The organism is Glaciihabitans sp. GrIS 2.15 (assembly GCF_035984695.1).
In the GTDB taxonomy this organism is placed as follows: domain Bacteria; phylum Actinomycetota; class Actinomycetes; order Actinomycetales; family Microbacteriaceae; genus Lacisediminihabitans.
This window is the reverse complement of the sequence record NZ_JAXCHU010000007.1, coordinates 1-230,686: the sequence shown is the minus strand read 5'-3', so window position 1 is coordinate 230,686 and position 230,686 is coordinate 1. Positions and strand designations below refer to the sequence as shown.

Genomic DNA, 230,686 nt, shown 5'->3' with positions numbered 1-230,686 from the left:
GTGTTGGCCGGTGACCTGCACGGCCTCCGGCCGCGAGTCTCCAGCGCCCGACAGGTCGATTTCGAACACGTTATTAGCAAGGTCGAGATCCCGGTCCGGATGCCGGGCCGAGACCACCGCGAGGGTCGAGCCATCCGGCGAGAAGGCGAGGTCGCCGTGATCGAAGTCCCCCTCGGTGAGTCGTCGCGGCTCGGGAATGGACACTACCGGCTCTGGCATCGGATCCTGCGCCGAGGGCGCCGCGGCGTAAGGGGGTTCGTCGTCGATGTGCGGCACGTCAACGAGGAACACGTGCCGACGCCGATCGATGGTGTAGCCGAATCCGTTGGAGCGGTATTTGAGAGTGCTGATGCGGCGCGGCGGCTCGGCGCCCTGGCCGAGATTTGCGACGGTGCCGTAGCGACCCTCATCGGCGACAGCGGCAGTGAAGGCGATCCGGTGGGAGTCCGGAGACCATCGCCAGGCAGTGATGCCGAGCTTCTGGTCGGTCACCTGCAGTGCTTCTCCGCCGTTGGCGGCCATGATGTGGAGTTGTCCTGGCCCGTCCCCTAGTGATCGAACAAAGGCGAGCAGAGCGCCATCCGGCGAGAACCGCGGACTCGAATCGCTCACGCCCCGGGTGATCCGGTGAGCGCCGGAGCCGTCGAGATTCACGCTCCACAGCTGGCCGACGACACGGTCCGCGTCAAGATCCGGCCGGGAAACCGCGGTAACGGCACGCGTGCCATCCGGATGGATCGTGGGGCGGGACACACTGGAGAGCAGGGGCAGATCGGTGGCTTTCATTGCCTCCCATGCTATCCACCGCCACCTTCAGCGCGACCCTCAGCGCGACCGGATCGGTCAGGCGGTGCCGAACTCGCTCACGTCGCCCACCAGGCGTGTGTGGTCCTCAGGGATGCCCTCGACCGCCGCGGCGACGATCTCCGCCGCGAATTCGCTCACGTTATAGAGGCGTCCGGCGGAGTCCTTGCGGGCGCTGATCGCCCCGGGATTGGCCCGCTCGAGCAGGGTAGCCGTGATGGTTCCCTCGATCATGTCACCGGAGACGACCACGAAGCCGATGCCCGCAGCATCCAGGATCGGGATCATCTCGAGGAGGGCGTCCTCGCCCGCGCGCTTACTGAGCGCGACCGGTAGGTATTCAGGCATTGTCGGGGTGGAGTGGATGAAGTGCGCCTGGTGGCTGGTCACGAAGATCACCCGTGAGCCAGGCGCGAGCAACGGAATCGCCGTGTTGAGCAGGGTGACCTGGGCATCGCGGTTCAGCTGCATCGCGTAGTCCTCGGCCATGCCGGACTCCATGCCTCCGGAGGCATTCATCACGAGGATGTCGAGGCCGCCCCACTCGCTCTCGATCGTGTCGAACATGGCGGCCACCGAAACCGGGTCGGTGAGATCCGCGCCGATGGCGATGGCAGATCCGCCGGCCGCGACGATCTTGTCGACGAGTTTGGTGGCCCGCGCTTCCTTGTTGCGAAAGTTGATCACAACGCTTGCACCGGCCTCGGCGAGGGAGGCCGCCGTTTCTGCACCGATGCCGCGGGAGGAGCCGGTGACAAGGGCTCGGAGCCCATCGAGCGATCCGGCGGCGAGTTGATTTGTCACGGGGAGACTCCTGGATTCCATGGGCGGTCGTGGCGCGTCGCCACGGGTCACGAGAATAGCAAGATCAGGCAGTTTCGCGGGAGCTGGTGCTAGTTTCAAGGCATAAGACTCGCAAGGGGTGCAGCTGGATGATCGTTGATTTCCTCACGATGTATGCCTGGATTTTCTGGGTGGCACTGCTCCTGATCTTCGTGATCGTCGAGGTGATCACCGTCGACTTCACCTTTCTGATGCTCGCCGGCGGCTGCATCGGCGGTCTCATCGCAGGCCTCCTCGGGGCGCCGTTCTGGGCTCAGATTTTGATCGCCGGTGTGCTCGCTCTCCTGTTGCTATTCGTTGTGCGGCCCGCGATAAAACGCTCGCTCGGGCGCGGAGCCGACCAGACCCCCACCAACGTCGCGGCCCTGCTCGGCAGCGGCGGCACGGTAACGACTCCCTTCGTCGACGGCCAGGGCCACGTAAAGCTCGCAAATGGCGAGACCTGGACTGCCCGCCTTTCACAGGCCACCACTGATCGACCGGTCGATACCGGTGAACGCGTCGTCGTTACGGCGATCGAAGGGGCGACCGCGATAGTGGTCCCCGCAGAAGGGACAGCACTGTGACCACCGACCTGTTCGGCCAGATCATCCTGGTGATTGTGATTATCATCATCGCAATTTTTGTCTTGACCATCCTGTTCCGGGCGGTGAAGATCATCCCGCAGGCACGAGCCGGCGTCGTTGAGCGTCTCGGCAAGTACCACAAGACCCTCCAGCCCGGCCTCAATATTCTGGTTCCCTTCATCGACCGGGTGCGGCCGCTCATTGACATGCGCGAACAGGTCGTCTCCTTCCCGCCCCAGCCGGTGATTACCGAAGACAATCTTGTTGTTTCGATCGACACGGTCGTCTACTTCCAGGTCACGGATGCCCGTGCCGCCACCTATGAGATTGCCAACTATCTCGGCGCCGTCGAACTGCTGACGACCACCACCCTGCGTAACGTCGTCGGAAGCCTGAACCTCGAGGAAGCACTCACCAGCCGCGACAACATTAACGGCCAGCTGCGCATCGTGCTCGACGAAGCGACCGGTAAGTGGGGCGTGCGTGTCGGACGTGTCGAGCTCAAGGCGATCGATCCGCCGGTCTCTATCCAGGACTCGATGGAGAAGCAGATGCGTGCCGAGAGGGACCGTCGTGCGCAGATCCTCACTGCAGAGGGCACCAAGCAGGCCGCCATCCTGCAGGCAGAGGGATCTCGGCAGGCCGCGATCCTCGAGGCCGAGGGTGGCGCGAAGGCCGCCGTGCTTCGGGCCGAGGGCGAAGCGCAGGCGATCACCACGGTCTTCCACGCCATCCATGCCGGTGACCCGGACAGCAAGCTGCTGGCCTACCAGTATCTGCAGATGCTACCCAAGATCGCCGAGGGCGACTCGAACAAGCTCTGGATCATCCCATCGGAGCTCACCGAAGCGATCAAGAGCATCACGGCTGGCTTCGGTGCGAGCCTCGGTGGAAACACTCCAAGTCACGCTGCCGCGACCCCTCCGGCCACTCCCCCGGCGCCGCCGGCAGTGCCGAGCACTCCCCCAACTTTGCCAGCACCTATCCCGCCCGCCGTCTAGGCCACTGGCTGACAGGGGAACCGGTCGGCTGGCGCGGTCGGTTTCTGCAACAAGGCACTCTGCGTCTATGTGTGTGTATAGGTACGGGTCATCGCGATGTGCAGCCGCACGGCCATTCAACCCGGTGCGCGTGATATCACGACGGAGGCGAGGCGAAAGATAGCGTGGCTGAACCAAGCACGATCGGTACCGGCGACGGGTTCTTTTTTGGCCCGCTGCCCCGCGTCCTTGCACACCGAGGCCTGGCAACGGATGCGCCGGAAAACACTCTTCTCGCTTTTCTCTCTGCCCTTGCGATCGGCGTCACCCACCTCGAGACCGACGTGCATGCGTCGGCCGACGGGGTGGCGGTCCTCAGCCATGATTCCGATCTGGCGCGCACAGCCGGAATGGCCGTGCGCATTGATGAGCTCAATTTCGCGGAGCTCAGTGGGGTCGACCTGGGGCACGCTCAGACCTTCCCCAGCCTCGAGGAGGCGCTCAACGCCTTCCCGGAGGCGCGATTTAATCTTGACCTCAAGTCGGATGCGGCGGTTGTGCCTGCCGTCGCGGCTATTCTCCGAGCTCACGCGGTGCATCGAGTGCTCGTGACCTCCTTCGATAATAGGCGCCGGCTGCGGGCGGTACAGGCGTTGCCGGGAGTCGCTACCTCGGCATCAGCTGCGCCCTTCGCCGGCGCCCTATTGGCTGTGAAGCTCGGCCTGGTGCCGCTCGCCCGTCGCGTGCTGCGTGACGTGCAGGCCGTGCAGGTACCCGAGCGATTGCGAGGAGTGCGCGTGATCTCCCCACGAACAGTTCGTCTCCTCAAGGCGGCCGGCGTTGAGGTGCATGTCTGGACGATCAACGAGCCGGCGGACATGAGACGGCTACTCGATCTGGGAGTCGACGGGCTGGTGACAGACCGGGCGGACCTCGCTCTTGAGGTGGTGAGAGAGGCTCACTCCCGTGAAGAGTAGCCTGTGAGTTTGCTGGAATCGCCGCGTGATGGAAAGGTTATGTCCAGCTTGTGGGTTTATAACTGGTGATTGCATCGCGAGAGAGGACCACATAATGGCGGATCGCAGTTTGCGCGGAATGAGACTCGGATCCCAGAGTCTTCAGAGTGAAGAAGGCGTGACCTTCTCCCCGCGGAAAAAAAGTACATATCAGGCCGTAGACGGCTCCACGTTCGAGGTCACCTTCTCCTCTGACGCGGAGATTCCCACGGTGTGGGAATCCCCGAAGAGCGGCCTGGAGGGCCGACTTCTCGGTGAAGACGGAGTGCAGGTCGAGCCGGAACCGTCGGATGCCAAAATCCCGCGCACCCACTGGGACATGCTGCTCGAACGTCGCACCCGTGCCGAACTAGAAGAACTGCTCCAGGAGCGGCTCGACTTCCTTCGGGCACGCAAAGGACAGCACAAGGTCGGCGCGTAGTCGTCCATCCGGAGACCTAGCCGATTGCCATCGTGATGGTAATCGGCTATTTTTCTGCCCGGAATGCGGGCGCCGGGGGGTTCGAGGAGCGGCGGCCCGAGATTCCCCACAGCGTCACCCGCAGCAGGGCTTCGACGACGATGCCCGGGTGCATCTTCGAGTGACCGGCGGTGCGTTCGATGAAGACGATCGGATGCTCGACGACGCGCTTTCCCGCCCGCTCGAGACGCCATGCCAATTCCACTTGAAAGCAATAGCCCTGCGAGGATACGGCGGACAGGTCAAGCGTGCGCAGCGCTTGCGTGCGGTAGACCCGGAATCCCGCGGTGATGTCGTGGATACCAGAGCGGAGCATTGCCCGCGAGTAGGTGTTGCCGGCGCGAGAGATTGCCTGGCGGATCAACGGCCAATTGCGCACCGATCCGCCCCGCACCCAGCGGGACCCGATGACGAGGTCCGCTCCCGCTGCCGCAAGACTGAGCATCGCCGGAAGGTCCGCCGGGTCGTGGGAGCCGTCGGCGTCTATCTCCACGACGTAGCGGTAGCCCCGCTCGATGGCGTGGGCGAAGCCGGCCAGGTAGGCCCGCCCGAGGCCGTCCTTCGCCGGGCGATGCAGCACCGTGAGCCCCGGGTCGGCCGCGGCGAGACGATCTGCAAGCCGCCCCGTACCATCCGGGCTCGAATCATCGATGATGATCACGTCGGCCTGCGGCACCGACTGCCGGATGCGGCCGAGAACCGTCTCGAGGCTCTCGATCTCGTTGTAGGTCGGCAGGATGATGAGGGTCTCAGCCACGGCGACCCCTGCCGCGGGAAGAAGCGGACCGCGCGCGACGCGGCGCTAACAATATGCCGACGGCCAGGCTGGCCAGTCCGAAGCCCGCGACGATCCATTCGATCTGGCGACCGGCGAACATCGCCGGGGTGAGTGTCGTGCTCAACGGAATGGTCTCGACCATCGCACCGCGGGTGAAGGTGGGCAGCTTCGCGATCACCCGGCCGTCGGGAGCGAACATGGCGCTCACTCCGACGGTGGATTCGTTGACGACGCTTCGACCGGTCTCGATGGCGCGCAGCCGGGCGATGGCCACCTGCTGCACGCTCTCGTCGGAGTGTCCGAAGTCGGCGTTGTTGGTGGGGGCGAGGATGAACTCCGCTCCCCCGTCGACCATCCGGTGGATCAGCCCGTCGTCGACGATGTCGAAGCAGATCGCGAGCCCCGCCATCACGCCGTTGATGTCGAAGACATTGGAGCGCGTGCCGAAGGTGTAGTCACGCGGTACCAAATCGAACAGGCTCGGCGCGAGTGGATACCAGAAGGAGCGATCTGGCAGGTACTCGGCGAACGGCACCGGATGGATCTTGTCGTACTGGGCGACCGATCCCGCGCCGTTCTTCCACAGCAGCAGGCTGTTGAATGTCTGCCCCTGAGCATTCTCGGTCCTGGTACCGGTGACGAGTGGGGCCTGCATTTTCTCGGAGACGAAGTCAAGGGTCCTGGCCGCCTGCTCGTTGCGGAGCGGATCGATGTCGGAGGCGTTCTCCGGCCAGACGATGACGTCCACCTTCTTTCCGAGGATCGGTACGGTGGCCTGCAGGTGATCGTCGAGGCTGTCGCCCGGCTGGATCTGGGCGAACAGGCCGGAGTTGGAATTGCCCTGCACCGCGGCGACACGAATGCTGCCGGATTCGAATACCGGCCAGGCTGGGAACAGCGCCGCGATGAGGAATGCGGTCGCGGCGATCATGCCCCGCGTAGTAACGCGCACGCGCACCGTGCGCACGGCCTGCAGCAGCACAGCGCTGAGCAGGGCGATGACGAAGCTGACACCGGACATTCCGAGCCAGGCGACAAGCGGTGCGAAGGTGCTGTCGGACTGGGAGAAGGCCAGACGCCCCCAGGAGAAGCCACCGTAGGGCCAGACGCTGGTAATCGCCTCACGAAGCACCCAGAGCCCCGCCAGTACCGCGGGAAGACCAACCAGCTGCGCTCCCGTACCCGACCACACTCGCGGAACGTGGCGCCAAGCCAGCGCCATCAGCACGCAGCCGAGGGCGAAGAATACCGATTCGAGCCCGGCGAGGGCGAGCCACGGCACCGCACCGAGATAGACCGTGAGCCAGAGGATGTGATTGCCAAAGAATGCGAATCCGCCGACGAACCCGACGAGGAATGCCGACCACGCCCGGCGACCGTGGAGCGACCAGAGCATCAACGCCGTGCCGACGAAGATGAGCGGCCACCATCCGATACCCGGGAAGGCGGCAGCGTTGGCATAGCCGGACAGTGCCGCGACAAGGACTGCAGCCGTGAGTGGGAGCGGTCGCGAGAGCCATCCGGAGGTGGCCCCCGGGCGGGGCGGGAGGCTCGAACGCACCCGACCAGCCTAAATGGAGCGTGCGGGGACGGCCGCCATCAGGATCTGTAGCGCAGTCACGCGACCGAGGAGTACGCCACGATGCCGCGGCGAATGGACTCAAGCGCTTGGCGTGCCGTGCGTCCGACGGTGCCGTCGGCTACCACCGAGAGCTGGTCGAGCAGGTCGATCGTCTGTTTTGTCATGCGCACGAAGTCCCCGGCCGCGAGCTCCGACTCGAGCAGCACAGAGTCGAGGGACACGCCCTGGGCCCAGCGGTTCATCGCGAGCGACAGTCCGGTCGAGAGTGGATTACTCCCGGGGAGCTTGTGATCGCGTTCGATGTCGTCGAGCTTCGACCACAGGTCCGTCGTCTTCTCGAAAGCCGGGCGGAAGGCACCCTTCGGGAGGTAGCGGTCCGACGTCTGGCCCTCATCCCGCCGCGGCTCGTAGACCAGGGCGGCGGCCATCGCAGCGAGACCAGCGGGATCGAGGTCTTTCCAGACTCCACGGCGCAGGCATTCGGCCACGAGCAGATCGCGTTCTCCGTAGATGCGACGGAGAGTGCGCCCGTGCACGGATGCGGTCACTTCGCCGGTCTCGGAACGCAGCAGGTAGCCGAGCTCGAGCAGGACGTCGGTCACGCGATCGAAGATCTTCGCGACCGCGCCGGTGCGGGCGCGGATCTGGCGGCTGAGCTCATCCGTCTGCTTCTTCAGCTTCCACCAGCGCTCCGCCCAACGGGCGTGTGACTCGCGGTCGTTGCAGGTGTGGCAGGGATGCTGCTTGAGCCGTTTGCGCAGGGCCGCGAGCTGGTTCTGGCGCTTTTCCCGCTCCCCGCGACTCTGCAGGTCGGCGCGAATCGATCCCTTGCGTTCGAGATCGGTGAGCTCGCGACGGATGCCCGAATACTCGCGAAAATCCCCGAGGTGGCACTTCATCGCCTCTTCGTAGCCGTGCAGCGACTCCTCCTGCGACCGCACTTTGCGGGCAAGGTCGACGACGGCGCGATCGGCCTGGAACTGCGCAAACGAGGACTCGAGGATGTCGCGGGCGCGTTCCCGACTGAACTGTTCAATGAGGTTCACGGCCATGTTGTAGGTTGGCGAGAAGCTGGAATTGAGTGGATAGGTGCGACGGGAGGCGAGCGAGGCGACCGCTTGGGGATCGAGCCCCTCCTGCCACTGGATCACCGAATGGCCTTCGACGTCAATGCCGCGCCGGCCCGCTCGCCCGGTGAGCTGGGTGTACTCCCCCGGCGTGATCGGCACGCGAGCCTCGCCGTTGAACTTCTCGAGTTTCTCGAGCACGACGGTGCGGGCGGGCATGTTGATACCGAGAGCAAGGGTCTCGGTTGCGAAGACTGCTTTTACGAGCTTTTTCTGGAAGAGCTCCTCCGCCACTTCCTTGAACGCGGGGAGCATTCCGGCGTGGTGAGCGGCGACACCGCGCTGCAGGCCGTCCAGCCACTCGTAGTAGCCGAGAACTGCCAGGTCTTCATCGAGGATGGTGCGGCAGCGTTCCTCGACGATGTCCGCGATCTCGTCGCGTTCAAGCTGTGTGGTGAGTCGCACGCCGGCCCGAAGCACCTGCTTGACCGCCTGGTCGCAGCCGACGCGACTGAAGATGAAGAAGATGGCCGGCAACAGGTTGCGCTCTCCGAGCATCTTCACGACACCGGCCCGGTCCATCTTCAGATCGTCGGGGCGACCTCCGCGGGAGTGCCGTCGGCCGACATCCTGCATCTGGCGTGAACTGATGGTGCGGCCACCGTATCGCGCCATCTGCACGAGCTCCGGGTTCACCCGGTGAGTGGGAGTGCCGGGCGGATCCCCCGGGCCGACTCTGGTCGTCGCGAACAGGTCGATGAGCTTGGTGCGCATGATTACGTGCTGGTCGAGCGGCACCGGCCGCTCCTCCGACACGATCACGGCAGTCTCGCCGCGCACCGCCTGCAGCCAGTCGCCGAATTCCTCGGCGTTCGACACGGTGGCGCTGAGGGAGACCAGTCGAACGCTCTGCGGGAGGTGGATGATGACCTCCTCCCACACGGCGCCGCGAAAGCGGTCGGCCAGATAGTGCACCTCGTCCATCACCACGAAGGAGAGATCCTTCAGCAGATCGGAGTCGGCGTAGAGCATGTTGCGCAGCACCTCCGTGGTCATGACCACGATGCGGGCACCGGAGTTGATGTTCGTGTCACCGGTCAGTAGGCCAACCTGGTCGGCTCCGTACTCGGCCACGAATTCCTGGAACTTCTGGTTACTCAGAGCCTTCATCGGCGCGGTGTAGAACACCTTCGCGCGCGGTTCCTGCATGGCAAGGAAGACTGCGAACTCCGCAACAATCGTTTTGCCGGCGCCGGTCGGGGCGGCAACGAGCACGCTGTCCCCTCGTTCGAGCGCCGCACACGAAGCGAGCTGGAATGGGTCGAGATCGAAGGACAGGTTACCCCGGAACATCTCGACACGGGGCGTGTCCCGTCGCGCTCGCGATGCCGCGAATCGATCGGCCGGGCTCAACGCGTCGGTCGAGGAATCACCCGCACGGAAGCCGCTCGTCATGCGGCGGCCGCGCCGCTGTTGTCATCGTCGGCGAGGCTCTCCACCCGCTTGGCGATAATGCGGTCATGCCACCAAGCGATCGTGGCGGCGAGGAGGTAGAGCACGATCATCGGCGCCGACAGCAGGAACATGGATGCGACATCCGCCGAGGGCGTGGCGAGTGCGCAAAACACGAAGATGGCGAGAATCGCCCAGCGCCAACTGCGGAAGATGCTGATCCCGCTGATGATGCCGAGGAAGTTGAGGAGCACGAGGAATACCGGGAGCACGAACGCGATCCCGACAGCCAGCACGAGTTTGGTGACGAAACCGAGGTAGTCCTTTGCCTCGGTGATCGCCGCGTCCTGGCTCGGTACGAATGAGTTGAGTACATCGACAATGTGCGGAAAGACCCACCACCCCGCGGCGCACCCGGCAAAGAACAGGGGTACGGCCGAAAAGAAGAAACTGAAGGTGTAGCGCTTTTCCTTCTTCGTGAGCCCTGGCACGATGAACGCAAAGACCTGGTAAAGCCAAACCGGACTCGATGCGATGACTCCGACGGTGACGGCGATCTGGATGTGCACGTCGAAGGCGGCGCCGATTGTCGAGTAGTTGAGTGTCGTATTGCCGTGAGTCTTGGCGATCAGCTCAATGGGCGAACGGATTGCCCTGAGCACCCAGTCGGCGACGAGGAATCCACCGATGGAAAACACGACAATCGCAATCGCCGAGATGAATAGGCGCTTGCGGAGCTCGACGAGATGCTGGCCGAGTGACATCCGGCCTTCGCTGCCTGCGCCTCGCTTCTTGCGGGAAGGCTTGGTTTCGGTAACGAGCGCCTGCTACGGCTTGGCGGAGGGTGCTGTCGGACCGGCCTGCGGGCCATCGGCAGGCGGTGTCGCCTTGCCATCCGACTTGTTGTCGTCCGCCTTGACCTCGTTCTTGAAGATCTTCATTGACTGGCCGACGCTCTTGGCGAGCCCCGGAAGCTTGGTGGCTCCGAACAGGAGCACGACGATGACCAGCAATACCAGGGCGTGCCAGCCGGTGAATCCACTTAGCATGGGCGAGATCCTTAGGAGTCGAAAATTCCAATTGGAAGAAGTTTACCGCTTATCTGAGCACCCTGGCTGTCATTCGGCGTGAAACCACCGGCGAGAATTCGCATCGAACCTGGTCAGGGCGCGACCGCGGGCGAGCCGGGAAGTGTGCCGGATATCCCGGCGAGCCGCCGCTGCCTCGCGCACGTGGCGTCGTTTCCCCTGCACATCGGACAGCTTCTGCAGGATGGCGATCTCGGCGTGCTGCTCGTCGAACTTCGTCACCGCCGCATCCAGAAGCTCTGCTCGTGCGGCGAGCGTACCCAGCTCGTCGAAGACCGAGACCGCTTTGCGGAACAGGCGCCAGGTCCCGACGACCAGCACGGCGATCAGTGCAAGCACGAGGCAGGTCCAGATGACGAGCCACGACCACCAGGGCATCAGCGAGTGGCCTCTGCGGTCGAGTCATACCGGGCAGCGCCAGCGGCCGCCCATTCCGCGACCGCGCGGCGGGCCTCCGCGGGCGCCACGACCGTGACCATGCCGGAAAGCCCTCCGATCAGCCGCTTGAGCCCATGAAAGTGTGAAACGCGGAGGGCAGTGCGGCTGCGCCCATTGACGACGGCACTGCCGGTGCCGTCGGTGAGATAGTCGGCGAGGAGGGGGGCAGCCGAGGGGGCGACATCGATTGTCACCACGAGGTCGTTGGCTGAACCCTCGAAAAGAGTGTCGGAAAGGTGTACGTCGGCGGCATGGGTGGTTATCGGCTCGGTCGTGACCGTTGGGTTGGCGATGCGATCGATGCGAAAGGTGCGCACGGCCTCGCGGAGGTGACACCAGCCGCGCAGATACCAGTCGGCATCCATCGATTCGATGCGTAGCGGGTCGACCCGGCGGCGCTCATGTTCACCGCGGGAATTGACGTAGTCGAATTCCAGCTGCAGGCCGGATGTGACGGACTCCCGGATGAGGCCGAGCGTCTCGTCGGACTCCGAGCCCTCGACCGCGAACTGGCTCGGAAGACCGGATGCTCCGCGCGACAGCTTGGCCATGAGGGTCGCGATAGCGCTGCGGTCGGAGTTCTCCGGGAGGGCCGAAAGGTACTGCAGTCCGGCAATGAGTGCAGCCGCTTCCCGACCGGAGAATCGCGGCGCATCGTCGATGGCCACGAGGTTGGTCAGTCTGATCTGGTCGTTCTCTTCGAAGTCGTCCCAGGCGAGGTCGAACAGGTCGCCGTGCTGGTACTGACCGGTCTCTCCCGGGATCCCGGAGACCGCGATGAGCTCGACAGCGTCGCGCACCTGCTGTGGCTTGACGCCGAAATGATCCGCGGCATCCTGCACGCTGATTCGCTCGTGATCCATGAGGAATGGTACGAGTGAGAGCAGGAACGCGAGCTTGTCCTGAGCCAGCAGTAGTGAGGGTCGCTCAACCATGGGAACTCCCATCTGCTGGGTCGTCATGATGCGTGTGTTCCTCGACGATGCCGAGGAGGCGGCTGCGCACCGCTTCGCGCAACGCTGGGGGCGCGAGCACGAGGACCTCTGGGCCGTAGCCAGCCAACTCGTCGGCAAAGATATTGACATCGGAATAGTGCAGTCTGAGCGCACCAGAGGGCAGTCGAACGGTGCCTCGACGTTTGAGAAGCCGCGTGGACGCATCCGAGTCGGTCACGACCTCGACGTCCGCGGTGTGTGACTCCCACACGGTTTCGAGTTCGTCGAGGGCCCGTGCCGTCTGGTCGCCTCTCGGGGCCGGAAACGTCGAACCGGTGGTCGTAACCTGGCTCACGACGCGCCGGAGCAGGAAAGTCTTCGTGACCTCGGTGCCGGGCTCGAGAGCGTGCAGATACCAGCGACCCTGGTGTTGAACGAGCGCGAGCGGTGCGACTTCGCGCACGCGGGCCTCGGCCTCACCGGGCTTGAGGTAGGCGAAGCGCACGACCGCATTGCGTTCGAGGGCGGCGCGCAGTGGCTCGAAGGAGGCATCCCGCACCCGGATGCGTGGTGCGTAGCCCAGCACCGGCTCGTCCGCAACCAGACCGAGACCTTTCAACTTGATCACTGCTCGCCGGGACTCACCAGAGAGCGAGCCCTCCCGCCACACCATGGCGGCGAGATTGAGCAGCGTCGTCTCCTCCGCGGAGAAGGTGATGTCGCTCGGTAGTTCGTAGCTCCCCCGCGGGATGCGATAGCGCAGGTTCTGGTTATTGCCGGCCTGACCGGGTGAGTCCACGGTCTCAAGCGGCACTCCGAGATCGCGGATGTCGTCTTTGTCGCGTTCGAACTGGCGCTCGAGGTTTGCGTTGTCGCCGCCCGCCCGGTAGCGCTGGCGGTAGCCCTGCACCGTGGACAGCACCTCGTTCTTGGTCAGGCCGGTCTCGGTCGCGAGGAGTGCGAGCACGAGACTGAACAGCCGCTCCTCGACGGGAATTCTGGAGACGCTTGCAGCTGGCACGGGCAATCCTGGTCTGGAATGAATTTTCGAAGACACTCGGCCTGTGTCCGGATGAAGCCGGCGCACCGGTCGGGTGGTAACTTACCCGGCGATGCCGAGGATGTCCACGACGTAGACGGCCGCATCGTCGGCGGGAGCCTTGCCGGAACCGTCAGCGACGGCCGCTGCCCGGGGAGGAAGCACCGCGAGAACCTGCGAACCTACCCGCTGCCCGATGAGCGCCTTACTCAGCCCCGGCGAGACAGTGGCTGCGCCGACCTGCAGGACCGAGGCCTGGTGATCGGTCCAGGTGGAGTCGAACACGGTCTTGGAATTCCAGCCGATTGCAGTGAATTTGACCACGAGGAACTGGTTGCTCTTCACCTTGTCGCCAGAGCCTTCTTTCAGCACGTTGACCGTGGAGGTCTTCGGCGCAGAGCGATCGGGAACGCTGATCCCGGGGGTACCGTCGGCGGTGAGGACGACCGCGGGCATGCCGTTGACAGGAATCTGGTCGGCGCCATTCGCCTTGGCGAGGAACGTGCCCTTTATATCGACGACATAGACGAATGAGTCGTCCTTGCCGATCCCGTTGGCGGCATCGGCGGCGCCCCTGTGGCTGTCTTTGGCCGAGCCAACGATCGAGATTCGAGATCCGACCTTGGCACACTCCAGGCCCTCGCTGACGGCCGGGAAGGTGGATTTTCCGGCCGTGATGAGGCTTCCGCCGGTGGCGGCGTAGCTGGTCTTCTGCAACGGCGTGGCATCCGCGCCGTTGAGGATCGTGACGTCCAGAATGACGGGCTGTCCGGCCGTGATCGGTGCGCCCGTGCCCGCGATGATCGTCGAGGCCTGGGTGGTCTCCGTGTAGAGCGGCGTGGGAAACCCTACCTTCGGCGCTGACCCCAGTTTGCCCGGCGCAGTGACCACCGCCGAGGCCTTACCCGGCAGTACAACAGGATCGCATCCGGCGGTGCTGGCTGCCGTGCCGCCGGAGCAGGCGGTCAGGCCACCGAGAAGGGCGACGGCGGCAATCAGCGCTGTGGTCTTGCGCACGAATCCTCATTTCGATCGAGCTCGTGGAACGGAGACAATTCTAGAGTGAGTCGAGGGGCGGTTCGTCCGCCTCGGCACGGTCCATGGCACCAGCGGCGGTCCTCGCGTGACCGGCGGTCGCTTGAGCGGCACGAGCGGTCTTGCGCAAACGCTTATCTGTGACGGAGCGCTCGCCGAGTGCTCCGGGGGTCCAGGCCTCGACATCCTCGTCGGTGTAGTCAGACTTGGAGAGTCGGCGCTTGAGCTGTGGCAACACGGTGTCGGGCGCCAGCCTGCGGGCGGTGAGCAGAAAACCGGTGTGGGCGACCATCCGGTGGTCGGGACGCACCGCGAGTCCCTCCACATGCCAGCCGCGCACCATGGTCTCGGAGGAATCCGGATCGGTGAAGAGTCCCGTTCCGCGCACGGCCTCGGCTACCCGCGAAAGCTGGGTGACCGTGGCGATGTAGCAGAGCAGCACGCCGCCGGGCGCGAGGGCATCGGCGACGACGCGCAAGCACTCCCAGGGGGCGAGCATGTCGAGCACGACCCGGTCGACGGAGCCGTTCCGCACGGCGGTGGGGAGCGATTCGACGAGGTCGCCGACGGTCACGGTCCAGTTCTCGGGCTCGGCGCCGAGGAAGGATTCGACATTGCCGCGGGCTACCTCGGCGAATTCTTCGCGGCGTTCGAAAGAGGTGAGGGATCCGGTCGGTCCGATGCCACGGAGCAGCCAGAGGCTGAGAGCGCCCGACCCGACCCCCGCTTCGACGACCGTCGCACCGGGGAAGATGTCGCCGAGGCTGAGGATCTGCGCAGCATCCTTCGGGTAGATGATGGCGGCGCCGCGCGGCATGGACATCACGAAATCGTTGAGGAGCGGGCGAAGGGCGAGGTACTCGTCGCCGTTCGTCGCGATGACGACCGAGGCATCCGCGAGCCCGATCAGTGCATCGTGGTCGATCATGCCGCGGTGGGTGTGGAAAACCTTGCCGGTTTCGAGGGTGATGGTGTTGAGGCGACCCTTTGGACCGGTGAGCTGCACACGGTCCCCCGCGCGAAATGGGCCGCTCTGGCGGCGAACGGCGGTCATGCGGCATCCGTTCGATTCGATTGCAGCAGTTCGGAGATGTCGGAGATTCCCCGACCGGTGAGAGTTGGCCAGATCGTATAGCCGCGGCCGTGCTCGAGAGGCGAATGCAGGGGAACGCCGATGGCGACTGCCCCGGCGGCGACTGCCGAGGCAAGTCCCGGTGTCGAATCCTCGATGGCAACACAGCGGACCGCATCGACACCGAGAAGTTCCGCACCGAGCAGGTAGGGCTCCGGATGGGGCTTGCTGTGGGTGACAGAATCGCCGGCGACGATGTGGTCGAATGCGGTGAAGGGAATGAATAAGGAGACATGCTCGGCCATACGTCGGATCGACATGGTGACGAGGGCGGTCGGGATGCCCGCGTCCCGCAACTCGGCGAGCAGCTCGAGCGCTCCAGGACGCCACGCCACGCCGGTCTCGATCTGCTCCATCACCCTGTCGGTAAGGCGGTTCACGATCTCGTCTTCGGCGAGGTCGACACCGCGATGCTGCAGGATGCCCGCCGCGTGCCACAGGCCGGATCCGACGAGCGTGAGCCCGTCTTCATGGGTCCAGGTGCCACCGAAGGATGCGACGAGCTCTGCCTCCGCGGTCAGCCAATACGGCTCGGTATCGACAAGGGTGCCATCCATGTCCCAGAGGACGGCGGCGGGGAGGAGTTCGGTCACGGGACTCAAGTTTAGAGGGACGAGGGTTCTATCCTTGACGGAAGGAAGTCGCGCAGGCCACACTCGGCCGTCCACTAAAACGCGACTCCAGAGGGTAACGAGTGCCAAACGCGGGAATGTTGAATGGTCGACTGCTTGTCGTCGCGTTCGAGGGCTGGAACGACGCCGGGGAGGCAGCGAGCGGTGCCGTCTCGACGCTGAAAGACCTGCTCGACCTCTACCCGATCGCCGAAATCGACGCGGAACGGTACTTCGACTATCAGTTCAACCGCCCGACCGTCACGCAGGATGATGACGGCAATCGTCTTCTCGTCTGGCCGACGGTCGTCACCTACGGCCCGACCAGCGTGCTTGGCCAGCGCTCGCAGCAGAGCTCCGACACCGAACCGGGCACCATCGGCGAGAATGCGTCGAATATCTACCTGCTACTCGGCACGGAGCCCTCCCGCAATTGGAAGAGCTTCACCGCCGAGATCATGGCCACCATCACCGAGAATCACATCACCGGCGTTGTCTTTCTCGGCGCGATGCTCGCCGACGTGCCCCACACCCGGCCGATCTCGGTTTTCGTGAGCAGCGAGAACGCGCTCCTGCGTCGGCAACTTGCGGTGGAGAAGAGTTCCTACGAGGGCCCGGTTGGCATCCTGTCGGTGCTCGGTGACGCGGCGGAGAAGGCGGGGGTTCCCACGGTGTCGATCTGGGCATCCGTTCCGCACTATGTGCACAACGCGCCGTCGCCCAAAGCGACGCTCGCGATCATCGACAAACTCGAGGAGCTGATCGATGTGGTGATTCCGCGGGGAGAACTCGTGGACGAGTCCGCTGCCTGGGAGAGCGGAATCGACGTGCTCGCGAGCGAAGACGACGAAATGGCGACGTACATCGCCCAGCTGGAGCAGGCGAGAGACACCGTCGACTCCCCCGAGGCCAGCGGCGAGGCGATCGCCCAGGAGTTCGAGAAATACCTGCGGCGACGGGACGGCAAGGCGGATGGGCGCGGTACCGCCGGACCAGGGGGTCCGCCCTCGCTGCCCCCGGACGACCGCGGGCCGCGCGAGTAACACCCGTCTCGCTCGTTAGGGCGTGAGGCGGATGCCGAGCAGCGCGTCGATCGCGCTGACCGCCGTCACGGTTGCAGCGGCTCCCGCACGTATGCGGGCGTCGATCACGGCGATCGCACCGGCGGTGTCGAGGTCGTCCGCCAGTCGTTCTCTTAACTCGGCGAGGAAGTCATCGTCGTCGTCGTCGTCCGGCGTCGCGGCCCACGCCGTCCAGGAGGCCAGCCGCTCGTCCGCGATGCGCAGGTGCGCATCCGTCCATTCCCAGTCGCTGCGGTAGGGCTCCGAGAGCAATGCGAGCCGGATGGACCGCGGGTCAGTCCCGCCCGCGACGAGTCGGGAGACGAGCACGAGGTTGCCGAGGGACTTGCTCATCTTTTCGCCCTCATAGGCCACCATTCCCGCATGGGCGTAGATGCCAGCGAGTGCATGACCGGTGAGCGCGGCGGCATGACCGGCGCTGAATTCATGATGGGGAAAGACCAGGTCCCGGCCGCCCCCGTTGACCGTGAGCGGCGTCGGAAGATGTTCGAGTGCGATCACGGAACACTCGACGTGCCAGCCGGGTCGACCGCGACCGATCGAGGAGTTCCAGGCCGGCTCGCCGACCCGCTCCGAGCGCCAGAGCAGTGGATCCAGTGGGTCTCGTTTGCCCGGCCGAAGCGGGTCCCCGCCGCGTTCCGCATTGAGCTGGAGCATCGCAGGGCGATCGAGGGTGCTCTCGAGCCCGAGGTGCCAGGCAGGCAGGGTGAAACTGCTGTCGAAATAGAGATCGTCGGCAGCATCGGGGCTTGGCACGGGGTAGGCAGATCCATTCTGAACGAGAATCTTCACGGCGTCCGCGACATCCGAGATGACCTCGGTGACAGCGACATACTCGTCCGGCGGGATGATGCTGAGCGTCTGCATATCTCCGCGGAACAGCTCTATTTGGGAGGCCGCGAGGTCACGCCAGTCCACCCCGTCACGGCTTGCGCGCTCGAGAAGCGGGTCGTCGATGTCAGTAGCGTTCTGCACGTACCGCACGTCGAATCCGGCATCAAGCCAGACCCGGATGAGGGTGTCGAAGGCGAGATAGGTCGCAGCATGTCCGAGATGAGTTGCGTCATAGGGAGTGATCCCACAGACATAGACGCTCGCGAGATTCGGCGTGGACTCGTCTGGGCGAGCTTCAACCAACCCCTGGGTTGCTGCGTCAAAGATGCGTGGAGCGATACCGCGTCCGGGCAGGCGAGGTACATTCGGGCGGGTCCAGGATTGCACCACTCCACCCTAGGCGAGCCGCCAGGTGGCAGGTGGCAGGGAGCAGGTACCACCGGGCGTTACTTTAACTCTCCGGATTTGACCCATTCCTGATAGTCGAGGGCGTCCTGGTGGGAGAAGGCACGACCGTGACAGGTCGGTACCGAGCTCGACTTGTGGCGAAGTCCGGTGGCGCTGGCGGAACGAATCGCGGCGGGCAACTCTGCTCCCGTGATATCACTTGAGGCCTGAGGGACAGACCCGGGGCCTTGCTCGAAATGCGCGTTAATTCGCTACCTCCACGACGATTAGCTTCACGGTAGTCCGCAGCGACGGCGAATGTTAGGCCCCAGAAGGGGATAATTACAATCTTTTTGAACACGACCTCGGCCTGTCGTCAGTATGGACACCAGAAGGTACCGATGGGCGTTTAGGCGCTTCGGAGCGCCCCGGTGGCCAGCAGCACGACGAGGGTGCCGCCGAGTGCGAGGCGGTAGATGACGAAGGGCAGGAACGACCGCTTCGAGATGTAGTTCATGAAGAAGACGATCACTCCGAGTCCGACGACAAAGGAAACGACCGTTGCCACCGCGGTCTCGCCTCCGGTGAACACCTCCGCGCCGGGTGATTTGATCGTTTTATAGAGCTCGAACAGCCCGCTTCCAAAAACCGCCGGGATCGCGAGGAGAAACGAATAGCGCGCCGCGGCGGCGCGCTCGTAGCCAAGGAAGAGTCCGGCGGTGATCGTGCCGCCCGAACGGGAGACACCCGGGATGAGGGCGAGTGCCTGCGCACCACCGTAGATGGCCGCGTGGGGAACGGTGAGGTTTCTCAGTCGACGTTTCTTCGCGCCGACATGGTCCGCGATACCGAGAAGGATGCCGAAGACGATGAGGGAGACGGCGATGATCCACAGCGAACGCAGCGTGGTTTCGATCGTCTTCTGGAACATCAGGCCGAGTACCACGATCGGCACGGAGCCGAGAATGATGAACCAGCCCATCTTGGCGTCTGAGTCGTTGCGCGGCACCCGCTTGAACAGCGAGAGAAACCAGCGCGAGATGATCCGCCACAGGTCCGCACCGAAATAGACGATGACGGCGAGTTCGGTTCCCAGTTGGATGATCGCGGTGAAGGCGGCACCCGGATCTTTACCGTCGAGCAGGAAGAGTCCCACCAGGCGAAGATGCGCGTTCGATGAGATCGGCAAGAACTCAGTGAGGCCCTGGACGATGCCGAGGATAATCGCGTTGAGCAAGCCCACGGGCGGGTCCAATCAGTAATGGAGGAGCAGGTCCCTGAGGACGCGCCTGCCAAACACTAATGCTTCGAGTGGCACCCGCTCGTCAACGCCATGGAACATGGCGGGAAAGTCGAGCTCCGGCGGCAGTTTGAGCGGCGCAAAGCCGTAGCCCTTGATGCCCAGAAGAGAAAGGGCTTTGTTGTCGGTGCCGCCCGACAGCATGTACGGCAGCACCGGCGCACCCGGATCGTGCTCATTGAGTGCCGCGGTCATCGCCTCGACGAGCGGGCCGGAGAACGCGGTCTCCAGGCCGATGTCGCGGTGGAGCACCACAATCTCGATGTCGGGGCCCACCATTTCCGCGAGCTCGGCGAGCACGGCATCCTCTTCGCCCGGGAGGGTGCGGATGTCGATCAGGGCCTCGGCGGTGTCCGGGATCACGTTGTGCTTATAGCCGGCGGTGAGTGCGGTGGGATTGGTCGTTGTGCGCAGCGAAGCCTGGATGAATCGGCTCGTCGTGCCGGTGGCAAGGGCGATCTCATCCGGACCGACCTTTTGCGGGTCGACCTCGAGGATGCGGGCCAGCTCGCCGAGAAGCTCGGTCGTGGTGTCGGTAAGTCGCACCGGCCATTCGCGGCGACCGACGATGGCGACGGCTTCGGCGAGCTTCGTGACGGCATTGTTGCGCATTACGTGCGAGCCGTGGGACGCGGTGCCTCGAGCGATGAGCTTCACCCAGACCAGGGCCTTTTCACCGGTCTGCAGCAGGTAGGCGCGCGTTCCGTTAAGAGTGACCGAGTAGCCTCCAACCTCGCTGATCGCCTCGGTCGCGCCGGCAAACAGCTCCGGATGATTCTTTACCAGGTAGCCCGAACCGAGCACTCCCCCGGCTTCCTCGTCGGCGAAGAAGGCGATCACGAGGTCCCGTGAGGGCTGCTGACCGGCGCCGAGGATGTCCGCGAGCGAGGTGAGCATCATCGCGTCCATGTTCTTCATGTCGACCGCACCGCGGCCCCACAGCATGCCGTCTTTGATGACGCCGCCGAAGGGATCGACTGACCAGTTGTCGGGTTGGGCAGGCACGACATCCGTGTGGCCGTGCACCACAAGGGCAGGCTTCGAGCGGTCGGATCCCTCGACCCTGGCGACCACGCTGACGCGCCCGGGTTCGGATTCAAAGAGTTCAGGGCTGAGCCCGAGGCCTGTGAGGTAGGCAGAGACGTATTCCGCGGCATCCGTCTCGCCGTTGGATTTGCCGCCGCCGTAGTTGGTTGTATCGAAGCGAATCAGGTCGCGGGCGATGCGCGCGGTCGTGTCGAGCTCGTCGTCGGGGGTCTCAGTCACCATGGGTCAACGGTATCGTCTCGAGGCCGGAGCGCCGCTTTCGGGACCCCGGCCTGCGTTCCAGAGGCGCCCCGCACGCATGCTAATGTCATACGTCGGTGCTTCTGAAGTATCGGAAAAAACCGAATGCGCGCGGATGGCGGAAATGGTAGACGCGCCAGCTTGAGGTGCTGGTGCCCGTTAGGGCGTGGGGGTTCAAGTCCCCCTTCGCGCACAGAGGGTGATTCATCGAATTCGAGCAATCGAGTCATGAAATACCTGGAACAGGGCCGATTCGTCTTCACGGACGAGTCGGCCCTGTTCTTTTTTCTCCCTGCGGCTGCGATTTCTCGCCGTGTGGTGACGGATCGCGCCGTTAAAGCCAAGAAGGCCCGCTTTTCGGCAGGCTGGCGCTTCTCGTGGAGCGGGTTAGTGGTGGCGGAGGTGGTGGTGGTCGTCTACGACGGTGGTCGGGCTCGGTTCGCAGGGTCGACTGTTGGGAGTAGCTGGTTGTCCGGTCCCTTGCGGCGCCGTTGGCGGGTCAGTTTTCCGCCGGCCAGGGTGGTCGCTTCAGTGAGAAAGAACTGCGAGATTTTGCGGAGGTTCGACGAGACAGCGGCCATGGTCGCGGCGAGGTATTGGAACGCGAAGCCTCGGCCGGAGCGTTTGCCGATGTTCCTCAGGTCTTCGAAGTTGTGGTCCTTGAGGGTCTTGTTCGATGACTCGACAAGGCTGCGCATCCCCATGTGGCCCAGCCAGGCGGGTGAACGGTAGGGATACTTCTGGAGGTGCTTGAGGCCTTTGGTCGTCATCGGGACGGTGAGACTTCTCGCGGTTATCGGTTTGACTCGCTTGAGGGTATCCGGGTCGATGGCGAGATAGGTTCCGGCCAGCGGGTAGGTGAATCGTTGGAAGCCGTCGGCATCGGGTCGGCCCTTGGGAATCATCGCGTAGGGCGCGCGGGCATCGCTCAGTTTGGCTGCGGCTGCGTAGCTGATGCGGCTGTAACGCCAATCGGCCCAGGCGGTGATGAGGTCGACGGGCATCCATCTCACGTACCAGAAGCCGTCGACGAGAAGGAGGTCCTCGTAGTTGTCTTGTTTGCCGTGGTCGTGTTCCTTGTAGTCGAAGACGAACTCGTGGCCCGCGAGCCGGAGGGGTCGTTGGAAGTTGTCGGCCTTGGAGTTGTTGTAGGCGCGGTCGACGATGACCAGCCCGTGGGCGGCACCGAGTTTGTTGTGGGAGGTGACGACCTTCAGCCCCTCTCGGCGGACCTCTCCGGGTTTGTGGAAACTGACCGAGGTGATGAGCGAGGGATAGAGGCCGTTCTCGCCAGGGTTTGGCCAGACCATACTGCCCGTCTCCAGTTCGAACCCGGCCTTGTCTGTCGTAGCTCCCTGACCGTCGTGGGCGCCTTCGCGCCGGTAGCGACCGGAGGAGAAGTCTGCGTTGGCTCGTTTTTCCGACTGGTCGGTGGGATTCGGGAATCCGGCGGTGCAGACGAGGGTCGCGTCGACAGCGACGTTTCCGGTGTATTTGTCCCAGAGGTCCTTCGGCAGATGCCGCACTGAGGTGTGAACGAGGCTCTCGCACAGCCAGTCGATGCGGGCGAGGTGCTCTGGGGAGAAGTTCGCCAGTGCCGCGGCGTACTCAGCGGCATCGAGGCGGTGTCGGCGCGGACCCGGGTGGGGGTCCATGACCGCGATGAGCCGGTGGGTAGCTCGGCAGAATCGCTTGTACCAGTCCTCCCGGTCGCTGGAGACGTTCGTGATGTTGAGGAGGGTGAGGTCTTCGGCGTTGAGCGCATACTCGAGGCTGTCGGCGATGTGTTGGTAGTTGGCGCCGTATCCGAGTTGGAAGTGCAGCAGTATCAGGACGAGCACTGCGCGCGCATCGATGTAGGACTTACGGCCCGCAGCCGATTTGCGTGACGCGGTATCCCACTCGAGTACCTTGGCCAAAACCTCGGAACGGTCGATGAAGTCGATGGCGCGGTTCAGGTAGGCGCGCGGGATGGGTCCTCGCCCACTTCCCCGGCGGAGGGCGGCCGACTCTTGGTTGAAAGTGTCCTGCATCCGCTTCTCCAGGTGCGCGGATGCCTGCGACTGCCGAAACGTCATCGGTTCAGCTCGAGACGCAGTAGGGCGCGATAGGCGGCGGTGTCGAGTCCGGGGATGTGCTTGAGGTAGCGGGTGAGGTTCTCGAACTTCTCAACTCCGCTGGCGCGGAGCAGCTCCTTCATCGGGGTGCCGGCAGCCAGGTGGGTCACCAGCCAGGTCGCGCGGAGCCGGTCACTCCGGGGAGGGTTTCCGTCACTCTGGGCGGTGAAGCCGCTGAGCATGTTGCGGGATTGCGTGCGTCCCGGGTTTCCCCAGACCGGTTCCGCTTCTCCACGGCCCTCGATTGCGCGGACCAGCCACGATTCCCACTGTGCCAACAGAGGCACGCTCCGCGGGAACCTGCCGCGGACGGTGACGAGAATGCCGGCATCATCGATGGTGAGGTCGCCGACAGTAAGCTCCCCGATTTCGGATGAACGCAGTCCCGCTCCTGCGCACAGGGCGAGCATCGTGGTCGCCTTCTGAACGCGCAGAGCGGTGGACTGCCCTAGCGCCCATCGCTGGTGCGCGCTCATGGTTGCTGCGTCATAGGGGGGTTCACTTGTGCGGGCGTTGAGCGCCGTTATGGGTGCCGGGTTGTCTTCCGGGACGAGAACTTCCGAGATGCGCAGGAGCATGGATCGGTAGTTCCGACGGCTTCCGTCGCTGAGCTGCCGACCACCGGGAGCGACGCGCTTGCGGCGGTCGGCCTGTACGTATAGCTCGATTACCTGTCGGCTGAAGATGACATCGAACGACAGTGGCAAGCCCCGCGACTGGCGGCACCAGATGACGTACGGGGCGCTGACGGTGAGGAGCCGCTGGGCGGTGTAGACGGTCTGAGGTGCGGCGAGCGTGGCAGCGTCGATGACGAACTGTCGAACCTCCGGCCACGTCTCCAACCCGTTGTTGGGGGTATAGGTCTCGAACACTGAGAACACCCCCTCCCCCACGTGGCTGTAGATACCTCCGATGAGCATCCCATGCGCACCGGACATCCGAGTACCGAAGGACCCGACCAGTGTCAGTAGGCTCGGGGCATGAGCCCTCGCCCAGCGCGTCTCGCCCCACACCAGCTGTGTGTCGGATGGCCGGATTCCCCTAGCGACGACAACTCGGCCGAAGTCGCGCGACGATTTGCGCTGAACGTACGCGCGGAGATGGGCGGGCGCAGCATTCGCGAATTCGCCCGCGATACTGGACTCGACCGCGCCACCATTACCGGCATCGTCAACGGAGGTACCTGGGCGGACCTCCAGTCCATCGCGCGACTTGAGTTGGTGGTCGGCAAGACCCTTTGGCCGTCCTTCGCCGGGCGTGCGAAGCAGGGCTCGTTCGAACGGTGAAAGTCGAGGCTGTTTGGTATCCATACTCTCTCTATGCCGAGACGCGGAGATCGGCTGGAGCCTGAACTGAGAATCAACCCTCGATCTAGGAGATAGCACTTATAGTCAGCCTGTTACCAAGTTTTATAGTGGTGAACCCATCTCACGCTGATTCTTCTTGTAGGCTGAGCCGCATGCCAAAATCAGACCCTTCCCAGACGGGTTTCAAGTATCAGCCGCGCGAAATGGTTCGCAGCCCGAGGCAGTTCGGCAAGTCGAGCGCTGTCCTGGAGCCGGCCGACGGGATAGGGCTCGACGATCCGAGGTTGGGTGCGGCTCGCCTTCAGCACAAGGTCGCAAACAGCGTGCGCGAGGCGTTGCTCGCTCGAGGGGAGCTTCTTCAGAACCTCGTGGAAACAACACCCGGGGTACCTGGCATGAGCTACGACCGGTTGCTGCGGATCGCCCGTGGGGAAACACTGATGCAGCTCGCAGATCTCGTTAATTGGGCTGCGAGATACGGGGAGGTGCGCGAACTTCTGGCGAAGGAACAGTTCGGTTTCGAGACATCAGACGACAAGCGCTGACCGGGTGTGTAATCGCGCGCGCCGGCGATCGAGTTCGGGCGCAGTCCCGCTTCGGTCACAGTCCGAACGGCGTCCGGAACTTCCCCTTGGCAGCCTGGCGGATCGCCCGGGCGAGCGGTGTGTACAGGCCGGCACGGTATTTGATCTTCTGCTTGAGACGACTGGGCTCGATGAAGCCCTGCACCTGGGAGATCCCGAGGGAGCGTTTGATGCTCCGCTTGGCGGCGGTGACCCCGAGCAGGGTGCTTAGCGAGGGTTTGCGGTAGCGGAAGATTCTCATTTCGTGCCCTTCGGATCGGGAAGCAGGTAGGCGGTGACGGCGGGCCAGTCGGGGTACGCGGTGACGGCCGGCCAGTCGGGGTATTCGACCGCACCGAACTTGACCCACTCCCCTTCGAACTCGCTCGCCCCGTTGTTGGGGCGGTCGTCGATGAGGTAGTCGCCGCGGTTGAGGTTCTTATGGTGCGAGAGGATGAGCCGCTTGTAGGCGGGGGTGTCCTCGACGCTGCCGAGGTGCTGGTGCACCCATTCGACCTTGTGCTGCCAGGCGGAGGGGTTGTCCCACGGTGCCGTCGAGAGGATGTAGGTGTCGTAATGCTCTGCCAACCGCGCATAGGCCTCCAGGGCGCCGGGCATCGGGTCCATGAGGGCGAAGATCCCTGGAACGTCGTCGAGGTGAACGTCGTATTCGACCCGGAGGTCGTCGCTGATCGCGGCGATGCCGGTCGCGAAGTCGACCAGGGTGTTGTCGAGGTCAATGTAGAGAATTTTCTTCGGGCTCATCAGAACGATCCGTCCATGTAACGGGGCAACAGGGCTTCGGCGAAAGTGGGGTTGGGGTGGGCCAGCGGCAACACGCGTTTGATGTCGGCCAGGGCGGTCTCGATCGGGATGCCAAGGTGCCGCGCGGAGTACAGCGCGGCGACCGTCGGCGTGCGACTGATCGCCTGAACGCAGTGCAGGAACACTACGTGACCCTCAGCGCGCAAGTCCGCGACGGCATCCGCCGTGTCGCGGAGCACGAAATCGAGGTTCGGGTTGAGGGCGGGATCCTCCTCGTCGAGGAGCCACACCTCGACGTGTTCGAGCCCCGCGGGAACCTGCTCGGTGCCGACCCGGCAGAGCGAGACGACCGCGGTGACCTCGGCGGGCAAGTGGTCGAGGTTTCCGACTCCCCCGAGCCAGACACCGGGGTCGTGCGGATGCCGCGCCAGCTCCGAGATGTTCCCATAGCCGGAATAGTCGAACTGCTCCGCGGCCGGCCAATTACCGTCGCCAGCCACGCCATGCTTCGCAGCCCGCAACCCCAGGCGCACGAGCTGCGCACCCGAGAGTCCGGGCCATCCGTGCACGATCCGACGCCACTCAGCCGGCACCGCTGATGCACCCCACGCGGCCCCGAGCAGGCCACCAGCGATCGCGGCCACGGTGTCGGTATCGCGCCCCCCGCGGACCGCGCGCTCGAGCGACTGGCGCAACTGGTCAGCGGGGACATCGCCCGTGCAGGAGACGGTGACTCGTTCGATGGTGGAGGACCAGGCGCCCTGGAACGCCTCGACAACCCAGCCGTTCTGCGCGAAGTGGCTCGGCGGGAACGCCTCCGCCGTCTCGATGCGGGAAACCCAGAGCGCGCGTCGTTCGGGCGGGAGGGCGTCGAGGCCGATCCGCACGTCCAACAGCCCGGTCAGTACCGCGTGGCGGATCGCCAGGCACCAGAGCACGCACGCGTCACCGGCATCCTCTTCGAAGTGCGTCAGTGAGCTGACATCCCGTGCCACCGCTGCGAGGATATCCGGGTCGTCGAGGTACGCGAGCGCGACCGGTGCGGTACGCATGAGCGACCCGTTCCCAGCGCTGCGCCCGTGACGGTCGTGGTGTTCACGGGCGACCACGCGGATCGCGGCGGCGGTCGGCTTTGTTTTGCGGAGCACTGCGCTCAGTTGGATGCCGACATCCGGTGCGGTCTTCGCCCAGTCCACCCACTGCGCTACGATGTCATCGAGCACTGCCTCATCCTGCAGGTCACGGCCGGCCGCAATGGCCTGGGCGATGGGGATGGCCATGGACGTGTCGTCCGTCCACTCACCGGGTTCCCAGCCGAACCCGCCGCCGCCCTTCATCGTGACGATCGCGTCATCGGGCAGCGGTGGCCCGAATTCGTAGCCGGCGCCGAGGGCGTCGCCGCAGGCCATGCCGAGGATGACGCCGGCGGCCCGGTCATTCTGCGCGGGGGTCAGCCTCATTTCTTGCGTCTCGTCTCGAGAGCGGCACGCGCCTTGCTGTACTTCTCGGCGAGCTTCGAACGCGTGGCGGGATCGAGTTGGCTCGTGCGCCACTCGGCGGTGTTGTCAGCGATGTCCGCGAGCTTCACCGCGCGCGCGGCCGCGTGATCACGAATGCGGTCATAGTAGAAGTCGCTCGGGACCGCGCTGTCGCGGGTGAGCAGCAGTACCGTCTCCACGACGGCCCGCGGTACTCCGGCATACTGCAGCTGCCGCGCAGTCACGGGGGTGTCCTCGATCACGTCATGCAGCCAGGCCGCGCAATGCTCGGTCGACTGGGTGACCGCGTCGAAGTTCGCCGCCACTCGTGCGGGGTGCTCGATGTAATCGGCGCCGAGCTTGTCGACCTGGCCGGCATGAGCCGCCGTGGCGATCGACTGGGCGGTGAGCGAATCGAGAAGGGCACCGGCGGCGATGAACGCCTCCGGCACGAGCACCGCGACTTCCTCGATGGATGACTCGGCGAAGTGGGTGTCGTCGTTGTCGCGGTAGTACTCGAAAGTCGACGGTTTGAGGTCGATCCAGTCGCCGTTCCACTGGAAGTACCGTGTCTCGCCGTCGAGGGTCAGTGCGCAATACGTGCCGATATGGAGGAACTGCGAATCGCTGAACCGCGTGTACAACGTCATCGTGCTCATGCGTTCTCCAAAAGAGTGTGTGATTCGTCGAAGGCGGCGAGGTGGATGATCCGGTCGAGGTCGGCTCCGATAGCGATCCCGAAAACCCTGAGATCCCCTCGTGTCGACCGTACCTGTCGGGCGAGCCCCGCGTCCCCACCGTCTTCGAGGGGCACGGTCGTCAGCTGTCGCGCAAAGCGACGAGCGCGGGCCGACAGGGTCGGGATGGGCGAAGCCAGTCGGGCGTCGAGAGCCGCGGCATCCAGAATCCCCCTCCAGCGAGCCCGGAGACCGGCGGGGCTCCCGAAGATCTCACCTCCGATCACCCGCCCGCCGATGCCGATGATCACCCCGGATTGTCCGGCGATTCGAGTCAGTGGAGCTCCGGTCGATCCCTGGAGGTGGTCGAGCATCGAGGAGCTCTCCGTCGCACCGAGTTCGCTCTCGTAGCGGCCGATTCTGAGCCACACCTCATGTTGGGAGTCCTCGCCGATCGCGAGCGACCCGCGCAGCGAGACGTTCCCGTGCCGTACGCTGGCCGATCCGCGCTCCCCGCGGGAGTCATGGACCGAGCCGCCGCTCCACCGGCCGTGTTCCACACACACCGCCGCAACGACGCGGCGTTCGCGCGGGGCGAGCAGGATGCTCGTGGCGATCATCCGATCCTGCCAACCGCCCTTCAGCAGGTCGCCCTCGAGCGCGACCAGCGGGCGGATGCTCGCATTCTCGACGACGAGTTCCTCGACAACCGGCGACCCTTCGCGCTCGGCGACGCGGATGTTCCCGGGCGTCCAGTCCAGGCCGCTGATGCCTGGTCCGTCGAGCCAGACCGGGAACACCGTCAGCCCCCCGAAGCTCGTGCCATGCCCCACATGGAGGGGCGGAATTGTGATGGTCATATCAATCTCCTTGGTTTGCGCATTTCTGCTCTAACTAGACGATAGCGTGAACCGCCGACATTATGCGCAAATCTGCGATAATCGGGGCATGACGGAATACCGCGACTCGCACCATCACGCCCTTGCCGACTATCCGCACCCCTCGGTCGCCGTCGACACAGCTGTGTTGACGGTGCCCGCCGGTGGTGCGCTGAGCGTGCTGATCGTGCGGACCGGCGACGGCTGGCGCCTACCCGGCACCTTCCTGCACGAGGGCGAACGCCTCGCGGATGCCGTGCTCCGCTCCCTGCGGGCGAAGGCCGGAGTCACCGGCCTCTCCCCCCGGCAACTCCACGTCTTCGACGATCCGCACCGGGATGACCGCGGGTGGGTGCTCTCCGTCGCCCACCTGGATGCGGTACCGGCGTCGCGCCTCGCCATCGATGAGCAGATCGCGCGTCTGGTGCCAGTGACGGAGGTGCCGGCCCTCCCCTACGGGCATGAGGAGATCATTTCGCTCGCGGCGGGGACCCTGAGGACCGACTACATCTTGAGCCCGGATCCGGCGGGGTTGCTTGCCGAGTCGTTCACCCTGCGCGACCTTCAACTGCTACATGAAGGTGTTGCCGGCGCCCCGCTCCCCCGCGATACATTCCGGCGGGCGATGGAGCCGCTGCTTCGAGCCACCGGGGAGACGGTTCAGGGGGTTGTGGGGAAGCCGCCACGGTTGTTCGCGCGCACTTGATTAGAGGAAATGTCCTTGGTGTTCGCGAGAATCGCCGGAACGTCACGATAAGTTGACGACGACCCAGTTCTTTCCTCTGATCCAAGGAACCCATGAGCCAGCCGCTCGGCACACTGTCCGCGGCGTTTGAGCGAGTCGGCGCACTCGTGGACGAAGCGCAGTCCACCTCCCGCCTCGCGCCGGTCACCGTCATTGTTCCCTCGCGAGCCAGCGGCATCGACCTACGCCGCTACCTGGCTCGCCACGCGAACCACGGAAACGGTGTGCTCAATGTGAGCACCTACACGCTCGGGGATCTGGCCAGCATGCTCTTCGAGCAAACCGGCAGTGTCCAGGGGCGGCGGGCCATGTTCCCAGAAGCGTGGCGTGGAGCGGTTCGCGCCGAACTCGAACACCAGCCCGGAGTGTTCGCGGCCGTGTGGGACCAACCGGCCACCTCTCGGGCCCTCGCCCGGGCCTGTGAGATTCTCGATGCTGTTGGGCTCGGGAACGAGCAGCACCGCCCGCTCGTCGCCGAGGTCGTTCGGATCTATTCCGCCGCCTCCGCACGGCTGAGTGGCGGCTGGTTCACCCCGACCGACCAGGCGACAGTCGCGATCACGGCGCTGAGCGACGCGACGGTGGCGTCTCGGCTCGGCACCTTGATCGCCTTCGCGCTTCCCGAGGCCTCCGCACCGCTCGATGCGAAGCTGCTTGATGCGCTGCGGGCCGGGCCAGCCTTCCGTGAAGTGCGTCTCGAGCCCGACGCATCCATTCTCGACACAGCGACGGTGGTCACCGCCCCGGACTCGGACGAGGAATGCCGCGAGATCGCACGGCAGGTCGTCGAGCGAATCCGGACCGGCGTCAACGGTAATCGCATCGGCGTGTTCTGGGGATCCTCCACGCCCTATCGCGTGCTGCTGAACAAGCACCTTTCGGACGCGGGGGTCGTCGTCAACGGACCCGGTGGTCGCGAGCTCGCCGACACCGCGCTGGCTCGCAGCGTGCTGGCCATGCTGGCTCTCGATTCCGACTCGATCGATCCACACGCGGTTCTCGACATCATCGCCGATGGCGTGCTCTCCTGGCGCGACGGAACCCTTCCCTCCAGCGCCCAGTGTGAGCGGATGTTCGCCTCTGAGGGAGTGGATGAACCGGTCGTGGAGCCCCGCAGGATCGTGAGCTTCGTCGATCTGGAAGAGGAGAATGTCGAGGTCGAGCTGCTCTCGATCGTCGCCCGCCGACAGTCCGTGTTCGACTCATACCTCGCGGCGGTCGCCGAGACGCTCGTCAGGCTCGCCCTGGTGACCTCGTGGAGCGAGGCATCCGAATCCCTTCTCGAACTCCTCGACGAGCATTTCCAGCCCATCCAAGCTGCGCAAACGGATGAGGCGGTGGCGGCTCGCGCGCAACTGGTCGGGATCCTTACCAATGTTCGCTTCCTCGATGGCATCGCCGGCCGACCGACGATCGCCGCAGCGAGGGAGAGCGTCGGCGCGGCCGTGGTCGGGTTGGTGTCCCGCACCGGTTCGATCGGTGTCGGTGTCTCGCTCGGCCCGCTTAAGTCGGGTGTCGGCCGCGATCTCGACGAGGTCTTCATCGTCGGCCTCGCTGAGGGAATCACCCCCGCTCGACAGTGGGAGGACCCCCTCATTCCGGACGATGTCCGCACACTCTGGGGACTGCCGGTTCTCGCTGAGCGGGTCGAGCAGCAACGGCGGTTGTTCCTTTCGGTTGCGGCTGGCGCGTCTCATTCCCTCATCCTCACCGCCCCACGAGGTGACCTCCGCGGTGCCGGCGATCGTGAACTCTCACGCTGGCTGAGTTCGGTATCGGGCAAGGCTGCGATCGAGGTCGGATCGCATCATGCCGGAATTGCCCTGGGTACGCCCGGATCATCGCCTCTGCCCACGACCCGCGAGATGTGGCGGCTACGCGCCGCGCTCGGATCGATCGACCCTCCCCCAGCGCAAGTTGTCACCTTGGCTCGGAAGATGCGCCGCGACCGGCGCCTCGGCGAGTTCACGCGGTTCACCGGAAACCTTGCACCCGTCGCGCAACTGATCTCCGTGGCCGAGAACACCATTTCCGCGACCAGTCTCGAAGATTGGGCCAGCAGCCCCTACTTCTACTTCCTCCGCCATGTGCTCGGCGTCCGGCCGCGCAATCTGCGGGAGGAGGGCATCGAACCGGATGCGCTGGACCTCGGAGTCATCACCCATCGCGTCCTCGAACTCTTCACACTCGGTGTGCTTGCCGGAGTCGATGGCGCCGCCGGCAGGAAGGCCCTGACCCGGATCGCGAGCGCGGTGTTCGAGGAGGCCCGGAAAGATACCTGGTTCGAGCACCTCTGGCGCCGCCACCAACAGCGCATGCTTCACGAACTCGTCCAATGGTGGAAGCGCGAGGTTTCCGGCGACGAATGGCACCCGTTCTCCGCCGAGGCGTCCTTCGGGCCGAGAAACGATGACACGTCGACTTCTGTACCCTTCACACTCGATGACGGCAGCGAGATCTGGTTCCACGGAAAGATCGACCGGGTAGACCGCCTGCCCGACGGGAGCGTTCGAGTGATCGACTACAAGACTGGCGGATCGAAGAAGTATGACGACCTCGCCGAAGAGACCCCCACCGCGAACGGTCACTTCTACCAGCTGCCCGTCTACGGGATCTACGCTCGCGAGCAGTCCGCGGCAGGCGGGACCGCGGGGCCAGTCAGCATGACCTACGACTTCCTCAGCGCAAACACCTCCCGCGGGTACCACCTCACCGATGCGGTTATTGCAACCTTCCGCACCGATGTGAGCCTCGTGATCACCGCAATCCGATCCGGGATCTTCCCACCCAAGCGGGCCTCGGGCCCGTTCTCGACCTTCACTGACCGGGTCGGAACCGACCAACTGAATGACATGTGGCCGCGGCTGGTGGCCCGCCCGGAACTCGCCGGCGTCGCCCGACTCTGGCCGGAGGACAAGGTTTGAGCACGCTTCTCGACATCGCAGACCGTGATCGTATCGACACGGATCTCGACCGCCATCTCTTTGTGAAGGCCGGCGCCGGAAGCGGGAAGACCCACCATCTGGTTCAACGCATCCTCGCCCTGGTGGCCTCGGGAGTTCCGCTTCGCACGATCGCGGCCGTCACCTTCACTGAGAAGGCGGCCGGCGAGCTGCGCGAACGCGTGCGGAAGGAACTCGCGGCGCCCGGAGGCCCGTTGAGCGAGGAGCAGCGGAGCAACGCCCTGGACCAATTGGATGCCGCGCCCATTGGCACGATCCACTCGTTCGCCACCCGAATTCTCGAAGACAACCCGATCGAGGCCGGGCTTCCGCCGGCGATCGAGGTCGTGGATGAACTCCGGTCTCAGATCGCGTTCGGCGGCCGTTGGCGGCGGGTGCGCACGGCTCTGTTCGCCGATGACGAGTCGTCCCGGGCCCTCGAGGTCCTGCTCGCCGCGGGCATGACGCTGTCCACCCTCGAGGAGGTCGCGAAGGAGCTGGACTCCTCGTGGGATCGACTTCCCGCTGAGGTCGTCGCGATTCCGGTCGTGCCGTCTCTCGACCTCGCTCCCTTCCTGCGGCAGGTGATCGAGCTGTCCGAACGCCGGGTCGAATGCAACAATTTCGAAGACAAGCTATTGCTGCGGTTCGATCTTCTGGACGAGTGGATCCTCCTCGGGCGAGAAGCGATCGGCACCGAGGACCTGGGTCGGTCTTTCGAGTTGCTCGCGAGCGTCCCGGGAAAGGGCACTGGCGGGCAGGCCGGCAACTGGCCTGACGCGAAGTCAGTCAAGGCACAGTTTGACGAGTTGGTAATGGAAGCGAAGCGGCTAGCCGCACACCTCATCCAGCCCGCGATCGCCAAGGTTATTTCGGTGGTCGGAGCCATCCTGCGCGATGAGGCGAGCGCGCGTCAACGAAGTGGCGCGCTGGAGTATCACGACCTGCTGGTGCTGAGCCGCAACCTGCTTGTCGGAGCGGCGAACGCGGAGGTGCACGCTCGGCTGCACGGCCGTTACCAGCGCATCCTGCTGGACGAATTTCAGGACACGGATCCGCTCCAGGCCGAACTCGCGATCAGGATCGCGGCCTCGGTCACCGCCGACCTGAGCAACTGGCGGGAGTTGAGCGTGCCACCAGGACGGCTGTTCATGGTGGGTGATCCCAAGCAGTCGATCTATCGATTCCGCCGGGCCGACATCGCAATGTATCTGGAATTGCTCGACCTCTCACTAGTGGCGGATTCCAACGCCGCGGTCTCGATGATCACGAATTTCCGCTCGACCGAGCCGGTGCTCCGCTGGATCAATGCCGCCTTCGGCAAGCTGATCGTCGATGACGGGCACCGGCAGCCGGAGTACGAGTCCCTCACTCACAATCCCACGCGGCCAGAGTGGGATGAGTCGACGGGCGGTCCGTCAGTTGTGGTGCTGGGTGCAGATGAAAATGAACTCGCCGAACTCGCCGAAGCGTCCTCGGCAGAGCGCCGGGAGCGAGAGGCGCTCAACGTCGCCTCCGTCATCGTGGAAGCGGTGGGACAGGCAAATGGGCCCGTCTGGCTGAACGAGCATCCGGGGTCATTCGAGCGCACCCCCATGGAGCTGAAAGACATCTGCATCCTGTTGCCGTCCCGCACGTCGCTTCTCGCGCTGGAGAACGCGCTCGAGGGGAAGAACATCGACTTCATCGCCGAGGCCTCATCGTTGGTCTACTCCACTCAGGAGATCCACGACCTGCTGCTCACGCTGCAGGCACTCGCCAATACCGCGGATGAGGCGGCCCTCGCCCTGGCGCTGCGCACCCCCCTGTTTGCCTGCGGGGACGACGATCTGCTCCTGTGGCGCGTCGAAGGCGGCCGCTGGAACTTCCACGCTCCCGTCCCGCAGGGCCTCGACCAGCACCCGGTGGGACTGTCGATGGCCTACCTGCGCGAGCTCCATCGCGCCGCGGAGACGTTGGGCCCGGCAGACCTGCTTGACCGGTTGGTGACCGATCGTTTCGTGCGCGAGGTGGCCCTGGATTCGCCGCGGTACCGGGACGTGTGGCGTCGAGTTCGGTTCGTGATCGACCAGGCCCGGGCCTGGTCGGAGGCGACCTTCGGGAGTCTGCGCGAATACCTGGTCTGGACGGACAGCCAAAGTCAGGATGGAACGCGCGTCAAGGAGAGCATCGTCCCCGATTCGGGCATCAACGCCGTGCGCATCAGCACGATCCATGGTGCGAAGGGCCGGCAGTTCCCCATGGTTATCCTGTCCGGGATGAGTTCAGCGTGGAAGACCTCGTCATCTCGAGTGCTCTGGGGCGAGGACAACGCTCCTCTTGTCTCCTTCAAAGCTTCGACCTCGTCCCGTGAGGGTGTCTCCAGCCTTGGGTATGCCGAGTCGTCCGCGAGCGAGAAGACCTTCCTCACAGCGGAACGGATCCGGCTGATGTATGTCGCGTGCACCCGGGTGGAGTCGCACCTCGTCGTGTCCGCCTACCCGCCGAAGAAGAGCCCGAGCTGGTCCCTCCTTATGGCCGAGGGGCTGAAGGTGGCGGACGCTGTCGCCCTCGACCTCGACCGGTCAGCCATGCTGCCCTCGTCGCAATCCGTGGTCGAGATCGGTGCGCTGCCGGCCTTCGAGGATTGGGAGGGCGAACGGGCACGATGGATCGAGCGTTCGGCGGTGCGGGCGTCGATCTCGGTCACGGCCCGCGCCAAGGGCCCCCAATCAGATGCCGCAGCGCCGGCGCTCTCCTTTGTCGGTGAAGTGTTGGATGCCGCCATCGAGCTGTTGCAATTCGAGCGCTCCACCGACCACGGCGCCGAATTCGGCACCGCCGTGCACCGGGTGCTGGAGCTCTCCAATCTGAGTTCGTCGGCACCGATAGAACGCATCGCCTCCGACGTGGCGATGGCTGCTGGACTCGGCAACCCCGGTCTGCTGGCATCCCTCGCCCGGAATGCGCTCGCCTCCGAAACAGTCGCGAAAGCCGCGACGCGTGACCACTGGCTGGAGCTGCCAGTGACGGCGTTCGACGGCACCGTCGTCCTGGAGGGTATCGCCGACCTGGTCTATCGGGAAGATGACGGTTCGCTTGTGATCGTGGACTTCAAGACAGACCTGGAGATGCGCGACGAGTTACTGGAAAAGTATTGGCGGCAACTCACGGCCTATGCCGAACTCATCGCCACCGCAACGGGCGAGAGAGTGAGCCGGCTGGACCTTGTGTTCTGTCGGGACAACCCGGCCCGCGTAATGACAAGGAGCAGCCATCAATCGATTCGGTGAACTTTGGCGCCACAGGCATTCCCGGCTCGGACCACTCATTCGCTGCGGACTTGGACCGCCCACCTTTTGCCGGTTTCGGTTCAGGCATCACCGGCAATCCGTCTCCCGATGACCTTTACAAGTTCGACCCGCCGCTCGACCACATCCTGCAGGGTGGGTGGGAATCGCGGGTGCAATTCGGACTTTCCGGCCACGGGATGGACTCCTACGCGTGGAGTTACTTGATGGTGGCGGACGGAATCCCGGTCGTGGGTCAGATTGGGCGAGGTTTTGTCCATGCCGACTTGCGCCGAACGGATGAGACTTGGACCGCTCTGATGGATGGCGCCACCGCCCTGCAATGGGAGGCGACGAAAGGTACGCCGATTCCCGACACCCACCTGTTGTTGGTCGCCGTAAGCGACTTCCGTTGTGTCAGCGGCTGGCAGTGGCTCAAACGCGACAGCCTGGAGTCCGTCAACCACGAACTGCTCCGGTCGAAGATGTCACGAGGCGGCGACGTCTCCGACGTATCCGACCTTTTCACCGACGCGACTCATCGTGGACTGGGCGGACCGCGATAGGCGTCACACCGCGGCGTAACCCTCTTCGATCACGCTGTGCCCCTGGTCGGTAACGGAGACCTGCAGTTTGGCGGGAATCTGCTCCTTCATGGCCTCGACGTGGCTGATCAGGCCGATGGTGCGACCGCCGGCTCGAAGGCTGTCGAGGGTGGTCATCGCGACCTCGAGGGTGTCGCTGTCGAGCGAGCCGAAGCCCTCGTCCACGAAAAGTGTGTCGAGGCGGATGCCGCCAGCCTGATTCGACACGACCTCCGCCAGTCCAAGCGCGAGGGCGAGGGACGCCAGAAACATCTCGCCCCCGGACAAGGACTGCGCGGCCCGGCTGCGTCCGGTGTGTTCGTCTCGGATGGCGAGGCTGAGTCCCGATCGCGCCCCCCGGAATTGGAGCTGGTCGTCGTGTTCGAGCGCAAACCGGCCCCCGGTCATGGTGTGGAGGCGGAGGTTCGCCGCCGTGACGATCTCTTCGAGTTGGGCGGCGAGTACAAACGATTCAAGTCGCATCCGCTTCTCATTGGGTTCGTTGCCCTGAACGACGTTTGCGAGCTGTTGGAGTTGGTCGAATTCGATCCGTTGAGTCGCGGAGGTTCCCAGCTCGGAGAGAGCCGCCGTCACCACCGTGGCGAGGTCGATTGAGCGCGTCTCCAGGGCACCTCGTGTGGAGAGAGCGGCATCCCGCTGGTCGCTACACTCGGCCCGTCGTGTGGCGGCGAGTTCGACGTCGATGAGCTCGTCCGGGATGCCGACAAGCGCGGAGTCCTCGATCGTCGCGGTCGCGGCGGCCACGGAATCATCGTGGACGCGGATTCCCGACTCGAGTGCGCCCGCGGCCGCGTCATCGAGTCGCGCGGCGACGGCGTCCTGGGCACTTTTGAATCCCTGATCCGTGGCTTGCGCATCGAGCGCCGTGGTCGCCGAGTTGAGTGCGCTGCGTCGTGACTCGACCCCCGACACCTTCTCGCTGAGCGCACGCGCCGCCTCCGCGTGAGCCTCGAGCTGTTGGACTCGGGCGGCCACGGAATGGAAACCCTCGCTGTTCTTCGAGACGCGATCGACGATGGTGTCTCTCGCGGTCTTCTTCTCGGTGAGCAGTCGGAGGACTTGCTCACGACCATCGCGGAGCGCGGATAGCTCTGACTTGACGGCCGCGAGTTCGGCGCGCAGCCGGGCGCCGGTTGCGGTGATCGTCACCAACTCGCCCGCGGCGAACTCAGCCGCGTCAACCGCCACCGTGGCGAGCACCAGGACGGCATCAAGCTCGTCGACGGACTTGCCGTCTGCGCGAGCTTCGTCGTCGGTCACCCGCGTCGAGAGGTCCTGAGCCGCGATCCTTCTCTCTTCGAGCTCACCCCAACGGTCCCCGACCGCGGCGCGGGCGGCATTGACGATGTTTTCGGTCACGACCTCCCTCGCCGGAACTGCCGGTGCCGGATGCGCGACGGAACCACACACCAGGCACGGCTCCCCCTCGGTAAGCTGCCTCGCAAGTTCGCCAGCGAAGCCACTGTGACGCTGTTGGAGCAGGGTGTCGTGTCGTTGCACGGCATCCAGATGCGCGGAACTGGCGGCCGCTTCCGCGTCTTTCGCTTCGCCCAGGAGCCGTCGAGCATCTTCGGCGCGCGCGGAGGCCGCCCGGGCGGCGGAGACGCGATCCAACTGGGCTGTCGCCTCCTCGGCTTTCGAGGCAGCAAGGCTGGTGGAGCTGATCAGCTTGTCGACATCGTTAATCTGCGCAGGAAGCGTTGTTTCGAGAAGGAGCGCCGTCTCGAGCTCTTTCTCCGCCGTCGCCAGTGACATCTCGTGTTCGGCGACCTCCAAGGCGATCGCAGGGAGGCGTGTCTCCTCTGCGAGCGTGTCCGAGAGGGAGCCGAGCATTCCGGTCAACGACTTCACGGTCGTTGCAAGCGATGCAGGCGTGTGCTTTCCCGATGCATCGCCGAACTTCGCGAGTTTCTCTAGAGCGGCGGCCTGTTCCACTGTTGCATGTGAGAGAGTTTCAGCTGCGGCGTCGCGGGCGAGAGCAAGAGGCCACACGGTCGCGGCACGATGAGCGGCCTTCAACGCGGCGCGGTCGAGATCGATGCTCGGACCTGCCTCGGCCAGCGTTGCGAGGGTGGCGACGGCGCCATCCCGCCGCACCTGAAGGTTCCGGACCTCGACCTCGGCGCTGTAGGCGGCCTCGGCCTGGGCGAACTCGAGGTCCGCACGAGCCGCGTTCGTGACGGCTGTCTGCAACTGCTCGTCGAGTGACTCTTTGCCGGTGTTCAACCAGGCCTCGTCGGGGCGAGTCGGCGCCTCGTCGAGTTCGAGCAGGTCTGCGACCCGGCGGGCGTGTCTCGTGAGGGACTCCTCCGCGGACTTCATCTCTGCCGCCGCAGCCTTGCGTCGCTCATCCAGTTGGGTCTCGATGTCACGAAACCGGCGGGTGCCGAAGAGCGTGCGGAGCACGGCCTGCCGGTCATCGTTCTTCGCGAGCAGGAATTCCTGGAAACGATTCTGTGCGAGTAGGATCACCTGCAGAAACTGGTCCTTGTTCAGGGACACAATGCGGGCCAGCTCGTGGGCGACCTCGACAGGTTTCGCGGCGATCCCCTCCCAGGAGTCGGCGACACGTACCCACAGGGTCGCCTCATGTGCCTGCTTGGTCATCCCCTCTCCCCGCGCCTTCGGGCGTTCGTATTCGGGCACCCGATTGACGCGATAGTCCGTGCCGTCGATGGAGAATTCGAGTTCGACGAAGGTGGGGTCGGCGAGGTCCGCATGGTCGCTGCGAAGTAGAGCCTGAGTGCCGTCGTAGCGGGGCACACTGCCGTAGAGCGCATAGCAGATCGCGTCGAGGATGCTCGATTTCCCGGCACCGGTCTTGCCCGTGATCAGGAAGATCCCGTCGGCGTCGAACCGTTCGAAGTCGACCGTCTGCACGTCTTTGTAGGGGCCAAATCCCGCGATGGTGAGTCTCTTGATCTTCACGCCGATGCCTCCGCTGCCGCGCGGGCGGCGATGGCATCGTCGATCAGCCCATCTTCGAAGGCGGTCGGCCCGACGCCATTGCGAACGTGTTCGAGGAATCCCGTCACGATCTCCCTATCCGTCTTCTCCTTGATGCGCTCGGCATACGTCGCCGTGTCAGAGTCGACCACGATGGCGGGCCGATGCTCCAGTTTCACGGCGTGCGGGAACCGCTTCTGCAGGCGCCGCATCCCGTCTATCGGGCGCACCTGGTCGGTGAGGATGGCGGAAATCCAGTCCTGCTCATAGCTCGTGTGGCTGTCGTCGGCGAGGAGATCGGCGAGGTCGCCGCTCAGAACGGTGAGTCGGCGCGGGATGGGCAGGTCGACCCACTCGACACCGTCCAGTCTGTCGGCGCCGAGATCGACGATCCAGCCGCCGCGCGGCTTTCCCGCTTCGGAGAATGAATAGTGCAGCGGGGCGCCCGAGTAGCGCACGCGTTCGCTGATCGTGCTGCGTCCGTGAATGTGGCCAAGGGCGACATAATCCGGTCCGTCGAAGACCGAGGCTGGCACCAGATTCAGGCCGCCAGCCGTGATGTCCCGCTCGACATCCGTCGACTCGGACCCGACATCCGCCACGAAGCAATGCGAGATCGCGACCGAACGTCCGCCGCGATCCGCCATGTCGGTGCGAATCCGGTTCATCGCGAATCCGAGCATCTGCTCATGGGTGCGCAACTCGGCCTCCGGATAGTGGTGGCGCACGAGCGCCGGCTCCAGATACGGGATGCCGTAGAAATGCACCGGCCCGAACGCATCGTCGATGGTGATCGGGGGAAGGTAGCTTTCGTGGCCCGTGATCACATGTATGCCGGCGAGACTCGCCCACTCTGACTGGAACCCGAGCCGGGTCGCCGAGTCGTGATTGCCGCTGGTCATGACCACTTTGGCCCCGGCATCGCGGATGTCCCGAAACGCCCGCGAGAGCACGGTGAATGCCTCCGCCGACGGCATCGAGGAGTCGAACACGTCCCCGGCGACGATGACGACATCGACCCCCTGTACACGCACGACCTCGACCAGCGCATCGAGCACCGGGCGAAGGAACTCGAGCATCGAGTGAGTGTGAAAGCTGCGCCCGATGTGCCAGTCGGAGGTGTGGAGGATCTTCATGTTTGCACGCTATCGGGCACGGCCGACTTCGCTGGAAGGTGACGAGGCGTGCCGGATGGCAGGCCTTGCCTCGTCCTTGAGCGCCTTCTGGAGTCCCTCGGGCTGGACCGGAGCTTGCACCTAATCGTCAAGATGCAATATCTTGCGATAAATCACTGCGAACAGGTCGGCGTCCCTCGCTGCCCCCGTCGACAACCCAGAACTCAAGTCCTGGAACATTTGTCACCCCGACGGAATACGCAGCATCGTTGAGAGACCCGTACATCTGGTCACCGATTTGAATAACCCTGTCCTCGAGAATGACTCCTTCCACAAGAGAGTTCGGATCAGACGGAACGAGTATGTCGCCGACTTCCAGAAAGCCTCCGTCGAGCAATTCGCCCACGTCCCCAGAGTCAAGCTCGTCGGCGAAGGCAGCCGCAGCAGTGTTCTCCTGATCCGTCGTCACAAGGGATTCCTGGCTCAGGGCACGAAAAGCATCTCTCGTAACGGACGACATGAGCAGTCGACGCTGATGCAGAAACTCGTCGTAAGTCAGCATTTCCCAGCTATTCGGAAGCGCATGCCAATACATCTGACGCTCAAGATCAGCGTCCGACATTGAACGCTTCAACCGGAGCGCGGGCCAGTATTCAATCGGCGGCCTATCTGAAATCCAGATATTCGTGTCCCAATCAGTGGGAGCAAAGTTCGCCACTTGGTTGATGCGCTTGACATCCGTCGCTCCAAGCACTGCTTCTTGATACTTCCTTGGAAAAAGATGATGTCCTTCAACGCCCTTAACAGAGGTAGATGCCGGGTCCATCCACTCCCGCACTTTCCCCGCCAACATGAACAGGTCCGCATCGAGCACGTTTAGGGCTGCTAAGTAACACTGGTAGGAGGGTGAAAGAGCCGCTGAGGACGAGATGAGCGCATCAGGCATACGGTAAGCCCAGAAATCCTCTGTGAGCTCCGACGCAATGACAGATTCAAGCAGATTTTCGAACTTCTTACTGGCACCCGCGGGAAGTTGCTCAATCCGGTCGAGGTCCTTCTGAAGCTGAGTCTCACCACTTCCTGTGTATCGCGATGTGAGCTGCGACATATAGAACCAACGCCCTATAAGAACGCGAAGGTCCGCGAGATCCACGCCATATCGGGTGCGACCAAGGAGCCAAATTGCGTAACTTGAAAACAGGTTTGTATCTGAAGTCACCATTCGACGTGACCGAAACCCGACCGCTGGGAGACACCGAATGAATTCATCCCAATGCAAAGGCTTCAGCACGAGGGGCAACGCACTCTTCAGTCGGCCAAGCTCTCCCTGCTGTCGTTCGAGATCGACTGCACCCGTCGCGCGATCGCGGGCGAGCAAGGCGTTATAGGCATCTCCTAGCTTCGCGCGATTTTGTCCAATCGCTACAAGTACGCGGATGATTTGGCCGGTGTCGACTTTGACGAAGTGGTTTCGTGGGGTCCACGCGACATTGCGTTCGGCCAACTCGGAAGCTCGCTCGGCGGTTATTCGTGAAGCTCGAGCAAAATCTTCAATCTCATCTCGACCCTCAGGCCAGAAGACACTGAGCCAGGTGAGTATGAAGTCGTAAGCCTTCAGGCTGACGCCTTCGGAATTGATACGGACGAAAATGTCGGCGACCGTTTCTTTAGTGGCAGTTGCCAAGATCTCGACAACCTTGAACAGGTAGTTCCGAAGGTCGTAAAGATGACTCAGAGTTGTCTCGAGGGTGTCTTTCTGCTCGTCGTCGAGCGGCCCATTGGCTTCTTCGAATTTCGCTATGAACTGTCGCCGAGACGGAATTGGAGAAGCGAAGAACTCCGAGAGGTTTTGGATCCAACTTGCGGATCTCATTATTGCCGCCGAGGGGACTTCGAACTTGTGAGTGAACGGGTTAAATGCGATGACGATTGAGCGCTCGCGATAGTCCGCGTCGCGAACCGGTTTGCCCTTGATTACGGCGTATAGGCTCGTCAGCCGCTGCTGTCCGTCGATGATCTGGTGTGCTGCATTGCGAGCGGCATCTCGACTGATCGCCCGCGTTTCTTCCTCTGCCGCCACGTTCCAGAACATCAACTCCCCCACCGGGTAGCCGCGGTACATGGAGTCGAACAGATCACGAACCTTGGTATTAGGCCATACAAAAGGCCGTTGAAGATCCGGCAAGCCAATCACGCCGCTGTCCACTTGATCGACGAGATTCTGGACTGTCCAGTCTCCGAATTTGAAGATCTCGCTCACTTTCCGGCCGCCTTGCTCAGCAAACCCGATGGCTTCCCCTGCCACGAGATAACCAACTCGTCACGCGCTCGGCTTGCAGCAACGTAAAGCAGCGAACGCTCGCGAAGGTTCACATCAGGGATTTCTTCTTCGGCCACATCCTTCAGCACCCAGGCGGGGGGAATCGCACCTTCCGAAATGTCGAAGAGGACCACACGAGAGAACTCGAGCCCCTTCGACTTGTGCATGGTGAGCACGAGGGGATTCTTGCCGACCGTCTCGCCCGTGTGTGTCTCGGTGATAGTGACACTGCGGTCGGCGAGCTGGTTCTTGACGTCAGCCGCCTGGTTGTTGGTGCGAGTGAGGATGGCGATGGTCTCCGGACGGATATCTGGATCGGCAAGCCACTCCTTGACGAGTTCGGCTACGTTGTTGAATTGCTCGGCCTTTGTCGACGCAGAGAGGGCTCTGGGTGCCGGCCCCGTCCGCGCTGAGCGGTAACCGTGATCGACTTCCTTAGCATCTTCGCTGTCGAGGTAGATGCCGCCTTCGAGTACGCCCAGCGCATAGTTCAGGTTCTGCTGGGTGGTGCGGTAGTTGAGGGTGAGCCGACGCGAGCGCCCGCTGATCTTGATGCCATAGCGAGACAGCACGACATGCTGCCCGTAAATGCGCTGGTGCGTGTCTTCGGCGATAAAGAGGTCGTTCTTGCCTTCTCCCACCAGAGCCCGAAGCAACTGCCAGTGCAGCGGAGAGAGATCCTGCGCCTCGTCGACAAGCACGTGATCGGCGACTCGGGCAGAGGGGTTCGTGTTGAGGTATGACGCGGCAATGGCGGAGACTTCGGCATAGCTCAGGCGCCCCAGAAGACGGGCGGTCTGTCGATAAAGCTCGATGACCTTCCAGACGGCCGCACGCTTACGACGGTCAAGTGCAATCCCGCGTCCGGGTCTCCGCACCTTAAAGTATTCATCTTGGCTGCTGATTCGGTGCGGAAGGATAACTTGCAGGTATTCCCCCTCAAAGAAGGTGGGGCTACGCAGCGATTCCGGAAGCTCTTCCGTCACGTCATCGATCGCGTCTTGCCAATACTTGCTGCTGCTGTCCAGGTTGCCGCGAGGTTCGATCTCCGATCCGAAGACCGCACCTGCTGCCTTCCAAAAATCTGCGCCGGCCCTGTCTCGCACAGCGACTGCCAGTTGATCGATTCCGCGCACGAGCACACCGACTCCACCGAGCGCGGATGCTGGAACGACCGTTGGATCAAGGCGCTCCAGGTCTCGCTCCAACGCAGACGACAGGGCCTTGGTGAAGGTAGTCAAGATGATCCGAGCAGAGGGGTTCTGGCTCGCCAACCGATCGGTGCGATGGAGGAGCACCACAGTTTTGCCGGTTCCGGCACCGCCAGTAAGCCGGAACGACCCGTTGTAGTCCTTCTCTGCGTACATTCGCTGTTCCGGGTGAAGAAACACTCGCCATGCGCCGAAGTCCCCGCCTTCGATCACACGACGCAGTTCCTCGTCGTTCTCGATAAAGGCGAATTGCATGCGGGATGCCGGGTGCAGCAGCGACTTGACGAGCTTCTCGTCATCGGTCACGCCCTCGTCGATAACCTCGGTCTGATCGAAGCCGAGGTCGGTGCGAATCTTGGAGATAGCGTCGCCGACGGCCAACGCGAGCACTGCGTTCTTTTGCCATTGATTCTCGAACGAATCGGCGAGCTCCAACAATTCATCGTCGCTCTCCGCGGAGAAGATCTTCGCGGCACTCGCCTGGTCGAAACCCAATTCGTGAGTGAGGTCGGTGATGTGGTAATTCTGGGATGCAAGATAGGACACGGGTGCCGCGCTCGACGCCTGCGGCGAATCAGGTGTCTCGTCCTGGAAACCAACCAATGGCTTACTGGCGTCAATGAATTCCGTCACACCGTTGATTGGGTTGCGATTTAATATTTGCGTTCTTGCTCGGTGAATGGCTACGTCATGTGCCCATGTGCCGGCGTAGACATACGTGCGCTCTTCCCCAGGGATGTCTAGGCGAAAAAGCACAGCCCGCAATGACAAATCAACCCGGCCGGTGCGAGCACGAGGGTCCGCGGCGTTAGCCATCTTCTCAATATGCAGGCCAGGGGCAGTATCGTCCTCGGCAAGTTTCGACATGAACGCCATGATCTTTGCGTTCACGTTCTTGTCGTGGTCTTGACCCTTGAGCTTGGAAAAAGAAATGTTTGTCATTAGGGATGTCGGCTACCTTCCTATTTTGAGCGCGTCAAGCACGGCGTCGAGGGATGCTTCGACCACGGTCCAGCCCGCTGCCTTGAGTGCATCTACATCGCTCGCGCCAAGATTCCTGGCAACGGCGATTCGCTGTTGCTCCCATGCGATGTCTACGGGAATCCCATCGCCAAGTTCGAGTCCGGTTTCGGGAACGAGCATTTCGGGAACCCCGGCAAGCAACAGGAGCAGAGCCCTGTCCTCGTCACTGGCGAACTCGAGCGCGTCGCTCCATTCGCTGCCGACAGCTGCTTCCATCTGCAACAAGACCATGTCGGCCTCACCAAACTGACTAGCTTCGGATGCGGTGAGGATCTCGGTGAATACACCGGCTGATCGAGCACCCAACAGGTTAGAAAGCTTGAGCCAAAGACGCCACGAATCGGCAAAATCCGCAGCGGAGACTGCCGCGTCACGGTCGTCGAGCATGAGCACGACCTCGGGATCCCCCGCTGAGCCCACTCGTCGCGATTGCATCACCAGGTGACTACCCTTCAGGCGCCACGACTGCGGGTCGACCGTCCCATCAGGCGCGCTTCCTTCCAACTCAGCCAGGGCTCGATTGACGAGTGCCGGCGCATCGGCAACCGCCACAACAAATGCGCTCTCCGGCTGGACTGTGATGAGAGGCAGCGCGCTGGCGATCCGCCGCCACTGATCCTCAGCTGCGGCGGGGTTCTGCAACCAACCCATGATCTGGGTGATTGGGTTGGCAGTCACATGGTCGAGCGCGGCTGGCGAAAGCCCGAGACCGCTGACGAATGCCGAAGCAAAGTCACGGCTGAACCAGTCGCTAGCGGGCTCGGTTTCGCCCGATCCGGCCCGCCTAATGTCGTCCCAAGTGATTCCGAGCACAAAGTAACCCTGGTTCCGTAACGCTCTCCGTTTGGTGGCATCGTCTGCAAGTCGGTTGTTGACCGATGTCGCGTGGTACTTGTAGCCATCGGTATAGATGACCAGCTTGGTCCCGCCGCCGCCGAGCGGCTCAAGCACGAAGTCCGGACGGGTCTTTCCCATGAATGGTTGAGGCACGAGCTGCCACACCACTTTGGATCCGGGCAAAGTGAGCTGGATTCTATTGCCCCACTCGCCGGGGATCTCCTTGATCGTGGCTCCGAGCGCGGCCGCACGCTCCATGAAGACCTTACGGAACCACTGTTCGAGGATTGACTCTGGGTCCTGAGTTCCCGGGTCGACCGGGGTCACAATCCAGGGGTCGCCTTCACCGGTCTCGTCGATCCCGAGGATTGTTCGCAGGTGTCGTTCAGCGCTGGCGCGCGAAACTTTCGAAAGGTCGCCGCCGGGTGCGAATGGAAGCAGACAGCGGTGGCACGCGCTTCGTCCCTCGTTGCGGCACGGGCAATGCGCAACGATGCGCCAGGCTCGTTCGAGAATGTCGCGGATGTTGTCCTTGTCGGCAAGATCGGCCAAATAGCCGGTGCCTCCCGGGACTGCATCGTGAATAAGCAGGGCGACGTTGTTCACGTCCTCCCCCATGACCGGCTCAACGATGGTGACGAGGCGAAGGTGGTCCGGGTCGCCACCGATCACCTCTCTCAGACCGAGTTGCACTGCCGCGGAGATACTCGGCAGTCCGAGCCCGTCGCCGACCGTGACCGAAGCGGGTAGCCGCAGCACCACTCCCTGGGTTTTAAGAGTGCGGCTAAGGGCAAGCTGGCGCGTGTGCTCATCCTTTGATGTGCGGTGTCGACACCACGCGCGGTGTTCTCGGGCCGTGTTCACTTCGCCCTTCTGGTCCAGTTTGCCGCAGGCTTCGCAAACGCGGAACAGGGGTGGTGACAGCTCGGCCCCCGCTAGCATCCGCGGCGAGCCCGCCGCGCTGACCTTGCCCAGATTGATCCAGCGGATGGTGAGTTCACGCAAATACTTGACGCCGAAGTCAGTGCCTTCGATGAACCACTGTCTGGCCACGTGGGCGGGGTCTATGTCCGCGGCAACCTGCACAAAGAAGCGCTCGCGTTGTCTCTCGTCTCGCCGATCACTAATGCTCGATTCGTCGCGGCGTACCTCGGCGGAGACCTGTTCGAGTTCGACGACGTCGAATTTCTGATTGGCGTCGGCGATTCCCTTGCTCCCGCATCGCGGGCAAAAGGTAAGACCCTTGGCTGCATCGCCCTCCATCGGCACCATTGAGTCGCGGGCGAACCCGCATTCCGGGCAGAACACCCACGTCTGCACGCGGGACCCTTCGCTGCCGAGGTCGACGGCGTCGATTTGGATCTCTATGCCTTGCGCATAGAAGGTCGCGCCCGGTGCGAGCTCGTTGATCGCGATTCCGGCACCGCGTTCGTAGCTGATCGCGTCGTGCTGGAACTCCTGGCTTTCGGGGTCTATCCAGCTCAGCGCCACATCGAGGCGCACGCTGTCGTCGAGCAGTGTGTAGTTGGGAAGCACGCCGAACCGTTCGAGTGCGCCGACCCAATGCTCGTTACGAAGATCGTCGAGTTGGCGCAGGACCATGCCGATTGAAGCCTTTGCCGCTCGCAACGCGATCCGGTCGTCGTCATTCGCAGCGGGGTGACCGGCGGCGGCTTCCAGGTGCGGCAGGGATTCGTTGATCACCTTTCGTCGAATGCGTAGCGTCTCGATCTCGGCGTTCCATCGGGCCGAGGACCCGATAAGGGTGCGGGCGATGCCGCTGGAGCGCTCTCCGTCGTCGGGCATCGCCCAGCTGCGAAGCGTGCCGACGGCCCATTCCGTGAGGTGATCGAAGGTGGCCAGGAAGGCATCGAGACGCGTTGCCGCGTTGGCCTCGGCATCCTCGATGACGGTGGCCAGAAAGGATTTCGCGTCGGTCGTCGTGAGCACGTCACGGGCTTGGGCCACTCCGGTGAACTTTGACGTGGCGGCGAGGTGGTCGACTATCGACGCCGTGTACTGACGTCGCAGAATTTCCTCGGCATTGAGGTATGTGGCGGGCGGACGCACCTCCCCATTGATCACCGAGAGCGGATCTCCGAGCTTGGGAAGCTGATCCCCGCGGCCCACGACGAATGCCATGGTGAGGGCGTTGCCGGTAAGCCGTCCGGCCCGCCCGACACGCTGGAGGTAGGACGCGACAGATCGGGGTAGCCCAGCAAGGAACACAGTAGAGAGGTCGCCGATGTCGATACCCATCTCGAGCGTGGGGGTAGCGACAAGCACGTTGGGGGCATCCGGCTGAGCGACTGCAGCCTTGAAACCGTTCTCGTAAGCCAGACGCACATCGTCCTTCAGAAGGCTCGTGTGCTCGCGGGCGACAACGCGGCGAATCTCGCCGTCGTTGTATTGGGTGCGATAGTAGTTGGCAACGCCGGCCTTAGTCCGAAGGATTCCGCGGCAGCGGCCCACCAGGCACGGTCCACCGTCCAGCTGGCCGATGACGGTGGCTGTTCCCGGCACCGGCGTTTGGCAGGTGTCGCACTCGAGCAGGTGGTGCCCAGCGGTGAAGTCCGCGAGGGAAATGGGGGCGACAAGAATACGGTTAGGACTCAGCTGATAGGCGGTCGCGCCGCTGCTACCAATTGGGGCGCCCAAGATGATGCCGCCTTTTTCGAGTTCGGCAAAGAGCAATCTGGTGAGTTTGGCTCCATCGGAGGGAATGACGCCCAACACTTTGCGCGCCCAGATCGCGTACCAGCCTTGCGACGATGTGGCCTGGTCGAGGTGGGACTCGCGGGCACCCTTCACTGCGGCAATAGAGCCCACGCGCGGGAACGCGGGCACTTCGCGTCCCGGGGGGAATGCTGGCATTCCTTCGCCACGGGGGCGCCCGCCCCACAGCCACCAGAGTTCGCCGTTGTTGTCGACGTACTTGCGCAGCCACTCGTGCTCGATTGAGCCGCGTTCGCGCATCCGCTCGAGCACACCTCGCACCCAACGCACGAGGGTTGTGGGGGCGATCTCGCTGCCTCTCTCGTCATCGAGGAATCCCCCGGTCTCGAAGTCCCGCACGGCGGCGCGACCGGCTGCTTCCAGTCGGGCCGCCGGTCCGGCGTCGACCTCGACAGCGACGGATCCGGTGAGCTCAAGAGTGCGGCCCACCCTGGACTGCAAACCAAACTCCATGGCGAGGTCGAATTTCAGGCGTTTGCGAACGAGCCGCATGGTGGGCGCGGGTACGCGCCGTGCGGTGTCTTCCTGCCAGAACGGTGCGAAGGCTTCGCGGTCGACAACATCGGGGGCGAGCAGGCGATAGCGCAGAAACTTGTCGTCCCCGGCACGCCGCAGCATCGCCTCCGCGACGTCGTCGAGTGTGGAGACCCCATCATTAATCGCGTCTCGAATGGCGTTACGGAGGCTGAAGACGTGGGAGCGACTCTGCACGAAGCCGGCGCGGTGGGCGGCATCCTGCACGCTGTCCGTGAAGACGAGAGCCTTCTTCTCACCAGCGTCGAGGTACCGGTCTCCGAAGATGGTGTTGATACTCACCGAGAGCAGCGTGGAGATCGCGCTTCCAAGAAAGCGGATGCCGTCGGCCTTCTGGCAGTTGGGGCACACGTCCTTGTTGGAGTCTTCGTCGGCATCGTCGCCCATGAGGGTGAGCACGGGCAGCACGTCGGTGACCGCCTGTGATCCGTCCTCCTTGGGGGGCTCGATGCTGAGTTGACGCTGCTGCACATCGAACCAGAACAGGCCCTCGGTAGTGGAGTCCGCTGCGGGTAGCTGCTGCTGCTGGTCCGCCTCTCGAGGTGCGTAAATGAGGGCCCGGAACCGTGCCGAGTGGGTGGCGTGGTTGCGACGGATATCGATGTCGCTGTGGTCGAGGTCGAACCCGACGGGCCCGAGTTGCACTCCCCATCCGCTGCGGCCGCAGTGCCGGCAGTAGATTGCAGGGAACTTGGCGCGCCCGTCCAAGCTGAAGGGGTCGTCGTTGTCGTGCTCTTCGATGCCGCCGTCATCTGACCAGTCGTAGCCGACGCTGGGCCCGGCGACGCGATCGAGGCGGGTGAGTGCCCGCACCCAGAGGTGCAGGTCAACGGATGCAGCGGTGCGACCCACGAAAGAGCGCACGTGGCTCAGCGCGGCGATCAGAGTGACGAGAAAAGTCGCGCGGGACGCGTCGCGTTGCTCAACCGTCTCCGTGGCGCTCAGGCCGGCGGGGAAGAGCGTGGCGACAAGGGTGTCAATCGAGACCGCATCACTGGCGGCCTCACAGAGCGCGCGAGTGAATGGGTGTGCCTGGGTGGCATCGAGCAGCAGTTCCGGGTCGGTGCTGGTAAATCCGTGTGTGGAAGCGGCCGACTGCCCCCGCCAGTAGAGCGTGGAGAGCACTGTAGCGGTGATGGTCTCGGCGTCGCGATGCTGCTCGCCAAGGGCGTCGACCGCATCCGTCAGCTCGACAAGGAGCGCCCCGTCGACCGGCCGCGGCTCAAGTCCGCGAGCAGCAAGCCGCGCTTGTGCGCCGTCGGACCATTCAGCGAGGCTCAACCGGGTCTCGGTGATGATGCTGTCGTCGTCGAACTCATCGCCGAAGACGGTGTTGGCGAAGTCCACCATGAGCTTGGGATCGCCCTTATCGCCCAGCGTGGCCGACGTGGCCACAGGGGTAATGAGACCGAGCGGCCGGGCACGCGCGGTATCATCTATCGCTGGCGAAGTAGCCGTCGAAGCATGCGTCTCTACACCTACCGCGGGCCAATGCCGTTTGAGCGCCAGCCCTAGGCGACGGAGCAACATGGCAACGTCAGTCCCCTGCGCGCCGTCGTAGGTGTGGAACTCGTCGAGCACCAGATAGCGCAGGCTGGTAGCGCTCTGCTGCCATAGGGTCTGGTCGGCGGGGCGCAGCAGAAGTTGGTCGAGCATCTTGTAGTTGGTGAGCAGGATGTCTGGGGCATCGGCCTGAATCGCAGAACGATCGGTGATGAGCCCCTCAGACGTGACGCTGCTGCGGGTCGGTCCGGTCTGCCCGGTGTAGAGGGCGGCACGCACTCCTCCGAGAGCAGGGCTGGTAGTGATGAGCTCGGTGAGGCGACGGGCCTGGTCATTGGCGAGGGCGTTCATTGGGTACAGGATGAGGGCCTTGATGCCGCCGACACCTTCGCGCTTTGCGCGCAGAACGTGGTCGAGAATTGGGTAGAGAAAGGCCTCGGTCTTGCCCGAGCCAGTCCCTGTGGTCACGAGAGTCGGCAATGGCCGGGGCTTCTCGGGGCTAAGGTTGGCGCTGCTCAGCCGTGCGAATGCGGCCGCCTGATGGCCGTAAGGCGGAAAGCCCTCGTGCCATTCGAGCGTCGACCGCCATCCCTCGTCAGCCGGTCGGAATGGCAAGCGCAAGCGAACGAAGGGACCCTTGAAGATGCCCTTCTCTGGATGCCGAAGGAAGCGGTCGAGCGCGAGGCGCGCATCTTCGTCAGCGAGGGCGAAGGTGGTGGACAGGTAATCGACGAGGCCGTCCCGCACGTCTTCAGCCTGGAGCGTAGGGAGCAGTTCACTCACGAGCGATCCTTCAGAATTGTCTCGAAGTGCGCGTATGCCTGCCTCATGTCGGCCTCTCGGTCCAGAGTCACGAAGGGCCGCTCGTACGTGTACGTGTTCCCAGCGGCGTTCGTTGCGGTGCGCTCATCCTCAGTAGCCCGTTGCCCTTTCGCCCGCCACACAGTGAGCACCGAGCTCGGGACCAAGCGGCCGTTAGCATCGTAAAAGTAGACATTGCGGTCGTAACCGTAGAGCACCGCAAACTGAGCCCGATATATCGTGCACAGTTCGTTTGCTGTGACTCCGAGCATCAGGGCAAAGATCGCGTCCATCTCCACAAGCGCCTGCCGCCTGTCGGATGCGCGGCGAAGTGGCGTCGAGGGCTCCCACTCCGCGGAGACAACGCCGAGGCCAGACCGTCCGGTGTAATCTAGGCCGCCCTGCCATGCATCGCTCAAGAACTCCTCATCAAACGCTTCATGCCAGAGGCTCGAATACGCCTCCGTGAGCACGTTCAGCCGCAGTGTTCTAAGCGCAATCTGGGGAAATAGAGGATGGTCGGCGCGCGCCAATGACAGCTGCCTGACAACTCCTCGGTTCACCGTCGAAGGCGTGGTTGCCCGCACAACGAAGTCGTTTACGATCGACGAAAGTGACGCGGCGGCCTGGATTAGTCCGATCGCGGAAGGGGCCCCAGCACTCGTCACTGCGTTAACGTGTGCAGCGCCGGGGGGGATAACCGCGGCGATGAGTGTGCGCTCGTTCTTGTTCGCGGCCATGTTCCGCCATGCAATGCGGTAGCTGTCGCGAGCAGGTACCCGATCTAGCCCCCAATGGCTGTAAGTCGCGTCGTAAGTTGTGGAATCGATTGCCGGCTTGTATGAGGTAATCGGGAGTGCATCGGGCGTCAATGTCTCAAGGTCAACCGCCGACCAGTCTTGATTGTGCAACATTGTCGGATTCGGAGACTTGTAGAACGGTATGGCAACAAATAAGTGAGGACCTTGGAGAATTGCCTCCCTCCAGGCTGGGACCTCACCCCAATTAACTTCGAAGACACCCTTCTTGCGGTCAATACTCTCGTCCCACCCACGCGAGAACTCCAACCCCAGCTCGCTGATCCGAGGACTGTGGGAGAGTTTTTCGAGCACAGCAGCTGTCGCGCGATTGACGGCGTAAACCATTCGTGTTTGCCTCACCGGGACAGAATCGTCCTCAAGGATGGCGTGCCAGATCTTGAGTGTCTCATCGGTCACATTAGTCACGCGGTTGCGGTGCGGACGTAGGTCCCAGTTGCCATCGCGGTCCTTCAAACCTGGCTCTTCGCCGGAGCCATCATGGCCCAGGGAACGCACTACCACGTCGGGATGGTAGATGTAAGTCGCCATTTGAAAGGAAGGTTCAGGCGCTGCGCGACCATAGACGTGGATCCCGAAAGATGCCTTGTCATCAATCTCGAACAGAATTCGCTCGTTGAGGAAGTGCCAATGCCTGCGCAGTCGCAGGTAGGTCGCGCCCCGGAGCAAGGCCGCCTTTTCGTCGGTGAAGTGGGTTTCCGGGTGAATCAGGCCAATGGTTCCAGCGCTGCTGCCGTGTCGCCAAACCTGCTCCATGAAGCCTAGGTAGAGATTCGGTTGCACGCCGCCCAGATGAGGGTAGATTGCCGCAGAGCCAACGAACGCAGCGGTGACGGCAACATCACTCGTACCCTCGAGGACGAGATTCGCGATGCCATCAAGGCTGAGAGTGTCTTTTCGTTTTGTCCCGATCTGCGCTTGAGTGGGCTTGAGTGTGAGCTGCCACCATGGATCGCCTTCGGCCAACAATGCGGCGACGTCGGATCGCGGACGGACCCACGGGGGGTTACCCACTTGCAAGTCGAATCCACCGCGGGCGAAGACCGTGACGAAGTCGAGCTCCCAGTGAAAGAAGCCCTGCTGGGCGGCGATTCGCTCTGACACAGAGAGCCAAGGGTGATCAACAAGTGCGTCGCTTACCGGACTTGCCCCGGCGAGCGACAGCTCGATCTCCTCTGCCGTGCCGAGTTCAGTCCACTCGGTCGAGAGGCTGAGCGTTGCCTGCCCCTGCGCGATTGCGTTCTTTTTGGCCTCGAAGTGGGTGCCGAGGACAGCTGCGAGTCCGTTGATCCATTCATCCAAGGTTGGAGGTTGTACGTCTTGCGTGAGCGTGTCGGTCAGCGGCCAGAACCACAGGGCGTTCCAGGCGTCCATCACGCGCCGGAGGCGTTGATACGCGCCGTTGGTGTCGGCGAGTTTGGCTTCGATGTCTTCGCGGGATACCAAGCGTGTCGTCTCGGCAGGCTCGACCGACGATCCCCAGAGCGGGATCTTTCGGCGAACCTCGCGTTCGGCTATCTCGAGGCGGCGGAGAGCGAACTGCCAGAGCGTCTCGACGCGCATCGCAAGAGCGGCAAGTTGGTCGAGCTGCTTCTTAGTCGGCTTGATCGTGATCTGACGACGCCATGCCTTGAGCGCGGCGAGAGCCTCTGGGGCGAGCTCCTTTGCCTCCTTCGCCTCGGTGGCGCTCCCCCAGCCTTCCGAAGGCAAGAGGAAGTGGTGGATGGATCCCGACAGCCCCGAGGCGACGCGTCCCTCACGGATATCTTCGGCTAAATCGACTACCGGCACATCACGCGGAACGGCCTTGAGCCACGTCTTCGAGTTCACTTGGTCGCGGCTGTAGACCGCCCGGCGGGAGCCGATGAGGGAGTTTCCGCGCTTCAGGTGCAGGCCGAACCAGGGCGCCTGCAGGTCTTCCGACATGGTGTCCAGCCAGAGCGAAATCTCGGCAAGCTCAACCGCTGTGGCATTGAGGTCAACGCCGTAAACCTGGTGCAGGGCGATCGAGGCCTTGACCTTCTGCAATTCGCGCGGATAGGCATCCGGATCAATGTCCTTGCCCAGCTCCTTCTGCCGACGCTTGAGGTACTCTGCGGCCACTTGTCTCACCGCTTCGAGGGCGAACGCACCCGAGCCCAGCGCTGGCTCGCACACGGTCAGCTCGAGAATCTCGGCTGCCGTTGTTGTCGAGCCGTTCTGGTCTAACAACTCTTCCAGCGCCTGTGACACCGTGAAGCGGGTGAGAACTTCGGGTGTGTAATAGGAGGCGGATTGCTGACGCTCCCGGCTCGCGAGACGGAATACGAAGCTACCGCGGTCGTGAACCACCGCCTGCACCTCGCCAGTGATCGGGTTCGTCGATTTTACGAAGTCTTTCGCGTCGATGCCCTCGGAGCGCTCGACCGGCACCACCCAGGAACCCTTCTCGGCGTTCCCATCTTTGGCCACCTCATAGAGCTCGGTCTCGGCGAAAAACCCCGTGTAGGACATGAGACCCTCGTACACGGCGCCCAGTTGGTTGATCCCGAGATCGGCGTAGCTGATGAAGCCGCGGTCGCGGCCCTTCTGCTCCTTGCTGAGCAGCAGGTGTGCGAGCACCTTCTGCAGCTCGGCGTCACTCAGCTTGACCTCATCAATGAGGGCTGTGGCCTTGGGCAGGAAGAGATCGGCGCGGAGGCTGTTAAAGGTGAGGCCGTCGCGAAGGTCGGACGCGGAGGTTTCGACCGGCTCGATCAGCGAGGTCTCGACAGGCTCGACCGCTCGAACTCCGTGGCCCTGGTCTACCAAACGGAAGAGCACTGCGAGGGACTCATAGAAGTGCGTGCCGTGCTCCGCCTGCTCGGTCGCGAGAGTGACCAGGGTCAGCTCGCGGAGGCGGTCGAGGCTGTAACCCTCCTCGTACTCACTCGCACCGACAGGTAGCACCTTTAGTTCGGGCGACGCCTCAGCGAACAGTAGGAACAGGATGCGGTACAGGAATCGCAGGGACTCCTTCGCGAGCGTCTGTGCCTCCGCCTGCGGCAGTGGCTCGAGCCCGCCGCGGAGGCGGCGAGCAACTACATCGTTCGCGATGATCTCGATGGAGAGTCGTACGCCCTCACGAAGATCCTGGGAAACTCCGACAGTGTGTTTGATCGACTCCTCGAGCGCCTTCGTCCACCAGATGTCGCCGTCGGCATCCGGGGCAAGGGACTCCGAGGCCACGCAGGTGAGAGCGCGATCGATCTCCCCACCACGCTTTGTGTCGTTGCGGGCAACCACCAGTTGCAGGTCCACTGCAAGATAGCGACCCTCGGCCCATCGGTCTCGCTCCGCCACCAGCAGCCACTTGCCGGCGAGCACCAGGGCGAAGATCGGTCCGCCTCCCTCGACGAATACGGCGGACAGCAAGCGTGCCACTGAGTCGATCGCGTGCTTTTCGTTGGTGTCGGTCTCGAAGGGAACCAGCAAGGTATGGGCATCCTTGACGAGCAGATCCTCAATGGTGTCCGCGGGTCGCCCCTCGATGATCACGAGCGGCGATACCTCTGAAAGGCCCGGCTGAGTCACCCGCAAAAGCGGACCCTCTCGCTCCATCCGGTACCCGCCGCCCTGGTAGCCCAGAGTTTCGAGCACGGCATCATAGAGATCCTCGCGAATGCCCAGGTCATTGCTACCCGGCTCCAGAATCGCCAGGCGCGACTCGAGCTGGGCGCGTATCGCATTGAACCGTGCCCGCGTCGACCGTGTGCCGTCTGTGTCTTGCTCGTCCCACTCTTTGCGGCGCGCAAGCACCTGCGCCTGAAACGACTGCGATTTCGCATCCGTCGTAAAGAAGTGTTCGCTCAGCCAACCCTCGCCGATGATGATCGCCTCGTCAGCCATGCCCTACTCCCCTGCCGTTTCGTCGTCGGCATAGTCCCTCGGCACCACCACGAGCAGCGGACGCACAAGCTGCTGGTGCGGCTTCATCGACTCGGCCATCACCCGCTCCTGCTCCACTGTGAGGCGGCGCGACTTGAGACCTTCCAGCTGGGTGAGAACGTCTGCCTTTCGCTCCCACTCTTCAATGCGGGTCGACCACGACTCGATGCGCTGCTCGATCGCCGCTTTCGACGACTCAGCGAGCAGCGCCGCATCTTTTCGAGCGGCGCGAACGGCGGGCGCGATCAACTTCTGCAGCGACGCCACGTCTACAGCGCCTGAGTTGACCTGAGATGAGGCCGAGAAACCAACTTCCGCGAGAGCTGTTTTCGCGGTCGCGTGCACCATCGTGATCATGAAGTTTGTGTTCTCGATGTCGGGCACACTCACCGTGAGGAAGGCGCTAGCCACAACTTGGCCGCGAAGATTCGTCAAGGTCGACAGAAGCAGAATCGTCGGGTAGTCCACGTCGCCGCGCACTGCGAACACCTCGTTGCGGCCCAGCTTGGAAAGCGCGCGGTCGCTGGCCCACTCCAGCACCGGATGCAGCGGGCCGAGATAGTGGGCCTCAGGCCACAGTGACGTGCTCGCCTTGTTGTCGCGGGCATCCTGCAGAAGATCCTTGCCTCGCTGAAGCGATACGACGAGCTTGAGGTCCTCGACGACCTTGCGGTCTCGCAGGTAACTCTGAGGTAGGACCTCGAGTCGCTGGGCGAGGTCGCGGGTAGGCACCATCTCGACTATTCCGTGCGAGAGGCTCTCTTTCCAGCCCACACCCCCAGCAGATGGTGCGGCGGCTGGTGCCGCAAATGTCTCAATTAGAGCCTCCCGTAGGAACGTGGTGTCGTCGGGAAACAGGCCAGACGAGGCATCCACGGTCATCGCAGTCTCGGTGGGCGAAACGACGAGGCCGCTGCTCTGCTGCATTGCGAGCTTGGCCAGCAGCGAGCCGATCGGATCACTTTCTCCTGACAGCGCCTGCTCGATGGTAGGGATTACATCGTCGGCATCACGCCCGGCCGCAAGGGCCTTCTTGATCTCGTCCTCTTCGGCGCCGGCGTCGTATTTGCCCATGAGGGAGGCGACGTCGCCGAGCGCCGTGTGCGCCTCTCGCTCACGGTCGAGCAGGCGCTGGAGCACACGCACATCTCCCGAGAACCGGGCATTCGACGGGCTCAGCAGCATCGTCGTAATCTGCGGCCGTTTCTTCTGGCCGTAGCGGTCGATGCGGCCGTTGCGTTGCTCGATGCGAATGAGGCTCCACGGAATATCGAAATGGATGAGTTCGTGGCACTGCGAATGCAGGTTGACGCCCTCGGAGGCCACGTCTCCCGTAACAAGAAGCCGAATCGGCGATGACGATTGCTTGAAGCTCTCGACTGTCTCCTGCTGCTCGACGTCGCTGAGGCCACCATGAAGGATCTTGATCTGGTCGTCTTTGAGCTTGAGATCCCTGCTGAGCTTCGCGTGTAACCACTCCAGGGTGGCGACACGCTCGGAGAACACCACAGCGCGCTCGGCGCCGGAGGGCCCGACACTAATGCCACGGAGGTACTCCAGCAGTTTTGTGTACTTCGCCGAGATGCCGGCGAGACAATCATCGGCGAGCGCCAGCAGGCGCTCCAGTGCTTCCACCTCACGTGCCTGGGCTGCGGAGGACGACCGGTCGAGCTTCTTCAGCCGTTCCTTCGTAGAGTCCCGCAACGCCGCGGGCGATGAAAGGAATGCCTTCGCGAGTGTCCAGGGGAAGAGGGCGGAGTTGTTGCCCGAGTAGGGTGATGCTCCGGCCTTGGGGTGCAGCCAGACGTCGGAGAGTTCATCCGCCACGGCGTCTTCCTCGGGTGACGCGTCGACCAAGAAGTGTTGCGGGTCCAATCGCTCGGCCCAGTCAGCACCGACCTCGCGCGCAACCTCTTCGCTGTTGCGATGACGGCGGATGATGAGCCGCTTTACTTCGGACTCGATGATGTCGCCGTCGGGGGTCACGGCAGTCGGCTCGAGAAGGCGGATCAGCTTGGCGAAGGATTCCTTCTTGCCGTTGTGCGGGGTAGCGCTGGCGAGAATGAGGGCTTCGGTGTTCTTGGCGAGCACATTTGCCAGCATGTTGGCGAGCGTTGCTCCGGTGATGTTGTGCGATTCATCGATGACGACCGCGTCCCACTTGTGCTTCGCCAAATGCGCCCGGTACTTGTCCTGTTTGAGGGTGTCGATCGAGATGATCGCGCGCTTGTACAGACTGAACGGGTTGCGGGTGGCCGGCAGCTTCTGCCGCACTCGTTGGATGCCCACAGAGTCGAGGCGCACGAAAGGCAGCGCGAACCGGGTCCACATCTCGTGTTGCATCTGTTCGAGCACGTGTCGTGGGGTGACGATGAGGATTCGCTCCCCGCGCCCTCGCCTAACCAACTCCGAAAGGATCATGCCGATCTCCAGCGTCTTGCCGAGGCCGACTGCATCCGCAATCAGGATTCGGGGGCGCAAGTTCTCGGGGTCAAGTGCCTTACGCCCGGCGGTCTGCTGGTACCCGAGCGGGTCAGCGAGCATCCGCGTGGAGACGGTGAGTTCGGGAGCGTTAAGCGGAACTGGCGACTTGCGCAGCGTCGCCTCGAGCCACAGCTTCGCCCTGCGATAGCCAGACGAGTCGTCGCCCTTTACGGTGGCCTGTTCCGGGTCAAGCGGGACGATCGTATCTATATCGCTGTAAAAGGAGGCCGTGGTATCACGCACCAGCTCGGAGAGGCCCTGCACTCGAATAAGTAGACCCGAGGTTGTCATCTCGGTATTCGTGACAAGCCAAGTGACGTCGCGTACAACGACGATCGAGCCGGGGGCGACGTTCAATTCGGCTGCGCTGTCGGTCGTGACGCCAATTCCTTCAGCGTCTTCTATGACACCCAGTGACACCTTGCCCCCTTGTTTTGCGATGAGCGGTTGAATGCTCTTGATAGATTCTCATCGCCAGTGCTACACGCAGCACACTCTACCGAAACCGTACAACCAGGTCGTTCACTCCCCGAAATGGGGTAGCGCGCTCTCATCGTGTACGGCCAATGTCTGAGGGTGGCCATAACCTGCAAAGCTTTGTAACTTTGACCCAATCAGGAGGACACCATGGACGAGCTGATAGAACTTCGCGAACGCGAGGTGCAGTGGCGTCAGCGTCTCGTTGGCACCTCCTTGGTGATGGAGGCGGACGTAGATCAAGACGAGGCCACAGAGTCCTTCAGTTGGCTTGGCAATAGATATCGCACTTGTCACACCCGCGACGAGCGAAGAGAGCTCTTGTCGCTGTTTAGAGCAAGCTTTCTCGTTGGACTCACCGCAGTGGGTGGTCGAGATTACGACGAAGGCACCTTCTGGCCCTTCGTCAACACAGCTTTTGGCGTGACCCTGTCGCAAGGCGACATCGACCTGGTTTCGACTAGGTACAAGGAGATTCTCACCCACTACGGACTCCGTCGATTCGCGACTCCGATGGCCAATGTTGGCGAGATCCTCATGCACGCTGGCGTGCCTGTTGGAAGCGTCGAGGGATTTCTTCGATTGCTGGTTAAACAGGATCGACGGGGATCTGGCACCAGCGGAGCAATGTTCTCTGCCTGGGCAAAATCGCAAAACCGGCAGTCCGCGGCGATGTTGGGACTTGATGCACCGACTTGGCGATTCCTGCGCGAAGGGGGCGAAATCGCCGAGGATTTCGTTGATCGCTGCCTCTCGGCCTTCGACGCGGCCACCAGCGGCGGCCTTGCGCCGGAGTCCGGGCTCTCGCGGCATATCCTGGACGAGATCTTGCGACTTGTCGAGACACGAGCGCTCGTGTCCCGACCCGGGCGCGGAGCGAGAACTCGCGAGGCAATCTACGTTCCGATGCTCATTTGGGACGGAGCTGCGCATGGAGTGGCGATCGTTCTGCCCGAGCTTGAAGTGATTCTCGAACAGACAGTTCGCTGGACATTGACATCGGAAGGTCAGTCGGCATTGTACTCGGCTGAACCGCCATGGCCGGGAGTCCCCGCGAAGACCATCATTCATTCGCTCCCTCGGCCCACGAAGGCCGTCTCCGTGCGAGCACGGCCAGGCGAGCAGGAATGGGATGTGGTGGTGGTGGATCCGGACGATCCGATGCTGGTTTTTGACCCATCAAGCGGGGCGATCATCCCCGCGCGCAACTCACTCCCCCGTGATCGCGTCGTTATTGGGGTGCCGCGAATCGAAAGCCAAACGCTCGAGGAACTCGTCGAATTCGATGGCGAAAGCTCGATCACCTCTTACCACGAGTCCCCTTTTGGCTGGGAGTCCTGGGCATTCGCGACCGTCGACTTGGGGAATGTCAGAAAGGTACGCCGAGGCGAGGACCGCTGGCGATTCGTCTCAACATCCACACGACCCCAGGTGACCTATCCGGCAACGCTTCTCGGTGCCATGACGGCAGATGATTTACCGGTCTACATGGACGTACCGGGCGTAATTCTCCCGGCCACGAGTGAGGCAAGCGACCATTCCTTGCCATGGTCAATTTCGCTGACGGAAGAGACAACCGGCAGAACGCTGTGGACCACCGAGGTCCGGCCCACGCGCGATCCGCAGGACATCTCACTGTGGCCGGATCGGCCGTCGACCTTGCTGGGCGAGTACGTCATAGGCGTTCGCGGCGCACTGGGTCGAGGGCTCACTCGTCGGGTCGCCATCGCCGAGGGCTGGAAGGCCACTCATCAGCCGCTGTTCCGATATTTGACCCCCGATGGAAAGGGTTTGGAGTCGGCAACCGTATCGCTTTCCAACGATCGGGGCCGCGACCAGGCCGTGACGCTCGACCGAAGCACTCAGTCGTCGATGACGACTCTCACCGATGAGACAGGAACGATAGAGGTAACGGTCTGCGTGCCCCACATGAGTATTGCTGTGACGCGCGATGGATCGCTGCCCGTCATCACCCTGCTTCCGCAGTCTGTAGACGTCGAATCCCTTGAGGACGCCCACCTCCGTGTCACCGTCCCCGTTGGATTGCGCGCAACGCTGGGGCTGCTTGCCGCAGGTCGCGTTGAGCAAACGATTGACGGAGGTATTTCCAACCAACGTGCATACGCGAGCTTCAACCTCGGCCAATTCGCCGATACCGGTCGTTCCGTGCGGTCAGCTGTGTTGCAGCTACGCATCGGCGAACGTTCCGTTCCCGTGGGAACTCTCCGACCGCGGAAACTCGCCGATGAGCTCACCTTCGACGCCGAAGTTGGCGCTCTTCATGTCTCACCAGGGGCACCTGCGGGGCTCACTGCGGCGCTCTATCCCAGATATGCACCATGGGAGGAGCCGACGGTGATCAACTTCCCGGCCGGTGCTTTGTACGCTGAGATGGCGAGCGTACTGACCGAAGTTGGCGAGGCAACTGTCATGCTCCGAATTGATGACCCGTGGTCTCCGTCGCCCTGGCCGGCAAAGCCTGATCGACTTGATCCAAATGTGTTTTTCATTTCGATGCTGCCGCTTCAGGCGGCAGACGGGTCACCTGAGGTTGGATTCTCACGGTGGCTCGCTGGCTTGGACGAGATTCCGAGTGCGCCGAGTGCCCTCCCGCTCGCGGCAAAGGTCTTGTCGCTGCTCGGCAAATTTGAGTCGACTCGCACATTTACCTCAATTCGATCTCAGCTCTCCGAATTGTTTGGGAAATATCCAGCGCTATTCATCGACACCGCCATGCAAGCGCCACTTGAGCCATCTGTGCTCATGCGCCTAGTCGTCGATAGTGATCTCGCAGCAACCGGGAGTGAGATTCCGCCGCCGGTTCCCGGCAGCTGGCCTCTGAATTCATTCCTTGGCCTTGTGGGCGACTATGAAGGCACTCAAGAGGATTCCGACCCTGAATTCATCAGCAACCTGGAGAATTTTGCCGGTCTCAGTGCGCTTACTCTGCTCGACACCGGAGTCGACCAACACGCGAGGGTCGGGCGGTTCGACGACAACACTCGTATTCTGAATAACTTTCCACCCGACAGACTTGAACAGATTTGGGCGGCAGCGAGCCCGATACCCGGACGTCTCCTTCAGCTCGATACACGAATGATTGCTGCCCGTCAGCTTTTCGATGCTCGCAATGCTCGGACACTGCGCGATCTCGTCGGGTCGTCGAGAACTGTCTTGGAGAGAACAAAAAGCGCCATATTTGCGGTCTTCGGGCCGGGCGGAGAAGAACCCGTTGAAGCACGAATCGGTAGTGACGGGTGGAGAAACCTTCCTGCGCTCTCAATGGCTCTCGCCATCGTTGCGCGACTGGCAGCGCGCGACCTCGGCAACGCGCGCGGCATCTACGCGGGAATGCGCGACCACTACGCCCAATTGGCTGAAGCGGCACCGGCTTTCGTCGAACAGGACCTCGTTATCGCTGAATTGTGGATCATGAACTGGAGAAACGAATGGACGCGATAGACCCGATTGCCGTTAGCGCGAATATTGCCGAGGACTATCGCCGATATCTTTCGTCGCTCATTTCCCCTCGTGACCCCAAGCTCGCTGAAGGGCTACGAAAGGCAATCGCGGCGGCCGCAACTGAAGGGCTCACGAAGGGACCATACCTCGAGATCACCCCGCCATATGCGACCGGCGCCAGTATTCGAGAGCTGATTGAGCAGGGAGTTCTGACGGAGAGGTTCGCCCGATTTGCTTCGCCGGCATTCCCTTTGGACAGGCCCGTCTACAAGCATCAGGAAACGGCAATCCGGCAGATTACGGCTGGTCGAAATGCGATCGTAGCGACGGGAACTGGATCAGGAAAGACAGAGAGCTTCCTGATCCCGATTCTCAATCACCTTCAAGTCGAGGCGGCCGCCGGCACCCTCACGTCGGGAGTTCGCGCACTCCTGTTGTACCCGATGAACGCACTGGCAAATGACCAGCTCAAGCGCCTGCGCCAGATGCTGGCAGCCACTCCAGAGATCACCTTCGGTCGATACACAGGCGAGACGCTCGAAGAAGCGGGCCAAGCTGAGAAGAAATTCAAGGCTCAGAATCCCGGCGTGGAAAGGCTCCCAAATGAGCTCCTGAGTCGCGAAGAGATGCGCGCCACTCCCCCGCATCTGCTGCTCACCAATTACGCAATGCTGGAGTATCTGCTGCTTCGGCCCAAGGACATGGATCTTTTCGAGACTGGGGACGACACCTGGAAGTTTCTCGTTGTCGATGAGGCCCACGTCTATGACGGAGCGACCGGTGCGGAAGTGGCCTTTCTGATTCGCCGGCTGAGGGAACGGGTCGGTTCTGCGAAGCAACTCCAATACGTCGCCACCAGTGCCACGGTTGGAAGTGACCTGGAACGCGCTGCTCACTTCGCTGAGACACTTTTCGGTTCGAGGTTTTCAGGTGATGCCGATGTCGTCACCGCCACACGTCTGCCGTGGGGCGCCAAGAAGGTGTGGGGTCGACTCACTAACTCGGATCTGGCAAACCGTTTCAGCGACGAGGACTTGATCAACGCCGGGAAGCTGAAGGGTTCCAACGCGGCAACTCTCCACGACACGCTAGCCGGCGAAACCACTCTCGCCGAGACTGTTCGTCTCGCCTCTGAAAAGCCGAGGACACTGAACGAAGTGCTCAGTCGTGTCGGTTCTGATGCGGATATCACGGCGAAAGATTTGAAAGATCTTGTGTCGATGGCAGCTCGATCTACTGATGCGAATGGTGTGCCGCTTCTCTCGGCCAAATATCATCTTTTTGCCCGAGCGACGGAAGGCGCCTTCACCTGTCTTTCGCCGTCGGGCCCTCACGTCTCCTTGGCGCGTCAGGAACGTTGCAGCGAATGCTCGTGGTCAGTCTTCGAGATCGCTGCCTGTCAGAAGTGCGGTGGAACGTACTTCGCCGGCACCGTTCGGAACGATAGTGGCCGGCGATACTTCACTCCCAAGACATCGGTAACTGAGGCCATGATGTGGCTGTCGATCGACCTCTCGGACAGCGGGTCGGCGGATGGCGACCTGGAAGACGAGGACGACGTGGTGCTGGACAACGATGCGATGACTGCAGTGCAGTCTGAGCGCATCACATTGTGCGGCAAATGCGGCTTGATCGATCCCGGCGGTGCTTCCTCGTGCACAAACCCCGAGTGTGGCAATGGGGCCATGACGCGTGTGCTTCGCGTTAATAACCCTGGTGCCGTTGTCAAAAAGTGTCTCCAGTGCGGAGCGCAGGGTGAACGAACAATTCGTCGGTTTGAGAGTGGTAACGACGCGTCGGTCAGCGTGCTGACCACCAGCCTGTACCAAGCAATGCCTGCTGCCTCGATAGAAGACCAGGGCGATCGTCCGGGTGGGGGACGCAAGCTTCTTGTCTTCAGCGACAGCAGACAGCAAGCTGCCTATTTCGCCCCGTACTTGGAACAGACCTATGGCCGTTTCGCTCAGCGACGCCTCCTCTATGGCGCAGTAGGTCGCGCTTTCTTTGAAGGAGTTCCCGCCGCGGTCTCTGACATCGCGACAGTCACCCGAAAGCTCGCGGACGATGCCGCGTTCTTCGATGCGACAGACACGCCTCTCAGCAAGCAGACCGCAACGGAGACGTGGCTACAACGAGAGCTCAATGGTCTCGATGAACGTATCTCTCTTGAAGGTGTCGGCCTCGTCGCGTGGTCGATGAGGCCTCCAACTGACTTGACAGTCCTGGCTCCCCTCCGGAACCTCGGATTCTCAGACGATGAAGCGATCGACCTGTTGCAGGAACTCGTACGCACTCTGCGCACACAAGGTGCGTTGAGCGCGCAGCCACAGGTCAACCTCAAGGACGAAGCTTTCGAGCCGCGCCTCGGCCCTATCTATGTTCGAAGCAACGGCTCGGACAGTAAGAGGAAGGTTCTCAGTTGGGTGCCGACATCCAGCAGGAACCGGCGATCCGACTACTTGCGAAAGGTGTTTGAGGCTCGAAGTATTGACCCGAGCAAGCTGGATGATGTTCTGCAAGGAATGTGGCGAATGCTAGATCGCCGTGATGGCCCACTTTCCCACTGGCTAGCCGCAAGCGCACAAGGCGCGTTGGGCATCGTCTATCAATTGAATGTTGAGTCCGTACATGGCGAGATCCTCACAGATAATTCGTCGCTCTTCCGTTGCGACGTTTGCACGCGATTGACTCATCGGTCGGTGAGCGGTGTGTGCTCGGCTTATCGATGTGAGGGCACCCTCATCGGCTGGGCTCTACCGCCGAAAGAGAAGGATGACAGCCACTACCGCGCGTTGTACCGGAACCTGAAGCCCATTCCCCTTACCGCCATGGAGCACACCGCTCAATGGTCGAGCGACAAGGCCGCCTCGATCCAGCAGGACTTCATCATGGGAAGAACCAACGTTCTCTCCTGCTCCACAACATTTGAACTCGGCGTTGATGTTGGTGACCTGCAATCGGTGTTACTGAAAAACGTCCCGCCTACCGTCGCGAATTATGTCCAGCGCGCCGGACGCGCCGGTCGCCGACTAGATAATGCTGCCCTAGTCGTTACCTACGCGCAGCGCCGTTCACACGACCTCACCAGCTACGCCGACCCAGCAATGATCATTGCTGGCACTGTTCGCCCTCCGGTCGTGCCGATTGATAATCCTCGGATCGCTCAGCGGCATCTCTTCTCGGTCGCTTTTGCTGCTTTCTTCCGCGAACAGTACCTCTGGGCGGGAGAAGTGTTTCCGAATGTTGAAAGGTTCTTTGGAAAAAACGAAATGGGTGTGGTCCCGGCCTCCCTCGTAGAGCCCTGGCTCAGGGCCAAGCCGAGGGCAGTCGTCGACGCGGTAGCCGAGGTCATAGATTCTTCGATCGCAGAGTCTGAGGAGCTGCAGTGGGACGAGTGGACTCGTGAGCTTTTCGAACTCCTCAACTTGGTGGCAAGCGACCACACAGATGAAATGGCGCTCTACGAAGCCGCCATCGAAGCCGCCTACGCCGCCAAGCAAGGCGGTTACGGCGACAAGCTCGATCGCACCATGAAGACGCTCCAGAAGATGGACTTGCTCGGGTTTCTGGCCAACAGAAATTTACTGCCAAAGTATGGTTTCCCCGTCGACACCGTTGGTATGCGAACCAGCGCTAGTGGCACCGATGTGGCGACCCAACTCGACCTCTCTCGCGATCTCTCTCAGGCGATATTCGAATACGCTCCGGGCGCGAAGCTGGTTGCGGGCGGTTACTTATGGGAATCAGTGGGTGTGGCTCGCAAGGCGGGCAAAGAAAACGAAAGCAAGCACTTCAGGATTTGCAAGAATTGCGATCGCTACTCAGAATCTCTTGAACTGGATGACTCACCATGCGCGGAATGTGGTGAAGCGGCTACTGGAATGCCACACAAGTACGTTGAACCTCGTTTCGGATTCCTTGGCGACGGTGGCAAGCAGAGGCCTGGTGACAGTCCTCCCCGCGTGAGCTGGCGTGGACAGACTCGGTTGGCGTCCGACGGCATCGTGGCCGACACATCGACGGGTTCCTTCCCCGGGGGTGAGGTCACATCCACCACCCTGGAACGCGCGTTCATGGTGAAACTCAACAATGGGTCCACGGATGGAGGCTTCCGCATCTGCAACTTCTGCGGATTTGGGATGGACTTCAAATCCGCTTGGCCAACAAGTCACAACAACCCGATGAATGGTCGGACGTGCACTGGGAACTACTCGGTACAGGCCTTGGCACATAAATTCCAGACGGATGTTGCTCGTTTCGAGTTTCCCTTTGCTTGGGGCGAAAAGAACGAAGCTCCCGGCATCGCGCGATCTGTCATGTACGCCGTGCTGAATGGCGCAGCAAATTCGTTGCAAATCTCACCGAACAACATTGATGCGACCATTACGCAGTTGTCGTCCGCGAAAGCAACAATCAATATTGTCGACACGGTTCCGGGCGGTGCCGGCTATGCAAAGCTCATCGCAAAGTCGATCGTTGGAGTGCTGACCTCTGCGCTCGACATTGTCACGCGGTGCGAGTGCGGCGAAGAAACGAGTTGCTACATGTGTCTTCGCAGCTATGCCAATCAACGATTCCACGACGAGCTGTCGCGGGGACTCGCAAAGACTTTTTTGGAGCGGGTGCTGCTGAGTTCGTCGGCGGTATTGATGCCTGGCGCAACTAATGGTTCTTGGCCGGCACCATCGATCGAATCGCTTGACGCTTGGGATGAAGCGGTCTTGCTTGGCAACGAAGGTGTCGGTGATTTGGCTCTCTTTCTTCGACGTGGCAACATGCCCGTGCCCGTTGTTGGAGCGGACATCGGACCCGATAACGAGTGGATGATTGAGCTGTCGTGGCCAGGAGCCCACGTCTGCGTCGTGACCGACCTGGATTCAGAACGCGACACGTGGCTAGCGGAGCAAGGCTGGCAGGTATTCAACACCTTGTCCGGGGATGATCTCGAGAGCCTTTCGGATTCCATTGCTGACGCTCTTGAGGGATGGCACGGGCGGGCGCGGATCATCGTCGACTAGCGGCTGAAGCGTCAGCGAGCCATCTGACCCCAGACGCAGGCACGGAAAAGTATTCCGCGCCAGGTTCAAGTTTTCGGCCAGTTGCCTGGCGATGAACCGCGCCAGGCACCGAACCGCAATGGGTGGAGGGACGGTCAGGAGCGCGAGTGCTCGTTGAGATAGCGAGGTGGCCGATACGAACGCTCCCTAGGCCAGACCTCGTTAGGGAAGGTACGGGCCGAGCACGCGGGCAGTGGTGAGGGATAGCTTGCGGTCAATCTGCTCATAGAGCGGCATCAGCTCAGCCGCGCCCATGATCGTGTGGATCACGCCCGCCGAGTCGAAGATCGCAACCGGCTCGAGGTCGCGTAACAGCGCCCAAAACGGTTGGAAGAAGTGGATACCGCGGTTGGTTTCCGCGAGTTCCGCATCGATCGCCAGTGTGTACGCGGCTCGTGCCTCGAGAGCCGATGGGAATTCGTCGAAGTACGCGCAGCCCGGGTTATCCGGGCCTTCGTCGTGCGTCATCGGCGCCGGCACGGCATACCACTCGTGCCGGTCGTCGACCGCGGTCGCCAGTGCGCTCGCGATCACGCGGTAGGCCAGTGATTTCGGTGTGGTGACGGGTGTCGCCTGCGGGATGCCGAGACCGGCCGCCACTTCGATGCGTTTGACGATCTCGTGGGGGCTGAGCGCCGCCATCATCTCGATCCAGCTGATCTTCTGCACTTGGCCGTTGATCAAGAACTTGCATCCGCCCACGAGATCCCACTGGATGCTCATACCGTCCTGCTCGTCGTGCACGAGAACAAGTCGGTTCCCCTCGTCGACCTCCACACCGGAGATGCGGAGATGCGGATGACGCCGCACGAGTTCGCTCGCGATCCACCACATCTGCGCAATGAGAAAGCGGTCAGCGGGAGGGTTGTATTCCTCGAATCCGTCGGGTGCTTCGTGGGAGTCTGAATCCGTCATAGTTTCTGCCCCTTGATCTTGGGAGGTGTCATTGGGTGTTGATGACACCAGTGCTGGTGTCGAAGACAGCCACAGCGCCGGTGACGCCCACCATCGTCAGGGCAAAGGAGTGATTGTTGTCTCGCGGCACGTAGATCATGTGGGCGCCGTCGGGCAGCTTCACGTTTCCGGCCGGTGTGACGATGAAGCCGCCAAAGCTCGCATTCAGAAGGGAGGGGAAACCGCCATCTTGAGAACGTGCCTGCTTGAGGAGGAACACGATAGTGCCTTCGGACTGGGCCAGATTCATCCGGTCCTGCTTGCGCGTGACTGCGACGGCGGGCGCTGGCTGCACAGGTGCCGGTTGAATAGTACGTGGTCGAACGGTCGCCGGAGCAGCGACCGAAATGGGCTGCGTCACCGCCGTCGCCGCCGGATGCTGGTAGAAGTTCACGAGGTGCAGCACCATGACCAGGGTGCCTATTGCGCCGAGAAGGATCCCCAGCGTGGGCATGATTGAGCTTGAGATCCGAGCGTTCTGCCGGTTGCGGAGAGCGGTGAAACCAAGAGCGATCCCAGTGAGACCGACTGTCGAGAAGAGGAAGCCGTTTCCCGCGGTGATGTTCCCGGGCTGGGCGAAGATCATCGCCGCGGCGACAGCTCCGAACAGGAACGAACCGAGCCCCGCGCCGCGCGTCGTGCTCCTGCGGACGGACGCTGCGTAGGCGTACCCATGTTGTGGCGGATGCGTCGGCGGTGGGGGCGGCGGTGTCCAGTCGCGTGGGCCAGGCTGGCTCGGTCGCATCGATCCCCCGAATGTTCGTGTGCTCCTCCTGTCTAACAGGCTGACAGTTGCTCAGATAAGCCCCAGTACGGGGAACCTCGTGAGTTGCCACTCAGAAATACGAGCGACTACGCCTGCGCCGGCTTATCGCCGTCGGGCACGACTCTGCTTCTCGTCTTCGCCGCGCTTTCGTTCTTCCGCAATGCGATCGCCAACTTGAGCGCCAGGTTCACCGCTTCCGCGTTTGTCCTCGCTCCCAGGATCTCCTTCACTTCACGAAGAAGGTCACGATCCACCCGAACCCACACCATCACTCGGTCACCCTTTCCTCGTCCAACGACGCCGTGTCGAGGACGCCCAGATTTCCGTGCCGACCGCTGCGCCCCAGCGAATACACGCGCCGCCAAGGCGGAATGGCGATCCCGCCTTCCACCACTGTCAGGAGATGCTCATACCGGTCCCTGGTCATGGCTGGGGCTCGGCCGCGATGCGGACGATCGTGGCCGTCAGGTGCCAGGTCGCGCCCGAGAGATAGGTTTCATCCGACACGGAGAGCGATCCCTGTTCACCGACCCGCCATCCTGATTCCAGTCGCATCAGAGCCACCGGGTAGAAATCGTACCGACTGGGGCCGGAGTTGGGTCCCGGTCGTCGTTCCCAGGTGTACCGCCCGATCTTCGAGATGACGTGAACGGTGCCGGAGGCCGTCTCGACGAGGTACACGCCCGGCTCGGCCGGGAGCTCTTGCAGTTCATCGGTCACGATTGGCCTTCGTTCGCAGGTGTTCGGAAGAGCGATCCGGCGCGGTCCCACCGGAATGGACGCTGCAAGAACAGTCGCTTCGCCTCCCTCCGGGATCCGGATCACTGTCATTGCCGCTTCCCTGGTTCGCTGACCATCCAGGTTTCCCCTTTCCGCGTAGGAGTCACAGCCCTGTGGCTGGCTGGCGGGCGGTTGCGGCCCGGTTTCACGGTAGGCGAATAGTGATCGGTCTCGATCCCGTGCAGGAATGCTCTTGCTCGTCGGCGTGTGTCGGCACCGATTGTTCTCGCCGGTGCTTCCTCCCACCGTGCCGACTGCAGTTCCAGGAAGTCCGGGACGATGGCATGACCACGCCGTCCGGAGGGGCCCCGTTTGATCGGTTTGTCGGACCCACTGGCTAGTGTCAGAACGTGAGCAATCCATTTGACATCGACGTCACCTTCGACTTCCGGTCCGATACTCCAGCAGGAAAGGACCCCGACAAGCGCAGCCGCAGCCTTCGGCGCTTCCATAAACTGCTGTGGAGCAAGCCGTTACCCAGTCGCGTGCAATTCGATCTGAGCGACACCAGCCCGGGGATCTACTTGCACCACCAGTCGGAACTCGGCGAGTTTTCCCTTTCGAGTGATTCGGTGATTCCGACATTCGACTACTGGCAAGTTCCTCCGCCGTACCTTGCGCACATCCCGGAGGCTGAGCTGGAGGACTTCACCCGAATCAGCTACACCATCGGGGGCATGATGGTCTTCCCGAGCGACCAGATCGACCGCAAACAGACGATCAACCAAGCACGGGGAACGAACAGGACCACAATCGGGGACCGCTTCGATTTGACGCTCGAGTGCATCCGACGCCACTACCGCGGGGAGCGCAACCCCCTCGGTGAAACGTTGACGCGGTATTCCGAGTTCTTCGAGTTGTTCGGTGACTTCCGCGGGTATGTGGACTTCTTTCTGCTGCAGGACCTGGTGATGGATGACTATGACGCTGTTCGCTTCTTTACACCGTTCGCGGATTTCACCACCCCGGCTGTTCCAGAAACCCTGGACGAGTACAAGGGGTACCGCCAGTTGACGATCGATTTTGTCCGGGCGAGAAACCGCCGTATCGCCGACTACTGTCGGGCGTCAGAGTAGCAACCCGAACCTCCGTTGGCCCGGCGGCGCCCGGGCCGTGTCGTGTCAGCGGGTGCTGGCCGAACCCCATCCCCAGATCTTGAGCGTCTCCAGTGTGGAGACGCGATCGACGGGCAGCTGGCCTCGCCGGTGGCGGAGACGCTGTTTGGCCGCCCAGGCGGCCAGATGCCGCTCCCCCGCATCGTTGCTGCTGAGCAGAGGCACGGTGTTGTGTGCCTGGAGGAATGCCCGGTAGGCGTCAAAGTTGTCGGCCCACTGCTGGTCGAGCGGGCTTTCCGAGTAGCCGGGCACGAGGTCGAGTCGATCCCGCTGATAGGCGCAGTGACCCGATTTCAGCGCGAGCCGGCGCTGGTTTCTCAACCAGTTGGCCAAGTGCTGCTCGACAGGGTCGATCTCATCGCTGGTACGGCGGTTGTTCTCTCGGGGGCTTCGTTCGTGGTCATCGATGAAGTGTTCGACATCGTGAAGGTCTCGAATCCAACTGGTGACGCGGTCGCGGGTTGGTGCGCGGTCGCCGGACCTCGCGTCTTCAGCCAGGTCGGCGTGGAGATACCGCAGTGACCATCGCTCGTCGTCGCTGAGGGAGGATGGGTTCTTCTTGTCGAGTTCTGCGTACGCGGCGTGTAGGCGCTGGAGCGGGGATGGGGTGGGCATTCGTGCCTTTCCGAACCGCACGGGTGTGCGTGTTCGAAAGAGACATGCGCGGGGGCGTCGCGTTTGTGACGGCATTCCTGCACGGGAAAGAAAGATTCGGGTCTGGCGATACTGTCGGCAGGGTGTTCACACCCTCAGAAATCGGCGATGACTCCCCCCTCGATGCACTTCACAGCGTGATTCTGGAGAGCGTGCGAATCGGCATCGGGAACTGGCGCTTCCACTTTGCGGGCGTGGAATTCACAGTGTGGGGTGAGCTCTCGATGGTGCGCGATGAGCGCACATTCATAAGGGAATCGCCCGACTTCTTCTCGGAGTTCTTCCGACTGTGGGGATGCGAACTCTCATTCGTGGAGATCGTTGATGAGGTGGTGACGCTCTACTTCGGGAGCGACACCATCACGATCGTCTCGCCGGACGACGGGGAGTTGGCGAGTGTGCTGTTCGACGGGGACGAGCTCGCCGACCTCTGGAACTGGAACGCCGGGACGCTGTCACGCGGTAGAGGAAAGAGGGAGACCTTTGATGGGCTCACGGGGTGAGGCGATGAAAACAACCTCGAAGGAATCAGTTGTCACGAGCATGAGGTCGGTGAAGGGGTGGGCATGGCGAGGAAGGTTACTTCGGCACATTTTCCTGAAGAGTGGCAAGCAGCGCTCGATACGTTGACGGGAAGTTCTTCGTCTTTTCGGCTCGGTATCCGGGCAGCGAGATACATCGAGAAGATTCGACTTCGAACCGGCGTCGGGCCGACATTCGCCGAGCTATTCACCTATCTGTGGCCCGAGCACGGAGGCGTCCTCGGTCCTTTCCCTAACGGGCTTACTGCTGCGCAGCGTGGGAAGGTTCGCGCGGGATTCCGTGCGGCGGTTTCCTCGCGTCTGACCTGGTTGGGTTGGCTTTGCGCAACGGCGAAACCGAGGAGCCTGAGGCCAGGGCCGCGGTTCCACACCCCACCGTTCAAGCCGACGATGCCCCCGAACCGGGGCAACTCTTCGCCGGAATGAGCGGAGGGGAAGCCAAATAGTGCCCGGGGCTGCGCGTCCTCAGCCCTCCTGGTGGTGTTCCTCGTCGTTCGCTCGTCGGAGGAGTGCTCGCTCGGCCATCTTGATGGCGAGCTTATCCGTCATCGATCTGGCCCGGTCGAGAGTCTCGTTGCCGAGGCGCCGGGAGGCATCGACTACTTCCGCTCCCGTATCGAACACGTCGTCCCTGGCCTCGACAGCCGCCTCCACCCAACGTCTCACCTCCAACGACTGTCGGCCGTGCTCGATCCCGAGCCGGCCCTGGAAGTCAACGATGCCGGTCGCGACATGGTTGCTCGAACGCACCACAGCCCGGGAAGAGGTCGGGTGCAGCAGCACTTTTGTGTTGGCCGTACCGGCAGCGGCATCCATGCGGGCCATCAGGTGCTCAGTGCTTCGTGCGATGAGTTCCAACCGATTCTGGCGAGCAGCCCTCAGAGCAAGGCGATGCTGGTCCAGCTCATCCGGAGACGCCTCCAGCACGCGGTCGAGTTCGAGCACGGCGATACCGTCCTGCAGCTGGAAGCACCGAGCCAGAACGGCGAGCCACTCCTGAACCCTGGACTCGGCTTCCTTGGACGTCTTGGCAAGATCACCCATGTTGGTCTTGCGTTCCATCTTCTCCGCGAGTGCGTCGAGTTGACGCAACGTATAGGCCTGAGTTCGCGCTATCGTCACCGACGTGCCCTGCACCTTCGACCACGTGACCTCGGAGACCCGACCCACCTGCTCTCGAATGATCATGGCCTCCTCGATGACGAAGTCCACGCCGATCATGTCCGCCAACACAGCGTCCTTTTGGGCGCGGAGCACGTCGTCGACCTTCTCATCGATAGTGGCGAGATAGTCGGTGATCTCGTCCATGGCCTGTTGCATCGCAAGTTGCGCCATGATCCCCGCGGCACCAGCCAGAATCGCAGGATTGGTCAGAATCGCTCCAGGGCCCTGGACGAACTGAACGATTCCCTTGATCTGGCCACCCGTGCCCTGCACCACGCCCATGCTGAGACCGGAGGTGGAATTCGTCATCAGACCGTGCTTACTGATGAGGTCCGCCGACTGCTGGGTCATCTGCACCCAGCGGCCCGAGCCCGCGGCAATCGCGGAACCGGCCTGTGCGGCTTCGGCCGTGCGAAAAAGCGTGGGCGAGAGTCGGTCCAGTCCGAGGTCCTTCGACTGCAGTTCCTCGGAGATAAGGAAGCGTTCAACCGCCGCCGGATCCCCGATGACCGCCAGGCCATCGCCATCACTGATCAGCTGTATCTCGTCATCCATCGTTGTCTCCTGACAGGTGGGCAGGGAGAGCCCTGCAAAGGACGGGATCATCCTCTCACTATCCAGAGACATCCTCGACGTTGCGAGCTGCGCCGGCAGCGACGTCACCGGACTCCACTGAGTTGTTTTTTCCGCACCGTCCGAATCAGTGGGTTTCCGCTTCGTCAGGACAACGGACCTTCCTCAGACCCTTCGAACGAGTGAGACCCAATCCGTCCGAATACTCGAGCCACTTCCTGAAGGTCGGAGATTAGGGCAGGGAGCACCTGTTCCTCTTCTACCTTGAAGCCGCCGGCTGTCATTGCCGGCTCGAGGGCAGGGTCCCAATTGGTTTTGACCGCACTGCCCTTGAGCGGAGGTAGATCGGTCAGTGAGGCGATGGCCTGGCGGTACGCTTCGGCGTCATACCGCCAGGGCTGCCAGTCGACTCGTTGCCCCAGAGTTCGCGCAATCGTGATGCCGCCCCAATCGAAGTCACCGTGATAGTGAAGTTTCGCTCCGCCTTCGGCCAGTGTGACGAGCAACCGGATTACGGCCGCCCCTGGCTGCCCGCTCACGCAGACGAGCGGCGGGCAGGATACTCCCAGTTGGTCGGCAGCAGCAGCGACGATGGCGGGGTTCTCGCACACGAACACTTCGGGAGGGATTGCTCCGATGCTCGTGAGGTTGAGTTGGCGAAGGGTGAGCAGGGCGGGCTGACCATCCCGGGCGAGCGCGGCAAGGGAGATCGCGGTGGCTGATTCCGTACCGCCCGGCAGTCCCAGAACCAGAACCATCGAGGACAGTTCGTCGATCACGATGCCCGCCGAAGCCCATGCTTCTCGGCGCCATCGCGCGGAGGTCGTGGGAGCGTCGGTTGTCAGAGTGCCGATGGCCGCCGCGAGTCGCATCGCCAGAGTTCCCAGGGACGTCCCGTTATCGAGGGCATGAGCATCGCCGACGATCCTCGCGGAGAACACCCCCAGCGATTCCCCTGCCGACGGAAGAGCGTCGGCGATCGCAATCAGACGGTTAGCTAGAACGTGCGCGTCGGCCACCGTCGCCGCGGCGCGTTTCAGCGCACCCGACCCGACGATGCCCTCCGTCCAAAGTGCTAGTTCCGCCCGGTCAGTGCCGAGCCTGTGAAGTGCTTGGCGGGCAGCAAGCCAGCCCTCCCGCTCGGCAATTCTGGCTTCCGGGGTGGTGACGGGGCCGGTGAGCGCGATCACAGCCGATTCGAGCCCGGCTGGCCAAGCGCCGGAGTTCAGCAACATCGAATTGATCGCGTCCAGTGATACGGTGACGGCCACTCCGGAGCGCACGGTGGCGCCCACCAGCCGCGCCGCAGCTGTCCGCTCGCTTTGGGTCGCCTGGGCTTTGACGATCTTGCCGGTGAGTGAGCCGGTGGCTTCCAGGCGGCTTCGCATGCGAGGAAGTAGCCAGGCCGTGTCCGGTGTCCCCAGCACTCGGCGGAGCCGGTCGAGGTTCCCGTCGGTGTTTGAGATGTTGTCGCTCACCAGATTGTGGATTCGTTGGTGGTGTTGACTTCGGTGACTTCTACACGACTTCGTTGATTCCCGTCCCAGCTCCAGAGTTGCACGAGCACCGCTGGTGTGTCTTGGAAGCGGGACAGTTGGGCGATCGACAAGCCCGGGACCTCCGCGTAGCAGCCCCATTCACGCTCGCTCGTCATAACCACGTCGAGGTCGAAGGCGGCGAGCAGGCCGAGGCAGCTCGCGCGGGCGTCATCATCGACGCCCGCGAACGCTTCGTCCAACATCACCAGCCGGGGCGCGTGCGGGTTCGTGGCGGTTCGGTAGTGCGACGACGCCGCCGCAAATAGCGGGATGCTGGCTGCAAGTACTCGTTCACCTCCCGACGCTGGTCCTGTGGCCGGTTTCCAGGCCCCGCCCTGATGTCGTTCGACGACGAAGTGGTGCCAGCGGCGGTAGTCGAGAGCGTCGTCGAGGTGGTCATACCAATTGCCGGTTTCGTCGCTCTCGCGTACCTCTTCGATGCGGGCTTGGAGGAATTCGCCGAGAGCTTTTCGATCGGATTCGTCCCAGACATCCGCGATCTTCGAGAGCCGGGCGCGGGCCTCAGCCAGACCGCTTGGACCATCGGCGCGTTGCTTCCACCGAACTCGGAGTTTCATTCCCGTACTGGTCGGTCGGCTGGCGAGCTCGGAGTTGACGTCGGCGATCTGGCGGTCCGCGTCACCGACCAGCTCGGAAAGATGGGCGCCGACCTCGGTGACCAGATGGTTCTCGATGATCTCGCGCTCTCGAGCGCCGAGGAGGGCGTGCCGGGCGGCGATGTCGGTGGTGAGCCACTCGGCCAGTTCGGGAAGTGAGGCTTGCCGGCCGGCGAAGACAACGAGAACCTGGTAACCCTCTTCGCGAGGGTATGACTGCGTTTGGTGGCCGTGGCGGGCGAGCGACTGCTGCAGGGCGCTGTATTCGGTGTGCACCTGAGCGAGCAGTCGGTCGAATCGCGCGTCGGTGCTGTCGGTGTCGGCCAGGGCGGCATCGATCGCCCGCGCGAGCTGCACGCCCTGCGTGACTGACCACTCGGTGTCTGGATCGGGTTGTTCAAGCTCGAGCACGGCGACCCGAACTAACCCGAGGGCTGCCGTCTTGCGCAGGGCGGCGACGGATACAACGCGAGTCGCGGCCACGTGCTCCAGCCTGGTGCGGGCCTCACGTAGCCGTTCGGACAGCAGCGCCTCGGCAGTGTTCGCTTTGGTGACCGCGTGGTACGCGCCGGGCAACGCTTTCTTCAGCGTTTCCAGGGCTACCGCGACAGAACTGACACGTTTTCGGTACTGCGCTACATCCTCACCGACACGCCCGAGGAGCGCTGAAGCTGAGGCCCGCCGCGCAATCGACTCCTCCGTCGCACTTCGTTGCTCGGTCCGAGATCGTTGGGCGGTCTCGAGACGTTCGGTGAGTCGGTCTTCCGTTTCGGCGAGCACGCGACGGGCCCCCGTGAGAATCTCGATGGCATGCCAAGAGGCCACTGCCGAGGTCGCGTAACGTTCGATCGCGGTGGCTCTCTGTTCGATCAATGCGGGGTCGGTGGGGAGGCCCAACGCTTGGGCATCAAAGACAAGTTCGTCACGACCTTCGGTAAGGGAGGCCAGAGCGCTGCGAACCCCATCACTCGCCTGCTCGGAGGCGGCACCGGCGCTGGCCACGCGGTCGGCGGCCAGAATCGCACGCTGACGGGCTGCATCGAGGACGGTGGGGGCTGGGAGAGCGCTCTGCTCGGCCTTAACCGTGGCCAACCGGGTGTCGAGTGCGCTCGATTCTGCCTCGAGGGATCCGATGGTCGACCGCAGTGCGGTCTGTTCCGTCAATGCGGTCTCGAGTTCGTGCGCACGCGCATCCGCTCGGGCGCTCTCACCGATGTATTGCGCGGCAGGTTTCGACCAAGCACCTCGGGCTGCGCCGATGCGATAGTCACCAGTGACGCTGACCCACACGTCGGACGACACCTCGGTGCCCTGCTGGAGAGAAAGGGCGCCCAGGACGTCGTCGACGACAGAGGAGTCGAGGTTGGACGTCGCGGGCAGTTCCACCTGAAGCAGGTCGCGGAGGGTCCTGTCGCCGATGACGGCGCCTTGCGGCTGGAAGACCAACTCGCCAGAGGGAGCGCGAAGCTCACCGGCCGGTTGGAGGAGCGCGGTAAGTAGGCCGGAGGCTTCGAGGGCAGCTTCCAAGCCGGCGCGGTCTACGTCGGGCACATCCTCGCGAAAACTCACCGCGCGCCAGAAAGCGAGGCCAGCGGAATCATCGCTCGGCCGTGAATACGCTGCTGGCGGTCGCACTATCTCGCCGCTCTGGAGCGCCCGGATCCGCTCATCGAGCGCGTAGTCCTCTTCTCGCAGGGCGGCGAGTTGCACCCTGAGCGCTGCTCGCAGTTCCGTCAGGGTCGAGTTCGTGCGATGAGCGGCCTCCGACAGTGCCAGGCGGACGGGGTTCTCACCGGCTCCGGTCTGTACCCAGTCGGTGAATGCGGTGAAGTCCTCATCGGGGATCGCGAGTTCAGTGAGCGATGCGAGGTAACCCTCGGTCTTCTGGATGTAGAGCAGTGCTTCGCTGCGTGCGGTCGCGTCGACATCGGCTGCGACCGTGACCGCCTGTGCGAGTCGCGAGTCTGTGCCGTCTTGGTGTTGCTTTGTACTATTGAGGTGACCGGCTGCCGTCTCGACGGCGGTAAGCAGGACATGCACTCGCAAGATGGCTTCCCGAGCGGACCGAAGGCGGTCGTTCGTCTCGGCGCGATCCGCGGCCAACCGCTCCGCAGGTGAACGACTGTCCTCGCCGGAGGTATCGAGGTGTGCGGTGTGAGCGTGTTGCTCGAAGCCGGCGTCGAGGGCGTGGGTGGCAACCTCGGCCAGCGATCCCTCGTGAATCGACTCCGCAGCCTGAACTCGTCCCTGTTCCTCGTCGACTTTCTGCTGGGCTAGCGTGAGGGCTTTTTCGGCGCGTGCGCCCTCGGATTCTGCGTGGTCTAGACGATCTTTCGCCCTGCGCGCCGCATCATCCGCTGATTTCAGTTGCGTTTCGATTTGCGCATACTCGCTGTCCCGCAGTGCTTCGCTTTCTGCTTCGCGAGCAGACTGCTGCTCAATCAACGAGTCGCGTTCAGCGACCGCGGTGGCGTGCAGATTCGCAGCCGTCGTCGTCTCAGCCCCTATCTCGATGATGAGGCGGCCGAGCCGGTCGTACTCCCCTTGAGCCTCACGCGGTGGCCGAGATTGTCGCTTGGCCAGGGCGCGGGCGTATCCGGAGTAGTGGGCGAGGAACGCCATTACCGAGCGGCGTGCGTCGGTGAGCTGTTGAAGCTCTTCGCGATCTTCGTCGAGCCCTCGAAGCCCTTCCGCAACGGACGCAATCAGGTTACGAGGGATGGGGGTGAGAGATTCGGTGAGCGCGTCGGAGAGCAATCTTTCGCTGGGACGTTTGGACAGTTGTGGCGCCCGAATCTGCAGGAGGAGGTCGATGAGGGCGTCGTAGCGACGCTCTCCGAGTCCGAAGAGTCGTTCATCGATCGCCAGCCGGTAGTCGCGCTTCGTGTCGTAGACGTGACCGGCATCGCCGATAGCTTCGGCCAGCCGCTCGCGGCCGAGCGCGAGCCGACCGGAGTCGATCAGGGACAATTCGTCGCGAATGCGTTGAGAAGTGATGAAGAACCAGGTCTTGGTCAGGCCGCGGCCGGTTGCCGCTTTGAGGCCGGCTCCGATGGTGATGAAGTGTTCGACGCCGTCCTCGTCTCGTCGGCCGAACTCCAGCCAGGTGTACCCGATCCGTTCGGAATGTGGGTACTCGCCGCCGAGGAGAAGGTTCCATTCCATGCGTTTGGCGGGGTCGGCATCTGGTTCGATCCGCCGCGCGGACGTGTCTCCGTCGAGGAGGAATGGCAGGGTGAGGGCGAGCACCTTCGACTTGCCGGCTCCATTGTTGCCTCGGAGCAGCAGCCGGCCGTCACGGAAGGGAAACTCCTCGTCTTCGTAGAAGAACAGATCGACGAGTCCGAGCCGAAGCGGCTGCCAACGCAGGGTGCTCGCTACGGGCAGGCCGGTCTGTGGCTGGGTTGTCATGGTCGTAGAGCTCCTGTGATGGTGGGCGCGTCGACAGCGAAGCGGGCAAGGGCGGCAAGGGAGCGGATTCCGCCGGGGATCCGTTCACAGACGTGAAGGGCCACCAACCGCGTCGCGGCGGTGGAAACGAGCGCGACTTCCGCGCCGGGCTCCTGGCTGCCCGCCCGCCAGAACGGGGCATACTCGGCCCCTACGCTGCGGATGTAGTCGGCCAGGTCAGCGAAGCTGTGCTCGGTTTGTTGTGATCCGGCGATGTGCTCGGCGATTAAGAGCGTCACGTGTCCTTCGGTGCCGCGGTCGGGCATTCGAAGGTCTGTCAGGTCGTCATCGAGGTCGACCATGGCAATACCTTCGGCGCGGATCTCGGGCATAAGGCCGGTCAGCTCGGTTATTCGCCGGCAGATTGCTGAGCGTTGGGATCGCAGATAGGTGCTCTCGTCTTCGGAGAGTTCAGTGAAATAGACCACCGGGTCGTCGAGCAGGCGACGCGTCAGCATGTGACGCAGGCGAAGGTTTCGCAGGTCTTCCGACGGCGGCATCCCGCGATCACGCATGGCCTCCAGCCGTCCGGCTAGCGTGGCACCGTCGACCATGGATGGTCCACGGCGGCTCACCAGCAGTTGGGACAGCACCCGGCGGGATACGTCATAGAGCACGTCCCCGGTGTTGTGCACGAATTCCTGCTCGTCACCGGCCACCCGACCGAGCACACCCCAGCCAAGGAGCATCTGCACAACTGCAACAAGGTCGCTCCGGTCGTCTCGCGTGATCAATCCGAAAGCGAAGCCGGAACGGGTCAGCTCGCTGGTGCCCCCGTAGAGGACCACTTGATCGGCGAGTCGTCCTAGCGAAATCTGGTTATCGCTGCGCTCGAGAGAGGCCAGGCAAAGCATGAGCAATACATACCGTCGCCGTGAGAAGGCCTGATCGTTTGCCCCCCGAATCGGATGTGTCGGATTGCCGATCGTCGCGGGTTCCTTGGCGAGGCGAATGACTTCCGAATCGACGTGAAGGGTCCACCCGGTGTTCGTGTCGAACCAGTCGCGAAGATCGGGGGCGTATTTCTTCGCCAGGCGAAAATCATCACCGCTTGCCGAGCGAACAAGCGGGCGCATCAGCAACGCACGCGCTGCCCGCTGACGGTCGTCGATCCCAGAGGCGCTCACGAGTCGAGGTCGCTGATGTTGATGAGATGGTTGGAGCCGTAGAGGACGCCGCGCTCTGTGCGGATGGCGACAAGTTCGGCGTCCGGCATGGTGGTCAATTCGATTCGCATGGTGCCGTCGCTCGAAGTCGTCGAGGTGCTGTCCTCGCCCGGCCGCTTGCTGACCAGCGCATCACCGAGCAGGGCGAGGAACAGGCCGAAAGCAACACTGTCGAGACGAGCGATGGCGGCGAGCTCGATGGTTCCGTGGGTGGCAATCTGCTTGCGTGCCTCGGCTATCTGTTCCGCTTCCCGTTGCGCTCGAAGGGCGAGCATGGCGCGGTCGGCGGACCGGTCCACAACCTGGTTGGGGCGGCCACGTCGCTCATAGCTGGCCGTTCGCCGAAGCTGCGGTGAGATACGTAGTGGAGGGGCGGAAGCCCAAGCGACTCCGGTCAGGCCGGATCCGTCTTCCCACAGCTGCCGCGTCTCGATGTCGATTGAGAGGTGACGGGCGGAGTACAGCCCGAACGCGGCCCGCCACAGCGCATGCCGGTCGTCATCACTTTCCGCTTCCTGGAACCACTCGGCCAGTCGAAGGTAGTCACTCGAACGATCCGAACGTCCCGACCGTTTCGCATTCACGGCCCGGACCACATCGAGAAGCGCGGGGATCGCAGCCAAAGCACTGAGGCGCAACAATTTGGACTGACTATCTCGGCCATCGGTCGCGACAAACCACGCTTGAAGCCCGCGCCAGCGGTTCGCCCACAGTGCGAACAGCCGTTCGCTCTCTCCCAACGCGGCACCATCGTCAGAATCAGGGGCGACCGAGGCCGCGTCCCGTTCGGCCAGGGCCGCCAGAGCACGGTCGATGCGAACCTGATCCGCTGACAGGAGGAGCGAGGCAATTTGCGGGCCTCGCACGGTGAGGTCGTGGATGAACCGTTCCAGGTACTCGATCAGTCGGTTCTTGTAGGCCGCGAACGCATCTTCGTCGATGTCGGTCAGATCGATAGTTCGCTGGAGAGACCCCATGAACGCGCTCGCGTTCTCCGCAAGGTCATTGAATCGCTCAGTGAGGGCGGTTAGGGACCGTTGCAGCTTGCCCAGATCGAGTACCTCTTCGTCGATGAGGGCCAATACCTCCTGAAGACCTATCGCGATGTCATCGAGGGCAACGGCCTGAAGTGCTCCGCGACGTCCGAGAGCGTCATCGAAAGTGCGAAATGCTCGCTCGACGGCTTCGCCCTCGTGGCTGAGCTGGAAGAGTTGCCGCCGTCTGTAGAAGTCTTCGACCACGGTGACCCGGCCGGTGTCCGGAGAGGCGATCAAGTTGCCCCAGCCAACGAGCGAATCGAGCGCATTCGTGACGACCGTTTCATCGACCCGCGTGCCACCATCGATACGAAGCTCGTGCATGAGGTCGTCCGGTCGCAAGTGCACCTGAAAGCGCTCCTTAGCGCCGACGAACAATGTCAAGATGCGACGGTAGAGCGGAGAGCCCGGTGCGGTCGCGTGGCTGAACACGCTGAACGACGCTTCGGTGTGTATCAACTCGGGCTCATTGGACATCGATGTCTAGCTTCGCAGAGAACGCCGACGTTGAGGATGAGTCCAGAACAGAATCACGGCAGCTCGACCAGCCAATGCTTATGACGGGCTTGAGTTTCGAGGCGCTACCCTTGGCATCCGGTCAGCGGACAAATCCTTCGCGGCTAACCTCGAGAGTTTCGCTTGGGCCACCTGCCTCGCGGGTAATTGTGGCGAGTACCTCCCTGTCTATCGGTAGAACGCGGGCGGTTAGTCGGCCGGAGGCGGTGTCGTGCAACTGTTGCGCGACCGCGGCTAGCAGCCTCTCGTGAACTTCGGCTCCGACGACCTCGCTCAAGTCGTCGCATCCGCTGTCATCCAGCAGGGTTACTTCGATTCCGCGGGACCGCGCGGCCTTGGTTTCGGACATGACGGGTTCGCGGTCGAGTGATCGCGCCCGAACGCTGTCGCGGAGACTCGCCTCCAGAAGCAAGCAGGATGCTCGATCTTCGTCGCTGATTGGGCTTTCGGCGGATAGTCGCTTCAACATCGCGGTGGTTGAGCGATCAAGATGGGCTGTTCTTTCCATTCGCGTCTGGATCGACGCTTGCCCTTCGGCGGCGAGGCCTTCCTTGTGGAGTTGCACGCGGTGGAGTGCCGAGATTTTCGCTGATGTGCGGGTGAATCCGAGGTTAAACAGTGTGCCGATCAGGAGCACGCCAGCCTCCCTTTCGACAAGTGAGATCCCTACGCCGATTCCGAGTCCGATCAGGTTCGACCAGAGCAGGGTGACTGCCCACATGCCGGCCAAGCCGGCCCAGGCCCACCCGGGTCGGTTGCGCAGCGCAAGGAAGAACATGAGGAACCCGTCGGCACCGAAGTGCCATGCGCCATACCCGAGATTCGATGATGCCGGGAGGGTGAAGGACATGAGTGTGGCAACGACAGTTGGAACGGCAGCAATGATGACGGTTGTCACGAGCGGAAGGGTGTCCCCTGGTATCGCCAGTGCGACCGCGGCAGCACAGGTCAGTAGCAGCGCGCTGAAGTCGAGGGCGAGGTTGGGAAGTGGGTTGAGGATGGCTAGCACGATCTGTGTGCCGAGGAACAGAGTCATCACAAGCCAGGCGGAGACGCTTCCCAATTGAAGAACGGAACTCGTGCCGGTGAGAGGTTGAGTGGTCACGGACGCTTCCAGCCCAGAACGACATTCGTTCCATCAGCGGTTGACTCTACCGAAGAGTATCCCCCGGGGTGTGCCGCCATCCGACCGGTGATGCTCACGGCGATGCCCAGTCTTTCGCCACCTACGCGGGATGCGATGAAGCCTTGACCGGAGTCGCACAGCCGCACTCGGGCGTCGACGGACGAAAGGGTCACTTCGACAGAACGGGAGACCTCTGGATGGCCTGGCTTCGGTTTGGCGTGCTGCAAGCTGTTTCGCAGGCCCTCGGCTAGCGCTTCGCTCATCGCCGATGCGATGGCCGCATCGATGGGAAGTGCGGAGAGGAGGGCGACCTGCACCGGGACTCCAGTGGCAAGGTCGTTGACAGTCGATCGGAGTCGGGCAACGAATTCGAGCGCGGTGTAGGGCTTGGTCCGTATCCTTCCGCTGGAGAGTTCCTCCAACTTCTCGAGGGCTGCGACGGCTTGCTGGCGGAGCATGGCATCCGCACCGTTGGATGGGCGGGCGGCTGCGAGAAGAGTGGCGATGATGTCGTCATGCACGAGGGCGTTGAACCGAGCGTCCTCGCGTTCCGTTGCCCGATTGCGAGCTTCGCGGATAGCTTCATCGGTCGCTGAGGTCGCCGCGACGTCCAGCTGCCCGGCGATTCGTCTGGTGGTCTGGATAAGGGCAAGAAAAATGATCGAGACGAGCAGCATGTAGAGGGTGTCCTGAAGCGCGATCGCTGCGTAGCCGCCGCCGCCGGAGACAAATCTCAGGATGCCGCCCCCCAGGCAGACCGCCACCGTGTAGATGCCTGCCACTCGGACTGACCAAGCCAGCGCCGCCATCGAAGTGGGAACGGCTATGAGGCCCAGTAGCCAGGGTGAGGCCGAGAGGGGCATGACCGAGACTGTCATGTTGGGGATCCACAGCGTCAGAGCAATGGGGAAAACGACGGCAGTGGTGGCGGCAAGCGCACGAAGGACTGCAAGGGGCGAAACAGCGGCGAACACGGCGAGCAGAGCCGGTGTCCCCCAGAGGATCGCCATCGCTGCGTAGCCGTACCAGGGGCGAATATCCGTAGTCTCTCCCAGGGCTGCTTGAACTTCCAGAAGGTTGAACACAGTCCCGCCGAGCCCGACCGCGAGTGAGAGCGTACGGAACACCCGTTCTGAGGCGAGTGGCGAAGATGTGTTATTGGATGTCAGGGACAATTCCGTCTTCTTCTGCACGGCGAAAGAGATCTACCCGGGAATGCGCCAGCCGGCCGGCCCTCTCATATTTCGCGCGTATCCGGCTGACATAGTCCGCGATCGTATTGGGAGACAATCCCGTCTGGAAAGCGACCGACTGAGTTGTCTGCCCGGCTGCGTAGTAAGAGAGGATCTCCCGCTCGCGAGCGCTCAAGCCTGCGTCCGCCAGATCGAGGGCTGCGTCCAGGGCAGCAGCCCAATCCGTCGATGGAATCGTTTCACCGGCAGCCGCTCGTCTGATCGAGGACAGCAGTGTCTTAAGGGGTTCCGACTTCCGCACCATGCCGAGCACACCGGCCCGAGCGGCGGCGCGAATGAGTCGCGGATCTTCCCCGGACGTGAGGATCAGAACGCCAGCCCCGAGCCGCCTTATGGCATCCACGTTTTCCCTCGGCGACGTGCCATCAGAGAGGCGTAGATCCAAGACCACAAGATCAGGCTGGCATTCGCTGGCAATTAGTTCAGTGACAGTAGAGACGGCGGCCGCGAGTTCGAGATCCGGATCGCCCTCCAGCAAGTGGGTGAACCCCGTGAGGGCCAGTTCATGGTCGTCCACGAAGGCAACACGGATGGCTGCTCGAGGGTCGGTGGATGCCGCTGGGCACATGTTGTCTCTTTCGGGCGATACAACAAGAACAGCTGAATTTAGTTGAATGCTATCTCACTTTTTCCGACCGAACCCAAGCCTCGACCACCCCCATTCAGGTGCCATTGAAAGAGGGGAATGGTGAACAGATCACCGTGCTGCCACGCTATGTGAGCATTCGTGCCTCGTAGCAGTGCCGCTCGCAGGAATCTGGCCTAAGTCGACCACACGAGATGCAGGTTGCGCCATGGGTAAACATCCCCATGGTCTGGCCTCGTCAGCCGACATAGATTCATGCCGATCCCCGCCAGGGCAATTGAGAGGAGACTGCTGCGTGACATTCTTAGCCCGCCTCGGTCCGGCGAAACGCGCGGCTTTCTCATTTGCAGGCATTGTCGCTGTCGTATCGACAGTCATGGCAGCGGCCATTATGTACCAGGGGTTCACCTCCACCCAAGTCGCGTTGAACGACGGCGGGGTGTGGGTGGTCAACTCGAAACAGTTGATGCTCGGTCACCTTAACTTCCCTTCTCAAACCTTGGATTCCGGTCTGAAGTCCAAAACGAGCGACTTCACGGTGCTTCAACACGGCGGCACTGTCCTGCTCCATGATGAGACCAACTCGACCCTCGCGACGGTGAATCCGGCCTCCGTGACCGTGAATCTGAATGCCGCCAGGCTGCCGGCGGGCGCGCAGGTTGCGCTCGGCGCGACCACAGTCGCAGTCGTTTCCTCCGGATCGGGGAAGGTCTGGGTCTCAGCGGCAGGATCAGTCGATAACTTCAGCCAGTCTTCGAAGACCGCTCTCGACTTGGGAAGGGGCGGAGTCGCCACTGTCGGGATCGATGGCACCGTCTATGGAGCATCGCCGACAAAGGGCAAACTTTACTCAGTCCGCGTGGACTCCAGCGGATCGGTGACCTCCACAACCGAAACTGTCCTCCCCGGTGTCGGCCCGAGCGCGACACTGACCATCACAGCAGTCGGCAACCAGCCCGTTGTTCTCGACAGCACCACGAATCACCTCATCACTACGCAGGGAAGCCCTGTCAGAGTTGCGGCGCAGAGCGTGCTGCAGCAAAGCGGTCCGGCAAGCGACCGTGTCCTTGTCGCCACACCCACATCTTTGATCGAGCAACCTCTCGCCGGCGGGACACCCACTGGGAAATCCGCTGGAGCCAGCGGAACGCCGGCTGCCCCGGTGTTCCTCAACGGTTGCGCGTATGCAGCGTGGGCGGGTTCCGGCCGATACCTGAGGGACTGTGTCGGAACGGCTAATGGTATTGCCGCCACCGTCATCGCGGGGGCGACAGCCGCTTCCGCCTTCGTCTTTCGGGTGAATCGTGACGTTGTCGTCCTCAACGACATCACCGGCGGCAACGTCTGGATGCTGGACAAGAGCAACAACCTCGTTCGTAACTGGCAGGACATCGAGCCCGCTACCGACCTGAGTCAGAACAACTCAGACAAGAGCAATCCGAACACCACGCCTCCGGACCGCAGCCAGTCCAACCGCCCGCCGATCGCCCAGGATGACTCCTTCGGCGTCAGAGCCGGTCGGACCACGATTCTGCCGGTGCTTGACAACGACAGCGATCCCGACGGGGACGTTATGACCGCCGCTCTGGAGGGGCCGAATCCCTCTGTCGGGACGATCGCCGCCATCAACGACGGTGCACAGCTTCAACTCACCGCTGCGCCGGACGCCAGCGGAACGGCAACATTCAAGTACACCGTCTCCGACGGACGCGGAGGCGAAGCGCAGGCGACAGTCACCCTCACCGTCAGCCCGGCCGGGAGCAACAAACCTCCCGTCGAACGGCGCGTCGCGACGGTCCTCGTCGAGCAGGGGGCCACCGTCACCTACAATGTCCTGCCGGACTGGAACGACCCCGACGGGGACGTCCAATTCCTCAAGGGCGCGACCGCAACGGGCGGTGACCAGGTCCGGTTCACTGCAGACGGCACCATCACGTTCGCTGCTCTCAGTCAAAACACCGGCCTCGTGTCGGTCCCGATTTCGGTGTCGGACGGCATCGCCAGCACGACGGGTACCGTCAACTTCGACGTCCGGCCAGCGGGCAGCCTCAAACCGCAACCCAATGCCGACCACGTCACAACCAAGGTGGGCCAACTGGTGACCGTCTCTCCGCTGCTGAACGACGTCAGTCCCAGTGGTTTGCCCCTTCGCCTCGCGCAAGTATCCTCGGCGGTCGGGGCGCAGATCGTCCCGGATACCGCCGCGGGCACTTTCAGCTTCCTATCCACCGTCGCCCAGACCTACTACCTCACCTATATCGTGACGGACGGCCCGAACCAGGCAACCGGTCTCGTGCGCATCGACGTGGCGACCTCTGCTCCAGACAATTCGCCGCCGGTCGCCGTTCGCGACATCGTGTACGTTCCATCCGGCGGAAATGCGGTCGTCGATGTACTTGCCAACGACTCCGATCCGGCCGGCGGTGTCCTCGTCGTGCAATCGATCCAAAACCCTGCCGCATCCGGTGTTGCGGTCGTGGTCCTCCAGCACCGACTCCTCCGCGTGTCCGATCAGGCCGGAATCGGCGCGCCAACAATGTTTACGTATACCGTCTCTGACGGAACAAAGTCAGCAACAGCCGACGTCGAAGTCATCCCCGTACCGACCCCGCGAACAGACCAACCCCCCGTGGCAGCCCCGGACTCGGTGACAGTGCGCGCAAACGACTACGTCACCATCCCCGTGTTGGCTAACGACAGCCACGCTGCCGGGACGACGCTTTCTCTCGCACCGAGTCTCGCCGAACCACTTGACGTCCCATCGTCGGGCACCCTGTTCGTGTCGGGCAACGATCTGCGCTTCCAAGCAGGGCCGGCCACGAAGGCGACCACCGTGCACGCCACCTATGTCGCAGTGGACAACCTCGGACGTAGCTCCGCCGCTCAAGTCACCATCAACATCCTCCCGGCCACGCTCACCCGGAATGACCCGCCGCAACCACTGAGCGTGACCGCGCGGGCACTGGCCGGAACGACCGTGCGGATCCCTATTCCGCTTGACGGAATCGACCCCAACGGCGACTCCGTCACCCTTATTGGGCAAGCCACCGCACCGACTAAAGGACGGATCGTTACTGTCGGGCAAACCTGGCTCGACTACCTGGCCTACCCCACCTCTTTCGGCACGGACACCTTCACCTACCAAGTCGCCGACCATCTCGGTGCGACCGCCGTCGGCCAGATCATGGTCGGCATCGCCCCCGCAAACGCACAAAACCAGCCCCCTGTTGCCGTGAACGACACCCTCATCATGCGACCCGAACGCCCCGTCTTCGTCGACGTTCTCGCCAACGACAGCGACCCCGACGGTGACCCCCTGACTCTCGTCCCCGGTGGACTGACCGTCCCGGCTGGGATCACCGCAACGATCTCCGACGGAGGAATCCTCGTCGCGGCATCCCAGAGCACTTCGCAGAAGGTCATCCAATACACCGTCAGCGACTCTCACGGGTCGGAAGCGGTCGGCACGCTGAGAGTCACCGTCGACCCGAACGCCCCACTGCTCCCACCGATCGCGCAAGATGACGTCGTGTCGTGGTCCCAGGCCGCCGGAAAGCAGCACGTGGACGTAGCAGTCCTCACCAACGACTCCGACCCGAACGGAACCGCCAGCGACCTGTCGGTGTCGCTTTCGGGACCCAGCGCCGCGAACGCGCAAGTCATCGGGAAGACCGTCCGAGTAACCCTCGAAAAAATACCGCAGGAGATCCTCTACACCGATACCGACGGTGACGGCCTCAAAACGTCCGCGTTCATCCTCGTTCCCGGGCTGAGCGATCAATCCCCATCGCTGAAAGCCGATGCGCCCGCTGTCAGTGTCAAAAGCGGGCAACCGATAACGCTCAATCTGGGACAGTTTGTGATTGTGGCGCCAGGCAAGTCGCCACGAATCACCACGGTTGCGAATGTGACCGCCGTGCACTCCAACGGGAGCCCTCTGGTCAAGGACCAGAGCACTCTCGTGTACACCTCAGCGGCCAGCTACGTCGGACCCGATTCGCTCAGTGTCGAAGTGACCGACGGAACCGGTCCGGATGACCCCCACGCCCACAAGGCGGTCATCGTCATCCCCGTAACGGTTGTTCCCGCGACGATCGTCGCCCCGACGATGCTTGGAAGCATCATCACGGTGTCGCCTGGTGAGACCGCATCGAGCATCGATCTGCAGAAACTCACCACCGATTCAAACCCGGGCCGACTGTCGAAAGTGACGTACAAACTCCTCTCCCCAGCACCGGCATGGCTGACCACTCTCACTATCAAAGGCCACGTTCTGTCAATCGCGGCGGCCCCCGCTGCCGGAAAGGGCTCCACGGCGTCGCTTCAGGTTCAAGCCACAGATGGAACGGCGACGCCGGCGACCGCAACGATCACCGTGAACGTCGCGTCGTCCTCTCGGCCACTACCGGTAGCCGTGAACCTGACCAATCCTGATGCAGTGCAAAATCAGACCTACACATTCGAGGTGATCGCTCCCGCCTTCAACCCGTTCCCCTCGAAGCAGCTGCGCCTGTTGGATGTGCACGTTGCCTCCGGAACCGGAATAGCCTCAGCGGTCGGCGGAACGCAGGTGAAGGTAACTACCGGCGGAACCTTCTTCGGAACGCTCATTGTGTCGTACCGAATCGGTGACGCCACGAACGATCCGAACCGGGAGGTCACCGGCAACATCACCCTCACCGTGGCGGGGAAGCCGTCAGCGCCGCTCACTCCCGCCGTTCAATCCGTCTCGGACCAGACAGTCGTACTGACATGGGCCGCGCCTTCTGAGAACGGCAGCCCGATCACCGGATACACCGTCCACGCCGCAGGATTCCAGCAGAAGTGCGTCTCCACATCGTGCACGCTGACCGGGCTCACTAACAACACCACCTATGGCTTCACCGTGGTGGCAACGAACAAAGTGGGCGACTCGCCTGCATCCCCCTCTTCTGCGCCGGCTCGCCCCGATGCCGTCCCTGATACCCCCGCAGCCCCCGCTCTCGCCTTCGGGGATGGTTCGCTGTCTATCTCCTGGGTGGCGCCGCAAACTCACGGCTCAGCCCTGCAGTCCTACACACTCCAAATCTCTCCCGCGCCAGCCTCGGGAGGACAGAAGAGCGGGCTGACCGGAAACTCCTACACCTGGACCGGGCTGACAAACGGCACGAGCTACACGGTGCAGGTTGAAGCGTTCAGCCTCGCGCCGAGCCCCTCCCCCTGGAGTGCTCCGTCGGCGGCAATGGTTCCCGCCGGCGTACCTTCGGCTCCTGGGACGCCATCCGTGTCAAAGGTGCCATCGGTAGGGTCCCAGGCCCAACTCGCCGTCTCCTGGAGCGCGCCAACGGACAATGGCGCGCCAATCTCCGCCTACACGCTCAACGAAACGCAAAACGGCACAACCATAGCAATCCCTGTTGCCGGTGGTCAGACCTCTCAGACCGTAACTGTCGCTGTGTCGGCATCCAGCTACACGTTCTCGGTAATCGCCGTCAACAAGGCGGGAAACTCCTCGCCCAGCCCCACGTCGGCAGCATTGCGCGCGGTCAACGCACCGGGGGCGCCGGGCTCGGTTTCCGCAACGGCGGGAAACAACGCTGTGACACTTACCTACACCGCCGCGGACCCCAACGGGGCAAGTCCGAGTGAACTCAGCTATGAGTACAGCGTGAATGGCACCGCGTGGCGGAACGATTGGGTCTCGGGTGGATCCGGAACTTCTGGAGTGATCGGCAACGGCCAAGTGAACAACAACGGCAACTACACGATAAGCGTGAGGGCCACGTCGACTATCGGCGGCGCGGGGCCTTCATCCGCGCCGAGCGGATCGGTCGCACCGTTCGGTCCCCCGAACCAGCCCGGGGCCGGGGCCACCGGCGGCGGCGCGCAAGTGAACCTGCAATGGGGTCCGCCGGCACCGAACGGGAGAGCAATCGTGTCTCTTGACATCAGTGTCGACGGAGGGGCCTACCAAGCAGTCGGGGTGTCCAGCGGAAACGAAAACGTCGGGACATACAGCCAGACGCACTCCATTACTGTGCGAGCAACGGACGCGGCCGGGCAAACAAGCACAAATAGCGCATCCGCCACCTCAGGCCCCGCCCCAGTAACGAGCTGGTCGATACCGGTAGACACAACTCGAACGTGTGCCCAAGATCAATTGGTCACCACGAGGTACTCCTCTTCCGGGCCTTCCTGCGCTGCTCCAGGCCAATGGATTGCGGGCAATACGGTCATCACCACAACCTGCTTCGCGGATTCGAGCACCATCTCGACCAACGGTAACTACCGCTTCTACTGGATCCCGAACATGGGACTGTACGTGTCGCAGATCACGATGCTGAAACCGAACGACACGTCCACACCGAGCGGGATGCCCCGATGTCCTTAGCTGATTCCCCACGGCAATAAGAAGAGAGCCACTATGACGATGACACCTGAACAAGCGATCTGGTTCGCCGACAGCTTCAGCCGGTTGGCCGACAACGTCAGCAAGGCAGTCCTCGGCAAGACCGAGGTCGTACGCCTGGCGCTGACCACCATGCTCGCCGAAGGGCACCTCCTGCTCGAGGACGCACCGGGGACAGGCAAGACCTCCCTGGCGAAAGCGATTGCGGCGACGGTGCAAGGAACCCATAACCGCATCCAGTTCACCCCCGATCTTCTGCCGTCGGACGTCACCGGAATCACCATCTACGACCAGAAAGCGGGCAAGTTCGAATTCCATCGAGGGCCGGTCTTCGCGTCGATCGTGCTCGCCGATGAAATCAACCGGGCGTCGCCGAAGACTCAGTCGGCGCTTCTGGAGGTGATGGAAGAGTCGCGCGTGACCGTTGACGGCGTGGGTCACGAGGTGGGGAGGCCGTTCTTGGTCATCGCAACCCAGAACCCCATTGAGCAGGCGGGTACTTACAAACTCCCCGAGGCGCAACTCGACCGGTTCATGATGAAGACGTCGATCGGCTACCCCGACCTGGTGGCAGCAGAGCAGATCCTCGCGGGAGTCTCCGACCGTAATCCCTCTGCCAGCCTCAGCGCCGTGATCACGACGACCGCGGTCGCGGACATGGCGACGCTCGGTGCCAGCGTCCATGTTGATAATGCCATCCTGCGCTACGTCGCGCAGCTTGCGGAGGACACGCGCAATGCACCCGAGACGCGTTTGGGCGTTTCAGTGAGAGGGTCGATGTCGCTGATCCGAGCGGCGAAAGTATGGGCGGCAGCGCAAGGACGCAATTTTGTGCTCCCGGACGACATCAAACAATTGGCCGCACCGGTCTGGCTCCACCGATTCGTGCTCGACGCCGAGGCGGAGTTCGCCGGCGCCACCCCCGAGAAGATTCTCGCGCGTGTCCTGGCGGATGTGGCTGCACCGCAATCCCGTCAGCCTGCGGCATGAGCACAACCGAAACCGCATCCTGGAGCCCCGCGAAACTACTCCATGGAGTCGCGCGCAGTCGTCCCGCCATCGGTACTCGCCTCAGCCAGGCGACGGGTGCCATCAAAATAGCGACGGGCGCGATTCGACGACCGTTCGTTGTCATTGTGCGGGTAGTGGCGCCCTTCGTCCGCATCGCGAGCGGGTTCGGCTGGGCCCTGATCGGACTCACCGTCGCCGCTTGGGCGGTCGGCCTGACGATGGGGTGGGTCGAGCTGACGGTCATCGCCTCAGTGACCACGGTGACTCTTGCCGCCGCGGTCCTCTTCATCTTCGGTCGTTCGGCGTACAAGATCGACCTCGATTTGGCGAATACCCGGATCGTCGTCGGTCAACGCGCGGTCGGACGCATCGAGGTGCGAAACGCATCAACCCGGTCGTTGCTACCCGCCCGGCTTGAGTTGCCTGTCGGATCAGCCTTCGCAGCGTTCCGACTGCCGGTGCTCACACCGGATGCTGTGCACGAAGACTTGTTCACCATTCCGACAAACCGACGCGCTGTGCTTATCGTTGGGCCGGTTCGATCTGTGCGCGACGACCCGTTCGGGCTGTTGCGACGCCAAGTGGTCTGGACGGAGCCCGCGCCGCTGTATGTCCACCCGCGGACGGTCAATCTTGATGGGTCCTCCTCCGGGTTCCTCCGCGACATCGAGGGACTCCCGACCAAAGACCTCTCACCCAGCGATGTGTCCTTCCATGCGCTGCGGGAATACGCCGCCGGGGATGATCCCCGGAATATCCACTGGAAGACGACAGCCCGCACTGGCAAGATGATGATCCGTCAGTTCGAGGAAACCCGCCGATCCCATCTCGCGCTCACGCTGTCCACATCGCTTTCCGACTATCTCGATCCGGAGGAATTCGAACTTGCGGTCGCCGCCTGCGGATCCCTCGGTCTGCAGGCCCTCAAGGAGGAGAAGCAGCTCAGCGTTCTCGTGCACGGTGGCTCGCTCCATGCTGGGACCAGCAGGCGTCTCCTCGACGAACTCTCCGGCGTCAGCCGGCAAGAGCAGCGGCAGAGCATCATCAACCTGGCGATGAGTGCGGCCCGCGACGCCCCAGACGCGTCGGTCGTGGTTCTCATCTTCGGCAGCCAGGTGACCGCGGCGGAGATGCGTCAGTCGGCGAATAAACTTCCGCTCGGTGCCAGCGTCATCGCGCTCGTCTGCCATCCCGGCGCATCCCTGAGCCGCAAAGCCATCGGTGATCTCGTCGTTTTGACGATCGGGTCGATCGACACTCTCCCCCTGGCGATGCGACGGGTGGCCAGCTGATGATGTCAGACACCGGCTCCCGGCCTGCGCTTGCAATCGGTGCGGACCTGAGCGCAATGGCGCTTCTGATCGGCGCTGGAGTGATCGGGTTCGGACCGCTTTACGGCGGGAACGGATACCTCATCGCCGGCTTCGGAGGGCTCATTCTTGGGCTGGGCCTTGGGTGGCTCGGTGCGCGCTTCAGGTTCGGAATGCTTACTCTGAGTGCTGCGACAGTGGCCGCCTATCTCCTTTTCGGTTCTGCCCTTGCGGTACCGATGAATGCCATCGGGCATGTCCTGCCGAGTCTCGCTAGCCTGCAGTCCCTCCTCCTCGGCACAGTGCAGACCTGGAAGCAGGTCCTTACCGTCTCACCTCCTGTCGGGGCGATCCCCGGAACATTGATTCTGCCGTTCCTTGCGGCATTGGTCTGCTCTGTGACGGCGGCGAGCCTGGCACTTCGGCTGCGGCGACCCGGGTGGGCGATTCTTCCGGCGGGTGCCGTTCTCGTAGTCGCTATAACATTCGGAACCGGGGAGAGCTCATTCCCTCTTGTTCAGGGAGTGGTCTTCGCGGTTGTCGCTGTCTGCTGGTTCGCTTGGCGCCGGGCGTCGCATTACACCGGGCAATTCGGTTCGGATGCCGACCAAACCGGCGAGGCGAGTGCCCACCGGAGTCTGCGTGCACGCCGCGCCGCCGCCGCTGCCGGGGTGGTGGTTGCCGCGGTGGTCACCGCGGTTCTGATGCAGTCGATCGTGGCGCCCGCCGATGCCCGGCAGATACTCCGCACTGCCGTGGTACCCCCGGTCGACATCCAGAACTACCCGAGTCCGCTGCAGTCCTACCGAAAGTTCGTGAAGGCCGGCGTCGACCCCAAGAATGTCTTCTTCAGCGTCAGCGGACTTCGTGAAGGCACCCGCATTCGGCTGGCCACCCTCGACTCCTATGACGGCAATGTCTACTCGGTGGCCGCCGACGGGGGGTCCGGCGCGGGGAGCTTCTCCACCGTCACCGGCGGTGTCACTGCGCCCGCCGATCCCTACTTGACCGGCACCGGCCAAGGCACCGCGGAGACCATCACCGTCACAGTCGGATCCCTCCCTGGGGTATGGGTGCCCGACATCGGCTATCCCACATTCCTCAGCTTCGCAGGCAAGCGGGCGCGACAGCTCACTGCCGGGCTCAACTACAACGCGACAACGGGGGTGGCGATCAGCACAACCGGACTGCAGCCGGGAGACCGCTACACCGTGCGCACCATCGTCCCTGCGGCGACCGAGGCTTCCGCCCGGGACACTGTCGCCAACGTGACGCTCCCGCAGAATCAGTCAGTGCCCGATGCGGTGGGCGCGTTCGCGGCGGCTGCGACCGGTTCCGCGCAGACTCCGTCGGCGCGCCTGAGTGCGCTTAGCACCGCCCTGACGAAGAAGGGCTTTTTCAGCCACGGGCTCAGCGGTGACTTCACCAGCCTTCCTGGCCATGGTGGCCAACGACTGACGAGGTTTCTGGGCGGCACCCAGATCGTTGGCGACGACGAACAATACGCGGTTGCCATGTCACTGATGGCGAACCAGCTCGGGATCCCGGCCAGGGTCGTCATGGGGTTCTATCCGAAGACCTATGCCCCGGATCGGTCGGTCGCGATCACCGGTGCCGACCTGCACGCCTGGGTTGAGGTGGACTTCAACAAGCTGGGCTGGGTGGCGTTCAACTCGACACCGGATCAGAACAAGAAGCCTGACCAGCAGATCGTGAAATCGCAAACCGACCCGCGAGCGCAAGTGCTCCAACCGCCGCCCGCGCCACCTGTTGCCGTGTCGGCACCGAACGATCCTGCGACCCGCGGCGGGAAGTCGACCAAGATCACCACCTCAACCATCGACACCGTCCTGGCCGCGCTCCGCATCGGCGGGAGCGGCCTCGGTATCCTGCTAATCCTTCTCGGGCCAGCCTTGCTGATCGCCCTCCTGAAGGCACGTCGGCGCCGTCAGCGCGCGGGGGCCGCCCGCGGTGCCGACCGTCTGAGCGGAGGGTGGGATGAAATTGTTGATGTTGCCCTGGACCTCGGAACGCCTCTCGTCGCTGGTCGAACTCGGCTGGAAGGTGCGTTGGCTCTTGCCGAACGCTATCCATCAGCCAGCATCATGCCGGTCGCCGCAATCGCGGATACCGGCGTATTCGGGCCGGTCGAACCAAGCGCCGAGGATACCGCTGCGTTCTGGACGCAGGTAGACCTGCTCGTCAAGGAGATGCACGGATCCGCCAGCCGGTTTCGTCGTCTGAAAGCACGCCTATCAATTGTCACGTTCACCGCCCGGAGAAGGGAAGCCACTGCAATGAGGCAGAAGAAGAAAAACGGCAAGAGGCGGTCACAATGACTGTTGTTCCGGCAAGCTATGGTGCGCGAGTCGGTGCTTACCTAATCGATGGGATTGTTCCCCTCGTGCTTTTTATACCAAGTCTCATCGCCTTCATCTCCGCCACCTCGATGCTCACCAGCGGCAACTATGAAGGAGCGATTTCGGCGTCACAGGCCGGGACGGCATTGCAGTGGATCGCCGTTGTTCTGACCCTTCTCTTCGGCCTCGCCCAGTACCGCGCCGAAGCGAACACGGGTATGACTCTGGGTAAACGTGCCGTTGGTCTCCGAACGGTGCGGGCCGACACGCTCGGACCGGTCGGTTTCGGTCGGGTTCTCGGCCGCTACTCTATAATCGCGCTCGGCGGTCTCCTGCTCATCGGCCAGTATGTGGTGCTGCTCTCACCTCTGTGGGACTCCGAGAAACGCAACCGCGGCTGGCATGACAAAGCATCGAACACGTGGGTACTCGACGTGAAGAACGGACCGAACCCGCTGCTCGCGGCTATTGCGGATCACGAGTCGATTGCGGATCACGAGCCCATCGTGGAAACCTCCGCCCGAGGTATCGTGACCGTTGGCATGCCCTCTGCCATGACAGCCGCCGCCGCCGAATACCAGCTTCGCCCGGAGAGCACCTCCGAGCTGGAGAGACAACCAGCACCGACTTCTCTCCCCGAAGTGCAGAAAGAACCCCTCCTCGAATCGAAGTTGAGGGAGTCCGCCAGCGCCGGCGCGGGCCTGATCGCCGGGGTTCCCGGCTTCACTACTGCAACACCGGTTGCACCCATGCCAACGGCACTAATGGCACCTCAGTCGCCCCTCGCCCTGTTACCAGTGACCTTGACAGTCGACAACTACGAGGATGACGAGGGAGATCGAACTCGGACTGCAACCGGAGCAGAGTTGCGTCCGCGTGGCGCGGTCCTGCGACTCGACAGTGGAGAGGAATTTCCTATTTCCGGCACCACTCTTCTTGGCCGCAACCCGGCCCGCGACCTCGGCGAGGAACACGTCGGGTTAGTTTCGATCGCCGACACAACGCGGATGCTATCCAAGACTCACGCTGAGATCGGTATTGACGGGCTGAGGCTGTGGGTATCCGACCGCAATTCGACCAATGGCACTCGAGTGCGTCGCCTCGACAGCAGCGAGCAGCCGGTGTCTTCCGCCGAACGCGTCTACTTCGCGCCCGGGGAGATGGTCGTCATTGGCGATCGGACCCTCGAAGTGCGGTGGCAGGAATGAGTCAGGACCAGGCAGTGCCCGCGAGCATCCGACTCGCGTGGGGTGCCTCAACCGACCGAGGGCGACGGCGCACCACCAACGAGGACTCATTTCTGGCGGACCATCCCCTGTTCCTGGTGGCTGACGGGATGGGCGGCCACGAGGCAGGTGAAGTGGCCAGTGCCGCCGCGATCAGCGCATTTCTTCCCCTCGTCGGCAACCCGACCCTCTCGGTCGATGAGGTCCGCGAGGCACTCTCCGCCGCAAAATCGACAGTCTTCGCCATCGCCGACGCTCTCGGATCCGGCGCAGCAGGAACGACACTCACCGGTGTGGCCGTCACAGAGCAAGGCGGGAGCCCCTACTGGATCGTCATCAACCTGGGCGATTCGCGAACCTACATGCTGACGGACGGAGTTCTCGAACAGGTCAGTGTCGACCACTCCCTCGTGCAGGAACTTATCGAATCCGGGGAACTGGAACAATCACATGCGGGCGTCGATCCCCGTCGAAACGTGATCACTCGAGCAATCGGCGCAGGCAATCAGGGTGAGGCGGACTTCTGGCTCATCCCCGCCAATACGGGCGAGCGGATCCTGATCTGCTCTGATGGCCTCACCGGTGAACTCGACGATGCAGCAATCACCATGGTGCTGCTCGAAGAGACCGGTGCCCAAGATGCTGCGAACCGGCTGGTACACGAAGCACTCCTGCACGGCGGGCGGGACAACGTTACGGTACTCGTCGTCGACGTCCTCGGCACCGCGACTGGAGAAAGCGACCCGGAAACGGCCAAGACCGCTGTCGGTGACGACTACTCGGACGACACCTACCCGCGCGAGCAACTCCTGGCCGGAGGCTGAGATGACTGGAGCCGAATATGTATCCGGCGATTGGCATGGGGTCGTGACCTCGAGCGCAGTCGCCCTCCTTCCCGAAAAGATCGCGCCCGGCCTCTCCGCCAGGGTGTGGGCCACCCTTGAGAAGGGCGCCGGTTTCTCCGGTCTTCTGGACGTGCTGACGGAGACGTACGGCACGAGCCTGTCGTCTTTTCCTTCCTTCGCCATCGTCGCCTTCGACGAGGATGAGGCACGCATTGCCGTCCGCGGACCTCTGACCGTCGAGGTGATCGAATCTGACGGCACCGCATCGCAGAGCATCGGAGGCGACAGGGTGACGACTTGGAATGAGAGCGTGGTCGTCGCCCCCCGCTCGATCACCCTCATCGTGAAGGGGGTCACCGCCTCCGCTGAACCTCTCATGATCAGCAGCGGGGTGGTGCGGTGCTGGCGAATCGACACGGCGTTCGCCGACGCGACGCCGAACGCCGAACGGACGTCGAATGCAGAGTCGGACCGTTCCGCCAGCCGGGCGGCGACAGCGGTGTCCGTGAGACCACCAGAGGCAACCATCGAGAATGCGGAAGAGACGGCCATCCCCGACAACGGAATGGCGGTCCCGGGCGAGGAGGAGACACTCGCTGACCCCCTTGACTTCGAACCTTCCACCGACGAGTCGCCCTCCAGCAACTATGACGATCTGTGGGGCGCAACCATCGCCACTTCCGTCGAGTCGGCGGCCGTCCGCCCCTCAGCGGAAGACGACGTACCCGACGCCGCAACCCCGGCATCGGCTCGGCAGTCAGCATCTGTCGTCTCTCCCCCAATATTGCCGGTCGCAACCTTGCCGGTCACGCGCGCTGTAGCAGCAGAACAGGCACCGCTTGCGGAAACGATGATCTCCGGCGTTCCGGCCTTCGGGGTCCCGTCCGCGGCAGCCCCCGCTTCGGTATCCCAGCCGCATCCCACCGAACACAACGACCATGACGGCGAAACGATTTCCGTCGCCCAACTGCAACGCATGCAGACAACTGCGGTGCACGCGGCCACCCCCGTAGCGCCGACCGGAGTGAAACCGGCCGGCAAGATCATCCTCTCCACCGGCGATGAGGCGATCCTCGACCGGACCGTCATCATCGGCCGGCGACCGCGAGCCACTCGGGTACCCGGAAATCAGATGCCTCACCTGCTGGCTGTCCCCAGTCCCCTACAAGACATCTCGCGCAGCCACGTCGAGATCCGCGTCGAAGGGTCCCACATTCTCGCCCAGGACCTCGACACCACCAACGGCACAATTCTCCGCCGCGTTGACGAACCACCTATCCGCCTCCATCCCGGGGAGGTCACAATGATCGCGAATCACGACGTGCTCGACCTCGGTGAAGGAATCACTGTCACTTTCTCAGGTCTGTCATGAGCCCGAAACGCGCCCCGTCCGCACCGCCGCAAATCACCGGGTTCACTCATCTCCAACTGCTGGGCTCCGGAGGATTCGCGGACGTCTTCCTCTACCAGCAGGCGATGCCGCGCCGTCAAGTCGCCGTCAAGGTGCTCCTCCCTGACCAGATCAGCGAAACCTCGCTCGTCGCCTTCCACGCCGAAGCCGACCTGATGGCATCCCTCTCCACCCACCCGTCGATCGTCACCATCTACCAAGCCGACGTCTCCACCGATGGCCGGCCCTACCTGGTGATGGAGTACTGCTCCAAACCCAACCTCGAAGCTCGGTACAAACGCGAGAGACTCAGCGTCGCTGAAGTATTACGGATCGGGATTCAAGTCGCGGGGGCTGTAGAAACCGCCCATCGGGCAGGAATCCTTCACCGCGACATCAAACCCGCCAACATCCTCGTCACCCAATACAACCGACCTGCCCTCACGGACTTCGGAATCTCCGCCACCATGGAATCGGCCAACTCAGAACAATCCGGGGGGATGTCGATCCCCTGGTCGCCTCCCGAATCTTTCACCGGCGCCTCAAGCGACCACCGATCAGACGTGTACGCGTTGGCGGCGACCATCTACACGTTGCTCGCCGGTCGCAGCCCGTTCTCGTTCCCGGGGGCCACCAACTCCAGCATGGACTTGATCAGCCGCATCCAGTCCACGCCGGTGCCGGCGCTGGGAAGACCAGATGTTCCGCCATCGATTGAACATGTGCTGGCCAGCGCCATGTCGAAGAAGCTGAACGATCGGTACACCTCTGCCATGGAATTCGGGCGGGAGCTGCAACGGCTGCAGATGGAATTCAGCATGTCGGTGACCCCGATCGATGTTCTCGATGACGCTATCCCCGACGAGACCGAAGTCGACGAGGACGACGGTCGCACCCGCATCCGCAGCATCGTCAGCATCGAACAACCCGCCCAGAAGCTAACGGCACACGCACCAACGCCCGCCATCGCCCCGGTTCCAGTGCCGGACGACAACCTTGTGGACTCCACCATCAGACGGGTTGCGCCCTTCCAACTCCCGGTGCCCGGGGTCGAGCCCGCCGAGAGCACGATCAGGCGCGACCCCGTGCCGCCCTCCGACGTTGCACTCCCGCCGACGCCCGCGCCCAAACGAGGCAAGCTCGTCGGGATCGTGACGGCGGTCGTTCTCGTGGTCGCGCTGGCCGGCGGAGGGGTCATCGTCGCCACTAGCGGCGCGACGAGTTCACCGCCTGCAGACAACACCCGCAATCCTGCTCCGGTTGACCCGCTGGGCTCCACGGCAACGGTCCCCTCCCCCAAACAGCTTGTCGGAACCGTCACGGCCGGAGGAATCGTATTCAGCTGGAAAGATCCGACACCCCAGACGGGCGACAGTTACATCTACCAGAACGTAAGCGACCCCACGAAGTCGACAAGCCAGGTTCCTGCCTCCCAGTCGACAGTGACCGTGGCAGCAGACCCAACTGGACGCACCTGTATCTCCGTGTGGCTGCTTCGCGCGGACGGAAATCAATCGGCCACCCCCGCAACCGGGTGCGCCCCATGACACTCACAATGAACACCGAACCCGGACCACCGCCTCGCTCCACAGTGTCCGTCGAATTCTGCGGTGAATGGTGCACCGTCGACCCCGACCGGGTTTTCGATGTCGGCCGCGGCGCCGACCTCAACATCGATGACAACCCGTTCCTGCACCGCCACTTTCTCCAGGTCCTCTCCGCCGACGGCCTCTGGTGGCTCCGCAACGTCGGCACCCGTCTCCCCGCAACAGTCACCGACGGTGACGGTCGCATGCAGGCATGGCTCGCGCCCGGCGCACGCCTCCCCCTCGTCTTCAGCATGACCAGCGTGATCTTCACCGCCGGTCCCACCACATACGAGTTCAACATCCACCTGACCGAACCCCCATTCATCGACGCCATCCCCTTCGTCGGAGATGCCGGGGTGACCACAGTCGGCCCGATCGCTCTCACCGCCGCGCAGCACCTCCTCATCCTGGCGCTGGCCGAGCCGATGCTCCGGCGAGAAGGAACAGGCATCAGCGACCTCCCCACATCAGTGCAGGCCGCACGACGTATCGGCTGGGCCCAAACCCGCTTCAACCGGAAGCTCGACAATGTGTGCGACAAGCTCGACAAAGCCGGAGTCAACGGGCTCCGCGGAGGCATCAGCGCCTACGCGACCAACCGGCGCGCCAGGCTCGTGGAATATGCCGTTTCCGCACGCCTGGTCACCAAAGCGGACCTGCGACTGCTCGATATGGCGCTCGCAAACGACCGGGAGGCCGACGAATGAGCACCCCACCACCACCCACTAACGACGGAGATCACTGCTCGTGAAAATCAAAATCACGATGCGCCGCGCCACTGGTGTGACAGTCAACCTGGCGCTCACCGCTGACGGTACGGCCCAGGTCGCCGACATCGCCAAGTCGCTGTACCTGGCCGATCCTGGACGCAATGGCAGCGAAGACGCCCCCGCTCTGACGGTGCGGATTGTTGAAGCGGAAGGGGCGGGGTCGTCGGCTATCCGCACCCTTGACCCAGAAGCGACTCTGCTCGAATCGGGTCTGAGGCCCGGTTCAGTAATCGAACTCTCCGCCGTGAGCCAACAGTTCCCCGGTCGTGACCGGGGGCCCGCTGCCGCAACCCTCAAAGTGCTTTCCGGTCCCGACGCCGGACGCGAGTTCTCCCTACCGTTCGGCTCGAGCACGATCGGTCGAGACCGAGACGTCGACGTCCGCCTGAACGACGCCCTCGTTTCGAAACGGCACGCCCGCGTCAACATCGGCGAAACAGTCGAAATTGTGGATACCAACTCCGCCAATGGCCTGTTGATCGGCGGTCGAGTCACATCGCGAGCGACGCTCGCCTCCACGGATCTGCTCGAAATCGGGGATACGTCGCTCTGCATCATCCCCATGCAACACTCCGCGACCGCCGCCGCCAGCAGCCCGGTCGTCGAGTTCATTCGCTCGCCGCGCGTCGTCCCCCGCTACCCCGGAAGCCAATATCCCGCACCGGAGCCACCGAAGCACCCACAGAGCAGTCGGTTCCCGATCCTCGCCGTCATCGCCCCACTGATCATGGGGGTCGTGCTTTTCGCTTTCACGCGGCAGGCTCTCAGCCTGGTCTTCATCGCCCTGAGCCCGATCCTCATGATCGGCACCTACGTGGACAACCGGGTTACGAACCGTCGCCTCGCCCGCGTGGCCGTGGCGCAGTTCCTCGCCTCGCTTGCCGCGACCCGCACCGTGTTGGAGGATGCCCAGAACCAGGAGCGAACGGTGCGGCTCCAGGAATACCCGTCCGTGGCCGACACACTCGGGGCCCTGCACCGGCTCGGCCCACTGATGTGGACGCACCGACCAGAAGACACCGGATTTCTCACCGCCCGACTCGGCCTCGGCACCACACCTTCCCGGAATGTCGTCATTCTCCCCACTTCGAACGACACCATGCCCGAACACTGGGCGAAAATCAGCGATCTCGCCCACGAGTTCTCCACCATCGACGGTGTTCCCATCGAAGCGGACTTCCGCATCGCAGGAACGCTCGGCGTTGCGGGACCGCGGGACCTGCTCGCTGGAGTCGCTCGCGGCATCGTGCTCCAGCTGATCGGGCTTCACTCACCTGCAGAACTCGTCATTGCGGCGATTGTCTCGCCCGCCAGCCGCCAGAACTGGGACTGGCTCGAATGGTTGCCCCACACCGGATCGCCCCACAGCCCGCTCACCGGCGATCACCTCGCAGACAACCCGGGCGGTGGACTCTCGCTGATCTCCAGCCTCGAAGCTCTTGTCGACCAGCGACTGACGGACGGGATCACGCCGCGCGGCGGATACGATGCCGGCGACCCCCCAACCCGACGCGAACCAGTTATCCCTGGTGTCGTCGTCATCGTCGAATCCGATGCCCCGGTCGACAGAGGACGACTCACCCGCCTCTCCGAGCGTGGAGCCGACGCGAACGTCCACGTCTTCTGGTGCGCCCCGGTCCTTGAACAACTCCCGAATGTCTGCCGCACCTTCCTCGTCCTTGAGTCGACAGGAGGACATTCTGTGGTCGGCCAGGTGCGTATCGGCGGAATGTCGTACCCCGTCGCCTGCGAGAGTATTGACGGAACAGTCGCCCTGCAGATCGCCCGATCGCTGACTCCTGTTATCGACGTCGGAGTTCCGGTCGATGACGACTCCGATCTTCCTCAATCCGTCTCTTATGTTTCGCTGGCCGGACCGGAACTCGCCGAACATTCCGATGCCATCGTCGACCGTTGGCGTGAAAACAATTCGCTTACCGTGCGAGACGGAACGCCGCCGCTCCGCCGAAAGAAGGAAGGCAACCTCCGCGCCCTCGTCGGGCACGCCGGAACCGAACCGTTCTACCTTGACATCCGAAGCCAAGGTCCCCACGCTCTGGTCGGCGGAACGACAGGTGCCGGCAAATCCGAGTTCTTACAAGCATGGGTACTCGGAATGGCTGCCGCCCACAGCCCCGATCGACTCACCTTCTTGTTCGTCGACTACAAAGGCGGCGCAGCGTTCGCCGACTGCGTCGACCTTCCCCACACCGTTGGACTGGTGACCGACCTCTCCCCTCACCTTGTTCGCCGGGCATTGACCTCGCTCAGGGCAGAGCTGCGTTACCGCGAACACCTCCTCAACCGCAAGAAAGCGAAGGACCTCGCCTCGCTGGAAAAAACCGGTGACCCCGACACCCCACCGAGCCTGCTCATCGTCGTCGACGAATTCGCCGCACTCGTGCAGGAGGTCCCGGAATTTGTCGACGGGGTGGTCGACGTCGCCCAACGCGGACGATCACTGGGCCTGCATCTCATCCTCGCCACCCAACGACCCGCCGGTGTGATCAAAGACAATCTCCGGGCCAACACCAACCTCCGAATCGCCCTGCGGATGGCCGACGAGGACGACTCCACCGACATCCTCGGCGTCCCGCTCGCGGCTCATTTCGATCCATCCATTCCGGGCCGCGGAGCTGCCAAAACTGGCCCGGGGCGGATAGCCAGCTTCCAAACCGGTTACGCCGGGGGGTGGACGACCGGAGAGCCGCCCCGACCCCGGATCGACATTGCGGAACTGAACTTCGGATCCGGCTCGACCTGGGAGGTGCCGAACACCGAAGTGGAACAGCTCGGCGACCCCGGACCCAACGATATCGCCCGAATGGTCTCCACCATTCGAGGTGCAGCAACCCAGGCGAACGTCCCATCGCCCCGCAAACCCTGGCTGGACGAGCTCGCGTCTGTCTACGACTTCTCGAAACTGCCGAACCCGCGAACGGACGAACGACTTCTTCTCGGAGTCGTCGACAGCCCGTCGTCACAATCCCAGCCAACGGCCTTCTACGAGCCCGACAAAGACGGCAACATGGCCATCTACGGCACCGGAGGTTCCGGCAAGAGCGGCACGCTCCGATCTATCGCCGTCGCCGCGGCGATCACACCGCGCGGAGGCCCAACCCACGTCTACGGGCTGGACTTCGGCGCCAGCGGACTTCGGATGCTCGAAGAACTGCCCCACGTCGGCGCCATCATCTCCGGCGATGACGACGAGCGAGTCGTGCGGCTTCTCAGGATGCTGCGGGACATCGTGGATGAGCGGTCCGTGCGCTATGCCGCGATCCGTGCTGGTTCGATTGTCGACTATCGACGACTCGCCGATGCACCGGGCGAACCGCGTATCCTCCTGCTGGTCGACGGTATCGGAGCCTTTCGCGAGGCATACGAATTTGCGGGCTCATCTCCTTGGTTCAACGTCTTCACCCAGATTGCAGCCGATGGCCGACAGGTCGGCGTGCACATCGTCATTGCAGCCGATCGACCCAACGCCGTGCCGACATCAATCAGCTCGACTATCCAGCGCCGCCTTGTGCTTCGCCTCGCCTCAGAAGACGACTATCTGCTCACCGGCGCACCCACCGACGTCCTGTCCCCCACCTCCCCACCAGGACGCGGGATCCTCGAGGACAGCGAAGTCCAAATCGCGGTCCTCGGTGGAAGCTCGAACGTGGCCATCCAAGCCCGCGAAGTCCATCAACTCGCCGAGGCGATGCGTCGACAGGGAGTGGCGTCAGCCGCACCAATTGGGAAACTGCCCGAGACCATCGACTTGGCCACGCTCGGCTCGCTCGGCAGCGACCGCGTCGTGATCGGAGTCGACGACGAACACCTGACACCGATCGGCATCAAGGCGCGCGGGGCATTCATGATCGCAGGTCCACCCGGAAGCGGACGCACCTCCGCATTGGCAACCCTTGCTCAATCCATACGACGGACTCATCCCGAGATTGTTCTCATCCACTTCTCGGAACGCGCCACGAGTCTCGGGCGACTGGGCGGCTGGCAGTTCTCGGCAGCCGGTATCGATGCCGTATCCACCCTCGCGCAGAAGCTTCTCGCTCAATTCGAAGAGAGTCCGCCGGCGCCAGGATCGTACGCGATCCTGATCGAAGGTGTCACGGATTTCACTGGAACTGCGGCAGAAAATGACATCGACAGGCTGATCAGACTCGCGATTCGCGATGACCAGTTCGTTGCGGGCGAATCAGAAACCTCCACCTGGTCGCAGGCCTGGACTCTTGCTCAGCCCTTCAAGGCCGGCCGCTGCGGGCTTCTTCTGGTTCCTGGTGATCTTGACGGCGACACGCTCCTCGGGACAAGTACCGGTCGCACCCGCAGAGCCGACTTCCCGCCAGGTCGGGGTTTCCTTGTCACTCAGGGGCGGGCCGACAAGCTGCAAGTCGCCGAAGGGAAGTTCTGATGGTGAATTCGCCCCATCGACCAAACCACGGGTACGGCAATACGTTCAACACGTGGGATACCACGCACACGATCTCCGCTTCCGGACAGTCCGGAACGGGAAACACAAAAGGAGAACACCATGGCCGTTTGGGGTCTTGACGTAGAGCAGGTTCAGACACTGAGTAAGCAGTTGAACCAGGAATCACAGAACATCCAGCAGATCCTTAAGACGCTGACCGGAGCGCTGAACGGCACTCAGTGGTCCGGCCCGGACGCGTCTGCTTTCCGTAACGACTGGTCGGGCAGCCACACCGCCGCACTGAACAATGTCGCCAATGCCCTTCAGCAGGCCTCGGCCGCCGCAGCAAAGAACGCCTCCGACCAGGCATCGGTTTCCAACTCATAAATACCCGATGCGCGGCGCGGGCAGGATCAGTCACCTGCCCGCCCCGCGCCGGAAGACAGGAAGAGCGTAAATGAGCACATTCTTCGGCGCGGATGTCGGTGAGTTGCGCCAGCTTGCCGGGACATTTGAGAGCGCCGCTGCACAGCTGACCCGGACCAGAACGGGCGTCGGCGGAAACGTCCAGTCCAGTCCGTGGACCGGCCCGGTCGCCTTTCGGTTTCGCTCGACGTGGGACTCGCAGAGTTCGACTCAGCTTGCGGCTGCCGCGGACCGATTGACCAATGCGGCCGCATCGCTGCGCAGAAATGCCGCCGACCAGGAGGGCGCAAGTGCCGCGAGCGGATCTGGTCTTTCACTGAGCGGAGGTTTGCTTTCGGAAAATGAAAATCATCGCCTCTCGGATCTCCGCTCAGAGGTTGGCCATTTTTTGGAGGGTTTCGATAATGCTGGCAAGCTCATCGACTTTGCCTCGTTGGTCAAGAACGTCGGTTTTCTCAGTGCACTTCCCGACCTTGAAGCTGTTAGTCGGGTGCTTGGCCCCATTGGGTGGATCGTCGGTGGGTATCAAGTCGCCAGCGACATCAACAATCACGATCTCGTAGGCGCGCTTCTGCATGGAGGCTCGACACTCTTGAGTGGTGCCGCGACCACAGTTGCTGAAGTCGCTGGAGCTGGGGTAGTTGCGACGGGAGCTGCCGCCATCGGACTGGGAGGCGCCGCTCTCATCGGACTTATTGACATTGCTATTCCATATAGCACTGAGAAACAAGATGCGACATACGCTCAAGGATTCCACAACCTATTCGGGGAAGCTGCGGACCCAAACTCGCCCACGCAGGAAGAGAGTAAAATCATGCAACAACGGTACGCAGGGCCGTTTGGAGTGGCCACGATGATAAGTGATCAAATGGATGCCACCGCGGCACCGATTCGTGAAGCGGGTCGCAATTTCGCAAACTTTGCTGGAGATGCATCGGTAAACATCAAGAACGTTATGAATTATGTCTTTGGCCACTGAGGGCAGGACGCGGCTTCTCCTTTCCATGGTCGAGCTTTCTTACTTGTTGGAAGAATCCGGAAGCGTCACTTCGCTCGTTAGAAAGGTACTGCCTTTCCCGAGCCGCGATTTCACTGCACAAGCGAGGGAGGTGGCACAAGGGTTGCTGCGTGTCCGCCTCGCAGAAGCAAGGAACGAAGTCTCGCAGGATGAGTATTCGAGCGCGCTTGCCGCTATCGCCGAAGGCATTGTTTCCTCTCAAGGTGTGGTGCGGCTGGCAATACGCGGGGAGGAAACGTACTCGGTAATCGCGTTCTTTGGGTCACAAACCTCGGTGGAACTCTTGATCCGCGCTGACGCGTGGATCGAAGTTTCCCTATTTATGACCACTGAATTAGCAAATCAGCTCGCTTCTCGACATCTCTCGCTGGACAGGGAATTTGACGTGATCACTGATTCAAACTCGCCCAAGCAAGCTTCACTCCGACTTGTGTATTCCAACGGCGTGCTGACCAACGGCGAAAAGGCTTCGATTATGCTCAGAGAGAGTTCTCTTTCAAACGACCAGATTCGGGGAGGATTAGTGGCTGCACTCGCGGACCGAATCACGGCGGCAACCGCTTCCCACGGCGATTGACTTGCTAGGTCACGTAGGTAAGTTGCTATGTGACGTAGGCAATGAGGATGCTACGTGCCTCTACGTTAGGTTTCGAAATAGACATTTGGACTGTTCAAGACTGACTGATGTTCAAGCTCGGCTTGCTCTGGTCGCTCGGAAATCTGAACTACGGCGGTCTTTCAGGCCTTTTTGCGGTTCGAAGCATTGCTAAATATTTGGCGCTTGGCTTGCCCGGACTCGGACTCAACGTCGTTCTTGGAGAATCTTCAAGTTGAGGTGATCGAACGCGTATCTGCTGATCAGCGAAACATATTCGAGTTTTCTGGAAGACTTCTGCGCTTAGCTTGGAACGATTTCAATTTGGTCGAAAAGTGCCCAGCATTCATATGCTCGGATCATTAGCTGAATCACCCACAGAGGGGAAGTTCGGGCAATTGCCCGGTACTCGTTCGGAAAATGGGTCGCGACAACTGTTCAACGGTTGTCCGGCCCATTTTTTATGCTCTTACGGACTTCTTCTGCCCGATCGGCCTATGGCGGAACGGCCGGTTAGCGCATGATCGGCTCGTCAGAATGATTTCTGGCAGGCCGAATTAATCGGTTGAAAGTATGCAGGAGTTGGGCGGTGCGGGCGAGACCTAGCCTGGGGGTTTGGTCGTCTCGTCACCGTGAGGTGCGGGACTGTCTCTTTGCCAGACGGTGCGGGCGATGTCGTCGTTCTTCCTGGTCATTGAAAAGACGGCGAGCTCTCCCTTGTAGAAAGTCAGAATTTAACGCATGTTATCGACAACGGCTGCCAGGGCGACCACGACCTAGGCCAAGGTGTTGACGTGGATCGCCGTAGGTGTAGTGCTCGGCCAAGTGGCACACGCAAGGGCGAAGTTGCCCATCCGGTTCCCTTCCCAAGCTGTCGCCAGACTAGTGGGATCGGCTCAGGTATTGGCGCGCGACCCGCGGGATCCTTTTCGCGGATTCTCGGTCTGCGTGTCAGCTAGTTGTCGTTGGCTATCATGTTGGGCACGCTAGAACGGTGGCGGATCGGCTTCTCGGCTGTAGCCGGTGGGGCTGGTCCACACTGCGCGCTCGGCACCGGGCGGTTTTTCCACCCGCCATTTGGTTTGATGTTTCATCGTGTGATGAGTGCGACATCGATGGCTGAGGTTGTCTACGGTGGTGGTTCCGCCGTCGGCCCAGGCGCGGGTGTGGTCAAGATCACAGTGGGCTGCGCGTCGTCCGCAGCCGGGGAAGTCGCAGGTGTCCTGCTGGATGGCAAGCCATCGTTTCAGTGCGGCGGGAACTCGATACTGCCGCGGATCCATCTCAAGAATTGAACCGGAGACCGGATCGGTGAGCAGCCGGGTGATCGAGGGCACCGTCCCGCACAGCCGGCGGGCGGTTTCGATGTCGATCGGACCGACGCCTTCGAGCAGAGCCGGCTCATCGGAGTGGCCAAGCAGGGTAAGCACGGGAATGGTGAGCGCAACCGTGACCCCGACCGCCGGCCTCGTGCACGCACCACCGATGCCACCTGTGCAATCGCTGCAGGAGCCACTTGTGCATGCGCTGCTCTTGCCGGTGAGAAGGTCACTGAGCACGTCGGCGCGCAGCTGGGCCATCGTGCGCTGTTCGTCGGATTCGGTGAACAGCCCGAATGCGATGCCGTCGAGGGCGGCCCCCACCATCGCAAGTTTTTCCGCAGACAGGTGTGCGTGCAGCCACCCCATGCCGTCCCGGTCCACTTCGGTCCACACCCCACGGTGCGCGTGGGCCGCCTCATGGCGTTCGGTGAGAGTCTGCGCCTGCAACTTCTCGCGGACGGCCCGAGCCCGGGCCTTAAATCTGGCCGGGGCAAGAGTTGCGGCATTCATGATCCGGGTCTCAAACTCGGCCCATAAATCTGCGGGCAACTCGCTGACTATGGACGCCGCTTCCCGGGCGTTCTGGGTCGAAACTTCTCCCTCGGCGAACCACGACCATAACAGCGGTAACCGCTGTCGCAGGGTTCGCGCGACCATGCCGTAAGCACGAACCGTGGACTCCGCGAGGCTGAGGCGCACCGCAAGATCAGCCGCGGCGGCGCGCTCGGCGAACTCAACGGCATCCCCGCGCAGCATCGTGGCCTCGATGAACACCTCGGGATGCTCAGCGGCTTCTCGCAGGGTGGTGTCTATCGCGCGGAACACCTCGGCCGACGCACGCCACTGTGTGCGCTGCGCGAACTCGGCTTCGGCCATGCCAAACTCGACGCGAGTGTCTGCGTCTGCCGGATCCAACAGGAGGTGCTCCATAAACACACTCAATCAGCAGCCACCGACATTTGTTCCCCACAAGGAAGCCCCGGTCAAAAGCAGTATTTATCCACAGGCATACTCGCAGAAATGAGCCTGTGGAGGAGGAGAAGCGCGGCAGGCGCGAAATTACTCTTCGCTGAAGAAGTCCTCGTCGATCTTCACGATCTCAATGCGCCGAGCAACCTGCACACCAACACGTCACTGCTGCGTTGTCGAACCAGCGTCTCCGTTTACAGCTCGCCTTGGAGGGCGCGGTGTTGGAGGGAGGCAAAGAGTTCGTCAAGTTTCGACGAATGTTGCTGATGCTTCGCTTTTGTCCTGGCGACAGATGCAACCTTCTCTTCGTACATGCGCTGTGTGGCGAGCTTCGGGAGCGGTATCCGGAGCTGCCTAAAGTGAGATGGTCCGAAGTTCAGCTGAGCGGACCCGGTAACGAGTTTGGAAATCTGTTTTCTGAAGTGCAGGGAAGATAGCCAACCCTGAGAGTAGGACAGTGTCTAAATTTTGGGTACTGCTTTGAAGCGGATCGTGCTCGTGTTCATCGAGAGCGGAAGGTCGCTCGCGCCAACGAATGCACCCCTCGTGCGCAGGTATCCATCAGTGTCGGATGAAATTCCCGAACTTACGATCAAAAAGTCTCCCTGATCGACAAGGAAGTGACGATATTTGCCGTTCGCTTCTTCGCTTGAAATCCGCTTTGTCGTGCGGGTTAGGTCCAAGACGCCTGATTTCAAAATATTGCCGACGTTGAGTAAATTCACGCCTTCAGCGGTGAATTGCCAATTCCGCACTCCTGGGCCTTCTTGAAACCAATAAGCGTCACCCAAGAAAACGGACTCAACGATCTCGCGCGACTGCTCGCGAAATGTGAGATCGAATGTAGCGAGTTCAAGTTCTTCCAACTTATCGATAGTCGCTCGTCGCTTGGCGCGGAGGTTGTCGGCCTGGTCGTGCACCACCTCTTTGTAGCGGTTGAGGCTGAGGTCGTAACCCTTCTCCGCGATCTCCGCCTTCGGCACCAGACACGATTGGGCCGTTCGGGGTCGGGCCTTCTCTGCTGAATCCGCACCAGCAAGCGACTGCCAGCGCGCGAGTACGTCGGGTAGGTCATCCGCCTCGGTGGGCGAGCGCTTGTCGTCGAGGGAGAAGCCGTCGGCTTTCACCTCGGAGAACCACACGTTGTCGGTGCCGCCAGAGCTGGTCTTTTGGAAGAACAGGATGGCGGTGGAGACTCCGGCATACGGTTTGAAGACCCCGCTCGGCAGCTTCACGACGGCTTCGAGCCTGTGGTCTTCCACCAGCACCCGCCGCAGGTCTTTATGCGCCTTGGACGAACCGAAGAGCACGCCGTCGGGCACGGTGACGGCGGCACGTCCGCCGTTTTTGAGCAGGCGAAGCATGAGGGCGAGAAAGAGCAACTCGGTCTTCTTCGTTTTGACAATCTGTAGCAGATCTTTGGCGGTCGTCTCGTAGTCGAGGCTGCCGGCGAATGGTGGATTCGCGAGCACCAGCGTGTAATCATCACCGGCCACAAAATGCTCCTCGGCAAGGGAGTCGCGACGTTGAATGGTTGGCGTCTCCACCCCGTGCAGTTGTATGTTCATGCTGCCGATGCGGCTCATGGATGCCTCGGAGTCGAACCCCGTGAACGCCAGCCGATTGAAGTGGTCGCGGCTGGCGGCATCCGCCCAAATCTCGGGGTGGTTTTTGCGCAGGTACTCCCCCGCCATCACCAAGAAGCCCGCCGTGCCGGCCGCCGAGTCAATGATTGTGTCGGTGGGGGTCGGCGCGGTCATATCGACCATGAGCCCGATGATGTGGCGCGGGGTACGAAACTGGCCGTTGGTGCCGGCGCTGGCGAGCTTGCCGAGCATGTACTCGTAGATGTCACCCTTGGTGTCGCGGTCTTCCATCGGGATGCCCTCGAGCAGCTCGACGGCCTTCACCAGAACCTCGCGGGTGGGGATGGTGAACCGCGCGTCCTTCATGCTCGCTGCGAAGCTCGACCCTGCCTCGCCGAGGCGCTGCATGAACGGAAACACGTCCTGGCCCACCGCCTCGAACATCTCCTCCGAGGAGAAGTTCTTGAAATGCGACCAGCGCAGGTCGCTGAAGGGGCGCGGGCGACGGCCGGTGTCATCCATCCCCTCAGGGAAAACCGCACTCTCGATCGGGGTGCCGAGGGTGTTGGCGTTGTTCTCGGCGAGGGTCTGAAACTCGTCAAGGCCCTTGATGAACAGGAGGTAGGTGACCTACTCGATGACCTCCATCGGGTTTGCCATGCCGTTGGACCAGAAGGCGTTCCACACCCGATCGACCTGAGACTTGAACTGGTCTGCTGCCACTGACACTGATCATCACTGAGATGCACGCGCGCACCGGCGTGACGCTGCACCGAGTCTCGCAGACTGTCTTTAACCGACGACACCACGGGTTCAATGCCTTATTGAGCTGCTGGCCAGATGACCCCGGCTCTTCACGCTCATCGCACGTCGACCGCTGGAATCTATGGAACCGTTCGCCGAAGCGATTCTCAGAAATGGACTGAGTGTGCCACGTGGGCGGTTCCCCTATCTCTTCGATCTGATATCTCGTAAACGGGTGGCGGGTGACTGTTGCGCGCTGAATCCCGGTGAGGGTAAACCAGCGAACGCCGTCTCGGAGTCTGCACCAGGCGACGAGCTTCCACCGGCTAGCGGTGAGAGCGAAGATCATTGGTTTCACTTCGCGTCGTGTGGTTTTCCCCTCCGCGTCGGTGCAGGTGAGGTTCACCGGTGGAAGACAGCCATCTCTGTTCGAGGACCGGCTCCCGCACATTTGCGACAACGGGAGCGTTGCTAGGCAGTCCAGTGACGTCCTGCGGGATAGATCCGCTGGAGATCGCCCCTACTTGAGCTGACCGCGAATCTCGCCGGCCTTGTAGTTCTCGCTGTGCACGTTGACGTAATAGCCGCGGGGGTTTGCAGCGATCTCTTCGAGGACCATCGGGGTCGCTGCCACGCAGGAACTGACGGTCCAGTCTGTACCCTTGCCCACCTCGAGCGGGATTACGACGGCACCTTTGGAGTTGCGCGCCCCAACATGGATGTGTCCGACGGTGACGGGCGCCGACAGGTGGCGCACTTCTAGGCGGTAGCAGAACTCTGATCCGGTGATGTTATATCGCAGGAAACCACTCGCGCCTGTGTCGGGCACTCCGGCTTGCTCGTTGTTGAGGGGGATGGCCGGCACGCCGCCGGTCTTGGCATTCGCAACTCCACCGCCAGCAAGGGTGAGGGCTGCGACGGTTGCAGCGACGGCGATCAGTTTGAAAGTAGAGCGGGTGATAGTGCTCACGGTAGCCTCCATTGGCGTTGTGGTGGGGCTTTCAGGCTACGTCGGAGCACCAGCGGTCGAGGGCTTCCCTCCCTGCCGAAGCGCTGGGAATGCGCTGCATCCCGAGTCCTTTATCGTGATCGAGTTGCACGTCGGGGATTGTGACTTAGACGCTGCGGTGGTCGCGCACCGCGAATTCGAGGGCTTCGAGGCTGGGGGCGAGCGCGGCATCTACTGCCATCGGATCGGTGATGTTGAGTTGTTGAATCGCCCGGCGGTCTTCTGGGGCGGTGTTGATTTCATGCTTGCCAGCCTCCAGCGCAGCAATCAGGTCGGTGATGACGTCATCCAGCGATCGACGGGCCCAACCGAGTTCGGCACCGGCGTTCTGTGAAGTCATCATCGCCGTGTCGGTTGCACCGGGATAGACGGTCGCGACATGCACGCCGGTTCCGATCAACTCGCGGCGAAGCGATTCACCGAACTGCGCAATGCCCGATTTCGTTGCCGCATAAACCGCGTAGAACGGCAGCCCGACCAGCGCAATCCCACTGGCAATATTCAGGAGGATGCTTCCGCGGCCCTTCCCGCTCTGCTGAAGGGCGGGAAGCAGGGTCTTGGTCAGCAGAATAGGGGCGGTGAGATTCAGATTGATCATGGAGTGGACATCCGCATCGCTGGTCAATTCGAGCCTGCCCGCGCGCACATTGCCGGCGTTGTTGACCAGTAGATCAAAGACGCTCCAGGATGCCACTGTCTGTGCAATCCGTTCAATGGCGCCAGGCTGGGTGAGGTCTTCGACCAGGATCTCGGTCGTTCCTCCAGCGGAGGTGACGAGCCGAGCCGTTTCCGTGAGCGTGGCCAGTTGCCGCCCGACGAGCAGCAGGTGACCTCCGCGTCGACCGAACTCGAGCGCGAGTGCCCGACCGATGCCCTGCCCTGCGCCTGTGATGATTCCGCGTCGATTGGTGAGATCCAGATTGGTGAGGTCCATATGAGCGAGCTTCTTTCCCTTGATTACAGCGGGATGACGGTTACGCCCCCGCAGGTGAACACGGTGTTTCGAGGGGTCTGGAATCTCAGCATCCGCATTCGGCTTTTCCTGCTGAGATACATGCTGGCGAACATCCCGCTCGAGACGCTCCGCATCTGACTTATCGAGCACCGCGTCTGCCGCCCCTGTGAGCGGAAGGGTTATTTCCCTCGGAATGAGGTGATTTCGGATTGTCGACCGTTGCTCTTCAAGAAAAGTCGCTCCCCAGGGTCCCTCGATAAACGGCAAAAGCCGGGCACCGTCATCCGGTGCCCGGCTTCTCGACAGGGTTGAACTACTTGATGGCCGCCCGCAGCTCGGCTGCAGCCGCAGCGGGATCTGCGGCTCCATAGATTGCGGCGCCGGCCACGGCAACATGCGCACCGGCATCCTGAACCGCACCGATGGTGGCGATCGTCACGCCTCCGGCAACCGAGAACGATACTCCGGAGGTCGATCCGGCTTCGAGCAGAGTGCCAAAAGTGAATCCAGCTTCGACCTGTTCGTCGAGGCCGGCGTGCATTTCGACGAACGTGGCGCCGAGGGCGGTCACCTCTTTTGCGCGAGCGGCTTTGTCTTTCACCCCGATGAGGTCGACGACGATTCCCTTGCCGTGCGCACGGGCTGCTTTCACCGCACCGGTGATGGTAGCGTCCCCGGCAACGCCGAGGATCGTGACCAAATCTGCGCCCGCCTTGAACGCGGTGTCGGCTTCGAGCTCGCCGGCATCCATCGTCTTGAGGTCGGCGAAGACGATCTTGTCGGGGTGGGCGTCCTTCATCGCTGTCACGACGGAGAGGCCGGCGGCCTTGATCAGCGGCGTGCCGAGCTCGATGATGTCGACGCTGTCAGCGACCTTTGCCGCGAGGGCGAGGGCATCCTCGGTCGTGAGGAAGTCAATGGCTACTTGGAGTTGCATGGTTATTCCATTCGTTCGGTGGTGGGGGAAGAAAAATCGAGCTTGGTGAGTGCAGGGGCGAGGCCTGCGGCTATTCGAGGTTTGCGTGGCGGGGCCACAGATCATCGGCGCTTCGCCCGGACCTCAGCCACAGCGAGTGGAAAAAAGCATCACCGATAGTGACGACAGCCTGTTCGAAGAGGGATCCTGCGTACTGCACAGACTTGGTGGCGGCGCGATCCAGTTTTTCGGCGGCGGGTACTTCAACAAGAACTGATGAGAGACCTGCGAGCGGAGAGTTTGTGGCGGTTGTCAGGGTGATGACGATTGCGCCGACGTCGATGGCAGTCTTGGCAGAGCGCACGATGGCCTCTGTTGTGCCGGAGCCGCTCGCCACGAGCAGCACGTCGCCGCGACCGATTGCCGGTGTCGTAACCTCGCCGACGACGTGCACGGTGAGTCCGAGGTGCATCAGTCTCATTGCCGTCATCCGAAGGGCGAGACCAGACCGTCCCGCGCCGAGAACGAAGACGCTTTTTGCCGCGTGAAGCTCGCCGACGGCGCGTTCGAGCGAAAGCGGATTGAGCTGCGCCAGTGCGTCGACCAGCGTCGCGTCCTCGCGGGCGATGACGTGTAGGGCGTCGAGCACTGGAAAGGTAGTAGTAACTGCCACCTTTCAAAGAAACGCCAGTAGCAGCGTTTCGGTCACTGGTCGCAGGGATGGAAGTTCCTACTCGAAAGGGTAGTTTCTGATCTCCTCGTGCCGTCCTGGCTTTTATCAAGGTTTCGCAGACGACTACATTGCGTTCAGGCTCCGGATGTTGACAATCGAGGCGAGTTCGGCGCGGTTGGATGCCCCGACTTTTTTGAGAACGTTCGCGACATGGAACTTGACCGTGTTCTCGGTGATGTTCAAGGCATCCCCGATTGCCCGATTTCGAGTACCGGAGGCAACGAGCTCTAAAACGCGTTTTTCCTGCGATGTCAGCGCCCAGAGGGGAGCCATATTCAGGTGAGTCGAGACGGGATCCAGCGGAAGGGAAACAAAGATTTCCGATCCCCACCCGTTGGTCGCTTCGACTCGAAGTGTGCCATCGAGGGCGGTCACCCGCGCACTGAGTTGCCGCACATTGGCGGTGTCAACCGTGAGGTTACCCGGTCCATCATCGCGAATGTTGATCAACAGGTTGCTTCCATCGCAATCCCACTGCACGCGAACACGACTCACGCCGGACTGTTCGACGAGTGCCAAAACCGCACCCCGGACGATCGCGCGGCCCGCGTGGGCGACTTCCCCGGGAAGGGCTCGTCCATTGATCGGAGGCTCGATGAACTGGATATCGAGATCGCCAAAGCGGGCGAGCGGGCGAAGATCGTTCTGCAGGCTCTCAAAAGCCTTGGCAACCGGCTCTTTTGACAGCTTTCGATCCCGATCTGACACCGCTCGGAGTTTGACCATAGCGGTGGCGGCGATGTCTGTGGCAGCCCGACGGGCGGCTGCGTCGGAGGCTTCACGCGAACGCAGAACGGCCAGCAGCATCTCCAGCGTGGTGGAGTGGGCGTCCGATAACTCCGCGATGATGGCCGCGCGTTCCACTGACATCGTGCGGGAATCGAACAGGTAAGCGGGTGTTGCGGCCGCAACCTGGTGGCGGATGCTCAAGGCGACCAGATCCCACAGACCCGCGACGGTGACCATCACCTCGTCCAGCGTCTCTGCTGTTGGCGAGGCGAGTACGGGGTCGGTCAGCACCATCAGCGCACCGCTCGAGGCAATCCAGCCAGCGAAGACCCGATCAGTGCCGGCGATGATGCCGGTCGCTGCCCAACTCGCTGAGTTGTTGGATCTCACTTGCTCTCTGACGACGTCCATTTCGGCGACGGTGACGTGATCGGCGATCGACGGGTCGCCTGCACGCTTCTGGGGACGCCCCGTGCAATCCTCGGTGAAAATAACCAGGGCGGAATGACGGATGAGTGGACTCAACAGCTCGGCGAGAGCGGGGGCGATACCCAGAAGTGGGTTCGAGAGCACCGTGTGCAGGCCGCGCACCAGAGCGGTCAAAGAGAGTTGGATGGCCACTGTCATGTTCCCAACCTAATTGGGCGACAACATAATTGGGCGATAGTGAATCCCACTCTAACGAGTAGTCCTCGCTTCACTCCGTGACGGCGGGACGCGGCTGTCGGGGAGAATGATCCGATGGCTGACGACGAAGTGAATACCCGTGCTCGACTTCTCGCGGCGTATGACGCGCAACTGCGAACCGATGCGGAGACTCCTGGCGCCATCGATGTCACCCGTCTCGGCCCGCTCCGACTGGTGACCTTCCCCGGTGGACGCGGTTTCATCACCTACCGGGACCTCGGAGAGGCAAACTCCGAAGCTGTTCAGCGGCTAGTCCCGGAAGCCCTGAGCTATTTCGAGTCCGCCCCACGCATCGAGCGAGTCGAGTGGAAAACACGTGCCCATGACCATGCTCCGGGGCTTCACGAAGCTCTAGTGGCGAACGGCTTCATCCCGGATGACCCGGAATCGATCATGATCGGTGAGGCGGTGGCTTTGGCGATTGATGTTCCCCTTCCTCTCGGCGTGACCGTGCGGCGGGTGACGGAAGAACCGGATGTTCGCGCCATGAGCGGGATGCAGGATGAAGTCTTCGGTGATCCTGTCTCCGAGGATGCGGCGAATGCTCTACTTGCGCGGCTGAGTCTCGCTGACGGAATGGAACTGTGGGTCGGCGAAGCAGAGGGCCAGATCGTGACCGCGGGACGACTCGAGCCGGTTGCCAGGTCCGACTTCGCCGGAATCTGGGGTGGTGCGACCCGCGCCGACTGGCGTGGCCGAGGGATCTATCGGGCAGTGACTGCCGCCCGTGCCCGCTCGGCGATCGCCGGAGGGAAGACACTGATTCACAGTGACTCGACCGCCTACTCGCGTCCCATCCTCGAACGATCCGGATTCATTGCGGTGTCGACAACGACGCCGTACCACTGGAAGCGATAAGCCCACAGAACATCCAGCAGCCTGGGTCAGGAATCACAGGACAGGGTGCCGCGTTACACCCGGCAGATGGTGAAGAACTCAGACTTGCTCTACTCCCGATCGGTAAAAGTATTGCCTTCGGCGTGTTCATTCCCCGACAGGAAAGGAATTTCCCATGCCTTCAAAAGTTTGGTTTATCACCGGAACGTCTCGCGGTTTCGGCCGACAATGGGCAATTGCCGCGCTCGAGCGGGGCGACAAAGTGGCAGCGACCGCTCGCAACATCGACACTCTCGGTGACCTTTCCGACCGGTATGGCGACCTGATACTTCCGCTCGCTCTCGACGTCACGGACCACGCCGCGGCGACCGCGGCGGTCGATGCGGCCCACGCGCACTTCGGGCGACTCGACGTGGTGGTCAACAACGCCGGCTACGGACTTTTCGGCATGATCGAAGAGGTCAGCGATGCTGAAGCTCATGCCCAAATGGAGACCAACTTCTTCGGGGCGCTGTGGGTTACCCAGGCGGCTCTCCCCTACATGCGGGCCCAAAAGAGCGGCCACATCCTGCAGGTCTCCTCCATCGGCGGCATCAGCGCGTTCATGGGCACGGGTCTCTATGCGGCGTCGAAGTGGGCGCTCGAAGGATTCTCGCAGGCTCTCTCGCAGGAGGTCGCCCCGTTCGGTATCAGGGTGACCCTGATCGAGCCAGGCGGATTCTCGACGGACTGGGGCGGGTCATCCGGAATCCACGCGACCGCGCTGTCGGACTACGACGGCGTGAAGCAACTGGCCGAAGCCGCCCGCAAATCCCGCGTGAGTGTCTCGGGCGACCCGGTCGCCTCCGCAGCGGTCCTGTTGAAGATCGTGGATGCCGGTGAGCCGCCGTTGCGCATCTTCTTCGGGGAGGCTCCGCTGGCAATTGCGAAGGCCGATTACGCGTCTCGACTGGCCACCTGGGAAAAGTGGAATGAGTTGTCCATCGAAGCACAGGGCTAAACAAGCACAGGGTTAAAGAAGCACAGGGCTGAAGGAGAAAATAATGAAAAAAGTGAATCTCGGAGAACTGACCGTCTCGGCGCAGGGACTCGGCTGCATGGGAATGAGTGAGTGGTACGGGCCGGCGGACTGGGACCAGTCCATCGCCACCATCCATCGCGCGATCGACCTCGGCGTGACGCTGCTCGATACCGCAAACGTGTACGGCGACGGCCACAACGAGGTACTCGTCGGCCGTGCCATCCACGACCGTCGCGATTCTGTGCAGATTGCGACCAAATTCGGCATTGACCGTACCGGCGGGGATGACAAGAGAATCATCCGTGGTGAGCGTGGATATGTGAAACGCTCCGCCGAGTCCTCGCTGTTGCGCCTGGGAATCGACACGATCGACCTGTACTACCTGCACCGTCCGGCACAGACGGCGGAGATCGAGGAGACCGTTGGAGCAATGGCCGAACTCGTGACCGAGGGCAAGGTGCGCTACCTCGGCCTGAGCGAGGTCGACGAGTCGCTGCTCCGCCGCGCTCACGCCGTTCACCCGATCAGTGCCGTGCAGAGCGAGTATTCGCTCTGGACACGCGACCCCGAGAACCTCGCTCCTGTGATGAAGGAACTCGGCATCGGCCTGGTCCCCTATTCCCCCCTCGGACGCGGATTCCTCACCGGGACAGTCGACCGCACGACCTTTGATGCGAAAGACTTTCGCAGCAAGAGCCCCCGTTTCGTCGGTGAGGCCGGGGAGGCGAACCAAGCGATCGCCGAAACGGTCACCGAAATCGCAACCAGGATCGGTGCGACGCCGGCGCAGGTCGCACTGGCCTGGGTTGGCGCCCAGGGCACTCGCCTCGGTATCTCGATTGTGCCGATCCCCGGAACGAAGCGTGTCAAATGGCTCGAGCAGAACGTCGGCGCTCTCGATCTCACGCTTGACGCCGATACGCTCCGGACGCTCGACGGCCTCATCGAGCAGGTAGTCGGAGCGCGCTACTAGAGCCGGATTCCCGGGTGGCCCGCTGTCGGGTTCACCCGGGACGGATGTCTAGGCTTGTCGCTATGGCCACAGTCATTCTCGTGCGGCACGGCCGCACCACAGCGAACACCGCCGGCGTCCTGGCGGGACGGGCCGTTGGCGTCAGGCTCGACAAGACCGGACGGGAGCAGGCGGCCCTCATGGGTGGACGCCTGGCGGTTGTGCCGCTGGTCGGAGTGGTCTCGAGCCCACTGGAGCGGTGTCGGCAAACGGCACGATTCATCCTCGACTCGCAGAACCTCGATAACCAGGGTGAGCTGCCGGTGACGGCACTGGAGAAGGGGTTCACCGAGTGCGATTATGGCGAGTGGCAAGGACGTACCCTTGCCGAGCTGGCCAAGGAGGACCTGTGGTCGGTGGTTCAGTCGCACCCCTCCGCGGTCACGTTTCCCGGCGGCGAGTCGATGGCAGCGATGCAGGCCAGATCGGTTGCCGCGATTCGACGGCACGACGCGGCATTCGAGCTGCAGCACGGATCGGGTGCCGTCTGGGTTGCGGTAAGCCACGGCGATATCATCAAGTCGATTCTGGCTGACGCCCTCGGCATGCATCTCGACCTGTTCCAGCGAATCAGTGTGGGCCCGGCATCCGTCTCGATAATTCGGTACGGGGCCGGTCGCCCCAGTGTCATCGCGACGAACACCGATTCTGGTGACCTCTCCTGGCTTCGCGCCAGCCCCCCAGCCCAGGATGCGCCGGTCGGCGGCGGCGCTGGCAACCTCTGAGGAATCGCTCACCCACCGCTCGTAGAATGTGGATATGCCAACCATCATCCACGGGTTCGACTGGCCCGATCGGGTCATCGTCGGCGCGGTCGGGGAACCCGGGTCGCGCTCTTTCTACCTGCAGGCTCGCGCCGGAAACCGGATCGTCAGCGTGGCGCTCGAGAAAGAACAGTCGGCTCTTCTCGCCGAGAAAATCGAGGAAATCCTCGACGAGCTGATGGACCAGCAGGGCAACCCGGTGAGCGTGCCGGCTGAGACGCCGATCGAGCTCGTCGACAACGACCCGCTCGAGCAGCCCGTCGCCGCCGAGTTCCGAACCGGTGCCATGAGTTTGGGCTGGGATCCCTCTACCGCCCAGGTCGTGATCGAGGCGTACCCGCTCGTGCTTGTCGACGAGGACGCGATCGACCAGGTCGACCTCGAGCCGACGGAAATGCTGCTGGTGCGGATTCCGGTCGGCACCGCTCGGGCATTCGCAAAGCGCACCCTCGAGGTGGTGGGGGCTGGGCGACCGATCTGTTCAGTCTGCGGCACGCCGATCGACCCGGATGGGCATGTGCACACACTGCCTGATGATCTCTGACGATGCCGGATGCGGACCTCGCGGAGGAGGAGCTCGAGATCACCGGGCGCATCACCACGGCATCGAACGCGACCTTTCTTGCACGCATCGGAAGTGTCTCGGTGGTGTACAAGCCGATTGCCGGCGAGCGTCCGCTCTGGGACTTTCCGGACGGCGATCTCGCGTGCCGTGAGGTCGCGGCGTACCTGGTCTCGCAAGTCTTCGGCTGGAACATCGTTCCCCGTACCTGGCTGCGCGAAGGTCCACTTGGCGCGGGGATGGTGCAGCTCTGGCAGGACGTTGATCCCGAGCAGGATGCCGTCGACCTGGTGCCCGCAGGCGCCGTGCCCGCTGAGGGTTGGCGCCACGTCTTCAACGGCATGGATAACCAGGATCGGTCGGTCACGCTCATCCACGAGGACTCCCCAGCGCTACGACGGATGGCCGTCTTTGACATCGTCGTGAACAATGCCGATCGCAAGGGCGCCCACGTGCTCGCGATGGCGGACGGACACCGTCACGGGGTTGACCACGGGCTGACCTTCCACAACGAGCACAAGCTGCGCACCGTGCTCTGGGGCTGGCTCGGAGACGAGCTCACGGCCGACGAGTTGGATGGGATCGACCGCGTGCGCGCTCAGCTCGACGGCGAGCTCGGGGCTGCCCTCGCAGAACTGCTCACTAGCCGCGAGATAACGGCCCTCGCCGACCGTTGCGACCGGTTACGGCGCAACGGGCGCTTTCCTGCCCCTCACGGTCACATGCCCGCCGTGCCGTGGCCGCTGTTCTGACGGCCTTACCCGCGTCCGAACAGGCCGTCGAAGCCACCGCTTGACGGGCCCTCAGTGCCCCCGCGGCCACGCGAGCCGAGGTAAGAACTGACGACGGCCGCGCCGAGATCATCGAGTTCGGGGGCGACGACCGTGCCCCCGACACGCTTCGCCATCGAGTCGATGAACCGGGCAAGGCCGGGATCGTCGCCGAGGCGGAAGAACGTCGTCTGGGCGCCAAGGCGCATCGAGTTTTCGAGCTCGCGCACGGCGTAGGCCACGGTGAGTGGATGCGGCGGATAGTCGAAGAAGACCTCACCACTGGCTTCGAGGTGCGAGGTCGGTTCGCCGTCGGTGACGATGAGGAGCACCGGCTGGGCGTTCGGATGCCTGCGGAAGTGACGGTTTGCCAGCAGCAGGGCGTGATGCAGGTTGGTGCCCTTGTCGTAGATCTCCTCGAGCCCGGTGAGCTGCTCGATGTCGATGACGGAAGCCGACCGACCGAAGTTGATGAGCTGCAGGTCGTCACCGCGGAAGCGGCTCGTGATGAGGGTGTGGAGCGCAAGCGCGGTGCGCTTCATCGGTACCCACCGCCCGTCAATCACCATCGAGAATGAGGTGTCCACGAGCAGAGCGACACAGGCCTGGGTGCGCGCCTCGGTCTCCTGTACCTCGACGTCGCCGATCTCGATCCGCACACCCGCGCCGGTTGCGCCGCCCTCCCCTGCCGTGCGGGTGATGGCGTTGGTGATGGTGCGGGTGACGTCCCAGGATTCCGTGTCGCCGAAGGCCCACTCGCGGGTGGCACCGGAGCGCTCCCCCGCCGCCCCCGCCTGGCGGAGGTCACGGTTACCCTGGCGACCCGACATCCGATTGGCGACATCGCGCAACAGAGCCTTACCGAGCTGCCGCATCGCCTTCGGGGTCAGGGTGAGCTGGCCGTCAGATCCGCGCTTCATCGTGCCGGAGTCACGCAGGGCTTTTTCGAGCTGCTGAAGCGTGCGGGCATTGACCGCTGCTTCGTCGCCGAGCTGGCGGGACAGCTGGTCGAGGTCAAGGTCGTCCAGGCGCGATCCGTTGTACGACTGCGCGAGCTGCTCAGACAGCGCGTCGAGCTCGGCGATGTCCTGGAATACCCCGGTGCCGTCGCCGAGACCGAGCCCCTCCTCACCATCCATCTTCTCGGAGCCGCCCCAGTTTTCACCCGGGCGGAGCGAACGGAGGCTGCCGTCGAGTTGGGCAAGCGACTGCATCAGCTCCGGTGACCCGAAGGCCTGCTGCGCGAGCGCATCGAGTTCGTCGCGCTGTTCCTGACTCATCGAGTTCCGCATCCGCTGAGCGGCAGCGGCGCGCTCGGCGAGCGAGTCGAGAAGTTCGTCGATGTTGGATGGCTTATCGGGGAAGAACTCGCCGTGCTTCTGCATGAAGTCGTCGAACTGCTCCTGGCTGTCCTCGCCCCGCCCGTGGGCGTCCAGCAGGGCGTTGAGATCGTTCATCATCTCGGTGATTGCGGCACGGTCGGCGTCGGTGGCGTTCTCCAGCGCATCCTTCATTCCGGCGAAGCGTTGGTCGAGCAGCTCGCGCCCGAGCAGGTCTTTGATCTTCTCGAAGTCGGCCCGAGCCTCGCTGCTCTTCCAGTCGTAGTCGCTGAGCTCGCTGACCGCTGCCGCCGGGGAGGCCGGCAGGTTGTCGAGCTGCATCTCGGCGAGCATCCGGTCGCCATCGTCCAGCTCGGTGTCGCGGGCAAGCTGTTTGCGCTCGGCCAGAACGGCTTTGTCGAGCAGGGCTTTGACCTCCTGCAGTGTGCCGTCGAGGTTGTGCTTCTTCGTCAGCTCGCGCCGACGCTCGGCAACCCGGCGCGCCAGGTCGTCGAGACCCGCCTGGTTCGCGCCACCTCGGCGCAGGAACTCGCGCATCGCACGCTCGGGCGAGGAGCCGGCCATGACATCCTCACCGATCGCATCGAGCGCCTCGGACAGGTCGACGGGCGCAGCAAGCGGATCGGGCCCGCCGTCATACCTGCCATAGCGAGCACGACGTGCCAGCCGGCGATTGGCTCTAGCCACAGTTATTCCTAGCCACAGTTATTCCTAGCCATAAATGACCTCACCCTCGCCGCTCTCTTTGCTGATCTTGCGCATGAGGTAGAGGCCCTCGAGAGCGAGCTCGATCGCGCCGGCTCGCTGCCCGTCGTTGGTGGCACCGAGACGGGTACAGATCTCGTCGTAGAGCTCCGATTCGCCCAGCACCGGCAGGCCGGCGAGAAAGTCGCGGGCGGTGACCTGCTCGCCGGTGGTGACCATGACCCCGCTCGCGATCGACTCCACCAGCACGGCAAAGTCGAGACCACGGAAATGGGCCCGCACTGTTTCTGCGGTGGCGGTGCGGAGAAGATGGTCGAGAATCTCGTCTTCTCGCCCCTCCTCCCCCGACTCGAACTCGATCTTGCCGCCGAGCACGTCGACGGCCGTCTCCAGGTCCACCGGCCGGGCCACGGCATCCGCCTCGCCCTGGCGGGTCGCCCGGTGGATCGCGGCTGCGGCGATAGTCTCGGCTCCCGCGATGGCGAAGCGGGCGCTCACACCGCTGCGCTGGTCGACCGCGGACGACTCGCGCAGGGCGCGCGTGAAGCGGGCGAGGATCTCGACGAGGTAGTCGGGCACATCGGCGACGAGGTCGGACTCCTGGCGGATGATGGCGATCTCATCGGCGAGTTCGGTCGGATAGTGGGTGCGAATCTCGGCGCCGAAGCGATCCTTCAGCGGGGTGATGATCCGCCCGCGGTTGGTGTAGTCCTCGGGGTTTGCACTGGCCACCACGAGCACATCGAGCGGGAGGCGCAGCACGTAGCCGCGGATCTGGATGTCGCGTTCCTCCATCACGTTGAGCATCGCGACCTGGATGCGCTCGGCGAGGTCGGGCAGCTCGTTGATAGCGACGATGCCGCGGTGGCTGCGCGGGATCAGGCCGAAGTGGATGGTCTCCGGATCCCCCAGGCTCCGACCCTCCGCGACCTTCATCGGATCGACATCGCCGATCAGGTCGGCCACACTCGTGTCCGGGGTGGCGAGCTTCTCGGCATACCGCTCGTCTCGGCCGCGCCAGGCGACCGGGAGGTCGTCTCCCAGCTCGGTGGCGCGGCGCACACTCGTTACGGTGATGGGTTCGAAGGGGTGCTCACCGAGCTCGGAGTCCTTGATCACCGGACTCCACTCATCGAGCAGCCCGACCATCGTGCGCAACAGGCGGGTCTTGCCCTGCCCGCGCTCGCCGAGAAGCACGATGTCATGGCCGGCGATGAGGGCCCGCTCGAGCTGCGGGATGACGGTGGAGGCGAAGCCGTGCAGCCCGGGCCACGGGTCGTGGCCCTCGCGGAGCGCGGAGAGAAGATTGTCGCGGATCTCTACGCGCAGCGTCTTCTGCACATGGCCGGAAGACCGGAGCTCGCCAACGGTTGTCTGGGGGGGTCGTATCACCTCAACAAAGCTACCCCGCCCCTGACCAGTGACCGCAGTGAATACGCCATGGTCCCAGCCAAGGCGAAGGGTTGGACCACGGATTGCACCCTCACCGGCGAGCTCCTCGCCGCCGAACTCGGTGGGTGACCGAGACGCTCATGGACCCCGCGGGACAGGGCGGCGGAACTCAGTGCGGAACGAAAATTGCCATTCTGGCCGCAAATTACGGGCTGGTCAACCCGCTCTCCCCGCTCGATTCCCGCCCCTACGATGACTCCATGAATAATGCCAGGTCCCGTGTTGCCGCGGTCGTGTACAACCCCATCAAGGTAGACCTCCCTGCTCTCCGCGAAGCAGTGATCTCGGAGGCTGCGGCCGCCGGTTGGGGGGAAACCCTCTGGTTTGAAACCTCCATTGATGACGTCGGCCAGGGCGCGACGGGAGAAGCCCTTGCGCAGTGCGTGGATATGGTGATCGTCGCGGGCGGCGATGGCACGGTTCGAGCGGTTGTCGAAGCGTTGCGGGGGCATGAGGCGTCCGTTGCCCTCCTGCCATCGGGCACCGGAAACCTTCTCGCGCGCAACCTCAAGTTGACACTCAACGATCTGCCGGGAAGCGTCAAGGTCGCCTTCACCGGGGTAGATCGACAGATCGACCTTGGCATGATCCGCATTGAACGGGCTGATAAGAGCCGGGATCAACATGCGTTCGTGGTGATGGCTGGACTGGGCCTCGATGCGAAAATGATCGCCAATACCGACGAGAAGCTCAAAGCCAAAGCTGGCTGGGTTGCCTACATAAAAGCCCTTGCCGCCTCACTGAGAGACCCATCGGAGCTTCACCTCCAGTTCCGGCTCGATGATGGACCTCGCAGGCGAACGACCGTGCACACCTTGATCCTCGGCAACTGCGGTTCCCTGCAGGCAAACATTCTGCTCATGCCCGAAGCGGTGCTGGACGACGGCAAATTCGACCTCATGATGACTCGACCCGATGGCGTGCTCGGTTGGATCAGGGTCTGGGTCAAAGTCGCCTGGACCAATGGTGTCGTTCGGCGCACAAAAGCCGGAAAAGCGATTGCAGGAGAACACAAGAACAATCCAGATCTTCACTATGAAACGGGCACGTCATTCACCGCGCGCCTGTCGGATCCCGAAGAAATCGAACTCGATGGCGACGGCTTCGGTGAAGCGATGGCGTTCACGGCGTGGATCGAGCCGAATGCACTTCGTGTCCGCACGCCCGAGGTCACGGCGCCTGCACAATGATGCGGTGACCGACGGTTCCGCTGCGGCTACGGCAACACGTGACCCGCCGCCGTGAAGAGCCGATACCACTCCGGGCGGGTGAGAGGCACGTCCGAACCGGCGGCCGAGTCGCGCACTCGGTCGATATTCGTGGTTCCGAGCACCACCTGCATGTTGGCCGGATGACGCGTGATCCACGCCACCGCAATGGCGGCGGCGGGCACCTCGTAGCTGATCGCGAGTTCGTCGATCACGTCGTTCAACTCCGCGTAGTTCTCCCGGTCTCCGAGGAACACTCCGTCGAAGAATCCCTTCTGAAATGGCGACCAGGCCTGGAGGGTGATCTCCTTGAGGCGGCAGTAGTCGAGGATGCCGTTGTCGCGATCGATCGACTGGTCCAGCCCGGCCATGTTGGCGGAGACTCCCGCAGCAATGAGCGGAGCGTGGGTGATGCTGAGCTGCACCTGGTTGACGACGAGCGCTTGGTCCAGCGACGCGGCGAGTAGTTCGATCTGCCCTGGGGTGTGATTCGACACCCCGAACTGGCGCACCTTCCCCGAGCTGTGCAGCGTGTCGAAAGCAGCTGCCACCTCATCGGGTTCGACCAGGGCATCCGGGCGGTGAAGCAGCAGGAGGTCGAGGTAGTCGGTCTGGAGTGCGGCGAGGGATTCATCAACGGAACGGAGGATGTGCTCTTTCGAGTAGTCCCAGAACCCCGAGCGGATGCCCACCTTCGACTGGATTGTGATGGCCGACCGCTCGGCCGCGGAGAACGTGATCGCCTCACCGAATCGTCGTTCGCATCCGTGGGTGGTGTCACCATAAACGTCCGCGTGATCGAAAAACGTGATGCCGGAGTCGATTGCGGCTCCCACCAGGGAGCGGATTTGTGAATCGGAGAGCGGTTCGATCCGCATCAGCCCGAGAATGATATTCGGAACTTCGACGGTCGAATTCAGCAGAGTCAGTGTCTTCATCGGTCAAGTCTGCGCCCTTTGGCCAGCTCCGGAGCTTCACCTCGCACCGAGATCGGGTTGGCGTTGGCGGCAGGTAACCGAGTCGTGCCGGTCTTCGTTACGTGGTCTTACGCGAGAACAAAGACCGCTGGCCGCGAAACTGTAGCGTGCAACCAGTGACCGAAACGATCGAAAATCTTTCCCGCGAAACACGGGTCTTCCCTCCCCCGGCTGACTTCGCGGCGACAGCGAACGTCGACGGGTCCGAATGGGCGCGCGCCGCCAGAGACCCGCTCGCTTTCTGGGAGCGCCAGGCCGACCGGCTGGATTGGGCAGAGCGCTGGCACACCGCCCACACCTGGTCGCCGGCCAGGCCGACCGGAGGAACGGATGCCGCGGGCGAACTGGAACTGTCGATCCCGTCGGCAGAATGGTTCGTTGGCGGCACGCTCAACGTCGCCGTCAACTGTGTCGACCGGCACGTCGTGGCCGGTCGTGGTGACCGCGTCGCGATCAATTTCGAGGGTGAACTCGGTGACCGCGAGGTGATTACCTATGCCGACCTGCAACGACGGGTCGCCCAGGCGGCCAATGCCCTCACCGCACTCGGCATTGTCGAAGGCGATCGGGTGGTCGTCTACCTTCCGGTGATTCCCGAGAGCATCGTCATCACCCTCGCGATTGCCCGACTCGGCGCCATCCACTCTCTGGTTTTCGGTGGATTTTCGGCCGAAGCTTTGCGTTTTCGCGTCGAGGACACCGGGGCGAAGCTACTCGTGACCTCTGATGGCCAGTTTCGCCGCGGAAAGGCTGTGGCGGTGAAAAGCCAGGCCGATGCCGCCGTTGCCGGTAATTCGACCCTCGAGCACGTTCTCGTTGTTCGTCGAACGGGTGAGGCCACTCCGGGGATCCCGTGGACCGAAGGCCGGGATGTCTGGTGGCACGATGCCGTCGGCTCGGCCGCGGATGTTCACGAGCCGCAGTTCTTCGACTCCGAAACGCCGCTGTTCATCATTTACACCTCGGGAACGACGGGCACCCCAAAGGGAGTGGTTCACACCTCCGGCGGCTATCTCACGCAGGCATCGTGGAGCCACTGGGCGATCTTCGATGCACAGGACAACGATGTGTACTGGTGCACGGCCGACCTCGCCTGGGTCACGGCGCACACCTACGTGCTCTACGGACCATTCTCGAACGGCGCGACATCCGTGCTCTATGAGGGCACACCCAATACTCCGCACACCGGGCGCCATTTTGAGATCATCGAGCGCTACGGCGTCACGACCTACTACACCGCGCCAACGCTTATCCGCACCTTCATGACCTGGTTTCCGGATGGCCTTCCGGCGACCTGGGACCGCTCGAGCATCCGCCTGCTCGGCACCGTGGGAGAGTCGATCAACCCGGCAGCCTGGATCTGGTTTCGCGAGAACGTCGGAAGGGGTGACGCTCCGATCGTCGACACCTGGTGGCAATCAGAGACCGGTGCGGCGATCGTCGCGCCCCTGCCCGGCGTCACGCACCTGAAGCCCGGATCCGCGACTCTCGCACTGCCGGGGCTCGCGGTTCGGATCGTCGACGAGGAGGGCGTCCAGGTGCCTTTCGGCTCTGGCGGCTACATCGTGATCGATGGAACCTGGCCGGCAATGGCGCGCACGATCTGGCGAAATCCCGAGCGCTATCGTGACTCCTATTGGAAAAAATACGCGAGCCGCGGATACTTCTTCGCCGGAGACGGCGCGAAGTACGACGACGACGGCTACATCTGGTTGCTCGGGCGAATCGATGATGTGATCAACGTCTCCGGGCACCGACTGTCGACCATTGAGATCGAATCTGCCCTTGTGTCGCATCCGATGGTTGGAGAGGCGGGCGTTGTCGGCGTTGCGGATGCGACGACCGGACAGGCGATCGCCGCGTTCGTCATCCCGTCGACAGCGATGGCGGATGACCCGGCTGCGGCTCGTGAATTCGAGGCGGCTCTTCGAGCCCACGTGACCCATGAGATCGGGGCGATCGCCAAGCCCCGGGACATTGTGATCGTTCCGGACCTGCCGAAGACGCGCTCGGGCAAAATCATGCGGCGGCTGCTGGGAGACATCGTCGATGGTCGCGAACTCGGCGACACAACGTCACTGCAGGATGATTCGGTTCCGCGTCTCATCGCCGAAATAGTGAGGGACCGGCGGTAGCACTCCGAAAGACCGGCGCAGAGTGGGATTTGGTGCCCGATCAGCCCTCTGCTGCGGGATGCGACGCGAGATGCAGGATCGCGGCCTGGGTGCGGCGCTGCAGGCCGAGCTTGGCAAGCAGCCCGGAGACGTAGTTCTTCACAGTCTTCTCGGCGAGCGAGAGTTCCGTGCCGATCTGGCGGTTGGTGAACCCGCCGGCGATCAGGGAGAGGATCTGTGTCTCCCGGGCAGTGAGCGATCCGAGGCGTGGGTCGGTGTCGGAGCGGGTGTGGATGCGCTCGATCACCTTGCGGGTGAGCTTTGGGTCGAGTAACGATCGACCGCTCGCTACCTTTCGGAGCGACTCGACCAGGCCGCTGCCGCGGACATCCTTGAGCACATAGCCGGATGCCCCGGCGATGACGGCAGCGGACAGAGCCTCCTCGTCGTCGTAGCCGGTGAGGATGAGGCACTTAACCTCCGGATTGTGCGATCGCACGTCCCGGCAGACGTCGATACCGCTCCCGTCGGGAAGGCGCACATCGAGCAGCACCACATCGGGAAGGGTCGCGGCGATGCGTGACCGGGCCTGCGCCGCGGTGCCCGCTTCGCCGATTACCTCGATGTCGTGCTCCGTACCGAGCAACTCCGCGATTCCGCGCCGCACGATCTCGTGATCGTCCACAAGGAAGACCCGGATCATGAGGCCTCCGTTCCGTCTTCGTCGCTGCTGTCGATCGGAACACTCCAGTCGAGCCGGGTTCCGTCGGCGCTGGAGTCCACGACGAACGATCCGCCACGAGCAATCGCCCTTGCCTCGATGTTGGCCAGTCCGCTGCGACGGGACGTGTCGGTGATTCCTCCCCCGTTGTCGGAGATCACCAGGTGGATCATGCCGTCCCCGACGTCGAGCGTTACTCCGGTCTGCTCCGCGTTGGCGTGCTTCGCAGCGTTCGACAGCGCCTCTCGGGTCACCGCTACGACGTCATCGGCGAGTCCACCGGTAACGACGAGGTCGACCGGACCGGTGAAAGCGACTGTCGGGCTCTTCTGCAGTCCAGAGGTGATGTCGTTGGCCAGGTCGATGATGCGGTGCCGCACAGAATCACGGGTGTCTTCGCGTGCGGAGAGGGCGAAGATCACCGTGCGAATCTGGGTGATGGCGGAGTCGAGGTGACTCACCGACTGAAGGATCCGCTCCCGCTCGACCGCTGATTCGATCGATCCGGCGACGCTCTGTAACTCGAGACCGGTGCCGAAAAGCTGTTGGATGACGTGGTCGTGCAGGTCGCGCGCGATCCGTCCACGATCCTCGAGCAGCAGCATCCGCTGTTCGGACGCCCGGGCGCGGGCGAGCTGCATGGCAAGGCTGGCCTGCCCGGCGAAGTCCGCGGCCATCTCGAGGTCGGACGGGGCGAAGCAGAGACCCCCTGCCATGCGCGCCACCAGCAACACGCCCTCGGCCCGGCCGGACGAGATGAGGGGAACAGCCATCATCGGGCCGAGCGGGCGCTCGGTCGAGAAGAGCTCGGAGTCGGGGCTTCCGCCCCCGACAAGACGGGGCTGCTTACCTTCGAGAACGCTGCCGGCAAGCGTGCCGGCCGAGGGGAAGCTTCGGCCGACAAGATCGGCCTCGCTGTCGCCGCGAGCGATCTCCACAACCAGGGTGCCTGCGGTAGACCCGGGAAGGATCATGCAGACGAGGTCGCTCTCGGCGAGGACGAGCACCCGGCTCACCAGAGTGGAGAGAGAGTCCGACTGGTCTGAGGAGAGCATCGCGGCGGTGATCTCGGCGGAGGCAGCGGACCAGGCCTGCCGTCGGCGAGTCTCGGCGAACAGCCGGGCATTATCGATGGCGAACCCGGCGGAGGCCGCAAGCGATTCGACGAGCTGCTCATCTTCACGGCTGAAGGCGCCGGAAGCCTGGTTGCTCAGGTAGAGATTGCCATAGACCACGTCGCGCACCCGGATGGGCAGCCCGAGGAAGCTCTCCATCGCCGGATGCCCGGCCGGGAATCCGCTTGACCGCGAGTCGTCGTGGAGGTGTTCGAGTCGAATGGGGCGGGGTTCGTCGATGAGAGCACCGAGCAAGCCGTGCCCCTCCGGCAGGTGGCCGATGACGAGTGCCTGCTCGGGAGGAATTCCGACATAGATGAACTGCTCGAGACTGCCACCCGGTGCGATCACCCCGAGCGCGCCATACTCGGAGCCCACCAGGTCCACCGCGGCTTGCACGATCCGCTCGAGGACGACGGGCAGCTCGAGGTGTTCCACGACGGCAAGGTTCGCCCGGAGCAGAGCGCGCAGGCGTCCCTGCGTGGCGAGCACATCCTGAGCGCGGTCCACAAGTTCGCTGAGCGCACGATCGAGTTCGGCTCGCGGCTCATCGGGGAAGGTGAGAGGTTGGTGATGCGACGCCACGTGATTCCCCTGCCGACGCTGATCAAGTGACACCGATTCGGGACCGGGTCAGCGCGTGTGCCGGCATTTTCGAGCGTAGCGCGTCGGGGTGCGAGCCTGAGCAAATGGTCGCGGGACTTTAGGCCCGATCGCGTCGCGAGCGCGCCTCCATGCTGGGGAGCAGAGAGAAGCGGGGGCAGTGTTATGGACAGAATGATCCTTGTCGGCGTGGACGGTACTTCGGCGTGCCACGCGGCGATCCGCTGGGCGATACTTCGGGCAGCGACGCTGGGGTCCTGCGTCGTGCTCGTGCACGTCGTCGATGACGAGTGGGGCATGATCGGCGAACAGTCGATCTCTGAACTCCATCCCTCCGCCTACGCCCTCGTCGAGAAGGAGACGGTCTACGCCCGTTCGATCGACTCCGCGGTCACGGTGAGTACCCGCATACTCCTCGGTGATCCGATGGTTGAACTGGGCGTCGCGTCCCGAGAAGTCGATCTCGTCGTGATCGGAACTCATAAGACGGGTTTCCTGCACGGACGCGCCTTCGGCTCACGCAGCCTCCAGCTCGCCGCGACGGCCTGGTGCCCGGTCGCCGTGATCCCCGAAGGGTCGACAACCGAGCGTCATGGCATCGTCGCCGGTATCGACGACTCGGCTGCCGGTCGCGCCGCCGTGCGGTTCGCCGCGACCGAAGCACATCGGGTGCACGAGGAGCTGGTGCTGCTGCGCGCCTGGACCTCCAGCGTGCACGGTTCCGAAGCGGAAGACGGAGCCGCCGAGCAGCGTGCCCGGGATGCATTGGAGACGCTCGGATCCGAATCCGTGGCCCTCGCCCACAGCGCAGGAGGCGGGGTGCTGGTGCGCACGCGTACTCTGCGTCGACCCGCGGCGGAAGCTCTCGTCGACGCAGGGATGTCGGCCGAGCTACTCGTGATCGGCAGCTCTCGGAGACACGGCGCCCAGATGGCGGCCCTTGGACCGGTGAGCCACGACGTGCTGCTCAACATCGCCGGACCGACCCTCGTCGTGCACGGCGACACCGAGGGCCACCCAGAAGCCGAACTGGCCGGGCGAACGAAATGACAGCCCTGCCACATCCGATCCGGAGATACCAGTGAACGACATCCTCAGTCCCCTCATCCTGTCGCAGTGGCAGTTCGGGCTCACCACGATCTACCACTTCCTGTTCATTCCGATCACGATCGGCATGGCCACCACCACGGCGGTATTCCAGACGGCATGGTACCGAACGGCGAAGGTCAGGTACCTGCATCTCACCCAGTTCTTCGGCAAGATCTTTCTCATCAACTTCGCGATGGGGGTGGTGACCGGCATTGTGCAGGAGTTTCAGTTCGGCATGAACTGGTCGACCTACTCTCGATTCGTCGGGGACGTCTTCGGCGCTCCGCTTGCGATGGAGGGATTACTCGCCTTCTTCCTCGAGGCCACCTTCATCGGGTTGTGGATCTTCGGCTGGGACAAACTGCCAAAGGGCATCCATCTCGCCACCATCTGGATCACGGCGGCTGGCACTATTCTCTCGGCGTACTTTATCCTCGCGGCGAACGCGTTCATGCAGCATCCGGTGGGCTTCCGCATCAACGAAGCCCGCGGCCGGGCGGAACTCACCGACATCTGGGCTGTGCTCACCAACAAGGTCTCGCTCGCGTCGTTCCCGCACACCATCGTTGCTTCGTTCATGGTCTCTTCCGCGCTCGTGATCTGCATCGCCGCCTGGCATCTCGCCCGCAGGCAGAATCTGGACACCATGCGACCGGCGATGATCTTCGCCCTCTGGACGATGATCGGTGCCGGCATCCTCACGGTGCTCACCGGCGACCAGCTTGGTCTCGTGATGGTGCAGACGCAGCCAATGAAAATGGCCGCGGCCGAAGCCGCCTACAACACGGTGACTGGGGCGGATGCCTCGTTCTCGATCTTCACTCTTGGTACGCCCGACGGGGTGAACGAGCTGTTCTCGATCCGCATCCCGTACCTGCTGTCATTCCTTTCGACGCACACGCTGACCGGAACCGTCGAGGGGATCAACGACCTGCAGGCCCAGTACCGCACGCTCTACGGACCCGGCAACTACGCGCCCGTGGTCTGGATCACCTATTGGGCGTTCCGCTGGATGATCGGGCTTGGCATGCTCTCCGTGCTGCTCTCAGCCGCTGGCCTGTGGCTGATGCGCAAGGGGCGCCTCCCGAAGAACCCGTGGGTCTGGCGAGTGGCGGTCTGGGCGTTCCCACTGCCTCTCGCGGCAATGATCGTCGGCTGGATCTTCACCGAGATGGGCCGCCAGCCCTGGATCGTCTTCAGCCTGCTCAAGACCAAGGACGGCGCCTCGCCCAACCTCACCGGTCTCGACGTGCTGATCTCGATAGTTGCGTTCACGCTGGTCTACGGCATCCTCGCGGTGGTCGAATTCCGACTCCTGAAGCGAGCCGCCCAGAAGGGACCAGAGGGCGCGCCGGTCACCGACGACTCCGAAGTCCCGACCGCCCGAGTGACTGTGTACTAAGAGCGTGAGGAATAAGTGATGGATCTCAATATTCTGTGGTTTTGGATTGTCGGCTTCTTTTTCATCGGATACTTTGTGCTCGACGGCTTCGACTTCGGCGTCGGGATGGCGCTGCCTTTTCTCGGTCGGGACGAGATCGATCGCCGCGTCATGATCAACACCATCGGACCGGTCTGGGATCTCAACGAGACCTGGCTGATTGTGGCAGGGGCTTCGCTGTTCGCCGCCTTTCCGGAGTGGTACGCCACGCTGTTCAGCGGTTTCTACCTCGCACTTCTCCTTATCCTGCTCGCACTGATCGCTCGTGGTGTCTCCTTCGAATATCGCCACCACCGGCCGGAATCGCGCTGGAAGAAATGGTTCGACGGCATGATCGTGGTGGGGTCGGCAGTGCCGGCACTGCTGTGGGGAGTGGCGTTCGCCAATATTGTGCAGGGTGTTCCGCTCAATGCCGGCCACAACTACACCGGAACGCTGTTCGACCTGCTCAACCCCTACGCACTGCTCGGCGGGCTCACGACGCTCATGCTGTTCTTTACCCACGGCGTGGTGTTCATCTCGTTGAAGACGGACGGTGACCTGCGACTGCGGGCTCAGAGACTCGCCGTGCGGTCGGGTGCGATTACGATCCTCGTCGCTGCGGTCTTCCTCCTGTGGACCAACCTCGCGCACGGTCAGGTCGCTTCCTGGCTGCTCGCCACGTTGGCAGCGGTGCTACTGATCGGTTCGTTCTTCGCCAATCTCCGCGGACGGGAGCGCTACGCATTCGGTCTCATGGCCGGCACGATCGCCATCGCGGTCGCGAGTCTCTTCGCGGCACTCTTCCCCGACGTGATGCCGGCGAGCAATGACGTGGCCAACAGCCTCACGATCGCGAACGCGTCGAGCACTCCGTACACCCTCACGGTGATGAGTTGGGTCGCCCTGGCGGTGCTGCCCTTCGTGCTCGCCTACCAGGCCTACACGTACTGGGTGTTCCGCAAGCGCATCACCCGTTCATCGATCCCAGAGGACACGCAGCCGCTTGCCGACTCCCCGTCCGCATCGGCACCATTGCTCGGTCGCTGAGTCGATGCGTCCGCTTGATCCCCGGCTGCTGCGTTATGCGGCCGCGGCGCGCACCTTCTTCGGCGTTGGCGTCGTACTGGGGATCGTGAAGACGATCGCGACTGTTGCGTTCTGCTTGGTGCTCTCACAGGCGATCGTGGGAGCGATCGTTGGGAGGTCATTCACCGAATTACTCCCCGACATCATGACCCTGGCCGGGGTGGGAATCCTGCGGGCGGCCACGATCTGGGTGATGGATGTCGCGTCGGCCCGCGGCGCTGCGGTGGCGAAAAGCCAGTTGCGCCGGCGCCTCGTCACCGGGCTTGCCCGCCTCGGCCCCGGGTGGCTCAACGGACGCAACCGAGTTGATATCGTGACGACCGCCGGGGCCGGGCTTGATGCCCTCGACGGCTACTTCTCGCTCTTCCTCCCCCAGCTCATCCTCACCGCGATCGCCACTCCGCTCGTGATCGTCGTAATCTTCCTCCAGGACGTGACCAGCGGCATCCTCGTGGTCCTCGCGTTGCCGCTGATCCCGATCTTCATGATCTTGATCGGGCTGGCGACCCGGGCGGTACAGAGGCGACAGTGGCTGGTGCTCGCGCAGTTATCAAGCCGGTTTCTCGATGTGGTTGGCGGACTCGCCACTCTGAAGATTTTCGGCCGACAGCATCGCCAGGCAGCGCGCATCGAGTCGCTCACCGAGTCGTACCGCATCGAGACGATGAAAGTGCTTCGCATTTCGTTTCTCAGCGGCTTTGCCCTCGAGCTGATCGGGAGCCTCTCGGTGGCTCTGGTGGCGGTTTCCGTTGGGTTGCGGCTGATAGACGGAAGCCTCGGCCTTGCGGTTGGACTTTTCGTGCTGCTGCTCGCACCGGAGGCATTCCTGCCGCTTCGCCAGGTGGGAGCGAACTTTCACGCGGCCGCGGATGGCATCGCCGCCGCGGAAGATATTTTCGAAATCCTCGATGCTGCCCAGGCGGTGACGCGAGAGGCCGAGGCACTGGGCGGACGGGCGACGTCGCTCATTCGAAGTGAGCTGCGCTTCACCGAGGTGAGCGTGCGCCACGAGGGCAGGGTTGCAGTCGACCGCTTCTCCGCGGTGATTCGTCCCGGTCGGTTGACTGTTTTGGCCGGTCCGAGTGGATCGGGAAAATCCTCGCTTGTGGCCGCACTCCTCGGCTTCGTGCCCTTCGACGGGACGATCGAAATCGGTGGTGCCGCTGCGGTCGACGATCGTCGGTCCCGGACGGCGTGGGCGGGACAGGGAGCGCCGCTGCTCGAGGGCACCATCGGCAGCAATGTGGCGCTCGGTGCGATGCAGCCGGATGACACGCTCGTACGCCGAGCGCTCGCCCTGGCCGCTCTCGGCTCTCTCGACCCGGAATTACCGGTGAGTGTGACAGGCAGCGGACTGTCCGGTGGGCAGGCCGCGCGGGTGGTTGCCGCCCGAGGGATCTACCGCGGCATCGACCGATTCTGTCCCGTTCTGGTCTTCGACGAACCCAGCGCCGCTCTCGATTCCCGGGCTGAAACACAATTACTCCGCGGACTCCGCCGACTCGCCGACGAAGGCCACACCGTGCTCGTCGTGAGCCATCGCCCGGCGGTCATCGCCGCTGCGGACGAAAACATCGAACTGGGGGTCGCGCTCCGTGTCTGACATCACTTCTGACATCACTTCTAACATCCGAATGAACGCAGATTCACCCACTGTGGCCGTTCTCCGCCTCGCCCAGCCGCCCCTGGGCAGCTTCATGCCCGGGGTGTTCTTCGGAGTGATTTCCGCGTTCAGTTCGGTGGGCCTTCTCGCGACATCGGCCTGGCTGATTACCCGCGCGGCGGAGCATCCGCCCATCCTCTTCCTCGGCGCGGCGATCGTGGGCGTTCGTGCGTTTGCGCTGCTTCGCGCCTCCGCTCGCTATGTCGAGCGACTCAGCAGCCACGATGCGGCGTTCCGCCAGCTCTCGGCGCTGCGGGTCGGGATCTATCGGCGGCTGGTGCCGCTCGCACCTGACGGATTGCGCGGCAGTGCGCGTGGAGCCGGGCGTGGCGACTTGCTCGCCCGACTGGTGAACGATGTCGATGAACTGCAGAACATGCCGCTGCGAGTCGTGCAGCCGCTGCTGGTGACCGTTGTCACCGCCGTGCTCAGCGTGGTGGGCGTCAGCATCGTCCTGCCGTCCGCCGGTGTCGCACTCGCAGTGGCGCTCCTGTTGGCGTTCGGCGCTGCAACCCTCGTGCAGTCGGCGATCGCCGGACGGGCAGAACGATCAATCGCTCCGCTTCGAGGTGCTCTCGCGGACCAGCTGCTCGACTACGTATCGAACATCGATGTGCTCGTCGCCTTCGACGCCCTTCCGGGGCGGATCGCCCGGGTGGAGGCCGCAGACCACCGCCTTCGCGTTGCCACTCTCGCCCGTGCCGGTGGTGCCGGAGCAACCTCCGCCATCCTGGCCGCTCTCGCCACCCTCGCGTCTGCCGCCGCGCTGCTTGTCGGTGTCCCGGCGCTCGGGCACGGACTGGAAGGACCCGCCCTCACGGTGATTGCTCTCATCCCCCTGGCGGTCTTCGAGGTCGTCGCGAGCGCACCGCTCGCTCTCGGAGCGTTCAGGCAGGTGCACGCGAGCGCTCGGCGGGTGGCGGATGCGACTCCCACGAACATCTCAAGAGCGATACCGACCGAGCCCGCTGCGCGTCGCTCCGGCCCCGCGCCACAGACCGGGCCTCGTGCCGAGTCGGTGCCGATGCTTCAGCTGACTGACGTCGGTGCGTGCTGGCCCGGTGAATCCGGTACCGCTTTCAGCGGCCTCAACCTCAGCCTGCGCCGCGGTGACCGTGTCGTCGTCGAGGGTGCCTCGGGCTCCGGCAAGACGACCCTCGCGCACGTTCTGGTGCGCTTCCTTGACTACACCGGCAGCTACCGCATCGGTGGTGTCGAGTCGAGACAGCTGTCGGGCGACTCTGTGCGCGACATCGTGGGCCTCTGCGAGCAGTCGCCGTACCTGTTCGACGAAGACATCCGCCAGAATCTCCTGTTTGCACACGATTCCGCGACCGATGAGCAGCTCGTGGCGGTGCTCGCCAGGGTCGGACTCGCCGACTGGATGCGGGAGCGCGGCGGTCTGTCTGCCCGCGTGGGCGACGGCGGTGTGCTCGTCTCCGGCGGGCAGGCTCAGCGCCTCGCCCTGGCAAGGGCCTTGCTCGCGAACTTCCCGGTGATCGTCTTCGACGAGCCGACAGCCAACGTGGATCCCGAGCTCGCTACCCAGCTGATGCGCGACATCCTCACGGTCGCCGGGGGCGACACGGGCGACGACCAGCGCACTGTGATCGTGATCTCCCACACGCCCGTACCCGCGGATCTCGTCTCTCACCGGGTTCGGCTCGAAACTCCTGACCGGACCTTCCCCGAAGGCCCGGCCAGCCACGCACACACCGGAGACGATCGCTGAGAAACATAGATGTCAGTGACGCGCGCGTCGTGCCGACCGAAACCAATCGGCGCGGGTTTTTGCGCGTGCGAGACTGTCGAGGTTGAGCGCCCAAGCGATCGGGATCTATTCCGGTTTTGTCAATGAACGACAAGCACCGGGCAGTGGGCCTTTTCCGCGCAGGCAGAACTCACCGATCCGAGCAGCAGTCCCACCACTCCCCCGTGGCCGCGGCTGCCGACGACGAGCATCTCAGCGCCGTCGCTCGCGTCGATGAGGCGCTGGGCTGCATTCCCTTCGATGGAGCTGCTACTCACCCATCCCGGGAGTTTGGCCCCGAACTGGCGACCTATGGCGTCGTTCATGATCTCTGTCGCGTCCTTTTCGGGCGACCATTCAGAAATGCTGATATCGGCGTAAGCGGCAAAGTACTTCCAGGTGGTCACGATCTGCACTGTGGTGTTGAGGGAACTCGCAAGGCTCACGGCCTGAGCAAGGGCGCGGAGGGATGGCTCGGATCCGTCCACTCCGACGACTATTCGTCCCTTCCGTATCGGCTCGGTGAGGGTCGGACGTTCCGCGGAGGCGGTCGTGATCGCACCCGCGGCAGCGTGGGTGAGATCGTCCGCTTCGTAGCGAGCCCCGTCGGGGTGGGCGACGAAGTGAGAAGGCTGGGTAGCTGAGGTTCCGGTCATCCGTTGCATGACACCAGTCCACGCCCTGGCGAGCTCGCGAACCTAGGGACCTAAGACCCGATTTGGGACTTCTCCGCGGAATTGCTCGCGCCGGAAATAGAACGGGACCGGCGCTCTCCGAGGGGGCGCTCGTCGAGCGGTAACACCTCGGGAGCGCCAAAGATACCGCTGAAAGAGGCCGCCGATAGTGCCCCGGCAGCAAGGATGGCCGCGAGCACCACGATCTGGAACTGAGCCGCTTGGATCGGCGATGCTCCCGCGAACACTGCACCGACGAAGGCTCCGGGCAGGGTGACGATACCGGTGGTGCGGGTCTGGTCGGTGGAAGGAATGAGAGCCGTGGACGCCGCCGAACGCACTGCTCGCAGTGCGGACCGGCGCGGTGTGGCGCCGAGAGAAAGCCACGCTTCCATCTCGTCACGCTGCGAGAGATAGAGGGAGCCGAGCGAGCGACCGGTCAGGGTACACACCGTCATCGTGTTACCAATCACGATGCCACCAAGAGCGAGCAGGTAACGCGGACTGAAATCCACCGCCCCGGTGGCGAACACGACAACGAGGGGAATTGCGGATGCCCCGATCACCGTGCCGGCGAGGGCGGGAAGGTAGCGCGGCGCCACCCGCAGTCGTCGGAAGATAACCCAGGTGGCCGCCGCAACCATCACGGTGAGAAAGATGGCGACCCACCAGCGATTACTGATCACCCCGTTGAGGATCAGGCTGAGAATGCCCAATTGCACGACCGCGCGCAGGAGCGCCCACGGTTGTAGCCACGGATGCTCGAGTCGGAGGGCGAGCACGACACCGAGGGTAAGTGCGGCGAGAAGTGCGACGGCGATCATCGTGACAAGAGGGGTCACCGCGGCTCCGATCCGATGCGCGTTGTCTGGCGGGGAGAGTGCTTCTTGATTAAATCACAGGCTCAACCTGCCGTTTCCGTGACTGGCGTGCGTTACCGGTTCGTGCGACTTCGACTTTACAGACCGGCAAATCCCCAGCAATAGGCGAGCCTGTCCTTCGTGGAAATCCCGACGCAAAGGGAGTTCTATAGGACCATGACCTACGAGACCGCCCCGAACCAGCAGGCCAATGAACCGCACATGGGCGGTGTCGCCCAGAGGCTCAACTGGCTACGCGCCGGGGTGCTTGGCGCCAACGACGGCATCGTCTCGGTGGCCGCAATCGGCGTCGGTGTTGCGGGCGCCACCACTGCGACCGCCCCCATCCTCACAGCGGGTCTTGCTGCCCTCGTCGGAGGCATGATCTCGATGGCACTCGGAGAGTATGTGTCGGTCAGTGGCCAGCGGGACAGTGAGCACGCTCTCATCGAGAAAGAACGTCGCGAACTCGAGGAGACGCCGGATGAGGAACTCGCCGAACTCGCCGGCCTCTACCAGGCGAAGGGCCTCAGCCGGGAGACGGCGCTCACCGTGGCGACCGAACTCACCGCCCACGACGCGCTCGCCGCCCATCTCTCCGTCGAGCTGAACATCGATCAGAACGACGTAGTGAGTCCTTGGCATGCAACGTTCGCCTCTGCGGCCGCCTTTCTCCTCGGCGGAATCGTGCCTCTGCTCGCGATCCTGTTACCCCCCGAGCAACTTCGAGTGCCGGTGACCTTCGCCGTCGTGCTTCTTGCGCTCGCCGCGACCGGACTGATCAGCGCCCATCTCGGCGGTGCCGGCCGAGTGCGCGCAGCCTCTCGAGTCGTGATCGGGGGCGCGCTCGCGCTCATCGCGACCTTCACGATCGGTGCACTTCTCGGCACGACCGGCATTGTCTAGCGTCGCGAGATCCGGCCTCACGCGCATCCTCGTCGTCGAGGACGATGAGGCGATGGGATCGCTCATCGCGCGGGGCCTCACTGGCGAGGGTTATGACATCACCCTGGTGACCAACGGCATGGATGCCCTCATCGCCGTGGCCAATTCCGACTTCGCCGCAGCGGCCATCGATGTGATGATGCCAGAGATGACCGGCTTCGAGGTCTGCCGCCACCTACGGCAGCACGGCAGCACGCTGCCGATTCTGCTTATCACCGCGCGCGATGCCATCGAGGATCGGGTCTTCGGTCTTGATTCTGGCGCGGACGACTATCTCACCAAACCGTTCGCCTTCGCCGAGTTCAGCGCCCGCATCCGCGCACTGGTTCGCCGCGAGGCCTCCACTCCCAAGCCCGTATTGCGCCTCGGGCCGCTCACGCTCGACACCGCGAACGTTCGTGCATCCGTCCACGACAAGCAGCTTCCCCTCAGTACCAAGGAATTCTCGCTGCTGCGATATCTCGTATCGCGGTCGGGCGAGACCGTCTCCCGCAGCGACATACTGCAAGAGGTGTGGGGCACCACCCGTCACATCGATCCGACGATCGTGGACCAGTACGTGCGCTACGTGCGCCGTAAGCTCGATCCGGTGGATGCGGGTGTGAAAATCGTGACAGTGCGCGGCTCGGGCTATTGCCTCGTCGTCGACGGGGCCTAAGCAATGCTCGGGCGACTCACCATCCGTGCTCGGATCACGATCGGCAGTGTTCTCGTCGCTGCGGTGATCTTCGCCATCGCGATGATGGCGGCACACGCCCAGGTCGTCTCGATTCTCTTAGCCGCGGACGCCACTCTCGCCCGGGCCGACCTGGACTCCTACGCGTTAGAGGTCGTCGCGAATCCTTCGGGACTCGTGGATGACTCCGGCAAGGGCCTGCTCGTCTCAATTCGCGACCCCAGCGGCCAGGTGAAGCTCGACACTCTGCCCCGCCACATCCACCGAGTTGTCGAGCATCGTGCCGGCCGCAACGAAACTTTCAGCTCCGGTGAGGACGGGACCGCGTTCGTCGTGGTCGGCAGGCTTGTCAAGACCACCACCGGCGAGTGGTCGCTGTGGGCCGCCCGCAGCACCGCATCGAGCCTGTTGGCGATGCGGAGTCTCGACATCGCGTTCGTCCTCGGAGGAATCGTGTTGCTCGTCGCCTTCGGATTCGCCTCCTGGTTGCTCGCCTCGGCCGCGCTCGGGCCGGTACGACGCATGCGGCAAAGGGCCGAGTCCCTGGGAATGGATTCGACCTCGGTACTCCCGGTCGCCCGGGCGCAGGACGAACTCTCCGAACTCGCCACGACGCTCAACGATTTCCTTGGTCGGGTTCGCGCCTCGAGCGCACGGGAGAAGCAGGTGGTGTCGGATGCCGCCCACGAGCTTCGCACGCCGCTCTCCGCGCTCAAGACCCAGCTCGAGCTCGCCCACGACGACTTCGACGATGCTGCAGCACTCGCCGCCCAAGTGATCGCGGCAGAGCGGTCGGTAGCGAGGCTCTCGTCGCTCGCGACCAATCTTCTCGAACTCTCACGTCTCGACGCGCAAGCAGTGCGGGTCCGGCCGTGCTCCGCCGAGGACCTGGTCTCCGAGCTCATGGGCTGCATCGACCGGGCTCGCCTGATCGGGCTCGCGAACGATGCGGAGGTCGGCTTCACCGTCTCGCTCGTCTCCCCGGTCGATGACCGAGCGCGCTTTGCGATCAGCGCGGAGAATTTCGCGCGGCTCGCCGATAACCTGCTCGCCAACAGCGTGGCGGTGATTTCGCCGGGTGGTTCGGTGGATGCCGACCTCACGGAAGAGCCCGGAAAGATCGTGCTTCGGGTCACCGATTCGGGCCCGGGAATGGATGAGACGTTCCTGCCGCACGCCTTCGACCGCTTCTCCCGTGCCGACGATTCGCGAACGGCGAGCACCGGGGGAAGCGGTCTCGGCCTCGCTCTCGTGCGAGCGATCGCGACCGCCGCGAATGGCACCGTGCATCTGCAGAACACGGGCGGCGGGCTACTTGCGACGGTGTCGATTCCAAAGATGTGAGAACTCACGCGGGAGGGGTGTCTCCTTCACGGCAAGACCATAGAAAGTTCCCAGAGGCTATAGTCATGTCAGCGAACACCACCTCCCGACCTCCGGTCATTCCGGGGCGGTCGCGAGCGGCTGCTCCGGATCGGCGTAAGCAGTACCGCCGCCGCGCCCGCATCGCAGACATCCTGGTCACCTCCGTGTGGGCCTCAGGGGCGGCCGCCGCCGCGCTCTTTCTCGCCACCGGCGGTGCCTCAAAATTCAGCACCATTGCGGATGCGGTCACGAGCACGGGGATCATCGCCGGCCTCATCGGGACGGACTTCATCCTGGTGATGATCGTGCTCGCCGCCCGGATCCCGATCATCGACCGCACGGTCGGGCACGACCGAGCCATCGCCGTGCACCGTTCGCTTGGCAAGCCCGCCCTCTACCTGCTTCTCGGTCATGCCCTTCTTCTCCTCACCGGATATGGCCTGAGCTCCGGCATCAACCCCATCGCCGAGATTGGCCCACTCCTTGCCATTCCCGATATGCCGTTGGCCTTCATCGGGCTCGGCCTGCTGGTTGTCGTGGTCATCACCTCCCTGGTGGCGGTGCGTCGCCGATTCAGCTACGAGGGATGGCACCTCGTGCACCTGCTCAGCTATGCGGCGGTTCTCGTGGCCGTTCCCCACCAGCTGAGCGTGGGAGGCATCCTCTCGAACGGGAGCGTCGAGCGGGTCTACTGGATCGCCCTCTACGTGCTTGCATTCGGGTCGATTGCCACCTACCGGTTCGTGGAGCCGGTTGTCTCGACCATCCGCCATCGCTTGCGGGTCGACCGGGTTGAGAGCGTTGCGCCCGGCGTGGTGTCGATCCATTTCTCCGGTCGTAACCTTCGCTCGCTCGAATCCGCTGGCGGCCAGTTTTTCGTTTGGCGGTTCTGGACCGGGCGCACCTGGTGGCACTCGCACCCCATCTCGCTGTCTTCCGTGCCGACCGGGACTACCGCCCGAATCACAGTGCGTGACCTCGGTACCGGCAGCAGTGCGATCAGTGCGGTTCGCCCGGGCACCCGGGTATCGTTCGAGGGTCCGTACGGCATGTTTACGGATGCAGGCCGCACCGCCCCCAAACTCGCCATCGTCGTGGCGGGCATTGGGATCACTCCGGTGCGCGCGTTTCTCGAAGACTCCCGGGTGCAACCCGGGGAGACCACGATTCTGCTTCGAGCCTCGACCGGAGAGGAAACCTACCTCTGGGACGAGATCGCAGATCTCGCCCGCAAAAAGGGAGCCCGCGTGTACACGATGGTTGGCAAGCGGGCACTCACCGGACCGGGCTGGATGCCGCAGGCCGATTCTTCCCGCGGCGTCACACTGCGGAGCGTTTTCCCCGATTTGAAGGACTCTGACCTCTACATCTGCGGCCCGACCGCCTGGCTCGACCTCGTGGAGATCGACGCGCGCCGAGCCGGAATCCCCGAGCATCAGCTCCACACAGAAAGGTTTGACTGGTGAGAACGCGCGCAACACTCAGCGGTATCTTCGCCTCCGTCGCCATCCTCGTCGTTGGCTGGCAGGTCGGCTCCGCCGCCATCACGGCGGTGCACTCGTCGTCGGGTGCAGCCGGAAACAACAGCGCGAGCACTGCACGCGCTACCAGCCCCGCGCCAACACCCTCGGTACCTGCAGCGCCTGCGGCACCTGCCGCGCCAACCGCACCTGCAGCGCCCGCGGCACCCGGAAAGCCCGGTGGAACCTTCACTGGCAGCAGCGAGAGCACCCCGTACGGAAGCGTGCAGGTGCAGGTCGTGGTGGCGAACGGCAAAATCACCGATGTGAAGGCCCTTCATCTCACCGATGATGGCGGCAGATCGGTGCAGATCAGTAACAGCGCCGTTCCCATTCTCCGGTCGGAGGTGCTCAGCTCCCAGTCCGCCCGGGTGTCGACCATCGGTGGCGCGACCTACACGAGTGACGCCTACCTCTCCTCTCTGCAGTCCGCACTGGACCAGGCGGGTATCTGACACCGTGGCGCCCCATGTTTTCGAGGCCATGGGCACCGTCGTGTCCCTCACCCTGCCGGAGGGGAAGGGCGCAGCGGATGCGGTCGAGGCGGTCATCGAGTGCTTCGCTGACTTCGAGGAGCGGTTCAGCCTCTACCGCCCGGACTCGGAGCTTTCACTGGTCGCGCGGGGAGAGCTCGCGCTCACCGCCTCGAGCGAGGAGCTGAGATCGTCCTACGCGGCATCCCTGCGCTGGCGCGACGAGACCGGCGGAGCATTCACGCCACATCGTCCCGATGGCACGGTCGATCTCAATGGCACCGTGAAGGCGCTCGCGATGCAGGCCGCATCAGACGAGTTGTTCCACGCCGGATTCTTAGACTGGTGCCTCAATGTCGGAGGGGACGTGCTCTCCGCCGGCTACCAGCCAGACGGGGAGGCCTGGCGCGTCGGTGTGGTGGACCCTGCCGACCGTTCCGCACTCCTCTTCGCGATCTCTCTGACCGGCTCACGGCACGCGGTTGCCACCTCGGGAAGTGCCGAGCGCGGAGATCACATCTGGTCCGCCAGCGCGCTCGATCGCACCTATGTGCAGGCGACCGTCGTTGCCGACGACATCGAGACGGCGGATGTGCTCGCCACGGCAATCATCGCGGGCGGGCCAAGTACTCTCGCGACTATCGTCGGGCGCTGGTCTGTCGACGTGCTCACCGTGGCACGGGACGGCGCGATGACAGCGACCCCGGGGCTTTCCGCCGCACTGGCCGCGGGCTGAGGGAAGATTTTCGCTTGTCCCACTTGCCAAGGAAGGGCGTCCGCGGGTACCTGAACACCTCGACTCGTATTTCGCACTGGCCGCGCGAGTGGCCGTCGTCGGGATAGTCCCCGAGATCTGCCCTCGTTCTCCAAAAAACCCGAGCATCGGCGGTCGCGGTGCCCGGTCGGGCTCGGTCCGCTCGTTCGCACGTTTCACAGTTTCAATACCCTCACTAAGGATGATGCGCTGGGGGTGGATGCGATGGGAGCATCAGGTATGACTCGGTCGTATTGTTGAGGTGTCGGTCGGTGATGGGAGCAATCCAGCGCCGGTCGAATATCTCGAAGGGGATGCCATCGAGGGTGTGAAGTAATAGACCGTGATGATCGAGACATTCGAACGAGTCGATCCTGCGGTCCCTATTCGACTGGATGAAGGGGTTTTATGTACGAGAAATTTGGCTCAGCCCACTCTCTCGACGGGTTTCCTGCTGCAGCTCTCATCTTCATGCGTGCGCTGGACAGCAACCGTCACCGAATCGCGAAGGAAGCCGGTGTCACCGGGAGCGAACTGCGTGCGCTGTCGCGGGTGGCGGAAGCCGGGAGTATCACGCCAAAGGAGCTGGCTGACTCCATGGAAATGACGACCGGCGCTGTCACCGCGATCTCAACTCGCCTCGTCGACGCCACGCTGATGCGTCGCGTTGACCATCCGAACGACCGACGCAGCCTTCTTCTCGAACTCACGCCGTCGGGCGATGAGGTCATGAAGCAGATCTACCGCGAATTCGATGCGGCCTTGGCGGTGGTGACGAAAGACATAGCGGAGGCAGACCTTCGGGGCTGTTCCACCCTGCTGCGGTCGGCGGCTGAGGAGCTCGTACCTCTGGACACTTCGGTTTTCTAGGAGGGTCTTTGGTCCCGGGGAGTGCGGTTCGAATTCGGCATCCTGAGTAAGCACACCCGCTGTTCGAGCAGGTGCTCGCCGACGGAGAGGACCCCGGCAATGCCCGAGAGAATCGTTCTCGCCATCGACGGTGGAGTCGCCAGTGCCGCAGCACTCGACTGGACCATCTCCCGCGCTGCGAATACCGACCTGAATGTTCGCCTCATGACGATCGACGAATCTGCCGTGCCCGTGACCGAGTCGTCACTACGACTCGAGGCGGTGAGAACGCTCGGTCATGCCGCTGGCCGGTTCGCCGAACTTGCTCCCCGGTCGAAGATCGAGATGGTGCTTCTTCGAGGAAAGGCCGTCGACGTGTTGGCCCGGGAATCTGTCGCGGCGGATCTCGTTGTTATCGGGTCGCACGGGAGCAGCGTGCTCTCCGGCGTATTCAGCGCAACCGTGCCTCTGCAGCTCGCGCCCGCCGGGGCGCGGCACTCCCCGACTGATATAAACGCTTACGAAAGGTCATCATGGATACCCTGTTCGCCGTCTTACACGTGGTCACGGCCGTTTTTATCGTTGGTCCGATGGCCATTCTGCCGATGACCGCAATGCGGGCTGCGCGGGCTCGCAATGGCGCCCAGGTGCTCGCGCTAGCCAAGGCGACATCCACTTTCTCGCTGCTCTCACTCGTTGTCCTTCTGCTCGGCTTCGCCGTGCTCGGCATGAGCGACCCGAAAGAACATTGGTCCCTCGTATCCGGGTGGATTGTCTGGTCGATAATCCTGTACGTGGTCGCCCTCGCGGTCAACCTGTTCGTGACGGTGCCAGCCATGAAACGATCGGCCGCCAGCGTCACTGCATCGACCGGTGTGGACGGCACGGGCTCCGCATCGTCGACCGCCGGCTACGGTGCCATCGCTGCAGGGTCCGGCACGGCCAGCCTTCTTCTCGTGGCGGTCGTGGTGCTCATGGTCTGGAAGCCGTGAGACGCGCCGCTCGTGAGCTCCGGTCGTAGTAGATCCCGGTCGTAGTAGGCCCCGGTCGCGGCAGTTCAGGCGGCGCGCAGACCCCGGCGCAGGATGTGGCGCACTGCAGACCGCCAGTTGTCAAAACGCTCCACTGCGGCGCCGTCATCGCTGATGATCGTGAATCCGCCGTTGTCGGAGACGAACTCGCCAACGAGCGATCCGGTGGACTCGAGCAGGCTCCACCCCGCGTCATCCCGCGCAGCGATCATATGCGGTGCGTTGCTGGTCCAGAACGTAACCGAAGACTCACCCATTACCGGTAATCCGGTGATCTCGCTCAATTGCGCTTGGTGTGAATAGTGCATTGGAGTGCCTCCGCCGACGCGAGAATCAAGACGCCCGAATCGGCGCTACCCCCAGACAACCTGCTACAGACCCAATCGTCAAAGGGCTTGCGCTCAACGCCGCGACATGCTTAGTGCGGTGAATCGGCGCGATCAGGCGGCAGCGACGGCATCCTCGCGGTAGGACGCGCTCACCATGATGGGCATGTGGTCGGATGCCCCGCGATCAAGAGTCTCAACACTGTCGATGCCAAGTCCGACGGATGTCGCAAAGTCGAAGTGTCCGCGGAAGAACTTGTACCGGGTGTACGTGCGGCGGTCGCTCAGTGACAGATCGTAACCCGATTCGTTGACCCTCTGGGTGAGATTCGTGTGGAATAGGGGGTAGTTGTAGTCGCCGACCATGAGGGTTGGCAGCCCGTGGCCGAGCGTGAGCAGCAGCTCGTGGGCTGCACGGATCTGCTCCCGTCGAAGTGAGTTGCGGGCTGTGAGAGGCGCAGCATGAAAGGACGCCACTACGAGCTCCCGGTCAGTCTCGTGGTCGATGAGACGGGTGCCGATCAGTCGCTCGTGAGCGGGTTTGAGCACGTGATCGTGCAGAGATTTCTTGAGGGCGAAGGCCTGGGTCTCCCGAGCGCTGAAGCGGTCAGTGCGAAAGTAAATGGCCAGCCCGAGCCTGTTTCGCTTGGTGGAGTCGGCAAGACGGAGATGGCCGACATCGACGGGCAGGTCGGTCGTATCGCATTCCTGCAGGCAGAGCACATCCGGGCTGAATTTCTGCACGAGTTCGGCGAGTTCGCCGCTCGCATGGTTCTTGCGCAGGTTATAGCTGATGACTCTGATCACGTAGATCCCGCTCGACTCGCCCACCGGGCACACCAATCGGAGGCCACCGCAAAAGCCTAGGGGGCGTGCGCGGTCGAGACGACACGAATCTCCTGTAAGAAAGCTGACCTGGTCGTCGTTCGGCCGTCCGATTCGGCTGCGGGGGGTAGTAATCGCCCGGGGTCTGTCTATCGTTGGAGGTGCGGCGGTGCCATCGCGGTCATCTAGGAGAGGAACGCCTATGACGCAATTTTCTCGTGCCGACAGAGTGTATGGCGATGGCGAACTCCCGGCCGACGCAGACTTCAGCGCTCCCACGGGAAAGGTGGCCGAGGTGAGCCCTTTCCCCGCTCAGCAATCAGACGCTGAATCGACGACCACCACGATAAGCAAGGTACCGAAAAAACAAGGAGGAAAAATGACTGACAACGCAGACAGCAGCGGAAAGGCACGCGAGCCCGACGGTAAATTCACCGACGAGGAATTCAAGGATGGATCGCACACCCCGGATCGCGCAGCGGGACATAGCGAAGAGGGCGAGTACACCGACTCTGATCTGTCTGAAACGGACGAGGACCGCACCGAACGGCACGACTGACGTCAGCACCGCACGAAGCCCCGGCCAGGGCTTCGTGCGGTTTTCTAGGTCACATTTCCCGGTCATTCTCCGGGTCTACCAGCCGGATAAATGCGCTCAACCGGGCAAGTGCCGCGATGTTCGTGGGAAGTGAGTCTGTGATCGTCGGCGAGTACACCAGCCAGGCGGCCCATTGTGCCCGCGAGATTGCCACGTTGAGGCGGTTGGCCAGGAGTAAAAACTCCAGGCCTCGCGGCGCATCTGCGGCCGACGAGGCGGCAAGGGACACGATGGAGATCGCCGCTTCGCGGCCCTGAAACTTATCCACCGTCCCCACCGGCACGCTTTCGAACCCCGCCGCGTCGAGGGTCGCGCGCAACAGCTGCACCTGGGCGTTGTACGGGGCCACCACAATCACGTTATCGGGACTGAGCGCTGAAGTGCGGCCCGCAGAGGTCCACGCACGACCGATCACGTCGCGCACAATCGCGAGCACGGCATCCGCCTCCTCGGTCGAGGACGTGGAATTGTCGCGAGCGGCAACCGGCATGGGGTGAAGGCCGGGCGCGATGCCAGCGAGCACGCGGTCCGATGGCATCGAATGCAGGCGACCCTCGTATGAGAGTTCAGACACGGGTTTGCAGAGTGCCGGATGCATGCGGTGGCTCACGTCAAGGAAAAAGCCGAACTCGGGCGGGAGCACGTCGTGACCGTTGCTGAGCCAGCCGAGAGCCGAGACATCCACCGGCTCCGGATGCATGCCCTGGCTCACCTGAGGGAGTTGTTGGGGGTCACCGAGCAGCAGCAGGCGGGTCGCAGAGGCCGAGGCTGCGATCGTGGCGGCGAGCGAATATTGACCGGCCTCATCGATCACCAACAGGTCGAGAGATCCGCGCGGGATGCGCGCCGCGTTGCTGAATAACCAGGCGGTGCCGCCGACGACGAATCCCGGCCCGTCGGTGAACTCGCCCAGAGTCGAATCGGTCAGCCTGGTCCAGGTCGTGTTGTTGGACTCCGCGCCCGCCCGCGGCTTCTTGCCGACGCGGGCCGGGTTGAGACCCGCTGCCACCACCGCGGCGAGCATATTCTCCACCGTCGCGTGGGACTGCGCGACCACTCCGACCCGCCAGCCATGGTTCTGCACGAGGTCGGCGATCACCCGAGCGCCGTTCCAGGTCTTGCCGGTGCCGGGCGGGCCTTGCACCGCGAGGAAGGAGTGGTCGAGGGCGAGCACGGCGTCACGCATCCGCTCGGCGATGGTGCCGAAAGCGGTCGAGGGGTCATCGACACGGCCGCGTGGCGGCACCCGCCGAAGGATGTCGAGAGCCGAGTTCGGCATCAACTGCGGATAGGCATCGAGCAGCGCGCGACCCCACTCGGAGATTGCGGTGACCTGGGTACCCGGATTCGGCGGCGAGCTCGGCATCAGGGCGAGTGGCAGCTGGTCGTAGGTCGGCGCCCCAGACCGGAGGCGTTCGGTGAGGAGTAACGATCCGTCGAGCGCCACGATGACACTGGTGCGGCAATGGGTAACGCGGGCACCGGGATCACGACCGGCATCGATCGGTGGGAACGGCGGGTCGTAGACCACCCACGGCGCGTCTGATCCGCCGAACGAGCTGCCGGGCGCGGCAGTGCCGACCAGGCGCAGCTCGCGGGACTGCGTTCGGGCGCCCCCCTCGATACCCCAGCGCCGCACGACCTCTGCGCTTTCCACCACGAAGACGTTGCGCGTGTCCCACCAGTCCTCGAGCGGCGCGACGAGCCGGGCAAAATGGTCCCACCAGAAGCTTTTGCCCTCCCGCCGGTGATAGTCGATGGCGGCAGAGGCAAGGGCGACGGCGGACTGGTCGGCGGTGCGCTCCCCCGCCGGAAAGCCGGCCACGATGGCGGCGAGCTGCGTATAGGCGGGGTCTGGGCCGGGCAGCGGCACATCCAGTTCGAGCTCGTCGACCCCCGCAGGCACTATCCCGTTTTCGGCGGCGCAGGCGAGCAGCCAGTCGCGCAGGGCGAGGGTTGAGATGCAGTCGTACTCGTTGTAGGTCGCGATCTCGGCAAGAACCCTGGCCGCGGCATCCGTGTCTCCGGAGTCGAGAAGATCGCGGGTTCGGACGTACTCGGTGATCGAGTCTGCCGCGGTCGCCACTCCTGTGCGACCTCGAGTTCCCATGTAGAGCGGCTCGAGTTTCTTCAGCGAGTAACTGCGGCTCCCCACCCGGAGCGACTGTTTCACGATCGGGTACAGTTCTACGAGCACGCCGCTACGCAACAGGTCGTCCACCGCTTCCTCACCCGCTCCGTGTCGCGCCGCAATGCTCAGAAGGTGGGTGCGCTCGTATGACGCATAGTGATAGATGTGCAGGCGAGGGTACCGCCGTCGACGTTCCGCGACGTAGTCGAGAAAGTCCACCAAGGCCTGTTTCTCCTGTGCGAGATCGTGCGCCCAGAATGCCCGAAAAGCCTCGTCGGCCTCCACCAGCCCGAACAGATAGTCGAGTCCCCACTCCGTACCCTCCTGGTGCAACGGATCACCCTCGAAGTCGAAGAAGATGTCGCCCGGATCGGGATCGGGTATTGCGGCGAGGCTCGCCGGAGAGATGACTCGCCAGGCTAGCCCGGGAGAGAGCTGCACGACCGCCTGTTCCCGCAGCGCGGCCACCACCGGTTGGGACAGACCCGGCACCTGCGCGGTCGAGGCGGCGAGCTGCTCGATGGTCGTGATGCCCGCCTCGAGTAACCGGGCGCGTTGCGTCACCCGCAGCCCGGCGACAAGCAAGAGGTCGCGGTGGCGCTGCACCTGCTCCTCGCAAACGGCACAGCGACCGCACGCCAGAGAGCGGGGGTCGCCCCACTCGGTGGCAGCGGTATCCGCCACTCGTTGGTCAACCAGGTACTCAAGGCGGGCGCGACGCCGACGGTAGACCGGCAAAATATCGACGAGCCGATGTTCGCTGATGCTGTCGTCGCCGAGAACGAGCGAGACCGTCTCCGCGGTCAGGATGCCGAGTCGCTGCAGCTGTTCACCGTAGGCCGCGAGCTGAAGCAGGGCAGTGATCTTCGCGTGGCGGGCGAGCTTCGTGTCGAAGACCTCGTAGCGTCCCTCGCGATTTCGCACGATGAAGTCCGCATAGCCGAGGAATCGCCCGTCAAAGAAAGCGGCTTGGTAGACCGCGGCGGCGCCGCTCTCAAATGCAGCGGTGGTGAGCTCGACCACTTCGGACGGGTCCGTGGAGTGATCCGGTCGCGGTATCTCCACCACCTCGACCCGGGACCTGAGCTGCTCGAGAAACTGTTGTTCATGTTGGTCGCCGAGACCGGCAGCGCGTTCCAGCATCTCCTCCGTCGTTGCCGGCGGCGGCTCGATACGGCCGAGGCGTGCGTCCAGCTTGCGCATCACTGCCCATTCGCAGGCGGACGCCGCAGTGAGGTCGGATGCCGAGTAGACGACGGTGCCGTCATCAAGCAGGAACATGTGGCCTCCTCGTGGTCGGTGTCCATCAAGTATCTAGTGGACTCACGACACCGACACCCTTTCTCAAACATCCGGACAAAGCCTCGCTGCAGGCAAGCGATAGGACGGTGAACCCCACGGACTGGGGTACAGCGGAGCCTAGATTGCGCTGTATCCGGCTTGTAAAATCGGAGTCTGCCCAGTTCTGGCGGGTCTACCTGGGGGAATCATCGTGTCACTTACTCTGAATTCGGATACTGAGGCGCAGCCCGCTGCGCCGTCACGAAGGAGCGCTCGTCGCGAAATGCCATCGCTATCCGCCGACTCGACGCCCGTCACCGAAGCCGCAGTAGAACCTCTGGCCACCCTGATCGTGCCCGGCTGGTATGCCGACCCGATGCGGAGCACACGGTCTCGCTGGTGGAATGGAACGGCGTGGACTGCTGAGCTGGGTGGCGAAACTCCGGTCGAACCGGTCGCCGATGGCGCGACTGCCGTGCTCGCCGAGACAGCCGTCACAGCTCCCGCTGCCGCGCTGAGCCGTCGCCAACTGCGGGAACTGGTCGGACCGCTCACGACCGGACCCGTGCTGATCGACGAACCGGTCGGGAGTTCGCTCGCGCCGTCTCCGATCGGGCTCCCTGATGTGCCGGACCATGTTCCCGTTGTAGAGCCGCTGCCGGCCGCCGTGCCGGGCAACACCGATGACCGCTCGCCCTTTGAAGCCCTGTTCGAGTCTTCACCGGCCGAGCGCGAATCCGCCGAAATGACCGTCTTCAGCGCCACCGCATTCCTCGACCCGACCGACGTCTCCGACTCGACCGATGTCTCAGACGCGTCGGTCGCCCGCCCGTGGATCGGTGCCGCCGCACCGCTCGTGCCCGCCGCATCCGTCTCCGTCCCAGCGCAAGTGCAGCCCGCTCCGACCGGTCCGCCCGCCGCGTTGGCCGCCCCTGGCCTCGAGCCTTTCGGGGCTCCTGTGTCGACGACGCCGCCCGAGGCGTTGCCCGTCCTCCTGCCGTCGCCAGCCCCGACCTTTTCCCGCGGTGCCCTCGGCTTCAGGCTTCCCCCGGATCCCTTCGCCACGTCGTCCACCCCGGTCGCGGCCACCGCGCTACCCGTCGTTTTCCATTCACCCGCCGCCGCGGTTCCCGGTCCCGTCCTCGCGATCTCGGAACGATCGACAACAGCCGCAGTATGGATCCTCGCGCTGCTCCCGGTCGTTCACGCGGCCGCCGTCTGGCTCGTCCTCGGGCTGCTCGATCTCGGCGGCTCCCCCGTGATCCGCTATTTGGTGCTCGGAGCGCCCCTCCTCCTCTCCCCGATGCTTGCATTCCTCGACCGTCGCGTGCTGCGGGGCCGGGGGTTCCCGCGCACCGCCCCCGCAGCCCTCGCACTCGTTCCGCCGCTGTACCTCCTGGTTCGTGCCATCCGGGTCGGCGCGGCGGGGGTGGTGCCGCTGCTCCTTTGGCTCCTCCTCCAGACGGCCGCCATTTCCTTCATTGTGTTGCAGCTTCCGTCCGTATTCGCGCTCGTGAGCCTCACGGCTCCTGTCGCAGCCACACCGGCCGTCGTCAGCGGCGGACCGATCACTGGTGCGCAGCGAGCAGCAGAGCTCACGCCCTCCGGCATGGCTGCAGAGCTCACCCGCCAGACGCTCGCGAAGAAACTCACCTTCTCGTCGATCAGCTGCCCGCCGCTCCCGGTTACTCTTGACGGCACTGCTGTCTCCTGTGTCGGCACGCTCGCGTCGGTAAAGGTGACCCTCAATGTCGTGATCGACTCGACTCTGCCGAACTCCGCATTCGCGCTGGTGAGCGAAGCGCCGACCGTCTGACCATGTTCTCTAGGCGATGCGGGGGTACGCCGGTGAACCGCGGTGGCTGAGAGTGGCCTCGTCGTTGCTCCGCCCGGATGGTTCGCCGATCCCGTGGGGCGAAGCGATCTGCGCTGGTGGAGCGGCGCCGAGTGGACCGAATACGTGGCGGCCAGCCCGGCAATGCGTCCGTCGGATGTCCCGCGCCCCGGCAGTGTGCTTGCACGTACCTCTCCGTTGATCCCGCCGCCCCGCCCCGTGCTGCCGTCGCAACCCGAGATGCTTGCCTATGTGCCCTTCGGCGGCGACGGGTCGGGCGGGACGATGGATGCCAATAGGTCGCGGTCCTTGGCACCGATAGCGCCAACGCGATGGAATACTGGCGGTGCCTGGGCGCTCAGTGCAACGCCACTCATCGGAGTGGTCAGCGGCGTCGGAATCGGTTTCGCTGTCACCTTCTCGGTGTGGTTGGCGCTTTCGATCGTGCTGCTGCCACTCCTCTGGTCAGTGGCGGCGGCGACCAGGGACTGCCGAAGGCTCGACGCGATGGGCTACGGCCGCGTGCCGAGCCGCTGGTGGTTGCTCCTCGGTCCGCTCGGCTATCTCATCGCACGCACCGTGCAGGTGCGGCAGCAGTCCGGCCGTGGATCGGCGCCCCTGTGGTGGCACGTTGGCCTGGTGGTCATACTCACGACCGCATCGTTGGTGGCCCGGTTCTGGGTGGCCGTACTGCTCCCGGCCGCCTGAGAAGCGCATCCGCGATCAGACGAAGTGGATGCCACCCTGCAGTCGAGTGCGCACGTCGAAGAGCTCGTTGCCGCCGATCACCCGCGTTCCCGGCACGCCGTCCCGAAGCAGAACCGGCAACATGGACCGGCGAGCGATCACAGTGGCGGCACCGCGAATCACCCCAAGCACTGTGTACGGTTCGTCGAGCGCATCGTCGGGAAGCACGATCAGCAGCGCCGTGAACTTGACCCGTGCTGCCCGCGACACGATCTTGGCCCGCACCCCGAGGTCGTGCATGGGGCGGGCCTCCCCGAGTGGCTTGCCGAGCAGTTCGCCGCGCCTGCTTCGTACCGGTTCGCCGTAGTCCTCGGACAGGATCGCGAAGACTCCGGTTGGACCGAGCACCACGTGGTCGATCTTCTCCTCGGGATCGCCGGTACTCACGTCGTGCCAGATGGTGTAGCCAATACCGAGCGCGGCCAGTGCGCGCGCTGTCGCTTCTTCCGCGAGAGCGTCCGCCAGCAGATGCCGCAGTTCCATCGGAGCCGAGCGAACCAGCGAGGGGTCGTAGGGATCCTCCAGCGGCTCTCCCCTGCCGACCCATTCGCGCATCAGCACGAGGTAGCGTTCCCGCCTCCAGCCTCCCGGATGCCCGTAGGAACGGGCGCGAGGGCGGGTGTCGGTCTGCTTCGGGCGCGATTGCGGCGCCCAGGTGGCAGGAGTGTCAGCGCCCCTCGACGTGGGGCGTCCTCGATCGTATACGGCGCGATCATCGGGGTCGCCCACGCGTTCCCACGCCACCTGCACGGAGGTGAAGCGCTCCGCGTCTCCCCCGGTGTCGGGATGGGTTTCCCGCACCAGCCGCCGATAGGCGCGGCGCAGGTCATCCTGGGTAGCCGTCGAGCTCACGCCGAGCACCTCGTAGGGTGTCGCTGAGATTGGGCTGTCGGACATGACGGGCTTTCCGCTGGAATATCGGCGCAGTGTGCCGGTGCCTCGGTCAAGTGCACCACCACATGACGATATCGAAAACTTGCTGGGATCGAGGTGGGCACGTTCTGGAGCGGCGTTGTGACTCGCTTCGGATTCGCCGACCCCACTCGTACCCGACTCATTCACAGCTTCGAGAGGAGTGGAATTCCCTGCTTCTGAGGATAGGTTTCACTGTTATGACACTCAGTGACAGCCCTCTCGGCGATATCCCCCTCACGACCATCGACGGTACGTCGACCACCCTTTCCGACCTCGGCGACAAGGTTTACCTCGTTGTCAACGTCGCCTCTCGATGTGGGCTCGCTCCCCAATACGAGAAACTCGAAAAGCTGCAGAAGACCTATGCGGAGCGCGGTTTCAGTGTGCTCGGCTTTCCGAGCAATCAGTTCTTGCAGGAGCTCGGCAGCGAAGACGCCATCAAGGAGTACTGCTCGACCACGTGGGGAGTCACCTTCCCGATGTTCGAGAAGACGAAGGTGAACGGCAAGAACGCCCACCCGCTCTACACCGAGCTCACCAAGTCCTCCGACTCTGCGGGCAAGGCAGGCAAGGTCAAGTGGAACTTCGAGAAGTTCGTGATCACCCGCGAAGGGGAGGTGCATCGTTTCCGTCCGACGACGCAGCCCGATGCGCCGGAGATCGTGTCGCTGATCGAGGCCTCGCTTCTCGTCTCCTAGCCCCGGGTTGCTTGGCAAGTTCGACGGGGCCAGTTCTGGGCTTCGGGGCTAGTTCGGGGCTGGCGATCCGTCGTGGCCAGGTCAGTCGAACCCATAGTCGTCAGGTGCGAACCAGCGCACTCCTCGGCTGTGGCTGACCAGGACCGCCCGCATTGGCAGCTCGGTGCATCCGAATGCTCTGTCGAGAGTGCGTGCCCAGGCTCGATCGGCCGGAGTGAATTCCGACCCGGCGTAGCGTTCGAGTACGACGATCACCGAATGGGCGTCCAGGCCCTCACCGGCCTTCACAATGTTGTCGACAAGCTGAGATACCGCGGTATCAGGCATTATCGGCGGGTCGGAGACCGGGATGATGAGCGGCAACTGCACGTTCCTGCTGTCCACGAAAAGGAACCAGACCTGTCTGTGGCAGGCACGTCCCACGAGCGCAGAGATCCGCTCTTCAACAAGGGAATCACTGGCGAGCGGCTGGCTGATGGTGTCTTCGTAATGGGGTTTCATCACGGCAGCGTCGCGCATCGAGACGGGTGCCAGGCTGTACTGGCTAATTTCTGTGTTCTGCTCCGCCGGACTTCCGATGTGAAGGGGAGGAGAGTCATCTCCTCCCTCCCCCCTCCCCCCTCCCCCTTCCCCGCGTGAACCTCCCGGGAGTCTTCCCCGGAGTTCTCTCCGGATGTGCCCGTCGGTCCGCTCTGTCGCCCGCCCCTGTCAAGCTGGAGCAATGACCGACAGCCGCGCCGCCGCCCTCGCCATCCTGCGCACCCTGGTCGGGCGTGATGATGCGGATTTCCATGACGGCCAGTTCGAGGCGATCGAGACGCTGGTGGACCAGCGCCGCCGCGCTCTCGTGGTGCAGCGAACGGGATGGGGCAAGTCTGCGGTGTACTTTGTGGCGACTCTCCTCCTCCGGCGGCGCGGCGCCGGACCGACCATCCTCGTCTCCCCGTTGCTTGCGCTCATGCGCGACCAGGTGGCCGCGGCATCCCGGGCGGGGGTGCGCGCGGTCGCCATCAACTCCGCCAATGCGCACGAGTGGGAGGAAGTACTCGACAAACTTCACCGCGACCAGGTCGATGTGCTGCTCGTCTCACCAGAGCGGCTCAACAACCCTGCCTTCCGTGATGAGCAGCTCCCCACGTTGGTCGCACGCGCTGGCCTTCTCGTCGTGGACGAGGCGCACTGCATCTCTGACTGGGGTCACGATTTCCGCCCCGATTATCGACGGCTCCGCGACCTCATCGCGACCCTGCCGGCGGGCATTCCGGTGCTCGCGACCACGGCGACGGCGAATAGCCGAGTGGTGGCGGATGTCGCGGAACAGCTCGGCAGCTCCGACGGGTCCCCCGGTTCCGAGGTGGTCACGATCCGCGGGCCTCTCGCTCGCACCTCCCTGCGCCTCGGCGTGTTGAGGTTGCCCGATTCGAAAGCCCGACTGGCGTGGGTGCTCAGCCACCTCGCTGAGCTGCCCGGCAGCGGGATCATCTATGCGCTCACCGTCTCCGCCGCCGAGGACCTCGCTCGACTGTTGCGCGAGGCTGGACACGAGGTGCACGCGTACACGGGTCGCACCGACACTTCCGAGCGTGAGCAGCTCGAGCAGCGACTCAAATCGAACGACGTCAAAGCTCTGGTAGCCACGAGCGCCCTCGGAATGGGCTTCGACAAGCCCGACCTCGGGTTCGTTCTTCATCTCGGCGCTCCCTCGTCTCCCGTCGCCTATTACCAACAGGTCGGTCGTGCCGGTCGCGCAACAGAGAACGCTGATGTGCTCCTGCTCCCCGGAACGGAGGACGAGGCAATCTGGCACTATTTCGCCACCTCGTCGATGCCGGTGCAGGAGAAGGCCCTCGCGGTGATTGAGGTCCTCGGCGCCACTGCCCTATCGACAGCGGCGATCGAAGCACGAGTCGACCTGCGACGCACGCCACTGGAGCTGCTGCTCAAAGTGCTCGACGTCGATGGCGCCGTGCGACGGGTCAGGGGCGGGTGGGTGTCGACCGGCGAGCCCTGGACCTACGACGCCGAACGGTATGAGCGCATCGCGTTCGCACGGGCTGCCGAGCAGCAGTCGATGCTCGACTACGAGACGACCACCGGGTGTCGCATGGAATTTCTGCAGCGCGCGCTCGACGACGAGACCGCCGCGCCGTGCGGGCGCTGCGATCGTTGCGCCGGCCCGTGGTACTCCGTAGAGGTGAGGGCGGATGCCGCGATCGTGGCTGGCGCTTCGCTCGACCGCGTGGGTGTACCGGTCGAACCCCGCGCCCAGTGGCCGAGCGGAATGGATCGTCTTGGTGTGACCGTGCGCGGGAACATTGCGTTGACCGAGCGCACGGAGCCGGGCAGGGCGCTGGCGAGGCTCACCGACCTCGGATGGGGCGGGTCTCTGAGGGAGCTGTTCGCCCCGAGTTCGCCCGATTCCCCAGCGAGCCCGGCCCTCATCGCCGCCTGCGTGCGGGTGCTCGCGGAATGGCAGTGGCAGGAGCGGCCCGCCGCAGTGGTGACCGTGCCCTCGAGGCGGCATCCGTTACTCATCGCATCTGTCGCCGAGGGCCTCGCGAACGCGGGAAAGTTGCCGTACCTCGGTTCACTCGGGTGGGTCGGGGGCGGGCCGACGGGGGATGCCGGCGGAAACAGCGCCTATCGCCTTGCCGGAGTCATGCAACGGTTCTCCGCAGCGGGGATCGAAATCCCGACCGGGCCGGTGTTGCTCGTCGACGACCTGGCGGACAGCCGCTGGACGCTCACCGTGGCGGGTCGTGAGCTGCGGCGCGCCGGGGCGGGTGCGGTACTTCCCTTCGTGCTCGCACTGCGGGCATAGGGTTTCGTTCATGATCGTCGTGACCACCAACGACATCGCCGGCTATCGCTGCAGGAGAGCCGGGATCCACGCTGCAGTCGGCTCCGCTCGCCCTCTGAGTCGAGCTTCCGGGAACATCCGATCGGTCCTTCTCCGGGACTTTCGTACTGTGCGCGGAGTTCAGAGGCGAGTACGGTGCCACACAGGCACGACCGGAACCCAGGCACGACCGAAGCGGAGACCAGATGACCGACATGATCAGCACCCCGACGATTTCGAACACCGGGCACATCGCCGCACCGGCGACCTGGGCGTCGAAACCGACCGTTCCCCTGGACCCGCACACGCTGGCGCAGATCGACGGATGGTGGCGAGCCGCCAACTACCTCTCGATCGGGCAAATCTACCTGCTCGACAATCCCCTGCTTCGCGATCCGCTCACGCGTGATGACATCAAGCCGCGCCTGCTCGGACACTGGGGCACAACGCCGGGACTCAACTTCCTCTACGCCCACCTCAATCGCATCATCCGGGAGCGCCAGCAGAAAACGCTCTACATCACCGGACCCGGCCACGGCGGCCCAGGAATGGTCGCAAACGGATACCTCGACGGCACGTACTCAGAGCTCTACTCCCCGATCCGCCAGGACTCGGTCGGCATGCGTCGACTATTCCGCCAGTTCTCTTTCCCCGGGGGTATCCCCAGCCACGCGGCGCCGAATGTGCCCGGTTCGATCAATGAGGGCGGCGAACTCGGCTATTCGCTGTCGCACGCCTACGGGGCGGCCTTCGACAATCCCGACCTCCTGGTCGCTTGCGTCATCGGTGATGGTGAGGCCGAGACCGGTCCACTCGCGACCGCCTGGCACTCCAACAAGTTCATCGACCCGCTGCAGGATGGCGTGGTGCTGCCGATCCTGCACCTCAACGGTTACAAGATCGCGAATCCCACCATCCTCGCCCGTATCCCGGAAGAGCAGCTGCTCGAGCTCATGCGTGGCTACGGACACAGGCCGTACATCGTCTCCGGTGGCTTCGATGGCGAAGATCCACTGCGAGTGCATGAGCGAATGGCCGAGACTCTCGATGAGGTGCTCAACGAGATAGCCCGCATCAAGAAGAGCGCGGCGGATGGCACGCTGGAAGGCACGGCCGTCTGGCCGATGATCATCCTGCGCACCCCAAAGGGCTGGACCTGTCCCGCGGAAATCGATGGCAAGCCGGTGGAGAACACCTGGCGCGCACATCAGGTGCCTCTCGCGAACGCACGCGACACCGAGGAGCACACGCGCATCCTCGAGGAGTGGATGCTGAAGTACAAGCCGACTGAGCTCTTCGATGAGGCTGGACGCCTCTTCGAGTGGATCGCGGACCTCGCTCCCGAGGGCGACCTTCGCATGTCGGCGACACCATTCGCGAACGGTGGCTTGCTTCGTCGCGATCTCGAGCTGCCGGACTTCCGGACCGCGGGCATCGAGGTGGGAGAGCCGGGAAGCGTTGCGGTCGAATCGACAAAGGTGCTCGGCGGCTGGCTCTCGGGCGTGATCCGTGCAAACCCCGACAACTTCCGCATCTTCGGTCCGGACGAGACGGCCTCCAATCGCCTGCAGGACGTTTTCGATGCGACCGACAAGCAGTGGAACAGTGCGATCTGGCCGATCGATGAACACCTGGCGCGCGCCGGTCGTGTGATGGAGGTGCTGAGTGAACACCAGTGCGAGGGATGGCTCGAGGGCTACCTGCTCACCGGTCGCCACGGCATCTTCAATTGCTACGAGGCCTTCATCCACATCATCGATTCCATGTTCAGCCAGCATGCGAAGTGGCTGCAGGAGTCGAAGAAGCTTGAGTGGCGTCGGCCGATCGCCTCGCTCAACTACCTGCTCTCGAGCCACGTCTGGCGCCAGGACCACAACGGATTCAGCCACCAGGACCCTGGATTCATCGACCACGTCGTGAACAAGAAAGCGAGCATTGTTCGGGTATATTTCCCGGTTGACGCGAACACCCTGCTCTCCACCTACGACCACTGCCTTCGATCGGTCGACTACGTGAACGTGGTCGTCGCCGGCAAACAGCCGAGTCCGCAGTGGCTGAGCATGGCGGACGCAATTGCGCACTGTACGCGCGGTGTTGGCATTTGGGGCTGGGCGGGCACCGAGGTCACGGGACAGGAGCCGGATGTCGTGCTCGCGTGCGCCGGCGACGTGCCGACTCTCGAGACCATGGCCGCGGCGTCCATCCTTCGTGAGCGGCTGCCCGAGTTGAGAGTGAGGGTCGTCAACGTCATCGATCTGATGCGCCTGCAAGACGAGTCGGAGCACCCGCACGGACTCGCCAGCGAGGAGTTCGACGCCATCTTCACAACCGATAAGCCCGTCGTGTTCGCCTATCACGGCTACCCGACGTTGATTCACCGGCTCACCTATCGTCGCAGCGGGCATTCCAATATCCATGTGCGCGGATTCAACGAGGAGGGCGGCACGACCACGCCGTTCGACATGGCGATGCTCAACAGCCTCGACCGATATCACCTCGTGATGGACGTGATCGACCGTGTGCCCGGCCTCGCCGGCCGCACGGCGGGGCTCCGCCAAGACATGCAGGATGCCCGACTGCGTGCTCGTGCATACACGCGCGAACACGGCGAGGACATCCCAGAGGTGGCCGACTGGACCTGGAGCGGAACCGGTGCCGGAGCTATCTCCGCCGCCGAGACGGGCGGGGACAACACCTAGCGCGTCAATTCGAGCCTGGCCTCGCCACGACCGCGAACCAGAACACCGCTGGGAGTCGAAGGCGATCGTGGGCTGCCCCCCGAGCGGTAGAGCGGATGCGTGCTGGTTGGCACCCGGATCAACCGTAATGTCACGATTTGACTACACGCCCCGAGAGGGTAAACCGACGCGTACAGTCCATCAGACAATGGAACAGAGAGAGTGGAAAGGGGGATGGCCATGGCTCGCAAAACTCGTGCCGCCGCCCCGCTACCCACGGCGATGAGCCAAACCTCCGTCTCGGACTATGGACGGCGGGGCACGGTCTTCGGTTCCCTCGTCGGGCTGCTGTTCTTCAGCCTGCTGGCCGGAGTGCTCGTGTCATCTCTCGCCCTCCCATCGATCCTGGTCACCAGCCGAAGCGCGACAGCATCCATCGGCTTCTTCGATAACCTGCCGGACTATCTCACGATCGACGCGCAGACGCAGCGCAACTTGATCTACGCCCAGCGCGACGGGGCCGCCGTGCCGATCGCCACGATCTACGACCAGGATCGCCAGAGCGTGGCCTGGGAAGGCGTCTCGAAGTTCATCACCGAGGCCACTGTCGCGGGGGAAGATCGCCGATTCTGGCAGCATGGGGGCATCGACCTGAAAGCGATAGCCCGCGCCGCCGCCGGAAACCTCGTCCACAAGTCGATCACCAGTGGCAGTTCGACCATTGCAATGCAGCTGGTGAAGAACATCCTCATCCAGCGGGCGCTGCGCATCGATGACGCGGCCAAGAAGAAGACGGCCTATGCCGCTGCGATCAGCGACACTCTCAATCGCAAACTGCGCGAGATGAAGTTCGCGATCGGTCTCGAGAAGCGTTACGCGAAAAAGGACATTCTTCTCGGCTACCTGAATATCACCGGGTTCGGGGGAAACACCTACGGCATCGAGTCGGCGGCCCAGAAATACTTCAGCGTGAGTGCGAAGGATGTCACGCTTCCCCAGGCCGCCAGCCTCATCGCCATGGTGCAGCAGCCCAATTCCCGCAACCTGAGCGATCCGGCGCTCTATGCAGCCAACAAGGATCGGCGAGACCTGATCCTGTTCGATATGCGCGACCTCGGCTACATCGACGAGGCGTCGTACCAGGCCGCGATAGCGACTCCGATCGCGCCGAAACTTCGCACTCCAAATAATGGATGTCTCTACGCGGCCGACGCGAAGTTCGCCTGCGACTTTGCGCTGCGACTGGTGCCGACCCTGGCCGCTCTCGGCGAAACCGACGCTGCCCGCGCCGCCGCCTGGGCGCGCGGGGGGTACAGGATTTACACGAGCATCGACCTGGGGCAGCAGGATGTCGCCCAGGACAATCTCATTACCAACGCCCCGCCGACGGAGACGCGCTTCGCACTCGGGGCGGCAGCGGTGGCGATGCAACCCGGCACCGGGCGCATCGTGGTCATGGCGCAGAACAAGGGCTTTGATAATTCCCAGGATGGCGGGGGGCCAACGACGACCGCCGTCGACTACATGACCGATCGGTCGTACGGGGGATCATCCGGCTTCCAAACCGGGTCAACTTATAAAATCTTCACCCTCACGGAGTGGCTGAAGAGGGGCCACACCCTGAGTGAGGTTGTTGACGGCACCCCACGGGCATTCAACCTGAGCTCCTTCAATTCGCGGTGTATCAACTCCGATGGCCAGGCACCGTTCGTCTTCAATAATGACTCCCCCGGTGAGGGCGGGCAGATGACGGTGGCGGCCGCCACGAAGTACTCGGTCAACGTCGCGTTTCTCTCGATGGCGCAGAAGCTTGATGTGTGCGACATCCGGGACACCGCAAAGGCCTACGGAGTGCATCGGGCCGACGGGATCGAGCTTGGTGCTCAACCTGCCGCGATCATCGGTACCAACGAGATCGCACCGATCACCATGGCTGCGGCCATCGCGACCGTTGGCGCGAACGGACTGTATTGCGCGCCGACGATTATCGACAAGGTCGTTGGGCCGGATGGCAAGGACGCTCCGGGCCAGTCCCGCTCCTGCTCCCAAGCGGTCGCGCCCAATGTCGCCGCCACCGTGGCGTATGCGCTGGGTGCGGTCATGACGTCCGGTACGGGATCGGCCGGAAGTCCACGAGATGGCGTACCGATCGTCGGTAAAACCGGTACCACCGAGGATTCGGCGCAGAACTGGCTCATCGCGACCACCACGAAGATGTCCCTGGCGGTGTGGGTGGGCAACACGGATGGCGGGCACCACTCCCTGCGTAAGACCACGCTCGTCGGCACCAACGGCTACAACACAAAATTCAACATCTTTCGCGACACTATGGCCTCGCTGAACGCGAATCCGGACTACCGCGGTGGCGACTTCCCGGCGCCGGACCCGGCGCTGGTCAACGGGCGAGGCGCGGCCAGCGGGCAGTAGTGCCGCGATACGCGGCAGCTCGGTGATCATGACGTCATCGTCGTCATCGTCGTCATCGCGGCAGGAGTGGTCGGCCTGATTGGGGTGGTGGGAGCTCCGTCCCAGCGATGATTCCCGGTGACACTCGGACCGGTAGACAGTTCGGGTGTTGACCAGCGTGCACGGTGGGTCTACGGTCCTGTTGAGAGCGTTCTCAAAGGAGAGACCCCCGTGATCCGACGTCAGTACTTCGTGCCTGCAATTGCCGCCGTTTTCGCTTTGGCTGCCCTCTCATTGGGATCCGCTCCGGCGGGTGCGATTACCGGTGTTCCCGCGAGCACCGAAGCCGTAGGCTCGCCCGGTCTCCCGAGCCACCAGGGCCAATCCCGCAAGGACTGTGTCGGCACCTCGCGAACGACCGACTCCAAGATCTGGTTCACTGTGGCGGGCGGCATCCTATCGGATGTCTATGCGCCGACTCTCGACGCGACCAACGTGCAGACGATGCAATATCTCGTCACCGATGGCTCCACCTTCACCGACCTGCAGAGCCGCGACACGACCTACACGGTGTCCGCGGATGCCACGGGGACCGTCTGCACGATCACCTCGACCGCGAAGAGCGGCGCCTATCGGCTCGTCAACACCTATCTCACCGACCCGGCCCGCAACAGCGTCGTGGTGCGCACGAAGTTCCAGCCCCTCAGCAAGGCGGCCCGCAACTACTCCCTGTTCGTGCGCCTCGACTCGAACGCGGGAGGCAACGGTGGCGGTGGGTCGGCCAACGGGGGTGCCGATACCGCGGTGGTCGACACGAGCACCGGGCGGTCGGTACCGGTGTCCTTCGACCCGAAGACGACGAGCCAGGCCAACCGCACCGCCTACGCGGTGCCCTCCTACCTCGCGCTCACGGGCGATCGGCCGTTCACCAGCGTGAGCAGCGGATTCGTCGGGACGGCGAGCGACGGGCTCACCCAGCTCGATGCCACCCACACCCTCGGTCCGCTCTCGAGGACCGCCACCGGTGGCAATGTCGAACAGACCGTTGGCGTGCAGAGTGATCGCCACGGCGAATCCCTGCTCGCGCTCGGATTCGGCACTTCGCAAGCCGCAGCCGTCGCGACAGCGAATGCCACGGCGTCCACTTCACCGGCTCGAATCACCGCAAGCTATCGTGCCGGATGGGCACGCTATGACGCTGGGCTGAAGTTTCCGGTGCTCACTACTGCCGGGCTCACCGGCTCCCAAAGGCTCGCCGCGATCAAGAACTACTACCAGTCGGCGAACGTGGTGAAGGCATCAGAAGACAAGACCTACCCCGGCGCAATCGTCGCGGGATTGGATGCGCCGTGGGGCCAGTCCATCGTGGCCAACGACCCGAACAACCTTTTCGTCGGCGGCTACAAGGAGGTGTTCGCGCGGGACCTCTACGAGGCCTGGACTGCGCTCTACACCAACGGCGACATCTCGACCGCCCAGGCAACGGTGCGCTACCTTCTGTTGAAGAGCCAGCAGGCCAATGGATCCCAGCCGCGCAATTCGCTGCTTGACGGCACGAAGGCTCCCGATGCCTTCAATGACCAGCTGGATGAGACGGCCTACCCGATCCTGATGGCGCTGCAGTCCGGACTTGCCGGTGACAACGCGCTGTGGCCGAGAGTTCGCTCGGCGGCGAACTTTCTGGTGAGCCACGGCCCGAGCTTCGGAGTCGAGCGTTGGGAGGAGCAGACCGGCTACTCCCCCTCAACCATCGCCGCCGAGATCGCCGGACTCATCGCCGCCGCGACCATCGCAGACCAGCATCACGACGAGGCCAGCGCCCGCGTCTGGCGAGCGACCGCCGACCAGTACCAACGAACGATCAAGGCCTGGGGCGTGACCACGAACGGTCCGCTCTCGAGCTCCCCGTATTTCATTCGCCTCTCAAAAACCGGCGACCCGAACGCCGCGATCAGCTACAACGTGGGTAACGGTGGGCCGACGCTCGATCAGCGTGCGGTCGCGGATGCCGGATTCCTCGAGTACGTGCGCCTCGGCATCCTGCCCGCGACCGACCCGGTGATCCTCAACTCGCTGGCCGTGACGGATGCCACCATCCAGCGCCCCACCGACAGCGGGCCTGGCTGGCTCCGCTACAACGGTGACGGCTACGGTGACTGCTTTGTCGGCGCCGGTACCAACTGCACGGTCACGGGCGCACCCTGGACGAACAACTTCTCTGGCACCGGCCACCCGTGGCCCGTGCTGGCCGCCGAGCGGGCGCAACAGCATCTCGCCCAGGGACAGACCTCCGATGCATCCTCGGTGCTCGTGTCGATCAACCGCATGAACTCCGGTCCGGGTCTCGTGCCAGAGCAGGTGTGGGACCGCGCGAATGTGCCCGCCTCGCCGTACGGCACCGATCCGGCCACCGCATCCATCGGCTTTGTCAACGGCACGGCGGATGGGTCGGCCTCACCGCTGACCTGGGGTTCGGCTGCGCAGGTGCGCCTCACGGCCGATCTCTCGGCGGGGAAAAGCCTCGAGCAGCCCGCCCAGGTGCGCGACCGCTACGTGTCGCACAGCCAGGGCTCGACCCCGCTCACCGTGACGGCACCGGCCGACGGATCCGCCACCGGTGCCATCACCACCGTGAGTGGCACGGCGGCTGCCGGGGCATCCATCGACATCGCGGATGTCGCAACGGACGCGAACAGTGTCACGACACTGACACACACGACCGCAGCCACCGATGGCTCGTTCAGCGTCGACGTGACCTCAGCGGCCGGCACGAACGTCTTCATAATCGCCAGCACAGTGCTGAACGGTGGGACCGCCCAGGTGGTGCGTTCAGTGGTGAACGATGTCGTGAATGGCACCCTCCTCGTGAGCGTCGACGACCCGACCGGCGACGACACGGGGCCGGGTAACTACGCCTACCCGAAGGCCGGGGACTTCCACGCGGGGGCGTTCGACCTCGACCGCTTTCAGGTCTACGACACCGGCTCGACGGTGACCTTCCGGGTACAGACCGCCGACCTGACGCCCACCTTCGGCTCGACAAACGGCGCCCAGTTGCTGGATGTCTATGTGTCCCAGCCGGGGGCGGCATCCACGTCGACCGCTTCGTCTTACCCGGGAATGAACTACTCGACCCGCACGCCGTGGAGCCGACTGATCGAAGCGCAGGGCTTCGGTAACAACAGGTTCGTGGATGCCTCTGGCACCTCGCTCGGCGCAGTGACGGTCGGCGCGAACGCGGTCAGCCGGTACATCACCTTCAGCGTCGACAAGACGGCTCTCGGAGGTACGCCGTCCTCGGGTTGGGGCTTCACACTGGCTCTCACCGGCCAGGACGGTACCCACGGAGTCGACCAGACCCGCAGCTTCAGCGCGACTGCCGGCGATTACAGCTTCGGAGTCTGCGTAGCTGCGTCGCCGAGCGCCCTCTGCTCCGCCGACCCAAACACCGTGCCAAAGGTGATGGACACGATCGTGCCGCCGAACGTGTCGCAGGCGACCGAGCTCGACTACACGGCCGGGCCGGTGAGACTGGCGGCGGTGCTGATTCCGTAGCGCTGATTTCGGACTGGTGGGCGGGGAGCTGACCCAAAGATGGCAGACTGAAGCCCATCGACTCCCTACCCATCCTGCCCACTCTGCCCATCCTGCCTACCCTGCTGGCGCTCCTCGCGCGAACAGCGCCCGTCGCCATCCCGCTGCCCGTGCTGCTCGGGATCGTGTCGGTCGCCGCGGCGCTCAGCCTGCCGCGAGCCACCTGGCAGTATTTTGGCCTCTTCGCGACACTCGTGCACGAACTCGGGCACGCGGTCGCCGCGATCCTCACCGGACGGGTGGTGCACGGCATCCGCATCCGTCGCAATCACTCGGGCGATGCGCTAAGCAGTGGTCGCGGCGTGTTCGGCACGGTCGTGAGTGGGGTCTTCGGCTATCCTGCGCCCGCCATCGTCGGTGCCGCCCAGCTCTGGAGTGTTTTCAACGGGTACACCGCGATTGCGCTCTTCGCTGGCGGGATCATGCTGGTGCTGACGCTGCTGGTGATCCGCAATGCGTTTGGGGCGATCGTGGTGCTTGTCTCGGCGGCGACCAGTGCGCTGCTGTGGTTCTCTGCAACGCCCACGGTGCAGGGCTACGCCCTCCTGGTGATTGGGATCGCTCTGCTCGTCGGCGCGGTGCGGGCGCTCGGCACGGTCATTGGTGTGCACCTTCGCCGTCGCGACCAGCTCTCCACCTCGGATGCCTACCTTCTCTACCGCCGAACCGGCATCCCGTCTCCGGTCTGGCTTCTGCTCTTCGCGATACTGATCGGTGGATGCTGCGTGTTCTCGGTGTGGTCGTATCTGGTGTCGCACCTGTCGTCGTAGCGGGCGTCAAACGGGTGGCGTCGCGGGCGCAGTATCCGGCACCATATCCCGTCATGACTGGCGTCATCGCGCCTTCCGGCCGCCGGCAGCACCGGGGCTAGTGTGCCTGTGCTATGACCGCGTCGACTGTTAGGGTTGCCGCGTGAGCGTACGCGTCGAAAAGATTGATCTGCCGGGCATCGGCACGCGCCATGACGTCATCACCAAGAGAGGGCGTCGGATCGGCGTGGTCTCTCATCGTTCTGGCGAGCGGGAGCTCGCGCTGTTCGGCGTCGACGACCCCGACGAGGCGGTTGATTCGATCGCTCTCACCGATGACGAGGCTGCCGCTCTCGCCGATGTGCTCGGGGCCTCGCTCATGCTCGGGCAGCTCGCCGCCATCCGTGAACAGGCCGCTGGCCTCTTCACCGAGCAGCTCCTGATCTCGGCTGGCTCGCCCTACGCCGGCGAGGTCCTCGGAGCCACGAGGGCCCGCACTCGCACGCACTCCTCCATCGTCGCGATCGTGCGGGGAGCGGATGTCATCCCCTCGCCGACCCCGGACACTCCCCTCGCCGCCGGCGACACCATTGTGGCCGTGGGTACCCGCTCGGGTCTGGACGCCCTGGCCCGCGTTCTCACCGACGGCTAATACCCCTCCGCTGATGCATGACGCCGCCCTGCTTCTCGTCGAAGTCGGGGCCGTACTGCTTGGGCTCAGTCTGCTATCCCGGCTCGCCGACCGGATCGGCATCTCCGCAATCCCGTTTTACCTGCTCGCCGGACTCGCCTTCGGTGTCGGGGGTTTTGTGCCGTTGGAGGCAGGCAACGAATTCTTCACCTTCGGGAGCGAGCTCGGCGTGATCCTCCTGCTGGTCATGCTCGGATTGGAATATTCACCAACGGAGCTCATTTCGAGCCTCAATCAGTCCCGCAGGGCAGGCATCCTCGATGTACTCCTCAATGCAGTTCCCGGCGCGGCCTGCGCGCTCATTCTCGGATGGGGTCCGGTGGCCGCTGTGGCGCTCGCGGGCATCACCTGGGTATCTTCCTCCGGGGTGATCGCCAAGGTGCTTCGGGATTTACGGCGATTGGGTAACCGCGAGACGCCGACGATCCTGTCAATCCTGGTGATCGAGGATCTCGCGATGGCCTTTTACCTGCCCGTGCTCTCGGCGCTGGTGATCGGCACCGGTGTGCTCGTGGGAGGGGCTGCACTGCTCGTCGCGGTTCTGGTCGTCGCGGTGATTCTCTACCTTGCGCTGAAGCACGGTCGTATCATTTCAGGACTCTTCGCCGCCAACCACTCGGAATCTCTGCTGCTCGGTGTTCTCGGACTGACCATGCTGGTGGCAGGAATCGCGCAGGAGGTGAATGTGTCGGCAGCGGTCGGCGCATTCCTGGTCGGCATCGCCCTCTCCGGCCGGGTGGCGCACAACGCCCAACAGCTCCTCGCCCCGCTTCGCGACCTCTTCGCCGCCATCTTCTTTGTCTTTTTCGGTCTCTCGACAGAGCCCGCCAGCGTCCCGCCGGTCCTGCTACCCGCCGCAATTCTCGCGGTGATCACGATCGCGACAAAAACTCTCACCGGCTATGCCGCGGCGGCGGCAGCGGGCATCGGCCTGCCGGGGCGCTGGCGCACTGGATTCGCGCTAACGCCCCGTGGTGAGTTCTCGATCGTGATCGCCGGTCTCGCCGCGGGCTCGGGCATCGAGCCAAGGCTCGCGCCGCTGGCTACCGCTTACGTGCTGCTGACGGTAATCGCCGGCCCGATCCTGGCCCGAATGACGGATGCTGCCTGGTTTCGTCGTTGGATCGGCCTCAGGCAACAGCGGGTGCGGACGGCAAGCGACACGCCGGAGCGGTTCTGATGTCTGTGCCCGTCACCTCTCACTTGCGCTCGCCAGCGGCCCTTTCCAGCGTGCCAGCGGCCCATACCAGCTCGCCAGCGGCCCTTTCCAGCGTGCCACCGGCTCTTGTTACCCGTGCCGTGATGCCCGTCAGTTTTCCACTTGCGAAAACCGCCGCATGCTTCGACCATCGACCTCGACATCTTCGAGAAACATCTCTCTCGGACGCACCCATAGTGCGAACTCTCCATAGAGAGCGCGGTACACGACGAGGGGCTCCTCGGTCTCCGAGTGGGTAGCAGCTCCGATCACCTCGTACAGGTTGCCCTTGTAATGCCGATATGTTCCGGCGGGGATCTCGGCAAGGGATTCGATCCCGTCTGTTTCGATCCCGTCTGTTTCGATCCCGTCTGTTTCGATCCCGTCTGTTTCGAGCCCGTCTGTTTCGAGCCCGTCTGTTTCGACCATTTCAGAAGGCTAGCGTTTAGGCGTCTTCGGCATCGCGACGACCGTAGGCTGGACGCGTGACGGATATCCCCCTCCTCGGCCCCGTCGCCGCCCCGCAGTTGCAGGTGATGAGTTTCAACATACGTCGGCGGATGCCGCGCCTGTTGCCCGGTAATCCTGATCGGTGGAGCAAACGCCGGCCATTGATTTCTCGGCTTCTTGTCTCGGAGCTCCCGACGATCCTCGGGGTGCAGGAGGCTCTTCCTGACCAGGCCAAATACCTGCGCAATGCCCTCGGGGACAATTACCGGGCGATCGGTTATGGACGGAATACCGATCGACGCGGTGAAGGCTGTCCCCTGTATTACGACGGTCGCCGGCTCACGCTGCTGCGCTGGGAGCAGACCGCGCTCTCGGATACCCCGAGCGTCACCGGCTCCACTACCTGGGGCAACAAGGTTCCGAGAGTACTTATCGATGCCACCTTTCGTGACCGGATCACCGGCAACGAATTCAGGGCTTTGAACACTCATTTCGATCATCGATCCCGAAATGCGCGTATCCATTCCGCCTCGCTGGTGAGGGCGCTCGTCGGGTCCGGCACCCTTCCCGCCATCGTGACTGGCGACTTCAACACGAGTGTTGGTTCGCTCCCCTACGCTGCTATCACCGCCGAGGATACGCTCGTCGACACGTGGAATATCGCGGTAGACCGTGTCACGGACGCCTGGGGAACCTTTCTCGACTACCGACCGCCGCGACTTGATCACAAGCGCATCGACTGGATCCTCGCGACCCCGGGGATCTCGGTCTCCCGGACCGGCATCAACGTCACTCGATTCGACGGAAGCTGGCCCTCTGACCACGCGCCGGTGCAGGCGATTATCACCCTGCCCGGGTAAGCGCGCACACTTGATCCCGCTTCCCGCTCCCCCGTTGATCGGGGAAGAAGGTGCCTTGTGTTCGACATTATCCCGCGCCTCCGTCGAGACTCGGGGGCGTTGTGTCTTTTCGATAGTGCACTTCGGAGAGCAGTCCCTGGCGAGGATCTTCCGCTTAATCCATCCGGTGGACAGAAACACTGAGAGAGAAATCGACGACCGCCTCCTGAGCTGGACGAGCAATCTCAGTGAAAAAGCCGAAACCCAGGCTCGTGCCACAGCAATGATGTTATTCATCTCCCCTCGGCTTGCCCTCATGCCGGATACCCACCTTGGCCTCCTCGCGGGGTACCGCTCGCAAAACCTTCACTCTTGAGCAGCTTCGAGAGGCGATGGTTGGCATCAAATATCGGAACACCGAGGCGTCCTCGACGAGATTTCGATGGCCCATAAGCCCATCGACCAGGTGATGGCTGAGGCGGCTGAGCTCGTAACCAACGTGTGCACGCTGCACCAGATGGTGATTGAGAAAGCGACTAGCACTCCAAATGTGGCGTTGCGAAGAAGGCTCCAGGGCGTTCCATCTGTGCGCGAGCTTGGGTGTGAGCTCGTGCCGAGCGTGGGCGCGAGCCCGACCCTGTGCCCGGCACGAGTTCGTACAAGGGTCGCTCCGGCACCCGGCACCCAGCATCCTCTCGGGCATACCCTCAGCTCGCCGCAGCACGGAGTTCTCGCAGGGCTGCGCTCTTGGATGGCAGAGGAATCGGCACCTGGTCGGGGTCCACATCGATCGGAGGAATCAGGACGAAACCCCTCTCCGCTTGCTGGATCTCCCAGTGATTGTTGTGGCAGAGCAGATGATGATGTCGGCAGAGCAGGATTCCATCGTCGATGTTCGTGCTGCCGCGGTCTCGCGACCAGTGTTTGGTGTGGTGGGCCTCGGTCCAGGATGGCGGTCGGTCACATCCGGGGAACATGCATCCGCCATCGCGAACCGCGAGAGCTTGCCGTTGCTTACGCGTGTACAGCCGACGGTCGCGGCCTACGTCGAGCGCGTGACCACTGTCGTCGAAAAGAATCGGCTCGATGGTCGACGAACAGAGCGCGCGTTGGATGGTCTCGATGCTCACGGGATCGAGCTGGCCCTCGAGGTGGCCGTGAGCGTGAGGGTGGCCGTAGGCAGGGCCCTGAGTATGGCCCGCGCTCGCACCCATGGCCTCGCCATCGCTCTCGTCGAGAGCCGCATTCAGCACGAGCAGATGCACAACGGGTGCACCCGATCCCAACAGCTGGGACGAGTCGGCAGCCGCACCCTGGCGAAGTAGTTCCACGAACACGTCGGAGGCAAGCTGCGCCGTCGACCGAGGATCGTCGGTGATCTGCTTTGCTCGCTCGAAGTCGGTGCTGCCAGCATCCACGAATCGCGGCCCGCCACGTCGTGGTGACGTTGCCCGATCCCAGAGGTCTGAGGTGATCGTGGCGGTCTCGGGATCCATCAGCCACGTCAATCGGCTCATTCCGTCGGGAAGACGGGTAAAAGTGAGGCTGCGCGCGTCACGTCGCTCGTTCTCACGTTCGGCGATGCCCGCCTCGTCCAACTCGTCCCGTAGTTCGCGGGCACGCCGAAAAAGGCGATCAGTATCGAGAGTCTCCGATTCGCTGCACAGCCGTTTGGTTGCCTCCGCAAGAGCGCTTTCCGAAACTCGGGCGCTCGGTTCGCCGAGGCCGGCCCGGATCGAATCAGCAGCCCCGACAGAAAGGGCACCCTGGCCCACCGCCTGCCCAAGGGCGTGCCGCCAGGAGTGCGGATCGGTAGCATCCTGCACCAGGGTGCCGACGCGCACCGCTGCGGCCGCTTCTCGCCCCGAAAGTCCGGTGGTAACGCGAACTAGCTCGATCGCCGTTCGATAACCGGTGCGCTGGGCTAGCCCATCGTGGCCGAGAGATATCGCGGATCGTCGCGCTATTTCGCCGGCGATCACCGCCGCTGTTGTGCCCATCAGGCGCTGGGCGTCAGCTGATCGTCGAGCGACCTGAAGGAGGGCATCGTCAGCGAGGGCGCGATAGGCCGTGACATCCCTCGACAACGCCTCGGCAGCAGCTACTGCGGAGTTGAACTGTGGAAGGAGGTCGGGGGTGGACATAACTCAATCTTTCACCTTCGAACGTATGTTCGATAGATGAGGTGGCGAATCTGTAGACAACATTTTTGAGGTGGTTTGGTGGACGAGAGGTGTTCTAGCGGTGTCCACAGGAACACTAGTAGCCGGCCAACAGGAACACTGGTGGCCGGTAAAACGCGAATCGGCCCGGTGGGGAAAAGCTGGCCCAGTGGAAAAAAGGTGGCCAAGAAGAGGCGAGGTGGCGCGACTAAGACGTAATGCGCGCCGGGGAATTCCCGAAGCGGGGTACGAGTTGCGCCTCCCATGAGCAATAAAGTAACCATGTACGGAGCCGAATGGTGCATCGACTGCCGCCGTTCGAAGAAGGTGCTCGACACGCTTGGTGTGGACTACGACTACGTGGATCTCGAAGCAGACCTCACCGGTGCCGACCGCGCAATCGCTATCAGCGGGCGCACCAACATCCCGGTGATCCAATTCACCGATGGAAGTCATTTGGTGGAGCCGAGCGATTCAGAGCTGCGGGAGAAAGTCACTTCTTCTCAATGAGGTGCTTCAGGTGCGCAGTATCCGGTCCCGGTGATCCTCGCTAACGCTTATGGGGTTCGATCCGAGCGCATCGCGGGCTTTCCCAATAGCGCCCCCGGATCCGTCGTAACCACCTGTGTGATTCATTTGTCTCTGCCAGCCAAAGTGCATGCCCGTGCCGCGCACGCACGACAAGGCCCCAACCTCGAGTTGTGATCCGGAACGGGCCACTCAGACCCGGTAAAAGCTAACGCGATCCGGCAAGTGCTCCCGGTGAGTGGCGAGCGGAACACGTTCACTGGGTGAGGGCATGTCGTTCTCGCCAGTCACCAGGCATGCTCGATGGCAACAGCGAGCAGGTGAGTGGGATCGGCCGCACGGGTGAAGGCGGCACTGGCGGCCCCGAGGTGACGGTTCTGCTCAACAGTGATACCGACTCCGCTTCAATTCTGACCGGAACTGCCCTCGCTCACCCGGGCACAGGCCACCTGATTATTCCGGTCTGGCCGTGAAAGTCGGCGACACTACTGCCCCAGCACCCGCTCGAACGCGCCCTCCACGACCGCCCAGGGAATTCTCTCCTGCTCGAGGCGCACGGAAGGCCCGTAAGTGCTCGACCGAAGCATCTCGAGAACGGCTTGTTCGGGCTCGGTGAGCAGCGACAGCAACTGCACATTCTGATCCGGTTCGCTCGCCCACAGCGTGCGATTGTCGAGCAGTGTCGTCTCATCCATCAGGATCGACTCTGCCCGCGGAAAATAGCTGCGGAACCGATTGAGGATGGCGAAACCGTGCGTATCGAGATCGCCCCAATACACAATGCGCGCGGATGCAAGCCAGGACAACCGGCTCAGGACATCCACTGCGTAGCCCTGTTTCGCGATCACGACCGCGCCCTCGATATCACCGAATGAGTAGGCACACTGCAGGTTTTCGCAGACGATCACGACCCGCGGATGCCAGCGCAGCGCGGCGAGTACGTCCGGCTCTGCAGAGAAATCGCCCAGGCCAGCGAGCCCTGCTCTGAGTTGGGGATCAAGCACCCGAAGGGTCAGCAGCTTTTCGAGAGTTCGCAGGCCGAACCCCTCCTGCTCGTCGCCCGCGGTCGCCCGCCGGAGCGCTGTGCACAGTGCGCGGTGAGTCTCGAACCATTTGCTGTCGACTCCGGGGATCGGCAGCTGCCGCGGAAGCAGGCCGGAGGTCGGATGCCGCGCGACCCAGCGCAAGAATTGCCGCGTCTGCTGCCACTCGAGCGATGACAGAGACACAAGTCGAGTGAAGGTTTTTCGATCAAGAGGTTGAACCGCGGGCCAGTCGGCTGCCAGCTGCTGCAGCCGCTCGATTGCGCGATTCCACTCCTTCGCCCGCCCGACGAAGGCCGCCAACTCCGGTGCCGAAATAAATCGGATGTGGGTGGGTATGAGTTGCGAGCCGGTGCGCCAGAGTCGTTGTGCCGTCACGATGTGCAGGGAATCCGCGAGGTCCATCCACTGCCGTGCCCACCGCGCCGTCCCCTCGAAATTGGTGAGGGCCTCCTTCTCGTCGGGCGCACCGAGCGCCAACGAGAGGGGCCAGGAGCCGGAGCCGTCGGTCGACCAAAATAGGAAGTTTTTCTCGAAGCGAACCGCGGCCTCGCCGCGCACCGTCGCGAGCGACTTCATGCGGCGGGGCCTGCGAGATTCGTGATTTCGAGGAGACTGAGCGAAGATTCGTTGCGGTTTCGGATGGTGACGAGGGCAGCTCCTCCGATGAATTCGCTGAGCGTCTGAACCATTTTCAACGGTGTCGCGAGAATCATCTGAAACCCGAAGCGCTCGAAAATACGCATCGATCCTTCGGTGAATTCGGCATCCGCCTTGTCGAACGCCTCATCGATGATCACGGTGCCGTACTGCGGGGTCACCGCTTTGCGCCCGCCCAGCTGATAGCGAAGCGCGGCGGCAAGCGCGAAGGTCACGAGCTTGACCCTCTGGCCTCCCGATCGCCCATCCCCGGACGTGTGGATGTCGACCACCACACCGTCGGAGGACTTTTCGAGTCCCTGGAATTCGACGTGTTTCCGCACATCCAGAACGAGCTCTCGCCAGGTGCGGTCGGCAAAGGAACTGCTCCCGAGTCTCGTGACGAGTGCGTGCAGCGCCTCGTATTTCGCTTCGGCCTCGGAGGCGGATGCCGTGAGCGAGTTCTCGAGAATGCCCTGCACATCCAGCCGAAACTTCTTCACCTCTGGTAAAAAACGCTCCTTGACTTTTAATTCCAGATGAGTTCCCGTGTTGAAGTCGACGGAGGCAAGTGAATCGTTCACCGGCTGGATGCGCTTGCGCACCTCCTTCTGCTCCTGGGCCATCAGTTGCACCAGCTGCGCGAGGTTCTGGTTTGACTGGGTCTGCAGCAGTTCGCGGAAGCGACCCTGAAAGCGGGGAAGGCCGTCGAATTCGATCGTCTCGAGAATGCGCAGAAAATCCGGTGTGCTCGCGACAGTCGTGTCTGTATCCGCCACGTCGGCTGGCCACTCCGCGGAGAAGGCAGTGAAGATACGTACGAGTTCCCCCTCCGCCTCGCCGATCGTGCGTCTCACCGCGTCCAACTCACGACTGATCGCTGTCGTCATTTTTGCCACGGACTCGCCGAGCTTGTCGAGTGCCACCGAGCGGGCGAGCGCGGTGAATCTCTCGTCGAGTCGCAATCGGGTGGATGCCCCTATCGGTTCGAGTTCGGACTGTTCCGACTGCGCATCACCGAGCCCAGTCCGCCGCCGGGCAGCCTCGTCGCGTTCGGCACTCACGCGCACCGCCGCAGAATTGGCGGCCTGCCGTGCTTCCTGAGCCTCGCGGCCGAGCGAGTCGAGCCGACGATCGAGGCCGGCCAGCTCACCGGACGCCGCGGAATACGTCGCAACCTGCGTCTCGAGATCGTGGATCCGGACGATGCGGGCCTCCGCATTCACGTCATCCCAGTGCAGGTTTCGGATGTACTGGCAGGCCTCCAAACGCGCGCCGATATCGGCCTGTCGGGAGATCACAGAGTCGAGAGACGCCTTCGCGGCATCGAGCTCGGCGAGCAGTCGAGTCTCGTCCTGTCGATACAGCTCGTTTTTGTCGTGGTTGTCGAAACCGAGCACCCAGGATCGTCGGTCATCCACCGTGTTTCGATCGTCCTTTTCGTGGCGGGTTCGCGAGTGTTTAATCTGGCCGGTCGGCGTGATGGCTCGGTCGCTGGATCGGAAAGCGGCGATACTTTCGGCACAGTCATAGTCGAATCGACGGCTCAGTTCGGAGTTCAGCCAGGGTTCGAAATCTCCGACCAATACCTCGATCTTGCGTACGACCGACGTGCGCGAGACGCTCAGCACCGGTTCAACGGATGACGTGGACACACGGTTGTACAGGAGCTTGCGGCCGAGATGGTGAGAGTCGATGTATTCGGATGCCACCGTATAGACTGCCTCCGGCACGATTACCGAGCGGGAGAACCCGCCGAGAAGCCGCTCAATCGCCCCGCGCCAAACGGCGTGTTCCGCCGGCACCTCGAGGAGTTCCGCCACAAAAGGAAGTCGTTTGGGGGCGACGTTTAGCGCGGTGGCGAGTCGGTCTCGCAGCTCCAGGTCCCTGCTGTCGATGTTGGAGGGCTGGCGAGCAAGGGCGGCGAGCTGGGCTCGCACGGTGTTGAGCTCGTCGACGGCATCGCGTTCGACAACGCGGGCTTCAGCGCGGCTCTCGCTCACGGACTCGGCCGCTGCCGCAATCGACTCCGCCTCGCCCTGTGCCTGGGACACAAGATCGGCAAATTCCGCCGCGTTCGACGGCTCGGAAGATCCGAGCATCCGCAATTTCTCCTGGAGCAACACTCGCGCCCGCTTCGGCGCGGCGAGCTGCTCGGTGAGGCTCGCGATCTCGGAGCGCCAGGCCTGGAGCTGGAATCCACCCGCCTGCCCGTGCTGCTCGCGGAGGGCGCGAAGCTGCCCGTCGAGGTCATCTGCAGAGGTGGATGCCTGCGCCATTAGGGCGCTCTCGGCGACGATTTCGCGATCGAGACGTACGATTTCGCGCTCGTGCACCTCGATCGACTTCGCCACGCGAAAGGCATCGGTCGATGCCAGATCGGAGGCCAGCAGGCCGGCAGCGGCCAGCGATTGCTGTCGAAGCCGATCCAACTCTCGAATCGGACCGAGCCGTTCCACTTGCCGTTCGGCGCGCTGCACGGAGCGGTACGCATCCTCGAGCTCGACAAACTGCTCGACGGTGCGCTGTGCCGCTGCGAAAGTCGCGGGCTCGTCGAGCATGAAGTCGCGTAGCAGCGTATCGAGGTTTGCCAACCCCTTCGTCGACTGGGTCTTGTGCAGCAGGCGCAGGGCGCGATCCCCCGAGATGCCGAGCCGTCGGGTGAATTTGTCGGCGAAGCTCGAAAAGTCTGAGGAGGCGAAAATGGGGGTGAGCCTGCTCTTCACCACCCGCAGGTTGAGGCCATCGGCCACGACGTCTTCGAGCGCTCGCAGGTCGAAATCGCTGTCGAAAATGATGCTCGTCTTGGTGATGCTGTCGTCGCTGTTCACGCCGCGCGCAGCCCAGAAAACCCGCACCAGCGTCGTCTCAATGCCGAGGCCGTCGCTGAATCGCAACCCGATCGCCGACCACGTCGCGCCCGGCCGCAGATATTGGGTGGCCACTTCTCCCGAGGTCTCGTCGGTGTTGCGCGACCACGCGCCGCGGATGTAGCTGGTCAGATTGCGGTCTCGTCCCTTCGCGTTCGTGTCGCGAGCGGCCGCATTGAGGTCGAGCCATTTCGCCGGCACGAGCACCACGGAGATCGCGTCGAGCAGTGAGGACTTACCGGATCCGGATGCACCGGTCAGCAGAAAGCCGCGATCCGAAATCGGCACCGCGTGATGGCCAGCAAAGGTGCCCCAGTTGACGAGCTGCAATCCGACCAGTCGATGCTGTCCGGGATGCGGCCGGCCGGTGCTCTCATGCTCCCAGAACTCGCTCAGGTCGGAGTCATCCAGAATCTGCAGTTCGTCACTCATCGAGGGGGTCGCTCTCTTCCGCTGGCACGCCTTCTGACTCAGATACGTCATCTGACGCCGCGGTGAATTGCTCAGTGGAGTCGGTGAATCGCTCATACGAGTCGGTGAGCGCGGCGATCTGCTCCGGTGGAAACAGGATGCGCAAAACGGGTGAGATCTCGAAGCGCGCCTCGGTCGTTGTCGAACGCAAGATGCCGCTGTCGCGCATTTTTTTGACCGCCCCGTTGATCCGCTTGAGGTGGATCGAATGATCGGATGTTGCGTCCCGCTGGTAGGGCTGGAGCTGGGCCGTGATGTCGTCCAGTCCCACGATCGCCCGGTTGCCGGTGCCGGTGACCGTCGACAGTTGCTGGCGCAGGAAGAGCAGGAGGGCGCTGTCAATGAGCGTGAGCGGCACCCGGCGGAGCAGCTTCGGGAAGGTAACGTCGGCCTCCGATGCCTGCTGGCAGAAGGCAACGCGTTCCGCGTCATCCACCATGAGGGTCAGGAAAATCTCCGAGAGGTACTGCCGCACCACGGCCTGATTACGCAGGAGAGCGGCCCACACCAACTCATCCGCCGATCCGTCCAGGAAGGGTCCGCGAATGAGCCTGACAAGGGCCCGTCTGGTGTCGACGTCGAATTGGCCGGTGTCGCCGACGAAGAGCGCGGCGGAGTCGGCGTTCTCTTCGGGATGCACCGTTAAATTCGTCTCACTCAGGTCAGCGCTCATCGGTGGTTCCGTTCAACGCAGTGAAGAGCAGCCGGGGTACTTTGGCAAATCTGGCCGGATCAGAATTCCATTGCACTGTCTCTGTCTGCCCGTCTCTCTTGATTGCTGTACCCGAGTCTTGCCGTTGAAGCGCAATGTAGACGAGGCCGACGACGCTGCCGAATCCCTGGGTCGCGGGAAAGCGCGCAAGCACATCCGCAACGCTCACCACGGTCGCGAATTCGAGAGCGGATGCCACGTTTTGCTGCAGCTCGCGCATATCGATCTCGCTCTCCCGGATGATCGCGAGGATCTGGGCGAGATCGATGTCGTGCGCCACGTTCTCGACGAGACCCGGCGGCCGCTCACCGTCGTCGCTGAATGGCGTCCACTGGCCCACCGACGAGAGTTCGGACTGGCTGAGTCCGAGCTCGAACCCCGAGAAGCGGTGCACCGGCACGGTCTCACTGATCACCCCGAAACGCCGCTGGGCAACAGTGAGCAGCCGAGTAACCGTGCGCTCCTCCTCGTACTCGCGTCGCTGCACAAAATTGCGAAGCGAGCGAGAGAGTGAGACGTACACCTCGTGCACCTCGCCACCGCGCTGGCTGAGACTCGGAACGAGATCCCGCAGGAAATCCTGTTGCGCGGTTGTCAGCTCACTGACGAACGATCGACTGAGCACCGTTTCGATCGCGGCATCCAGCCCGGCGCTGCGCTCGAGATCGGTGAGCAGTGCGTAGAAGGCCTGAAAGCTGCGGCCGGCTTCCTGCTCGGCGAGCACATCGACGCCGCGAAACAGGGCCTCGAGCACATCGCCGCGACCGCCGTCGTTCTCGATGATGTCCTTGCGAAAGCGCACGTTCAAGCGTTCGATCTCGCGTCGCACGCGGGCAAAATCGGCGGGCAGCTGGTCGGCGAGCGAGAGGATGTCCCGCACCCGCTCGAGCGCGACGCGGTCATCGACAGTGCCGGAGCGTCCGTCCCGGATGGCGGCGATGCGCGCATCGAGCCGATCCCGGTCGCGCTCGAGCGCCTCGACCCGAGAGGCGACATCCTCATCCGTGTCGACCACCAGCTGGTCGAGTTGCGACATCACCGTGGTGAGTCGGCTCTCCGTCGCGGCCTTCGGCGGCGTCTCGAGGTCCGACACGATGCCGATGGCCGCGAGTGCTTCGCTGGATAGCTCGTATGTCTCGTCGCCGCCGATCTCCCCCGGCCGACGCTCCAGGTATCCCTGGTTCAGCCAGGCAGCGCAATACTGCTGAGCGGTCTGCGGCAGGTCGTACCCGGCGCCCCTCAGCGCAACGACGTCATCGTCGATCCGCTCGAAGAGCATCGGCGCCGGCACCCGAGTCTTGCCGGATTCGACAAAGTTACTGCGAAGAATGGCGAGGATGACGTGAGCATTTTGGGCCCGGATGAGCTGCCAGGCCGCTTCCTCGCTCAACCGCCTCAGTCGGGTCGCGGAGGTGACGATCTGCGCCGCGGTCTGGCTCATGTTTCGAGGGTAGTGGCTCGGAAGGGTTGTCGTCGTTCGGGGAGTGCAGGCTTCCCCGCCCGCATCCGGTTCCGCATCCCCATCCGCACCTCTGCGGCTGTTAGTGACACGTGCGCCTAAACGTTTGGGCGCACGTGTCACTAAAGGGAGCGGAGGTGGAGACCTTCGCACTGTGAGCGCTGTAGGAGTCGACGGCGCCCGGGCTTGAACCAGCGACCATGGACTTTTGACTCATCGAAAAGCGTCGTGCGCAAGCCATTTCACTGTAGCTATTCCACCGAACCCAATCACCCCAGCCCCAGCCAGCATCAGAAGCGGTTTCACGCCCAGGTATAGGAGCGGAACGATGCAGCCGACAGGAGAGACGCAGGGTTGATTGGCGATCGAGCGGAAAGTGAAAATCGCGACGACTATGATTGCCACCGAAAACCAGAGCTTCAAGAGGTCGCCCGCGGTGGGTCCGCGCGCGCCCTTTCGCGCCGCGGGTGCCTTTTGCTGCGAACGGTCAACCGTAAGGGCTGGAGAGCACCGGGGTGCGGCCGACGTTCGGGAACGGGGTGTAGCCGCCGCCGGTTTGCGCGGAGTTCCGACGTCCGCGACAAGGCGCTCGAAACGCGGCATCACGCGGAGAGTGTTCGCAGTCTGGGGATCGACATGCCACGTTTTTGGTTCCTCCGCGGCGAGCTTGAGCAGCGACAACTTTGTGTCGCTCAGGTTTTGTGGCTGAGCCTTTAGCCAGGCCACGAGCTTGAGAGCGTTGAGCACCACCACAGGGCGATTGTGTGGAGAGCGCTTATCATTCACCGACTGCGGATCGACGAGGGCGACTACAGGCCCCACGGAAACGGGAAACTCTGCCTTCGCCGAGAGCCTCTTTGCCACATCAGCACCATCACGTCGGCCATCTTGAAGATGTCGAAGTGCGCTCTTATTGATCCCGAGCGCGTGGTCGACGACCCAGATGTTGGCGCCAGCGTGGTGCTTGGTATTGATCACGAAGACGCCCCCGGGACCGATGACCAAATGGTCGACATCCTTGGTTCGTGCACCGATCGGAACGGAGTGCCTGACGAACCATTCCGGGCCGAGCGCGGAGAGCATCCGCCCGACCTTGATCTCGCCGAGGGCGCCCTGGTACCACGGCCACGCGTCGTCATGGAGGATGACCCGTTGCGGGGTCCTCAGCGAAGGGTCTCGGGATTCCGCCTTGGTCTGAATTTCGAGACACTTCAATGCAACGGCATAGCCGGCCTCCCGAGACGACAGCGACTGGATGCCGGCGAAGTCGGTGTGCTTGCCAGCGTGATCAGTAAACGTCATGTTTCCCCAACCCTGAGGATATCGAGCGATACTCTGTAACGCACTCCCCCAGTGCAGGGTAGATTCGATGATGGCCTAGCTCAGGATTTGTCGGGCCGAAGCGTTCTCGACACGTTTGATAGCCATCCGTTGCTACCATCCAATCGTGGCCATCACCGAACTCGACCGTCGACGAATCAGCTCCTGGTGCGAAGCTCGGGTGCCAGCAGATCTTCGCGACGAGATCCTCGTTTCGGCCAGTTTTCGCGGTAATTCCGCGGTAATCACCGAGCGACGGCCACCGTGGCGCGAAGACTTCGGGCCCGAATGGTCCTCGAGGCGAATCGCGAAGCTGACCGTGGACCCGGCTGTGAACACGTGGATTCTGTATGCCACCGACCGGAACGATCGCCTGCTCAACTACTCGCGTGATATCGGTGTGGGGGTCTCCCTCGTGGAGATCCTGGCGGAGTTGCAGGCGGATCCAACAGCCATCTTCTGGGGCTGACTACCACTCCTCCACAGCGGCGCACGGCCGGCGACTATCCACAGGAAGTGCTGTTCAGGAGATGGTTAGCACGCAGGAATGTCGGTGTTCGGTGCGAGAGTCAGTGCATGCAAAGAACCACCGTGACCGCCGCTCCACCGGTGGACCGAGCGTGCGCGGATGCGACGAATCGTGTCAGCCGCACGCTCATCGACAGCGAGCTCATGCACAGCACGCTCACCGACAGCGAGCTCATGTTCGCCCTAGCGGAACAGTTCCAGACGCGACGGGCGACGGATGCGACCATCGTGCGACTGATCGCGGAGGTGACCGAACGGTCTCGGCCGAGTCTAGGTCGGCTCGGTCTCGCACATCGGATGATGGATTCCAGTGCTGCCTCTTCCCTCATCCGGGTGGGGCGAATCGGGCGGCAGGAAGCTGCCCGGTTCGTTCGCGTTGCCACCGCGACATCCCCGACGCTCAGCATCACCGGCGAGACGATAGCCCCTCGCTATCCGCGTCTTGCGGCTGCCCTCGATGATGGCACGGTGGGAATGGATGCCGCGGCCGCCATCGTCACCAACCTCGACCAGGCCAGCCCTCGAGCCCATCCGGACGATGTCGCGTACGCAGAAGAGGTGACGGTCGACTTTGCTTGCACAGCGCCGGCTGACCTGGTGCGCACGTTGGCGGTCCAGTGCCGTGACCGCCTCGACACCGATGGCATTGAACCCCGCGAAGAAGAACTGATTCGTCAACGGAAACTGTCGATCACAGAACTGGCCAATGGCATGCACCGAATGATTTGGGATATGGATCCGCTCACTGCCGCATCCGTCCGCGGTTACGTCGACGGGTACGTCGAGAGCGTCTTCCACACCGGCCGGCGGAATGAGACGGGTGACCGCACGAACGGGGACGGTGCGGATGCGATACAGGACCTTCTCGACGACCCACCGACCCTTGCCGAGGAGTTGCGAGACCCGCGTACCCGCGCGAATATCGCGTCGGATGCTGTGCTGGCGCTGTTCGGGCATGTTTCGAACTGTGCCTTCGCAGCGAGTCCGCTGCCGAAAACCACCCTCGTCGTGCGGCTGACCCTGGATGATCTGCTCTCCGGTCTCGGCGAAGCCCGTCTTGACGGCATCGACCATCCTATTTCGGCGGGAACGGCGCGACGGATGGCCGCAGAAGCTGGCATCATCCCGATCGTGATGGGCGGGCCGAGCGAAGTGCTGGATCTGGGGCGGGAACAACGCCTGTTCAACAGGAAGCATCGCCTCGCCATCGGTGAAACGTATTCCGCCTGCGCGGGATGTGGCCGACCGGCCTCGTGGACTGAACTGCATCACATCGATTGGTTCGTGCGGGACGGCGGGTTGACGAACCTGAAGAACGCGATTCCCCTGTGTTCGTCCGATCACCACGCAGTCCATGCAAACGGATGGGAGGTTTCTGTTCGGGGTGGAGTTGCCTGGTTCATTCCGCCGAGCTCGATCGATGTTTTCCGCACACCGAGGCGCGGCAGCGTGCTGCCGCGCCTCGAATTCCGGCGTCGACAGTGATGCTGCACCCGGCCACCCAGTACGCGACAGAAAATGCGCCACCTTCCGATGCATAGTCATGTCGCGCAAGCTCTCAACGGGGTAGCCGTCCCCCTGTGTTTTTGAGTCAGCGCCGCCGCAGTGCCTCTGGGCCGGTACTCCTGATTGCGGTGGTGGCAGTGGCTTCTGCTCCCCCGGTTGCGCCCCTTTCGACCGGGCAGGGTGTCATCACTCAGCTCGTGGTCGGGGACACACTCGATTTGACGGTTGGTGGGGTGGGCTCAGTGGGGTGGGGACGCGCATGCCCCACGTTGTGTAGACACACTGTCGAACACGCCACGCCGGAACAGCGCATGGGGCCGGAGGCATCCGCTCGGCTGAAGCAGCTGGCGCCCGGTCGAGTCAACTCTGCTCTGGCGTCTGACGTGAAGCGGCTCTACCGGTACGACTGCACGCTGGCGATGCTGGTCACGGCGAGAATATTGCCGGATATGAGACCGCAGCGGCGACCACGGAGCGGGCCGAAACCGCACGGCTTGGGTTATGGTCTGAGGCCTGCGGCTCACTCGCGCAGGCCCACCGCCACGCCGCACGGGTGCTTTCGCGCGACCTGATAAATCATTAGTTTTGAGGCATGGATCCCAATTACATTTCCGCCCTCGCCGGTTTTGGGGTGCCCGTACTCGTTCTGTGGCTCGTTCTGGTGATTGTCGGCTTCATCATGTCTGCCTTCGTGACCAGTCTTTTTGTACGCCTGGTCATCCGGTTCATGCGTAAGTCACTGGATCGCGAGTATCGCTATCTGCGAGGCGACTACACCGCCTACGGTTCGAAGCGCGCACCGAATACTGTGCCGCGGGATTGGTGATTAACCGACGCCGGGTTACCTTCGGGCCAAGGTTCTGGATCGTGGCTCCGCTCGTGCTTCTTACTTGCTCCCTCGTCGTGGTGATGGTGGGCGCAGCGCTCGCCCCACCCTCCTCGCACCAGACGCTGGATGTCGCAATAGGACCACTGCCCACACCCCGCATCTCGGCACCCCCTGTGACGCCAACGGACTCCTTCTCCGCCGAGTCGGCTACCGATCCGAAGACGGTCACCGTGCCCGCGGAGGATGCTTCGGTGGCCATCCTCGACTCCTCGACGACCGATCAAACGACTGCCTTCGCCCTGCTCGCAACTGTTCCGGTCAAGGGTCCCGCTCCGATGACCGGTTATGTGCGGACCGCGATGTTCGGCACGGCCTGGCTCGACGAGGACCGAAACGGATGCGACACCCGCAACGACATGCTGCGCCGCGACCTCACGGCAATCGTCAAATCCGGCAGTTGCCGTGTACTGAGCGGGCGGCTGGTCTCTCCGTACACCGGCGGGGTGATTTTCTTCGTTCGCGGCAATCGCACCTCCACCGCTGTGCAAATCGACCATGTCGTCTCCCTCGGGGACGCCTGGCGAACGGGAGCACAACAGCTCACTGGGGCCCAGCGTGTGGCATTGGCTAACGATCCGATCAAGCTCTTCGCGGTGGATGCCCGCTCGAACGCGCAGAAGAGGGATGGAGACACCGCGACCTGGCTCCCCGCATCCAAGCCCTTTCGGTGCACCTCCGTGAGCCACCAGGTTTCGGCGAAGGCGACCTATGGGCTGTGGGTGACGCAGGCCGAACACGACGCGATGGCGCGAGTGCTGTCGGATTGTGCATCGATGCCAGCGGTAACGTCGCCGTTCGTACCCACTTCGGTGCCGAAACCCGTCGTCGTGGTTACTCCTGTTCCTGCGGCGAGTCCCGTGAAAGTGGCTCCCGCACCTGCACCATCGTCATGCGACCCCAACTATTCCGGACGGTGCGTACCGGTCATGAGCGATGTGGATTGCGCCGGCGGCAGCGGCGATGGCCCCGCCTACCTCACGGGCACAGTTTCCGTGATCGGATCGGATCACTACGGCCTCGACCGCAATCACGATGGAATCGCCTGTAACTGAGCGCCGAAAGCATCCTCAACACCGGATCTGCGGAGTCGAATGCTAACGCGCGACCGTGGTGGCGCTGAAGTTCGGGCTAGTCGCGCGCACGGGCCTGTGGTCGGCGCTGTGCATCGCGTGCGGGGGCGCGCCAATCAGCAGTCCGGCACTGCTCCGGTCATTCCCGCGCCGACAGGTGCTCGTGAATTCCGAGCCAGACACCATCGGTGAATCCGAGCACGATGGTCTCCCGCTCTCGAGAGGTCTCCGCAACGCCTGCCAGCTTCGCTTTCGTCTCGACGTCGTGGCTGAACACTGCGATCGATCCAAATAGCTGGATTCGCCGATTTGTCGAGGAGCACGACAAAACCTGGAATCCCTCGTTCTCCCAGTCGGCCCAGAGCTTTTCGTAGGCCTCCCGCGACTCGAGTCGATGGTCGACGTTGTGGAACAGGAATGTCGCGTCGGGCGCGAATCCAGCGAAATAGGCGTCCCGCCGATGGTGTGCGAAATCGTCGATGATGCGATCGACCGCGCTGAGAGCATCCGCTTCTGTGCCCGCGTCGGTGTCAGTCATGCCGGTGTCAGTCATGCCAGTGTCAGTCATGCCAGTGTCGGTCATGCCGAAGTTCCGACTCGTCGCGCCGCGACACGGGCGGCGGTAGAACCGTAATCCGTTTCGATCGCCTGGGGCGCGCCCGCCCGGCTCGGAACCCCGCGCGGACCGTCGTCGCCGAACACATAGCGCGGCTCGGGGAACAGCCAGAGCGCACCAAGGTACAGCACAGCACCGGCGACCACCGCGACAGCGAGGCTCAAGTCGATACCGCCACCGACGTTGATGAACGGTCCGATGATGATCGGCGGATAGTTCGCAAACAGCAGTCCGAGAGCGGCCGCCCCGAGCCACGCGACTAGGCCGCGCCAATTGATGCCGTTGGCGAACCAGTAGGTGCCACCGATCTCACCGCGGTTGAAGACCTGCAGGTCGCGTGGACGGAAGCTGCCGCGGCGCACGATGTAACCGATGGCCATGATCACCATCCACGGGGTCGTGGTCACGATGATGGCGCCGACGAAGGCGTTCACGGCGCCGAGCAGGTCGAAGAAGATGCGACCGGTGAGGATGAACAGGAATGCCACGACGCCGATACTGATAGTGGCCTGAACGCGACTGAACCGGGGGAACACGGAAGAGAAATCAAGACCGGTGCCGTACAGGGATGTCGTGCCGGTGGAGAGGCCGCCGATGAAGGCGACGACCATGAGAAGCACCGCGTACCAGATCGGGGAGGCCTGGATCAGGGCAACGACGTAATCGCTCTTGCCGGCGACGATCGTGGCGGTTGCGACGCCGAAGAGGAACGGGATGAGGGTGAGCAACTGTCCGAACAGGGTCGCGGCGAGGAGTTTGCGCGGCGGCGTATTGCGCGGGATGTAGCGGGCCCAGTCTCCGAGGAACGCGCCGAACGAGATGGGGTTGGAGGCCACGATGAGGGCGGCGGCCACGAAGGTCGCCCAGAAGCCTCCGAGCGCAAAGCCCTTCGGTCCTGGATCGTAGGAGCTGTCGAACGTGCCGCTGAAGGCGACGATGGCGAGCAGGATCAGGATCGTGTTGGCGATTACTGCCGTCTTGTTCACCAGCAGCATGAACTGGAAGCCGAAGACGACAACGACGATGACGATCACGCCGATCACGCCGTAGACGAGGGTGCGCAGACCAAGAGAGTCGGGGATGCCACCGAGCCGGGTGAGCGCTCCGACGAGCGCGTCACCGCTCACCCAGACGGAGATCGAGTAGAACGCGACCGCCGTGAGTAGCGAGAGGAAGGATCCGACGATCCGGCCGCGCACGCCGAAGAAAGCGGCGGAGGAGACGGCATTGTTGGTGCCGGTCTTCGGGCCGAACAGTCCCATCGGCATGAGGAAGATCGTGCCGATCAATACCCCGGAAACGGTGGCGAGCACCGCCTGCCAGAACGAGAGGCCGAGCACGATGGGGAAGGTTCCGAGAAGGACGGTGGCGAAGGTGTTGGCCCCGCCGAATTGGATGCGAAGAAGGTCGAGCCAACTGGAGGTGCGGTCAGCGTCGGGGATGGTGTCGACCCCGTGGGTTTCCACCTCGATGATGCTTGGGCGGGGGTTGACGACCACGGATTCGTCAGTAACGGCATTGTTAGGGGTCATGGCTTCGCTCTCGATCGGGTGCGGCTCCGGATTTGCCGACACTAGCGGATAATTTGCCTTCTATGCAATAGTTATTGACCATGAGGATACGAGAGATCGTTGACCTGTCGGTGGTGGTCAATGCCGACACACAGGTCTACCCGGGGGACCCGGTGCCGAGATTCGACCCGCACAGCACAGTCGAGCGCGATGGCTTCAACCTGCTGTCGGTGAGCATGGGGTCGCAGACGGGCACGCATGTGGACGCCCCGTACCACTTCGATGACGCGGCACCCAAGCTGGACGAGCTGCCGCTCGAGCGCTTTGTGGGCACCGGTGTCGTCGTCGACGCTCGCGCGGCAGGCGCACGAGGTCGCATCGGCTGGGAGTATTTCAGCGCGTACGAGGCCGAGCTGGTTCCCGGGACGATCGTCTTGCTGCATACCGCCTGGAGCACGCACTACGGCACCGCCCGGTACTTCGAGAACCCCTTCCTCGACGCCGACGCCTGCGCTCATCTGATTGCGTTGGGCATCCGCACCGTCGGCATCGATGCGCTGAACATCGACGAGACTCCCGACGATGAGCACCCGGGAGAGGGCTTTCCGGTGCACCACTTTCTCGCCGACGTGGCCGGAGTGATCAGTGAGAACCTGACCAACCTGCACTCGATCGACTTTGCCGAACCCTTCATTTCCCTTTTACCGCTGGCCTTCGAGGCCGCCGATGGAGCGCCGGTGCGCGCTGTCGCACTCAATCTGTCCATCTGAGCACCCGCTCTTTTTACGAAGGAATGCCAATGTCCCCCACACCCATCGGTCCCTCCGACGCGAGCGTCTCACCGCGCTATGCCGGAATCGCTACCTTCGCACGCCTACCTCGTCTTGAGGATGTCGACCATGCAGACATCGTGGTGGTCGGCGTTCCCTTCGACAGCGGCGTCAGCTACCGCCCGGGAGCGAGGTTCGGGCCCGCGCATGTCCGCGAGGCTTCCCGTCTGCTGCGGCCCTACAACCCGGTGCAGGATGTTGAGCCGTTCTCGACCCAGCAGATTGCCGATGCGGGCGACATAGCGGCCAACCCCTTCAGCATTGAAGAGGCTGTCGGGCAGATTGAGGAAGCAGCCACCCATCTGGGTGCCGGTGACACCCGCCTGCTCACGATCGGCGGCGATCACACCATTGCTCTTCCGCTGCTTCGGGCGGTCACCAAGAAGACCGGTCCGGTGGCGGTGCTGCACTTCGATGCCCACCTCGACACCTGGGACACCTACTTCGGCGCGCCGGTCACTCACGGCACCCCGTTCCGGCGCGCGTCCGAAGAGGGACTCATCGACCTCGAAACGAGCCTGCACATCGGCATCCGCGGTCCGCTGTATAGCCAGCAGGACCTCACAGACGATGCCCGCCTCGGATTCGCCGTGATTGCGGCGCACGAGTTCGAGACCGCTGGCCTCGCGACGGTGATCGAGCGGATGCTCGCCCGTCTCGGCGACCGTCCCGTCTATGTGTCGGTGGACATCGACGTGCTTGATCCCGCTCATGCGCCCGGCACGGGAACCCCGGAAGCAGGCGGACTGACCAGCCGGGAGCTCCTCACGATCATCCGTGCGCTTCGCGGCGTGAGGATCGTGGGGGCGGATGTTGTGGAGGTTGCGCCGGCCTACGACCACGCCCAGATCACCGCGGTGGCAGCATCCCACGTTGCCTATGAAATCCTGTCGGCCATGACACCACGAGCTGACCAGACCGGGAATTAGACCGGGTCCGACCGGTTGCGAGCATCGTGGGACTCGGTGCCCGATACTGGGCATGACGACCACGGCTGCGATATCCGGATTCTGCCGGAACGGTGTCGACGAACGGGAGCATGATGCGAGCTGTACACCCGACGCCCTCCGGGGCGCCACTGGCAATCGGCGTGAAGTTGCGCTCGACCAGACTCGCGCAGGCGCTCACGATCGCCGATGTCGCGGCTGCGACGGGCCTCAGCACTGGCTTCATCAGCCGGGTCGAGCGCGACGAGACCTCGCCGAGCGTGTCGACTCTTGTCACCCTCTGCCAGGTGCTCTCGCTGCCTCTCGGGTCGTTGTTCGAGGCGCCCGAAAATGAGGTGATCTCGCTCGCGGATGCGCCGCGGATCAACATGGGCGGCAGCCACGCCGTCGAGCGTCTGCTCACGCCACGCAGCGAATCCAGGGTGCAGGTGCTGCGCTCTCTCCTCGAGGCAGGAGCGACCGGCGGGGAAGAGCTGTACACGATCAACTGCGATGTCGAGATCGTGCACGTTCTGAGCGGAACGCTGCGAGTGAGGCTCGTCGGCGGAACGGTAGATCTCCTGACCGGCGACACGATGACGCTCGCTGGCCGTGAACCGCACTCCTGGGACAACAATTCGGATGCCGTCACCGAGCTGATCTGGACAATCGTTCCGGCGGCCTGGAGCGGATCCTCCTGAGAATGAGCGCCCTACTCGACCGGCGGCGCAACCATCGCCGCGCTGCGCTCCCACAGGGCACTCGCGAGCTGCGCGTCATCCGCCTGCCGGTTGGTGCGACCGGGCTTGCGCTTGATGTAGTACTCCCCCGACGTCCAATCGCTGCCGGGCGTGGTGGTCGCCAGCCAGACCAGCGTGTCGGCGCCCTTCTCCGACGAGATCAGGGTGTGACGCAGCACGCTACGGTAGATCACGCGTAGTGGGCTGCGGGAATCGCTGGCGAAGTTCGAGGCGACGACCCCCGGATGGAACGACGCCGTGGTGATGCCCTCCGCGCCGAACCGGCGGGCGAGCTCTGTGGTGAAGAGGATGTTGTCGAGCTTTGCGTTGCTGTAGGCCCTGCCCGGGCTGAACCGAGTGGCCAGGTCAAGGTCGTCGATGATGATGTTGCCGCCGAGATTCGCAACGCTCGAGGTGTTGATCACGCGCGTCTTGCTGAGGATGAGGCGGTCCATTAGCAGGGTGGTGAGGAGAAACGGCGCGAGGTGATTCACCTGGAGGGTGAGTTCGTGGCCGTCTTCGGTAATGGTGCGGTCGCCGAAGATGCCGCCAGCATTGTTGGCGAGCACGTCGATACGTGGGTAACGCTCGCGCAGCTCGGCGGCGAGTTTGCGCACCTCGCTGAGCTTCGAGAAGTCGGCGACGAAATGGTCGGCGCCGAGTGCATCCGCCACCTTCGCCGTTTTTTCGGGTGAGCGGCCGACGATGACGACCGTACGACCTCTGGCGGAAAGCGCTCGGGCGGCGGCGGCGCCGATGCCGTCGCTCGCTCCGGTGATGATGATGGTTTCGGGGGCAGGGGTTTCGGGCATGGTCGATTATCGCTCGCGGTGGCTGAGCGCCCGGCGCGAGACCGGGTCAGCCTGCGCCCGGCAGCATTACCTGCAGTATTCCGTTCACGGTGCGGGTCTCGAAACGAGGCTGCGGCGATGTGGCCGGGCCGTGCACCACGTCGCCGGTTTTTAGCGCGAACGTACTCTGGTGCCAGGGGCATTCCACACAGGGATTATCGGTGTGCGCGCCGATCAGGGTGCCCTCATCAAGCGGCGCCGAGAGGTGACTGCAGGTGTTGGAGAGCACCTGAACGGTATCGCCGCGGCGCACAACGAGGAGGGGCTCACCCGCGACTTCCACCCGGTGCAGTTCGCCCTCTGGCAGGTCGGTGAGTGAGCCGAGAGGATGCCACCCCGCCGGAAAAAGGTGCGGTACATCTTCCGTGTGGTTTGCCCCGGCCGCCTGTCGGTAGGCGAGATGGCCGCCGAGAAACGCTCCGGCTGAGGCCACACCGAGTCCCGCGAAGGCGAGCACTTTACCGCCGCCCCGCCCGCGCTGAATGAAGGAGAGGGTGTAGAGACCGAGGGCGATGGAGTTGGTCGCTGCGTGTACGACTCCAACCCGTTTTTGCTGGTCGTGCAGGTACAACCAATCAGTCCACCCGGTCACGATGGCCGGCAGGGCGCTCAGCACTCCGATGCCCACGAGAACCCGAGAGGCCTTTGATGCGCCCGGCACGAGGTCAAGGAATGCGGCCGACACCCACGCACCGACCGGAACCTGCACCGCAACCGGGTGCAGCGGATGCCCGAGCGGCACACCGTGCAGCAGGTCGCGTAACCAACGCGGTTTGAGAATCGCACCGAAAAGCGTCTCCGCTTTTTTTACGACCGGGTCGAGTTGCTCAGCGGATTCGAGGCGCGTGATCTGGTGGACAATCGCAAGTTCATGCATGTCCACCAGAGGACTCGCTTCTGCGGGGGGAGTCAAGGGGTCGGGCCTTGATAGCCGTCGTCGACGACCCTCCTCAGCCACCGGGGCTACTCCTGCGGATCGGTGATATCTCCCGTGGGGACAGAGGACCGCACGGTGTGCGTCGTGCCGAGCTGGTCTGCCAGGGCCTGGCCCTCCTCAATCGCCTCTTCCCTGCTGGAGTAGCTCTCGCTGCGCTCTGGCTCTCCGATCACCCGGTTCACCCACTGGCCGCCCTTATCGATGGTCTCTACGTCGCCGTTGGTCATGCCACTAGCCTGCGCCTGCCGCAGCGTGAGCACCAGTGGGGCGGGTGTGTTGCGCGACCCACCGGCATCGCCGCCGACTCTGGCGAATCGGGCGGCGTTGGCCCACCTCGCTCAGGCTCCTCCGCGACCACCACTAGTCGGCGGGCTGGAGCTCGCGCATCGCCTCGGCGGTGAGCACTACTGAGCGCAGGCGGTCCTCAATGTCGCGGGACTGGTGCGCGATTATCAGTTCGTCGGCCTGCACGGAGGTGGCGAAATCCTCGAGGAAGCTACGCACCTCCGAGGCCGTGCCGACGGCTGAGTATCGCATCATGTTGGCGATGTTGCGCCCTTCAGAGGTGGTGAGGAACGCGTCGATCTGGTCGTCACTGTAGTGGATGGGCACAGCGTCGATCGCGGATGGCCCGCGGGCAATGAGGCTGCGTACTCGCGCACGCCGGGTCGTCTCGAACTGAATGCGGGCATCCGCTTCATCGTCCGAAGCGATCACGTTCACCGCAGCGATCGCGTAGGGCTCGGCGAGCTGGCGCGACGGACGGAATTCGCTACGGTATAGCGCCATCGCTTCGTGGAGGGAGTCCGGTGCGAAGTGCGACGCGAACGCGTACGGCAGGCCGAGGGCGGCTGCGAGCCTGGCGCCGAAGAGGGAGGATCCGAGGATATAGAGCGGCACGTTCGTTCCGCCGCCGGGGACGGCCTGGACGCCGGGCACGATCGACTCACCGCGGAGAAAGGCTTGAAGCTCAAGCACGTCTTCGGGAAACTGGTCTGACGACCGGGGGTCTCGCCGCATGGCCCGTGCGGTGTTCTGGTCGCTTCCGGGCGCGCGTCCGAGGCCAAGGTCGATCCGTCCGGGATGCAGCTCGGCAAGGGTGCCGAACTGCTCGGCGATAGCGAGCGGCGAATGATTCGGCAGCATCACGCCGCCGGAGCCAAGGCGGATGGTCGAGGTGTGATCCGCGACATGGCCGATCAGCACGCTCGTGGCTGATGACGCGATGGTTTGCATGTTGTGATGCTCGGCGTACCAGACCCGGGTGTAACCATTGGCTTCGGCAGCCTGCGCGAGGCGCACGCTGTTTGCGAAACTCTCCCGCACGGTCTGCCCGGGGGCGATCGGAGCGAGATCGAGGATGGAGAGGGGCATGGTCATGCGGCGGACCTTTCTGACGCGCGCGGCCTCCGCGCGCTCCTCACATCAACCGCTATGCCGATGGAATCGTTCCCGATTCACCCGAATTCATCCCGGACACCAGGCGACCCGTGCCAGGCACGGAGAGACTCACAGCCGCCCGCTGAATGCCCGATTCTGCAGGGCAGCGTAGAGCTCGTCCAGGCGGGCGAGTTGGGCTAGCTCGTTTGCCTTGACAGAGGCAATATCTCGAAGCTGTTGCGCAAAGAGCGCTTGCGCATCCAACGACGGTAACGGCACGGATACCAGCAGCAAATTGGTCGGATTGATGGTGGCCAGTGCACGCAGGGACTCTTTTGTGTGGGCGCGGTTCAAAAAAAAGGCGAGGTACTCTGCGCTGGCAGTGTGACGTGGCCGCAAACGAACCACCTGTGCCGCGTGAGCCGCCACCAGGTCACCCCGGAAAATCGTGGTCTTCGAGACCGATTCGGCACTGGCCGTGCGAGAAAAGAGCACGTCACCCTCCTGCACCGAATATTTCGCCAGCTCCCGGGCGTCGAGCTCGGCCGTGTTCAGATGCGTGACATCCAACTCGCCATCACCGGTGATATACGATACTCGGATGATCGGCACCGCGTTCGTGCCACCGGGCGGAGCGTTCGTCCTGGCCGATGTACCGTACGCGGCAGATTCGACCAGATCGTGAACGGTCCCCGACCGGGACGCGCTCTCGACCAGGTCAAGATACGACGACCGAGCGAGCTCGTCCAACAGTCCGATGGCTTCCCGACGATCATGACGGATCTGGTCGGCCTCGTCGAGCACACGAGCGATCCGGCGCTGTTCCGGCAGAGGCGGGAGAGGGATACCCGTTGCCCGCACCAGGGCATCTGATACCGCAGGAACACTGGCACCCGAGGCAAGGCGCGTTACGTCCGCAATGAATTCCGGGCCCTGGACCCAGCGAAATAGATAACGCTCGTCCACGATTGCCGGTCGTGGCCGCAAGACGCTGAACCCCGTTGTCGCGATTGCCCCGTCAAGGACAGGGGGGACGGATGCCACGCAGTTCAGGTGCGGACGTAACGTCGAGACCAGCACATCCCCGCTTCGCAGTCGTTGGCGTGCCCGCGCTGGTGCGCAGGCGACGATCATCCGTCTTGGCGCAACAACCCGTTTCGAACGCGGATCGACCGAGCCGAGGTCGATGAAGACGAACTCGTGGCCGCTCGTGTCCGGGCCTGAGGATTCGACCAGCTCTGTGACGTCCGCGAGCCGGTGCCTGACTCCGATCACAGTGTTTCGGCCAGAGCGCGGGCAAGGGCTGACGAGCCCTGTTGGATGCGCAATTCGAGACGGGCGATGTCGACGAGGATGTCGTTGGCAGAGCGATGGACAAGGCGTTCACCGAGGACGATCCGATAGCGGTTGAAGGTGAGGTCATAGCCCTGTTTCGCGATCTCGGACCTTGGCACGAGAAAGGACTGTGAGGTTCGCGGACGTGCGGGTTCGTTCAGTGCGCTCTCCGCGCCCGCGGTATTTCGCAGGCTCAGCCAGCGTGCCACCAAATCCGGTAGGTCGTCATTCTCGATACGCGCACGGTTGTCATCCAGGCTGAAGCCATCCGCGCGCACGTCGTAGAACCACACATCTTCGGTGGTTTGCGCCTTGCGAAAGAGCAGGATCGAGGTCGAGAGGGCGGAGTGCGGCCTGAATGCGCCGGGCGGAAGGCGCACGACGGCGTCAAGCTTGTGATCTTCTACGAGCATGCGTCTCACGTCAGTGTGGGCCTTGGACGTTCCGAACAACGCGCTGTCCGGCAGGATGACCGCGGCCCGTCCGCCGTCCCGCAGAAGCCGGAGTGAATGCACCAGAAACAACAGCTCGGTCTTCTTGGTCTTCACTACCGTGAGCAGATCCTTTGCCGCCGCCACGGAGTCGCGGCTCCCCGTGAACGGCGAATTCGCAAGCGCAACGGAGAAAGTGCCGAATCCGGTAGTGCTCTTGCCGCGTTCCTCGCCGAGAGGATCACCGGTGGACACGGCGACGTTCCGTACTCCGTGCAGCCGCAGGTTCGTGGTGGCGATGCGATTCAACGGCGCGTGGGTGGCTACGCCGGCGAGCACGGTGCCGTTGGAGCCGTCACTCGACCCGGCGTGGGTCGGAAATTCGAGCCGGCGATCCCGCAGGTACTCCGCCGCCGCCACCAGCATGCCGCCGGTCCCCACTGTCGGGTCGATGATCGTGTCATCGGGCGTCGGTGCCACCAGGTCGACCATGAGTCTCATGATGTGGGAGGGGGTGAGCGCAGGCCCGTTTTGGCCGGACTGGGCGGAGGTCGCCAGCTTTCCGACCAGCCGGTCGTACACCTCCGTCTGAACGGTGCTGTTCTGCAGCGCGGGGCTGTCCAGCAGATCGACGACCATGGCATGAAGCTCGGGCGTGGCAGGAGCCGAGGGACGATGGCTGCGATCGACGAGCACCAAGGTGATCTGCTCGACCGTGTCGAGCGGACTGACGCCGGCGCGCATAAATGCGGTCCACAGCGCGTCCAGTTGGATTGTGAGTTCGGGTGTCACTATCCGTTCGCTCCTTTACGCTACGGGTGATTGGGGCGGGGATGTTCTTCGAATTTATCGGGAACCGCCAAGCGCGGTAAGTCCCACAACGGGGAGGGGGAAAGATCTCGCCACCGGACGGGAGCGTCTCGGTGCACCGAGGCAGCGCCACACAGGGGTCTTCCCGGGCGATCACGCTAAGTTTGTCTCTCGGTATCGCGACGATCGGGGGTGTGACGTGGGCAGAAGTCTCAAGAGGGTGGCTGTGGTCGCGGCGCTCCTCGCCGTGGTGTTGGGCGCGAGCGTTGTGGTCGGCACCGGATACTTTGCGCGCAACTCGCCCGCGGCATCCGCTCGCGCCTGCGCCCCAGTCGCTCAGGTGATGGTCGGGAAAATCATCGTGCCGGCCGGTCCCATTGCGGGCTACTGCCAGGACCGACTCATCAACGCGGCTTACGTGATGATGGCGGCTCGCTCTCTCGGCATCGGTCCGCACACCCAGGCGATCGGGGTGATGACAGCGCTTGGAGAGTCGGGGCTGCGCGTGCTCGACCACGGAGATGCTGCCGGCGCCGACAGCCGGGGGCTCTTCCAACAGCGGGACAACGGCGCGTGGGGAACCTACGCGGATCGCATGGACCCCTATACCTCCGCGCTGAACTTCTTCAGGAAACTCGTCTCGATTCCCGGATGGAAGGACCTCTCACCGGGAGAGGCGGCCCATACGGTGCAGGTGAATGCCGATCCCCAACACTATGACCCGTACCTGCCGCGCGCGGAGGCCATCGTCGCGGCGCTGGGGTCGTGACGACCGGCGGCTGAATCGGAGCGGCTGAACCGGAGCGGCTGACTCCGAGCATCCGTCGCGGGTCCGTCAATGGGATGCCCAGGAACGCGCCGAGTACGGGCACGAGAGTCTCGCTGACAACGGCAATGAAGCCACCTGCGTGCTCTCTCAGCGAACCAGCTTTAGTGTTAATTGATGTCTCCGATCCACCCACTGCCCCGCAGCCGGACCAGTCTGAAAGTGCTGCGAGCGGAAGCTCGCCAGGAACTGGAGACGGTGATGCACGAGCGCCTTCTCGCCGGGGAGGACCCCTGGGAGTTCATGGAAGAGCTGTTGACTGTCGATGAACTCACGGTGTACCTGCTCCGGGCCGATGCGATCAATTCAAATGACGGGCAGCGGCCGTCGCCTACCCGCGAATATCGGCTGCTCAGGCAGATCGCCCTGGAATACCCGCCGCTCACCACGGTGGTCTGGCGGATGCTCGGTCAACACGGTGCACTAGCCCCGTCCGTAAACTGAGCACACCATGCGACTGCTGCTGATCCGTCACGGACAGACTCCCGCCAATGTTCTTGGCCTTCTCGACACCGCGCACCCCGGGCCAGGGCTCACCGCGCTCGGCGAACGCCAGGCGAATGCGGTCGCAGAGGCGCTACGCGGAGAGGAGATCGACGGCGTCTTCGCCACGACTCTCGTGCGCACGCAACTCACCGCCCTGCCGTTCGCCACCGCGACCGTCATCGACGGCCTGCACGAGATCGAAGCGGGTGATCTCGAGGGGCGCGGTGATCGGGCATCCGCTCGCACCTACCTCGAGACGGCGTTCGCCTGGGGATCGGGGCACCTGGATGTCACAATGCCTGGCGCAACCGATGGGCACGCATTCTTCGAGCGGTTCGATCGCGGCATCAGCGTTGCAGCGGAAGTGGACACCGCCGCGGTCTTCAGTCACGGGGCGGCGATCCGGGTGTGGACTGCAGCACGGGCGCGCAATGTGCCCCCGATCTTTGCTGGATCTCATGAACTCGAAAACACCGGCGTGGTCGAGCTCGAGGGCTCGCCCGCGGATGGCTGGACGCTCATATCGTGGGCCGGTGCCCCGGTGGGAGGGCCTTCACTGGTGGACGACTCGGCCGGAGACCCTACCGGAGACGCCCTGGACCGCGCCTAGACCTGCTGCATGCGGGATGATCGTTCCATGGCAAACGGATGGTTCGAACGGCAGGTCGGACGACTGCTCAAGCAGTCCGCCGAGGGCGACACGATCTCGACAGAGGAGACGGATGCCCGCAGCATCCTGACCATGCTCGAGGGCCTTGGGCTCGCCATGATCGAGACCGGGCAGGCCACCAATGACGTGGAGGAAACACTTCGTTTGGTGGCGAAGGTCTACCAGCTCGGAGATGTGCGCACCGTGGTGCTGCCCACTTACGTGATGCTGCAGTCGACGACCGCGGGCGGTGAGGTGCGCGTCGAGTCCGCCCGTCAGGGGGGAGGTCGTCTCGACCAGACCGGCGCCGTCGAGACACTCATTGGCCGGGCGCTGCGCCGAGAGGTTAGCCCGGCAGCGGCGGTAGCGGAGGTGGCACGCATCCGCACGGCGAAGCCGCGTTTCGGGCCTGTGGTTTCGCTGCTTGGCCACGTAATCCTGACGGTGGGATTCGGGATGGTGATCTACCCGACCCTGCAGGCGATCTGGGTGTACGCGGTACTCGGTGCCGGTGTCGGGGCGTTGGTGCTGCTTGCGCGCAGATTCACCGGGCTGAGTTCGACGGTACCGGTGATCGCGGCGTTCGGAGTCACCCTCGCCACGACGCTTCTGCTCGTGCACGTCGCCGGGGACGAGCCGCTGCGCATCATCGCTCCCCCTCTTGTGTCGTTTCTGCCGGGGCTCACGCTCACGATCGCCGCCATTGAACTCACCAATAACCAGGTGATTGCGGGGGCAAGCCGTCTCGTATTCGGGGTGGCGCAGCTGCTGCTGCTCACCTTCGGCGTGTTCGCAGCGACCACCCTGGTTGGGCACCTGCCGACAGCGGCTCCGCAGCCACTCCTCGGCCCGTGGTCTGGACTGGTGGGAGTCGCTCTCGTTGCGGTGGGATTCACGCTGTTCATGTCGGCGCCACGGGGGGCACTGGTCTGGATCTTTCTCAGTCTCGCCCTGACCTACGGAGCCCAGGCTCTTGGGGCGTTCTCGCTCGGAGCCGGCCTCAGCGGGTTTGTCGGCGCCGTTGTTGTGGCGCCGTTCACACGGTTCGCAAGCCACTTCCGCACCTCGCCGCCCGCATCCGTCATGTCGCTCGCCTGCTTCTGGCTTCTGGTGCCCGGCGCGCTCGGCTTCATCGGCCTCAGCGGGGTGGCGCAGGGTGGCGCCGCCGGCCTGCATACTCTCGCCACGGCGGGCATCTCGGTGCTGTCGATCGCACTGGGAGCAATCGTCGGGATCAGCCTGAGCCGAGATGCCGGACGTCTCGCACGCCTGGCCCGGCGTGGAGTTTCGCGGCGGTAGGAGGGTGGCGAATTCGTTGCGCTGCACAGTACTGCTCTCCTCGCCTCCGAACTCGCGTGCCGGTCACCGCTCGCTCGACGTGCAGCATCGCACCCTCGTGAGAACATGGACGGATGCCCGACGCAGCCCCGATGGTCGACATCACCGACATCCAACGATTGGTCGGTCCAACATCGTTCCAGCGTGGGCTGGCCTATTCCCGGGGTGGCGCCGTGATTGCCCTTGCCTGGGATCCGGCAACTCGGCTACTCTCCGGCACGGTTGTCGGATCGGGTCCATTCCCGTATAGCTGCCGTGCCCTCATCTCGGCGGCCACCGGCAAGCCGACAAGCGGCATTTGCACCTGCCCGGTTGGATTCGACTGCAAGCACATCGCTGCCCTGCTGCTGCAGAGCAACACGACGACGCTGCAGCAGCTCGCCGGACTCAAGCTGCCAAAGCCCGCCGCTGTGCACCCGGAGCAGGCGCTCTGGAAGAGTGCTGTTGTCGCTCTCACCGAGCGGCCAGCGATATCCGGCGGTGGGAGCGCCCGCATCGGACTCCTTTTCGAACTGCGCGAACTGATTCCGCGATCCCGCAGCCAGTGGAACGGGCCGAGCGCGAAGCCGGCTACAGCTTCGAGTCGTGGTGCAATTCGCCTCGGCGTTCGTCCGGTGCTGCTGAGCGCCACCGGCAACTGGACCAGGGGAAACATCAGCTGGAATTCGCTCGGCTACCAGGCTAATCGCCTGGACCTCGCGACCGACCAGCAGCGCTGGTTCGCCCAGTTCGCCGCGCTGCACCGCTCAACGCGTGAGGTCTACTCCGGCCAGGAACCCGACTGGCTCTACCTCGACGACTTCCACAGCCCGTTGCTCTGGCAGCTGCTAACGGATGCCGAATTGCGCGACATCGCGCTGGTCTCCGGGAAAAAGGAGACGAGCGTCACGGTCGGCCAGGATGCCTCGGTGAGCATCGACGCCCGGCTGGAGGGCGATCTGCGACTCACGCCGATCCTCCGGGTGGACGGAGAGCCACGCCCGGCCGCTGAGGCCAACGCGATCGGCGACCACGGGATCTACGCGTGGGCTTTTGACCCGCGGCCCCGGTTCACCCTTGCGCAGGCATCCGCCCCACTCGTCGAGGAGCAGCGGGCACTTCTCGGTGAAGTAGCACCCGTTATCGTGCCGGCGGGCGACGTGGACGAATTCTTGCGCGACTACTATCCGCGCTTGAGTCGCACGATCACCGTGACCAGCGAGGACGCCTCAATCATGCTGCCGGAGTTCGCTCCCCCGGTGCTCGTGCTCACGGTGACATTCCAGCCAAAGCAGTCACTGAAAATCGCGTGGGACTGGGACTATTCCGGCCTGCGGAAGTCGCTTCGCGGAGCTGACGACCGTGATTTTGCAACCGAGCACCGGGTGCTGGAGAGCGTGCAGCGCATCCTCGGACCGATCCTGGATGACACCCTCCGAGGTCTCGCTGCCGCCGAGTTCGTCGACCGGGTACTGCCGACGCTGCACGGCGTAGACGGGGTGCGGATCGATTCCGTCGGAACGCGACCGGATTACCGGGAGCTCACGGGCATTCCGAAACTGACCTTCACCACGGTCGAGACCGACACAAGCGACTGGTTCGACCTCGGGGTGTATATCCACATCGACGGACGGGATGTGCCGTTCACGAAGGTGTTCACCGCGCTGTCGAAGGGCATGTCGAAGGTGCTGCTCGTCGACAACTCGTACCTGTCTCTCAACCAGCCGGTTTTTGAAGAACTGAAGCGGCTGATCGACGAGGCCTCCACCCTGGCAGAGTGGGAGACCGGGGTGCGGATCAGCCGCTACCAGGCCAGCCTCTGGTCGGAGTTTGAGGATCTTGCCGATGAGACCGTCGAAGCGCAGGCCTGGCGGGAGGCAGCCAGGGGCCTCCTCGCCATCGATTCGGTCGAGCCCACAGCCCTGCCACGCACTGTCGATGCCACCCTCCGCCCGTACCAGAAAGACGGTTTCGACTGGCTCGCCTTCCTCTGGAAGCATCGACTCGGCGGTATCCTCGCCGACGACATGGGTCTCGGAAAGACGCTTCAGGCTCTCGCCCTGATCGCGCACGCCAAGACGGCAGGAGCGGATGCCCCGTTCCTGGTCGTCGCACCCACCTCTGTCGTCTCGAACTGGCTGGCCGAAGCCGCGCGATTCGTGCCATCGCTCACCGTTCGTGGGGTCGCGACGACGAAACAGTCGTTGGCGCAGTTGGCCGAAGGTGCCGACATCGTGGTGACCTCCTACGCCCTCTTTCGCCTCGGCTTCGCTCACTACCAGAAACTCGGATGGTCGGGGCTGGTGCTCGACGAGGCGCAGTTTGTCAAGAATCCGGCCTCGAAGGCCCACGAGGCCGCCGCATCCCTCACCGTGCCATTCAAGGTCGCGATCACGGGTACCCCGATGGAGAACAGCCTCACCGACCTGTGGGCCCTGTTCCAGATCGTGGCGCCTGGCCTGTTCCCCTCCGGCCGGAGATTCGCCGAGGAGTACGTCCGGCCGATCGCGTCGGGCGACTCGGGCGATTCGAAGGAGCACGCTGCCGCACATTCGGCGGCATTGATCGCCAAGCTGCGCCGCCGCATCCGCCCGCTGATGATGCGGCGCACCAAGGAGGTCGTCGCCTCTGAGCTGCCGGCCAAACAGGAACAGATATTGCAGGTAGAGCTCGCTCCACGACATCGCACGCTGTACGACACCGTGCTGCAGAAGGAGCGACAGAAACTCCTCGGGCTCATCGAAGAACTCGATCGCAACCGATTCATTGTGTTTCGCTCCCTCACGCTCCTGCGGATGCTTAGTCTCGATGCCTCGCTGGTTGATGAGGCCTACGCCGGTATTCCGTCCTCGAAGCTGGATGCCCTGTTCGAGCAGCTCGATGACGTGGTGGCCGAGGGCCACCGGGCACTCATCTTCAGCCAGTTCACGTCCTTCCTGCGAAAGGCCGCGAGCCGGTTGGATGCCGCGGGCATCCCCTACGAATACCTCGACGGATCGACGCTTCACCGCGCCGACGTGATCGCCCGGTTCAAGTCCGGCGCTGCCCCGGTATTCCTGATCAGCTTGAAGGCTGGCGGATTCGGACTCAATCTCACCGAGGCCGACTATGTGTTCCTCCTCGACCCCTGGTGGAATCCGGCCACCGAGACGCAGGCCGTCGACCGCACCCATCGCATCGGCCAGACGCGGCCGGTGAACGTGTATCGCCTCGTCGCAACCGGCACGATCGAGGAGAAGGTGATGGCACTCCGGAACCGCAAGGCGAAGCTCTTCGACGCGGTGATGGATGATGACGCGGTCTTCAGCACCGCGCTCACAGCCGAGGACATCCGGGGCCTGCTCGAGTAGTCCTCCCCAGGGTTCGCTGCACTGCTGTTCTCCCCGGATCGCGCCCTGGCCGCCGATTTCGGGCCGTGGGGTTCGTAGCGTGGCCGCCATGAGTTCTTCTCGCCCGAAAATTCGATCGATGATCGCGCTGTCCGTCTTCGCGGCCGTGCTCGGAGCGCTTCTGTTGGTGCCCCTCAGCGCGGCGGCCGCCAGCATTGGACCGGGATACCAGCAGCCCGGAAAACCGCTCAATCACCTCGGTGGCTATCTCACGCCGGGAGGCCGCGTCGCGTATTGCATCGACCCCGGGCTCCCCAGCGCGGTCGCTCGGGACACCGGCGATTCGGGAGTCGTCGGTTCGGTGAACGGACTTGGCGCCGCAGAGATGCTCAGGCTGAACACCCTGCTGGACCGCTATGGCGAGACCTCGGATGCGAATACCGCGGCGGCAGTCGCCATGGCGGTGTGGACTATTGCCGGCAACGCGGCCTACCAGGCCGAGGGAGGTGACGGGTACGCGCTCGTGCGCGCTCCGGCAGACCAGCGGATGGCGATCCAGGCACTCGCCGACCGGTTCCGTGCCGAGGCGGCGGCTGTCACGGCGACACCACCAACGGCGGTCCTGTCGATCAGCATCGACACGGGCGATGACTATGGCGGAATCCTCGCTCTGGACGCGACGCCTGGCGTTACCGGCACTGTCGTATTGACCAATGCCGTGTTCGCCGATACCGGCGGGTACACTCGATCGCCAATATCCGCCGGCGCCAGGCTGGCCGTCGTTGCTGTGCCACCGAGTGGTTCGACCGCCTATCGAATTCTCGCGTCCAGCTCGGATCTCGTGGTTCCTGCCGCCCCGCCCGCCTCCGTTCACGTCTACTCCACGTCCGGCGCGCAGACCCTTGTCGCCGCCGCAGACTCGTCATCGATTGTGCTGGCGGCGTCGGCGTCCGACCTTCGCGATCGGCTCACCCCTTCGCTGAGTACCACTGCCCAGTCAGCGGCCGAAGTCGGCGGAACCGTGATCGACACGGCCTCGCTTCTGGATGTGCCGTCGAGCGGTGTGCACCTGCGCTGGTTCGGGTACCTCCAGCCGATCGGTTCGAGCACTCCGCAGTGTGCTGCGTCCACCCTTGCGTTCGAGTCGTCCGAGCCGGTCACGATCACGACGGACGGTGTCGTCGCCTCTGAGCTGTTTGCCGTCACCGATCGCTCCGTCGGTACGGTGTTCTGGGTCGCGACGCTGACCAGAAACGATGTCGTTGTGGCGAAGGGGATCTGTGGAGACAGCGCCGAGACCACCGTGATCACCTCACCGGAAACCCCGCCCCACCTCCCGGTGGTGAGCGGATGACGCAGCGAAGAGTCGCGGCTGCGCTGGCGATTCTCCTCGCGGCTGCAGCGGGCCTGTCACTGCTTCACGTGCTGGCCGCTCGCCCCGAGCCGGTGATCCGGGCGCAGTCGAGGCAACTCGGAGTGCTTCCCGGGCTCTCCAAGCTATCCGCCGCCCAACTGGCGGCGCTCCCCGAAGCCCGCTATGACGCCGTGATCGCCGCCCTTCTTCCGGCCGCGGGCGCGGCGGACGCCGACACCGCGTATCGGCTCAAGAAAGACACCGTGGTGTACGCGGCAGACCGGGCCACCCCGACCGCCCGGCTCGCGGCGCGGGACTTTCTCGGCGAGCCCTCCGTCGTGGTGCCGGTCGAATCCTCCGGCGACTGGCTACGGGTACTCACCCCGGCTCGCCAGCGGCTGCCTTCCACCGGGGCCAATTCCGCCGGCACCAATTCCTTAGGTGCGCTGGCCCCTGCGCAGACCTCCGCCTGGCTCCGCGCCGACTCCCTCTCCTCGCCAACAATGCTGGTGTCCCGCATTATCGTTTCCGTCTCGGCCCAGACGCTGCGCATCATCGGCGTCGGCAGCCGCACTTGGCCGGTGGGTGTCGGTGCGCCGGGAACTCCCACACCGGTCGGCGTCACCGGTTACTTACAGGCGCGTTACCGGGATGCGGTGCAGGGGCAGGCCGAGCATCCGATCCAGTTGACGTCGCTACATTCGACGGCAGCCGACGAGCCGTTCGGAGGCAACGACGGCGGACTGATTGGGATCCACTTCCAGGCGTCGGCATCCGGTGCGAGATCTCACGGATGCATCCGGGTTCCTCTGGAGGCGCTTGCGGCGGTGGACGCACTTCCCCTCGGCACTCTCATCACCATCGAAGGATGAGCGGGCGAGGCCCTCGCGGTCAAGCCGGCGCGAGGAACGCGCACATTGCCGAGAAGAGCGCGGCCGGATCATCGGCACCGCACAGTTCGCGCGCGGAATGCATCGAGAGGAGCGCGATACCCACATCGAAGGTGCGGATGCCGAGACGGGTTGCGGTGATGGGGCCGATGGTCGATCCACAGGCGATGGCGTTGTTCGAGACGAATTCCTGGTAATCAACGCCGGCCTGACGGCAGCTTCGTGCCCATTCCGCGGCACCGAGAGCATCCGTTGCATAGCGCTGGTTCGCATTGATCTTGAGCAGCGGACCGCGATTCACGACGGGCCGATTGACAGGGTCATGGCGCTCCGGATAGTTCGGGTGCACCGCATGTCCGGCATCCGCGGAGAGGCACCACGAATCAGCAAAGGCACGAGCGCGGTCCGCCGTGGAGGCGTTGGAAGCACTGCCGATGCGGGCGAGCACGCTATCCAGGAACGGTCCGGCCGCCCCCGACCGGGTCTCGCTACCCACCTCCTCGTGGTCGAATGCGGCGAAGACCGCGATCGAGGGGACTGCGGCAGAGGGGACTGCGGCAGAGGGGACTGCGGCAGAAGCGACCTCGATCAGCGCGAGCAGGCCAGCGTGAACCGACGACAGGTTGTCAAGGCGTCCCGACGCGAACAGCGCGCCGTCGAGGCCGAACACCCGGGGTTCCGCAGTATCCGCTGTGACGATGTCATAGCCAACGACATCCGAGCCGGCGCGGCCGGCAAGTGCGGCGAGGTGGGCGATCACATCCGTGTCCGCGACATCACCGACACCGATCACCGGATTCAGGTGCTGCTGAGGATTGAGGGTGAGGCCGTCGCTGTTGACCCCTCGATCCAGGTGAACGGCGAGTTGCGGAAAGCGCAGGAACGCTCCCGTGCGCACAAGCGCCGATATGCCGTCATCGAAGACGAGTCGTCCGGCGAATTCGAGCTCGCGGTCCAGCCAGGAAGTGAACAGCGGGGCCCCGTACACCTCGACTCCGGCCTGGAGCCAGCCGTGCAGGCCGGTCGTCGGTTTCGGCTTGAGTTTAAATCCGGGAGAGTCGGTGTGGGCACCGACGATGCGGAACGGTGTGGTTGTGGCTGCCCCCTCCGGTGTGATCCAGGCGACGATCGCACCATCCCGTACAGCGAAATATTTCCCCGGCACCAGCGGCCACTCCTCGTTTTCCACGAGCTCGACGAACCCGGCAGCTGTCAACCGACGAGCTGCCTCCGCGACGGCGTGGAACGACGACGGGGACGCGCGCACGAACACGGCGAGGTCGGCCAGGTGGGAACGGGACGATCCGGCGGCGGCCGTTTCCCGGGGCGAGGCAGGCGAGGCGGTCATCTCATCATTCAAGCACGCGGCTTTCGATCGTCACCCCGGCATCGTCACCCCGGCATCGTCACCCCGGCATCTTCACCCCGCCAGTCTGCAGCGCCCGGTACCCTCGGACAGTGAGCTACGAATACGCTAAAGCCCCGATCGATGCCCTCTCCGCCGAACGACTCGCAGCACAGGGACTCGACTTCGCCCTGGTCGATACCGCGGACCGCGAGGCCCTGACCAGCTGGCTGCAGGCCGAGAGTCGAGGTTTCCACGGTGGGCGCCTGCCGCAGGCGAAGCTCGACGCGCAACTGTCTCACGTTGCTCATCGCCGAACGACCGGCGTCTGGGACCCGGATGCTCCGGATGCCGCGTCCCCGGTCGCGACCGTGAGCACCTGGGTGACGAACCTCACTGTGCCGGGTGAGACGAGCATCCCGGCCTGGGCGGTGAGCGCGGTAACCGTCTCCCCTACTCATCGGCGACGGGGCATTGCACGTGCTGTGCTCGAGGCCGAACTCCGCACCGCCGTCTCACTCGACGTGCCCGTCGCGATCCTCACTGTCACCGAGGCAACGATCTATGGCCGCTATGGATTCGGGGCGTCGGTGATGAGTGCGGACTGGACGATCGACACCAAGCGGACGCGCTGGATCGGCACCGAGGCATCCGGCTCCCTGAGCTTTGTCGAACCGCATTCGCTGCTTACGGAGGGGTACGACCTAGTAGAGCGGGTGCGCCTGCTGACTCCGGGCCAGGTCGAGTTCGCCGACTTTCTCTGGGAGCGCCTCCTCGGGTTCGATGGTGACCCCGAGTCCGCACAGACTCTCCGCGTCGTGCGTTACGACGACGAGGACGGCGAATTGCAGGGCTTTGCGACCTTCCGGGTCGTCGAAGTCGGCGATGACTTCACGAAGCACCGTCTCGATCTCCGCTTTCTGGTCTCGGCGACGGACGAGGCCTACTCGGCGCTCTGGCGATTCATGCTCGAGATGGATCTCGTCTCCTCGATCTCGGCACCGCTGCGCACCATCGACGAACCCGTGCTCTGGCAGCTGTCGGACCCGCGTGCCGTGCAGCGCGTCGGAGTGCGCGAGCACCTGTGGACGCGCATCCTCAACGTTCCGGTCGCTCTCTCCGCCCGCCGATACAGCGCTCCGGGCACCTTCGTGCTCGATGTGAGCGATGATCTCGGGTTCGCCGACGGCCTGTTCCTGCTCACCATCGCGGCCGACGGACGCGCGAGCGTCTACACTCTCGACGGTGAGGCACCGGATGCCGCGGCCGCCCTCTCCCTTACGGTTGACGACCTCGGCTCGCTGTACCTTGGCGGTGTATCCCCGATCACGCTCGCCCGCGCCGGACGCATTACGGAACTCCGGCCGGGCTCCGCGGTGGCGCTCGAGGCCTCGCTCCGCTCGCCGGTGACACCCTGGCTGAGCATCTGGTTCTGAAGGAGGTGTAGGAGATCGGGGGGAACGAGATCGAACGCGTTCATGAGAACGGCCGCAGTTCGACCAGGTCTACGCTCGGCAGCGCGATCCAGCCCTCCCGGCTGGCGCGATCAAGGGATTCGGGCGGTGGCCGATGCCACTGTCCGAGAGCATGCGCCCGTGCCGCGAGAGCCGCGATGACCGCATCGAAGGCGTCATCGGACGCCGTCATCAGTTCGGCCATCGGGCCGGGTTTGAGCCAGGGCGCGCGTTCGAGGATCGCCGCGAGCAGCGTCGACCGGATCGTTGCATCCGTTTTGTACCCGACCGTTGAGAATCCCCAGTTACGAAGAGTGGCCGAAGGATAGACCTCCGCGGCAACACCGCCGCCGGCCCGATCCACACGCCCAATTCCGTCCGCGAGGGATTCGAGCAGCGCCGCGCAGTGCATGGCGGTGAGCCCAAGCCGATCGGTCGAGACGCTGAGTGGCCACCGCCCGGTGAGGACACGAATCTCGCGATCGGTCTCCCGGTAGGCGAGGCGTCGACGCCAGTCCATTCCCGATCCTGCGCGCTCGGCGGGCGAACGATCCAGTTGCTCACCGGTCGAGTGTCCCGCGACGAACGCGACGAAGTCGTCCGGCCAACCGAAGGCGCAGTCGATACCGAGGGAGGCAACGGTCGGGGCTACTGCAACGATCTGGGCGTCGCTTGCGCCCACCGTAAGTTGCACGACGCGAGCTTCAGACCCAGACCAGTCGATCACGGCAAGAGCGGTACCCCGTGGTTCTGCCGCGAGGTCAACGCCGGCTGTCAGCACCGGTGCATCCGCCGGTCGGTCGACGTCGCCTAGGCCTCGGGCTTTTGGAACCAGGGCGGGTATACCGAGACCTTCGGGCTGTGCGCCGACGACTTGAGAATCGCGCGCACCTCATCCCGCACGCGGTCGTTGGCGACCCCGACCAGCGTCACCGACTCGAACGGGAAGCTGTCTTTCACGAGAAGTTCGGCTTCGACGATGGTTTCCGTGTTGTCATCAGCACGGAGGCGGCGCAGCATCCGCTCGCTCGATTCGGTCGAGGCAGCAAACCGGGTGAGCACGTGGGCGGCATCGCCGTCCGTCACCACGATCGCGCCGTCATCAGTGTGCTCGGTCGCGTTTTTCACGGTACTCACGAGGAGCACGAAGTCGGCGGCGGTTATTCCGTGCCCATCAGCGGACAAGCGTGGGTCCGGGGAGTCCGAACGCAGGTCCTCCCACATCGTTGAGTTTGGCACAAGGAAAAATGGCACGAAGTCGGCAACGTTCGGGCTGCCGAGTCCGGAAACAGTCGTCGAACGGCGCGACTCGCGAGTCTCAGGAGCGGAGATATCCACTGTGGGACGGGTCCCCCAGGATTCGCTACTATCGGCGAGGATCGCGTCGGCGGCGACGATATCCGCGAGATTGCGCACGTGGGTCAGGTGGTAGATACGCTGGTCACCGACGTTCTCGACGGTCTTCGAGGCAGCGGAAGCGGCACGACGTGTGACGGCCGCCTTTGCCCGCGCATTGCGCTGGCCAGCCGCGGTCACGATTTCCAGTACGGGGACGGCCTTGGGGAAGCACTGGTCGCACAGGCCCGCTTCGAGTCCGTGAATACATTCGGCCACAGCAGAACCTTTCCTTTGCATCGGAGTCCGTGGTTGGCGCACTCCTTAGTTAAGGTTACGCAGGTTTAGGGGGCATGGTGCACCACGGCGACGATCTCCGCCGACGGATTTGCCCCGTTCGGTTTGTTTCTCTGCATTACGAGACAGCATGACATCCGATCATCGCGAACCTAACCTTGGATAAACAACGATGCACGGACGGGAGGCCAACATGTCTAATCTCACACCACCGGTGACCGATGCCATGCTGTGTCGACGTTCCGCGGCGGAATGCTGCATGTCCCCGGAGGCCGGCCACGTGGTGTCCGCCATTCGTGAGCGGGCGACGGCTGCGACCCCGAGCAAGTGGCGCGACGGAATCGTCGTCCACGCGCCATCCTCACGAGGGAGTGGCGGCAGCTGGATCGGGATCGACCTACTCGACTCGCAAGACACCGTCTGGGTGTGGAATCATGCGGACCTCACCACGGCGGTATCCATGGGCGTACCGGTCGCGCTGCACGAGTTGTACGACACGCTCGCCATCGGCCCGACGCGGTTCAGCGTTCTGCCCCTGCCCCGCTCCTCATAACTCCCCCGCCCCGTTCTTAGCCGACCAGCATCGAATCGATCATCTTCTGACAGGCCATCGCGCACTGACGGCAGACCTCGGCGCACATCGCGCAGTCGGCGCTCATGCTGGCCATCGCTTCGCACTCATCGGCACAGCTCATACACATGACCACCATCGCCTGATGCATCGCCATCATCGCTGGCCCGTTCATGCCGTTCGGACGAAGCATCGTCCGCATCATTGTGTTGGCCAGATCGGCGGCGTTCTGGCACATGGCGGCACACATCGCCATTTCCGGTGTCATCGCCATGGCACCGGCACACATCGTGCAGGCCTGTTCGCAGGCCGCGCACGCTTCAATGCACTCCTGCATCACGGCAAGGTCCATGCCCTGCATGGCGTCGGAATGCATTTCCATCATCTGCATCGCGGTAGTTGACATCGTCTTCGTCCAGCCTGGGCTGACTCGCGTCGGAGGGTCCGGCGGTATTGAGTATCGGCCCGATCACTGTCAACCTACGCCTCGCCGGGTGCGGTGTCTGCCCCTCGACAGCGTTCTCTCGACGGATCCGGCAGTCACAGAGTTCACACTCGATCGTCGTAGGCTCGAGCCATGCTGACCCGTGCCGAATTCATTCCTCCTGCTGGTGCCGTACTCATGTTCTCCACGACCTGGTGTGGGTACTGCAGGAACCTCAAGAGCCAACTCGACCGGGCGGGAGTGCCATATAGCGAGGTCAACATCGAAGAGGTCGAGGGCACTGCGGAGCTTGTCGCCGAGGTCAACGGGGGCAACCAGACCGTGCCGACCCTCGTCTTTCCCGATGGCTCCACCGCGACGAACCCGTCCCTGGCGACGGTCAAGGCGCGGCTGGTGGATGCGGCTTCCACTGGTCGATGACATCCCTGTCCAGTGAGTCCGACCTGTCCAGTGAGTCTGACCTGTCCAGTGAGTCTGAGCACGCTCTCGGACTACTGTCCCGCGCCGCAGAGCCCCTCGATCGCCTCCACGCGCTGCGGCTGCTCGCGATCGCCGTCGACCGGGATCCCGCGGTTTTGCGCAATGTGCGGGCTGCCCTGGTCGCTGGAGAGAGCTGGGAGCGGATCGCGGATGCCGCGGGCCTGGGTCTCGCGGCCGCGAAGTGGCGCTGGCAGGGCACTGACGAGCAGATCGCCGTGCGACTCGCCGCGGGACGCAAGCGTTCCGCTCGCCCGAGCAGCGTTCCTTCCGGCCTACCCGGACACTCTGTGGCCGACGCCGCACGCATGCTCGGGGTTACGGCGCAGGCGGTCTACCTGCGCATCAGCCGCGGAACCCTCCAGGCCACCACGGTGACCATCGATGATGGCCGCAGCTACAAGCGTGTGCTGCTGTGAACAGGGAAATTCGACGGTGCTAGTGACAGGCACGGTGCTCCTGACGGGCTTTGTGTACCGTGCTATTCAATCTGTCCGATTGACAGGTGAGTTGTCCGCCGAGATCACCGCGTTTTCGGGGCAACGTGGTGTTGCAGGAAAACGCACTGATAGGGGATCTGTGCCATTCATTTTGTCCAAATCGGAGATCTCGGCGAACGCGACCCTGATGTTGAGAGGCCGAACGCCGGCCTACTCAGCTCCTATTGTCGAGGTCCTCCGGCGAGGTGCTCCAGCGAGGAACTTGACGCTGTGACCGTCGAGCTCAGGTGCCCGTAGGCGGAACCCTCACCGCCGTCGTTGAGGCCGTTCGTGCCACCATCGATTCGCACGTCAAACTGACCTGAAGTAATAACATCACAACGAAGAGGTGGTTTGTATGCCTTCCCGACCCGTGGACTTCCACTCCGGCGCGCCGGTTGATCTCGACCTCTCGGTCGAATGGATGGACGGCTCCGGCCTGAATGAGCCACTGGTCCAGGTCCACGCACTCGACGAACACACCTTTATCCTTCGCCAGTCTCTGAAGACACACTACGAGGGACCATTCGTCTTCCTCCTGCTCGGCAACACGGGCGCACTCCTGATCGATTCTGGCGCGACCTCTGACGAGGAGACATGGCCACTGCGCCACCTTGTCGACGGAATCATCACGGACTGGCTCGTCGCGCATCCCACCCCGTCGTATTCGCTCACCGTCGCCCACTCGCACGGTCACGGGGACCACACCGCCGGAGATGTGCAGTTCTCCAACCGTGCCAAGACCAGCGTTGTGCCGGCGTCTCTCGAAGGCGTCAAAAGCTTCTTCGGATTCACGAATTGGCCAAACGAGACCGTTTCTTTCGACCTGGGCGGGCGGATCCTGCGCGTGATCGCCGGTCCCGGGCATGAAGAGGCCGCCGCGCTTTTTTACGATCCGTGGACCGGCGTCCTCTTCACAGGCGACACCGTCTACCCCGGTCGCCTCTACGTCGTGGAGATGTTCGCCTACATTGCCACGCTGGACAGGGCCATCACCGTCATGGCCGAGGTTCCCGTCTCCTACCTTTTGGGATGCCACATTGAGATGTCGTCTACGCCGGGCCACGATCATCCACTCGGTTCGCTCAGCCACCCAGGCGAGGCGCCGATGGCCATGCGTCCAGGCCAGCTTGTGACCCTGCGCGAACGAGCTGTCAAGATAGCCCACGTCCCAGGCGTGTACAAGTTCGACGACGTCATCATCTACAACGGTAAGGCCGTGGTCGACGACTACTTGAACCCGTCGTCAGGTACTGAAGGTGGTAGCGATTGACACAACATAGGAACTGTGCGACCCAATCGCCACGGGACGATGAGAGATGCAGTACTAGCGCGAAAGCGGCCATCGCGACGGAGAGCTCGATGTCGACAGCCCAGCAACGCCACCTGATGGAAGTTCATCGGGCAGGGACGCATTCCACCGCCGGACTCGCCGAGCTGTTCAACGTCGCCCGCTCCACTGTCTAACGAACCGTTCAACGATCTGTCGCAAACCGAAAAACACATTTGCCAGCTCCCGTTGTCGGACCAAGAAACCTTGCAACGGGACAGCCAAAGCTACAGATTTCGGTCCATACAACCCGATAGCCGATCCTGCCCACTACCGTTTCACATGGGAACGGTTAGCAGGACGTCCGAATCTCATCGTCGACCATTCCAGGCCCATATCGAAGGCGAAAAGTGTCCAAAGCTCGAGACTAGGGACTGCTGAAGGTTTAGTTGTCACTTCATTTAGGCCGCAAGCGCGGCTGTTTGGTCCATTATTTCAAACTCGATCGGCGTCAGGCGACCGAGTCGACGTTGGCGTCGTTTACGGTGGTAACTTCCCTCGATCCAGAGCACGATCGCGAGGCGAAGTTGCTGCTTTGTTGACCACCGGTGCCGGTTCAACACGTTCTTTTGCAACAAGGCAAAGAACGACTCCATCGCTGCGTTATCAGCACAAGCTCCGACCCGGCCCATCGAGCCTTTCATCCCGTTATCAGCCAACGTCTTCACGAACGCTCGCGAACGAAACTGCGACCCACGATCGGAGTGAACGACGGTGCCAGAATGCGGCCGGGCATTGATCGCGGCACTCAATGCGGTCACTGCCAGGCTTGCTCTCATCCGGTCATCGATGGAATACCCGACAATCTTGTTCGACCTGACATCCTTGATCGCGCAGAGATACAGCTTGCCTTCGTCAGCTTGGATTCCAGCAGTCGTCGCAACACCTGATGGAAGGTGGCGGCGATGGCGGGTAAGAATTACACGGACGAGCAGAAGGACGAGTTCTTTCGGCTTCTCGATCGGGGCGGCACGGTTCGTGCTGCCGCGCGAGCAGTCGAGGTGAATGAGAACGCCGGCTACAACTGGTTACGCAAGACGGGTCTGACGATGAAGCGGGCCGCTCCGCGCATCTATCCGCCGGAGTTGAAGACCGAGTTTCTGCGGCTGGTCTTTGAGCGTCAGATCATCTCGACTGTCGCCGTCGAGCTAGGTATTCACCGCCCGACCGCATATGCGTGGGCGCGAAAGGCCGGTATCTCCACGAGCGAAGCACGCAGGGTCAATCCACGACGGGACGAGTTCCTCCGACTCCGAGCCACCGGCTTCACCCGCGCTCAGGCCCGTGCGGCCGTTGGTGCGGATGCCCGGTCTGCGACGGACTGGGACAAGGGGATCACGATCATCAAGCGGGGCCGGATCTATCCCGATGGGCGCGTGGTCAGGTATTCCGAGAGGAACAATGGGGTCGTGCCTGAACGAAGATCCCGTGCCATCGGTGGAAGCGTCGACCTGAACATCGTCGAGAAGATCATCCACCCCCGATACCTCGGCGTCGTGGAGCGTGAGCATCTTCACGATCTCCACCGCGCTGGCTTGTCCATCCGCGCGATCGCGGTCGTGATGCAACGGGCGCCGTCGACGATCAGCCGCGAGCTGCAACGCAACACCGTCTCGGCGCGCGGCTACCTCCCACACACTGCGCACCGATTGTCCGTGACATGGCGAGCACGGCCACGGACACCGAAAGTCGCCGCCAACGACCGGCTCCGCACCTACATTCAGGGGAAGCTTTCTAGGAAGTGGTCGCCCCAGCAGATCAGCAATCGACTGGTCAAAGACTTCCCAGGCGCGAAGGAGATGCGGGTGAGCACGGAGACGATCTACCAGGCGATCTATGTCCACGCCCGTGGCGAGCTGCGACGGGAACTCGGAACGCAGCTGCGGCGAGGTCGCGTCGCCCGGAAACCTCGAAAGCAGCCAGACGCTCGGCGTCAGCGGTTCGTCGATCAAATGCGGCCAATCAGCGAACGACCGGCCGAGGTCGAGACCAGACAGATTCCCGGCCACTGGGAGGGCGACCTCATCATCGGCGCTCTGGGCGGCTCCGCGATCGCCACCCTGGTCGAGCGGACGACTCGCTTCGTGATGCTGGCCCACCTCGGTCGCGAACGAAACGCGGAAGCTCTCCGCGACTCGCTGATCACCACAGTCCGGCACTTGCCGGCATCGCTTCGGCAATCGCTGACCTGGGACCAGGGCGCCGAGATGGCAGAACACCGCGCGTTCAGCGTCGCGACGGATTTCGACGTCTACTTCGCCGACCCGGGATCCCCCTGGCAGCGCGGCAGCAACGAGAACACCAACGGGCTCCTCCGGCAGTACTTGCCCAAGGGCACCGACCTTGCCCCGCACGGCGTCGGGCGTCTTCTTGAAGTCGCCACAGAGCTAAATGACCGGCCTCGGAAATCCCTCGACTGGGACACGCCCGCTGAGCGTCTCACTGCTTTACTTGAAGCTTCATAACGAGAGCGTGTTGCGACGACTGCTGGAATCCAAGGTTCACTCACCTTGGTCATCCTCGCCTACTGGTGCTATTCGTCCTAGTCATCCTTTGGCGGCGCGCTTATCTGGCTGGCTGCGAGGAGCTGGTGTCGCACGCGTCGTCCCGCTCACAAGCGGAACCACTACTGCGACAGATCCACGCCACGATCGCCGGGATCAAAGCTGTGTCATTTGGGAAGGTTCGGTGGACCGCGGTCAATGGGAATAGGTCGTGGGGGCAGGTTCCCAGCCGGGGGTCACGATCATTACTTGCCATTGTGCGGAGGTGCTGGGGTCGGTGGCCTCCAGAGCGACGCCTGTGGCGGCGACGGTGACCGGGAGTCTCAGGGTGGCGCCGCAGGCAAAGTCCGATGAGGCGAGCACTCTGTGGGGTGGTGTGGTCGTCTTGACTGCGAGGTGAATGGTACCGGTGCCGTCGCACACGGCGAGAACGTCGTACTCGCCACGGGGAACATCGGCAAGATAGGCGGTACCGCGTGCGTTTCTGGCTCCGCTATCAATTCTGAGATCTCCACCAGCACCACCCTGCCCGTGGGGATCGCGGAGCACCGCGATCATCCGCTCGGACCAGTCAGTGTTGGGCGCCGGTCTGGCGGTGCAACCGGCCAGGGTCGCGAGGCTCACGCCGACGATCACCACGACGACGATGGCTTGAGGACACTTCACTATTGGATTGTTCCAGCGCACGGCACCACGCACAAGGGACAAGACGTGCCCTCACTGACTGCTAGTCATCAGCTGCCCGAAGGCGGAACCCTTCACGGTCGCGCTTGCATGACTGAACCGTGTCCGCAAAACCTGTCAGGCTGAGTATTCGTTCGTAAGGATGGCGTATCCGTCGAGGGTAATCCACTCGTCTTTGAAAAACTCGACATCAATCTGGCTCGACTCTCTTCGCATCCCCACACCGATGAGCAGCTTGGCCACAGCATCGTTACGGGTGTCGCAGTTCGCAATAACCCGGTGCGCATTGGCTGCCGTGAAGAGGTGATCGAGCACTCTCTTTACCGCTTCCGTTGCGATACCGAGGTGCTGGTTTGCTGGGGCGAGGGTGATGCCAATTTCGTACGTGTCGTCGTGATCGTCGAGCGTGTGAATTGCCACATCGCCGAACAGCTTCCCGGTTTCGACATCGTGGATAGCGAGCTGAAGCCACCTGCCAGATTCCGGAAGGTCGGTGGCTGGCTGGGAATTGATCAGCTCGGCCGCATCGTCATCGTTGTACGTGGGGTCCCATCCCTGCCACCGGGCAACATCCGCATCCTGTCGGTATGCAACAAATGTGGCCGTGTCTTGTTCTGTGAGCGGGGTGATCGAAAGTCGGGGTGTTGTCAGTGGGTAAGTCACTCAGTAAATGTAGCGGCCCTCAGAAAACGTGGAGGAAACCTCGTGCTGTCAGGTTGGCGCGTTATGTCGTTGGGGTCAGCTCACGAAACGGAATAAATAGCACGGAGAGACACCGAAGCACCCGTCTTTGTTGATCTTTTCCCACAAAATCAGAATAAGGCGAGCTCGCTGAGCCCGGAAGGCGAGCGCCGTACGGCGTTAGGCCAATGGTGCTTTGTAGCTGTACCAGCGTTCCGTGATGTTGTATCCGAGCGCTCGGTTAACACCAAGGCGGGCCTCATTCGCGGCCGCACCGCCCGTGCCGAACACGCGGGCGCCGTCGTTCGCACACGCGATGATGGACGCCGCCTTCACAGCGGTACCGATTCCGCTACTTCGCTGGCTGGCCAAGACCGAAGTGAATTCCGTCTCCGCGTGTTTCTCCCGCCGTGCGATTACGGTTGCTCCGACCAGCAGCTCACCGTCGCGGGTACCGGATACCCGAAAGCCCTTGTTCCAGAGGTCGCGAGTGGCCTCGGCATCCAACAGATCGTGGGAAGTCGCCGGCGTGAACGGGAAGTCGGCGGTGTTGGCTCGCTCCAGCTCATACAGGTCGGACGAAGCGGTCACCGGCAGTTCGAAGATCTTGATTCCAGCATGCTCAACTCGCGAGAGCGTCCCGCGGAAGATCGACAGATCTGGCGCATTCGCCAATTCAAGCCGCGCACCCCAAGACTCGCCGACGACCGTGTACCCACGCGACTCCACAGCCTCACGTCGCGGATCTTCTTCCCGCGGCACCACAAAATCGTTTCCCATGAATCTTGTCGAAACAGAGCCGCCCTTGGAACCGCCGCCGCTCCGCAGGCGGGACCCTGAGCGGAACTGGTTGCGGGCTTCGTCCGTGACGACTCGGTCGAGGTGGGGTTGCGGTCAGTGTCGCCCGCGCAACGCGCTGACGCGACCGGTGCCCGTCTAGCGGACGAGCAGCTTCTCCATATCGTCGAAGAACGCGGTGTATCCGGCTGTGAGGGCCGCCTTCGACGCGTCGTCGAAGCCCTGGGCGGTTTGCACCATTGTCATCATGGCGCCGCCGTCGACGGCGACGATGTCGACGGTAATGGGCTCGCGGGCCGGATCATCGGGCTCGTCCGTGAGGGTGAGGGCGAGCCGCGTCGGACGATTCACCTCTGTGAACTCGCCAACCCAGTGCTTCAGGCTGCCGTCGGGCAGGTGCATGGTAGCCTTCCACCCGCCGCCGACACGGACATCCATCTCGACATCGTCGACCGGGACCGCGGCCGTCCCGAACCAGACCGCGAAAGAGGCAGGCGTTGTCCAGGCGTCGAAGACCTGCTCGGGTGTTGCGGGGAAGGTGCGGGTGATGCTGACGGGGTTGCTGACGGGGTTGCTCATGAGGATTCTCCTTTGTCGGTCACGTTTGTTTCGGTGGTCGTGATCTCAGCGAGGACGTCACCGAGGGCATCGAAGCTGGCACCCCAGAACTTCGCGTAGTCGCCAATCCACGCGCAGGCATTCGCCAGCGGTCGAGCGTCGAGGGTCGCGGGGCGATACTGCGCATTCCGACCCCGACTGACCAGTTCCGCGGCCTCGAGCACCCGGAGGTGTTTCGACACCGCCGCGAAACTCATCGCGAACGGCTCTGCTAGCTGCCCAACTGTCGCCTCGCCCTGCGCCAGGCGCGCCAGGATGGCGCGCCGCGTCGGGTCGGCGAGGGCCGCAAAGGTGCGGCTGAGCTGGTCGGCGGGCATGTCGTCCAATCTTGTATTCAACTGTCTGGTATAGAATTGCTGAGTTGAATATATGGCATCGCGCGTTCCACAGTCAAGCCCAGGGCCACTTCTCTTCTCAGCCGGGTCGAAGGAACGCGAGGCCTGAAGAAGGCAGCGGAGCACATCGCGAGTCGCACCATAAAGAATCGTTGTCCCCTCGCAGATGATCACCTAATGCCGCAAGCGAGACGGTGAACGGGGCAGCTCATGAGCCAGTCGAGCTCTGCGCCAAGCGCGTCGGCGCGCTGTCATTTGGGAACTTCCAACCGGAACGGCTACTTGACAGCCGCGGTGTCAGGAGCGGATCCGTGTAGGAGAACCTCTGGCAGCCGATTCCGTCATCGGTTTCGGTCAGAGCGGGTAGAACATGACGTGCAGCCCGACGTCACCGTCCACTGGGTGGCGAAAGCCTCCTGGGACGGTTCCGACTATGGTGAAGCCGAGCGACTCGTAGAGCCTTACTGCGGAGGAGTTCGTCTGGGCGACGGCATTGAACTGCATGCCCTGGAAGCCTTGGGCTCGTGCCCAGCGGAGTGAGTCCGAGACGAGCGCCCGCCCTACCCCTCTGCCCTGGTGGACTGGATCCACCATATAGCTCGCGCTGGCAATATGGGCGCCCGGCCCAGCTCGATTGGCATACATATTGGCGGTGCCGACCACCTCGCCACCGTGCGCTTCAGCCACGACCACGCGACCCGGTGCCCTCACCATCCACAGCGCCTCAGCCTCCGCATTGCCCAATCCCAGGTCGTAGGTGAAGGTGTCTCCCGCCACCACGATTTGATGCAGAAATGGCCAGATGACACGCCAATCGACGGTGGTAGCGTCACGAATGATCATCTAGCAAGTCTGTTCCCTCACCAGTAAAACCGCGACCTACTCGTCCGATGAAGGAACCTCCAACAGGACGGTCGAGCGCTCCCCATGGAGGCGTCCTGGGCGCTACCTCGCGTTGGTATCGCTAGAACCCCTCGGCTGAAATTGAAGCGCAGAAGTAATGTGCGGCCATAAGGCCTCTGCGACCGAGCTCTTCCATGCGCCTTAAAAAAATGGAAAGGGTGGCAGCCGTGTCGGGAGAAGGCCATCGAACGGGAGCGGCCAACGGTAGCCTGTCGGCATGATCGATACCCAAGCGCCCGCCCACTGTCGCAACGATGCGCCGATGGCTGCGGCGCGATGAGTTCACCCCGCGACCGTCAACGGGCGGCATTGTGGGAGAAGGCCCGTTGACGGCTCCGCCTCAAAGTGCGGGGCACTCAGATGACGAGCTTCTTTTCAGCGGCATGGTCAGTAGGTGGCTGTTTCGGAAGGGTGCGCGTTGGGTGGAACGATTCGATGTAGACCTGACCGCAGATCGTGAGGAGCCAGAGTTCATCAACGGGGCTTTTGGTGAGCAGATGCTGGTTGATGTGTTCAAGTTTCGCGCTGCCGCGAAGCTGGGTCCGGCGATAATCTACGCGCGAGCCCTCCCGCACCCGGATACCGGCTTTGATGTGAGCGACTTCTTCGCCGGCAATCTCGAAGTGGAGAAGCAACTTAGTTCCGACCGGATCGACCTCTCCGGCGAAACCGCCATGGACGGAGGGGACTTCTGGGCATTCGTTAGCAGCATCGGCGAGCCGAAGACTCGTGAGGACTTCGATCGGCTGATCGAACGTACCGCCGCGGGTGGTGATGAACTCATATTTGCGTTTCAGAACGCGCTCGCCCTCAAGCTCTTTTCCCTCGATCATCCCGCCAACGCCATCAAGACAGCCTCCACTTTCGATCAAGATGAGCCGGGACTGTGCCTGCGTTGTGCGACTGTCCTTACCGGCAAGCAGGCGTTCGACGACCTGCTGGAGAACCCAGGGAGCGTGGCCTGGGAATCGAGTATGCGGCAGAGCGGATTCCTCCTGGGCCTGGCTCCTGCGGCACATGGCTATTTGCACCGAAGGATGTCACCGACTCTAAACGCGGCCCATTCGACCGAAACCGGATCGAATCTGACTCTCTGGGGAGACCTGGTTGCTTCCGCGCCACCAACGTCTGACAACGTCGTTGACACGCTTGCGACCCCTGAAGAGCTCAGTGCGTTCTACGCGAATTATTTCCTCGAATCCTGGGGAGGGGTCAAAGACCGGGTCTGGGATGGAGCCGCCGCAGGGGGTGCCCAGTGGATGATTGCCCGGGCCATCGTGATGCGAGGCAAGGACACCGCAGAGGTACTCGTCTGGCTTGCTTCTTGGCACTCCGAACCCGATTCGATCCGCACACAGCGAATACTCGACTTCCTCGCCGACACGGGAGAGTTAGTAGTGCAGGCAGCCCTGATGGAGACCGTCGACACCCACTCAATGCGACCCTTCGGCTCAATGCCAGACATGTTCCGTATTGCCCGGCGCTCACGGCTGACTCAAGAAGAATATGTGCGGAAATACGTGGGGTTCTCCAGCAACCGAGCTCCAGGGTGGGTGTGAATCGGAACGGGAAAACGACCGTGCAAGCCCAGGTCGGTGAGCGGTGCAGCGCTTTCGAATTGTGGACCGGGACTTCGCGCAAATGCACGACAGGTTGCGGCCAGTCCCCTCGACAGCCGAGCGTGGCAACACTGTGTCACCAGCGCACGAGCATCTACCCGATGCGCTTGGCCCGCGCCAACGTTCCTGGCTTCAGCAGCGATCGTGCACCAAGGACCTCGACGCCCAGCAGTCTGCCTTTCTTGTCGAAGTCGAGCACGATCCCGCCGACACCCTCTATCTCGTGCACGTCTTGACGCACGGCTTGCCCCTTCCGAATGCGGGGTGCAATCGGGAAATAGGCTGCGTCGGCCTCATGATCGTAGGTACCGAGCGTTCGTTTCGTCACGGTCGAACTCTATTGTCTGGGCTGCGGAAGATCCGCTTGGATTGGTGCACCGGCTCTGGCTCAGGTGAGCCAAGGTCAAACTGAACAAACTGCGCCCGTAAGAGGGACGGTCATCGATCCGGATTCAGAAGCGCGCAGAGAATCCGCCGTCTGCGTTGAGCAGCTGCCCCGAGATCCAACGACCCTCACCAGAGACTAGAAAAGCGACGACGCTTGCGATGTCGGCGGGCTGGCCGAGGCGCCCCGACGGGTGCCGGGGCGTGAGATCCTGTCGAGTGCTTTCATCCATCCACCCCGTATCGATCGGACCGGGATTGAGCACATTAGCGGAGATTCTCATTGGCCCAAGCTCCCGCGCAGCCGATATGACGATGCGATCTAACGCGCCTTTCGAGGCCCCGTAGGGGAGGTTCCCGGTGGTGGCATCGCTGGTGAGGGCGACAACTGCTCCGCCTGCATCGGGAATCTGGCGGGCAAACGCTGCGATGAGCAGGAGGCTCGCTCGCGCGTTGACCGCGATGTGGTGGTCAAAACTCTCGGCCGTCGTGTCGAGAATCCCCGACTCGACATCGTGAGCATGGCTAAGAACGAGTGCGCTGATCGGGCCTTCTTCTCGCGTTACTGCCTCGATCAAGGCCGCAGGACCGGCCGGGGTCGAAAGATCAAACAGGTAGTCAGCGTTTTCCAGACCGCTGGTCACCACGTGCCATCCGTCCGCACGAAGACGTGGCACGACCCCTGCGGCAATGCTGTTGTCTCGTGCTGAGCCGGTTACTAACGCGAGAGGCATGCAACGACACTATCGAGTTGCAACACAGACAGGCCACCAGTCCGCAAGCGGAACCCCATGTGATCGCAGTATCTCCGATCCCGCGTGGCAGTGTTGTCGAGCGATAGTGTTGCGCCATGAGGTCGTGGATGGGGCGCAAACGGCATGGGATCCCGGTCATTCTGCTGGGGATGGGTGTTTTCGTAGCCCTGCTCAGCGCTGTGAGTCCATGGCCGACCTCCCTACTTATCCGCGCCGTCTTTGAAGGACAGGCAGCCAAGACCGAGAAGGAAATGCACGCGTATGAGCCAGCGGCTGGCATCGACCAGAAGCTCGATGTCCCCTACGGAACGGACGGCAAGAACACAACGTTTGACGTGTTCTTTCCCGCTGACTCGGCGGGCCCGTTGCCGACTGTCGTGTGGATTCACGGCGGCGCGTGGATCTCGGGCGACAAGGCCGACGTCAGACCGTACGCGCGCATCCTGGCATCGCACGGATACACCGTTGTTGCCGTCAACTACCCGGTCGCCCCTGAAGCCGTCTACCCCGCTGCAGTGGCTCAACTCAATGGTGCGCTCGGATTTCTTACCGCTCACGCCGACCAGTACCGCATCGATGCCGACCGAATCGTGATCGCGGGCGATTCAGCCGGATCGCAGTACGCTGCGCAGCTCGCGACGATGATCACCAGCCCCACTTACGCCGCGCAGGTAGGACTCACACCAGCAATATCACCACATCAAGTGCGGGGGGTAGTGCTCAATTGCGGCATCTACGACGTCGGCGGCATACCGGATGCTCCTGGAATCGGTGGATGGGGTTTCCGAACCGCACTGTGGGCCTATTTGGGAACCAAGGATTGGTCCAATACCCCCGGCGGCAAGCTAATGGGAACCCTCGATGACGTGACCGCCGACTTCCCGACGACCTGGATATCCGGTGGAAATGCCGATCTGCTCACCGCAACCCAATCGGAGCCTCTAGCCGCCCGACTCACCAAACTCGGCGTCGATGTGACGAGCGTTTTTTACCCGAAAGACACCGAACCCGCGCTACCCCACGAGTACCAATTTCATCTGGACTTCGACGCTTCCAAGTCGGCCCTTTCCTCCACCATCGCCTTCCTCGACCGAGTCACCGCCCGACCGCCCACGGCCACTCAGTAAAAGCGGGATAGCAGCCTGAGACCTGAGAAGCCGACGATGACGGTAAGTGCGACCGCGCCTGTCTGTTACCAACTCATCTTGCCTAAGTCTCCCGAATACGCGTCGCCTGCAATGAAGCTGTGCCAGCCCCTACGGGAGCCGGTTGAATCGAGGCATTCTGCGGCCCGGGGTGTGCGGCCGCAAATTCCCATCGAACTCAGCCAGCAGGGCCGTCAGCATTGCAATCGCAGAGCGAAACTCAGCTTCCTGCCTTTGAGTTCCAGCCGCCCGCAAGAGGAACGTCATACGGTCCTCATCGGAGGGTGGGGATGCAGAGCAATCAATTTGCTTGGTTCTACTTGACCTTCTTCTCCTTGTTCTTCTTCGATCTGGGTTTGGACTTTGTCTGGCGCTCAGAACCCGTATCGAAGAATGCATCAAGGTACGCCTGTGGCTTCAGCGTGCTGCTTCGAACCAGCGAAAAGATCTCATCGGCTGAGCTAAGGGAATCGCTCTCGTTAAACATGGCGTACCCCTGTGCAAGCCCAAGATATTTGGGTCCTGTGGCGCGGCCGTCAACGTCCGGCTCACCCTCGTAATCACGAGCTTCCACCTCCGCGAGCTCGATTGCCTCCGCCATCGATGTCGCCCGCCACACGGTGATCCGCTCCTCGTACAGCTTCTTTTTGGACCGCGGAAGGAGGTAAACCGTTCGGACGGAATACCAAGCGGAGACTAAAGGGTCACCTTGTGTCATGAGACACAACCTGCCATGCAGCCGCACCATTCACAATTCGTGAGCAACAATCGCCTGCTCCATTGAAATGGTCAATGTCGTAGAGAAGCTGCAGTTTGTCATGCCCTCAAGCCGAACCTCATTCGGACCATCGAGGTTGCCTTGAGTGTGGTTCTCGCTTCTTCTACTCCGATTGCACTGGATCTGTGACTGCCGCGGGTCTGGAATTTCTGAGGAGGGGCACCGATGCGGCGACCACGAGGGTGAGGGCCATTCCGGCGCCGATGATGAATCCGAGTCTGGGCTCCACGGCGTCCACGGCGAACCCGACGATTGCGGCGGCGACTGCTGCACCCGCGTTGACAGCGGTGTTGATCCAGCTGGATGCCTCGGTGCGCACCTCTGCGGCGGTGAGGTCGTCGGCGAGCAGGTAGCCGGTGACAAGTGAGGGGGCTAGGAAGAATCCCACCGCGGCGAGTCCGAAGCCGAGAACTGCAAAAGATCCAATCGTCGTCAGAAGGGCGCACAGCATGGTCATGACCGTGCCCAAGATAATGAGTCGGTTCACAAGCGAACTCCTCCACGAGCGCAGGCCGTAGAGCAGGCCTCCGACTGCACTCCCGGCGGCAAAAGAAGCGAGAAGGATCCCGGCCAAGCCCACCGATCCGTGAGTATCGGCAACTGCTGGTGCGACTACCTCCACCGTCCCGAGTACGACTCCCACGCCGAGCAGCGCGATCAGGACTGGGACGAATCCTTTCTGTCGTAGCGGCCGTGACCTCTTCCGCGGGGAAGCGGCGACGGCGACGCGCCCTCGCGAGAGCGAGCTGCTCGTCATGCCGAGCGTTCCGACAACCGCCACCAGGGCTGTGGCGAGAAGTCCGATCGTCGGGGATGCCGCACCCACAATGGCCGCCGCGATCAATGGCCCTGTCGTGAACAGTAATTCCTCACAAACCGCGTCGACGCTGTACGCCTTCGTCCGCAATGCTCCTGGCATTGTGATCGAACCCCAAAGCACTCGCATCGACGCGCCGAGCGGTGGCGGAAACAACCCCACAACTGCCGCAAGTCCAATCAGCACTCCTGCCGGCGGCCCGGACTGGGCTGTCAGCGCAGCTATTCCGCTGAGACCGGCGGCGAAGGCGATGGCTAGCGAGTTGAGTGCGAAACGTTGCCCGCGTCGGTCGACGAACCGTGCACGGTACGGGGACGCGATCACATTCGCGAGCCCGAACGCCCCGATGGCCGCGCCCGCGATCGCGAACGAGTCCGTACTCCGCTGCACAGCAAACAGCAGCACCAGGGTCACCATGGCGAAAGAGAGCCGCCCGACAAGCGCGGGAACAAAAACCCTGAGCGCGCCGGCTGTGCGCAGTACTTCTAGGTAGCCACCACTCATGTGCGCGGGGCCGCGTCATCGGTCGAAACCTCGAACAGGGCAAGAGTCGCACTGATCCGGACGCCTCCTGGCTTAGCAGAGGGCGTCGCCTCATCGTGGATCAGTTTTCCGACCTCGCGGGACATTTCGCGGATGCGTTTCCACGCCTCGGAGGAGACCGTGACCTGGGCCTCAGTGAACACGAACTCGGATTCCGACACGTAGCGCGCGCTGCGAGCTATCAGTTCTGCCGCGAGAGAACCCATCAGAGCCTGGTGCTCGTCGGCATGTCCCGACCCAAGTACCTCGCCGCTAGCCGGGTCGTGCCGGTAACGTTTCGCGGTCCCGCCGCGGATGATCGTCTCTTCGACAAGCTGCACAAGCCCGACCTGAGCCAAACGGCGCAGGTGGTAACTGACGTTCGCTTGGCTCTCACCCAATACACGCGCCGCCTCCGCCGCGCTGAAAGCCTCCGCGGTCAGAAGCGAAAGCAAGCGCAAGCGCAGCGGGTGGGCCACGACCCGCAGTCCAGCGAGATCATAAGGAGTGGTGGCATCCGGCATACCCACACGATATGGCGAATAACACTCAACCACCAAATTGTTGTTTGGCGGTTGCTCGCCCGCGACACATGCCCGCCCATCTCACAGCACCCGAGTCCAAAATTGCGGGACAGCAATGGCAGCAGAATCCACTCCGCCCAACGGCCGAGCCTGCCGATCCCGCTTCACATGGCGAATGACGGGCGAGGCAGCGCTCGTGAGCGGATCCCGCATTTGCGTACGTCGCGATCATGCTTGGGCTGGGTCTGGCACCATTATCTGCATGGACCCAGCGATGGCACCGGAGGGCGCGACCGTTCTGGAAACGGAACGGCTGCTCCTGCGACGGTGGGCAGTTGCCGATGCCGTAGTACAGCGCCAGCTATGGGCCGAGCGCGATCCTCGTGTGCCAGCGCACCGACGGATCTCGGTCGACGCTAGCCCGTCCCTTGAAGATCTCGAAGACCGGATTCGGGACGAATACGTTCAACCTCGTCTAGGGCTGCTGGCTGCGGTGCGAAAAGACAGCCGGGAGGTCATCGGCTACTGCGGTCTGATCGCAAACGCACATGGGCAGGACGATGAGCCCGAGCTTGCGTATGAGTTTCTTCGGAGAGACTGGAGCCGCGGTCTCGCGACTGAGGCTGCGTCTGCGGTCCTCGAATGGGCGGAGTCGTTGGGCTACACCCGCTTGTGGGCGACTATCCGAGACTGGAACACGGCCTCACGACAGGTCGCGTCGAAGCTGGGGTTCGTTGTGACCTCGCGAATAGAGCCAAATGCCGAGCACGGTGATTCCCTCTTCTATCGCAAGGATCTTGAGCCTGGTCGCTGATCAGAACATCCGAGAGTGCCTGCATCAGCGAAGCCCCCGGAGGCCCGCTGGGGAACGGCAAGCGCGACAGATCTGGTGCCCAACCTTCGAACGGAGGAGCGCACCGATGCCCTATCACTTGAGAACCACTTCCGGCCGATATGACTGCGTGCTGATATCTCCCGCCGGCATGCCCACTGAACGCCGGCGGTCAACTCCCCTGGCTCCCGGAATGCTGTCGCGGTGACGCCGGTCGGTGACGCCGCCAACGAAACGACAGAATGAAACTCGAAGCGCTCTTAGCCTGAATCCACCGTTTCGGTTTGTTGAGGGTGTCTTTTCGATTTCTTTCGGATGCTGTCGTGGGTGGGCGTGACGATGGGCCCGGCCTTG

181 protein-coding genes, 1 tRNA gene and 2 pseudogenes (1 of these 184 cut by a window edge) are annotated in these 230,686 nt (G+C 63.3%); 90 read left to right on the top strand and 94 right to left on the bottom strand.

Annotated features, from left to right (window positions below; all coding sequences use genetic code 11):
- Positions 1 to 786, bottom strand: the 5' portion of a protein-coding gene (locus tag RCH11_RS11915; RefSeq protein ID WP_327057226.1) for a S9 family peptidase. It extends 1,224 nt beyond the left edge of the window; the window shows 786 of its 2,010 coding nt (coding positions 1-786); it begins with the start codon at positions 784 to 786; its stop codon lies off the left edge, out of view.
- Between the two features lie 57 nt (positions 787 to 843).
- On the bottom strand, positions 844 to 1,629 hold the full coding sequence (locus tag RCH11_RS11910) for an SDR family oxidoreductase (RefSeq protein ID WP_442789043.1): 786 nt from the start codon (positions 1,627 to 1,629) through the stop codon (positions 844 to 846).
- A gap of 107 nt (positions 1,630 to 1,736) precedes the next feature.
- On the opposite strand from RCH11_RS11910, the gene RCH11_RS11905 reads away from it, so the two are divergent.
- The 4 genes from RCH11_RS11905 (at position 1,737) to RCH11_RS11890 (ending at position 4,630) form a co-directional block, all read left to right on the top strand.
- The gene (locus RCH11_RS11905) at positions 1,737 to 2,213 is read left to right on the top strand and encodes an NfeD family protein (protein ID WP_327057224.1); all 477 of its coding nucleotides are present in this window, start codon (positions 1,737 to 1,739) and stop codon (positions 2,211 to 2,213) included.
- A gap of 20 nt (positions 2,214 to 2,233) precedes the next feature.
- Complete coding sequence (locus tag RCH11_RS11900) at positions 2,234 to 3,214, top strand: SPFH domain-containing protein (protein ID WP_442789046.1); 981 nt, start codon at positions 2,234 to 2,236, stop codon at positions 3,212 to 3,214.
- A gap of 164 nt (positions 3,215 to 3,378) precedes the next feature.
- A complete protein-coding gene (locus tag RCH11_RS11895) occupies positions 3,379 to 4,170 on the top strand; it encodes a glycerophosphodiester phosphodiesterase family protein (protein WP_327057222.1) in 792 nt (263 codons plus the stop codon).
- Positions 4,171 to 4,264: 94 nt separating this feature from the next.
- A complete protein-coding gene (locus RCH11_RS11890) occupies positions 4,265 to 4,630 on the top strand; it encodes an RNA polymerase-binding protein RbpA (protein ID WP_327057221.1) in 366 nt (121 codons plus the stop codon).
- A 46-nt stretch (positions 4,631 to 4,676) separates the two neighbouring features.
- Here RCH11_RS11890 and RCH11_RS11885 read toward each other — a convergent pair whose 3' ends face one another.
- The 11 genes from RCH11_RS11885 to RCH11_RS11835 all read right to left on the bottom strand — a co-directional run bounded on the left by RCH11_RS11885 (position 4,677) and on the right by RCH11_RS11835 (position 15,808).
- A complete protein-coding gene (locus RCH11_RS11885) occupies positions 4,677 to 5,426 on the bottom strand; it encodes a polyprenol monophosphomannose synthase (RefSeq protein WP_327057220.1) in 750 nt (249 codons plus the stop codon).
- The gene (lnt, locus tag RCH11_RS11880; RefSeq protein ID WP_327057219.1) at positions 5,419 to 7,008 is read right to left on the bottom strand and encodes an apolipoprotein N-acyltransferase; all 1,590 of its coding nucleotides are present in this window, start codon (positions 7,006 to 7,008) and stop codon (positions 5,419 to 5,421) included. Before lnt ends, RCH11_RS11885 begins: the two co-directional genes overlap by 8 nt.
- Before the next feature lie 56 nt (positions 7,009 to 7,064).
- The gene (locus RCH11_RS11875; RefSeq protein ID WP_327057218.1) at positions 7,065 to 9,551 is read right to left on the bottom strand and encodes a DEAD/DEAH box helicase; all 2,487 of its coding nucleotides are present in this window, start codon (positions 9,549 to 9,551) and stop codon (positions 7,065 to 7,067) included.
- Positions 9,548 to 10,312: a twin-arginine translocase subunit TatC gene (gene tatC / locus RCH11_RS11870; protein WP_327057217.1), complete on the bottom strand. Its 765-nt coding sequence runs from the start codon at positions 10,310 to 10,312 to the stop codon at positions 9,548 to 9,550. Before tatC ends, RCH11_RS11875 begins: the two co-directional genes overlap by 4 nt.
- 63 nt (positions 10,313 to 10,375) lie before the next feature.
- On the bottom strand, positions 10,376 to 10,597 hold the full coding sequence (tatA, locus tag RCH11_RS11865) for a twin-arginine translocase TatA/TatE family subunit (RefSeq protein ID WP_327057216.1): 222 nt from the start codon (positions 10,595 to 10,597) through the stop codon (positions 10,376 to 10,378).
- Between the two features lie 69 nt (positions 10,598 to 10,666).
- A complete protein-coding gene (locus tag RCH11_RS11860) occupies positions 10,667 to 11,014 on the bottom strand; it encodes a hypothetical protein (RefSeq protein WP_327057215.1) in 348 nt (115 codons plus the stop codon).
- On the bottom strand, positions 11,014 to 12,036 hold the full coding sequence (locus RCH11_RS11855; protein ID WP_327057214.1) for a helix-turn-helix transcriptional regulator: 1,023 nt from the start codon (positions 12,034 to 12,036) through the stop codon (positions 11,014 to 11,016). Before RCH11_RS11855 ends, RCH11_RS11860 begins: the two co-directional genes overlap by 1 nt.
- A complete protein-coding gene (locus tag RCH11_RS11850) occupies positions 12,002 to 13,036 on the bottom strand; it encodes a helix-turn-helix transcriptional regulator (protein ID WP_327057267.1) in 1,035 nt (344 codons plus the stop codon). Before RCH11_RS11850 ends, RCH11_RS11855 begins: the two co-directional genes overlap by 35 nt.
- Positions 13,037 to 13,111: 75 nt before the next feature.
- Entirely contained in the window at positions 13,112 to 14,065 is a 954-nt protein-coding gene (locus RCH11_RS11845) for an FKBP-type peptidyl-prolyl cis-trans isomerase (RefSeq protein WP_327057213.1), read from the bottom strand.
- Between the two features lie 40 nt (positions 14,066 to 14,105).
- A complete protein-coding gene (locus RCH11_RS11840; RefSeq protein ID WP_327057212.1) occupies positions 14,106 to 15,137 on the bottom strand; it encodes a tRNA (adenine-N1)-methyltransferase in 1,032 nt (343 codons plus the stop codon).
- The gene (locus RCH11_RS11835) at positions 15,134 to 15,808 is read right to left on the bottom strand and encodes an HAD family hydrolase (protein WP_327057211.1); all 675 of its coding nucleotides are present in this window, start codon (positions 15,806 to 15,808) and stop codon (positions 15,134 to 15,136) included. Before RCH11_RS11835 ends, RCH11_RS11840 begins: the two co-directional genes overlap by 4 nt.
- A 116-nt stretch (positions 15,809 to 15,924) precedes the next feature.
- On the opposite strand from RCH11_RS11835, the gene RCH11_RS11830 reads away from it, so the two are divergent.
- Positions 15,925 to 16,869 (top strand): proteasome assembly chaperone family protein, encoded by a 945-nt coding sequence (locus tag RCH11_RS11830; RefSeq protein ID WP_327057266.1) that lies wholly within the window; start codon positions 15,925 to 15,927, stop codon positions 16,867 to 16,869.
- A 15-nt stretch (positions 16,870 to 16,884) separates the two neighbouring features.
- On the opposite strand, the gene mshC is transcribed toward RCH11_RS11830, so the two are convergent.
- The 3 genes from mshC to RCH11_RS11815 all read right to left on the bottom strand — a co-directional run bounded on the left by mshC (position 16,885) and on the right by RCH11_RS11815 (position 20,698).
- The gene (gene mshC, locus RCH11_RS11825; RefSeq protein WP_327057210.1) at positions 16,885 to 18,129 is read right to left on the bottom strand and encodes a cysteine--1-D-myo-inosityl 2-amino-2-deoxy-alpha-D-glucopyranoside ligase; all 1,245 of its coding nucleotides are present in this window, start codon (positions 18,127 to 18,129) and stop codon (positions 16,885 to 16,887) included.
- Positions 18,130 to 18,538: 409 nt separating this feature from the next.
- A complete protein-coding gene (locus tag RCH11_RS11820) occupies positions 18,539 to 19,372 on the bottom strand; it encodes an undecaprenyl-diphosphate phosphatase (RefSeq protein WP_327057265.1) in 834 nt (277 codons plus the stop codon).
- 12 nt (positions 19,373 to 19,384) lie between these two features.
- Positions 19,385 to 20,698 (bottom strand): M20/M25/M40 family metallo-hydrolase, encoded by a 1,314-nt coding sequence (locus RCH11_RS11815; protein ID WP_327057209.1) that lies wholly within the window; start codon positions 20,696 to 20,698, stop codon positions 19,385 to 19,387.
- 127 nt (positions 20,699 to 20,825) lie between these two features.
- Here RCH11_RS11815 and RCH11_RS11810 point away from each other — a divergent pair.
- Positions 20,826 to 20,909: transfer RNA gene (locus RCH11_RS11810), tRNA-Leu, on the top strand.
- Between the two features lie 223 nt (positions 20,910 to 21,132).
- Here RCH11_RS11810 and RCH11_RS11805 read toward each other — a convergent pair.
- The gene (locus RCH11_RS11805; RefSeq protein ID WP_327057208.1) at positions 21,133 to 22,794 is read right to left on the bottom strand and encodes a hypothetical protein; all 1,662 of its coding nucleotides are present in this window, start codon (positions 22,792 to 22,794) and stop codon (positions 21,133 to 21,135) included.
- Positions 22,791 to 23,771 (bottom strand): tyrosine-type recombinase/integrase, encoded by a 981-nt coding sequence (locus RCH11_RS11800; RefSeq protein WP_327057207.1) that lies wholly within the window; start codon positions 23,769 to 23,771, stop codon positions 22,791 to 22,793. The genes RCH11_RS11805 and RCH11_RS11800 overlap by 4 nt, the downstream gene beginning before the upstream one ends.
- 42 nt (positions 23,772 to 23,813) lie before the next feature.
- Between RCH11_RS11800 and RCH11_RS11795 the strand changes: the two genes are divergently transcribed.
- Positions 23,814 to 24,119, top strand: a complete 306-nt coding sequence (locus RCH11_RS11795; protein ID WP_327057206.1) for a helix-turn-helix transcriptional regulator — start codon at positions 23,814 to 23,816, stop codon at positions 24,117 to 24,119.
- 173 nt (positions 24,120 to 24,292) lie between these two features.
- Entirely contained in the window at positions 24,293 to 24,685 is a 393-nt protein-coding gene (locus RCH11_RS11790) for a hypothetical protein (protein ID WP_327057205.1), read from the top strand.
- Positions 24,686 to 24,740: 55 nt separating this feature from the next.
- Here the strand turns inward: RCH11_RS11790 and RCH11_RS11785 are convergent, their stop codons facing one another.
- From RCH11_RS11785 to RCH11_RS11765, 5 genes are read right to left on the bottom strand one after another with little or no spacing between them, the layout of a single operon-like run.
- Complete coding sequence (locus RCH11_RS11785; RefSeq protein WP_327057204.1) at positions 24,741 to 24,965, bottom strand: hypothetical protein; 225 nt, start codon at positions 24,963 to 24,965, stop codon at positions 24,741 to 24,743.
- On the bottom strand, positions 24,962 to 25,468 hold the full coding sequence (locus RCH11_RS11780) for a 5' nucleotidase, NT5C type (protein WP_327057203.1): 507 nt from the start codon (positions 25,466 to 25,468) through the stop codon (positions 24,962 to 24,964). The genes RCH11_RS11785 and RCH11_RS11780 overlap by 4 nt, the downstream gene beginning before the upstream one ends.
- Entirely contained in the window at positions 25,468 to 26,928 is a 1,461-nt protein-coding gene (locus tag RCH11_RS11775; RefSeq protein ID WP_327057202.1) for an ADP-ribosylglycohydrolase family protein, read from the bottom strand. Before RCH11_RS11775 ends, RCH11_RS11780 begins: the two co-directional genes overlap by 1 nt.
- Positions 26,925 to 27,605 carry a hypothetical protein gene (locus tag RCH11_RS11770; RefSeq protein WP_327057201.1) on the bottom strand — a complete coding sequence of 227 codons (681 nt, stop codon included), beginning with the start codon at positions 27,603 to 27,605 and terminating at the stop codon, positions 26,925 to 26,927. Before RCH11_RS11770 ends, RCH11_RS11775 begins: the two co-directional genes overlap by 4 nt.
- A complete protein-coding gene (locus RCH11_RS11765; protein ID WP_327057200.1) occupies positions 27,602 to 28,483 on the bottom strand; it encodes an ARPP-1 family domain-containing protein in 882 nt (293 codons plus the stop codon). The genes RCH11_RS11770 and RCH11_RS11765 overlap by 4 nt, the downstream gene beginning before the upstream one ends.
- An 88-nt stretch (positions 28,484 to 28,571) precedes the next feature.
- Here RCH11_RS11765 and RCH11_RS11760 point away from each other — a divergent pair, with 88 nt between their 5' ends.
- The 4 genes from RCH11_RS11760 to RCH11_RS11745 all read left to right on the top strand — a co-directional run bounded on the left by RCH11_RS11760 (position 28,572) and on the right by RCH11_RS11745 (position 36,023).
- Positions 28,572 to 29,207 (top strand): NUDIX hydrolase, encoded by a 636-nt coding sequence (locus RCH11_RS11760; RefSeq protein WP_327057199.1) that lies wholly within the window; start codon positions 28,572 to 28,574, stop codon positions 29,205 to 29,207.
- Between the two features lie 92 nt (positions 29,208 to 29,299).
- The gene (locus RCH11_RS11755) at positions 29,300 to 32,170 is read left to right on the top strand and encodes a PD-(D/E)XK nuclease family protein (protein ID WP_327057198.1); all 2,871 of its coding nucleotides are present in this window, start codon (positions 29,300 to 29,302) and stop codon (positions 32,168 to 32,170) included.
- Positions 32,167 to 35,460, top strand: coding sequence for a UvrD-helicase domain-containing protein (locus RCH11_RS11750; RefSeq protein WP_327057197.1), 3,294 nt, complete (start codon positions 32,167 to 32,169; stop codon positions 35,458 to 35,460). The genes RCH11_RS11755 and RCH11_RS11750 overlap by 4 nt, the downstream gene beginning before the upstream one ends.
- 50 nt (positions 35,461 to 35,510) lie before the next feature.
- The gene (locus RCH11_RS11745; protein ID WP_327057196.1) at positions 35,511 to 36,023 is read left to right on the top strand and encodes a hypothetical protein; all 513 of its coding nucleotides are present in this window, start codon (positions 35,511 to 35,513) and stop codon (positions 36,021 to 36,023) included.
- Between the two features lie 3 nt (positions 36,024 to 36,026).
- Here the strand turns inward: RCH11_RS11745 and RCH11_RS11740 are convergent, their stop codons facing one another.
- From RCH11_RS11740 to RCH11_RS11710, 7 genes are all read right to left on the bottom strand, one after another.
- Positions 36,027 to 38,990, bottom strand: coding sequence for an AAA family ATPase (locus RCH11_RS11740; RefSeq protein WP_327057195.1), 2,964 nt, complete (start codon positions 38,988 to 38,990; stop codon positions 36,027 to 36,029).
- On the bottom strand, positions 38,987 to 40,144 hold the full coding sequence (locus RCH11_RS11735; RefSeq protein WP_327057194.1) for an exonuclease SbcCD subunit D: 1,158 nt from the start codon (positions 40,142 to 40,144) through the stop codon (positions 38,987 to 38,989). The genes RCH11_RS11740 and RCH11_RS11735 overlap by 4 nt, the downstream gene beginning before the upstream one ends.
- Positions 40,145 to 40,271: 127 nt before the next feature.
- Entirely contained in the window at positions 40,272 to 42,383 is a 2,112-nt protein-coding gene (locus RCH11_RS11730; protein ID WP_327057193.1) for a GmrSD restriction endonuclease domain-containing protein, read from the bottom strand.
- Entirely contained in the window at positions 42,380 to 44,596 is a 2,217-nt protein-coding gene (locus RCH11_RS11725) for a 3'-5' exonuclease (RefSeq protein ID WP_327057192.1), read from the bottom strand. Before RCH11_RS11725 ends, RCH11_RS11730 begins: the two co-directional genes overlap by 4 nt.
- A 12-nt stretch (positions 44,597 to 44,608) precedes the next feature.
- A complete protein-coding gene (locus RCH11_RS11720) occupies positions 44,609 to 51,070 on the bottom strand; it encodes a DEAD/DEAH box helicase (protein ID WP_327057191.1) in 6,462 nt (2,153 codons plus the stop codon).
- Positions 51,067 to 55,773 (bottom strand): class I SAM-dependent DNA methyltransferase, encoded by a 4,707-nt coding sequence (locus tag RCH11_RS11715; protein WP_327057190.1) that lies wholly within the window; start codon positions 55,771 to 55,773, stop codon positions 51,067 to 51,069. The genes RCH11_RS11720 and RCH11_RS11715 overlap by 4 nt, the downstream gene beginning before the upstream one ends.
- A gap of 3 nt (positions 55,774 to 55,776) precedes the next feature.
- The gene (locus RCH11_RS11710) at positions 55,777 to 58,716 is read right to left on the bottom strand and encodes a helicase-related protein (RefSeq protein WP_327057189.1); all 2,940 of its coding nucleotides are present in this window, start codon (positions 58,714 to 58,716) and stop codon (positions 55,777 to 55,779) included.
- Between the two features lie 207 nt (positions 58,717 to 58,923).
- Between RCH11_RS11710 and RCH11_RS11705 the strand changes: the two genes are divergently transcribed.
- Both RCH11_RS11705 and RCH11_RS11700 read left to right on the top strand, forming a co-directional pair.
- On the top strand, positions 58,924 to 62,235 hold the full coding sequence (locus RCH11_RS11705; RefSeq protein WP_327057188.1) for a hypothetical protein: 3,312 nt from the start codon (positions 58,924 to 58,926) through the stop codon (positions 62,233 to 62,235).
- Positions 62,223 to 67,253 carry a DEAD/DEAH box helicase gene (locus RCH11_RS11700; protein ID WP_327057187.1) on the top strand — a complete coding sequence of 1,677 codons (5,031 nt, stop codon included), beginning with the start codon at positions 62,223 to 62,225 and terminating at the stop codon, positions 67,251 to 67,253. Before RCH11_RS11705 ends, RCH11_RS11700 begins: the two co-directional genes overlap by 13 nt.
- Before the next feature lie 201 nt (positions 67,254 to 67,454).
- On the opposite strand, the gene RCH11_RS11695 is transcribed toward RCH11_RS11700, so the two are convergent.
- The 4 genes from RCH11_RS11695 to RCH11_RS11680 all read right to left on the bottom strand — a co-directional run bounded on the left by RCH11_RS11695 (position 67,455) and on the right by RCH11_RS11680 (position 69,843).
- Positions 67,455 to 68,207 carry a TY-Chap2 family putative peptide chaperone gene (locus RCH11_RS11695; protein ID WP_327057186.1) on the bottom strand — a complete coding sequence of 251 codons (753 nt, stop codon included), beginning with the start codon at positions 68,205 to 68,207 and terminating at the stop codon, positions 67,455 to 67,457.
- A gap of 28 nt (positions 68,208 to 68,235) precedes the next feature.
- Positions 68,236 to 68,991: a hypothetical protein gene (locus RCH11_RS11690; protein ID WP_327057185.1), complete on the bottom strand. Its 756-nt coding sequence runs from the start codon at positions 68,989 to 68,991 to the stop codon at positions 68,236 to 68,238.
- A gap of 107 nt (positions 68,992 to 69,098) precedes the next feature.
- Positions 69,099 to 69,284, bottom strand: coding sequence for a hypothetical protein (locus RCH11_RS11685; RefSeq protein ID WP_327057184.1), 186 nt, complete (start codon positions 69,282 to 69,284; stop codon positions 69,099 to 69,101).
- A 151-nt stretch (positions 69,285 to 69,435) separates the two neighbouring features.
- Entirely contained in the window at positions 69,436 to 69,843 is a 408-nt protein-coding gene (locus RCH11_RS11680; protein WP_327057183.1) for a hypothetical protein, read from the bottom strand.
- Between the two features lie 299 nt (positions 69,844 to 70,142).
- Between RCH11_RS11680 and RCH11_RS11675 the strand changes: the two genes are divergently transcribed.
- Entirely contained in the window at positions 70,143 to 70,868 is a 726-nt protein-coding gene (locus RCH11_RS11675) for a DUF6994 family protein (RefSeq protein WP_327057182.1), read from the top strand.
- A gap of 45 nt (positions 70,869 to 70,913) precedes the next feature.
- Here the strand turns inward: RCH11_RS11675 and RCH11_RS11670 are convergent, their stop codons facing one another.
- Complete coding sequence (locus RCH11_RS11670; RefSeq protein WP_327057181.1) at positions 70,914 to 71,522, bottom strand: helicase associated domain-containing protein; 609 nt, start codon at positions 71,520 to 71,522, stop codon at positions 70,914 to 70,916.
- Positions 71,523 to 71,587: 65 nt separating this feature from the next.
- Between RCH11_RS11670 and RCH11_RS11665 the strand changes: the two genes are divergently transcribed.
- Positions 71,588 to 72,064, top strand: a complete 477-nt coding sequence (locus tag RCH11_RS11665; RefSeq protein ID WP_327057180.1) for a hypothetical protein — start codon at positions 71,588 to 71,590, stop codon at positions 72,062 to 72,064.
- A gap of 504 nt (positions 72,065 to 72,568) precedes the next feature.
- Here the strand turns inward: RCH11_RS11665 and RCH11_RS11660 are convergent.
- The 8 genes from RCH11_RS11660 to RCH11_RS11625 form a co-directional block, all read right to left on the bottom strand.
- Positions 72,569 to 73,822, bottom strand: a complete 1,254-nt coding sequence (locus tag RCH11_RS11660; RefSeq protein ID WP_327057179.1) for a hypothetical protein — start codon at positions 73,820 to 73,822, stop codon at positions 72,569 to 72,571.
- Positions 73,823 to 73,986: 164 nt separating this feature from the next.
- Positions 73,987 to 75,318: a TIGR02679 family protein gene (locus tag RCH11_RS11655; RefSeq protein ID WP_327057178.1), complete on the bottom strand. Its 1,332-nt coding sequence runs from the start codon at positions 75,316 to 75,318 to the stop codon at positions 73,987 to 73,989.
- Positions 75,315 to 79,406 carry a TIGR02680 family protein gene (locus RCH11_RS11650; RefSeq protein ID WP_327057177.1) on the bottom strand — a complete coding sequence of 1,364 codons (4,092 nt, stop codon included), beginning with the start codon at positions 79,404 to 79,406 and terminating at the stop codon, positions 75,315 to 75,317. Before RCH11_RS11650 ends, RCH11_RS11655 begins: the two co-directional genes overlap by 4 nt.
- Complete coding sequence (locus RCH11_RS11645) at positions 79,403 to 80,572, bottom strand: TIGR02678 family protein (protein ID WP_327057176.1); 1,170 nt, start codon at positions 80,570 to 80,572, stop codon at positions 79,403 to 79,405. Before RCH11_RS11645 ends, RCH11_RS11650 begins: the two co-directional genes overlap by 4 nt.
- Positions 80,569 to 82,125 carry a TIGR02677 family protein gene (locus tag RCH11_RS11640; RefSeq protein WP_327057175.1) on the bottom strand — a complete coding sequence of 519 codons (1,557 nt, stop codon included), beginning with the start codon at positions 82,123 to 82,125 and terminating at the stop codon, positions 80,569 to 80,571. The genes RCH11_RS11645 and RCH11_RS11640 overlap by 4 nt, the downstream gene beginning before the upstream one ends.
- 121 nt (positions 82,126 to 82,246) lie before the next feature.
- Positions 82,247 to 83,269 (bottom strand): hypothetical protein, encoded by a 1,023-nt coding sequence (locus RCH11_RS11635; protein ID WP_327057174.1) that lies wholly within the window; start codon positions 83,267 to 83,269, stop codon positions 82,247 to 82,249.
- Positions 83,266 to 84,465 carry a hypothetical protein gene (locus RCH11_RS11630; protein WP_327057173.1) on the bottom strand — a complete coding sequence of 400 codons (1,200 nt, stop codon included), beginning with the start codon at positions 84,463 to 84,465 and terminating at the stop codon, positions 83,266 to 83,268. The genes RCH11_RS11635 and RCH11_RS11630 overlap by 4 nt, the downstream gene beginning before the upstream one ends.
- Positions 84,446 to 85,060: a response regulator transcription factor gene (locus RCH11_RS11625; protein ID WP_327057172.1), complete on the bottom strand. Its 615-nt coding sequence runs from the start codon at positions 85,058 to 85,060 to the stop codon at positions 84,446 to 84,448. Before RCH11_RS11625 ends, RCH11_RS11630 begins: the two co-directional genes overlap by 20 nt.
- A 364-nt stretch (positions 85,061 to 85,424) precedes the next feature.
- On the opposite strand from RCH11_RS11625, the gene RCH11_RS11620 reads away from it, so the two are divergent.
- The 14 genes from RCH11_RS11620 to RCH11_RS11555 all read left to right on the top strand — a co-directional run bounded on the left by RCH11_RS11620 (position 85,425) and on the right by RCH11_RS11555 (position 108,716).
- A complete protein-coding gene (locus RCH11_RS11620) occupies positions 85,425 to 91,499 on the top strand; it encodes an Ig-like domain-containing protein (RefSeq protein WP_327057171.1) in 6,075 nt (2,024 codons plus the stop codon).
- 33 nt (positions 91,500 to 91,532) lie between these two features.
- Positions 91,533 to 92,507 (top strand): AAA family ATPase, encoded by a 975-nt coding sequence (locus RCH11_RS11615; protein WP_327057170.1) that lies wholly within the window; start codon positions 91,533 to 91,535, stop codon positions 92,505 to 92,507.
- A complete protein-coding gene (locus RCH11_RS11610; protein ID WP_327057169.1) occupies positions 92,504 to 93,820 on the top strand; it encodes a DUF58 domain-containing protein in 1,317 nt (438 codons plus the stop codon). Before RCH11_RS11615 ends, RCH11_RS11610 begins: the two co-directional genes overlap by 4 nt.
- Positions 93,820 to 96,177 (top strand): DUF3488 and transglutaminase-like domain-containing protein, encoded by a 2,358-nt coding sequence (locus tag RCH11_RS11605; protein ID WP_327057168.1) that lies wholly within the window; start codon positions 93,820 to 93,822, stop codon positions 96,175 to 96,177. The genes RCH11_RS11610 and RCH11_RS11605 overlap by 1 nt, the downstream gene beginning before the upstream one ends.
- Positions 96,174 to 97,406 (top strand): RDD family protein, encoded by a 1,233-nt coding sequence (locus RCH11_RS11600; protein ID WP_327057167.1) that lies wholly within the window; start codon positions 96,174 to 96,176, stop codon positions 97,404 to 97,406. The genes RCH11_RS11605 and RCH11_RS11600 overlap by 4 nt, the downstream gene beginning before the upstream one ends.
- Entirely contained in the window at positions 97,403 to 98,248 is an 846-nt protein-coding gene (locus RCH11_RS11595) for a PP2C family protein-serine/threonine phosphatase (RefSeq protein ID WP_327057166.1), read from the top strand. The genes RCH11_RS11600 and RCH11_RS11595 overlap by 4 nt, the downstream gene beginning before the upstream one ends.
- A 1-nt stretch (position 98,249) precedes the next feature.
- Positions 98,250 to 99,641, top strand: a complete 1,392-nt coding sequence (locus RCH11_RS11590; protein ID WP_327057165.1) for an FHA domain-containing protein — start codon at positions 98,250 to 98,252, stop codon at positions 99,639 to 99,641.
- The gene (locus RCH11_RS11585) at positions 99,638 to 101,206 is read left to right on the top strand and encodes a serine/threonine-protein kinase (protein ID WP_327057164.1); all 1,569 of its coding nucleotides are present in this window, start codon (positions 99,638 to 99,640) and stop codon (positions 101,204 to 101,206) included. The genes RCH11_RS11590 and RCH11_RS11585 overlap by 4 nt, the downstream gene beginning before the upstream one ends.
- Complete coding sequence (locus tag RCH11_RS11580) at positions 101,203 to 101,955, top strand: hypothetical protein (protein ID WP_327057163.1); 753 nt, start codon at positions 101,203 to 101,205, stop codon at positions 101,953 to 101,955. The genes RCH11_RS11585 and RCH11_RS11580 overlap by 4 nt, the downstream gene beginning before the upstream one ends.
- A gap of 40 nt (positions 101,956 to 101,995) precedes the next feature.
- Positions 101,996 to 106,438, top strand: a complete 4,443-nt coding sequence (locus RCH11_RS11575) for an FtsK/SpoIIIE domain-containing protein (RefSeq protein WP_327057162.1) — start codon at positions 101,996 to 101,998, stop codon at positions 106,436 to 106,438.
- 120 nt (positions 106,439 to 106,558) lie between these two features.
- Positions 106,559 to 106,825 (top strand): hypothetical protein, encoded by a 267-nt coding sequence (locus tag RCH11_RS11570; RefSeq protein ID WP_327057161.1) that lies wholly within the window; start codon positions 106,559 to 106,561, stop codon positions 106,823 to 106,825.
- Between the two features lie 70 nt (positions 106,826 to 106,895).
- On the top strand, positions 106,896 to 107,843 hold the full coding sequence (locus tag RCH11_RS11565; protein WP_327057160.1) for a hypothetical protein: 948 nt from the start codon (positions 106,896 to 106,898) through the stop codon (positions 107,841 to 107,843).
- Between the two features lie 25 nt (positions 107,844 to 107,868).
- Positions 107,869 to 108,459, top strand: a complete 591-nt coding sequence (locus RCH11_RS11560; protein WP_327057159.1) for a hypothetical protein — start codon at positions 107,869 to 107,871, stop codon at positions 108,457 to 108,459.
- A 107-nt stretch (positions 108,460 to 108,566) separates the two neighbouring features.
- Positions 108,567 to 108,716 (top strand): hypothetical protein, encoded by a 150-nt coding sequence (locus RCH11_RS11555; RefSeq protein ID WP_327057158.1) that lies wholly within the window; start codon positions 108,567 to 108,569, stop codon positions 108,714 to 108,716.
- Positions 108,717 to 109,463: 747 nt separating this feature from the next.
- Here the strand turns inward: RCH11_RS11555 and RCH11_RS11550 are convergent.
- The 5 genes and pseudogenes from RCH11_RS11550 to RCH11_RS11535 all read right to left on the bottom strand — a co-directional run bounded on the left by RCH11_RS11550 (position 109,464) and on the right by RCH11_RS11535 (position 115,041).
- Complete coding sequence (locus RCH11_RS11550; protein ID WP_327057157.1) at positions 109,464 to 110,729, bottom strand: HNH endonuclease signature motif containing protein; 1,266 nt, start codon at positions 110,727 to 110,729, stop codon at positions 109,464 to 109,466.
- 500 nt (positions 110,730 to 111,229) lie between these two features.
- Positions 111,230 to 112,876 (bottom strand): N-6 DNA methylase, encoded by a 1,647-nt coding sequence (locus RCH11_RS11545; protein WP_327057156.1) that lies wholly within the window; start codon positions 112,874 to 112,876, stop codon positions 111,230 to 111,232.
- Positions 112,877 to 113,354: 478 nt separating this feature from the next.
- A pseudogene (locus RCH11_RS18190) lies at positions 113,355 to 113,549 on the bottom strand (WYL domain-containing protein); the annotation flags it as partial.
- 69 nt (positions 113,550 to 113,618) lie between these two features.
- Complete coding sequence (locus tag RCH11_RS11540) at positions 113,619 to 114,068, bottom strand: CHRD domain-containing protein (RefSeq protein WP_327057155.1); 450 nt, start codon at positions 114,066 to 114,068, stop codon at positions 113,619 to 113,621.
- 145 nt (positions 114,069 to 114,213) lie between these two features.
- A complete protein-coding gene (locus tag RCH11_RS11535; RefSeq protein WP_327057154.1) occupies positions 114,214 to 115,041 on the bottom strand; it encodes an SDR family NAD(P)-dependent oxidoreductase in 828 nt (275 codons plus the stop codon).
- Here RCH11_RS11535 and RCH11_RS11530 point away from each other — a divergent pair, their 5' ends adjacent.
- Positions 115,042 to 115,200, top strand: coding sequence for a hypothetical protein (locus RCH11_RS11530; RefSeq protein ID WP_327057153.1), 159 nt, complete (start codon positions 115,042 to 115,044; stop codon positions 115,198 to 115,200).
- Positions 115,201 to 115,375: 175 nt separating this feature from the next.
- Here the strand turns inward: RCH11_RS11530 and hxlA are convergent, their stop codons facing one another.
- The 3 genes from hxlA to RCH11_RS11515 all read right to left on the bottom strand — a co-directional run bounded on the left by hxlA (position 115,376) and on the right by RCH11_RS11515 (position 118,067).
- On the bottom strand, positions 115,376 to 115,999 hold the full coding sequence (hxlA, locus tag RCH11_RS11525; protein ID WP_327057152.1) for a 3-hexulose-6-phosphate synthase: 624 nt from the start codon (positions 115,997 to 115,999) through the stop codon (positions 115,376 to 115,378).
- Positions 116,000 to 116,069: 70 nt separating this feature from the next.
- The gene (gene hxlB / locus RCH11_RS11520) at positions 116,070 to 116,651 is read right to left on the bottom strand and encodes a 6-phospho-3-hexuloisomerase (protein WP_327057151.1); all 582 of its coding nucleotides are present in this window, start codon (positions 116,649 to 116,651) and stop codon (positions 116,070 to 116,072) included.
- Between the two features lie 123 nt (positions 116,652 to 116,774).
- Complete coding sequence (locus tag RCH11_RS11515; protein WP_327057150.1) at positions 116,775 to 118,067, bottom strand: helix-turn-helix transcriptional regulator; 1,293 nt, start codon at positions 118,065 to 118,067, stop codon at positions 116,775 to 116,777.
- A gap of 114 nt (positions 118,068 to 118,181) precedes the next feature.
- On the opposite strand from RCH11_RS11515, the gene RCH11_RS11510 reads away from it, so the two are divergent.
- The 6 genes from RCH11_RS11510 to RCH11_RS11485 all read left to right on the top strand — a co-directional run bounded on the left by RCH11_RS11510 (position 118,182) and on the right by RCH11_RS11485 (position 123,075).
- Positions 118,182 to 118,985, top strand: coding sequence for a GNAT family N-acetyltransferase (locus RCH11_RS11510; protein ID WP_327057149.1), 804 nt, complete (start codon positions 118,182 to 118,184; stop codon positions 118,983 to 118,985).
- A gap of 154 nt (positions 118,986 to 119,139) precedes the next feature.
- Complete coding sequence (locus tag RCH11_RS11505; protein ID WP_327057148.1) at positions 119,140 to 119,964, top strand: SDR family oxidoreductase; 825 nt, start codon at positions 119,140 to 119,142, stop codon at positions 119,962 to 119,964.
- Positions 119,965 to 120,007: 43 nt separating this feature from the next.
- Entirely contained in the window at positions 120,008 to 120,958 is a 951-nt protein-coding gene (locus RCH11_RS11500; RefSeq protein ID WP_327057147.1) for an aldo/keto reductase, read from the top strand.
- 62 nt (positions 120,959 to 121,020) lie between these two features.
- Complete coding sequence (locus tag RCH11_RS11495) at positions 121,021 to 121,722, top strand: histidine phosphatase family protein (protein WP_327057146.1); 702 nt, start codon at positions 121,021 to 121,023, stop codon at positions 121,720 to 121,722.
- A 34-nt stretch (positions 121,723 to 121,756) separates the two neighbouring features.
- Positions 121,757 to 122,305 carry a DUF3090 domain-containing protein gene (locus RCH11_RS11490; RefSeq protein WP_327057145.1) on the top strand — a complete coding sequence of 183 codons (549 nt, stop codon included), beginning with the start codon at positions 121,757 to 121,759 and terminating at the stop codon, positions 122,303 to 122,305.
- A gap of 2 nt (positions 122,306 to 122,307) precedes the next feature.
- The gene (locus RCH11_RS11485) at positions 122,308 to 123,075 is read left to right on the top strand and encodes an SCO1664 family protein (RefSeq protein WP_327057144.1); all 768 of its coding nucleotides are present in this window, start codon (positions 122,308 to 122,310) and stop codon (positions 123,073 to 123,075) included.
- Positions 123,076 to 123,080: 5 nt separating this feature from the next.
- Here the strand turns inward: RCH11_RS11485 and RCH11_RS11480 are convergent, their stop codons facing one another.
- Both RCH11_RS11480 and RCH11_RS11475 read right to left on the bottom strand, forming a co-directional pair.
- On the bottom strand, positions 123,081 to 125,120 hold the full coding sequence (locus tag RCH11_RS11480; protein WP_327057143.1) for a vWA domain-containing protein: 2,040 nt from the start codon (positions 125,118 to 125,120) through the stop codon (positions 123,081 to 123,083).
- A 24-nt stretch (positions 125,121 to 125,144) separates the two neighbouring features.
- The gene (locus tag RCH11_RS11475) at positions 125,145 to 126,530 is read right to left on the bottom strand and encodes a magnesium chelatase (RefSeq protein ID WP_327057142.1); all 1,386 of its coding nucleotides are present in this window, start codon (positions 126,528 to 126,530) and stop codon (positions 125,145 to 125,147) included.
- A gap of 338 nt (positions 126,531 to 126,868) precedes the next feature.
- Here RCH11_RS11475 and RCH11_RS11470 point away from each other — a divergent pair, with 338 nt between their 5' ends.
- Complete coding sequence (locus RCH11_RS11470; RefSeq protein WP_327057141.1) at positions 126,869 to 127,780, top strand: diacylglycerol/lipid kinase family protein; 912 nt, start codon at positions 126,869 to 126,871, stop codon at positions 127,778 to 127,780.
- 26 nt (positions 127,781 to 127,806) lie between these two features.
- Here the strand turns inward: RCH11_RS11470 and RCH11_RS11465 are convergent, their stop codons facing one another.
- Entirely contained in the window at positions 127,807 to 128,736 is a 930-nt protein-coding gene (locus tag RCH11_RS11465) for an aldo/keto reductase (protein ID WP_327057140.1), read from the bottom strand.
- 155 nt (positions 128,737 to 128,891) lie between these two features.
- Between RCH11_RS11465 and acs the strand changes: the two genes are divergently transcribed.
- Positions 128,892 to 130,910, top strand: coding sequence for an acetate--CoA ligase (gene acs / locus RCH11_RS11460; protein WP_327057139.1), 2,019 nt, complete (start codon positions 128,892 to 128,894; stop codon positions 130,908 to 130,910).
- Between the two features lie 40 nt (positions 130,911 to 130,950).
- Here the strand turns inward: acs and RCH11_RS11455 are convergent, their stop codons facing one another.
- Both RCH11_RS11455 and RCH11_RS11450 read right to left on the bottom strand, forming a co-directional pair.
- On the bottom strand, positions 130,951 to 131,592 hold the full coding sequence (locus RCH11_RS11455; protein WP_327057138.1) for a response regulator transcription factor: 642 nt from the start codon (positions 131,590 to 131,592) through the stop codon (positions 130,951 to 130,953).
- Positions 131,589 to 133,310 (bottom strand): sensor histidine kinase, encoded by a 1,722-nt coding sequence (locus RCH11_RS11450; RefSeq protein ID WP_327057137.1) that lies wholly within the window; start codon positions 133,308 to 133,310, stop codon positions 131,589 to 131,591. Before RCH11_RS11450 ends, RCH11_RS11455 begins: the two co-directional genes overlap by 4 nt.
- Before the next feature lie 183 nt (positions 133,311 to 133,493).
- Here RCH11_RS11450 and RCH11_RS11445 point away from each other — a divergent pair, with 183 nt between their 5' ends.
- The 5 genes from RCH11_RS11445 to cydC are packed head-to-tail and all read left to right on the top strand — an operon-like array spanning position 133,494 to position 140,321.
- Positions 133,494 to 134,378, top strand: a complete 885-nt coding sequence (locus RCH11_RS11445) for a universal stress protein (RefSeq protein ID WP_327057136.1) — start codon at positions 133,494 to 133,496, stop codon at positions 134,376 to 134,378.
- A 31-nt stretch (positions 134,379 to 134,409) separates the two neighbouring features.
- Positions 134,410 to 135,819, top strand: a complete 1,410-nt coding sequence (locus tag RCH11_RS11440) for a cytochrome ubiquinol oxidase subunit I (protein WP_327057135.1) — start codon at positions 134,410 to 134,412, stop codon at positions 135,817 to 135,819.
- A gap of 18 nt (positions 135,820 to 135,837) precedes the next feature.
- Positions 135,838 to 136,887, top strand: coding sequence for a cytochrome d ubiquinol oxidase subunit II (cydB, locus tag RCH11_RS11435; protein ID WP_327057134.1), 1,050 nt, complete (start codon positions 135,838 to 135,840; stop codon positions 136,885 to 136,887).
- Between the two features lie 4 nt (positions 136,888 to 136,891).
- The gene (gene cydD / locus RCH11_RS11430; RefSeq protein ID WP_327057133.1) at positions 136,892 to 138,529 is read left to right on the top strand and encodes a thiol reductant ABC exporter subunit CydD; all 1,638 of its coding nucleotides are present in this window, start codon (positions 136,892 to 136,894) and stop codon (positions 138,527 to 138,529) included.
- Positions 138,530 to 138,560: 31 nt separating this feature from the next.
- Complete coding sequence (gene cydC, locus RCH11_RS11425) at positions 138,561 to 140,321, top strand: thiol reductant ABC exporter subunit CydC (RefSeq protein WP_327057132.1); 1,761 nt, start codon at positions 138,561 to 138,563, stop codon at positions 140,319 to 140,321.
- A gap of 119 nt (positions 140,322 to 140,440) precedes the next feature.
- Here cydC and RCH11_RS11420 read toward each other — a convergent pair whose 3' ends face one another.
- Both RCH11_RS11420 and RCH11_RS11415 read right to left on the bottom strand, forming a co-directional pair.
- Positions 140,441 to 140,995 (bottom strand): universal stress protein, encoded by a 555-nt coding sequence (locus tag RCH11_RS11420; RefSeq protein ID WP_327057131.1) that lies wholly within the window; start codon positions 140,993 to 140,995, stop codon positions 140,441 to 140,443.
- 50 nt (positions 140,996 to 141,045) lie between these two features.
- Positions 141,046 to 141,855 carry an ABC transporter permease gene (locus tag RCH11_RS11415; protein WP_327057130.1) on the bottom strand — a complete coding sequence of 270 codons (810 nt, stop codon included), beginning with the start codon at positions 141,853 to 141,855 and terminating at the stop codon, positions 141,046 to 141,048.
- 195 nt (positions 141,856 to 142,050) lie between these two features.
- On the opposite strand from RCH11_RS11415, the gene RCH11_RS11410 reads away from it, so the two are divergent.
- From RCH11_RS11410 to RCH11_RS11370, 9 genes are all read left to right on the top strand, one after another.
- Positions 142,051 to 142,779: a VIT1/CCC1 transporter family protein gene (locus tag RCH11_RS11410; protein ID WP_327057129.1), complete on the top strand. Its 729-nt coding sequence runs from the start codon at positions 142,051 to 142,053 to the stop codon at positions 142,777 to 142,779.
- A complete protein-coding gene (locus RCH11_RS11405) occupies positions 142,772 to 143,476 on the top strand; it encodes a response regulator transcription factor (protein WP_327057128.1) in 705 nt (234 codons plus the stop codon). Before RCH11_RS11410 ends, RCH11_RS11405 begins: the two co-directional genes overlap by 8 nt.
- A gap of 3 nt (positions 143,477 to 143,479) precedes the next feature.
- Complete coding sequence (locus RCH11_RS11400) at positions 143,480 to 144,838, top strand: sensor histidine kinase (RefSeq protein ID WP_327057127.1); 1,359 nt, start codon at positions 143,480 to 143,482, stop codon at positions 144,836 to 144,838.
- A 65-nt stretch (positions 144,839 to 144,903) separates the two neighbouring features.
- Entirely contained in the window at positions 144,904 to 146,325 is a 1,422-nt protein-coding gene (locus tag RCH11_RS11395) for a ferredoxin reductase family protein (protein WP_327057126.1), read from the top strand.
- Positions 146,322 to 146,834, top strand: coding sequence for an FMN-binding protein (locus RCH11_RS11390; RefSeq protein ID WP_327057125.1), 513 nt, complete (start codon positions 146,322 to 146,324; stop codon positions 146,832 to 146,834). Before RCH11_RS11395 ends, RCH11_RS11390 begins: the two co-directional genes overlap by 4 nt.
- A 4-nt stretch (positions 146,835 to 146,838) precedes the next feature.
- The gene (locus RCH11_RS11385; RefSeq protein ID WP_327057124.1) at positions 146,839 to 147,588 is read left to right on the top strand and encodes an FAD:protein FMN transferase; all 750 of its coding nucleotides are present in this window, start codon (positions 146,839 to 146,841) and stop codon (positions 147,586 to 147,588) included.
- A gap of 426 nt (positions 147,589 to 148,014) precedes the next feature.
- A complete protein-coding gene (locus RCH11_RS11380) occupies positions 148,015 to 148,476 on the top strand; it encodes a MarR family transcriptional regulator (RefSeq protein WP_327057123.1) in 462 nt (153 codons plus the stop codon).
- A gap of 99 nt (positions 148,477 to 148,575) precedes the next feature.
- On the top strand, positions 148,576 to 149,064 hold the full coding sequence (locus RCH11_RS11375) for a universal stress protein (RefSeq protein ID WP_327057122.1): 489 nt from the start codon (positions 148,576 to 148,578) through the stop codon (positions 149,062 to 149,064).
- Positions 149,046 to 149,447, top strand: a complete 402-nt coding sequence (locus RCH11_RS11370) for a DUF2269 family protein (protein ID WP_327057121.1) — start codon at positions 149,046 to 149,048, stop codon at positions 149,445 to 149,447. Before RCH11_RS11375 ends, RCH11_RS11370 begins: the two co-directional genes overlap by 19 nt.
- 65 nt (positions 149,448 to 149,512) lie before the next feature.
- Here RCH11_RS11370 and RCH11_RS11365 read toward each other — a convergent pair whose 3' ends face one another.
- Together RCH11_RS11365 and RCH11_RS11360 are read right to left on the bottom strand one after the other, a co-directional pair.
- A complete protein-coding gene (locus RCH11_RS11365) occupies positions 149,513 to 149,794 on the bottom strand; it encodes a hypothetical protein (RefSeq protein ID WP_327057120.1) in 282 nt (93 codons plus the stop codon).
- 132 nt (positions 149,795 to 149,926) lie between these two features.
- Positions 149,927 to 150,616, bottom strand: coding sequence for an endonuclease/exonuclease/phosphatase family protein (locus tag RCH11_RS11360; protein ID WP_327057264.1), 690 nt, complete (start codon positions 150,614 to 150,616; stop codon positions 149,927 to 149,929).
- Positions 150,617 to 150,839: 223 nt separating this feature from the next.
- Between RCH11_RS11360 and RCH11_RS11355 the strand changes: the two genes are divergently transcribed.
- Positions 150,840 to 151,196 carry a hypothetical protein gene (locus RCH11_RS11355; protein ID WP_327057119.1) on the top strand — a complete coding sequence of 119 codons (357 nt, stop codon included), beginning with the start codon at positions 150,840 to 150,842 and terminating at the stop codon, positions 151,194 to 151,196.
- A 49-nt stretch (positions 151,197 to 151,245) separates the two neighbouring features.
- Here RCH11_RS11355 and RCH11_RS11350 read toward each other — a convergent pair whose 3' ends face one another.
- Entirely contained in the window at positions 151,246 to 154,647 is a 3,402-nt protein-coding gene (locus RCH11_RS11350) for a TM0106 family RecB-like putative nuclease (RefSeq protein ID WP_327057118.1), read from the bottom strand.
- Positions 154,648 to 154,930: 283 nt separating this feature from the next.
- Here RCH11_RS11350 and RCH11_RS11345 point away from each other — a divergent pair, with 283 nt between their 5' ends.
- Both RCH11_RS11345 and RCH11_RS11340 read left to right on the top strand, forming a co-directional pair.
- Positions 154,931 to 156,463, top strand: coding sequence for a DUF2510 domain-containing protein (locus RCH11_RS11345; RefSeq protein WP_327057117.1), 1,533 nt, complete (start codon positions 154,931 to 154,933; stop codon positions 156,461 to 156,463).
- 42 nt (positions 156,464 to 156,505) lie between these two features.
- Positions 156,506 to 157,189 carry a DUF2510 domain-containing protein gene (locus tag RCH11_RS11340; RefSeq protein WP_327057116.1) on the top strand — a complete coding sequence of 228 codons (684 nt, stop codon included), beginning with the start codon at positions 156,506 to 156,508 and terminating at the stop codon, positions 157,187 to 157,189.
- Between the two features lie 15 nt (positions 157,190 to 157,204).
- On the opposite strand, the gene RCH11_RS11335 is transcribed toward RCH11_RS11340, so the two are convergent.
- The gene (locus RCH11_RS11335; protein ID WP_327057115.1) at positions 157,205 to 158,125 is read right to left on the bottom strand and encodes a J domain-containing protein; all 921 of its coding nucleotides are present in this window, start codon (positions 158,123 to 158,125) and stop codon (positions 157,205 to 157,207) included.
- 215 nt (positions 158,126 to 158,340) lie between these two features.
- On the opposite strand from RCH11_RS11335, the gene RCH11_RS11330 reads away from it, so the two are divergent.
- A complete protein-coding gene (locus RCH11_RS11330) occupies positions 158,341 to 158,841 on the top strand; it encodes a glutathione peroxidase (protein ID WP_327057114.1) in 501 nt (166 codons plus the stop codon).
- An 81-nt stretch (positions 158,842 to 158,922) separates the two neighbouring features.
- Here the strand turns inward: RCH11_RS11330 and RCH11_RS11325 are convergent, their stop codons facing one another.
- On the bottom strand, positions 158,923 to 159,342 hold the full coding sequence (locus tag RCH11_RS11325; RefSeq protein ID WP_327057113.1) for a hypothetical protein: 420 nt from the start codon (positions 159,340 to 159,342) through the stop codon (positions 158,923 to 158,925).
- Between the two features lie 220 nt (positions 159,343 to 159,562).
- On the opposite strand from RCH11_RS11325, the gene RCH11_RS11320 reads away from it, so the two are divergent.
- The 7 genes from RCH11_RS11320 (at position 159,563) to RCH11_RS11290 (ending at position 172,978) form a co-directional block, all read left to right on the top strand.
- Positions 159,563 to 161,662: a RecQ family ATP-dependent DNA helicase gene (locus tag RCH11_RS11320; protein ID WP_327057112.1), complete on the top strand. Its 2,100-nt coding sequence runs from the start codon at positions 159,563 to 159,565 to the stop codon at positions 161,660 to 161,662.
- Between the two features lie 233 nt (positions 161,663 to 161,895).
- On the top strand, positions 161,896 to 164,379 hold the full coding sequence (locus tag RCH11_RS11315; RefSeq protein WP_442789045.1) for a phosphoketolase family protein: 2,484 nt from the start codon (positions 161,896 to 161,898) through the stop codon (positions 164,377 to 164,379).
- A 219-nt stretch (positions 164,380 to 164,598) separates the two neighbouring features.
- Positions 164,599 to 166,785, top strand: coding sequence for a transglycosylase domain-containing protein (locus RCH11_RS11310; protein WP_327057110.1), 2,187 nt, complete (start codon positions 164,599 to 164,601; stop codon positions 166,783 to 166,785).
- 210 nt (positions 166,786 to 166,995) lie between these two features.
- Positions 166,996 to 170,319 carry a glucodextranase DOMON-like domain-containing protein gene (locus tag RCH11_RS11305; RefSeq protein WP_327057109.1) on the top strand — a complete coding sequence of 1,108 codons (3,324 nt, stop codon included), beginning with the start codon at positions 166,996 to 166,998 and terminating at the stop codon, positions 170,317 to 170,319.
- 164 nt (positions 170,320 to 170,483) lie between these two features.
- Positions 170,484 to 171,128: a M50 family metallopeptidase gene (locus RCH11_RS11300; protein WP_327057108.1), complete on the top strand. Its 645-nt coding sequence runs from the start codon at positions 170,484 to 170,486 to the stop codon at positions 171,126 to 171,128.
- Positions 171,129 to 171,270: 142 nt separating this feature from the next.
- On the top strand, positions 171,271 to 171,759 hold the full coding sequence (locus RCH11_RS11295) for a cation:proton antiporter regulatory subunit (protein ID WP_327057107.1): 489 nt from the start codon (positions 171,271 to 171,273) through the stop codon (positions 171,757 to 171,759).
- Between the two features lie 13 nt (positions 171,760 to 171,772).
- On the top strand, positions 171,773 to 172,978 hold the full coding sequence (locus tag RCH11_RS11290; RefSeq protein WP_327057106.1) for a cation:proton antiporter: 1,206 nt from the start codon (positions 171,773 to 171,775) through the stop codon (positions 172,976 to 172,978).
- A gap of 129 nt (positions 172,979 to 173,107) precedes the next feature.
- On the opposite strand, the gene RCH11_RS11285 is transcribed toward RCH11_RS11290, so the two are convergent.
- Positions 173,108 to 173,425 carry a DUF1653 domain-containing protein gene (locus RCH11_RS11285; RefSeq protein WP_327057105.1) on the bottom strand — a complete coding sequence of 106 codons (318 nt, stop codon included), beginning with the start codon at positions 173,423 to 173,425 and terminating at the stop codon, positions 173,108 to 173,110.
- Between the two features lie 56 nt (positions 173,426 to 173,481).
- On the opposite strand from RCH11_RS11285, the gene RCH11_RS11280 reads away from it, so the two are divergent.
- Positions 173,482 to 174,306: an endonuclease/exonuclease/phosphatase family protein gene (locus RCH11_RS11280; protein ID WP_327057104.1), complete on the top strand. Its 825-nt coding sequence runs from the start codon at positions 173,482 to 173,484 to the stop codon at positions 174,304 to 174,306.
- Between the two features lie 686 nt (positions 174,307 to 174,992).
- Here RCH11_RS11280 and RCH11_RS11275 read toward each other — a convergent pair.
- Positions 174,993 to 176,429 carry an HNH endonuclease signature motif containing protein gene (locus RCH11_RS11275; protein WP_327057103.1) on the bottom strand — a complete coding sequence of 479 codons (1,437 nt, stop codon included), beginning with the start codon at positions 176,427 to 176,429 and terminating at the stop codon, positions 174,993 to 174,995.
- 282 nt (positions 176,430 to 176,711) lie between these two features.
- Between RCH11_RS11275 and RCH11_RS11270 the strand changes: the two genes are divergently transcribed.
- Together RCH11_RS11270 and RCH11_RS11265 are read left to right on the top strand one after the other, a co-directional pair.
- On the top strand, positions 176,712 to 176,957 hold the full coding sequence (locus RCH11_RS11270) for a glutaredoxin domain-containing protein (RefSeq protein WP_327057102.1): 246 nt from the start codon (positions 176,712 to 176,714) through the stop codon (positions 176,955 to 176,957).
- 314 nt (positions 176,958 to 177,271) lie between these two features.
- The gene (locus tag RCH11_RS11265) at positions 177,272 to 177,448 is read left to right on the top strand and encodes a hypothetical protein (protein ID WP_327057101.1); all 177 of its coding nucleotides are present in this window, start codon (positions 177,272 to 177,274) and stop codon (positions 177,446 to 177,448) included.
- Positions 177,449 to 177,460: 12 nt separating this feature from the next.
- Here the strand turns inward: RCH11_RS11265 and RCH11_RS11260 are convergent, their stop codons facing one another.
- The 5 genes from RCH11_RS11260 to RCH11_RS11240 all read right to left on the bottom strand — a co-directional run bounded on the left by RCH11_RS11260 (position 177,461) and on the right by RCH11_RS11240 (position 185,471).
- Complete coding sequence (locus RCH11_RS11260; protein ID WP_327057100.1) at positions 177,461 to 178,597, bottom strand: Wadjet anti-phage system protein JetD domain-containing protein; 1,137 nt, start codon at positions 178,595 to 178,597, stop codon at positions 177,461 to 177,463.
- A complete protein-coding gene (locus RCH11_RS11255; protein WP_327057099.1) occupies positions 178,594 to 181,959 on the bottom strand; it encodes an ATP-binding protein in 3,366 nt (1,121 codons plus the stop codon). Before RCH11_RS11255 ends, RCH11_RS11260 begins: the two co-directional genes overlap by 4 nt.
- A complete protein-coding gene (locus tag RCH11_RS11250; protein WP_327057098.1) occupies positions 181,952 to 182,671 on the bottom strand; it encodes a DUF4194 domain-containing protein in 720 nt (239 codons plus the stop codon). The genes RCH11_RS11255 and RCH11_RS11250 overlap by 8 nt, the downstream gene beginning before the upstream one ends.
- The gene (locus tag RCH11_RS11245) at positions 182,661 to 184,151 is read right to left on the bottom strand and encodes a DUF3375 domain-containing protein (RefSeq protein ID WP_327057097.1); all 1,491 of its coding nucleotides are present in this window, start codon (positions 184,149 to 184,151) and stop codon (positions 182,661 to 182,663) included. Before RCH11_RS11245 ends, RCH11_RS11250 begins: the two co-directional genes overlap by 11 nt.
- 231 nt (positions 184,152 to 184,382) lie before the next feature.
- A complete protein-coding gene (locus RCH11_RS11240) occupies positions 184,383 to 185,471 on the bottom strand; it encodes a nuclease-related domain-containing protein (protein ID WP_327057096.1) in 1,089 nt (362 codons plus the stop codon).
- A gap of 145 nt (positions 185,472 to 185,616) precedes the next feature.
- Here RCH11_RS11240 and RCH11_RS11235 point away from each other — a divergent pair, with 145 nt between their 5' ends.
- From RCH11_RS11235 to RCH11_RS11220, 4 genes are all read left to right on the top strand, one after another.
- Positions 185,617 to 185,958 carry a DUF3024 domain-containing protein gene (locus RCH11_RS11235; protein ID WP_327057095.1) on the top strand — a complete coding sequence of 114 codons (342 nt, stop codon included), beginning with the start codon at positions 185,617 to 185,619 and terminating at the stop codon, positions 185,956 to 185,958.
- Between the two features lie 107 nt (positions 185,959 to 186,065).
- Positions 186,066 to 187,502 carry an HNH endonuclease signature motif containing protein gene (locus RCH11_RS11230; RefSeq protein ID WP_327057094.1) on the top strand — a complete coding sequence of 479 codons (1,437 nt, stop codon included), beginning with the start codon at positions 186,066 to 186,068 and terminating at the stop codon, positions 187,500 to 187,502.
- A 613-nt stretch (positions 187,503 to 188,115) separates the two neighbouring features.
- On the top strand, positions 188,116 to 188,349 hold the full coding sequence (locus RCH11_RS11225; protein WP_327057093.1) for a hypothetical protein: 234 nt from the start codon (positions 188,116 to 188,118) through the stop codon (positions 188,347 to 188,349).
- Positions 188,350 to 188,390: 41 nt separating this feature from the next.
- Positions 188,391 to 189,464, top strand: a complete 1,074-nt coding sequence (locus RCH11_RS11220) for an HNH endonuclease family protein (RefSeq protein ID WP_327057092.1) — start codon at positions 188,391 to 188,393, stop codon at positions 189,462 to 189,464.
- A 157-nt stretch (positions 189,465 to 189,621) separates the two neighbouring features.
- On the opposite strand, the gene RCH11_RS11215 is transcribed toward RCH11_RS11220, so the two are convergent.
- Together RCH11_RS11215 and RCH11_RS11210 are read right to left on the bottom strand one after the other, a co-directional pair.
- Positions 189,622 to 190,065: a nuclear transport factor 2 family protein gene (locus RCH11_RS11215; RefSeq protein WP_327057091.1), complete on the bottom strand. Its 444-nt coding sequence runs from the start codon at positions 190,063 to 190,065 to the stop codon at positions 189,622 to 189,624.
- Positions 190,062 to 191,630, bottom strand: coding sequence for a purine-cytosine permease family protein (locus RCH11_RS11210; RefSeq protein WP_327057090.1), 1,569 nt, complete (start codon positions 191,628 to 191,630; stop codon positions 190,062 to 190,064). The genes RCH11_RS11215 and RCH11_RS11210 overlap by 4 nt, the downstream gene beginning before the upstream one ends.
- 80 nt (positions 191,631 to 191,710) lie before the next feature.
- Here RCH11_RS11210 and RCH11_RS11205 point away from each other — a divergent pair, with 80 nt between their 5' ends.
- The 3 genes from RCH11_RS11205 to RCH11_RS11195 all read left to right on the top strand — a co-directional run bounded on the left by RCH11_RS11205 (position 191,711) and on the right by RCH11_RS11195 (position 194,066).
- Complete coding sequence (locus tag RCH11_RS11205; protein WP_327057089.1) at positions 191,711 to 192,379, top strand: cyclase family protein; 669 nt, start codon at positions 191,711 to 191,713, stop codon at positions 192,377 to 192,379.
- Positions 192,380 to 192,408: 29 nt separating this feature from the next.
- Positions 192,409 to 193,368, top strand: coding sequence for an agmatinase (speB, locus tag RCH11_RS11200; RefSeq protein ID WP_327057088.1), 960 nt, complete (start codon positions 192,409 to 192,411; stop codon positions 193,366 to 193,368).
- 113 nt (positions 193,369 to 193,481) lie between these two features.
- Positions 193,482 to 194,066 (top strand): helix-turn-helix domain-containing protein, encoded by a 585-nt coding sequence (locus RCH11_RS11195; protein ID WP_327057263.1) that lies wholly within the window; start codon positions 193,482 to 193,484, stop codon positions 194,064 to 194,066.
- An 11-nt stretch (positions 194,067 to 194,077) separates the two neighbouring features.
- Here the strand turns inward: RCH11_RS11195 and RCH11_RS11190 are convergent, their stop codons facing one another.
- From RCH11_RS11190 to RCH11_RS11165, 6 genes are all read right to left on the bottom strand, one after another.
- Positions 194,078 to 194,917 carry an SDR family NAD(P)-dependent oxidoreductase gene (locus tag RCH11_RS11190; RefSeq protein ID WP_327057087.1) on the bottom strand — a complete coding sequence of 280 codons (840 nt, stop codon included), beginning with the start codon at positions 194,915 to 194,917 and terminating at the stop codon, positions 194,078 to 194,080.
- A gap of 46 nt (positions 194,918 to 194,963) precedes the next feature.
- Positions 194,964 to 195,833 (bottom strand): Rieske 2Fe-2S domain-containing protein, encoded by an 870-nt coding sequence (locus tag RCH11_RS11185; RefSeq protein ID WP_327057086.1) that lies wholly within the window; start codon positions 195,831 to 195,833, stop codon positions 194,964 to 194,966.
- An 86-nt stretch (positions 195,834 to 195,919) separates the two neighbouring features.
- Positions 195,920 to 196,120 carry a DUF2188 domain-containing protein gene (locus RCH11_RS11180; protein ID WP_327057085.1) on the bottom strand — a complete coding sequence of 67 codons (201 nt, stop codon included), beginning with the start codon at positions 196,118 to 196,120 and terminating at the stop codon, positions 195,920 to 195,922.
- A 133-nt stretch (positions 196,121 to 196,253) separates the two neighbouring features.
- Positions 196,254 to 197,273, bottom strand: coding sequence for an LLM class flavin-dependent oxidoreductase (locus tag RCH11_RS11175; protein WP_327057084.1), 1,020 nt, complete (start codon positions 197,271 to 197,273; stop codon positions 196,254 to 196,256).
- A gap of 129 nt (positions 197,274 to 197,402) precedes the next feature.
- The gene (locus RCH11_RS11170; protein ID WP_327057083.1) at positions 197,403 to 198,548 is read right to left on the bottom strand and encodes a restriction endonuclease subunit S; all 1,146 of its coding nucleotides are present in this window, start codon (positions 198,546 to 198,548) and stop codon (positions 197,403 to 197,405) included.
- Entirely contained in the window at positions 198,545 to 199,831 is a 1,287-nt protein-coding gene (locus RCH11_RS11165) for an HsdM family class I SAM-dependent methyltransferase (RefSeq protein WP_327057082.1), read from the bottom strand. The genes RCH11_RS11170 and RCH11_RS11165 overlap by 4 nt, the downstream gene beginning before the upstream one ends.
- Before the next feature lie 238 nt (positions 199,832 to 200,069).
- Here RCH11_RS11165 and RCH11_RS11160 point away from each other — a divergent pair, with 238 nt between their 5' ends.
- The 7 genes from RCH11_RS11160 (at position 200,070) to RCH11_RS11130 (ending at position 208,682) form a co-directional block, all read left to right on the top strand.
- Positions 200,070 to 200,618, top strand: coding sequence for a hypothetical protein (locus tag RCH11_RS11160; protein WP_327057081.1), 549 nt, complete (start codon positions 200,070 to 200,072; stop codon positions 200,616 to 200,618).
- Between the two features lie 174 nt (positions 200,619 to 200,792).
- Positions 200,793 to 201,119: a tryptophan synthase subunit alpha gene (locus RCH11_RS11155; protein WP_327057080.1), complete on the top strand. Its 327-nt coding sequence runs from the start codon at positions 200,793 to 200,795 to the stop codon at positions 201,117 to 201,119.
- 7 nt (positions 201,120 to 201,126) lie between these two features.
- Entirely contained in the window at positions 201,127 to 201,771 is a 645-nt protein-coding gene (locus RCH11_RS11150; RefSeq protein ID WP_327057079.1) for a histidine phosphatase family protein, read from the top strand.
- A 27-nt stretch (positions 201,772 to 201,798) separates the two neighbouring features.
- Positions 201,799 to 203,109 (top strand): threonine/serine ThrE exporter family protein, encoded by a 1,311-nt coding sequence (locus RCH11_RS11145; protein WP_327057078.1) that lies wholly within the window; start codon positions 201,799 to 201,801, stop codon positions 203,107 to 203,109.
- 113 nt (positions 203,110 to 203,222) lie between these two features.
- On the top strand, positions 203,223 to 206,477 hold the full coding sequence (locus RCH11_RS11140; RefSeq protein ID WP_327057077.1) for a DEAD/DEAH box helicase: 3,255 nt from the start codon (positions 203,223 to 203,225) through the stop codon (positions 206,475 to 206,477).
- A gap of 88 nt (positions 206,478 to 206,565) precedes the next feature.
- Positions 206,566 to 207,810, top strand: a complete 1,245-nt coding sequence (locus RCH11_RS11135) for a hypothetical protein (protein ID WP_327057076.1) — start codon at positions 206,566 to 206,568, stop codon at positions 207,808 to 207,810.
- Positions 207,807 to 208,682 carry a L,D-transpeptidase gene (locus RCH11_RS11130; RefSeq protein ID WP_327057075.1) on the top strand — a complete coding sequence of 292 codons (876 nt, stop codon included), beginning with the start codon at positions 207,807 to 207,809 and terminating at the stop codon, positions 208,680 to 208,682. The genes RCH11_RS11135 and RCH11_RS11130 overlap by 4 nt, the downstream gene beginning before the upstream one ends.
- A 19-nt stretch (positions 208,683 to 208,701) precedes the next feature.
- Here RCH11_RS11130 and RCH11_RS11125 read toward each other — a convergent pair whose 3' ends face one another.
- Entirely contained in the window at positions 208,702 to 210,048 is a 1,347-nt protein-coding gene (locus tag RCH11_RS11125) for a M18 family aminopeptidase (RefSeq protein WP_327057074.1), read from the bottom strand.
- Between the two features lie 110 nt (positions 210,049 to 210,158).
- On the opposite strand from RCH11_RS11125, the gene RCH11_RS11120 reads away from it, so the two are divergent.
- The gene (locus tag RCH11_RS11120; RefSeq protein ID WP_327057073.1) at positions 210,159 to 211,481 is read left to right on the top strand and encodes a GNAT family N-acetyltransferase; all 1,323 of its coding nucleotides are present in this window, start codon (positions 210,159 to 210,161) and stop codon (positions 211,479 to 211,481) included.
- A 40-nt stretch (positions 211,482 to 211,521) separates the two neighbouring features.
- Here RCH11_RS11120 and RCH11_RS11115 read toward each other — a convergent pair whose 3' ends face one another.
- Both RCH11_RS11115 and RCH11_RS11110 read right to left on the bottom strand, forming a co-directional pair.
- Positions 211,522 to 212,280: a DUF429 domain-containing protein gene (locus RCH11_RS11115; RefSeq protein WP_327057072.1), complete on the bottom strand. Its 759-nt coding sequence runs from the start codon at positions 212,278 to 212,280 to the stop codon at positions 211,522 to 211,524.
- 29 nt (positions 212,281 to 212,309) lie between these two features.
- Positions 212,310 to 213,113: a DUF4433 domain-containing protein gene (locus RCH11_RS11110; protein WP_327057071.1), complete on the bottom strand. Its 804-nt coding sequence runs from the start codon at positions 213,111 to 213,113 to the stop codon at positions 212,310 to 212,312.
- Between the two features lie 211 nt (positions 213,114 to 213,324).
- On the opposite strand from RCH11_RS11110, the gene RCH11_RS11105 reads away from it, so the two are divergent.
- Entirely contained in the window at positions 213,325 to 213,684 is a 360-nt protein-coding gene (locus RCH11_RS11105) for a hypothetical protein (RefSeq protein ID WP_327057070.1), read from the top strand.
- 16 nt (positions 213,685 to 213,700) lie between these two features.
- On the opposite strand, the gene RCH11_RS11100 is transcribed toward RCH11_RS11105, so the two are convergent.
- Entirely contained in the window at positions 213,701 to 214,108 is a 408-nt protein-coding gene (locus tag RCH11_RS11100; protein ID WP_327057069.1) for a hypothetical protein, read from the bottom strand.
- A gap of 171 nt (positions 214,109 to 214,279) precedes the next feature.
- Here RCH11_RS11100 and RCH11_RS11095 point away from each other — a divergent pair, with 171 nt between their 5' ends.
- The 3 genes from RCH11_RS11095 to RCH11_RS11085 all read left to right on the top strand — a co-directional run bounded on the left by RCH11_RS11095 (position 214,280) and on the right by RCH11_RS11085 (position 216,376).
- Positions 214,280 to 214,567, top strand: coding sequence for a mycoredoxin (locus RCH11_RS11095; RefSeq protein ID WP_327057068.1), 288 nt, complete (start codon positions 214,280 to 214,282; stop codon positions 214,565 to 214,567).
- A complete protein-coding gene (locus RCH11_RS11090; protein WP_327057067.1) occupies positions 214,564 to 215,043 on the top strand; it encodes a hypothetical protein in 480 nt (159 codons plus the stop codon). The genes RCH11_RS11095 and RCH11_RS11090 overlap by 4 nt, the downstream gene beginning before the upstream one ends.
- A gap of 418 nt (positions 215,044 to 215,461) precedes the next feature.
- The gene (locus RCH11_RS11085; RefSeq protein ID WP_327057066.1) at positions 215,462 to 216,376 is read left to right on the top strand and encodes an MBL fold metallo-hydrolase; all 915 of its coding nucleotides are present in this window, start codon (positions 215,462 to 215,464) and stop codon (positions 216,374 to 216,376) included.
- A gap of 458 nt (positions 216,377 to 216,834) precedes the next feature.
- Here RCH11_RS11085 and RCH11_RS11080 read toward each other — a convergent pair.
- Positions 216,835 to 217,332, bottom strand: a pseudogene (locus RCH11_RS11080) (IS3 family transposase); the annotation flags it as partial.
- 150 nt (positions 217,333 to 217,482) lie between these two features.
- Between RCH11_RS11080 and RCH11_RS11070 the strand changes: the two are divergent.
- A complete protein-coding gene (locus RCH11_RS11070; RefSeq protein ID WP_442789044.1) occupies positions 217,483 to 218,898 on the top strand; it encodes an IS30 family transposase in 1,416 nt (471 codons plus the stop codon).
- Between the two features lie 234 nt (positions 218,899 to 219,132).
- On the opposite strand, the gene RCH11_RS11065 is transcribed toward RCH11_RS11070, so the two are convergent.
- The 6 genes from RCH11_RS11065 to RCH11_RS11040 all read right to left on the bottom strand — a co-directional run bounded on the left by RCH11_RS11065 (position 219,133) and on the right by RCH11_RS11040 (position 222,896).
- Positions 219,133 to 219,603 carry a hypothetical protein gene (locus RCH11_RS11065; protein WP_327057065.1) on the bottom strand — a complete coding sequence of 157 codons (471 nt, stop codon included), beginning with the start codon at positions 219,601 to 219,603 and terminating at the stop codon, positions 219,133 to 219,135.
- Between the two features lie 135 nt (positions 219,604 to 219,738).
- On the bottom strand, positions 219,739 to 220,284 hold the full coding sequence (locus tag RCH11_RS11060; protein WP_327057064.1) for a GNAT family N-acetyltransferase: 546 nt from the start codon (positions 220,282 to 220,284) through the stop codon (positions 219,739 to 219,741).
- A gap of 198 nt (positions 220,285 to 220,482) precedes the next feature.
- Positions 220,483 to 221,082, bottom strand: a complete 600-nt coding sequence (locus tag RCH11_RS11055) for a hypothetical protein (RefSeq protein ID WP_327057063.1) — start codon at positions 221,080 to 221,082, stop codon at positions 220,483 to 220,485.
- Between the two features lie 156 nt (positions 221,083 to 221,238).
- A complete protein-coding gene (locus RCH11_RS11050; protein ID WP_327057062.1) occupies positions 221,239 to 221,679 on the bottom strand; it encodes an SRPBCC family protein in 441 nt (146 codons plus the stop codon).
- Entirely contained in the window at positions 221,676 to 222,035 is a 360-nt protein-coding gene (locus tag RCH11_RS11045) for an ArsR/SmtB family transcription factor (RefSeq protein ID WP_327057261.1), read from the bottom strand. The genes RCH11_RS11050 and RCH11_RS11045 overlap by 4 nt, the downstream gene beginning before the upstream one ends.
- Positions 222,036 to 222,407: 372 nt before the next feature.
- Positions 222,408 to 222,896 (bottom strand): GNAT family N-acetyltransferase, encoded by a 489-nt coding sequence (locus RCH11_RS11040; RefSeq protein WP_327057061.1) that lies wholly within the window; start codon positions 222,894 to 222,896, stop codon positions 222,408 to 222,410.
- A gap of 482 nt (positions 222,897 to 223,378) precedes the next feature.
- Here RCH11_RS11040 and RCH11_RS11035 point away from each other — a divergent pair, with 482 nt between their 5' ends.
- The gene (locus tag RCH11_RS11035) at positions 223,379 to 224,515 is read left to right on the top strand and encodes a hypothetical protein (RefSeq protein WP_327057060.1); all 1,137 of its coding nucleotides are present in this window, start codon (positions 223,379 to 223,381) and stop codon (positions 224,513 to 224,515) included.
- A 154-nt stretch (positions 224,516 to 224,669) separates the two neighbouring features.
- Here the strand turns inward: RCH11_RS11035 and RCH11_RS11030 are convergent, their stop codons facing one another.
- Both RCH11_RS11030 and RCH11_RS11025 read right to left on the bottom strand, forming a co-directional pair.
- On the bottom strand, positions 224,670 to 224,903 hold the full coding sequence (locus tag RCH11_RS11030; RefSeq protein WP_327057059.1) for a DUF2283 domain-containing protein: 234 nt from the start codon (positions 224,901 to 224,903) through the stop codon (positions 224,670 to 224,672).
- A gap of 124 nt (positions 224,904 to 225,027) precedes the next feature.
- Positions 225,028 to 225,693: an SDR family oxidoreductase gene (locus RCH11_RS11025; protein ID WP_327057058.1), complete on the bottom strand. Its 666-nt coding sequence runs from the start codon at positions 225,691 to 225,693 to the stop codon at positions 225,028 to 225,030.
- A gap of 116 nt (positions 225,694 to 225,809) precedes the next feature.
- Between RCH11_RS11025 and RCH11_RS11020 the strand changes: the two genes are divergently transcribed.
- A complete protein-coding gene (locus RCH11_RS11020; RefSeq protein WP_327057057.1) occupies positions 225,810 to 226,841 on the top strand; it encodes an alpha/beta hydrolase in 1,032 nt (343 codons plus the stop codon).
- 334 nt (positions 226,842 to 227,175) lie between these two features.
- On the opposite strand, the gene RCH11_RS11015 is transcribed toward RCH11_RS11020, so the two are convergent.
- The 3 genes from RCH11_RS11015 to RCH11_RS11005 form a co-directional block, all read right to left on the bottom strand.
- Positions 227,176 to 227,577, bottom strand: coding sequence for a hypothetical protein (locus RCH11_RS11015; protein ID WP_327057056.1), 402 nt, complete (start codon positions 227,575 to 227,577; stop codon positions 227,176 to 227,178).
- A 163-nt stretch (positions 227,578 to 227,740) separates the two neighbouring features.
- Positions 227,741 to 228,958, bottom strand: coding sequence for an MFS transporter (locus RCH11_RS11010; RefSeq protein WP_327057055.1), 1,218 nt, complete (start codon positions 228,956 to 228,958; stop codon positions 227,741 to 227,743).
- Positions 228,955 to 229,500 carry a helix-turn-helix domain-containing protein gene (locus RCH11_RS11005; protein ID WP_327057054.1) on the bottom strand — a complete coding sequence of 182 codons (546 nt, stop codon included), beginning with the start codon at positions 229,498 to 229,500 and terminating at the stop codon, positions 228,955 to 228,957. Before RCH11_RS11005 ends, RCH11_RS11010 begins: the two co-directional genes overlap by 4 nt.
- Before the next feature lie 262 nt (positions 229,501 to 229,762).
- Between RCH11_RS11005 and RCH11_RS11000 the strand changes: the two genes are divergently transcribed.
- Positions 229,763 to 230,314 (top strand): GNAT family N-acetyltransferase, encoded by a 552-nt coding sequence (locus RCH11_RS11000; RefSeq protein ID WP_327057053.1) that lies wholly within the window; start codon positions 229,763 to 229,765, stop codon positions 230,312 to 230,314.
- Positions 230,315 to 230,686 lie beyond the last annotated feature (372 nt).

What these genes read in the sequence shown, in the direction of transcription:
- RCH11_RS11545 (WP_327057156.1), bottom strand. Translation starts at nt 112,876, where the DNA reads ATGGATGACACCGGCCGTCGCCCGCGCCCCTTCAGCGACCTGCGCTGG.
- RCH11_RS11290 (WP_327057106.1), top strand. Translation starts at nt 171,773, where the DNA reads ATGCATGACGCCGCCCTGCTTCTCGTCGAAGTCGGGGCCGTACTGCTT.
- RCH11_RS11905 (WP_327057224.1), top strand. Translation starts at nt 1,737, where the DNA reads ATGATCGTTGATTTCCTCACGATGTATGCCTGGATTTTCTGGGTGGCA.
- RCH11_RS11400 (WP_327057127.1), top strand. Translation starts at nt 143,480, where the DNA reads ATGCTCGGGCGACTCACCATCCGTGCTCGGATCACGATCGGCAGTGTT.
- RCH11_RS11230 (WP_327057094.1), top strand. Translation starts at nt 186,066, where the DNA reads ATGCAAAGAACCACCGTGACCGCCGCTCCACCGGTGGACCGAGCGTGC.
- RCH11_RS11705 (WP_327057188.1), top strand. Translation starts at nt 58,924, where the DNA reads ATGGACGAGCTGATAGAACTTCGCGAACGCGAGGTGCAGTGGCGTCAG.
- RCH11_RS11510 (WP_327057149.1), top strand. Translation starts at nt 118,182, where the DNA reads ATGGCTGACGACGAAGTGAATACCCGTGCTCGACTTCTCGCGGCGTAT.
- RCH11_RS11420 (WP_327057131.1), bottom strand. Translation starts at nt 140,995, where the DNA reads ATGACCGGAACCTCAGCTACCCAGCCTTCTCACTTCGTCGCCCACCCC.
- RCH11_RS11580 (WP_327057163.1), top strand. Translation starts at nt 101,203, where the DNA reads ATGACACTCACAATGAACACCGAACCCGGACCACCGCCTCGCTCCACA.
- RCH11_RS11095 (WP_327057068.1), top strand. Translation starts at nt 214,280, where the DNA reads ATGCTGACCCGTGCCGAATTCATTCCTCCTGCTGGTGCCGTACTCATG.
- RCH11_RS11610 (WP_327057169.1), top strand. Translation starts at nt 92,504, where the DNA reads ATGAGCACAACCGAAACCGCATCCTGGAGCCCCGCGAAACTACTCCAT.
- RCH11_RS11245 (WP_327057097.1), bottom strand. Translation starts at nt 184,151, where the DNA reads ATGAGCCAGACCGCGGCGCAGATCGTCACCTCCGCGACCCGACTGAGG.
- RCH11_RS11265 (WP_327057101.1), top strand. Translation starts at nt 177,272, where the DNA reads ATGCTCGATGGCAACAGCGAGCAGGTGAGTGGGATCGGCCGCACGGGT.
- RCH11_RS11765 (WP_327057200.1), bottom strand. Translation starts at nt 28,483, where the DNA reads ATGACCATCACAATTCCGCCCCTCCATGTGGGGCATGGCACGAGCTTC.
- RCH11_RS11680 (WP_327057183.1), bottom strand. Translation starts at nt 69,843, where the DNA reads ATGACAGTGATCCGGATCCCGGAGGGAGGCGAAGCGACTGTTCTTGCA.
- RCH11_RS11555 (WP_327057158.1), top strand. Translation starts at nt 108,567, where the DNA reads ATGTTCAAGCTCGGCTTGCTCTGGTCGCTCGGAAATCTGAACTACGGC.
- RCH11_RS11195 (WP_327057263.1), top strand. Translation starts at nt 193,482, where the DNA reads ATGCGAGCTGTACACCCGACGCCCTCCGGGGCGCCACTGGCAATCGGC.
- RCH11_RS11860 (WP_327057215.1), bottom strand. Translation starts at nt 11,014, where the DNA reads ATGCCCTGGTGGTCGTGGCTCGTCATCTGGACCTGCCTCGTGCTTGCA.
- RCH11_RS11790 (WP_327057205.1), top strand. Translation starts at nt 24,293, where the DNA reads ATGCCAAAATCAGACCCTTCCCAGACGGGTTTCAAGTATCAGCCGCGC.
- RCH11_RS11350 (WP_327057118.1), bottom strand. Translation starts at nt 154,647, where the DNA reads ATGTTCCTGCTTGATGACGGCACCGTCGTCTACTCGGCATCCGACCTC.
- RCH11_RS11770 (WP_327057201.1), bottom strand. Translation starts at nt 27,605, where the DNA reads ATGAGCACGATGACGTTGTACACGCGGTTCAGCGATTCGCAGTTCCTC.
- RCH11_RS11505 (WP_327057148.1), top strand. Translation starts at nt 119,140, where the DNA reads ATGCCTTCAAAAGTTTGGTTTATCACCGGAACGTCTCGCGGTTTCGGC.
- RCH11_RS11345 (WP_327057117.1), top strand. Translation starts at nt 154,931, where the DNA reads ATGCCATCGCTATCCGCCGACTCGACGCCCGTCACCGAAGCCGCAGTA.
- RCH11_RS11105 (WP_327057070.1), top strand. Translation starts at nt 213,325, where the DNA reads ATGTCTAATCTCACACCACCGGTGACCGATGCCATGCTGTGTCGACGT.
- RCH11_RS11600 (WP_327057167.1), top strand. Translation starts at nt 96,174, where the DNA reads ATGACTGTTGTTCCGGCAAGCTATGGTGCGCGAGTCGGTGCTTACCTA.
- RCH11_RS11465 (WP_327057140.1), bottom strand. Translation starts at nt 128,736, where the DNA reads ATGAAGACACTGACTCTGCTGAATTCGACCGTCGAAGTTCCGAATATC.
- RCH11_RS11650 (WP_327057177.1), bottom strand. Translation starts at nt 79,406, where the DNA reads ATGACAACCCAGCCACAGACCGGCCTGCCCGTAGCGAGCACCCTGCGT.
- RCH11_RS11315 (WP_442789045.1), top strand. Translation starts at nt 161,896, where the DNA reads ATGATCAGCACCCCGACGATTTCGAACACCGGGCACATCGCCGCACCG.
- RCH11_RS11660 (WP_327057179.1), bottom strand. Translation starts at nt 73,822, where the DNA reads ATGGATGACGAGATACAGCTGATCAGTGATGGCGATGGCCTGGCGGTC.
- RCH11_RS11150 (WP_327057079.1), top strand. Translation starts at nt 201,127, where the DNA reads ATGCGACTGCTGCTGATCCGTCACGGACAGACTCCCGCCAATGTTCTT.
- RCH11_RS11210 (WP_327057090.1), bottom strand. Translation starts at nt 191,630, where the DNA reads ATGACCCCTAACAATGCCGTTACTGACGAATCCGTGGTCGTCAACCCC.
- RCH11_RS11535 (WP_327057154.1), bottom strand. Translation starts at nt 115,041, where the DNA reads ATGGACCTCACCAATCTGGATCTCACCAATCGACGCGGAATCATCACA.
- RCH11_RS11890 (WP_327057221.1), top strand. Translation starts at nt 4,265, where the DNA reads ATGGCGGATCGCAGTTTGCGCGGAATGAGACTCGGATCCCAGAGTCTT.
- cydB (WP_327057134.1), top strand. Translation starts at nt 135,838, where the DNA reads ATGGATCTCAATATTCTGTGGTTTTGGATTGTCGGCTTCTTTTTCATC.
- RCH11_RS11595 (WP_327057166.1), top strand. Translation starts at nt 97,403, where the DNA reads ATGAGTCAGGACCAGGCAGTGCCCGCGAGCATCCGACTCGCGTGGGGT.
- RCH11_RS11330 (WP_327057114.1), top strand. Translation starts at nt 158,341, where the DNA reads ATGACACTCAGTGACAGCCCTCTCGGCGATATCCCCCTCACGACCATC.
- RCH11_RS11840 (WP_327057212.1), bottom strand. Translation starts at nt 15,137, where the DNA reads ATGACCGCCGTTCGCCGCCAGAGCGGCCCATTTCGCGCGGGGGACCGT.
- RCH11_RS11515 (WP_327057150.1), bottom strand. Translation starts at nt 118,067, where the DNA reads ATGACAGTGGCCATCCAACTCTCTTTGACCGCTCTGGTGCGCGGCCTG.
- RCH11_RS11815 (WP_327057209.1), bottom strand. Translation starts at nt 20,698, where the DNA reads ATGGTGACTGAGACCCCCGACGACGAGCTCGACACGACCGCGCGCATC.
- RCH11_RS11735 (WP_327057194.1), bottom strand. Translation starts at nt 40,144, where the DNA reads ATGAAGATCCTCCACACCTCCGACTGGCACATCGGGCGCAGCTTTCAC.
- RCH11_RS11275 (WP_327057103.1), bottom strand. Translation starts at nt 176,429, where the DNA reads ATGTCCACCCCCGACCTCCTTCCACAGTTCAACTCCGCAGTAGCTGCT.
- RCH11_RS11375 (WP_327057122.1), top strand. Translation starts at nt 148,576, where the DNA reads ATGCCCGAGAGAATCGTTCTCGCCATCGACGGTGGAGTCGCCAGTGCC.
- RCH11_RS11125 (WP_327057074.1), bottom strand. Translation starts at nt 210,048, where the DNA reads ATGACCGCCTCGCCTGCCTCGCCCCGGGAAACGGCCGCCGCCGGATCG.
- RCH11_RS11140 (WP_327057077.1), top strand. Translation starts at nt 203,223, where the DNA reads ATGCCCGACGCAGCCCCGATGGTCGACATCACCGACATCCAACGATTG.
- RCH11_RS11910 (WP_442789043.1), bottom strand. Translation starts at nt 1,629, where the DNA reads ATGGAATCCAGGAGTCTCCCCGTGACAAATCAACTCGCCGCCGGATCG.
- RCH11_RS11240 (WP_327057096.1), bottom strand. Translation starts at nt 185,471, where the DNA reads ATGACGTTTACTGATCACGCTGGCAAGCACACCGACTTCGCCGGCATC.
- RCH11_RS11530 (WP_327057153.1), top strand. Translation starts at nt 115,042, where the DNA reads ATGAGCGAGCTTCTTTCCCTTGATTACAGCGGGATGACGGTTACGCCC.
- RCH11_RS11370 (WP_327057121.1), top strand. Translation starts at nt 149,046, where the DNA reads ATGGCCATTCTGCCGATGACCGCAATGCGGGCTGCGCGGGCTCGCAAT.
- RCH11_RS11455 (WP_327057138.1), bottom strand. Translation starts at nt 131,592, where the DNA reads ATGATCCGGGTCTTCCTTGTGGACGATCACGAGATCGTGCGGCGCGGA.
- RCH11_RS11085 (WP_327057066.1), top strand. Translation starts at nt 215,462, where the DNA reads ATGCCTTCCCGACCCGTGGACTTCCACTCCGGCGCGCCGGTTGATCTC.
- RCH11_RS11005 (WP_327057054.1), bottom strand. Translation starts at nt 229,500, where the DNA reads ATGCCGGATGCCACCACTCCTTATGATCTCGCTGGACTGCGGGTCGTG.
- RCH11_RS11805 (WP_327057208.1), bottom strand. Translation starts at nt 22,794, where the DNA reads ATGACGTTTCGGCAGTCGCAGGCATCCGCGCACCTGGAGAAGCGGATG.
- RCH11_RS11700 (WP_327057187.1), top strand. Translation starts at nt 62,223, where the DNA reads ATGGACGCGATAGACCCGATTGCCGTTAGCGCGAATATTGCCGAGGAC.
- RCH11_RS11020 (WP_327057057.1), top strand. Translation starts at nt 225,810, where the DNA reads ATGAGGTCGTGGATGGGGCGCAAACGGCATGGGATCCCGGTCATTCTG.
- RCH11_RS11145 (WP_327057078.1), top strand. Translation starts at nt 201,799, where the DNA reads ATGGCAAACGGATGGTTCGAACGGCAGGTCGGACGACTGCTCAAGCAG.
- RCH11_RS11100 (WP_327057069.1), bottom strand. Translation starts at nt 214,108, where the DNA reads ATGTCAACTACCGCGATGCAGATGATGGAAATGCATTCCGACGCCATG.
- RCH11_RS11725 (WP_327057192.1), bottom strand. Translation starts at nt 44,596, where the DNA reads ATGACAAACATTTCTTTTTCCAAGCTCAAGGGTCAAGACCACGACAAG.
- RCH11_RS11205 (WP_327057089.1), top strand. Translation starts at nt 191,711, where the DNA reads ATGAGGATACGAGAGATCGTTGACCTGTCGGTGGTGGTCAATGCCGAC.
- RCH11_RS11640 (WP_327057175.1), bottom strand. Translation starts at nt 82,125, where the DNA reads ATGTCCAATGAGCCCGAGTTGATACACACCGAAGCGTCGTTCAGCGTG.
- RCH11_RS11495 (WP_327057146.1), top strand. Translation starts at nt 121,021, where the DNA reads ATGGCCACAGTCATTCTCGTGCGGCACGGCCGCACCACAGCGAACACC.
- RCH11_RS11000 (WP_327057053.1), top strand. Translation starts at nt 229,763, where the DNA reads ATGGACCCAGCGATGGCACCGGAGGGCGCGACCGTTCTGGAAACGGAA.
- RCH11_RS11670 (WP_327057181.1), bottom strand. Translation starts at nt 71,522, where the DNA reads ATGCCCACCCCATCCCCGCTCCAGCGCCTACACGCCGCGTACGCAGAA.
- RCH11_RS11550 (WP_327057157.1), bottom strand. Translation starts at nt 110,729, where the DNA reads ATGGAGCACCTCCTGTTGGATCCGGCAGACGCAGACACTCGCGTCGAG.
- RCH11_RS11570 (WP_327057161.1), top strand. Translation starts at nt 106,559, where the DNA reads ATGGCCGTTTGGGGTCTTGACGTAGAGCAGGTTCAGACACTGAGTAAG.
- RCH11_RS11775 (WP_327057202.1), bottom strand. Translation starts at nt 26,928, where the DNA reads ATGAGGCTGACCCCCGCGCAGAATGACCGGGCCGCCGGCGTCATCCTC.
- RCH11_RS11585 (WP_327057164.1), top strand. Translation starts at nt 99,638, where the DNA reads ATGAGCCCGAAACGCGCCCCGTCCGCACCGCCGCAAATCACCGGGTTC.
- RCH11_RS11760 (WP_327057199.1), top strand. Translation starts at nt 28,572, where the DNA reads ATGACGGAATACCGCGACTCGCACCATCACGCCCTTGCCGACTATCCG.
- RCH11_RS11485 (WP_327057144.1), top strand. Translation starts at nt 122,308, where the DNA reads ATGCCGGATGCGGACCTCGCGGAGGAGGAGCTCGAGATCACCGGGCGC.
- RCH11_RS11830 (WP_327057266.1), top strand. Translation starts at nt 15,925, where the DNA reads ATGTTGAATGGTCGACTGCTTGTCGTCGCGTTCGAGGGCTGGAACGAC.
- RCH11_RS11045 (WP_327057261.1), bottom strand. Translation starts at nt 222,035, where the DNA reads ATGCCCGCCGACCAGCTCAGCCGCACCTTTGCGGCCCTCGCCGACCCG.
- RCH11_RS11395 (WP_327057126.1), top strand. Translation starts at nt 144,904, where the DNA reads ATGTCAGCGAACACCACCTCCCGACCTCCGGTCATTCCGGGGCGGTCG.
- RCH11_RS11780 (WP_327057203.1), bottom strand. Translation starts at nt 25,468, where the DNA reads ATGAGCCCGAAGAAAATTCTCTACATTGACCTCGACAACACCCTGGTC.
- RCH11_RS11180 (WP_327057085.1), bottom strand. Translation starts at nt 196,120, where the DNA reads ATGACCAACGGCGACGTAGAGACCATCGATAAGGGCGGCCAGTGGGTG.
- RCH11_RS11410 (WP_327057129.1), top strand. Translation starts at nt 142,051, where the DNA reads ATGACCTACGAGACCGCCCCGAACCAGCAGGCCAATGAACCGCACATG.
- RCH11_RS11025 (WP_327057058.1), bottom strand. Translation starts at nt 225,693, where the DNA reads ATGCCTCTCGCGTTAGTAACCGGCTCAGCACGAGACAACAGCATTGCC.
- RCH11_RS11050 (WP_327057062.1), bottom strand. Translation starts at nt 221,679, where the DNA reads ATGAGCAACCCCGTCAGCAACCCCGTCAGCATCACCCGCACCTTCCCC.
- RCH11_RS11185 (WP_327057086.1), bottom strand. Translation starts at nt 195,833, where the DNA reads ATGCATGAACTTGCGATTGTCCACCAGATCACGCGCCTCGAATCCGCT.
- RCH11_RS11225 (WP_327057093.1), top strand. Translation starts at nt 188,116, where the DNA reads ATGGATCCCAATTACATTTCCGCCCTCGCCGGTTTTGGGGTGCCCGTA.
- cydC (WP_327057132.1), top strand. Translation starts at nt 138,561, where the DNA reads ATGAACGCAGATTCACCCACTGTGGCCGTTCTCCGCCTCGCCCAGCCG.
- RCH11_RS11255 (WP_327057099.1), bottom strand. Translation starts at nt 181,959, where the DNA reads ATGAGTGACGAACTGCAGATTCTGGATGACTCCGACCTGAGCGAGTTC.
- RCH11_RS11320 (WP_327057112.1), top strand. Translation starts at nt 159,563, where the DNA reads ATGACCGACAGCCGCGCCGCCGCCCTCGCCATCCTGCGCACCCTGGTC.
- RCH11_RS11365 (WP_327057120.1), bottom strand. Translation starts at nt 149,794, where the DNA reads ATGCACTATTCACACCAAGCGCAATTGAGCGAGATCACCGGATTACCG.
- RCH11_RS11715 (WP_327057190.1), bottom strand. Translation starts at nt 55,773, where the DNA reads ATGGCTGACGAGGCGATCATCATCGGCGAGGGTTGGCTGAGCGAACAC.
- RCH11_RS11070 (WP_442789044.1), top strand. Translation starts at nt 217,483, where the DNA reads ATGAAGCGGGCCGCTCCGCGCATCTATCCGCCGGAGTTGAAGACCGAG.
- RCH11_RS11445 (WP_327057136.1), top strand. Translation starts at nt 133,494, where the DNA reads ATGGACAGAATGATCCTTGTCGGCGTGGACGGTACTTCGGCGTGCCAC.
- RCH11_RS11010 (WP_327057055.1), bottom strand. Translation starts at nt 228,958, where the DNA reads ATGAGTGGTGGCTACCTAGAAGTACTGCGCACAGCCGGCGCGCTCAGG.
- tatC (WP_327057217.1), bottom strand. Translation starts at nt 10,312, where the DNA reads ATGTCACTCGGCCAGCATCTCGTCGAGCTCCGCAAGCGCCTATTCATC.
- RCH11_RS11500 (WP_327057147.1), top strand. Translation starts at nt 120,008, where the DNA reads ATGAAAAAAGTGAATCTCGGAGAACTGACCGTCTCGGCGCAGGGACTC.
- RCH11_RS11190 (WP_327057087.1), bottom strand. Translation starts at nt 194,917, where the DNA reads ATGCCCGAAACCCCTGCCCCCGAAACCATCATCATCACCGGAGCGAGC.
- RCH11_RS11015 (WP_327057056.1), bottom strand. Translation starts at nt 227,577, where the DNA reads ATGACACAAGGTGACCCTTTAGTCTCCGCTTGGTATTCCGTCCGAACG.
- RCH11_RS11355 (WP_327057119.1), top strand. Translation starts at nt 150,840, where the DNA reads ATGACGCAATTTTCTCGTGCCGACAGAGTGTATGGCGATGGCGAACTC.
- RCH11_RS11090 (WP_327057067.1), top strand. Translation starts at nt 214,564, where the DNA reads ATGACATCCCTGTCCAGTGAGTCCGACCTGTCCAGTGAGTCTGACCTG.
- RCH11_RS11795 (WP_327057206.1), top strand. Translation starts at nt 23,814, where the DNA reads ATGAGCCCTCGCCCAGCGCGTCTCGCCCCACACCAGCTGTGTGTCGGA.
- RCH11_RS11130 (WP_327057075.1), top strand. Translation starts at nt 207,807, where the DNA reads ATGACGCAGCGAAGAGTCGCGGCTGCGCTGGCGATTCTCCTCGCGGCT.
- hxlA (WP_327057152.1), bottom strand. Translation starts at nt 115,999, where the DNA reads ATGCAACTCCAAGTAGCCATTGACTTCCTCACGACCGAGGATGCCCTC.
- RCH11_RS11800 (WP_327057207.1), bottom strand. Translation starts at nt 23,771, where the DNA reads ATGTCCGGTGCGCATGGGATGCTCATCGGAGGTATCTACAGCCACGTG.
- RCH11_RS11380 (WP_327057123.1), top strand. Translation starts at nt 148,015, where the DNA reads ATGTACGAGAAATTTGGCTCAGCCCACTCTCTCGACGGGTTTCCTGCT.
- RCH11_RS11755 (WP_327057198.1), top strand. Translation starts at nt 29,300, where the DNA reads ATGAGCCAGCCGCTCGGCACACTGTCCGCGGCGTTTGAGCGAGTCGGC.
- RCH11_RS11615 (WP_327057170.1), top strand. Translation starts at nt 91,533, where the DNA reads ATGACGATGACACCTGAACAAGCGATCTGGTTCGCCGACAGCTTCAGC.
- RCH11_RS11260 (WP_327057100.1), bottom strand. Translation starts at nt 178,597, where the DNA reads ATGAAGTCGCTCGCGACGGTGCGCGGCGAGGCCGCGGTTCGCTTCGAG.
- RCH11_RS11175 (WP_327057084.1), bottom strand. Translation starts at nt 197,273, where the DNA reads ATGACCATGCCCCTCTCCATCCTCGATCTCGCTCCGATCGCCCCCGGG.
- RCH11_RS11215 (WP_327057091.1), bottom strand. Translation starts at nt 190,065, where the DNA reads ATGACCGACACTGGCATGACTGACACTGGCATGACTGACACCGGCATG.
- tatA (WP_327057216.1), bottom strand. Translation starts at nt 10,597, where the DNA reads ATGCTAAGTGGATTCACCGGCTGGCACGCCCTGGTATTGCTGGTCATC.
- RCH11_RS11155 (WP_327057080.1), top strand. Translation starts at nt 200,793, where the DNA reads ATGTCTCCGATCCACCCACTGCCCCGCAGCCGGACCAGTCTGAAAGTG.
- RCH11_RS11055 (WP_327057063.1), bottom strand. Translation starts at nt 221,082, where the DNA reads ATGGGAAACGATTTTGTGGTGCCGCGGGAAGAAGATCCGCGACGTGAG.
- RCH11_RS11785 (WP_327057204.1), bottom strand. Translation starts at nt 24,965, where the DNA reads ATGAGAATCTTCCGCTACCGCAAACCCTCGCTAAGCACCCTGCTCGGG.
- RCH11_RS11335 (WP_327057115.1), bottom strand. Translation starts at nt 158,125, where the DNA reads ATGTCCGACAGCCCAATCTCAGCGACACCCTACGAGGTGCTCGGCGTG.
- RCH11_RS11250 (WP_327057098.1), bottom strand. Translation starts at nt 182,671, where the DNA reads ATGAGCGCTGACCTGAGTGAGACGAATTTAACGGTGCATCCCGAAGAG.
- cydD (WP_327057133.1), top strand. Translation starts at nt 136,892, where the DNA reads ATGCGTCCGCTTGATCCCCGGCTGCTGCGTTATGCGGCCGCGGCGCGC.
- RCH11_RS11285 (WP_327057105.1), bottom strand. Translation starts at nt 173,425, where the DNA reads ATGGTCGAAACAGACGGGCTCGAAACAGACGGGCTCGAAACAGACGGG.
- RCH11_RS11560 (WP_327057159.1), top strand. Translation starts at nt 107,869, where the DNA reads ATGGTCGAGCTTTCTTACTTGTTGGAAGAATCCGGAAGCGTCACTTCG.
- RCH11_RS11325 (WP_327057113.1), bottom strand. Translation starts at nt 159,342, where the DNA reads ATGAAACCCCATTACGAAGACACCATCAGCCAGCCGCTCGCCAGTGAT.
- RCH11_RS11855 (WP_327057214.1), bottom strand. Translation starts at nt 12,036, where the DNA reads ATGACGACCCAGCAGATGGGAGTTCCCATGGTTGAGCGACCCTCACTA.
- RCH11_RS11270 (WP_327057102.1), top strand. Translation starts at nt 176,712, where the DNA reads ATGAGCAATAAAGTAACCATGTACGGAGCCGAATGGTGCATCGACTGC.
- RCH11_RS11605 (WP_327057168.1), top strand. Translation starts at nt 93,820, where the DNA reads ATGATGTCAGACACCGGCTCCCGGCCTGCGCTTGCAATCGGTGCGGAC.
- RCH11_RS11565 (WP_327057160.1), top strand. Translation starts at nt 106,896, where the DNA reads ATGAGCACATTCTTCGGCGCGGATGTCGGTGAGTTGCGCCAGCTTGCC.
- RCH11_RS11690 (WP_327057185.1), bottom strand. Translation starts at nt 68,991, where the DNA reads ATGCGACCGAGCCAGCCTGGCCCACGCGACTGGACACCGCCGCCCCCA.
- RCH11_RS11590 (WP_327057165.1), top strand. Translation starts at nt 98,250, where the DNA reads ATGACTGGAGCCGAATATGTATCCGGCGATTGGCATGGGGTCGTGACC.
- RCH11_RS11310 (WP_327057110.1), top strand. Translation starts at nt 164,599, where the DNA reads ATGGCTCGCAAAACTCGTGCCGCCGCCCCGCTACCCACGGCGATGAGC.
- speB (WP_327057088.1), top strand. Translation starts at nt 192,409, where the DNA reads ATGTCCCCCACACCCATCGGTCCCTCCGACGCGAGCGTCTCACCGCGC.
- RCH11_RS11490 (WP_327057145.1), top strand. Translation starts at nt 121,757, where the DNA reads ATGCCAACCATCATCCACGGGTTCGACTGGCCCGATCGGGTCATCGTC.
- RCH11_RS11875 (WP_327057218.1), bottom strand. Translation starts at nt 9,551, where the DNA reads ATGACGAGCGGCTTCCGTGCGGGTGATTCCTCGACCGACGCGTTGAGC.
- RCH11_RS11040 (WP_327057061.1), bottom strand. Translation starts at nt 222,896, where the DNA reads ATGATCATTCGTGACGCTACCACCGTCGATTGGCGTGTCATCTGGCCA.
- RCH11_RS11135 (WP_327057076.1), top strand. Translation starts at nt 206,566, where the DNA reads ATGAGTTCTTCTCGCCCGAAAATTCGATCGATGATCGCGCTGTCCGTC.
- RCH11_RS11695 (WP_327057186.1), bottom strand. Translation starts at nt 68,207, where the DNA reads ATGACGGATTCAGACTCCCACGAAGCACCCGACGGATTCGAGGAATAC.